The organism is Paracoccus sp. SMMA_5_TC (assembly GCF_009696685.2).
Classification (GTDB): Bacteria; Pseudomonadota; Alphaproteobacteria; order Rhodobacterales; family Rhodobacteraceae; genus Paracoccus.
On sequence record NZ_CP102355.1, the window covers coordinates 1,927,431 to 2,149,107 of the forward strand.

A 221,677-nucleotide genomic window follows, 5' to 3' on the forward strand; every position below is an offset into this window, starting at 1 on the left:
CACCAGCGGAATTCGCGGATCGTGCGCGCCTCGGGCGCGTTCTGTACCCTGGGGTCGAAAGCCTCGGTCTCGATCAGGAAATAATCCTCGCACTGGCGCCAGCGCCGTTGATACAGCGTCAGCAGGTGCTGGCGTCGCCACAGCAGCGGGCCGATGGTCGCAGGGGCATAGCCCAGTTCCTCGGCCAGTTCGCGGCGCAGCGTCTGTTCGGGGCTTTCGCCGGCTTCGGCGCCGCCGCCGGGGGTGATCCACCAGCAGCCGTTGCCGTAATCGACGCGCATCAGCAGCACCCGGTCGTCGGGCGTCAGCAGGATGGCGCGCTTGGCATGGCGGTCGTTGATGGTCATGCGGCCCCCCGAAACTTACGACGGAATGACAACCCCGGCCGGGCAGGGGCCGGGCCGGGGCGATCACGCGATGCTATTCGTCGTCGGTGTCGGGGACATCGGCGATGTCGTCCAGCGACACATCGCCGTCGTCATCGTCATCGTCCAGCAGATCGTCGTCCAGATCGCCGGCATCGGCGTCATCGTCCAGATCGTCGTCATCGACCAGATCGGCCTGGTCATCGTCGCGCGCCGCCGTCTTTTCCGAGATCAGCGAGCGGGTGCGGCCGTTGGTCAGGCTTTCGACGGTGAACTCTGCGCCGCAGGCGGGGCAGGTCATCGGATCGTTCATCAGGTCGTAGAAGCGCGTCGCGCAGTGGGGGCAAAGGCGTTTCGTGCCCCATTCCTCTTTGGGCATGGTGTTCTCTTTCTGCCGCTTTCAGCCAAATCCGCTGTCCCCTGCCATAGCGCAGCGGGGGTGTCAAAGGCTTTTCCCCTTGCGACAGGGGGGCAGAGAAGGCGAAACTGGTCAGCACAAGCAAAGCCAGCAAGGCACATGGGGCAGATGGACGGTTTTCTGGTCGGAGGCGACATTCCGGTGCTGTTGCGGCGTTCCGCCCGCGCGCGCCGAATGACCCTGCGCGTGACCCGCGCCGGGGGCGAGGTGGTGCTGACCTTGCCCAGCCGCACCAGCCTGTCGGATGGCCGCGCCTTTGCCGAGTCGCGCGCCGATTGGTTGCGGCGCATTCGCGCCGAAATGCCGGCGCTGCGGCGAATCGTGCCGGGCGCGATGCTGCCGGTCGAGGGGGTGTTGCGCCGCATCGCCCCGACCGCCGAGGCGCGTCTGCAACTGCGCCCAGACGCGCTGCTGCTGCCGCAGGATCGGCCGGCCGGGGTCATGGTCGAAACCTGGCTGCGCGGCCTGGCGCGCGACAGGCTGGCTGCCGCCTGCGACCGGCACGCGGCGGTGCTGGGGCGGCAGTTCACGGCGCTGGCGCTGCGCGACACCCGCTCGCGCTGGGGCAGTTGCACCCATGACGGGCGGCTGATGTTTTCCTGGCGTCTGGTCATGGCACCGCCCCAGGTGCTGGATTACGTCGCCGCGCATGAGGTGGCGCATCTGCGGCACATGGACCATTCGGATGCCTTCTGGCGGACGACGGCGGCGCTGTTGCCCGGATTCGAGCAACCGCGGGCGTGGCTGCGCCGGCACGGGCACGAACTGCTGACCTGGCGGTTCCGCGACTGAACCATTGACCTTGACTGCGGATGTGATCACAGACACGGCATGAGTCCCTCGCGTTCCTCGGAAACCGCCGCGCATGAGCGGCTTTATCGCAGCCTGCGCCAGCGCATCATGCTGGGCGAACTGCCGCCCGGCCTGCCGCTGACCCTGCGCGGGCTGGCGGCCGAACACCGGGTCTCGATGACGCCCGCGCGCGAAGCCGTGCGGCGGCTGGTGGCGGAAGGCGCGCTGACGCTGTCGTCCTCGGGCCGGATTGCCACCCCCGAACTGTCGGTCGAGCGGATCGAGGAACTGGCCGCCCTGCGTGGGTTGATCGAGCCCGAACTGGCCTCGCGCGCCTTGCCGCGCGCCCATCAGGCGCTGATCGAGCGGATGGCGCTGTTGAACGCTGCGATAGGTGAGGCCGCCGAATCGCATGACGCCGTCACCTATATCCGCACCAACCTGGAATTTCACCGCTTGCTCTATCTGCGGGCCCAGGCACCGGCGATGCTGGCCATCGTCGAAACCGTGTGGCTGCAACTCGGCCCGACGATGCGGGCCCTGTATGGCCGGGTCAAGCGCAACGAGCCGCCCCGCCATCACCGCATGATCCTGGCGTCGCTGCGTGCCGGAGACGAGCCGGGGTTGCGGCTGGCGGTTCGCGCCGATGTCACCCACGGGTTGCGCCACCTTTCGACAAGCTGAGCCCGCAAGCCTGACGCAAGCCGGGCGTGGGCAGCCATCCGGGTGCCGCGCACAGCCTTTCTGCAAGGCGCCGGACAGATCGGGCTGCGGCGGATGGCGACAGGACGACCCGCCACCGGCCGCGACGCCGTGATACGGTCGGATGTGCCGGCAGGGGCCTTGTGGGCAGGCGCCGGCATCATTTGGTCACAGGGTCAGACCTCCTCGATCCGCAGTTCGACCGGCTCGCCGGCGATGACGCCGGTGCGGGGCATGGCCTCGATGGCATGGTCGATGGCCTCGGGCGTGGTCTTGTGGGTCACGATCAGGACCGGCGCGATGCCGGCGGTTTCGGCATGGCCGTATTGCCGCATCCGGTCGATCGAGATGCCCGCGTCCCCAAGGACGCTGGCCACCTTGGCCAGGGCGCCCGGCTTGTCGGTCAGTTGCAGGCGGATGTAATAGGCTGCGGGCACGGCGGTGCGGGCGGGCTGCGGCCGCGCCAGATTGCGCGCGGGCTGGCCAAAGCTGGGCATGCGCACGCCGCGCGCGATCTCGACGATGTCGGACATGACGGCGCTGGCGGTCGGGCCTTCGCCGGCACCGGCACCGCGTAGAACGATCTGACCGACGGAATCGCCTTCGATCACCACCATGTTGGTGCCGCCCTGCAACTGCCCCAGCGGGCTGTCGGCGGGCACCAGGCAGGGCGACATGCGCTGTTCCAGCCCGCGGCCGGTCATCTGCGCGACCCCCAGCAGCTTGATGCGATAGCCCATGTCGGCGGCGCGGCGGATGTCGTCGATGCTGACGCGCTCGATCCCCTCGATTTCTACGGCGTCGAATGCGGGGCGGGTGCCGAAGGCGATGGCCGCCAGCAAGGCCAGCTTGTGGCTGGCGTCGATGCCGCCCACGTCCAGCGTCGGATCGGCCTCCAGATAGCCCAGCTGCCGGGCCTCTTCAAAGACGGCCTCATAGGGCAGGCCGGCGCTTTCCATCCGGGTCAGGATGTAGTTGCAGGTGCCGTTCATGACCCCCATCACCCGCCGGATCTCGTTTCCGGCAAGGGATTCGGTCATGGCCTTGATCACCGGGATGCCGCCGGCCACTGCCGCCTCGAAGCGGATCACGCGGCCCTGCGCCTCGGCCAGTTCGGCCAGTTCCTGGCCGTGCACGGCCAGCAGGGCCTTGTTTGCAGTAACCACATCCTTGCCGGCGCGCAGCGCGGCGGTCACCGCCTCGCGCGCGATGCCCTCGTCGCCGCCGATCAGTTCGACAAAGACATCCACATCCTCACGCGTGGCCAGCGCACGGGCGTCATCCTCCCACGCATAGGCCGACAGGTCGGCGTCGCGGTTCTTGCGCCGGTCGCGGGCGCTGACGGCGGTGATCGTCACCGGCCGGCCGGCACGGGCGGCAATCAGGGCTGCGTGTTTCTGGATGATCTTGACGGTGCCGATCCCCACGGTGCCCAGGCCGGCGATGCCAAGACGCAGGGGAGAGGAGGCGGGCTGCCCAGGATGTGGGGCGGACATGATTAACTCTTATCTAGGGACAGGGCGGTGTTAGCGGATGGCGCGGGGGCATGCAACGCGCATGCTCAGGGCTCGTCGTCGCCGGCCCAATATCCTTGCAAACCTGTCGCACGCATCACGCGCAGGACTTCCTGACCAAGGTCGACGGTTTCGGCCCGGATCGCCCGCAGATCATCAATCCACATGTCATCTTTATGGACCTGGCCGCGATTATCGACAAAGGCCGGGTGCCAGCGGCCGCGATCCTCGGTAGGTCGCCATGAAGCATGACAAAGCAGGTTGCGTTTCAGCCGCGCCGCCGCCAGCCGTTCGGTGATGCGGTCGCGCTGGCGCAGCCCGGGATGGCGCCGCATGGCGGCGTCGAGCTGGTCGATCAGCGTGCCCATGGAATCGTCGGCAATGCCGCCGATATGGGTCAACCAGTGGCGCAGTTCCTGTTCGGTCAGGTCGTCGGCCAGCCGCGCGCGGTCCAGCGCATAGATGGTGCGCTTGATGATTTCCTCCAGCCAGCCAAAGCTGGCCACGCATTGCCCCAGTTCCGCCGCAAAATCGGCCGGCAGCGTGTAATGCGTTTCCGGCGGCGCGCCGATCCTGTCGTGAGTCATGCCGTCAGCCCCATGGGATGCGCGGCCACAGTTTCACAGCCCCCCGCGGCAGACAAGCGCGGCTCACAGCAGCTTGTGCAGCAACACCAGGTCCAGCCAGCGGCCGAACTTGCGCCCGGCCTGCGGCACCAGCCCGACCTGACGATACCCCAGCGCCCGATGAAAGCCGAGGCCGGCGGCGTTCTCGCCCGAAACACCGGCGATCATGCCATGGGCGCCGGCGTCGCGGGCGTGATCCTCGATCGCGACCATCAGCGCGCGGCCCAGGCCGCGCCCCTGAGCGGCGGGGGACAGGATGATGGTATGTTCCATCGTATGGGCGTAGCCGTTGCCGGCGCGGAACTGGTCATAGCTTGCCAGTCCCACCACCGCGCCGCCCGTTTCCGCAACTAGGAACTCGCGCCCGGCCCGGCGACGATCCGCCATCATCTGCGCCAGACCCTCGGCCGTCTTTTCCTGGCTGGAAAAGGTGATGATGCTGTCGCGGATCATCGGGTTCCAGAAATCCATGATCGCGGGAATATCCCGGGGCGCGGCGGGTCGGATCATCGGGCGATTCCTGCAAGCTGGGGCCGCCCCGGTGCCGGTGCCGGCGTCGGGGCGGCGGCTGGGATCAGGCGGCGCGCGCGGCGCGGATCAGCGCCAGGATGTCGCGCGCGGCCGAAGGAATGTTGGTTCCGGGGCCGAAGATCGCCTTGACCCCGGCTTTCTTCAGGAAGTCGTAATCCTGCTGCGGGATGACGCCGCCGCAGATCACGATGATGTCCTCGGCCCCCTGATCCTTCAGCGCGGCGATCAGCTTGGGGGCCAGCGTCTTGTGTCCGGCCGCCTGCGACGAGATGCCGACCACATGCACGTCATTGTCGATGGCGTCCTGCGCCGCCTCTTCTGGGGTCTGGAACAGCGGCCCCACGTCCACGTCGAAGCCGATGTCGGCAAAGGCGGTGGCAATGACCTTGGCGCCGCGGTCATGACCGTCCTGGCCCATCTTGACCACCAGCATCCGCGGCCGGCGGCCTTCGTCCTCGGCGAATTTCTCGACATCGCGCTGGATCTGGGCGAATTCGTCATCACCTTCGTATGCGGCGCCATAGACGCCGGCCAGCGTCTTGACCTCGGCCCGGTGCCGGCCGAATTCCTTTTCCATCGCCATGCTGATTTCCCCCACCGAGGCCCGGGCGCGGGCGGCCACCACCGCCGCCTCGAGCAGATTGCCGCCTTCGCGCGCGCGGCGGCTGATTTCGTCCAGCGCCGCCTGGCAGGCGGCTTCGTCGCGGCTGGCGCGCATGGCGTTCAGCCGGGCGATCTGCGCCTCGCGCACCTTCACGTTGTCGATATCCAGAAAGTCGATGGGATCTTCCTTGGCCAGACGATACTTGTTCACACCGACGATCACTTCCTCGCCGCGATCGATCAGGGCCTGGCGGCGGGCGGCGGTTTCCTCGATCCTGAGCTTGGGCATGCCCGAGGCGACTGCCTTGGTCATGCCGCCCATCGCCTCGACTTCCTCGATCAGCGCCCAGGCCTTTTCGGCCAGTTCGGCAGTCAGGCTTTCGACGTAATAGCTGCCGGCCAGCGGATCGACGACATGGGTGATGCCGGTTTCCTCTTGCAGGATCAGCTGGGTGTTGCGCGCGATGCGGGCGCTGAATTCGGTGGGCAGGGCGATGGCTTCGTCCAGCGCATTGGTGTGCAGCGATTGCGTGCCGCCCAGGGCCGCGGCCATCGCCTCATAGGCGGTGCGCACGACGTTGTTGTAGGGATCTTGTTCCTGCAACGACACGCCCGAGGTCTGGCAATGCGTGCGCAGCATCAGGCTGGCGCTTTTCTGGGGCTGGAACTCCTTCATGATCCGGGTCCACAGCAGCCGGGCCGCGCGCAGCTTGGCCACTTCCATAAAGAAATTCATGCCGATGGCGAAAAAGAACGACAGCCGCCCGGCGAAATCGTCGACATTCATCCCCGCCTTCAGCGCCGCGCGGACATATTCGCGGCCATCGGCGAGGGTATAGGCCAGTTCCTGCACCAGGTTCGCCCCGGCCTCTTGCATGTGATAGCCCGAGATCGAGATCGAGTTGAATCGCGGCATCTCTTTCGAGGTGTATTCGATGATGTCCGCGATGATCCTCATCGAGGGCTCGGGCGGATAGATATAGGTGTTGCGAACCATGAACTCCTTGAGGATGTCGTTCTGGATGGTTCCCGACAACACCGCGCGCGAATGGCCCTGTTCCTCGCCGGTGACGATGAAATTGGCCAGGATCGGAATGACCGCGCCGTTCATCGTCATCGACACGCTGACCTTGTCCAGCGGGATGCCGTCGAACAGGATCTTCATGTCCTCGACGCTGTCGATGGCGACGCCTGCCTTGCCCACGTCGCCTTCGACGCGGGGATGGTCGCTGTCATAGCCGCGATGGGTCGCCAGGTCGAAGGCCACCGACACCCCCTGCTGACCGGCGGCCAGCGCCTTGCGGTAGAAGGCGTTCGATTCCTCGGCCGTGGAAAAGCCGGCATATTGGCGGATGGTCCAGGGGCGGCCGGCATACATCGTGGCACGCGGGCCGCGGGTAAATGGTTCGATTCCCGGCAGGCTGCCCAGATGCGGCAGATCGCGGATATCCTCCTCGGTATACAGCGGCTTGACCTCGATGCCTTCCAGCGTGTGCCAGTTCAGCGTCGCGGGATCGGCGCCGCGCAATTCCTTGCTGGCGAGTTTGCGCCATTCCTCAATGCTGGCTTTGCTGCTTTCGCTCATCTTGCATCCTTTCCCACGGCCACCCGAACCCTATATGAAGATAAGACAAGGTGGGCGATGAAACTGAAACGGTTGATTTTCCTGATGGTGGTGCCGCTGGTGGCGGCAATGGGCGAGCGGCCGGCGGGCGAGGCTTCGGGCACGCGCCCGTATGTGCGCGGCGAGGTGCCCGCAGCCCGAAGCGAGGGCGCGGCCCCAATATCGGGGCCGGCTGCGGCCGAACTGCGCGTGTTGTCCGCGTCCGAGGCAACCCCGGCCGACTTCCTGTGGCAGGCGCGGCCGGTGGTGATCTTTGCCCAGACCGCGGCCGATCCTGCCTTTGTCGAACAGCTCGCGGCCCTGCAGCGCGACCCGGCGCCGCTGTTGACGCGCGACGTGGTCGTCATCACCGATGTCGATCCGGCGGCCAACAGCATCTGGCGCCAGCAGCTGCGCCCCGAAGGCTTTTCGCTGGTGCTGATGGACAAGGATGGACAGGTCAAGCAGCGCAAGCCGGTGCCCTGGTCGGTGCGTGAAATCAGCCGCGCCATCGACAAGTTTCCCCTGCGCCTGCAGGAAATCGGTCGCGCCGGCCTGCCATGACCGCGTGGCGCCGGCCGGCCAGACTGGCCGGTCCCGCGCGCTGCGCAATCGGATATGCAGACCTGGGCTGTCATCGCGTCATTCAAATTCGATGATGACGTCATCAACCTTGAGGCTGTCGCCGGGCTGGGCATTGACCGATTTCACCACCGCCTTGCGCTCGGCACGCAGGATGTTTTCCATCTTCATTGCCTCGACGGTTGCCAGGGCCTGGCCTTCCTGCACCTCGTCGCCAGGGCCGACGTTGATGCGCACCACAAGGCCCGGCATCGGGCACAGCAGGAAGCGCGACGTGTCCGGCGGAAGCTTCTCGGGCATCAGCCGCGCCAGTTCTGCGGCGCGCGGGCGGCGCACATAGGTTTGCAGATCGGCGCCGCGCACCCGCAGCCGGAAGCCCGAAGGCAGGCGGCCGACCTTCATCACCAGGGGCGCGCCATCGACGGTCAGCCGCGCCAGCGATTGTCCGGGTCGCCAGTCGCTTTCGACGCGCAACCGGCTGTCTGCCACCTCGACGGTCGAACCCTGACGGTCGGCCGTTATCCGCACTGGAAACTCTTGCCCCGAGATGGTCACCACCCAGTGTTCACCCACGTGGCGTTCGTGGTTGTCCAGCCGCCCGGTGATCCGGCAGCGCCGGATTTCGGCAACCCGATGCATGGCCGCCGCAGCCGCCGCAATTCGCAGCAGCTCCGATTGCGGCAGCGTCGCGCCGGTGAAGCCTTCGGGATATTCCTGGGCGATGAAGGCCGTCGAAATCTCGCCCGAGACGAATTTCGGGTGATCCATCACCGCCGACAGGAAGGGCAGGTTATGGCCGATGCCCTCGACCTCGAACTCGTCCAGCGCCAGCCGCATCTGCTGGATCGCCTGATCGCGCGTCGGCCCCCAGGTGCACAGCTTGGCGATCATCGGGTCATAGAACATGCTGATCTCGCCACCTTCATAGACGCCGGTATCGTTGCGCACGCCGCACTCGGCCTCGGGCGGGGTGTCGCCCGGATGCGCGGGCACCCAGCGATCGGCGGCCAGCAGCGGCCCGGCAGCGGTTTCCGCCGGCGGACGATATCGGGTCAGCCGCCCGATCGACGGCAGGAAGTTGCGATAGGGATCCTCGGCGTAAAGCCGGCTTTCGATGGCCCAACCGTTGATGGTCAGATCCTGCTGGGCAAAGGGCAGCGGCTCGCCCGCGGCGACGCGGATCATCTGTTCGACCAGATCGACGCCGGTAATCAGTTCGGTCACCGGATGTTCAACCTGCAGCCGGGTGTTCATTTCGAGGAAATAGAAATTCTTGTCGGCATCGACGATGAACTCGACTGTGCCGGCGCTGGTATAGCCGACCGCACGCGCCAGCGCGCAGGCCTGTTCGCCCATGGCCTTGCGCGTCGCCGCATCCAGGAACGGCGAGGGGGCCTCCTCGATCACCTTCTGGTTGCGCCGCTGGATCGAGCATTCACGTTCGTGCAGGTAGACGCAATTGCCGTGCTTGTCGGCCAGCACCTGGATTTCGATGTGCCGGGGCTGGGTGACGAATTTCTCGATGAAGATGCGGTCGTCGCCAAAGCTGCTGGCGGCCTCGTTGCGCGAGCTTTCAAAGCCTTCGCGCGCCTCTTGTTCGTTCCAGGCGATGCGCATGCCCTTGCCGCCGCCGCCGGCGCTGGCCTTGATCATCACCGGATAGCCGATCTGGTCGGAAATCCGCACCGCCTCGTCGGCATCGGCGATCAGGCCCATGTAGCCCGGCACCGTGCTGACCCCGGCCTCTTGCGCGATCTTCTTCGAGGTGATCTTGTCGCCCATCGCCTCGATCGCGGGAGAGGGCGGGCCGATAAACACCACGCCTTCCTTTTCCAGCGCCTCGGCGAATTTCATGTTTTCGGACAGAAAGCCATAGCCGGGATGCACAGCCTCGGCGCCGGTCTGGCGGATGGCCTGCATGATCTTGTCGATCACGATATAGGATTGACTGGCCGGGGGCGGGCCGATGTGCACGGCCTCATCGGCCATCTTCACATGCAGGGCATTGCGGTCGGCGTCGGAATAGACGGCAACCGTCCGAATCCCCATCTTGCGTGCGGTCTTGATGACACGGCAGGCGATCTCGCCCCGGTTGGCGATCAGGATTTTCTTGAACATGGTCTTTTTCCTTGGGGCAGGTGCCGGACATGAAAAAACCGCCCCGGCAGGACGCCGGGACGGTTCGCAAAAAGGTGTCGCGTCAGAGCGCGGGGATCAGTAACGCGGACGGTTCGGCTGGCACAGCCGCACGTCGTCGCACAGCGCACCGGCCGCAGCGCCGATTGCCGCGCCCTTGGCGACATTGTGTCCGCCGACATGCGCGATGGTGGCGCCGACACCCGCGCCGATGAGGCCCCGATCCATGTCGGTCGGGTTGATGTTCTGGGTGCAGCCGGCCAGGCCGACCAGGCCAAGACCCAGAACCAGTATGATTTTCTTGGACATTTTCCTGTCTCCAAAGTGCAGACGGCGGCGCCCTGACGGGCGCCGCGCGTCCGGTTGAAAGGATCAGTAACGCTGCTGACAGACGCCAGCGTCGTCGCACAGCGCGCCACCGGCCGCGCCGATGAGCGCACCGGTCGCCACGTCGCCATCGATGATCTTGGCGACGGCTGCGCCGGCCAGGGCGCCACCCGCTGCGCGCTGCGCATCGGGCGAGATGCCCATGCCACCGCCGTAGCCCTGTTCACAGGCAGAAAGGCCGGCCACGACCAGCGCGGCGGCAGAAAGACGGATGAGGACGGAATGTTGCATGCTTCTTGGCCTGTATTAGGGCCCCTTGGCAGGGCCGTTGCTGATAGATGTGGGCGCAATATTGCACGCCCGTCAGGCATGGAAAACTGACAACGGTGTGAAAAACCCGCCTTACGCGGCATTCCGCCCATGAATATCATCGACTTTCGCCCCCGTCGGCATCGCTGTCGTCTTGCCAATCCTCGTCGTCATCCCAGTCATCCTCCCAGTCGAAACTGGGCGGCTCGGCGGCGAAAAGTTCGGGAAAACCTGCCTCGGCGCGCTTCATGTCGACGCGCAGCAGCTGGTCATAATCGGTCGGATCCAGCTTGCCCACCGCCACCACCTCGCGTCCCAGCAGCCAGGACAGCCGGCCGGCGTCCAGATTGCCGCGGGCAAAGGGCTCTTCGCCGAAATGGGCGATCAAGGCCGCCAGGAATGCCGTGTCGGCGCGGCGGTCGGCCGGCTTGCGGTCGCGAAAACGCTCGCGCCGGATCAGCGGCGTTGCGCCCTTCTTGTTGGCGCGGCGTATGGTGAACTGGAAATCTGTTCCGGGAAGGCGGCCGGGAAAGCCGCGATGCTTCAGCATGTCATGCCCCTTGACTTGGCCGTTGCGGGCAGGGGGCCGACCTTGCGCGGATGGCGCGGGCCGCCGTGCAGCCCGCGCGCGGCGAATGGCTTAGTTGGCGCCGTATTTGCCCTGAAACACCGGTTCGGGCTGAACGGGGGTGACGGTCGGTTCCTTCTTGGCGCAAGCGGCCGCCAGACCGACGACGACCAGGACCAGTGCAAGCTTTTTCGACATTGTGTCGTGCTCCTGTAAAGCGGGACGCGAAAGTCCCGACTGCTCGGTTGAGATTCGACCGCGCATGGCGGCCGCGCCGGGATGATAGACATCAGCGCCCAAGGCCGAAAGCGGCCCGCGCCACGGGGTGCAGGTTGTGGCACGCTTGCATCATGAAGCACTCGGGCAGGCCTGGACATCACCACGGCTCCCATTCGCAGCGGTCCTTGTCGGGCGGCAAGCGAAAGACCTCGAACAGCTGCAGGGTGTCGGGGTCGTAGCTGCCGAAGGGCACCGGACGGCTGGCCAGGCTGATGACAATCTCGCGCGGGCGTGGGCCGGTGTTGGGGATGCGCGGCAAGACCCAGTTCTGGCACAACCAGAGTATGTCATCGTGGATGGGGTCGACTTCACCCGCCTGGGTGTTATCAAGCGGATCGGATGTGGCAGGATCGTCGAACAGGGCTTCGTCCTGGCCGTCCGGGATCGCCACGTCCTGCGATGGCAATGCAAGGGCCTCTCCTTCGGTGTCCGCGCCATCCCCGCTGACTTCGGCCGTCTCGGTATCGATGTCGATCGGACCGCGATCATCGGGCGCATCGGGCAATGCGGTGTCACCGGCTGCGGAGGTGCGTTTTGCCAGATCGGGCATCACGAACCGAAAGCGATAGGTCAGTCCGGCACCCCCGGCATTGTCCTGCCGGGTTTCCTGCCAGATCACTTCCGACCCCGACGGCAGCGTCACCCGCACCGCGTCCTGCGCCAACAGCGGGGCCGATGTCAGCGTCATCGCAATCATGATCGGGCCAGCCCCGGCAATATGCGCCATCGCTTCGTCCGCAGTTGCTGCCTACAGGGGAATGTTGTCGTGTTTCTTCCAGGGGTTGCTCAGCCTTTTGCCGCGCAGGCTTGCAAAGGCGCGCGCCACCCGCCTGCGAGTGGAATGCGGCATGATGACCTCGTCGATGAAGCCTTTTTCGGCGGCGACAAAGGGATTGGCGAACCTGTCCTCGTAATCGCGGGTCCGGGCGGCGATCTTGTCGGGATCGTCCAGCTCGCTGCGATACAGGATTTCGACCGCGCCCTTGGCGCCCATCACCGCGATTTCCGCCGATGGCCAGGCATAGTTGAAATCGCCCCGCAGGTGTTTCGAGGACATGACGTCATAGGCCCCGCCATAGGCCTTGCGGGTGATGACCGTGACCTTGGGCACCGTCGCCTCGCCATAGGCGAACAGCAGCTTGGCGCCGTGCTTGATGACACCGCCATATTCCTGGCTGGTGCCGGGCAGGAAACCGGGCACGTCCACGAATGTCAGGATCGGAATTTCAAAGGCATCGCAAAAGCGCACGAAACGCGCGGCCTTGCGCGAACTGTCGATATCAAGGCAGCCGGCCAGAACCATGGGCTGGTTGGCAACCACGCCGACGGTCTGGCCCTCGATGCGGATGAAGCCGGTGATGATATTGGCGGCGAAATCCTTCTGGATCTCATAGAAATCGCCTTCGTCGGCAACCTTCAGGATCAGCTCTTTCATGTCATAGGGCTGATTGGGGTTGTCGGGGATCAGCGTGTCCAGGCTGGGTTCGATCCGGGCTGGATCGTCAAAGAACGGCCGCGTCGGCGCCTTTTCGCGATTGTTGAGCGGCAGGAAATCGACCAGGCGGCGGATTTCGGACATGGCCTCGACATCGTTTTCAAACGCGCCGTCCGCGACCGAGGATTTCCGCGTGTGGGTCGAGGCGCCGCCCAGCTGTTCGGCGGTGACCACCTCGTTGGTGACGGTTTTCACAACGTCCGGGCCGGTCACGAACATGTAGGACGTGTCCTTGACCATGAAGATGAAGTCGGTCATCGCCGGCGAATACACCGCACCGCCGGCGCAGGGGCCCATGATGACCGAAATCTGTGGAATCACCCCCGAGGCCATGACATTGCGCTGAAACACGTCGGCATAGCCGGCCAGGCTGGCGACGCCTTCCTGGATGCGGGCGCCGCCGGAATCGTTCAGCCCGATGACCGGCGCACCGTTCTGCATCGCCATATCCATGATCTTGCAGATCTTTTGCGCGTGGGTTTCGGACAGCGAACCGCCAAAGACCGTGAAGTCCTGCGAAAAGACATAGACCATGCGGCCATTGATCGTGCCCCAGCCGGTGACCACGCCGTCGCCATAGGGACGATCCTGCTCCATCCCGAAATCGGTGGAGCGGTGGCGGACGAACATGTCGAATTCCTCGAACGAACCTTCGTCCAGCAGCAGTTCCAGGCGTTCGCGCGCCGTCAGCTTGCCACGGGCGTGTTGCGCGTCGATGCGCCGCTGACCGCCGCCCAGCCGCGCGTCGCGGCGGCGCGATTCCAGTTCGCCGAGGATGTCCTTCATCAGCCCTCTCCCTTGGATTTTGGTCAGCATAGGCGCTGGCGGATGAGGCCGGAAGCAGAATTGCGAAAATTTGCAAACTATGTTGCAATATCGCGGTGCAAATAGCAAAACAGTTAAATGACTTGACGAAAACGGGTGCAGGCTCCATGCCGCTGACATGGCACTGATTATCGATATTCCGGCCCTGGTGGCCAACTGGAAATCCCTGGCGCAGATGGCGCCGGGGGCGCGCGCGGCCGCCGTGGTCAAGGCTGATGCCTATGGCCTGGGCGCGGTGCGCGTCGTGCAGGCGCTGTATCAGGCCGGCGCGCGCGATTTCTTTGTCGCGCTGGCCGCCGAGGGGCAGGCGATCCGCCCGGTCCTGCCCGAGGATGCGCGCATCTTTGTGCTGTCCGGGCATATGGAGGGGGCAGAACTGGCCGGGCTGATCCCGCTGCTGAACAGCCCCGAGCAGTTCTTTCGCGACCGTGCCCTGCGGCCGCGCGGGGCCTTTGGCCTGCAACTGGACAGTGGCATGAACCGGCTGGGGCTGGAACCGGGCGAATGGGCCGCGATCCGCGCCGAGGCGCTGGCGGCGGGCCCGCAGCTGATCATGTCGCATATGGCCTGCGCTGACGAACCCGACCACCCGGCAAATGCCCAGCAATTGCAGGTGTTTCGCGACATGACCGACGGCACCGGCGTGCCGCGGTCGCTGGCGGCCACGGGTGGCATCCTGCTGGGCGCGGATTATCATTTCGACCTGATCCGGCCGGGCATCGGCCTTTATGGCGGCCTGCCCTTTGCCGAGGCGAAACCGGTGGTGAAACTGTCGCTGCCTGTCATCCAGACGCGCGAGGTGAAGCCCGGCGAATCGGTCGGCTATGGCTATAGCTGGACCGCCCGGCGGCCGTCGCGCATCGCCACGGTGGCGGCGGGATATGCCGACGGGCTGGCGCGCGGGTTGATGCGCGATGGCGGGCTGAGGCTGTGGGCCGGGGAAAGCCCGGTGCCCGTGGTGGGGCGGATCTCGATGGATCTGATTACCGCAGATGTGACCGATCTGCCCTTTGTTCCCGATGCGCTGGAAATCCTCAACGACCTGCAGGGCGTCGATGCGCTGGCCGCCCATGCCGGCACCATCGGCTACGAGATCCTGACCTCGCTGGGGCGGCGCTATCCGCGGACCTATCTGTGAACCCCATCCGCATGACAGGCCGGATCAGCATCGGGCTGATCCGGGCCATCGGCCGCATCACGATCTTTGCCTTGCAGGGGTTGGGCCGGGTTGGCCGGCACCCCGGTGAACTGGGCCGGCAGATCCTGCATGTGGGCTGGCTGTCCCTGCCGGTGGTCGGGTTGACCGCGCTGTTCACCGGCGCGGCGCTGGCGCTGCAGATCCATTCGGGGGGCGAAAGGTTCCAGGCGGGCGACGTGGTCCCCGCCATCGTCGCCATCGGCATGGCACGGGAACTGGGGCCGGTGCTGGGCGGGCTGATGGTGGCCGCACGTGTCGCCGCGGCCATTGCCGCCGAGCTGGGCACCATGCGCGTTACCGAACAGATCGACGCGCTGGTCACGCTGTCCACCGATCCCGTGGCCTGGCTGGTCTCGCCCCGGCTGTGGGCAGGAGTGCTATGCCTGCCGGTGCTGGTCGGGGTGGGCGACATCATCGGCATCATGGGCGGCTGGCTGATCGGGGTTCAGACGCTGGGCTTCAACTCGGCCACCTATCTGCGCAACAGCTGGGCCTTTCTGGAAAGCTGGGATGTGGTGTCGGGGCTGCTGAAGGCCGCTGTCTTTGGCCTGATCGTGACGCTTAGCGGCTGCTGGTGCGGCATGACGGCCAGCGGCGGCGCGGCCGGGGTCGGGCGGGCCACAACCAACGCCGTGGTGGCTGCTTCTGTCGCGATCCTGGCGGCGAATTTCGTGCTGACGGGGCTGTTCTTCTGATGCTGGCGGTGCGCGGCCTGTGCAAGTCCTTTGGGGACAAGCGGGTGCTCGATGGTGTCGATCTGGACCTGGCCGAGGGCGAAAGCCTGGTGGTGATCGGGGGATCCGGCACCGGCAAATCGGTGCTGCTGCGCTGTATCCTGGGGCTGGAGCAGCCCGACGCCGGCCAGATCCTGTGGCAGGGTCGGCCGCTGGCCGAACAGCGCGACCGTTTCATGGCGGGCTTTGGCATGCTGTTCCAGAACGCGGCGCTGTTCGACAGTCTGCCGGTCTGGCGAAATGTGGCCTTTCGGCTGCTGCGGACGATGCCGCGGGCGCAGGCGCGCGCGCTGGCCATCGAAAAGCTGGCGCGCGTGGGTCTTGGCCCCGAGGTCGCCGATCTTTATCCCGCCGCCCTGTCGGGTGGCATGCGCAAACGTGCGGGTCTTGCCCGGGCCATCGCCGCCGATCCGCGGGTGATCTTTTTCGACGAGCCGACCACCGGGCTGGACCCGATCCGGGCCGCCACCATCAACGACATGATTCGCGGCATCGTCGACGAAACCGGCGCCACCGCCATCACCATCACCCATGACATGAGCTCGGTGCGCACCATCGCCGACCGCGTGGCGCTGCTGGATCAGGGGCGGCTGCGCTGGCAAGGCGATCTGGCCGCGATGGCGACCGCGCAGGACGATTATCTGGCCGATTTCGTCGCTGGTCGTGCCCGGCCCATGGCCCGGGCGCCAGGATAGGATATTTCCGCCGTGCCACGAAGCATGGCCAATTTCCATGGCCCCGACCCAGCCCCCTTGTGCGAATCCCGTGCAGTTGCAACCATGGGTAAGCAAGAATCCGATAGCGGAGAGAAATTTGGGTCTGAACCCGACGCAACCTGCGACCGCAAACAGTGCTGAAACCCTGCTCGAGTTTCACGACAACCGGCTGCTGATCGACCTGTGCGGACCGCACGACCGCTATCTGGCCCGGATCGAAGAGGCGCTGAAGGTGCATATCCTGCGCCGCGGCAACCTGTTGTCGATCGTCGGCAATCCGGATGCTCAGGCCGAGGCCGCGCAGGTTCTGCGCGCGCTTTATGCCCGGCTGGAACAGGGCCGGCCGGTCGAAATGGCCGAGGTGGATGCCGCCCTGCGCATGGGCATCGATCCCGTGACGGAAAGCCCCAGCCCCGCCGAGCAGCTCGAGATGTTCCAGACCGGCCCGATCGAGCTGCGCACCCGCAAGAAAACGGTCGAGCCGCGCACCGACGCGCAAAAGGACTACGTGCGCAACCTGTTTGCCAACGAACTGGCCTTTGGCATCGGCCCGGCCGGCACGGGCAAGACCTATCTGGCGGTCGCGGTCGGCGTCACCATGCTGATCGGCGGCCATGTGGACAAGATCATCCTGTCGCGCCCCGCCGTCGAGGCGGGCGAGCGTCTGGGCTTTCTGCCCGGCGACATGAAGGAAAAGGTCGATCCCTACATGCAGCCGCTTTACGACGCGCTGAACGATTTCCTGCCCTCGAAGCAGATGCAGAAGCTGATGGAGGAAAAGCGCATCGAGATCGCGCCCCTGGCCTTCATGCGCGGCCGCACCCTGGCCAACGCCTTCGTCGTCCTGGACGAGGCGCAGAACGCCACCACCATGCAGATGAAGATGTTCCTGACCCGCCTGGGCGAGGGCTCGCGCATGGTCATCACCGGCGACCGCACCCAGATCGACCTGCCGCGCGGAGTTCATTCCGGCCTGGTGGATGCCGAGCGCATCCTCAAGGACATCAAGGGCATCAGCTTCAGCTATTTCACCGCCAAGGATGTGGTGCGTCACCCTCTGGTGGCCCGTATCATCGAAGCTTACGATGCCGAGGCCGAGGCGGCCCTGGCGCGGGGCGAACCGCCGGACGACCGCGGCCAGCGCCTTGCGCGTCGCGAGCCGCGGCCGCTGATGCGGGGGCAGGGCGATGCTTGAGGACATGCCTAGTGACGAAATCGTCGACATCGTGATCGAGGATGACCGCTGGGAGGACGCCGGCCTGCCGGAAATGGCCGAGCGTGCTGCGCGTGCCGTCGGCGAATGGCTGGATCTGGAGCGATTCCAGATCGTGGTGATGGGCTGCGACGACACGCGCATCGCGGCGTTGAATGCCGAGTTTCGGGGCAAGCCCACGCCGACCAATGTGCTGAGCTGGCCGGCATCGGAATTCGAGCCCCGCGACCCGGGCGCCCATCCCGAACCGCCCCCCGACGAGGAACTGGGCGATATCGCCATTTCCTTCGACACCTGCGCGCGCGAGGCGCAAGCGCAGAACAAGCCTTTTGCCGACCATGCCACCCATCTTCTGGTTCATGCCATGCTGCATCTGGCGGGCTATGACCATATTGATGACATGGACGCGGAAACAATGGAGGATGCCGAGCGTTCCATTCTTGGCAAGCTTGGCATCCCCGACCCTTATCTGGAACCTGACCGATGACAAACGACCGAAGTCCCGACACGCCCGTATCCGCTGACCCGGCATCCTGGCCGGATGGCAGCAGTGGCGATGGGCGTGAACAGCCTGCGACGCGGGGGCTTCTGGGGCGGCTTCTGGGGGCGCTTTCGGGCGGCGAACCTGAAACCGAGCCCGCCAGCACTGTTGCGCGCGGCAGTGCCGGCGGCACAGACAGGCCCGATATCCTCAACCTTCGGCGCATGCGTGTGGATGACGTGGCTGTGCCCAGGGCCGAGGTGGTGGCGGCGCCGGTCACCGCCAGCCTGCCTGAACTGGTCGAGATGTTCCGCGAACACGGATTTTCACGGATCCCGGTGTATCGGGGTTCGCTGGACACACCTCTGGGGATGATCCATCTCAAGGATCTGGCCTTGAAATATGGTTTCGGCGCCGAACCTCCAGTCCCCTTTGCCCTGCGCCCGATGTTGCGTCCCCTTCTGTATGTGCCCCCATCGATGTCCATCGGCGTGCTGCTGCAACAGATGCAGCAAAAGCGTATTCACATGGCCATGGTGATCGACGAATACGGCGGGGTTGACGGGTTGGTCACCATCGAGGATCTGATCGAACAGGTCATCGGCGAAATCGAGGATGAACACGACGAGATCGAGGCCGGGTTGTTCGTGCTTGAGGCGCCCGGCCGCTGGCTGATCCAGGCGCGCACCCCGCTGGAGGATGTCGAGGAGGAAACGGGCGTGCGCCTGCTATCGCCCGAGGACGAGGACGAGATCGACACTCTGGGGGGGCTTGTGTTCATGCTGACCGGACGGGTTCCGCAACGCGGCGAGGTCGTCCAGCACGAAAGCGGCGCGGTATTCGAGATCCTTGAGGCCGACCCTCATCGTGTTCACCGGCTGCGCATGATCGTGCCCCAGCCCGCGCCCTCTGGCGACGAAGCGGGTTAGCCCGAACGCGGGGCGGGTCTGAGCTGATGCCGATGCTCCGGCAGGTTCATCATCATCGCCTGCCCGGCATGTTCGCGCGGAGCAGTGTGGCTAAATCCCATGCGTTCGAGCCAGCGCCGTGGCCCCGAGGCAAGGACCGTGTGCCCCTGCACGTCCTGCAATGCCGCACGCAGCAGCGCGGTGCCCAACCCGCGCCCGCGCAGCGCCGCATGCACGCACAGCGCCGCCACAACCAGCGCCGGGGCGGGGGTGCGCTGATGCGTCATCATCAGAAAGGCGATGATGACCCCGGCCGCCTCGACCAGCAGCGCATGTGCCGCCGGCCCATGTGCAGGGGCAGCGGCGCTGCTTGTCGTCCTGGACGGGTTGCGGCCGAGCAGGCGTTCTATGCCGGCCGCATCTCGCGCTTGTGGTGAACGGATCATGGGCAAGGGCGTGCTACGGATGAAATCGCGCTGGATGCCATGACTTTCGCGGCCCCATCGACTTGCGCGCAGTCGTTGGCGGTGGGCCTGAAAGGCGGCGTCATCGGCATAGAGTTCCGACAGATGCCAGACCAGCGGATCGCTTTGCTGCCACAGGTCGAAACGCAAATTGCCGGGCTCGGCTCGGGACAGGGGAACATGCTCGGCCAACAGTTCCGAGGCAAGCGCTGCCTGATCCACGCTGTTGCAGATCAGCCGACCCTCAAGCGCAACCAGGGGTGGTTCGATCGGAGCGGCTCGGACCTCATTCGGCGGCGCGTGGCTGGCGGGACGTCGAGAAGGGGGCATCGGTTGTTCCTGCGCAAGGGATGGTCGGATTTGACTGGCAGCGATAACCCTGCGTCCATTGCTGACGCGGCGTCACGATGCCTGACTTCGGTGTCTTGTTCCATTCAACCCCTTCTGGGGGATTGCTGGCAAGCCGTCGATCACGACGCCGTGCATGCGCGCTGCTGGAATTTGCGCCCAGGGCTGGAACGAAGCGGGCTCTGAACCGTTGTTATCCCGAAATCGCCTTTGCTGAGGAAAAGGACATTCCAATGGCACATGAAGTTACCGCTGACGACCTGAAACACGCCGCCCGCAATGCCGCCGAGGACGCCGGAAAGCACGCCCGCAACGCCGCCGAAGATGTAGGCAAGCACATGCGGGATGCGGCCGACGATCTGGGCAAGCACGCACGCCGCGCGGCCGAAGATGCGCAGGACACGCTGGAAACCGCAAAGCAGCGCGGTGCCGAACTTTATGAAACTGCGCGCGACAAGGGTGCCGAATTAGTGGAAGCCGCCAAGGAACGCGGCCATGAATATGCCGAGCGCGCACGTGACGAAGCCCGTCGTCTTTATCGCGAAGGCGAGCGCCGCGCCGGTGAAGTGGCCCAGCACGCCGAGGAATACTATGACGAGGTGTCCAGCATGGTCCGCCGCAACCCCGCGCAGGCGCTGGGGATCGCGGCCGGTGTCGGCTTCCTTCTGGGCCTGATCATCGCGCGGCGCTGAAAGCGATGTTCAACTATACCCGAAACATGCAGCTTGCCCTGAGTGACAAGCTGCGGCGCGCCGGCCTTGGTGCCGGCGCGGTCGGGGCAGTTGTCGTCGGCGTGGGCTTTCTGATCTCGGCGCTGTGGATCTGGTTGGCGCATCACCTGCACTGGGGGCCGTTGGGCGCCTCGCTTGCGATTGGCGCGACATTCGTGGCTGTGGGCCTGATTGCCCTGGCTGGCGCCCGTCGTGAACGCCACCCGATGCCGACAACGGATGACCTGAAATCCGAGGTCGCCCAGAACCTGACGCTGTTGGCCGATCAGGCTGTGGATCGTGCAACCGGTGTTGCCGATGCTGCGATCAATCGCGCCAGCGAGGCTGCCAGCCAGCTGGTCGAGCGAACGGGGCAAAAGGTTCATTCGGTCGCCGACACGCTTGCCTACAAGGCTGACCTGCTGGCCGAACGCGCGGAATCGCGCGTCGTCGGGAGCGCGCGCCGCAGCGGCGAAGCGATCATGGACCGCTTGGGCATCGCCCCGCAAACCCTGCGCAAGGCGCAGGACGGGCTGAGCCGCGGGGGAAAATCCAACGCCGCTACGCTTGCGCCCTTGCTGGGGGCGTTTGCGGTGGGCATGACGCTTGCGTCGCGCTTTCAGGACTGGCGTCATCGCGACGAGGTCGACGACTGGCACGATGCCGACGACGACTGGCCGGATTACCGTTAGAGACACGAAAGCCCGCGAGATCATCGCGGGCTTTTGCAAAATTCACAAAGCGAATCAGGCGTTTGCTTCGCGGATCTTGTTGGCGGCGTCCTTGTCGTAAGCCACACCCGCCTTGTCGAACAGCTGGTCCAGTTCACCCGACAATGTCATTTCGGTGACGATATCGCAGCCGCCCACGAACTCGCCCTTGACGTAAAGCTGGGGAATGGTCGGCCAATCGGAAAAATCCTTGATCCCCTGGCGAATATCGGGGTCGGCCAGCACGTTGACGTCGCGATATTCGACATTCATGTAATTCAGAACCCCGGCCACGCGGCTGGAAAAACCGCATTGAGGCATTTCCTTGGTGCCTTTCATGAACAGCACCACATCGTTGTTGTCGATGGTTTCCTGAATCTGCTGACGCGCATCGGTCATCTGGGTCTTCCTTGATAGGGCGGCGCGGGCGAAGGCGTCGCTGATGTGACTTATTCCGGGGCCTTGGTGGTCAGCGCCAGCGCATGCAGCGCCCCGTTGGGACCGTCCATGCTGCCCTGCAAGGCCGCATAGACGGCGCGTTGCTGCTGCACCCGGTTCTGGCCGCGAAAGCTTTCATCGATCACCTCGGCGGCATAGTGGTTGCCGTCCCCCGCCAGGTCGGTGATGGTGATCCGGGCGTTCGGAAATGCGGCGCGGATCAGCGCCTCGATGTCCTGAGCTTCCATAGCCATGGCTGGTCCTTTCACTGATGCTTCAGATGTAGGGGAAGCCCGCCCGGCCCGCAAGGTGGCCGCGGCCGCATCAGGGGTTGATCAGGATCGGGGTGCCGTCCTGCACCATGGCATAGATTTCCTCGACCTCGGGATCGGTGACGGCAATGCAGCCCACCGTCCAGTCCCGGTTGGTGCGGGAAAGCACCCGACCTTCGGGCCCCTGGCCATGGATGAAGATGTCGCTGCCGGCGCTGCGCCCCAGCGCGGCTGCGGTCGCGCTGTCCTGGGCATTCGGGTATGAGATGCCCAGCGACAGGTGATAGCGGCTGTCGGGGTTTCGCCGATCTATGTAGTAAAGCCCCTCGGGGGTCTTGCCGTCGCCCTCGAACTGCTTGTGCCCGACAGGAAAGGTGCCAAGGCCGATGCGATAGGCCTTCAGCACCGTGTTGCCGCTGTAAAGCAGCATCTGCCGCTGGCTCTTGTTGACCACGATTTGCGTGACCGGCGGCCCGGAATAGCTGCGGAACTTGCTGGGCGCACAGGCCGCAATCGTCAGCATCAGTGCCACGGCCACGAAACGTGCCAGCCAGCCAGTCATGCGCCTGTCCCCATGTTGCTTTTGCGGGCATCTTGCCTGTCGCCTGCCGGCGGGGCAACCGCCCGGCCGGTCACGAAATCGGGAAATGACCTTTGGGGCGTGGCAGTTTTGCCATGGCCCGCCACGCAGTAGCGTTTTTCTTTTTGCGACGGGAATTTTGACCGCTATTCAGGCCCCATGAACGCCGATGACGAACATCCGTTGCGCTATGCGCTGGTCAATGAACTGCACGCCCGGCCCTCGCCGCGGCTGAAGGCGCCATGCACGGCCGTCTATCTGGCCTTCAAGGAGCCTGGCGATGCGGCAAACCGTGACCGAGGGCGCGATGTCGCGCATCTGGCCGATCTGTGCGGACGTCACGGCGCGCCACGGCCCGATACCAGCGCCGGCCATTACGCCGCGCAACTGGGGCGTCACAGCCTTCGCTGGGAAAGTCACACGGAATTCGTGACTTATGCCGCCTTTTCGCCCGGTTTGCCGGTGCGCCCTTTCGACCCGTCGGCCGCAGACATTTTCCCGCGCGACTGGCAGCATGTCGCACCCGGCAAGCGCATCGCGGCGGTGATGATGCAGGTCGATTTCCTGCCCGAGGATCCGGCAGAGATCCTGCCGCGACTTTCTGAATGGTTCGCTGCGGACAGTCTTGCTACCGTCTGGGTGCTGGAGGAGGCGGCCGTCGTCGCAGGCGATTTCCGCATCGACCCTGCCGGCTGGATGCGCTTTGCGCTGTTCGTCAAGCCGGGCACGCAAAGCGGCCGCATCGGACGCATCGTCCAGCGGCTGCTGGATCTGGAAACCTATCGTGCCATGTCCATGCTGGGGCTGGGGCGCGCCCGGCAGCTGACCGAACAGCTGAACGCGCTGGACCCCCAGCTGACCGACATCGTCCAGAGCATGACCGATGACGCGCGTCCGGCCGAGGCGGTCCTGCACGACCTGCTGTCCGTATCGGCCCGGTTGGAAAGCGCCGCGACCCAGCACGCGTTTCGCTTTGGCGCCACCACGGCCTATGAGGCAATCGTGATGGACCGTGTTGCTTCGCTGCGCGAAACCCGGTTCATGGGCGGGCAGATGCTGACCGAATTCATGGCGCGGCGTTATCTGCCGGCAATGCGGACGGCGAAATCGGCAGAACGCCGGCTTGCTACCATGCTGGACCGCAGCGAACGCGCGGGCGAACTGCTGCGCACCCGCGTCGATGTCTGGCGCGGGGCCCAGAACCAGGAACTGATGCAGCGCATGGATCGGCGCGCCGACCTGCAGCTGCGGTTGCAGCACACGGTCGAGGGGCTTTCGGTGGTGGCGATCAGCTATTATGCCGTCGGGCTGCTGGGTTACGCGCTGTATCCGCTGGCCAAGGTCATCCATATGGACAAGGCCTTGCTGACCGCGATCCTGACGCCTGTGGCGGTCATCTGCGTCTGGCTGGGCATGCGGCGCATCCGCGCCCGACTACATGACGGCACCCATGAACATCATTGATTTTCATAAGATTGAAAGGGGAACTTGATGCGACTTATCATCTCTTTGGTGGCGGTCATGTCGCTGACCGCCTGCAATGTTCCGCTGGTGCCGTTGATCTGATGGCGGGGCAGTTGCAGATGTATGGCCTTGGCCATTGCTCAACCTGCCAGAAGGCGCAGGCCGAGCTTGAGGCGGCGGGCTGGCAGGTCAGCTTCCGTGATGTGGCCAAGGAGCCGCTGTCGCAAGCGGAATGGACCCGGATGATCGACGAATTCGGCGATAAGATCGTGAACCGTGCCAGCCTGACCTGGCGCGGCATGTCCGAGGATGAGCGCGGCGGCACGCCGTTGCAGATGCTCGCGGCGAAACCTTCGCTGATGAAGCGTCCCGCCATTGTCCAGGGCGACCAGCGGTTGCTGGGCTGGACGGCGAACGTCAAGCGGGCGCTGGGCGTCAGCGCCTGACGGCGGCCGCCTCGCCGCCGGCTGTGCCGGCGGGGTCCGGGGCGGTCAGGCCAAGCTGCACCACCAGATCGGTGGCGGCGTCGCGCGGCATCTGTCGCAGCAGGCCGGCGGCGCGCATCATCTCGGCTGTGCGTTGCAGATCGCCATGATCCAGCCGCCCGGTGTCGGACATCGTCGGCGCAAGCCGGGCGATGATCCGGGTCTGGCGCTGCAGGGTCTGGGGGTCGGCATCCTCACCCAGCACCAACCGGGCGGCAGCCTGCGGATCGGCGGCGGCCTCGCGCCAGCCGCGCAGGCTGGCCTGCAACAGCCGCGCCAGCATGTCGCGGAATTCCGGCCGCGCCAGATCGGGCGCCAGGGCATACAGCCCATCCTCGGGCAGGGCGGCGCCCTGTGCCTGCGGGTCCAGCACCGTTATTGCCGGATCGTCGGGCAACGGGTCATGGTCAAGGCTGCTGACACAGGCCGCCTGCCGGTGCCGCAGCATCTGGGCGGGGTCGGACCATTGCCGCATCAGGCCGACGCCGGTCAGGCTGTCGTCAACCGCCAGCCCCAGGCGGTGCAGCCAGACCAGCAGTGGATATTCGCCCCCGCCGAACCAGTTGCCGATGCTGCGTCCGCGCAGATCGGGGGCCGAAACGACGCCGGCATCGCGCAGGCAGGTCAGCCGAAAGGCGGGCTGGCGCTGCATCTGCGCCAGATTGACCACCGGCAGGCCGTTTTCGCGCGCGACCAGCGCGACCGGCAGCCATTCGACCGCGACATCCGCCTGACCGCGGGCGAGCGTTTCAAAGGGATGGTTGTCCTGGGTCGGGGCAGGCCGCAGATGGACCTGCAGCCCCAGATCCTGAAAATAGCCGCGCTTCTGCGCCAGCACATATCCGGCGGATTCGCCAAGGCCGGGGCCGCGCAATTGCAGCGTCAGCGCCTGGCCATGCGCGGCCAGCGGCGCCACCGCCAGCAGCAGGATCATCAGCAATCTTGTCATCACCGGGCCATGGTTAGCCGCCACCCCCGCAGCCCGCAAGCCGCCCCGGCGCACGTTGCCGCGAGCGCGTGGTGCCGGTCAGTCCCGCCTAGCCGCGGGCATAGACATCCTCGTAGCGCACGATGTCGTCCTCGCCCAGATAGGCGCCGGTCTGCACCTCGATCAGCACCATGGGCACCTTGCCAGGGTTTTCCATCCGATGTACGGCCCCCAGCGGCACATAGATCGACTGGTTTTCGGTCACCAGCGTCACCGTGTCGTTGACCGTCACCCGCGCGGTCCCCGACACCACGATCCAGTGTTCCGAGCGGTGGAAATGCGATTGCAGCGACAGCGCGGCGCCGGGGTTCACGACGATGCGCTTGACCTGAAAGCGGTCGGCCAGGGCCAGGGTCTCGAACCAGCCCCAAGGCCGGTGGTCGCGCAGAAAGCTTTCTGCCTGGCGCGCGCCTTTGGCCTTCAGCGCGCTGACGGCCTTGCGCACGTCCTGGGCGCGATCCATGCCGGCGACCAGCACGGCATCATCCGTGGCCACCACCATCAGGTTGTTCAGGCCGATGCCGACCACCTCGATGCCATGATCCTGCGATCGCAGCAGCACGTTGTCGCAGTCAATCGCCGTGGACTGGGCATCGACGACCACGCCCCGCGGCGCGGGGGCCGCGATCTGCGCCTCGCGCCAGACGGCGTCCCAGCCGCCCAGATCCGACCAGTGACCGGAAAAGCGCACGACCGACAGGTTGTCGGCATGCTCCAGCACCGCGTAATCCACAGACAGGTCGGGCAGGCGCTCCCAGGGTTCGGGGGCCAGCCGCAGAAAGCCCAGGTCGCTGCGCGCCTCGGTCAGCGCGGCCTGGACGGGGGTCAGGAATTCCGGCGCATGGGCCTGGAAGGCGGCGACCATGGCGCGGGCCTGGAACAGGAAGATGCCGGCGTTCCACAGGAAGCTTTCCTGGGCAATCATCCGGGCGGCGGTTTCCGCATCGGGTTTTTCGACAAAACGTTTCAGCACCAGCGGGCCTTGGCCCTGGCCCTCGGCCTCCATATAGCCATAGCCGGTTTCCGGGCGGGTTGGGGTGATGCCGAAGGTGACGATGCGGCCGGCCCGCGCCGCCTGCAGGCCCAGATCGACGGCCCGGCCAAAGGCCTCGGCATCCGGGACCACATGGTCCGAAGGCGCGACCAGCAGCACCGCATCGGGGTCATCGGCCAGCGCGTGCAGCGCGGCGGCCAGAATCGCCGGTGCGGTATTGCGGCCGGCGGGCTCGATCAGGATGGCGGCGGCGCGAACGCCGATCTGGTCCAGCTGTTCGGCCACGATGAAGCGGAAATCGGCATTGGTCATCACCAGCGGCGCGCCGTAGCGATCGCCCGACAGCCGCCGGGCCGAGGCCTGGAACAGGCTTTCCTCGCCGATCAGCGGCGCGAACTGCTTGGGAAAGCTTTTGCGCGACACCGGCCACAACCGGGTGCCGGAACCGCCGGCCAGTAGCACTGGGGTAATCGTCATCAACACTGCACTCCATCGGGCGGGCGATTCCGGCCCCAGTATTTCCCGCGTCGCGTTCCCGCGCAAGTTGCGCTAGATGCCGCTCGGCCACGGTCATCGCTTAGCACGCGGGCCGGTGCGGCGCAAAGGCCGCTCAATAGCCCAGGGAGCGGTCCACCTGATACAGCAGCGGCGCCCCGCGCATGGCCCGGCGCAGGTTTTCGGCCACCACCGGGGCCGCCGTTTGCGGCCGGGTCTCGGCCGAGACATGCGGCGTCACCGTGACCCGGGGATGTCGCCAGAAGCCATGTTCGCGGGGCAGGGGCTCGGTGCGGAACACGTCCAGCACGGCATGGTCCAGATGGCCGCGGTCGAGTGCGGCGATCAGTGCCTCGTCATCGATCAGGCTGCCGCGACCGGCATTGATGATGGTCGCGCCCTTCGGCAGCAGCGCCAGCCGCTCGCGGTTCATAAGGTTGCGGGTCTGTGGCGTGTCCGGCAGCAGGCAGACCAGGATCTGCGCGCCCGCCAGCGCCGCCCCGAGGTCGTCCTGTCCCAGCACCCGCAGCCCGGCAATCGGGCGGGCGCGGCGCGACCAGCCGGTGACCTGAAAACCCAGGTGGGCGAGGGCGCGCCCGACCGCCGCGCCCAGTTCCCCCAGGCCCAGAACCGTGACCCGTCTTTCGCTGGCCAGCGGCGGCGTCAGCGCGTTGCGCCATTCGCCGTCCTGGGCATAGCGGTCCATGCCCAGATGCGACCGCAAGACCCAGCCCAGGCAGTATTCGGTCATGCCTTGCGCAAGGCCGGGATCGACCATGCGGCACAACGGCTGGGTCAGGGTCGGGTTGTCGATGATGCGCTCGACCCCCGCCCACAGGCTTTGCACCAGCCGGGCGCGCCGAAACGGGGTGAAATCCAGCGCGGCCCCATCCTGCGGATAGCCGGGCGCATAGATCAGCGCGTCGAAATCCTCGGCCGGGCCGTCGCGGCACAGCTGCATTTCCGGGCAGGCCGCGCGCAGCGCCGGCGCCCAGGCGTTCCACAACCGATCCGGGGCGGCAAACAGCACCTTCATCCCCGCCGCCTCATCCGCGCGGCCGGTGGACATGAGCCGATTGCAGGATGCCGAACCCCATCAGCAGGATCATCAGCGATGTTCCCCCATAGCTGACCAGCGGCAGCGGCGAGCCCTTGGCCGGCAGCATCCCCATGACGGTTGCCATGTTGATCGAGAAATACAAAAAGAACGTGCCGGCGATGCCGATGGTCAGCAGGCTGGCAAAGCGGTCGCGGTTGGTCAGGGCGGAATGCATGCAGAAGCCAAGGATCAGCACATACAGCAGCAACAGCGAGCCCGCGCCGACAAAACCGAACTCCTCGGCCAGCGAGGTAAAGATGAAATCGGTGTGCTTTTCGGGCAGGAAGTTCAGTCGCGATTGCGTGCCCTGCATGAAACCGCGCCCCGACCAGCCGCCCGAGCCAAGCGCAATCTGTGCCTGGGCGATGTTGTAGCCCGCCCCCAGCGGATCCGATCCGGGGTCAAGAAAGGTGTCGATGCGTTTGAACTGATAGTCGTGCAGCAATTGCCAGTCGGTGCCACGGCTTTCCATTACCGCGGTGACGCCAGCGACCACGATGGCGATGACGGCGGCGAAATACCACAGGCTGACGCCGGCCGCGAACATCACGATGCCGCCGCCCGCGATCAGCATGATCGAGGTGCCCAGGTCGGGCTGCATCAGCACCAGGCCCGTGGGCAGCAGGATCAGCACCACCGGGACCAGCACCCAGAACGGGCGCGAGACCTTGTCCACCGGCAGCCAGTCGTAATAGGCCGCGAGGGTCATCACGAACGCGACCTTGGTCAGTTCCGAGGGCTGGATTCGGATGGGCCCAAGCACCAGCCAGCGCTGCGCGCCCATGCCGATGTCGCCCATGATTTCGACCAGGACCAGCAGCAGTACGCAGACCACATAGGCCACAACCGCGATCGAGCGCCAGAACCAGATCGGCACAAAGGCCAGGGCGAACATCAGCACCATGCCGACGGCAAAGCGTTCCATCTGCGGCATGGCCCATTTGTCGATGTCGCCGCCCGATACCGAATACAGCATCAGAAAGCCGATGCAGCTGACCGCAGTCACCAGAAACACCACCGGCCAGTTCAGATACAGGATCTTGCGCCAGCCGGTCGGCGCCTGGGCCATGTGATAGTCAAGATAGCTCATGCCTTGGCGCGCTCGGTCGATTGGGGGGTGCTGGGGGCCAGGTTCATCCGCGACCACATTTCCTGCACCTTGGCGCGTTCGCTGTCGGGATAGGCGGTGATCGGCGGCAGCCCGCCCGCCAGCGCGTAAAGCAGGATGTCGCGGGCAATCGGCGCCGCGGCCGTCGAGCCGCCGCCGCCGTGTTCGACCACAACCGACACCGCATAACGCGGCATCTCATAGGGCGCGTAGCAGACGAACAGCGCATGGTCGCGCCGGTTCCAGGGCAGTTGATCGTTTGAAATCACCCCGCGCGCGCGTTCGGCGGCGGTGATGTTGCGCACCTGACTGGTGCCGGTCTTGCCCGCCATCTGCCATTCGGGGGCAAGGATCCGGCTGCGCCTGGCGGTGCCGTGGCTGCCGTTCATCACCGCATCCATACCTGCCCGCGCGGTGCGCAGGTTCAGGGGGTTTATGTCGAGGTCGGGCCATTCCGGCACCGGTTGCGTCACCCCGTCGATGGCCCGCACCAGCCGGGGCTGGACCGCCCGGCCGGTGGCGATGCGCGCGGTCATGATCGCCAATTGCAGAGGCGAGGCCAGAACATACCCTTGCCCGATCGAGGCGTTGATGGAATCGCCCAACTGCCATTCCTGATTGTATTTCGCCCGCTTCCAGGCGCGGTCGGGCGCGATGCCTTCGGTGATGGCCGACATCGGCAGGTCGTGGCGCACGCCGATGCCCAGCTTGCGCGCCATGGCCGCAATACGGTCGATGCCCACGCGCTGGGCAAGTTCGTAATAGAATACGTCGCAGGACTGCTCCAGGCTCTGGATCGCATTCACGGTGCCGTGGCCGCCCCGGCTCCAGCAGTGAAAGCGGCGTCCCGCGACCTGCAAGGATCCCGGACAATAGAAGCGCGAACCGGGATTGATCACCCCTGCCTCGAGCCCCGCCAGCAGGGTCACCATCTTGAAGGTCGAGCCCGGAGGATAGGCCCCCTGAACTGTCTTGTCGGCCAGGGGGCGATGGTCGTGGTTCATCAGCGCCCGATAATCCGGGCCGGAAATGCCGCGCACGAACTTGTTGGGATCGAATACGGGCGATGAGGAAATGGCCACGATATCGCCATTCGTCACGTCGATCACCACCGCGGCCGCGCTTTCCTCGCCCAGGCGCTGGGTGGCGAAATTCTGCAAGCCCGCGTCCAGCGTTGTCTGGACGGTCGCACCCTGCTGTCCCTCTTGTCGCGACAGTTCGCGCATCTCGCGCCCGGCGCTGTTCACCTCGACCCGGCGGGCGCCCGCCTTGCCGCGCAGCACCTCTTCCAGCTTGGCCTCCATGCCGACCTTGCCCAGCTGAAACTCGGGCAGGCGCAGGACGGGATCGGGATTTTCGATCTTGGACAGATCGTAATCCGATACCGGGCCGACATAGCCAAGCACATGGGCGAAGTCGCCGGCCCGGGGATAGCTGCGCGACAGCCCCGCCTCGGGCGTGACACCGGGCAGGGCGGGCGCATTGAGCGCGATCGAGGAAAACTCGGCCCAGGTCAGGCGGTCGGCCACCATCACCGGGGTGACGGCGCTGCGCTTGCGGATTTCCTCGAGCAGTTCGGCGGCGCGGCGGTCGGTCATGGGGATGATCTGGCGCAGCCGGGCGATCACGGCCGAGACATCGCCGGCCTCTTCTCGGGTCAGGGTAACGCGGTAATTCTGTTCGTTGCCGGCAATGATGGTGCCGTTGCGGTCGAGAATCAGCCCGCGGGCCGGCGGCAAGAGCCGGATCTTGATCGAGTTGCCGTCGGAAAGCATCCGATACTGATCGGCATGTTCGATCTGCATCGACCGCAGCTTCAATCCCAGGACGCTGACGACTGCGGCCTGTATCGCGCCCAGCATCAGAACCCGGCGGGTGATGATGCGGCTGCTTTCGCTGACTTCGCGTTCGGACTTGCGCATGATTACCGCAACCTCGCCTCGCGTTCGGCAGGATTGCGCGACAGGCCGGGGATGCGCCCGATCAACAGCGCAATCAGCGGATAGGCCGCCACCGTTGCGATCCAGTGCAGCAGCACCTGGCCCAGGCCGACCGTCGGAAGGAAGAACAGTGTCAGGATAAACCGGTTCAGCACCATCAGCACCGCAATCAGCATTGCCACGCGCCACCATTCAATCACGAATGGAAGATGCCGCCAACGCGGTTCACGCCTTCGTGCGGATTCGCTGGCCAGCACGACCAGGGCCGCCCCCAGACCGGGCGGCCGCAGGAACAGCAGATCCTCGATCAGATACAGCGCGGCAATGGTCAGCACCGGGATCTGGTCGGGTCGGCGCAGCACCCACGCCAGCGTCAGGCACAGACCCAGGTCCGGGCCGGGCCAGGCTATCCGGCCCGGCGCCAGAGGCAGCAGGCGCGCAAAGACAATGGCCATGAACAGCAGAACGAACAACGCCTGCCCAAGCAGGCGCTGCCGGCGAAGCGGCTCAATCATCCGCGCCCTCTTCGGCGGGGGCGGCTTCGTCCACGCTGGCCATCGGCGGCATGGGCGGACCGATGAAATCCGCGGCCGGGGGCGGGATCAACAGGCCGCTGTCCGAAAGACGCTCGGCCGGGTGACTGCGCAGCACGCGCAGAAACTCCAGCCGCCCATAATCGGCAGCCAGGCGCACCCGCAGGCGGCCATCGCTTGCCATGACGACCTGACCCACAGGCAGACCCGGAGGAAAGACGCCGCCATCGCCAGAGCTGATGACCCTGTCCCCAGGGCGCAGGTTTTCCGGGCTTTCGATGAATTCCAGCGCCGGCAATGCCGAATTGTCGCCGCTGAGCAGCGCGTGCTGGCCCGAGGGCAGGATCGTCACCGGGATGCGGCTTGACGGATCGGTCAGCAGCATCACCCGGCTGGTTGTCTGTCCCACGCCCGAGATGCGGCCGACCAGTCCCAGGCCGTCCATGGTGGCCCAGCCGTCCAGAATGCCGTCGCGCGCGCCGACATTCAGCAGCACCGACTGCCGAAAGGCGGTGCCGCTGTCGGTCAGCACCACCCCGGAAACCGATGTGAGCGCCGGATCGATACGAACGTTGTTCTGTGCCAGCAGCTTGGCGTTTTCCTGTTCCAGCTGCACCGCGGCCTCTTTCCAGGCGGCCATCTTCTGCAATTCGCGGCGCAGTTCCTGGTTCTGTTCATAAAGCCGGGCATAGGACTGGAACCCCGCCACCATGCGCGACAGCTTGGTGACCGGGCTCATTACCCATTCCATGCTGGGCACGAAGCGATCGACAAAAGCCGCGCGCATGCGCTCGGCCCTGGGGCTGTCGATCTTCCAGAACAGAAAGATCGCCAGCAGCACCAGCACCAGCAGCGACACCAGGATGCGCCGGACCGGGGCGGCGTAATCGGGGCCCTTGCGCGGCATTGCCCGGCGATCAGCTGTCGTAATCGATGACGTGGCGCAGCTGCTTTTCGAACTCCAGCGCCTTGCCTGTGCCCAGCGCGACGCAGTTCATCGGCTGGTCCGCCAGGCTGACCATCAGCCCGGTCTGTTCGCGCAGCGCCAGATCCAGTTCGCCCAGCATCGCCCCGCCGCCGGTCAGCATCACGCCGCGATCGACGATATCGGCGCCCAGGTCGGGGGGCGTCGCCTCCAGCGCGACCATCACCGCCTCGCAGATCTGCTGCACGGGTTCGGACAGCGCCTCGGCCACCATGGCCTGGCTGATTTCCATTTCCTTGGGGATGCCGTTCAGCAGATCGCGTCCGCGCACCATGATCGTGGCGCCGCGGCCGTCATCGGGCATGCGGGCGGTGCCGATCTGGGTCTTGACCCGCTCGGCGGTGGCCTCGCCGATCAGCAGGTTGTGGTTGCGGCGCAGATAGTTGATCAGCGCCTCGTCCATGCGGTCGCCACCGATACGCACCGAGCAGGCATAGACGACATCGCCCAGCGACAGCACCGCCACCTCGGTGGTGCCGCCGCCGATGTCGACCACCATGCTGCCGGTGGGCTCGGTGATCGGCATGCCGGCACCGATGGCCGCCGCGATCGGTTCGGCGATCAGGCCTGCCTTGCGCGCGCCGGCGGACAGCACCGACTGGCGGATGGCCCGCTTTTCGACCGGGGTGGCGCCATGGGGCACGCAGACGATGATCTTGGGCTTGGAAAAGCTGGTGCGCCGGAACACCTTCTTGATGAAATGCTTGATCATTTCCTCGGCGCTGTCGAAATCGGCAATCACGCCTTCGCGCATCGGGCGGATGGCCTCGATGCTGCCAGGGGTGCGGCCCAGCATCAGCTTGGCGTCCTCTCCCACGGCCAGGACCTGTTTCTTGCCGTCCTTGACGTGATAGGCCACGACCGACGGCTCGTTCAGGATGATGCCCTTGCCCTTGACGTAGATCAGCGTGTTCGCCGTGCCCAGGTCGATCGCGATATCGGTGGAAAACAACCCGCCAAAGGCCATGTGACTATCCCTTCTGCCGTGCCTGCCCGCGACGGCCGTTTCTGCCGCCCTTTGCGAGCGGCAATTGCCCGATTGCCCCGGCGAGTCGCCCCCCAGGGTGGCCGAGATATATGCTGTCACCCAAGGCGGGAAAACCCGAAATTTACCATGATCGCGCGTTGTGGCGGTGCCCCGCTTGACCGGTCGGACCTGCCCGCTAGGCTGGCCAGGCGACGATCTGAACAGGGACCGACATGGGCGACAGCATCGTGGGAATCTGCCGGTTCTCGTTTCTGGGTCGCTGCGACTGGGTCGGCACCGCCGGTCTTGACCGGTCTGGTCCCGACATCCTGGCCCGGCGCAAGGCCATGCTTTATGCGCCCGAACGGCTGGAGCGCCGCTTTGCCGCCTTTGAGACGATGTGCCTGCCCTCGGTCCGGGCCCAGACCGACGCGGATTTCCAGTTCTGGGTGCTGACCTCGCCCGAATTGCCGCAACCGTGGATGCAGAGGCTGCGCGATCTGTGCGCGGGGGTGGCGCAGATCCGGGTGATCGTGTCGGATCGGCGCGACACGCAGAACGCGCTGCGCGATCACCTGCGCGCGGCGGCCGATGCGGCGGGCGGGCGGCCGGTGATCCAGTTTCGCGTCGATGACGACGACGCCGTCAGCCGCCATCATGTGGCCCGACTGCGCCGCCATGCCCGCCGCATGGAGGACCTGCCGGGCTTTGCCATCAGCTATCCGCAAGGGCTGGTGCTGGGCAGTTATGGGGGCGAGCCGGTCAGCTACTGGCGCGCGCATCAGCCCTTTCTGGGCGCGGGCGCGGCGGTGCGCATGCGCGGCCCGGGGCGCTGCATCCATGCCTTCGACCACTTCCAGTTGCCGCAACATTTCCCCGCCCTGACCGATGTCGAGGGGCTGGGCTACGTGCAGACGCGCTGGGACGAAGGCGATTCCGTCGCCACTATCGTCGCCCGTTTTCCCAGATGGTTCCGGCAACTGTCGCCCGAATCCTTCCACGATGCCCTGGCCGAGGATTTCCCGTTCCTGCGCGGCGCCGATCTGGGCTTTGCAAGGCGAAAGGGGGCGGCCTGATCGCCGCCCCGCCATCCGCGCGCCAGGGCCGCGCGGTCAGTGTGAATACATGCTGACCTGTTTCGCGTCGGCGCCTTCGCCGACCATCTCGCGCCGCACCTTCAGCCGGTTCAGCGCCCCGACATAGGCCTTGACGCTGGCCAGGATGGTGTCGGTGTCGGCGGCCTGACCCGTCACGATGCATCCGTTTTCCTCCATCCGGACGCTAACGGTTGCTTGGGCATCGGTGCCTTCGGTGACGGCATGCACCTGATAGAGCTGCAGCCGCGCCTCATGCGGCCAGATCGCCTTGACCGCGTTGAAACAGGCGTCCACCGGTCCGTCACCGGTCGCGTGGACGGTCTTTTCCTGATCGCCGACGATCATGGTCAGGTCGGCCGACTGTCCGTCGCTGCCGCAGACCACGCGCAGATGCTTGACCTGCAGATAGTCGTGGTCGGTATTGGCGGCGCTGTCCTGCATCAGCGCGACCAGGTCGTCGTCGTAGATTTCCTTCTTGCGGTCGGCCAGCGCCTTGAAGCGGACGAAGATGTCCTTGAGCTGGTTGTCGCCCACGTCATAGCCCAGGTCGCGCAGCTTGGCGCGCAGCGCCGCGCGGCCGGAATGCTTGCCCATGGCGATATTGGCCTCGTTCAGGCCGATGTCGGCGGGGCGCATGATCTCGAAGGTTTCGACGTTCTTCAGCACCCCGTCCTGATGGATGCCGGATTCGTGCAGGAAGGCGTTCTTGCCCACCACGGCCTTGTTGGGCTGAACCACAAAGCCCGAGGCCTGTGACACGCGCCGCGACAGGCCGATGATCTTGGTCGTGTCGATGCCGGTGGTGAAGGGCATGATGTCATGGCGCACTTTCAGCGCCATCACCACCTCTTCCAGCGCGGTATTGCCGGCGCGTTCGCCCAGGCCGTTGATGGTGCATTCGATCTGGCGGGCACCCGCCTCGACCGCGGCCAGGGCGTTGGCGGTCGCCATGCCCAGGTCGTTGTGACAGTGGGTGGCAAAGATCACAGTGTCGGCGCCGGGCACCCGTTCCAGCAGCATCCGGATCAGCGCGGCGGATTCGCGCGGCGCGGTATAGCCCACGGTGTCGGGGATGTTGATGGTGCTGGCCCCGGCCTTGATGGCGATCTCGACCACGCGGCACAGATAGTCGTGTTCGGTGCGGGTGGCATCCATGGCCGACCATTGCACGTTGTCGCACAGGTTGCGGGCGTGGGTCACGGTCTGCTCGATGCGCTCGGCCATCTGGTCCATGTCCAGATTGGGGATGGCGCGGTGCAGCGGCGAGGTGCCGATGAAGGTATGGATGCGCGGCTGGCGGGCGTGGCGCACCGCTTCCCAGCAGCGGTCGATATCCGGGATCTGGGCGCGCGCCAGACCACAGATTACCGAATTGCGGCTGCGGCGCGCGATTTCGCTCACGGCTGCGAAATCGCCCTCGGACGCCATGGGAAAGCCTGCTTCGATGATGTCGACGCCCATGTCGTCCAGCATGCCGGCGATTTCCAGCTTCTCGTCATGGGTCATGGTGGCGCCCGGCGACTGTTCGCCATCGCGCAGCGTGGTGTCAAAGATCAATACGCGGTTCTTGTCGGTCACGGTCGGAATCCTTCTTCGTGCTGATGTGCTCCGGGCACGACCCTGACTGAGCGGCGGCCCGGGGACCCGCTCAGCGCAGCGTAAGCAGAAGAAGACCGCGGAGATTCACGGCCAGACGCCCGCCCATGGGCGCGTCCGGGGCCGAGACAATGATCTGTCGCATCCGAGTCATGGGGCGCACTATAAAGCTGCGGTGCAAGGCTTGGAAAGACCGAAAATCACTGGTCGGTATCGCGCGGCAGCGCCCGCCAGCCGATGTCGCGGCGATAAAAGCCGTCGGGCCAGTCGATCGCACGCGCAAGCTCATAGGCGCGCTGATGTGCCTGGGCAAGCGTTGCGCCACGCCCAGTTGCGGCCAGCACCCGGCCGCCCGTGGCAATCAGCCCCTGCGCTCCGCGCGCGGTGCCGGCATGAAAGACCATATGCGCGGAATCGCTGGGTAACCCCTCCAGTCCCGCGATGGCGGTGCCCTTGCGATAGCTGCCGGGATAACCCTGTGCGGCCAGCACCACGGTCAGCGCGTGATCGTCGGCCCAGGTGACGGCGGCTTCGGCCAGCCGCCCTTCGGCGCAGGCCAGGATCAGGTCCAGCGCCTGCGCGCCGAGCCGCATCATCAGCACCTGACATTCCGGGTCGCCGAAACGGACATTGTATTCGACCAGCCGCGCCTCGCCGTCCTGGATCATCAGCCCCGCATACAGCACCCCCTGGAAGGGCGTGCCGCGACGGGCCATTTCCGCGACCGTCGGGCGCACGATGCGCTCCATCACCTGATCCTGCAGGGCAGGGGTCAGCACCGGGGCCGGCGAATAGGCGCCCATGCCGCCGGTGTTGGGGCCGGTGTCGCCGTCGCCGACGCGCTTGTGATCCTGGGCGGTGCCGATCGGCAGGCAGTCCTGGCCGTCGCACAGCACGAAGAAGCTGGCTTCCTCGCCCTGCATGAACTCCTCGATCACCACCTCGGCCCCGGCCGCGCCAAAGGCACCGCCGAAGGCATCGTCGATGGCGGCCAGCGCCTCGGACTCGGTCATGGCGACGGTGACGCCCTTGCCGGCGGCAAGCCCGTCGGCCTTGACCACGATGGGCGCCCCGTGGCGGCGGATGTGCTCGCGCGCCGGCCCCGCGGCGTCAAAGCGCGCCCAGGCAGCGGTGGGCGCGCCGCAGGCGTCGCAGATTTCCTTGGTGAACGCCTTGGATGCCTCGAGCATGGCGGCCGCGCGCGAAGGGCCAAAGACCAGGATCCCCGCGCCGCGCAGGTCGTCGGCCACCCCTGCGGCCAGCGGCGCCTCGGGGCCGATCACCACCAGGTCGATGGCGTTTTCCTCGCAAAAGCCGATGACGGCAGGGCCGGAAAGAATGTCGAGGTCAGCCAGCCGGGCCAGCCCCTCCATCCCGGCATTGCCGGGGGCGACGAACAGCCGGTCGCATTTCGGGTTCTGCCGGATGGCCCAGGCCAGCGCATGTTCGCGCCCGCCACCGCCCAGGATCAGGATGTTCATGCATGGCCCCCCTTGCGACTGCATGGGCCTAATAGGAACTGGGCGGGCGGGGATCAATCCCCTTGATCCTCGCGCGCGCGCAAGTCACAACCGGGGCATGGAACTGTTCGACCAGCCCCCCGCCAGCAATGCCCATGAATTCACCGTCTCGGAAATCTCGGGCGCGGTCAAACGGGTGCTCGAGGGCGAGTTCGGCCGCGTGCGCGTGCGCGGCGAAATCGGGCGGGTGTCGCGGCCGTCGTCGGGGCATCTCTATTTCGATCTCAAGGACGACCGGGCGGTGATCGCGGCGGTGACCTGGAAGGGGCAGGCCGCGAAACTGTCCACCCGCCCCGAGGAAGGCATCGAGGTGATCGCCACGGGGCGGCTGACCACCTTTCCGGGGCAGTCGAAATACCAGCTGATCGTGGACGAAATCGAGCCCGCCGGCGCCGGCGCGCTTATGATGATGCTGGAAAAGCGGCGCAAGGCCCTGGCCGCCGAGGGGCTGTTCGATGACGCGCGCAAGCGGCCCTTGCCCTATCTGCCGCGGGTGATCGGGGTGGTTACCTCGCCCTCGGGGGCGGTGATCCGCGACATCCTGCACCGGTTGCGCGACCGCTTTCCCACCCGGGTGCTGATCTGGCCGGTCGCCGTGCAGGGCGAGGCCTGCGCGCCGCAGGTCGCGGCCGCGATCCGGGGGTTCAATGCGCTGGAACCGGCAGGGCCGATCCCGCGCCCCGAACTGATCATCGTGGCGCGCGGCGGCGGCAGCCTTGAGGATCTGTGGGGTTTCAACGAGGAAATCGTCGTGCGCGCGGCCGCCGACAGCCGGATTCCGCTGATTTCGGCGGTGGGCCACGAAACCGACACCACGCTGATCGATTTCGCCGCCGACCGCCGCGCGCCGACGCCGACCGCGGCCGCGGAAATGGCGGTGCCGGTGCGCGCCGAACTGGCGGCCCGCCTGGCCGAGTTGCAGGCCCGCATCCTGCGCGCGGCGCGCACCGATCAGCAACGCCGCCGCCAGCGGCTGCTGGACATGGGTCGCGCCCTGGGCCGGCCGCAGGCGCTGGTCGATCCGGCGCGGCAGCGGTTCGATCTGTTTTCGACCCGGCTCGAGCCGGCCTTGCGCGGTTTCACCCGCGCGCAGCGGGCACGGCTGGATGCGCTGCCGCTGTCGCTGTCGGCGCTGCGCGGGCTGATGCGGGCGCGGCGGGACCGGCTTCGCGACCTGTCGGCACGGCTGCCGCTGGCGCCGGGACGCCTGGTCGGCCAACAGCGCCAGCGCTTGCAGGGCCTGGACGATCGCCTGCCACTGGCGCCCGGTCGTCAGCTGCTGCTGCGCCGCCAGCGCCTGCAGGACATGTCCGGGCGTCTGATCGCGGCGCGTCACCGGATGCTGGCGCAGGCGGCGCGTGATCTGGCCCGCGACCGGCGCAACCTGGGTGACTGGGCGCGCCGGCTTCAGGTCGTGGGTGGCCGCATCCTGCCCCAACGGCACGAGGCGCTGGGCCGGCTGGATCGGCTGTTGCAGACGCTGGGCTATACCCAGACGCTGCGGCGCGGCTATGCGGTGGTGCGCGCGGGCGCGGGCGTGGTGACCTCGGCGGCCCAGGCGGTTCAGGCCGGGCAGGTGCAGATCGAATTCCACGATGGCCGTGTCGATGCCCGTATCGAGCAGGCCGGCCCGCCGCCGCGCGCCGGGCGCAAGCCGCGCGCCGACAAGGACCAGCAAAGCCTGTTCTGAAAACCGCGCCGGCCGGCTTACTGCGCCGTTTCGCGCGGGCGCAGCATCAGCCACAGCAGGGCGCCGCCCGCCAGCACCAGGAACGGCAGCATCGCCAGGTTGACCGCGCTCCAGCCCGCCTGCGCCGATCCGCCCATGCAGTTCATCAGCCCGCCCGAGGACAGCGAGGCCAGGAACACCCCGCCAAAGACGATGGCATCGTTGATGCCCTGCACGCGCTCGCGTTCTTCGGGACGATAGGTGCGGGTCAACATGGCGGTGGCGCCGATATAGCCGAAGTTCCAGCCCAGCCCCAGCAGGATCAGCGCGATGTAGAACTGCGCCAGATCGACCCCCGACAGCGCGACGGCACCGGCGGCGGCCAGGATCACCAGACCCAGCATCACGATGCGCGTGGCGCCGAAACGCGCGATCAGATGGCCGGTGAAGAACGACGGCGCGAACATCGCCAGCACATGGCCGGCCACGATATTGGCCGCATCGCTGGTGTGAAAGCCGCAGCCCACCACCGCCAGCGGTGCCGAAGTCATCACCAGGTTCATCAGCGCATAGGACACCATGCCGCAGATGATCGCCACCGCGATGGCGGGCTGGCGCAAAAGCTGCGCCGTGGGGCGCCCGCCATGGGCACTGCCGTCCCGGACCGCAGGGCGCGGAATGTCCAGAAAGGCGAACAGCACCGGCCCCAGCAGGTTCAGCCCGATGATCGCCGCATAGGTCGCCATGAAGGGCACGGCGGTCATCTCGGCGGTCATCCGCACCAGCGCCGGGCCGGTAAAGGCCGCCAAGAGCCCGCCGGCCAGCACATAGGAAATCGCCCGCGGCTGATACTCGGGCGGCGCGCAATCGGTGGCGGCAAAGCGGAAAAAGCCCTGCGCCGCCATATAGACCCCGGTCAGCAGCGCGCTCATGGTGAACAGCCAGAAATTGCCCGAGGCAAGCCCATAGGCCGCCAGCGCCGCCCCCAACCCCGCCGCGCCGCAGGCCAGCAGGAACCCCGCCCGGCGGCCATGGCGCTGCATGAAGCCCGACAGCGGCCGCGCCGACAGCGCCGAGCCCAGGATCATCATCGACAGCGGCAGCGTGGCGATGCAGGGATTGGGGCTGAGCATCTGCCCCGCCAACCCCCCGACGATGAAGATCATCGACATCTGCGCGCCCAGAATTGCCTGGGCCAGCATCAGCACGATGACATTGCGCCGCGCCCGGCGCATCTGGTCGTCAGGGGTCATGGCATCCTACCTCAGGGCGCGGGCCTCTTGCGCGCGGGTTTCGATGGCAGTCCAGTTGCCGGATGCGACATCGGCATCGGGGGCGATCCAGCTGCCGCCGACGCAGACCACGTTCGGCAGCGCCAGATAATCGCGGGCGCTGGCCGATGTCACCCCGCCGGTGGGACAAAAGGCGACCTGTGGCAACGGCGCCGCCAGCGATTTCAGCGCGGGGACACCGCCGGCGGCCTCGGCGGGAAAGAATTTCAGCATCGAATAGCCCATCTCCATCGACCGCATGACTTCGGATGCGGTGACGGCGCCGGGCAGCAGCGGCAGGCCGATGTCCTCGCAGGCACGCACCAGCCGCTCGGTCGCGCCGGGCGAGACGGCAAAGCTGGCCCCGGCATCCTGCGCCCGGCGCGCGTCGTCGGGGGTCAGCACGGTTCCTGCACCCACATGACCGCCCGGCACCTCGGCCATGGCCCGGATCACCTCGAGCGCGGCGGGCGTGCGCAGCGTGACCTCAAGCACCGGCAGTCCGCCGGCAATCAGCGCACTGGCCAAGGGGCGGGCGGTGGCGGCGTCCGACACCACCAGCACGGGAATGACGGGCGCCAGTTCGCACAGGGCGCGGGTTTGGCGGGACTGCTGCTCGGGCGTCATGGGAACCTCGATTCTGACCGGAAATCGGCGGCAGGTTGCGCCTTTTGCGGTCGCCGGGCAAGCCCGAATGTTAGCGGTAACTCACGGCTGGCCGTTTTCCGCCAGCAGCGGCGCCGGATCATAGCGTCCGGCCAGTTCCGCCGGCGCCTGCGCGGCCAAGGCCGCCAATACCGCCTGAATCGTGCCCTTTCCCCGCTCGGCAAGTATCTGGAACGGGCCGCGGGGAAAGTTCAGCCCCAGTCGCAGCGCCGTGTCGATGCCACCCGGGGTGGTGCCGCCTTCGGCAAGCAGCCAGGCGGCTTCGTTGACCAGCGCCGCCTCGATGCGCAGGGCGATCCGGTCGGCATCGGCGGGCGCCGGGCCGGGGCTGTCGGGGAACAGGAACCCCCGGCCGGTCTTGCGTCCCAGATGGCCGTCGGCGACCTGCTGCCGCAGCGCCTGGAAAACGTGATAGCGCGGGTGACCGGCCATGGCCGCCGCCAGGCTTTCGGTCGCGGCCAGGTTGATGTCTGCCCCCACCAGATCGATCAGGGCGAACGGACCCAGCCGATAGCCGGCGGCCTGCATCGCGGCATCGATCTCGGCAGGGTTGCGGCCTTCGTGCAGCATGGCCAAGGCTTCGCCATAATAGGGCCGGGCGCAGCGGTTGACGATGAAGCCCGGCCGGTCGGGACAATCCACCACCGTCTTGCCGGCGGCCTCGGTCACCTGACGTGCCAGGGCCAGCGATTGCGGCGCGGTCCCGGCATGGGCGACCAGTTCGACCAGTTTCATCACCGGCGCCGGATTGAAGAAATGCAGCCCCAGAAGCCGTTCGGGGCGCGCAAGCGGGCGGGCGATTTCCGCGACCGACAGCGACGAGGTATTGGTGGCCAACACCGCATCCGCTGCCACGACCTGCTCGATCCGGGCAAAGATGTCGTGCTTGACCTGAATCTGCTCAAGGGCTGCCTCGATCACCAGCGCCGCTGGCGCCAGCGCGGCGATGTCATCGACGACGCGAAAGCGCGCCAGCAAGGCGTCGCGATCCGCAGCGGACAGCTTGCCGTTGTCGACCCGCGGCGCCAGCGCCGCCCTCAGCCGATCGGGCGCGCTGTCGCGCGCCGCGGCAGCGCTGTCGGTCCCCAGAACCTGAAATCCGGCAGCGGCATAGGTCTGGGCGATCCCCAGCCCCATGGTGCCCAGCCCGATGACGGCAATGACGGTCATGGCGCATTCCTTTCGTGGTCCATCCTGGACGCGAGGATGGCACGGCACAAAAAATTTTCAAACTTAAAATTTCAAACTTGAAAAAATAGCGATTCGGGTGCAGCGTTGGTTCTGGCTGAGAAGGCCGGATGCCAGCGGGGAGGTTGAGCATGAAGATCTTGTGCATGGGCGGCGGGCCAGCGGGACTGTATTTTGCCATCTCGATGAAACTGCGTGACCCGTCGCACCAGATCACGGTGCTGGAGCGCAACAAGGCCAATGACACCTTCGGCTGGGGTGTCGTCCTGTCCGATGATGCCCTGGGCCGCATGCAGAAGAACGATCCTGTCAGCACCGAAGCGATCAGGTCGAACTTTGCCTATTGGGACGACATCGCCGTGATCCATGACGGTGTGCGCACGGTCTCGGGCGGGCACGGCTTTGCCGGCATCGGACGCAAGCAGATGCTGATCCTGTTGCAGCAGCGCGCCCGGGAGCTGGGTGTCGATCTGCGCTTTGAAAGCGTGTTCAGATCGGCCGAAGAATACCGCCGCGAATATGACCTGGTGGTGGGTTGCGACGGCATCAACTCTGTCGTCAGGGCCGAATATGCCGATGTGTTCAAGCCGGACATCGACACGCGCCTGTGCAAGTTCATCTGGCTGGGCACGCATCAGAAGTTCGACGATGCCTTCACCTTCATCTTCGAGCGCACGGAACACGGCTGGATCTGGGCGCATGTCTATCAATTCGACGACAATACCGCGACCTTCATCGTCGAGACCCTGCCCGAAACCTGGGAAAAGCTGGGGTTTGCCGACATGTCCAAGGAAGAGTCGGTCGAGACCTGCCGCCGCATCTTCGAGCGTCATCTGGGCGGGCACGAGCTGATGTCCAATGCCGCGCATCTGCGCGGTTCGGCAGTCTGGATCCAGTTCCCGCGCGTGATCTGCGAGCATTGGTATCATGAAAACGTCGTGCTGATGGGCGATGCCGCGGCGACGGGGCATTTCTCGATCGGGTCGGGAACACGACTGGCCTTCGACAGCGCCATCGCGCTTGCGGAATACCTGCATTCGGAACCGACGATGGAGGCCGCCTTTGCCCGCTATCAGGAAGAAAGGCGCCTTGAGGTGCTGCGCCTGCAATCGGCCGCCCGCAACAGCCTGGAATGGTTCGAGCAGGTCGAACGCTATCTGGACATGGAGCCCACGCAATTCGCCTATTCGCTGCTGACCCGCAGCCAGCGCATCAGCCACGAAAACCTGCGGCTGCGCGATCCCGAATGGCTTCAGGCGGCCGAGGACTGGTTCCAGAGCCGCGCCGGCGGCGAAAAGGGGCGGCGCCCGATGTTCGCGCCGTTCCGCTTGCGCGAAATGACGCTGAAGAACCGCATCGTGATGTCGCCCATGGCGCAATACAAGGCGGTCGATGGCTGCCCGACCGATTGGCATTTCTGCCATTACGCCGAAAGGGCCAAGGGCGGCGCGGCGCTTATCTATACGGAAATGACCTGCGTGTCGCCCGAAGGGCGGATTACCCCCGGCTGTCCGGGCCTTTACGCCCCCGAGCACGAGGCCGCATGGAAGCGGCTGGCCGATTTCATTCATGCCGAAACTACCGCCAGGTTCTGCATGCAGATCGGCCATTCGGGGCGCAAGGGTTCGACCTGCGTGCCTTGGGACGGTGGCATCGACGCCCCGCTGGCGCAGAACTGGCAGATCATGGCGCCCTCGGCCATTCCCTACAAGCCGGGCAATGCGGTGCCCAAGGCGATGGACCGGGCGGACATGGACATGGTGCGCGACCAGTTCGTCGAGGCCGCCCGCATGGCCGAACGTATCGGCGCCGACATGATCGAGCTTCATGCCGCGCATGGCTATCTGATCGCCAGTTTCATCAGCCCGATCACCAACCACCGCGACGACGAATACGGCGGCAGCCTGGAAAACCGCATGCGCTATCCGCTGGAGGTGTTTGCCGCCATGCGCGCGGTCTGGCCTGAACACAAGCCGATGTCGGTGCGCATTTCGGCCAATGACTGGATCGACGGCGGCGTTACTCCGGAAGAGGCGGTGCAGATCGCGCGCATGTTCCGCGAAGCCGGCGCCGACATCATCGACGTGTCCTCGGGCCAGACCGATCCGGCGGAAAGGCCCGTCTATGGGCGCATGTTCCAGACACCTTTCAGCGATCGCATCCGCAACGAGGCCGGCATCGCCACGATGACGGTGGGCAACATCAGCGATTACGATCAGGTTAACGGTATCCTGATGGCGGGCCGCGCCGATCTGGTCTGTCTGGCGCGGATGCATCTGGCCGATCCCTACTGGACGCTGCACGCCGCGGTCGAACAGGGCGACACGCAATCCGAATGGCCGGTGCCCTACAAGGGTGGGCGCGACCTGCTGTTCAGGCTGCGTCAGCGTCAGCAAGAGGCGATCCGGGCATGACGCTGACGGGCAAGAGGGTTTTGGTCACCGGCGGCGGCACCGGGGTCGGTGCCGAACTGGCGCGATCCTTTGCCAAGGCAGGGGCCGAGGTGGTGGTTGCCGGCCGTCGCCTGGCGCCGCTGGAAAAGGTGGCGGGCGATCTGCCGGGGGCAAGGGCGCTGGTCTGCGACGTGACCGACGAAGCCAGCGTGACGGCGCTGTTCGAGCAGTCCGGACCCTGCGACATCGTCATCGCCAATGCCGGCGCAGCCGAAAGCGCGCCATTCCTGCGCACGGAACTGGACCAGTGGAACGCGATGCTGGCCGTCAATCTGACCGGCACCTTCCTGACGCTGCGCGAGGGCTTGCGGCAGATGCGAGGTTGGGGACGTCTGATCGCGGTGGCCTCGACCGCGGGGCTCAAGGGATACGCCTATGTCGCGCCCTATGCCGCCGCCAAGCACGGGGTGGTGGGCATGGTGCGCAGCCTGGCGCTGGAGGTGGCGCGCAAGCCCATCACCGTCAACGCGCTGTGCCCGGGCTTTCTGGAAACCGAAATGACCCAGCGTTCGATCGCCAACATCATGCAAAAGACCGGCGCGAGCACGGCCGAGGCGCGTGCCGCCCTGACCGCCACCAATCCGCAGGGCCGGCTGATCGCCCCGCAAGAGGTCGCGGCTGCGGCGCTGTGGCTTAGCGCGCCGGGGGCCGAAGGGATCAATGGTCAGGCCATCGCCATCGCCGGGGGCGAGATATGACCGACCCCCTGTCGAAACGGCGGCTGAAATTGTGGATCCGGCTGCTGGGGGTCACCCGCGCCGCCGAGGGGCGCCTGCGCGAGTTCCTGCGCACGCGCCATGAAACCACCTTGCCGCGTTTCGATGTGATGGCCGCGCTGTATCGCCGGCGCGAAGGCATCAGCATGACCGAACTGTCGCGGATGCTGCTGGTGTCGAACGGCAATGCCACGGCGGTGGTGGACCGGCTGGAACGCGACGGTCTGGTGCGGCGCATGGCTTCGGACACTGATCGGCGCACGGTGCTGGTTACGCTGACGCCCGATGGCACCGCTGCCTTCGAGGGCTGGGCCGCCGATCACGAGGCCGAGGTGAACGACATCTTCTCTGACCTGACCGAGCAGGAAATCGACCTGCTGACCGATATCCTGAAACGCATGGGGGGTGCGAAATGACCGAACTGGCCAAGCTGAAACCGCAGCATTTCATCTGGGAAATGCACGGGCGCGTGGCGGTGGTGCGGCTGAACCGGCCTGATCGGAAAAACCCGCTGACCTTTGAAAGCTATGCCGAGTTGCGCGACACCTTCCGCGCGCTGGTCTATGCCCGCGACGTGGATGTGGTGGTGTTCGCCTCGAACGGGGGGAATTTCTGCTCGGGCGGCGATGTGCATGACATCATCGGCCCGCTGGTGGGCATGGACATGAAGGGATTGCTGGCCTTTACCCGGATGACCGGGGATCTGGTCAAGGCAATGATCGGCTGCGGCAAGCCGATCATCGCGGCGGTGGATGGCGTCTGCGTCGGTGCCGGCGCCATCGTCGCCATGGCCTCGGACCTGCGGCTGGCCACGCCCGAGGCCAAGACCGCCTTTCTGTTCACCCGCGTGGGTCTGGCCGGCTGCGACATGGGGGCCTGTGCGATGCTGCCGCGTATCATCGGGCAGGGGAGGGCGGCCGAATTGCTTTACACCGGGCGGGTAATGACCGCCGCCGAGGGTGCTGCCTGGGGCTTCTGGAACGGGTTGCACGATGCCGCCAGTCTGGAGGCAGAGGCGCTGCGCCTGGCCGAGCGCATCGCCGCCGGCCCGGTCTTTGCCCATGGCATCACCAAGACGCAGTTGAACCAGGAATGGAACATGGGCCTGGAGCAGGCCATCGAGGCCGAGGCTCAGGCCCAGGCCATCTGCATGCAGACCCGCGATTTCGAGCGCGCCTATCGCGCCTTTGTCGCAAAGGAAAAGCCCGTGTTTCAGGGCGACTGATGGAAGGTGGCGGGGGCTGCCGCCCCCGCGCCCCCGCTCCAAGGGGCGGTGCCCCTTGGAAATCCCCGCCAAGTGAAGGAGTCACCCATGGCCGACCGCAGCTTTCTTGATTGGCCGTTCCTGGAGCGGCGCCACCGCGATCTGGCGGCGGAGCTCGAGTCCTGGTGCGCCGCGAACCTGCCGGTCGATCACGGCGATGTCGATAGCGCCTGTCGTGACCTGGTGCGCGACCTTGGAAAGGCGGGCTTCCTGCAACATTCCGGCGCTGATGAGGGCGAGGTTCTGGACGTCCGCAGCCTGTGCCTGATCCGCGAAACCCTGGCCCGGCACGATGCGCTGGCCGATTTCGCCTTTGCCATGCAGGGGCTGGGCATGGGCGCGGTGTCGCTGTTCGGCACGCCCGAACAGCGCCGCTGGTTGGAACGCACCCGCAGCGGAACGGCGATTGCAGCCTTTGCCCTGACCGAGCCGGGATCGGGTTCGGACGTGGCCAATACCGCCACCACGGCCGAACGCATCGACGGCGGCTGGCGGCTCACCGGGGAAAAGACCTATATTTCCAACGGCGGCATCGCCGATGTCTATGTCGTGTTCGCCCGCAGCGGCGAGGCGCCCGGCGCCCGCGGCCTGTCGGCCTTTCTGATGCCGGCCGACAGCCCTGGCCTTGAGATCGCCGAGCGGATCGAGGTCATCGCCCCGCATCCGCTGGCCCGCTTGCGGATGGAAGGGGTCGAATTGCCCGACAGCGCGCTGATCGGCCGCCCGGGCGAGGGGTTCAAGCTGGCGATGTCGGTGCTGGACGTGTTCCGTTCGACAGTGGGGGCGGCGGCGCTGGGCATGGCCCGCCGGGCGCTGGACGAGGCGCTGGCGCGCGTGCAAAGCCGCCGCATCCAGGGCGAGCCGCTGGCCGCCTTGCAGATGGTGCAGGGCCATATCGCCGACATGGCGCTGAAGATCGATGCCGCGGCGCTGCTGGTCTATCGCGCCGCCTGGACCAAGGACGGCGGCGCCGCCCGCGTCTCGCGCGAGGCGGCGATGGCCAAGCTTTATGCCACCGAGGCCGCGCAAGAGGTTATCGATGCGGCGCTGCAACTGCATGGCGGCGACGGCGTGCGCCACGGCATGAAGGTCGAGGAACTTTACCGCGACATCCGCGCGCTGCGCATCTATGAAGGTGCCAGCGACGTGCAGCGCGTGGTCATCGCGCGGAGTGTGCTGCCATGAGCTATCACCGCCGCATGAAGGTCGAGTTCAACCACTGCGACCCGGCGGGGATCGTGTTCTATCCCCGCTATTTCGAGATGACGAACTCGGTTGTCGAGAACTTCTTTGCCGAAATGCTGGATTATTCATTTGTCCGCATCCACATCGAGGAACAGGCGGCTGTGCCCACAGCACGGCTTGATGTGCAGTTCCTGGCGCCCTCGCGTCTGGGAGAGATCCTGGACTTCAGGCTGGATGTGGCCGCATTGGGCAGGTCGAGCCTGCGTCTGACCCATAGCGTCAGCCACGACACCCAACCCCGCATGCAGGTGGACCAGACCCTTGTCTGGGTAGATCCCGGCGGCAGACCCGCCCCTTGGCCCCAGACCATCCGCGCACGGCTTACAGATTTGATGGAGAGAAACGATGGTGCATGAGGTTCTGCATCCCTGCAACTGGAAGGCCACCCCCGGCTATTCCAACGGCATCGCTGCGCGCGGCCGCATGATCTTTACCGGCGGCATGATCGGCTGGAACGATCAGCAGGAATTCGAGACCGACGACTTTGCCCAGCAGGTGCGCATTGCCCTGCAGGCAATCGTGGACGTGCTGGCCGAGGGCGGTGCGCGGCCCGAACATCTGGTGCGTCTGACCTGGTATGTCACCGACAAGCACGAATACCTTGGGGCGCTGAAGGAAATCGGCCGCGCCTACAAGGAGGTGATCGGCCGCCATTATCCTGCCATGGCGCTGGTGCAGGTGGTGGCTCTGGTCGAGGATCGCGCCAAGGTCGAGATCGAGGCGACCGCTGTCGTCCCCGACTGATACCGCAGCTTTCGCGGGCCAAGGCACGACAAGATGCTGCGCCCGCCCGCAAGGGAGATTGAAGATGACTGCAAACCCGCCTCTGGGACCATCGGCCCATGTCGACACCTTCACCCGCGACAACCTGCCTCCGCCCGAATTGTGGCCGCAATTGCTGCTGGAGGGATTTGAATATCCCGAATATCTGAATGCGGCGGTCGAGCTGACCGATCGCATGGTCGAACGCGGATTCGGCGACCGCCCGGCGCTGATCGGTAATGGCCGGATGCGGACCTACAAGGAACTGGCAGACTGGACCAACCGCATCGCCCACGCGCTGGTGGGGCAATACGGCGTCCAGCCCGGAAATCGCGTGCTGATCCGTTCGGCCAACAACCCAGCCATGGTGGCCTGCTGGCTGGCGGCGACCAAGGTCGGCGCGGTGGTGGTCAACACCATGCCGATGCTGCGCGCCGCCGAACTGGGCAAGATCATCGACAAGGCCCGGATCACCCATGCCCTTTGCGACACCCGCCTGATGGACGAACTGGCGCAGGCGGCCAAGAACAGCGCCTATCTGCGCACGCTGGTCGGGTTCGATGGCACTGCCAATCATGATGCCGAACTGGACCGGGCCGCGTTGTCCCAGCCGGTGCGTTTCGATGCGGTGCGCACGGGGCGCGATGATGTGGCCTTGCTGGGCTTTACCTCGGGCACCACGGGCGAGCCCAAGGCCACGATGCATTTCCACCGCGATCTGCTCATCATCGCCGACGGCTATGCGCGCGAGGTTCTGGGCGTCACGCCCGAGGATGTCTTTGTCGGCTCGCCGCCGCTGGCGTTCACCTTTGGCCTGGGGGGACTTGCGGTGTTTCCGCTGCGCTTCGGCGCCTCGGCCGCGCTGCTGGAAAACGCCTCGCCCCCGAACCTGATCGAGATCATCCAGAAATACCGCGCCACCATCTGCTTTACCGCCCCGACCGCCTACCGCGTCATGATGCGCGCGATGGAGGAAGGTGCCGATCTGTCCAGCCTGCGCGCAGCCGTGTCCGCCGGCGAAACCCTGCCCGCCCCGGTCTACGAGGAATGGGTGGCCAAGACCGGCAAGCCGATCCTTGACGGCATCGGCGCCACCGAAATGCTGCACATCTTCCTGACCAACCGTTTCGGCGACAGCCGACCTGGCTGCACCGGCCGCCCCGTCGGCGGCTATCAGGCCCGCATCATCGGCCCGGACGGCCAAGAAATGCCGCGCGGTGAAACCGGGCGGCTGGCCGTTCGCGGTCCTGTCGGATGCCGCTATCTGGCCGACCCCGACAAGCAGCGGACCTATGTCAGCGACGGCTGGAACCTGACCGGCGACTGCTTCTGGCAGGACGAGCAGGGGTATTTCCATTTCGCCGCGCGCACCGACGGCATCATCCTGTCTGCCGGCTACAATATCGCCGGTCCCGAGGTCGAGGCGGCGCTGCTGTCGCATCCGGATGTCGTGGAATGTGCCGTGGTGGGCGCCCCTTCCGAGGAACGGGGCCAGATCGTGCAGGCTCATGTCGTGTTGCGCGACGGCCTGACCGGCGATGCGGCCTTGGTCAAGGCTTTGCAGGATCACGTGAAATCGGTGATCGCCCCGTTCAAGTATCCGCGCAGCATCGTCTTTACTCAAGCCCTGCCCAAGACCGAAAGCGGCAAGATCCAGCGCTTTCGCCTTGTCCAGGATGGGGCATGAACTTTCCGAACCCGGCATCGAAATTCGTTGCAAGGGCGCGGGCGCTCAACAAAGATCGCAAGACCCAACAAACGAAAACAGGGAGTTACAACATGAAGATCGCAGGGATTCTGATGAGCGGGGCGGCAGTGCTGGCCATGGCGGGCGCGGCCTGGGCCGAACCGGTCAAGGTGGGCATGATCACCACCCTGTCGGGCGGCGGCGCGGGCCTTGGCGTCGATACCCGTGACGGCTTTCTGCTGGCGCTGAAGAACGCCGGTGACGCCGGCAAGAACATCGAACTGGTGATCGAGGACGATCAACAGAAGCCCGATATCGCGGTGCAGATCGCCGACAAGATGATCCAGTCCGAAAAGGTGGACGTGCTGACCGGGATCGTGTGGTCGAACCTCGCCATGGCGGTGGTGCCGGCGGCCGTCGCCCAGGGCAAGTTCTATCTGTCCACCAATGCCGCGCCGTCGCAGCTTGCGGGTGCAGGCTGCAATCCGCGCTATTTCTCGGTTTCCTATCAGAACGACAACCTGCACGAGGCGGCAGGCGCCTATGCCCAGAACGCGGGTATCGGCAAGGTGTTCATCATGGCGCCGAACTATCCGGCGGGGCAGGATTCGCTGGCCGGCTTCAAGCGTTACTACAAGGGCCAGGTGGTCGATGAGGTCTACACCCAGGTGGGCCAGACCGATTACGCCGGCGAGATCGCCCGGATCCGCAACAGTGACGCGGATGCGGTGTTCTTTTTCCTGCCGGGCGGCATGGGCATCGCCTTCATGAAGCAATATGCCGAATCCGGCGTTGGCAAACCGGTGATCGGCCCGGCGTTCAGCTTCAGCCAGGACATCCTGCCGGCGGTTGGCGATGCGGCGCTGGGGGTCAAGAACACAGCGCAATGGTCCAAGGATCTGGACAATCCGGCCAACAAGACCTTTGTCGAGACCTTTCAGGCGGAATACGGGCGGCTGCCGTCGCTTTACGCGGCCCAGGCCTATGATACCGCGAACCTGCTGATTTCGGCAACCGCTCAGGCCGATGTCAAGGATGCCGATGCTTTCCGCGCGGCCCTGGCCAAGGCTGATTTCCCCAGCGTTCGCGGCAAGTTCAGCTTTGGCCCGAACCAGCACCCGATCCAGGACTATTACGTGCGCGAGGTGGTCAAGGAAGGCGACGTGCTGACCAACAAGATCATCGGCCCGGCACTGACCGATCACGGCGACGCATACGCCGAACAGTGCAAGATGTAACAGCCTCTGCCGACATCGCCGGGCCGGCAGCGACCGGCCCGGCCCCTGAAATCCTTGCTACGGGAGGAAGCCGCCATGCTTCTGGCCGAGCAGGCCCTGAACGGCCTGCAATACGGAATGATGCTGTTTCTGATGGCGGCGGGCCTGACCCTGGTGTTCGGGGTCATGGGGCTGATCAACCTGGCCCATGGTTCGCTTTACATGACTGGGGCCTTTGCCTGCGCGGCGGTGGCGGCGGCCACGGGATCGTTCTGGCTGGGGCTGGCAGCAAGTCTGGCGGCGGCCGCCGCAGCCGGCGCATTGGTCGAGGTCGGCGTGCTGCGCCGACTTTATGCGCGTGATCATCTGGATCAGGTTCTTGCGACCTTTGCGTTGATCCTGATCTTTTCCGAAGGGGCGCGCTGGCTGTTCGGGTCGTTTCCGCTGTATCTGACCCTGCCGCCCGAGCTGGCGGGTCCGGTCACCTTGCCCGGCGGGCTCAACTATCCGCTGTTTCGTCTGGTCATCATCGGCTTTGGTGCCGCAGTCGCCATCGGACTGTGGTGGTTGATCAGCCGCACCCGACTGGGCATCCGCATCCGGGCGGGCGAGGCCGACCGGGAAATGATCGCGGCGCTGGGGGTCGATATCGCGCGGCTTTACACCGTGGTCTTTGCCCTGGGCGCCGCATTGGCCGGGCTGGCCGGCGCGCTGGTCGGCGCCATCCAGTCGGTGCAGGTCGGCATGGGCGAGCCGGTGCTGATCCTGGCCTTTGTCGTCGTGGTGATCGGCGGCATCGGCTCGATCAAGGGGGCGCTGGTGGGCGCGCTGCTGGTCGGCATGACCGATACTCTTGGCAAGGCGCTGTTGCCGGGGCTGTTCGCGCGCATGCTGGGCCCCGATGCCAATGCGATCGGCGCCTCGCTGGCATCGATGCTGATCTATCTGTTGATGGCCGTGGTGCTGATCTGGCGCCCGCAGGGCCTGTTCGGGGCAAGGGGGTAGGTCATGGCCGGAATTTTTACCCGTGACAGCATCATCAACCTGGTGGTCTTTGGCCTGCTGGTGGCCACGGCCATCGGCGCGCATCTGGCGGGCAACGGCTTTGCCGTGACGCTGGCCACCAAGGCCGCCATTCTGGGCCTGGCCGGGGTGGGGCTGAACCTGGCGCTTGGCTATGGCGGCATGGTGTCATTCGGTCACGCGGCGTTCTTTGGCATCGGCGGCTATGTCACCGGCATCTTCGCCAGCCATGCCGCCCAGGGCACCCCGGTGCTGACCTTGCCCTTCTCCATCATGGGCAGCAATGAAATGCTGGGAATCTGGCCCATGGCCATGGTCGTCGCCGGCCTGGCGGCGCTGGCCATCGGCGCGCTGAGTCTGCGCACCACCGGCGTCTATTTCATCATGGTCACATTGGCCTTTGCCCAGATGATCTATTACTTCGCTCTGGGTTGGCGTCGCTATGGCGGCGAGGACGGGCTGAGCTTTTACGTCCGCAACAGCTTTCCGGGGATGAACACCTTCGACCCGATCCAGTATTTCGCCATATGTGCGGTGCTGCTGGCCCTGGCGCTGATCTTTACTGCCACCATCACCCAGTCGCGCTATGGGCTGGCGCTGCGGGCGGTGCGGGAAAACAGCCAGCGGGCGGTGGCGGTGGGTATCCGCCCCTATGCGGTGCGGCTGACCGCCTTTGTGCTGTCGGGGATGATCGCGGGGCTGGCCGGGTCGCTTTATGCCGACCTGAACCGCTTTGTCAGCCCGGCGATGCTGTCTTGGCACATGTCGGGGGAAATCATGGTCTTTGTCATCCTGGGCGGAGTGGCGCGCCTGTGCGGGCCGGTGGCGGGTGCAGCCATCTTCATCCTGCTGGAACATCTGCTGGGTGGCCTGACGGATTTCTGGCAGGCGCCGCTGGGGCTGCTGCTGCTGGCGGTGGTGCTGTTCGTCCCCGGCGGCGTGATCGGGATCATCACGAAAGGGTGGCGCCATGGCCAAGCATGAACCGGGCGATGCGATCCTGGAAATCCGGGATCTGCGCAAGAGTTACGGCGCGCTTGTCGCCACAGATGGGGTCAGCATCGATTTGCGCCTGGGCGAAATCCACGCGCTGATCGGTCCCAATGGCGCCGGAAAATCCACCCTGATCAAGCAGATCGTCGGCGAGGTGCGCCCTGACAGCGGTTCCATCCGCTTCGAGGGGCAGGTGATCGACACCCTGGACGCCGCGGCGCGCGCGCGTCTGGGCCTGGCGCGCAGCTTTCAGGTGTCATCGGTCATCCCGGGCTTTACCGCCTTGCAGAACGTGATGCTGGCGGTGGCCGGGGCCAGCGGGGCCATCTTTCGGTTCCATCGTCCGGCCCTGTCCGACCCCAAACTGACCCAACCGGCGCTGTTTCACATCGAGCAGGCCGGCCTGGCGGGGCGCCACCTGATCCCGGCGGCCGAACTGTCGCATGGCGAAAGGCGCAAGCTGGAAATCGCCATGGCGCTGGCGCTGCGTCCGCGCGCCTTCCTGCTGGACGAGCCGATGGCCGGGATGGGGCTGGAGGGTGGACGCCAGCTGACCGCGATCCTGTCCGAACTGCGGCACGAGGCGCCGATCCTGCTGGTCGAACATGACATGGACGCCGTCTTTGCCCTGGCCGACAGGATATCCGTCCTGGTCTATGGCCGGATCATCGCCAGCGGCAGTGTCGCCGAAATCCGCGCCAACCCCGAAGTGCGACGGTCCTATCTGGGAGAGGAAGCATGACCCGGTTGCTGGAACTGGAACAGGTCACGGCGTCTTACGGCAGCGTGCAGGCGCTGTTCGGGGTCGACCTGACACTGGACGAGGGGCAGGTCGTGGCGCTGATGGGCCGCAACGGCATGGGCAAGACCACCACGATCCGCTGCATCAGTCGACTGATGCGCCACAGCGGCGGCAGGATCGGTTTCGCCGGGCGCGATCTGGGCGCGTTGTCGGCGCCGCAGGCGGCGCGGCTGGGCATCGGCCTGGTCCCCGAGGGGCGGCGCTGCTTTGCGCCGCTGACCGTGGCCGAAAACCTGCAGGTCGCGGCGCGACCTGGGCCGTGGGACATGCGCCGCGTCTGCACCCTGTTTCCCCGGCTGCAAGAGCGCATGGGCCAGGTGTCGCGCACGCTGTCGGGGGGCGAACAGCAGATGCTGGCCATCGGTCGGGCGCTGATGACCAACCCGCGCCTGGTGATCCTGGACGAGGCGACCGAGGGCCTGGCCCCGGTGGTGCGGCAGGAAATCTGGGACGGGGTGCGGCAATTGAAGGCAGATGGCATGTCCATCCTGCTGGTGGACAAATCCTTGCGCGAAATAGCCTCGGTCGCGGACAGTGCGGTGGTGCTTGAGCGCGGCACCACCGTCTGGCGCGGGGCGATGACCGATCTGACCACAGACCTGACCGATCGCTATCTGGGCGTCTGATCCGCGCCCACGCCGAAAGGAGTGCCGAAATGCAGATCGTCTATCGTGGCATGACCCGGCCGGAACTGGACCTGGCCTATAGCAACAGCGGCCGGGTGGCGGATTTTCCGGGCCTGATGCAGCAGATGCGGGCTGAAAGCGCGGCGTTCTACGCGGCCCGCGATTGCCGTCGCGACCTGCGCTATGGTCAGGGACCGCGCGAGACCTTCGACTGGTTTTCCTGCGGCGCGGACGGGGCGCCGACCTTGGTCTTTGTCCACGGCGGCTATTGGCAAAGCTGCGACAAGGAAGATTTCGCCTTTGTCGCCGCCGGGCCGCTGCAACGCGGCTTCAACGTGGTGCTGGCGGAATACCGGCTGGCGCCCGACATCGACATGACCGGAATCGTCGCGCAGATCGGCGCGCTGCTGGACCATCTGGCGCAGGATCCCGCCGGCCTGGGAACCAGGGGCCGGCCGGTGTGCCTGTCGGGCCATTCGGCCGGGGGGCACCTGGCGGCGGTGCATCGCAGCCATCCGGCGGTGGAATCGGTGCTGGCGATCAGCGGCCTTTACGACCTGTTGCCGATCAGCCTTGGCGCGCTGAACGACAAGCTGCGCCTGACGGCCCAGCAGGTCGCCGACCATTCGCCGCAGGTTCATGTGACAAAGGGCGCGCCCATGGTCGTCGCCGTGGGCGCCAATGAATTGCCCGAACTGATTCGGCAAAGCGATGACTATGCGCAGGTTTGCACCCAGGCAGGGGAAAGGGTGCAGTTGCTGCATGTTCCCGGCCGCGACCATTTCAACATCCTGCACGACCTTGCAGACCCTGATGGTCACATGTTGCAGGCGCTGATGCAAATTCGCGCGGGTGGCTGAGACTGCTGCAAGGGGCGGGGCCCTATCAGGCCGCTCAATGGGCGCTGGTAGGGGTAGAGGGACTCGAACCCCCATGCCTTGCGGCGGAGCATTTTGAATGCCCTGCGTCTACCATTCCGCCATACCCCCATGGCGCCCGGTCCCTTTGGGACTGCCTTCGGGTAAGGCCAGTTGCAATGATTTGCAAGAGGGCGCGCGCGTTTTGTCTCAGGCCATCCCCAGCTTTTTCAAACGGGCTGCGCGCAAGGCCGCGAAATCGTCGCCGGCGTGATACGACGACCGCGTCAGCGGCGTGGCCGAGACCATAAGGAACCCCTTGCCATAGGCCGCCTTTTCATAGGCGGCGAATTCCTCGGGCGTGACAAAGCGGTCCACGCGGTGGTGCTTGGGTGTGGGCTGCAGATACTGGCCGATGGTGATGAAGTCGATGTCGGCGGCGCGCATGTCGTCCATGACCTGCAAGACGGCCTGCCGGTCCTCGCCCAGACCGACCATGATCCCGGATTTCGTGAACATGGCGGGGTCCAGTTCCTTGACCTTCTGCAGCAGGCGCAGCGAATGGAAATATCGTGCCCCCGGACGCACCTCGGGGTAAAGGCCCGGCACCGTTTCCAGATTGTGGTTGAACACGTCGGGTCGCGCCTCGACCACGGTTTCCAGCGCGCCGGGCTGCGATTTCAGAAAATCCGGCGTCAGAACCTCGATGGTGGAACCGGGGGAACGGTGCCGAATGGCGCGGATCGTCTGGGCGAAATGTTCAGCGCCGCCATCGTCCAGATCGTCGCGGTCAACCGAGGTGATGACCACATGTTTCAGCCCCAGCTTCTGCACGGCATGGGCGACACGGCCGGGCTCGAACACGTCCAGGGCCTGCGGCTTACCGGTGGCGACGTTGCAGAAAGTGCAGCCGCGGGTGCAGATTTCGCCCATGATCATCATGGTGGCGTGGCCCTGCGACCAGCATTCGCCGACGTTCGGGCAGCCCGCCTCTTCGCAGACCGTGGACAGGCGGTTTTCGCGCATGATCTCGCGCGTTTGCCGATAGCCTTCCGAATTGGGCGCCTTGACCCGGATCCAGGATGGCTTGCGGGGCTGATCCTGGTCGGGGCGATGCGCCTTTTCCGGGTGGCGTTGCTCTGGCATGCGAAGATCGCGCAAGGTCGTGTCCTTTCCGTCGCGGCTAGGGAAGGAATAACCGCAAACCGCCGTGAAAGCAACGCAGCCCCGAGCCGGCACCGGCGGGAAAATCCCGTCCGGGCCGGCCTGTCAGGCAGGTTCAGTGCCCGATGCGCTGGCGGCGATTGCGAGCGTTGCGCGCCCACATGTTCAATGCCTCGACCATGGCGGAAAATGCCATCGCTGCGTAGATGTAACCCTTGGGCACATGCACGCCGAAGCCCTCGGCAATCAGGGTCGTTCCGATCAGCAGCAGGAAGGACAGCGCCAGCATGACGATGGTCGGGTTGCGGGCGATGAAGTTTGCCAGCGGATTGGCAGCCAGCAGCATGACCGTCACCGCGGCGACCACCGCGACGACCATGATCTCGACATGCTTGGTCATGCCGACCGCGGTGATGATGCTGTCGATCGAGAACACCAGATCAAGCAGCAGGATCTGGAAGATGGCCCCGCCGAAGGTCGACACCGCGCGACCGACGATGTTTTCCTCTTGGTCGGAGGGATCGACGTGGTGATGAATTTCCTTGGTTGCCTTCCACACCAGGAACAGACCCCCGGAGATCAGGATGATATCCTTCCAGCTGAGTTCATTGCCCATGATGGTGACGACAGGTTCGGTCAGGCGCACGATCCAGGCAACAGTTGCCAGAAGGCCCAGCCGCATCACCAGCGCCAGGCCGATGCCGATGCGCCGGGCACGCTCGCGCTGATGCTCGGGCAGCTTGTTGGTCAGGATGGAAATGAAGATCAGGTTGTCGATGCCCAGCACGACCTCCATGACCACCAGTGTGGCCAAGGCCACCCAGGCAGCAGGATCCTGAATCAGTGCAATGATATTGTCCATTTTTCGTTCCGGATGTTCGCGGCTGGTCATTAGCCATTGCAGCTAATTCCTTGCGCCGCAAGCCGGTTCCCCGCGCTGGTGAACACAGGCGCGATGTCGCCTGCCGGTTGCGGTTTCTGCGTTGCGGCATTACCTTGCGCGGCGGGAGGAGAGATCGAGTTTCCGGTGCCCGCGCTGGCCGCCGGCGTGAACAGAAGGACATGATGATGAAAGTCGGTTTCAAGCTGCCGCAAGTTACCTTTCGCACCCGTGTGCGGGATGAATCCGTCGGGGGACCGAACCCCTATCGCTGGCAGGGCATGACCACCGCCGACTATTTCGCCGGCAAGCGGGTGGTGCTGTTTTCTTTGCCGGGTGCCTTTACCCCGACGTGCTCGACCTATCAGCTGCCGGGTTATGAAAAGGCTGCCGATGAAATGGCCGCGCTTGGGATCGATGCAATCTATTGCATGTCGGTGAACGACAGCTTCGTGATGAACCAATGGGCCAAGGCGCAGAACCTGAACCATGTCAAGGTGATCCCCGATGGCTCGGGCGAGTTCACCGAGAAACTGGGAATGTTGGTGCGCAAGGATAACCTGGGTTTTGGTGCCCGCAGCTGGCGCTATGCGGCAATCGTCGATGACGGTGTGATCGAAGCCTGGTTCGAAGAGCCCGGGCGCATGGATGACTGCCCCGAAGATCCTTATGGCGCAAGCGCGCCTGAAGCTGTTCTGGAATGGTTGCGGAAAAATCCCGCCAAGGCCGCGGCCTGAACCGCCGGAACATGCGAAAGGGCGCCCTCGGGCGCCCTTCTTGCCGGGACGATGGCTTATCCGATCAGCGGAGCGCCGGCGCCATAGGTTTCACGATAATGTCTTTCCAGCCGCATCAATGCCAGGCGCAGAACGATCTTTCCTGATCGTGCCGACCAGCCCAGCCGACGTTCCGTCATCTCGATCCCCTCCAGAAAGCAGCAGACGCGCAGACACATGTCGCCCATGCCCGGACCCAGTTCGCGCAGTGCCGCCGCGACTCGGTTGCGCGCACCTTCCGATCCGCCGCCATGGCCTGCACCCATCCGTGCCACGTCGATGCCGGCCGTCAGGAAGCGATCCCAGTTCTGGGTGATGCGGGGCCCCATCTGAGCCAGTTCGAAATCTTCGCGCAGCCGTTCGCCCGCAGCCACCAGTTCGGGTGCAAGAAACGGTCGCCCGTCAGGTTCACGGCGCCGCGCCAGCATCAGCAATGGGCTTTCCGCAATGTTCACACGCGTCCTGCGCCGCCGTCCGTCCGCGGGATCCTGTATTTCGCGCTCTTCCCACACGCGGTGGCGGTCGGCATGAACAAAGGGCGCGGCCTCATCCGCGCAGCCCTGCGGCTCGGGGATGACCGGATCGGCCAGGGCAAAATCCTCTTTGCCCGGAAGGGGACCGCTGCGACGCGCAGCAATCAGTTTGCGCAGCGCCTCGCGTCCGGTGGCGGATATGACATAACGGCTGACCCGGCCTTGACCTGCCAGTTGCACCCAGGCCCGGACGGCCATGTGCTCGGCCAGTTCGCGATCCAGGATTGCGGTGCGGATCTCGTCGCGGACCACGATTGCCTTGTCCATGCCCTCGGCCACCACCATCTGCGCACCGGGCTCGGCCAGCCGACGCAGGATACGGGCGATCTGCTTCATGCCGATGCGGCCGGGAGCCTGCTGATGGCTGGAAGGGGCCGCCGCGGCGCGCTCGACAGCGCGATCGACAAGCGGATCGTCGCGGCGCATTTCGAACTTGCGGATGCGACGAAGGATTGTCGAGGCATGGCAGCCTGCCTCGCGCGCCAAGGCGCGAATGGTCTCGCCGCCTTCGACATGACGCAAATACAGCTTCAGGTCGCCATCTTCGGCCTGGCTTTGGGCTGATGCGCAAGGCAGGGTTTCGGGTGCATCGCAGGCCATCGCACCGATGCCGACGGGCAGGGCGGCAATCGAGGCTTCCGGTGCGAAATCTCCCGTCAAAATCGTCATGGTCATTCCTTCGCTTCCTGCAGACGAGCTGGCAGCTACTCGCCTATGGGTTGTTTGAGTATCCTGGCTGAAAGGACAGGATCAGGCCGAGATGCGAAGATATTTGCTAACAATTACTAAAGATTCCTTGCTGCTGCGCGCGCAGTTTCCTGCTGTGTCGCAACACACGCATGGGTTGAGGATTATTTCGGAAACCCAGCACGGAGCAGACATATGAACATGATGTGCAATGTCATCGCCTTTCCAGCCCGCCCCGCACATCCACCGCTTCGCCGGCCGAAGCTTCTGGTGCGTGCAGCCCGGGCGGGGCTGTCCCAGTGGAACCGCCGTCGTGATCTGCGACGGGTGCTGAAAAGCGACGACTTGCCCTGTTCTGCAATCGCGTTGCAGAGGTTGCGGACCGAAGAGATGCAATTGAATGCGGCACGTTGCGAAGGGCAGGCCGACTATGACCTGCACCGGCATATCCTGCTGCTGATCGCCATTCTTGCTGAAACGGCCGAGCTTGCCGCGCGCCCGCTGCCGGCGCCGAAAGGCCCTATCTGCTCTTGAGCAGCGATCCCAGAATCCCGCGAACCAGGGCCTGCCCGGTCTTGGTTCCCAACTGCCGGGCCAGGCTTTTGCCGAAAGTGACCGCGATCGAGTCGCTGCCTGCACGGGGACGTTGTTGCGCGGGCTTCGGGATTTGCAGCTGCGGATCGTAACGCCGCCCACGGGTCTTGGGTGCATCCATGCGCCACAAATCGTCGTCAGCGTCAGCCGCGCCGGCCTGCGCGCTGGCGGTTGCGGCCATCTGCGCGCGGCTGGCCAGCAATTCGGCGGCGCTTTCGCGGTCCATCGTCTTGCCATATTTCAACGCCATGGGCGAGGCACTGTTCATCGCTTGGCGATCCGCATCGGCAATTGGTCCAAGCTGTGCCAGCGGCGGGCGGATCAGCGTGCGCTGCACGACGCCCGGCACACCCTTCGCCTCCAGAAGCGAGGTGACGGCCTCGCCCGTGCCGACGGCCTGGATCGCCTCGGCCGTGTCAAAGTCGGGATTGGCACGATAATTCTGCGCGGCCATCTTCAGCGCCTTCTGGTCCTTTGCGGTAAAGGCGCGCAAGGCGTGCTGAATACGATTGCCCAGTTGCCCCAGCACGGATTCCGGCAGATCAGCGGGATTCTGGCTGATGAACCACAAGCTGACTCCCTTGGACCTGATCAGCCGTGCGACTTGCTCGATCTTGGCGACAAGCGCGGGCGGGGCATCGTTGAACAGCAGGTGCGCTTCGTCGAAAAAGAAGGCAATTCGCGGCTTTTCGGGGTCGCCCACCTCGGGCAATTGCTCGAAAAGTTCCGACATCAGCCACAGCAGGAATGTGGCATACAATCTTGGCGCATTCATCAGCCGCTCGGCCGACAGGATGTTGATAACCCCCATCCCCGAGGCATCCAGCCGGATCATGTCCGACAGTTCCAGCGCCGGTTCGCCGAACAGCATGTTGCCGCCTTCGCCCTCCAGCACCAGCAAGGCGCGCTGGATTGCTCCGATCGAGGCCGCCGAGACGTTGCCGTATTTCAGCGACAGTTCCTTCGCGTTCTGCCCGACCCAGACAAGCATTGCCTGCAAGTCCTTCATGTCGAGCAGCGCCAGCCCCTGTTCGTCCGCCACGCGAAAGGCGATGTTCAGCACGCCCTCCTGGGCATCGGTCAGGCCCATCAGGCGCGACAACAACAGCGGACCCATCTCGGCCGGTGTGGTGCGCACCGGGTGCCCACGCTCGCCCCAGATATCCCAGAATGTGACGGGAAAGCTGCGATAGTCCAGCGAGGCACCGATCTGTGCCGCGCGTTTCTCGAACGCCTCGTACAGCTTGCTGTCTTGGCCGCCCGGCTTGGCCAGCCCACCCAGATCGCCCTTGATGTCGGCCAGGAACACCGGCACCCCGGCCAGCGAGAACGATTCGGCCAGTGTCTGCAAGGTGACCGTCTTGCCGGTGCCGGTGGCCCCCGCGATAAGCCCGTGGCGATTGGCATAGCGCAACAGCAATTGCTGGGGACTGGCATGATCGGGCCCGCCGCCGCCGACGAACAGGGTTCCAGCCTCCAGATCCACCAGCTTTGACATATTTCCTCCACCGATCGGCAAAAAAGTGCAGAGCGCACGGAAAAGAACAATACAACCGTAACGATTTTGTGCCAGTCTGATCCTGCCGGACCATCGGCACATGCCTGTGGGTTCGGCTTCCTCCCTGTTGGACTGCCGCGCCTTCGGGCGCGGCTCTTTTCCCGGGGAGGTCGCGTTGCCATCACAAACGGATCGCAAAGATGTCACAATCTGTCGAATAGGACAGTTGACGGCTTGAACGGGGGACTCTAGCTTTCGCGCAATGATGACCGGCCAGTCCGGCAGGGAAGGTAAACAGGAAACCCGGGGCGGCTGTCTTCCGCTTCGGGTTTTCGTGCATTTGCGGCTGTGTCCGCCCGGTGTCAGCACGCAAAGGTGACGGCGCCCGTCGCGAACTGCCCTGACAAGGGTGCAAGCCCGTGCTAGGACCATGCGCGAAACATGGACCAAAGGATGAAAACCATGGCCAACAGGACCACTGCTGCGGTGCTCGCCGCTCTTGTGACCCTTGCCGGCGGTGCCGGCGCAGCGATTGCGCAGGATGCTGCGACCTCGGCCCAGCCCGCGACCGATACGCCGGCTGCCACCCAGACCGAAGCGCCTGCCGAGGCCCCCGCCGCCGCTTCGACGGAAGCTGCGCCTGCTGCCCAGTCGCCCGCCCCGACCGAGGCGCCTGCGGCCGAAGCCGGTGAGCCCAAGGTGGGCCAGCCCTATGCCAAGTCGACGCATGGCGACTGGACCTTGCGTTGCATGAAAACGGAAAGCGGCAAGGATCCCTGCGAGCTTTATCAGCTGATGAAGGACAAGAACGATTCGCCGGTTGCAGAGGCTTCGGTCCTGCCGATGAAAGGCGATGTCTCGGCAGTCATCACCTTCGTTGCGCCGCTGGAAACCGATCTGCAGGCCGGATTGGGGTTGCAGGTCGATAACGGCAAGGATGCCCGTTACCCGTTCATGCTGTGCGCGCCGGTGGGCTGCATCTCGCGTATCGGGATGAAGGATTCCGATCTGGCGCCGCTGAAGCGCGGAAAATCGGCCACCGTGTCGGTCCTGCCCTTCGGCGCTGGCAAGGATGAGCTGGTCAAGCTGCCTCTGTCGCTGTCGGGATTCACCGCCGGCATGGAGGCGCTGATCGCCGCCAACAAGGACGTGACTGCCGAAACCGCCAAGCAGTAAGGCCCAAGGATATCCTTAGCCTGGCCGGTGCAGGTTTCTGCGCCGGCCTTTTGATTCCGCCACGGATCGGTCGGTGCTGCCTAGATTGTCCATCAGAATTTAAGTCACATTCAAACTTTTGGATAAGGTGGCCCGGAGAGTATGCCGATAAGTTCCGCGCACCATACGAGGAGAGACCACACGAGGATGTAGGAGGGGCCTCATTGACTGAAACATCACAAAAACCGCGGGAATTTGCACGTCCCGAAGATGAGAAGCTGGGATTGCTGGCCAACCTTGCCTATGGCATGCAGCACATCCTGACCATGTATGGCGGGATCGTTGCCGTGCCGCTGATCGTGGGGCAGGCGGCGGGGCTGAGCCCGGCCGACATCGGCCTGCTGATTACCGCTTCGCTGTTTGCGGGGGGAATGGCCACGATCCTGCAGACCATAGGGCTGCCCTTCTTTGGTTGCCAGCTGCCGCTGGTCCAGGGGGTATCCTTTGCCGGCGTCGCCACGATGATCGCCATTTCCGCCAATGGCGGGATGCAGGCGATTTTCGGGGCGGTGATCGCGGCATCGCTTCTGGGGCTGCTGATCACCCCCATATTCTCGCGCATCACACGCTTTTTCCCGCCGCTGGTCGCAGGCATCGTCATCACCACCATCGGCTTGACGCTGATGCCGGTGGCCGGTTCCTGGGCCATGGGCGGGAACCGCAACGCCCCCGATTTCGGCAGTCAGGCCAATATCCTGCTGGCGGGTGCCACGATGCTGATCGTGTTGCTGCTGAGCAAGGTCGGCAACGCCACGATCTCGCGGCTGTCGATCCTGTTCGCGTTGGTGATCGGCACCCTCGTTGCCTATGTGCTGGGCATGACCGATTTCAGTCAGGTCACGCAGGGGCCCTATTTCGCCCTGCCGCAGATCTTCCATTTCGGGACGCCTACCTTTGGCGTTGCGGCCACGGTGTCGATGTTCATCGTCATCCTGGTCACACTGGTCGAGACCTCTGCCGACATTTTTGCTGTCGGCGAGATTGTCGAGACCAAGGTGGATTCGCGTCGCCTGGGCGACGGCCTGCGCGCCGACATGCTGTCCAGCGCAATCGCGCCGATCTTCGGATCGTTCACCCAAAGCGCCTTTGCCCAGAACGTCGGCCTGGTGGCCGTGACCGGGGTCAAGAGCCGCTATGTGGTGGCCACCGGCGGGTTGATCCTGGTGGCGCTGGGACTGCTGCCGGTGATGGGGCGCGTGGTCGCCGCGATTCCTGCCCCGGTCCTGGGCGGGGCGGGCATCGTGCTGTTCGGCACTGTCGCCGCCAGCGGTATCCGCACGCTGTCACGCGTGGATTATGCCAACAACATGAACCTCATCATCGTGGCAACCTCGATCGGATTCGGCACGATCCCCATCGTGCTGCCGGATTTCTATCACCACTTTCCGGCATGGGTCTCGACGATCTTTCACAGCGGCATCAGCTCATCGGCGATCATGGCCATTCTGCTGAACCTGGTGTTCAACCACTTCACCACCGGCAATCCGGATCAGCCTTCGGTGTTCGGCGCGGCCGCGGAACGCACCATTCGCTATGCCGATATCGCGCAGCTGCGCGACGGCGATTATTTTGCGGATGGCAAATTGTATGATGCAGAGGGCAACGAAGTGCCGATGCTGAAGCCTTCGGCCCACTGACACAGGCCCCGGCGAAAACTGCGGCGCGTCTGCGAATGCAGGCGCGCCCTTCTTTTTCCTGTGTCATCGGACCAAAAAATGAAAAACCCGGATCGGCTGGCCGATCCGGGTCTGGAATGATGGTGGGCGATAACGGATTTGAACCGCTGACATCTTCGATGTGAACGAAGCGCTCTACCGCTGAGCTAATCGCCCGATGCGCGCTAGATACCCCCAGTGGCCGCCGGCCGCAAGAGGGGCTGCGCCAAAAAAAAAAACGCCCACGGGCGTTCAGAGTTCGCTTGCGCGTCGACGCAGGCGCAGGGTGATGACCTGACCGCCGCTGCCGTCGCTGGACATGGTGATGCGCGCGCGCCCCAAAGGCGGCAGCGCCAGCGTCATTCCGGCGGCAATCGCACGATCAAGTTCGGCCAAAGTTGCCTCGACCACGGGCTTCACATCGGCGCCCCGCAGCCCGGTGCGCCGCGCCACCTGCGCCAGAAGTTCGCGTTTCTGCAAAACCTTGGCCGTTTGGGGTTCGCGGTGATCGGCGCGGGCGACCGCAGGGGATGGCCTCGACATGGGTATGCTCCCTCGATTGTCGGGCGGTGACGAAAAAACCGCGCGGGCTTGCCGCGCGGTTCGATCTCAGTGGGCGATGGCTTCGCCGCTGCTGCCCTGTTCCCGGGCGGTTGCCGACAACCTGCTGGCTTCCGCCGCAGCTTCCTCGGCGGCCTCATCCCATTCGATGGGTTCCGGCATCCGCACCAACGCATGTTGCAAGACCTCGCGCACATGGCTGACGGGGATGATCTGCAAACCCTCCTTGACGTTGGCAGGAATGTCGGCCAGGTCCTTTTCGTTGTCGGCCGGGATCAGCACAGTCTTGATGCCGCCGCGCAGCGCGGCCAGCAGTTTCTCCTTGAGCCCGCCGATCGCCATGGCATTGCCGCGCAGCGAAACCTCGCCGGTCATGGCAATGTCCTTGCGCACCGGGATCTGCGTCAGCACCGACACGATCGAGGTCACCATCGCCAGACCAGCCGACGGCCCGTCCTTTGGTGTGGCGCCGTCGGGGACGTGGACGTGGATGTCGATCGAATCGAACTTAGGCGGCTTCACCCCGATTTGCGGCGCAATCGAGCGCACGTAGCTGGCGGCGGCGTCGATCGATTCCTTCATCACCTCGCCCAGCTTGCCGGTGGTTTTCATCCGGCCCTTGCCGGGCAACTTCAACGCCTCGATCTGCAGCAGATCGCCGCCGACCTGCGTCCAGGCCAGCCCCGTGACCACGCCCACCTGATCGTCCTTTTCCGCCAGCCCATAACGATAGCGGCGAACGCCCAGGTATTCCTCGGCCTTGGCGGGGGTCACCTCGACCGACGTGACCTTGCCCTTCAGGATTTCGGTCACCGCCTTGCGCGCCAGCTTGGCGATTTCGCGCTCGAGCGAGCGCACGCCAGCTTCGCGGGTGTAATAGCGGATGACATGGGTCAGCGCCTCGTCGGTGACGGTGAACTCGCCCTTGCGCAGGCCGTTCGCCGCAATCTGCTTGGGCAGCAGGTGCTGGCGCGCGATCTCGCGTTTTTCATCCTCGGTATAGCCAGACAGGCTGATGATCTCCATCCGGTCCAGAAGCGGGCCGGGCATGTTGTAGCTGTTGGCCGTGGTCACGAACATCACGTCCGACAGATCGTATTCCACCTCGAGATAGTGGTCGACGAAAGTCGCGTTCTGTTCGGGATCCAACACCTCGAGCATGGCGCTGGCCGGGTCGCCACGGAAATCCTGGCCCATCTTGTCGATTTCGTCGAGCAGGATCAGCGGGTTCGTGGTCTTGGCCTTTTTCAGCGCCTGGATGATCTTTCCCGGCATCGAGCCGATATAGGTCCGGCGGTGTCCGCGAATCTCCGACTCGTCGCGCACGCCGCCCAGGCTGATGCGGATGAATTCGCGCCCCGTGGCCCGTGCAACCGACCGACCCAGCGAGGTCTTGCCGACGCCGGGCGGACCGACCAGGCACAGGATCGGACCTTTCAGCTTGGCCGAACGGTTCTGCACTGCCAGATATTCGATGATCCGTTCCTTGACCTTTTCAAGGCCGTAGTGGTCGGCATCCAGCACCTTTTCGGCCTTGCCCAGATCCTTGCGGGTGCGCGACTTGACGCCCCAGGGCAGCGACAGCAGCCAATCCAGATAGTTGCGCGACACGGTCGCTTCGGCCGACATCGGGGACATCGACTTCAGCTTCTTCAGTTCGGCCTCGGCCTTTTCGCGGGCTTCCTTGCTGAATTTGGTCTTTGCGATCTTTTCTTCCAGATCGGCAATTTCGTTCAGCCCGTCCTCGCCATCACCCAGCTCCTTCTGAATGGCCTTCATCTGCTCATTCAGGTAATATTCGCGCTGGGTCTTTTCCATCTGGGTCTTGACGCGCGATTTGATCTTCTTTTCGACCTGCAGGACGGACATTTCACCCTGCATGAGGCCATAGACCTTTTCCAGGCGGTCGGCTGTCACCAGCGTTTCCAGAAGATCCTGTTTCTTGTCCAGGGTAATGCCCAGATGGCCGCTGACCAGATCCGCCAGCCGCGCGGGTTCGCGCGCCTCGGCAACGGCCGAAATGACCTCTTCGGGGATATTCTTGCGCACCTTGACATAGCGCTCGAACTCTTCCGCCACGGCGCGGGTCAGGGCAATCAGGGTTTCTTCGTCGCCGGGTTCCTCGACCAGGGATTCACAGCGAGCCTCGAAATAGGCGTCATTGTCCAGAAACTCGGAAATGCGCACCCGTTCCTTGCCCTCGACCAGAACCTTGACGGTGCCATCGGGCAGTTTCAGCAGTTGCAGTACATTGGCAAGCACGCCGGTGCGAAAGATGCCGTCGGTCGCGGGCTCGTCGACCGCCGCATCCTTTTGCGCCGCCAGCAGAATCGGACGGTCCTGTTCCATCACGGCCTCGAGCGCCCGCACCGACTTTTCGCGCCCGACAAACAGGGGCACGATCATGTGCGGGAACACCACGATATCCCGCAGCGGCAGGACCGGATGGGTCGTATGGGCGAAATCGTTCATGGAATCAGTCCTTTCTCGCCAAGAGGGGCGACCCCCGCAGCAGGCAGTCTGCACCTCTTGCTGGCTGACAAGATAGGAAGCGGCGGCGGCAGGTTCAATGGTTGTTCTGTTCGCAATTTGTTCGAAAGCCTTGCCGCTTGTGAGAATGCAAAAGACCCCCGCTTCTGCGGGGGTCTGCCGTCACGCACCTGGGTGACTGATGCGGGCGATCAGGTCTTGTCGCGGAAGAAGGTGTTGATCTGATCGTCAGCTTCTTCCTTGGTCCAGCCATATTTCTCTTGCAGCTTGCCCGCCAGCTTGTCCTTGCGGCCGGCAACCTCGGTCAGCTCGTCATCGGTCAGGTCGCCCCATTTTTCCTTCACCGAACCTTTCAGCTGGTTCCATTTGCCTTCGATGATATCCCAGTTCATTTCGTCATCCTTCGACTGTTTGGTGTCAGAGGTCGTGTGCCATCTGAACGGCCCGATCGCCGATCCGGTTCCCGCGGAAATCGCATTTGGCAATAGGCAGAGGACAAAGGTCTGATACGCGGGCAAAATAAAATTCGGCCCCGCCAGTGAAAGATGACGACCGGACACGGCGTGTGCCGCGCCGCGCCCGGTCTTGCCGAACCTGTAAAAGAGAAAATCGTTGAACGGCACATCGACCCTGCCGTCAAAGCGCGCGCAATAGAACCTGCCTTTTTGGTGAGGTTGCCGGCCTGCCGGATTGGCCCGGGTTCATTCGCAGAAGATCACGTCCAGAACTGGAAAGATTTGTGGTCGTGATGATAATGCAGATTGCAGCAAGACGGAAAATGGTGCGATGGGGGAAAACAGGGGCAAGGAACGCGAGGCACGCGAACGCCGCCAGGCCGCCAACCGGGCCGAGCGGGCAGCGCGCGCGCAGGCGCGCAAGGCGGAACGTGACCGCAAGCGCGAGGCCGCTGCCCCCCGGGAGGATGTTGTCGCGCCCGAACAGGCGTCGCAGGCGCTGCCCTCGGTTCCCCGTCGGTTGAGCGATGTCTTGCCCCCCGATCTGGATCAGCAGCCCCTGGCGCCGCCTTTTCAGCTTTTGCTGATCGGACAGGGCCAGCGCATCGGTTTGCAGGCGTTGCTGTTCGTGGCCAGCCTGCGCCACAGCGCCCCTGACTGGACCGGCAGCTTGATCGTGGCCGAGCCGCAGCCCCAGGCAGCCTGGCAGGGGCATGATACCCTGATGCCCGATCCGATACGGGGCGCCCTGCAGGAACTGGGCGCGCAGATCGTGCCTTTCGTTGCCTCGCGTTTTGGTGCCGACTATCCCTATGGCAACAAGATCGAGGCGCTTTCGATCCTGTCGTCCGACTTGCCCTTTGTGTTCTTCGACAGCGACACGCTGATCACCGGCCCGATAGAACGTCTGCAATGGGATTTCGCGCGCCCCTCGGCCTCGATGCGGCGGACCGGCACCTGGCCCGAGCCCCCGCCCTACGGACCGGGTTACAGCCAGATATGGAAATCGCTTTACGACCGGTTCGGATTGGATTTCGCATCCTCGCTGGACATGGAACAGCCGGACGAACATTGGGAACGCTATCTGTATTTCAATGCCGGCTGGTTCCTGGGCCAGGACGCAGCGCGTTTCGGATCACTGTTTGCAGATTGGGCTCAGGCCATCCTTGCCGATCCTGGCGAGGCACTGGCCTGCCAGAGCCTGGATCCGTGGCTGGATCAGATCACGCTGCCCCTGGTGATTCATGCACTGGGAGGCGGGCGGCCGGATGCGCGTCTTGCCGGTCTGGACGGCTGGGCAAGCTGTCATTATCGCAACCTGCCGCTGCTTTATGCCCGCGAATCCGACCGTGTTCTGGAACTGGTCGAAACGCTGGCCCGTCACCCGCTGATCGAGCCCGTGCTGCGCAAGGATGGCGCGGCCCAGCGGTTGATCTATGAGGGGCAGGGTCGGCAGGCCATTCGACCGCTCTTCGCTGAGGACGATCCCCCGGCGCCGGAACCTGCGATCCGCAGACGCTTGCGACAGGCAGGTCTGTGGCTGACCTAATCGTCGAACTGCGTTCAGGCCGATTGATCGCTGACACCAATGCCTGATTGGCGATGGAACGCCCTTCCGCCTGCCCGATCTTGCGCGGGTTGATGAACCGATCACCCGCCCATCGCCTTGGCTGACGGCAAACTGCATTTGCAACCGCGACAACAGGCAGGCCCGACCTGATCGCGGCGATGCCCGTCGCGCCTTTGCGCAGGGTCAGGCCGTTGCAGGTTGGACCCGCGCATTCCCATATCCGCTTTGGGTCGTGCCTTTGCTTGTCGCGATGTTCGGCCGCGCTTCCTGTTCAGCGCAGATTTTCCGGCAGCAGCGCCTGGGGCAGATTCTGGTAGCAGACGGGGCGAAGAAAGCGGCGGATCGACAGGGTTCCGACGCTGGTGGCGCCGAAATTGGTGCTGGCAGGATAGGGGCCCCCATGCACCATGGCGTCGCAGACCTCGACCCCGGTCGGATAGCCGTTGGCCAGCACGCGACCGGCCTTGCGCTCCAGAACGGGCATGAGCGTGGCCGCCAGCGCAAGGTCGTCATCATCAAGATGCAGCGTTGCCGTCAGCTGCCCCGGCAGCGACATCGCCAGTTGCCGCATCTGATTGCTGTCGGTGACGCGCACGATCAGCCCCAAAGGTCCGAACACTTCATGTCCCAGCCCGGGGTCGGCCATGAAGGCCGCCCCGGTGGTCTGGTATAGACTGGGCAGTGCTTCGCGTCCGTTTCTGTCGCTACGCAGGACCGCGCGCAGATCGGGGTGACGGTCCAGCCATGCCTGGCCCTGTCGATAGGCCTGGGCGATGCCCTGCGTCAGCATCGTCTGCGGTTCGACCCTGGCCAGGGCCTCGGCTGCCGCCTGCACATAGATATCGGCATCGGCCCCGTCGCGCAGGACGACGATGCCGGGATTGGTGCAGAACTGCCCGGCGCCCAATGTCAGGGACGCGGCCCAGCCCCGGGCGATCTCGGCCCCGCGGCGCGCCAGGGCTGCGGGGAGCACGAACATCGGATTGATGCTTCCCAGTTCGCCAAAGAACGGGATCGGTTCGGGTCGAGCCGCGCAGATGTCGAACAATGCACGCCCCCCGGCGAGGCTGCCGGTAAACCCTACGGCCCGGATCAGCGGATGGCTGACCAGCGCCTGACCGATCTCGTGGCTGTCGCCCTGAATCAGGCTGAAGGTTCCGGGGTGAATGTCGCACTGAACGATGGCGGCATGGACCGCCTCGGCAATGATTTCAGCCGTGCCGGGGTGTGCAGGATGACCCTTGACGACAACCGGACAACCCGCCGCCAGGGCGGCCGCCGTATCGCCTCCGGCGGTCGAGAACGCCAGCGGAAAATTCGAGGCGCCGAACACGGCCACCGGACCGATGGGACGCTGGATCAGGCGAATGTCCGGTCGTGGCGGCTGGCGATCGGGCAGGGCAGGGTCATGACGTCGATCCAGATGCCCGCCTTTTCGCACATGTTCCGCGAAAAGGCGCAGCTGTCCGGTCGTGCGGGCGCGTTCACCGTCAAGGCGGGCGCGGGGAAGTCCGGTTTCGCGGCTGGCGATGTCGGTGATGATTTCGCCGCGGGCCTCGATATGATCGGCAATGCTATCCAGAAAACTGGCCCGAACCATGTCCGGGCAGTGACCATAGCTGGCAAAGGCATCTTCGGCCGCAGCGCATGCCTGATCGATCAGTTCGGGTGTTCCGACCGAAAACCCATGCGACGGCCCCTGCACAGGGTCGTTGTCGAAGCGCGCGGCGGTTCCGATCCAGCTGCCGGCGATCAAGTGGTTGCCATGGGGGCTATAGTGCATTGTCGCGATCCTTTCGCTGCCCATGTCGGAGTGCCTGAGCCGTCATGCCGCGTATTTCTGCACGGCGCCGGGCAGTTCCCGCCAGCTTGCATACCATTCGCGGAACTGCGCGAACTGGCGCTCGGCCCAGGCTTTCTGACTGGGGGTAAGCGCGTCGGTCTCATTGAAGTGCAGCGCATATGCAGCTTCGCCCTGCAAGACCATCAAGTGCTTGTAGTAAAGCACCAGGTCAGGGCCCTCGTCCCAGGATGACAGCACCTCCAGAGCTTCGCCCAGTTCCTGCGCGCGCTGCCTTGCCTCGACATCACCATTGGCGGCTGCGCGGCACAGCGCGACGAAATGCAAGATCTCGCGCGGCAGGACATTGCCGATGCCGGTGATGGTGCCGGTCGCACCGCATTTGACATACCCGTGGTAGACGCCGGTATCCACGCCTGCCATCAGGATCACACTGTCATCGACGCTGGTGATGTGCTCGGCTGCGTAGGTCATGGCCCGAGCGCCGCCGAATTCCTTGAAGCCGACCAGATTCGGATGTTCGGCGCGCAGGGCAAAAAACAGGTCGGCCCGTGTCTCGAATCCGTAATAGGGGCTGTTGTAGATCACGGCCGGCAGATCGGGTGCCGCCTTCAGGATCGCCTGAAAGTGGTGGCGTTGCGCGATCGGGGATGCGCCGCGCGACAGCACCCGTGGAATGACCATCAGCCCGGCGGCGCCAATCTTCTGCGCATGGGCGGCATGGGCAACTGCGCTGGCCGAGTTGACCGCCCCTGTCCCGACGATCACCGGCAGCCCGGCCGCGACCAGACGTTCGACCCCCTGCATGCGCTGGGCATCGGTCAGCAAAGGCCAGTCGCCCATCGACCCGCAATAGACAACCGCCGACATTCCGGCCGCGATCAGTTGCTGCCCCTTGGCGACCAAGGCATCGAAATCGGGCTGCCTGTCGGCAGTGCAGGGGGTCATCAGCGCGGGAATGACGCCGGTAAATATCTGGGTGTTCATACCGATGGCTCCATATGCGTGCGCGGGGCGCGATTCTGCTGGCACCATCCTAATCATTGCATTTTATTTGTCGACAACAAATGCGCAAGAAGCCGCGCGCTGCTGCTTGCGATAGGTCAGCGGGAAGTCAACCTGGGCGCAGCTTGCGCGGCTGTCCTTGCAGGCGGGGTCGGGTCAGAACCGGCCAGAACAGGATCGCAAAACCGCCATAGCCCAGCATCCATGCCGCCGCCGCCAGGTGCAGCGGCCAGATATCGCCGGGCAGGAACCCCGCCGCCCACCGCGCCAGCACTGCCGCAATCACCGCCAGATACAGGGCCGCCACGGGCCACGAGGCATGCAGCGCCCGCCCCGAATGTCCCAGGCTGGCGCGCGTCATCACCGCCAGCGTCATCAACCCGATTGCGCCTGCCAGCCACAGGTGCAGGGCTGCCGCCGTCGCACCGGGAAATATCCCGCTTGCTGCAACGCCCAGAAACCCCAAGGGAACGAAGGCATAGGCCGCGTGCAGCACCCAGACCAGCGGCTCGGCGCCGGTCCGGTGGCCTTGCCAGCGCGACATGCGCCACAGTTGCGCCAGCCCCGTCAGGCCGCAAAGCGCGACCGTGGCGTGTGCCTGCGGCCACAGCGTCCACAGCGCCAGCGCGGCCGCGCTCAGCGCCAGCACCGCGCCATCCCCCCGGTTGAAGGGCACCGGCAGGCGGTCGCCACCCCGCTGCGCCAGCCAGTTGCGGGTAAAGCTGGGAATGATGCGCCCGCCGATCAGCGCAATCAGCATCAAGGCCACAGCCACGCCAGCCCTCAGCACTTCGGCCTGCGCCGGCGCGCCCTGGGTCGCGGCCTGATAGTGGAAAAGGCCATTGGCCGCGATCCAGCCGCCCAGCAGTGCCAGCACCGGCAGGTTGCGCCAGTTGTGGCCTGACAAGATCTCGCGCCCCAGAAAAGCCGCAAGCGCGATCGGCAGCGCAAGATCGGCAAGCAGCACCAATAACGGCGGCATATGCGCCGAAATGGCGACCGCGACCCGGCCCAGAATCCAAAGCCCTGCCAGCCGCGCCAGTGGCCAGCCCACCACCGGCAGGCTGCCCGTCCAGTTCGGCACCGCCGTCAGCAGAAAGCCCGCGATCACCGCGCCAAGATAGCCGAACAGCATTTCGTGCGCATGCCAGGCCACCGGGTCGAAACGCGTGCCCAGGATGTCGTGCCCGCTCAGCATCGCGACCCATATCGCCATGGCCAGCACTGCCCAGATCGCCGCCAGCAGAAAGAACGGTCGAAAGCCGAATCCCAGTATCGCCGGCCCGTTCCAGTTGCGCATCTGTTCTGTCGAGCGTGTCATGACAATCTCCTTGCAGGGGTGTCACTGGCATAGTGCCATAAAACAGGTATTTCAAATACCTGTTTATGCCTGCGACAATGCGTCCGCTCGAAAGTGCCGACAGGTCGCGGTGCCATGTCGGATGAATCGGGCCCGGTCACTTGGGTAATGCGCTCTCGTGCAGCAGGGCCATGATCTCGGCGCCCAGGGCCATGTCGGGGACCGCGCCGAAATGCCGCGCGCGCAGTCGGCCCGCACGATCGATCAGCAGCAGGCTGGGCGTGCCCTCCAGCCCGTAAAGCCGCATGGTGCGGGGCAGGGGGCCGGGATCAGCGGGCATGTCGATGGCGACCGGAAAGCGGATGCGATATTCGTGTAGAAAGGCGCGCAGCGCCGTCGGCGTCATCGCCTGGTGGTGCTCAAAGACGCAATGCAGCCCGATCACGGCCACATCCTCATCGCGGAAGGTCTGGGCGATACGCTGCGCCTGCGGCAGGCCGTGGGTGACACAGCCCGGGCACAGCATCTGGAAACAGGCGACGGCCACCACGCGGCCGCGCAGGCCGGCCAATGTCAGCGGGCCGGGCGTGTTCAGCCATTCCTGGGCCTGAATGGGTGGGGCGAGTTCGGTCATGGCTGGCCCTGATCCTCGGGAAAAGGGGCGGCAGGGGGCCTGCCGCCGCCGTTAGCGTCACTGGTTGATACGGCCCGGCAGGCTGAGATCGCCCGACGCGATCTTGAAGATGTCGCTGACACACAGCAGCGGCGCATGCACATTCGCATTCACCCGCAACCCGGCCGTCACCGCGTCAAAGCCCATGCCCTCGGTCGCGGCGATGTCGTCGAAGGCGACGGCGATCTCGACCGTCTCGCCGCTCAGCACCGGCTGCCAGCCCGGGCTGTCCAGCAGCAGCGGCAGGCCCGGCCAGGTGGCGGGCAGGCTCGGGCTGGCACCTTCGGGAATGTCGATGACCTTCAGCGCGCCGGGGCCGCAGGCATCATCCGGGCCCAGCACCACCCAATGGCTGTGCCACAGATCGCCGTCATTGCCGCGGTCGCCGTCGCGGTTTTCGTCATAAAGCGGCGTATCGTCGAAATCGGGATGCGCGGTGGCCACCATGGCCAGGATGCCGGCCTTGGGCTCGAACCCGACAAGGGCGCTGTCCAGCGTCGTCGGCCAGACATAGGCAAAGACCTGCGATCCCGCCAGGGCGCCGGTCGGTGCAGGGCGGCTTTCGCCCGCCTGGCCCGAGACCGCCATGCGAAAGGTGACAATGCGCCCTTCGCTGCTGACGCGGGCATGGACGATGTCGAAAGGCGCCGGCTGGCCCGCGCTGGCGGTGATGCCGCCTGCGGCGGGGCTGTCCTGGGCCATTCCCGCGCCGCCCGCCAGGGCTGTCGCCAGTGTCAGGCAGGCGGCAAGCGGTATCAGCCGTCGCCGGACCTGCCGTGCCAGGGCCTGATGGTAGTGTCCGTATATCTGTGTCATGGTAACCTGCCTTCCCTTTCAGCAGTGGAGCGGTGGGCAAAAGGGCGCCCGGGCCGTTGCCGCGGTCCTGGGCGTCCAGCTTATGCCGCCGCGCGGAAACGGGCCCACAGGCGGGCCTGATCCTGTTCGGCGGCGGGGTCGTGTTCGCCGCAGTCGATGCGCAGGGCGGCATCGCCAAAGGCGGCGTCCACCAGCGCGCAGTGATGCGGTTGTTCGGCATCATCATGGGCGTGGGGGCGGAAATGGGTGCAGCTGATGCACATGCGCTGCACCGGAATGGCGCGGGCCTGTTGCAGCGCCCTGATAAGGCCGACCAGCCCGCGCTGCATGGCGGCCCTGTCGCTGGCGGGCAGGCTGTCGAGGGCGGCGGTCAGCACATCGGGCGGGGGGGCGGTCGCCTGCGCCACGGACTGTCCCGCGGTCGTCAGCCGCAGCAGCACTGCGCGGCGGTCGGCCGGGTCGCGCTGGCGCTGCACCAGCCCCTTGCGCAGCAGCGCGGCCACGGCGTCGGTCACGGTGGGTTGGCTGATGCCCAGATCCGCGGCCAGCGCGCCCGGACGCAGCGCCCCCCGCGCCAGCAGGCGCGACAGGATCGCCGCCTGCGTCGGATTGACGCCTAACGGTTCGGCTTGCTGCCATGCCTGCGCCCGCAACAGGGTGGCAATGCGGCCAAGCGCGAATCCGATCTGGTCGCTGGACATGGCAGATCCTCCGTCCTCACCATGATACATAGGAATCCTAAGTAATCAATCTGATTTGCGTCACGCAGGATACAGCCGCGCGGATTCGTCGTCCCGGGGTTGGATTCGGCCCGTGCAGCCTGTATGGGCAGCGCAGCGAACATGGACCTGGGTGAAACCCCCGGGTGGCTCTTCCGGCCGCCGATCCGCCGGACAACTGCAACCGATATTCGGATGAACGCGCGATCCGCGGTTCCGCCAAGGGCGGCGCAACCCGGATCGATCTGGAAAGACTTGCATGATTTCATTGAACAACTACCGCACGCAGTGGTTCGGAAACGTCCGCGCTGACCTGCTGGCGGGCCCGGTGGTGGCGCTGGCCCTGATCCCCGAGGCGATCGCCTTTTCCATCATCGCCGGCGTCGATCCCAAGGTGGGGCTTTACGCCAGCTTTTCGATCGCGGTGCTGATCGCATTCGTCGGCGGTCGGCCCGGGATGATCTCGGCCGCGACTGCGGCGACGGCGGTGCTGATGGTGACCCTGGTGCGTGACCACGGGCTGCAATACCTGCTGGCGGCCACGGTGCTGGCCGGGCTGATCCAGATCGCCGCCGGCCTGCTGAAGCTGGGCTTTGTCATGCGCTATGTATCAAAATCGGTGATGACCGGATTTGTGAACGCGCTGGCGATCCTGATCTTCATGGCGCAACTGCCCGAGCTGGACCCGTCAAAGGTCAGCTGGCTGACCTATGCGCTGGTGGCGGGGGGATTGGCCATCATCTATCTGTTTCCCTATGTCACCAAGGCAATCCCTTCGCCCTTGGTCACCATCCTGGTGCTGACCGCCCTGACCATGGCCTTTGGCTGGGAGGTGCGCACCGTCGGCGACATGGGCGCGCTGCCCGATACGCTGCCCGTGTTCCTGATCCCCGACATCCCGCTGACGCTGCAGACGCTGCTGATCATCCTGCCCTATTCGGTGGCGGTCGCGGTGGTGGGCCTGCTGGAAGGCCTGATGACCCAGAACATCGTCGACGACCTGACCGACACCCGATCCGACCGCAATCAGGAATGTATCGGCCAGGGCATCGCCAATACCGCGACCGGCTTCATCGGCGGCATGGCCGGCTGCGCGATGATCGGCCAGTCGATCATCAACGTCAAATCGGGCGGGCGCGGGCGGTTGTCGACTTTCACCGCCGGGGCGGTGCTGCTGGTCCTGGTGGTTTTCCTGGGCGACTGGGTGGCCCGCATCCCGATGCCGGCGCTGGTGGCCATCATGATCATGGTCAGCATCGGCACCTTTTCCTGGTCCTCGATCCGCAACCTGCGGCTGCACCCGCGCTCATCCTCGATCGTGATGATCGCGACGGTGGTCTCGGTGGTCTATACCCATAACCTGGCCATCGGCGTGCTGGTCGGGGTGCTGCTGTCGGGGATATTCTTTGCCGGCAAGATCGCACAGCTGTTCCGCGTGACCTCGACCATCTCGGACGACGGGCGCGAACGCACTTATGTCGTCGAAGGCCAGCTGTTCTATGGCTCGGTCGAGGATTTCATGAATGCCTTCGACTTTCAGGAGGCGCTGGACAAGGTGGTGATCGACGTCAGCCGCGCCCATATCTGGGACATCAGTTCGGTGCAGGCGCTGGACATGGCGGTGCTGAAGTTCCGCCGCGACGGTGCCCGGGTCGAGATCGTCGGCATGAACGAGGCCAGCGAAACCATCGTCGACCGGCTTGCCATCCATGACAAGCCCGGCGCGCTGGACAAGCTGATGGCGCATTGAAAGGGATCATGATGACTGAACAGCACCAGAAGATCGTCGCGCTGGTCGATGGCTCGATCTATTCGGCCAGCCTGTGCGAACATGCGGCCTGGGTTGCGCGGCGCACCGGGGCCCCGGTCGAATTGATCCATGTCCTGGGCCGGCGCGAGGCCCCGGGCCGACAGGATCTGTCCGGCGCCATCGCGCTGGGCGCGCGCACCGCCTTGCTCGAGGAACTGGCGACCCTGGACGCGCAGCGCGCGCGGCTGGCCAGCGAGCGTGGCCGCGCCATCCTGGAGGATGCCCGCGCCATGCTGGAACAGGCCGGCGTGACACAGGTCACCACACGCCTGCGGCATGGCGACATGATCGAAACCGTCGCCGAGGTCGAGGCCGAGGCGCGGGTACTGATGATCGGCAAGCGCGGCGAATCCGCCGATTTCGCCAAGGGGCATCTGGGCTCGAACCTGGAACGCGTGGTGCGGGCCAGCCACCGGCCGGTCCTGGTCGCGGCGCGGGCGTTCCGGCCGATCCAGCGGGTGCTGCTGGCCTTTGACGGCGGTGCCTCGGCGCAGCGGGCGGTCGAACATGTCGCCCGCAGCCCGCTGTTTCAAGGTCTGCCGGTGCGGCTGGTCATGGTGGGCGAGCCGGCCCCGCAGACACAGGCGGCGCTGGCCCGGGCCCAGACCGTGCTGACCGGGGCGGGAATCGCGGCGGATACAGCCGTTCAGCAGGGGCAACCCGAGCAGGTTCTGGGGCAGATGGTCGAAGAAACGCCCTTCGACCTGCTGGTCATGGGCGCCTATGGCCATTCGCGGATTCGCAGCCTGATCATCGGCTCGACTACGACGGCGATGATCCGGTCGTGCAAGGTGCCGGTTGTGCTGATCCGCTGAACCTGTCGGACGGCGCGATCCGGGTGCGGATCAACTGATCGCAACCAGGATCGCGCCGCCGGCGATCAGCCCCACGCCCAGCCAGGCGCCCGGCGCCAGCTTTTCCCCCAGGAAAGCCGCCCCCAGGATCGCCACCATGACCACGCTGAGCTTGTCGATCGGTGCCACCTGTCCGGCCTGTCCCAGCTTCAGCGCGCGAAAATAACAGATCCAGGACAGGGCGGTGGCTGTCCCCGACAGCAGCAGGAACACCCAGGTCCGGCCCGAAATGGTCGCGGGATCCTGCCAGTGCCCGGTCTGCCACACGATCAGCCCTGCCGCGAACAGGATGACCACGGTGCGCACGAAGGTGGCGAAATCGGAATTGACGGCCTCGATCCCGATCTTGGCGAAAATGGCGGTCAGGGCGGCAAATCCTGCCGACAGGAAGGCCCAGAACTGCCAGCTGTCCAGATATCTCATAACGCTCCTCCCAGCAGTTGGCGCACGGCGGTCATGCCGATCAGAAAGGCGACCAGACCGCCCAGAACCGAAATCACCACATAGGCCGTCGCCACCACCCATTCGCCACGCTCCAGCCGCAGCATGGTGTCCAGCGCAAAGGTCGAGAATGTGGTATAGCCGCCCAGACAGCCGGTGGTCAGGAACAGCCGCGCCTCGTTCGACAGCGACGAACGCAGGGCGAATACCTCGATGATGACCGCCATCAGGAACGATCCCAGCAGATTGGCGATCAGCGTTCCAAAGGGAAATTCCGCCCCCAGCACGCGCGAAGCCAGCACATTGGTGCCGTGCCGCGCCGCGCCGCCCAGTCCTGCCCCGAAGAAAACGATCAGATAGTTCATCAACTCGCACCTGTTCTTGCATCGGCAGGTGCCGGGCTGGCAGGGGCAGGAAACGAACCATTGACGCATCCTGCCCCACGCAGACCGGTCCGGCCTTGGGTCGGCAGGAGCTATCAGCCAGGCGGCGGTTGTCGGGAAGCCCCATTCCCATCGCGGCCAAGATAGGGGCGAATGCGGCGGAAATCCAGATGGCAGCGGTGCCCGATCATCGGTGACGCCACACTTTAAACGCAGAAATCAGCAGGATCGTCGCCAGCACCGGCAGCAGCACCCTGTCAGACACGATGCCCAGCAACCGCCCGCCCAGCCAGGCCCCCAGCACCGACCCTGCCGCCATCACCAGGACAAAGCGGCCGTTCCGGGCCAGGGTGGCAAAGCTCTGGTCGCGGGAATAGCGGGCAAAGCCCATCAGCATCGTCGGCAGGCTGACGGCCAGCGACAGCGATCCGGCCAGCTTCACATCGACGCCGAACAGCAGGATCAGCGTGGGGATCAGCAATTCGCCCCCCGCCACCCCCATCAGCGAGGCGACGACGCCGATGCCGAAGCCTGCCGCGATGCCGGCCACCACCTGCGCCCAGCCCGACAGGATCGCCGCGCCTCCGCCGGTGCCATGGCCCAGGATCAACGCCAAGGCGATCACCACCAGCAACAGCGCGATCACCCGGTAAAGCCTGGCGCTGTGCATCCGTGTTGCCCAGCCCGCGCCCAGCCACGCCCCTGCCAGGCTGCCGGCCAGCAGGTTCATGATGATCGGCCATTGCGCGGCGATCTGGTCGATCGGCACCGTGCCGGCGCGAAAGGGCAGGGCGGCGGCCACCACCACCAGGCTGCTGGCCTTGTTCAGGATCACCGCCTCAAGCGCAGGAAATCGGAACAGCCCGATCAGCAGCGGCAACCGGAATTCGGCCCCGCCCAATCCGATCAGACCGCCCAGGGTGCCGATGGCGGCGCCGGCGGCAAAGCCCGCCGGCAGGCTGCGCCGCGATTCAGCCATGCAGCAACGGTCCGGCGATGTGATCGCGTGCGACCGACATTGCCTTGATGATCGCATGGATGTGCTGGCCGGGTGCCAGCGCCAGATCGGCGGCGGCGCGGCGGGTGATGCGGGCGACGATCTCGTCCTCGCCCACGGCCAGATGCACCATGACGCCGGGCCCGTCGCCGACCTGCACGGCGGTCACCACACAGGGCAGGATGTTCTGCGCCGACAGCCCCACAGGCCGGGCGCGCGACAGGATCACCTCATGCGCCATGATGCGCACCCGCAGGCTGGTTCCGGGCGGGCTGTCGATGCCGGGCAGGAACAGCTCGCCATTGGCGGTCTGAAGCCGGATCAACCCGTCGTCGTCCCTGCCCACGACCACGGCGGGCAGCATCGCCGCCACCTCGCGAATGCCCATGGCGCGCAGGGCCACGGGATCGGCCATCACCGCGGCGGTGGTGCCTTCGCGCAGCACCCGGCCGCCTTCGATGACTACCATGCGATCGGCCAGCAGCTGCGCCTCGTTCATGTCATGGGTGACCAGCACCACCGGCATCCGCAGGTGCCCGCGCAACGCCAGGATCTCGCCATGCAGTCTTTCGCGGGTGGCGCGGTCGACCGCCGAAAACGGTTCGTCGAGCAACAGGGCCGCGGGTTTGCGGGCCAGCGCCCGCGCCAGCGCCACGCGCTGCTGCTGTCCGCCCGACAGCTGCGCGGGTTTGCGCCCCGACAGCCCGTGCAGGTTCACCAGTTCCAGCAGCCTTTCGGCCTCGATAGGGTCGGGCCGATCCATGGCCGCCAGCACATTTTGCACCGCGGTCATGTGCGGAAACAGGGCATAGTTCTGAAACACCACCCCGACATGGCGACGATGCGGGGGCAGGGCGATGCCGGCTGTGGTGTCCAGCCAGGTTTCGCCCTCGACAGCCACCTTGGCGACCTGCGGCTGCCACAGCCCCGCGATCGAACGCAGCACCGTTGTCTTGCCTGATCCCGAATGGCCGACCAGCGCCAGCAGCTGACCGGGCGCCACGCTGAAAGCCACGTCTAGGGGAATCGGCGCCCTTGCGTGCAGTTCGACACTCAGGGTCATGCCAGCCTCCGTCCGATGCGCGCCGACAGCCAGTAGGTGACGGCGATGGTGGAAAAGGAGATCGCAACCAGAACCGCGGACATGGTGCCGGCAGCGGCCATGTCGAAGCCCTGCACGCGATCATAGATGGCGATGGCGATAGTCTTGGTTTCGCCGGGGATCGAGCCGCCCACCATCAGAACGATGCCGAATTCGCCCAATGTATGAGCAAATGTCAGCACCATGGCGGTCATCAGGCCCGGCCAGGCCAGCGGCAGTTCAACCTTCAGCAGCGAGCGCCAGGGCGACATGCCGCAGGTCGCGGCCGCCTCGCGCAGTTCTACGGCAATCGCCTCGAAGCCGCGCTGGGCAGGCTGGATGGCGAAGGGCAGGTTGAAGATGACCGAAGCCACCACCAAGCCCTCGAAGGTAAAGACCAGCTGGTGGCCGAAGGTCTGCTGCCAGAAGGCGCCGATGGGCGAATTTCGCCCAAAGGCCAGCAGCAGGTAGAAGCCGAACACCGTCGGCGGCAGCACCAGCGGCAACATCACCAGCGCCTCGACCGCGCCCTTGCTGCGAAAGCGACCATAGGCCAGCCAGCGTCCGGCCAGGACCGAGACCGGCAGCAGGATCGCCACCGTCCAGGCGGCCAGTTCCAGCGATAGCGTCAGTGCCGTCCAGTCCATGGCTCAGTTCGCCTCGGGCAGGACAAAGCCGTATTTCTCCATGATCTCGCGCGCCTTGGGCGACTGGATATAGGCGTAGAACTCGGCCGCGACGGGGCCGGCATTCTTCAACAGTGCCATGCGTTGCAACAGCGGCTCGTGCCAGTCGTGCGGGATCAGCGCGAACTCTCCCTGCGCCTTTACCTCGGGTGCCAGCGCCAGCGAATAGGCGATGATGCCGCCTTCGGCGTTCCCCGACAGGGCGAATTGCGCTGCCTGGCTGACGTTTTCGCCCAGCACCAGCCTGGGTTGGACCTTGTCCCACAGGCCGCGGTGCTTCAACGCCTCTTCGGCGCGCAGGCCATAGGGGGCGTGTTCGGGATTGGCGATGGCAAAGCGCGTCAGCTTGCCCGCTTCGATCAGCGCCTGAAGATTGTCGAGGTTCTCGTCGGGTTTCAGCGCCGAACCATGCGGCACGATCAGCACGATGCGGCCTTCGGCATAAAGCGTGCCTTCGTCGCGGGTCAGACCTTCGGCATGCAGCTGGGCGATGAATTTCTCATCGGCCGCCATGAACATCTGGAACGGCGCGCCCTCGCGGATCTGGGTGGCGAAATTGCCGGTCGAGCCGAAGGCCAGCTTCACCTGCTTGCCGGTTTCGGCAGTGAAGGCGGCGGCGATTTCCTCGACCGCGAACTTGAGGTCAGCGGCCGCGGCGATGACCGGCGGCTCCTCCTGGGCGTGGACGGTCAGCGGGGTTCCGGCTACCGCGGCCCAGCACAGCATGGCAAGGGCGCGAAGCGATTGGCGTCTGTCGAACATCGAAATCTCCTGTCATGATTTGCGCGAAATTGAACGAAAGCGCACATACATGACGCCAGCGAACCGTATTTCAGCAGCAGGTGCACAGAAGCGTATGAAAACGTTCGTGTAAAGCGGAATTTGCCAAAACTGCCTTGCTCTGATCCAATCCTGCGCGTAACTTTACGAAAGTGAACGAAATGAGATATGGGGGTGGCATGGCCACGCGCGATGCAATGACGGCCGAGGATATGGCCGCAGCCCTGGGCATCAGCAAAAGCGGTGTCTATGCGCTGATCCGGTCCGAAAGCATCGGGTTTTACAAGGTTGGTCGCAAGATCCGCTTTACCGAGGCGCATCTGCGCGACTATCTCGAGCGCGCCGAGCGCAAGACCGCCCCCGGTCCCGACCCCGATCATCGCCATCAGGTTGATCTGTCGCCGCCCCGGGCCGACAATGGTTTCGTGATCTGCGGACAGGATCTGATCCTGGACATCCTGTCCAATGCCTTGCGCTTGCACGGCATCCCCGCATTGCGTGCCTATATCGGCAGCTACAGCAGTCTGGTATCGCTGTATCATGATCGCGTCGGCGCGGCGACGGCGCATCTGTGGGACAGCGTCAGCGACGAATACAACCTGCCGCATGTCCGGGCGCTGCTGCCCGGCATCCGATGCACCATCGTCAATATCACCTGGCGGATGCAGGGGTTTTACGTCGCGCGCGGCAATCCCAAGGGCATCACCGGCTGGCGCGATCTGGGACGGGGCGACATCCGCATCATCAACCGCGAAAAGGGTGCCGGTTCGCGGGTGCTGCTGGATGAGAACCTGAAGCTGCTGGGGCTATATGGCAGCAGCATTGCCGGCTATGACGACGAAAACCAGTCGCATCTGGCGCTGGCCAGCGCGGTCGGGCGCGGCGATGCCGATGTGGCGGTGGGGATCGAAAAGATCGCGCGACAGGTCGACAATATCGACTTCGTGCCGTTGCAGCGCGAGCGCTACGATCTGGTCATCAAGACCGAGCACCTCGACCGGCCCGAGGTGCGCACCATGCTGGATATCCTGCGATCCGAGCGTTTCCGCAACGAATTCATGACCATAGGCGGCTATGACCTGCGCGATATAGGCCGCGTGATGCACCAGACCTGAGCCGCTTGTGCCGTGCCCCCCTCACGGGCCCGGCCGGCAGAATGCCTCATAAAGCGCCGCCATCAGCGTTTCGATATGCGGGTCGCTGATACGGTAATATATCGTCTGCCCTTCGCGGCGGGTGGCCACGACATTGGCCTCGCGCAGCTTGGCCAGATGCTGGCTCAGTGCCGACTGGCTCAGCCCCACCGCCTGTTGCAGGGCGCCGACCGAGCGTTCGCCCTGGGTCAGTTCACACAGGATCAGTAGCCGCTTGGCATTCGCCACCAGCCCCAGCCGCGCCGCAACCTCCTCGGCGCGTTGCTGAAGCGCATGCGTCGCGGCGTCGATTTCCTGTATATTAGTATTGACTGAATTAGACATGACTAATATATACACCCTGCGAACGGGCAAGGCAAGCGCCCGTAACTGGGAAATATGCAGGAGTGCTGCAATGGAAATGGGGATCGAGACCGCCTTCACGCCCTGGGCCTCGCTGTTGGGCGGGGTGCTGATCGGGCTGAGCGCGGTCATGCTGATGGGGCTGTTCGGCCGCATCGCCGGCATTGCCGGCATCACACAGGGCGCATTGGGTCTGCCCGGCGCTGCACGCGACCGCGATTGGCGCTGGGCGTTCATGGCCGGGCTGGTGCTGGCACCGCTGGCGGTGATCGGGCTGGGCGGCACGGTGGCGCAGTCCGTGCCGACGAACCTGGGCGGCATGGCGGTTGCCGGGCTGCTGGTGGGACTGGGCACGGCACTGGGATCGGGCTGCACCTCGGGTCACGGCGTCTGCGGCCTTGCGCGGCTGTCGGTGCGCTCGCTGGCTGCGGTGGTCAGCTTCATGGCGGCGGGCTTTGTCACCGTCTTTGTGTTGCGCCACGTTTTGGGGGGGCTGTAATGCGTATTTTCTGGGGATTTGCAGCGGGTCTGGTATTCGGGCTGGGGCTGGTTGTCTCGGGAATGGCGAACCCGGCCAAGGTTCTGAATTTCCTGGACCTTGCGGGTAGCTGGGATCCCAGCCTGATCTTCGTGATGGGCGGGGCGATGCTGACGACCTTTATCGGCTATCGCCTGGTCTGGCGCCGCCCGGCGCCGGTGCTGGAAAACAGCTTCGACATCCCGAAATCGCGGACCATCGACCGGCCGCTGCTGCTGGGATCGGTTCTGTTCGGCATCGGCTGGGGTATCGGCGGCTTTTGTCCCGGCCCGGCGTGGACGGCGCTGCCCTTGCTGGCGCCCGGCACCCTGATCTTTGTTCCCGCGATGCTGGCGGGTCTGTGGCTGGGCGCCCGGATCAAGGCAGGCGGATATCTGAATGGCAAAGGAGCAACGTCATGAGCGAATCGAAACTGAAGCAGCGCGTGGTGCGCCATTCGCCCTCGACCGGCGCGGGCAGCCCGGATGTCTGGGGTATCTACGAACCCGATACCGGCTCGATCCAGTATATCTGCGCCGATCCCGCGACGAAAAAGGCGGCCTTGATCGATGTGGTCTGGAACCTTGATCCGCGCAACTACCGTTTCTCGACCGGTAGCATGGAGCAGGTTCTGGACCTGGTGCGCGATAACGGGCTGACGGTGGAATGGGTTCTGGATACCCACCCCCACGCCGATCATGTCATGGCCTCGGCCCTGCTCAGGGAACGCACGGGCGCGCCCAATGCCATCGGCAACAAGGTGCATGACATCGCCGCGCTGTGGGCCGGGCTTTACAACCTGCCCGACACGTTCGATCCCGCGCGCGACTTCGACCACCTGTTTGCCGAGGGCGAGACCTTCCGCATCGGCGAGCTCGAGGCGCGGGTCATGCTGTCGCCGGGGCACACGCTGGGCTCGATCACCTATGTCTGCGGCGATGCGGCCTTTGTCCATGACACGCTGATGCAGCCCGATGTCGGCACCTCGCGCGCCGATTTTCCGGGCGGCAATACCGCGCAGCTGTGGGATTCGATCCAGGCGATCCTGGCCTTGCCGGCGCAGACGCGGTTGTTCGTCGGCCACGACTATGGCACCGACAGCCGCGATGAGCCGCAATGGGAGGCGACCGTCGCCCAGCATCGCGCCAGCAACCGGCATGTCAAGGACGGCACCCGGCGCGAGGACTGGATCGAGCTGCGCGACAAGCGTGATGCGACCCTGCCGCTGCCCGACCGCATCCTGGCCGCGCTGCAGGTCAACCTGCGCGGTGGGCGCTTGCCCAGCCCGGAAGGGGATGGTCACAGCTATCTGAAGATCCCCGTCAACAAGTTCTGAACCTGCACGCCGCCGCCGCCCCTTCCTTGCGCGGCGGCGGCAATTTCTGCACGGCCGCGCCGCCACCCTTGCATCTGGCGGCATGGCCCTGTCGTTTCCAAGGAGTTGAGCCATGAACCGTCTGGCGCGTTACCTGCCGATCCTGCATTGGGGTCGCAGCTACGACCGGCACGCCCTTGTCAATGACGGCGTGGCGGCGGTGATTGTCACCATCATGCTGATCCCGCAATCGCTGGCCTATGCCATGCTGGCGGGGCTGCCGCCGGTAATCGGGCTTTATGCCTCGATCCTGCCGCTGGTGGTCTATGCGCTGTTCGGCAGCAGCCGGACGCTGTCGGTGGGGCCGGTCGCGGTGGTGTCGCTGTTGACGGCAACCGCGGCCAGCAGCGTGGCGACGCCGGGCAGCAGCGAATATATCGCAGCCGCGCTGACGCTGGCGTTCCTGTCGGGGCTGATCCTGGTCGCAATGGGCATCTTCCGCCTGGGCTTCGTGGCCAACCTGCTGTCGCATCCGGTCATTTCCGGCTTCATCACCGCCTCCAGCCTGCTGATCGCCACCGGCCAGTTGAAATACATCCTGGGCGTCAAGGCCAGCGGCGACACGCTGATCGAGATGCTGCGCGCGCTGGCCGGGCAGCTGGGCGCCATTCACTGGCCAACGGTGGTGATCGGTGTGCTGGCGACGGCTTTCCTGTTCTGGGCGCGCAAGTCGTTGCGCCCGACGCTTGTGCGACTGGGCGTGCCGGCGGGGGCGGCGGCGCTGCTGGCGCGGACCGGACCGGTGCTGGTGGTGGTGGCCTCGATCACGGCGGTGGTGAGCCTTGGGCTGGACAAGGCCGGTGTGGCCGTGGTCGGCGCGGTGCCGCAGGGGCTGCCGCCGCTGTCGCTGCCCGATTTTGCACCCGCGCAATGGCTGGTGCTGTTGCCTGCCGCCTTTCTGATCGCGCTGATCGGTTTTGTCGAATCGGTGTCCGTTGCCCAGACCCTGGCCGCGAAACGGCGCCAGTCGATCAGCCCGGACCAGGAGTTGATCGGACTTGGCATGGCCAATCTGGCGGCGGCGTTTTCGTCGGGCTATCCGGTGACGGGTGGGTTTGCGCGCTCGGTGGTCAATTTCGATGCCGGCGCCCAGACACCGGCCGCGGGCGCGCTGACCGCCATCGGCATCGCCATGGCATCGCTGTTCCTGACGCCGCTGCTGTATTTCCTGCCCATCGCGGTGCTTGCGGCCACCATCATCGTGGCGGTGCTGAGCCTTGCCGACTTCGGTGCCCTGGCGCGCACATGGAAATATTCGCGGGCCGATTTCTCGGCGCTGGCGGTGACGCTGGTGGCCACCCTTGCCATCGGCGTCGAGACCGGGATCATCGCCGGCGTCATCGTTTCGATCCTGCTGCACTTGTGGAGCATCTCGCGCCCGCATGTCGCGGTGATCGGCCAGGTGCCCGGCACGCAGCATTTCCGCAACGTCCTGCGCCACCAGGTCATCTGTGTGCCCGAGGTGCTGGGCCTGCGCATCGACGAAAGCCTGTTCTTTGCCAATGCCCGCGCGATCGAGACGATCATCCAGAACGAGGTCGCCACGCGGCCGCAGCTGCGCCACGTGGTGCTGAACTGTGCTGCGGTAAACAGCATCGACGCCAGCGCCCTGGAAAGTCTGGAGCTGGTCATGCATCGCCTGTCGGATGCCGGCATCGCGCTGCACCTTTCCGAGGTCAAGGGGCCGGTGATGGACCGCCTGCAACGCAGCGATTTCCTGCATCACCTGACCGGGCGAGTGTTCCTGTCGCATTATCAGGCGGTGGAAACGCTGGCGCCGCACGGGCTGGCCGCAGCCTAGTGCCTGCCAAAGGCGCGTTCCGCTTGATCGGGACGCGCGACTGGTCCATTCCCGTGCTATCCTGCCGGCAGACAAGCAGGATTTGTCGCGCAGACACGGGGACAGGGCCATGACCAAAACTGCAAGAAAACTGTCGCTGACGTCCGATCATGTCGCGCGCATCCATCGGCATGTGCCCGACACCGGCCCGACCCCAGGGGTGGCGCAGCAAACCGACGCCGATTATGCTTGGTGGGTGGAAAAGATGCTGGCCAGCCACCCGGCGCCGGATCGTCCGACGCAGCTTTTTGCCTATGGCTCGCTGATCTGGAAACCTGAAATCGAACACCGCGCCGAACAGGTCGGGGTGGCGCGGGGCTGGCATCGCGCCTTCTGCCTGCGCCAGCAGCGCTTTCGCGGCACCCCCGACTGTCCTGGGCTGATGATGGCACTGGATCGCGGCGGACAGTGCCGGGGGGTGTTGTATGAATTGCCCCGCGACGACCTGGGCTCTCAGCTCGACCGGCTGTTCCGTCGCGAATTCACCATAAAGCCGATCAACAGCATGCCGCGATGGATCCAGGTGCAGACCGAGGCCGGGCTGGTGGGGGCGCTGGCCTTCGTGATGAACCGTGCCTCGCCCCATTATGCCGGGCGCCTGCCGGCGGAGGAGGTGGCGCGCACGCTGGCCCGCGCCTGCGGTCATTGGGGCAGCGGCGCCGAATACCTGCTGAACACCGTCACCCATCTTGAGGAACGCGGTATTCACGACCGCGGTCTGTGGCGTCTGCAACAGTTGGTGGCGCAGCAGATCGACGCGCAGCCCGGCTAGGTTGCGGCCGAGAGGCTGACGCGCCGCATCAATGCCTGGGCGCTTTCCTTGCGTTCGGAATAGCGGTCAACCAGATAATCGCTGCGGTCGCGGGTCAGCAGGGTGAACTTGACCAATTCCTCCATCACGTCGACAATGCGATCGTATAGGGCCGAGGGCCGCATCCGCCCGGCTTCGTCGAACTCCTGGTATGCCTTGGGGATAGACGACTGGTTCGGGATGGTCAGCATCCGCATCCAGCGGCCCAGCACCCGCATCTGGTTCACGGCATTGAAGCTTTGCGAACCGCCCGACACCTGCATCACCGCCAGCGTCTTGCCCTGGGTCGGTCGGACCGCGCCCTCGGACAGCGGAATCCAGTCGATCTGGGTTTTCATCAGCCCGGTCATGGCGCCATGACGTTCCGGCGAGGACCAGACCATGCCTTCGGCCCAGGCCACCAGGTCACGCAATTCGCGCACCTTGGGGTGGCTGGCGTCCACGCTGTCATCCACCAACGGCAGCCCCGAGGGGTGAAAGAACCGCACCTCGGCCCCCAGATAGGTCAGGATGCGCGCGGCCTCTTCGGCGGCCAGGCGCGAATAGCTGCGGCTGCGCAGAGACCCGTAAAGGATCAGGATGCGCGGGGCGTGGCCGGCAGGTGTCGGCGCCAGCAGCCGGTCGCGGTCGATACCGGGCAGCAGGGCAGGGTCGATGTTCGGGGTATCGCTGCGCAGGTCATCCACGGCGGGGCTCCTTCTGTCGGGTGACGCAGGCGGCAGGGGCGGTGACGTTCTGCGGCGAAAAGTGGTGGCGGGTGCGATTGGCCAGCGCCACCAGCGACAGCATCACCGGCACCTCGACCAGGACGCCGACCACGGTGGCAAGGGCCGCGCCCGAGTTCAGCCCGAACAGACCGATGGCCACCGCCACTGCCAGTTCAAAGAAGTTCGAGGTTCCGATCAGCGCGCAGGGCGCCGCCACGCTGTGCGGCAGCCGCCAGGCCCAGGCCCAGGCATAGCCCAGCGCAAAGATGCCGTAGGACTGGATCACGATCGGCACCGCGATCAGCGCGATCAGCAGCGGCTGGGCGATGATGACCTGTCCCTGAAAACCGAACAGCAGCACGACCGTCAACAGCAACCCCGGCATCGAGACCGGCTTGAGCCGGGCGATGAAGGGCTCGACCGCCTTCCCCCGGGCGATCAGCGCCCGCCGGGTCAATGCGCCGGCGATCAGCGGAATGACGATATACAGCAGCACCGACAGGATCAGTGTGCGCCAGGGCACGGAAATCTCGGTCACCCCCAGCAACAGCGCGACGATGGGGGCAAAGGCCACCACCATGATCAGGTCATTCACCGATACCTGCACCAGGGTATAATTGGGATCGCCGCGTGTGAGTTGCGACCAGACAAAGACCATGGCTGTGCAGGGCGCGGCCCCCAGCAGGATCAGCCCGGCGATGTATTCCGGTGCCTTGGCCGGATCGATCAGCCCGGCGAACACATGTTCCAGAAACAGCACGGCCAGCGCCGCCATGGTAAAGGGCTTGATCAGCCAGTTCACGATCAGCGTGATCACCAGCCCGCGCGGGCGGCGGCCCACGTCCTTCAGCGCGCCGAAATCGATGGCGACCATCATCGGATAGACCATCGCCCAGATCAGCACCGCCACCACCAGGTTGACCGAGGCATATTCCAGCGCCGCCAGCGCGCCGAACAGCCCAGGCATCAGATTGCCCAGGCCAAGGCCGCCCAGGATGCTGAGCCCGACCCACAGGCTCAGCCAACGCTCGAAAAGGCTCATGGCGTTTCTCCGCCAAGAGGCTGGCAGCATGGCCCAGCCGGCGGCGGGGTCAGTCCGGCCAGAAACCGTGACAGCGGCAGCACGGCGTCGGGGTTCAGCGCATAGCACACGCGGGGCCCGTCGATGTCGCCCCGGATCAGGTCGGCGGCCTTCAGGATGCGCAGATGTTCCGACACCGTCGATTGCGCCAGACCCACTGCGCCCACGATATCGCCGCCGATGCATCCCGGCGTCGCCTGCAGCAGCCGCAGGATGCGCAACCGTGCCGGGTGGGCCAGTGCCTTGGCCAGATTGCAAAGCAATTCGTCCGATTCCATCGTCAGTTACCTAAAATCGTCAATCGACGATATACGATAAAATCTGGCGCGACAATCCTGCCCGGCGGCCGATCGCCGGGGATGTGACCTGTTTCATGCCTGCCGGGTCGGGGTTTACCTTTTCAGCGCAGTTGCGCCATATTACCGGCTCACGAAAGGCTGCTCACCCATGTCCGAAGCCACATCCGAATCCCTTGCCCCGCACATGCGTCCGCCGCAAAAGCCTGCACTTGCGACAGGCGCGCGTGGGCGGGTCGGACCACGCTTTCGTCTGCCGCGGATCATCGTGGCGCTGATGTTGCGCGAGATGGCGACCACCTACGGCCGTTCGGTCGGGGGCTATCTGTGGGCGGTGCTGGAACCGGTTCTGGGCGTGGCGTTGTTGTCGGTGATCTTCAGCCTGGCGCTGCGCAGCCCGGGGCTGGGGTCCAACTTTCCGCTGTTCTACGCGACCGGCTTTCTGCCATTCGCCATGTTCAACGACATGACGCACAAGGTGGCGGCCTCGATCCGGTTTTCGCGGCCTTTCCTAGCCTATCCCAGCGTCACCTTCATCGACACCATTATCGCCCGCGTGCTGCTGAATGCGCTGACGCATGCCACGGTGATCGCCATCGTCTTTGGCGGCATCTATCTGCTGTATCGGCTGCCCGCTCCGGGCGATCTGTCATCGGTGTTTGAATCGCTGCTGCTGGTGGTGCTGCTGGCGACGGGCGTCGGCACGCTGAACTGCTATCTGATGACCGCCTTTCCCGTGTGGGAGCGGATCTGGAACATCCTGACCCGGCCGCTGTTCCTGATGTCGGGGATATTCTTCCTTTACGGGATGATGCCGCCCAAGGCGCAGGACATCCTGTGGTATAATCCGCTGATCCATTGCGTCGGCCTGATGCGGCGCGGCATCTATCCCACCTACGAGGCATCATATATCAACGCCGGTTACGTGGTTGCCGTTGCGCTGACCTGCCTGCTGATCGGGCTGATCCTGCTTTATCGAAATCACAAGCAGTTGCTGGAACGCTGATCCGGCGCAGACCGCGGTTTCGTTCACGGTCGCCAGGGCGATGCAGCGGGACCTGCTCGAGGCGATAAGGGCGAGGTCCGGTAGGCTCTGGACGACGGGTTACCTTTAGAAGCCTTCCAGAGAAGCGGGCGAGCGAACCCGCACCTGTTCAATCGTTTCGTCCTGAGGAGCCTTTGCGACATTGGACGCCTGGAAAACGGCAACATCGTTGCGGCCGCGGCCTGTCTGAATGCCGTTTCCAGCGAGTTTTCCGGGCAGGCGATACTGATTCGGCCCGGGTTGGCCGTACCGGTGGTGGGCGCGACGGTGCTCGAGGAACTGCGCCGGCACTGCGTCTCGCTCGCGCAGACGATCATCGACGAGTTGTCGGGGCGAAAGCTCTATACCCTCGACCGGCGGCACGCGATCTGGTTCGACGATCCGTCCCCCTTCGGCGCGGTGGTCGAGGATGCCTTTCCCTCGGCGTGTTTCGACATCCGGGAAGCGGCAAAATGCCGTGCCGTCGGACGTTGGACAGCCTGCGTGATGCATCTGATGCGGGTCATGGAGGCCGGGCTGGGTGCCTTGGCACATCATCACGATGTGCCGGCCGACGCGAATTGGAATCAGGTGATCAACCAGATCGAGGCCCGGATCCGCGAAGTCGGCAAGCGCAGCCATGGTCCCGAGGCCGAGCAATGTGCCGCAGAAGCCGCGACCCATCTGCGCTTCGTGAAGAATGCCTGGCGCAACCACGCCATGCACCGGTTCGAGAAATATGATGAGGAGCGCGCGGCCAGCATTGTTGATTGACACAGATACTGTCAGGAAAAGCGAAGACGTCCGAAGTAGTGCGAAGTGCTGAGAAATCGCATGAAAACATTGAGGAAATCAGGGGTGAGGATCTGACGCGCTCTGCGAAGCCGTGGCTGACAGTATGGGTGATCTGGCCCGCTAGAGCAGCATGTTGGCCAACAGGATTGTCAGTTTCTTGAGCAGACACTCTGCTGGCGCGGCGGATGAGGCTGCAACGCTGTCCGGGCATGGATTGCCTGTAAAACTTGGGTTTAAAGGGACGTTACAGGTGGTGTGATGGCCAGCGCGACCGTGTATGTCGGCGCTGGCGCGAAGGCCGAGCGTCCCAGTTTGAGCATCCGAACTGGGACGCTGGCGTCCCAGTTGCCATCTTGGCGTCCCAGTTTGGCAGTATATTGAAGTTTATGCAGATTCCTGTGGATTTCCCGTGAAGGGCGCCGTGCAAACTGGGACGCTATTTTTGTGCTGGAGCACAACTGGCATAATATCCGGCACTGTATCGGGGAAAGTCCCTTGCCGTCCGGTCTAGCCCCAGCTCGCAGGCGATGTCAGGTGTCGTCGCAGTGCCGCAGCGCACCACAGGGCGGCCATATCTGTCGACGTCCATCAGATCGCAAGAGACCGTTTTATTATCGACGAGGCGAGCAAGTGCTTCGCGGGCATCGATACCCAACGGTGCTTTCAGTTCAGGCGCGTCGATGCCCCACAGGCGGAGCCGAAAGCTTTTCCCAGGGCTGTTCAGGCGCAGCGTGTCGCCGTCGATCGCGACGGCCCCGGTGATGCAGATGGCAGCGACGCAGGATGTAATCATGGCGATACGCTACCATGTGACAGTTACAATCCGGTTATCACACCCTACACGAAGTTCGAGATCAGCAGCTCGGCCCGGCCACCCGGCTGATCGTTGCGCTTGCCACTGATGGTGTATGTGGTGCGGACCTCGACCAGGTCGAAGGCAGCGAAGGTTTCGCGCACCTCGGGAACATCGTTCAGCGACAGGATGAACCGCCCTTTGATCCCCGCCAACATCTCGGCCAGGTGCTGGAAATCGGCGCGCGCGAACATCGCCTTGCCGTAATCGTCCTCGCAGCCCCAATAGGGCGGATCGAGATAGAAGAGCGTGTCGGCGCTGTCATAGCGCGGGATGAATGCGGACCAGTCCAGGCATTCGATGACCACACCGGCGAGGCGGCTGTGCAGATCCTCGAGCATCGGTTCCAGCGTGGACAGGTTGAACCGGCCCGGCCGCGCCCGATCGACGCCGAAGTTGCGACCCGAGACCTTGCCGCCGAAGGCCGTGCGCTGGAGGTAGAGGAACCGGGCCGCGCGTTCCAGATCGGTCAGGGTGTCAGGATCGACCTTGACCAGGCGTTCGAATTCCGCCCGCGTGGTCAGCTGAAACCGCAGGCAGTCCAGGAACTGCGGATAGTGGCGTTGCAGGATACGGAACAGGTTGGCGATGTCGCGGCCGCGGTCGTTGATCACCTCGGCCCTGGGCCGCGCCTGGCGGCGCAGGAAGATGCCGCCCATGCCCACGAAGGGCTCGGCATAGGTCACGCAGGGCGTGGCGTCGATGATGGAGCAGATGCGCTTGGCGAGATTGCGCTTGCCGCCCAGCCAGGGGGCGACAGGCGCGGTCGGGGGGATGGAGGTGAGCACGGCGGTTCCTGTGGTTCAAATCAGTAAAATGAGAACTTAACAGGAACACGCTACTGCGTCAGGTGGTTTTGCGTTTTGCGGCTTCCGCCTTTGTGATCTGTCGAAGCCAGCATTTGCATTCGCTTTCATCGCACCCTGGCAGGGGGATTATCGGTCGCTCAGCCATCAGAATAAGCTGGTTCGACATGTCAAGTGCGAGGCGGCATGGATGTTCTTGCGGACCTAGCCTGAGCTCGACCCAGGGAAATGCGGATGCAGTGCGTGCCATGCGATTGTCCTGTGCCGCGAGGCGCAATGCCCGGAGCGTGGCGGAAAGGACTGGTGCAACTGGGTCGCTCTTCTTGGGCTTGCGACCGACGAGGACATCATCAATCATGGCCGCGATTGCCTCGATCGTTACCGGCATATCCCCGTTCCCTGTCCATTCCATCGCCCAAGAGACAGCCCGGTGTTTCTGGGCAATGCTTGCCTTCGCGGGATCTGTCAGGCCCGGAAAAGAAGGGCGGATCGCCCTGCCGTTCAGGTCATAGCGAAAGGGACCGTCATCCAGCTCCGCATGTGCCTGCGCCGGGTTGCTTGTGATGGGTCTCTTCTTCAACCAGCCAAACACGATCACTCCCTTACGGTATGCCCCCACCAGACCACCTTGCCGATGATGGTGAGATCCTTGAGGTCTTTGCCCTGGCGCAGTTCGGGCGGGTAGTCTGGGTTGTCGGACAGCAGCATCATCAGGTCAGGCGCGGGGCGTTCGATGCGTTTCACGCGGGCCTCGCCGCGGTCAATCATCGCATAGATGGGCGAGCGGCGCTGATCGTGGCTGTCGCGCTTGCGCAGGGGCGGATCGGTGCGCCTGGTATCGATCAGGATCATGTCGCCCGGCCAGATGGTGGGCTGCATGCTGTCGCCCTGGACGCGCGCCAAACGGGCGGCGGATGCGGCGACCCCGACGCGGGCCAGCCAGTCGCGGCGAAAGGCCAGGTGATCGATGATCTGTTCGGCGCCGTTGTCGCAGCCCGCGCCCGCCGCCAGCAGCGCATCGTGCAACGGCACCCGCGCATATTCCGAACCGTCAAGCGTCACCTGCGTCACAGGCCCAGAATCGCGCGGCGGGCCTATGTATAATTCCAACCCCAGCGCCTCAGCAATCTGAGCAGCCTTTTGGATGCTAGGAACTGCACGCTTGTCGTCATTCCTGACAACGCCACGGATGAAACCTTGGGGGAAGCCATGTGCAACCTCCGCCTGGTTCACGTTCAGGCCACGCCTCTCAAGTTCAGCGAGAATAATATCAGCAAAGTTCATAGAGCGTCCCAGCTTGCAGTTGGGACATTGCCCAAAAAATTCCCTCTTTACAATTGGGCAATAGCCTATATATATAGTTAGGACATTGCCTAAGTGAGTCGCTAGATGACCGCAGACCACCTCGTTTCAATCGCACAAAGATATGCGGACCACCGTGGCTACAGGCTGACGACTGTCGGCGCCTACGCGGTGAATGACGGTAAGTTCTTTGATCGCCTTCTGGCGGGTGGAAGCTGCACGATGCGCACGGCGGATAAGGTGCTGCGCTACCTCGCTAGTCATTGGCCGGTCGATCTGGAGTGGCCGCGGGACATTCCGCGGCCTGACAAGACCAAGGAGGCTGCGTGATGCAGAACGAATTCGTGGCGCTGCGCGAGATCGCGCGGATGGCGCTGAATGGGCTGCCCGATGGCGCGCGTGCGCAGCTGCTGGGCGAATTGCTGATCGAGGATGACGGGCCGCGGGCGCTTGAGCGGCTGTCGAGCCTGCGGGCGATCATCAGCCTGCGGATGCAGGAGATCATCGACGCGCGGTATCCGCTGCACGAGCTGGCCGAGGTTTATGGCGATGCGGCTGCGGTGCGGGCGCGGGCGTGTGCCCGGCACAGCCCTATTGATGAGCATCCCTGCTTCATCAGCGAGGAAGAGTGGGCGGAATACGGCGCCATCACGGGTAAACCCCAGAATACCTTGGAGCTGATCAAGGCCAGACATGCGAAAGATCTCGAAGAAGTCGATCCCGACTTCTTTCCAGATCCGGAGCACCGTGTCGCTTATCAGCGGGGTCTGATTGACGCTTACCTCAAGTATGAATGGCCTCGCTCACGAGAACAAACAGGGCGGCATCCCAGTCCGACAGTCCCCGAGGCACTTGTGGCCAATGCGGATGGTGAGCGGACATGATTTCGATGTGTTCTTTCGAGGTGCGGAGAACCGCACGTAAATTGGCGATGGTCTCGACCGACATCGCCTTCAGGATGTCGATGCTTCCGGCTATCGCGATGCGGGTGAGCACTTGCGCGATCAGCGCCTCTTCGGCAGCGCCGACAAAGCGCAGGGTGTCTGGCTGGTCGTTGGGCAGCTCTGCCAGGAACGTGTTCATAGCAGCAACGAGGCTGTCGCGGTCCGGTGTTTCCCATCCGCAAAATTGTGGGTGGGTATTGTTCCTGCGGCAAATGGCAGCCAGCGCTTTCTCGCGGACAGGCTTCATCAAGATCGTCTCCTTTTGGGTGTTGCAGAAGGGGATGAAGGCATCGGGGGGTGCTGTGAACATCCCCCGGTGCCGCCAGCCTATCATGCCGGATTTCTCCCACAAGCTCGGGGGTTTGGCATGATCGGTCACATTCTTTCCCGTCTCCGCGCTCGGGCTGCCACCGCCGAGCCGCGTGAGCCTGCCAGCCCGCGCCGCTTCCCCACCCTCCTGCGCGCGGGCTGGCAACGGCTGAAGGCCGGCCACGACCGGCTGAACGCCAGCATCTGGGGCGACGTCGTGGGCGGGCTGTGCCTGTGCGCGACCGCCTACATCATTTTCGTGATCTTTCTGGCCGCCTGACGGCCCAACAAATCGACCGGACAGTGAACCATGGCTGAACCTATCCTGATCGCGACGAAAACCGCCTTGCCGCCCGACGGCATCACGGCCGAAAGCCGGCTGCGCCCGGTCAGCGAGGCCGGGGTTCAGGCGATCCTGGGCTCGGTGGCAGAGCTGGGCCAGATCGTCACCCCGCTGGTGGTGCGCCAGCGCCGCGACAAGCAGGGCGGGGGGCTGGTCTATGAGTTGCTGGACGGCGCGCATCGGCTGGAGGCGGCGCGGCGGCTGGGGCTGCAGAGCGTGCCGGTGCGGGTGTTCGAATGCACCCAGGATCAGGCGCGGCTGTTGGAGATCGACGGCAACCTGGCGGGGGCCGAGCTGAACGCGCTGGACACGGCGGTGTTCCTGGCCACCCGCAAGGCGGTCTATGAGCGGCTGCATCCAGAGACGCGGGCCGGCGTAGCAGGCGCTTTGCACAAAAATTGTGCAACGGAACCGAGTTCCGTTGCAGCCTTCGCAACGGTCACGGCGGAGAAGTTCGGGATGACCGAGCGGCAGGTGCGCAAGATCGTCGCCGCCGGGTCGCGGCTTGGCCCGGACGAGGTGGCGCGCCTGCGGTCGGCGCCGCGGCCGGTGACGCTGAAGGACTTGCAGGTGATCGCCCGCATCGGCAATGCCGCCGAGCGCTACGAGGTGGTGGCCCTGCTGTCGCAGGGGGCGGCCAGATCCGCCGCCGAGGCCCGCCAGCAATGGAAGATCGCCCAGCCCGGTTACGAGGGGCCGTTCCCGGTGGACGAGGCAACAGCCGCCTATAACGAGCTGACCAACCGCTTTTCCCGTGCGCCGATGGCCGCCAAGCGCCGGTTTCTGGAACAATGCTGGCCGGAGATGCTGCGCATCATGCGCGACGCGGCGCCATTGCCGGGGGATGAGGCATGACCCCGGACCGCGAATGGTGGACGCCGGATGCGCTGGCCGATGCCGGCCTGCCCGGGCTGCCGACGACGAAACGGCGCATCAACGCGCTTGCGCAGCGCGAGGCGTGGCGCGAGCAGCCCGGCAAGGCACGGATGCGCGCGGGCAAGGGCGGCGGCTGGGAATATCACTGGTCGGTTCTGCCCGAACGCGCGCGCAAGGCGCTGCTGGTCGCGGTCGCGCCGCAGGGCGGGGCGTCCGCGAAGCCGGACCGCGACGATGCCTGGCGCGATTTCGAGGAACTGCCCGAAGAGGCACGCGCCAAGGCCAGGGAGCGCCTGGAGGTTTTGCAGAAGTTCGAGACCTTTGCGGGGCTGGTCGGCCGCGATCAGGCGGCACGCGAGATCGCCCAATCCTTCGGCACCTCGGCGCGCACGATCTGGCGCTGGCTCGACCTGGTCGACGGGGTCGATCACGCCGACTGGCTGGCCTATCTGGCACCGCGCCATCGCGTGGCGGCGCGCGATGCCAGGCGGGACGGTGCGATCGGGGATTTTCAGCCGTTTTTGGCGATTTTGAAGGCCGATTACCTGCGCCTTGAAGCGCCGTCCTTTGCCGCGTCATACGACGTGGCGTGCCGCATCGCGCGGGCCAAGGGGCTGGCGGTGATGAGCGAACGCACGGCGCGGCGGCGGATCGAGGCCATCCCCCGCGTGACGAGGGTTCTGGCTCGCGAGGGCGAGCGCGGTCTGGCGCGGTGCTTTCCGCCGCAGATCCGCGACCGGACGCAGATGGTGGCGATGGAGGGGGTCAATGCCGACTGCCACAAGTTCGACGTGTTCGTGCAGTGGGAGGACGACGACAAGCCGCGCCGGGCGCAACTGGTGGCCTTCCAGGATCTGTATTCTGGCAAGATCCTGGCCTGGCGCATCGATCGCGACCCGAACAAGGTGGCGGTGATGTCCGCATTCGGCGAGCTGATCGAGACCTGGGGTATCCCGCGGCACTGCCTGTTCGACAACGGCATGGAATTCGCTAACAAATGGCTGTCGGGAGGCGCGCCCACGCGGTTTCGTTTCAAGGTGCGTGACGACGACCCCCTGGGGGTATTGCCGCAGCTGGGCATCCAGATCCACTGGGCCAAACCAGCCCATGGTCAGGCGAAGCCGGTCGAGCGGGCATTTCGCGACATGGCGCAGCGCATCGCCAAGGATCCCCGCCTGGCGGGGGCCTATGTAGGCAACCGGCCCGATGCGAAGCCCGAGAACTACATGAGCCGGGCGATCCCCCTGGCCGATTTCGTGGCGGTGGTTGCCGATGGCATCGAGCAGCACAATGCCCGGGTCGGGCGGCAGTCACCGACCTGCCGGGGCCGCAGCTTCGACGAGACCTTCGCCGACAGCTATGCCCGCGCGCCGATCCGCAAGGCGACCCCGGAACAGCGGCGGCTGTGGCTGATGGGCCAGGAGGTGCGCAAGGCCCATGCCACGCATGGCCGCATCACCATGCACCAGGCGGCGTATTGGTCGGACTGGATGACCGATATCGCCGGAACGCGGGTGATCTGCCGCTTCGATCCCGAGGATCTGAATGCCGGGTTGGAGATCTATGCGCTGGACGGCAGCTACCTTGGATTTGCGGCCACACAAGAGCGGACCGAGTTCTTCAACCTTGCTGCCGCGCAGGAAGCGGCGGCGCTGGAGCGGCGACGCAAGCGCCTGGCCAAGGCCGCGCTGGCGGCCGAACGTCCGGTCGATGCGGCCCGTGTCGCGGCCGAGCTGAAGGATCTGGTTCGCGATGCCATCGCCGCGCCTGAAAGCCGGGTGGTCGAGCTGGTGCAGCAGGCGCGGGCTCCGGTTATCAATCGCGCCATGCCGCAGCCTGAATACCGCGATGACGAGGCCGCGCACGAGGCGGCGATGGTGCTCAAGTTCCGCACCCCCGAGCCGGTCTCGGAGGTGCCGGATGACAGCGCCGGGCGGTGGCGGCGGGCCAAGGAGATCGAAGCGAAGCTGGCCGCGGACGCCCCCGTCGGCAGCGCCGAGGCGCAATGGCTCTATGGCTATCAGCAGACGGCGGAATACCGAACCCATGAGCGCATGGCCGAAAGGTTCGGCCCGGATGCGATCGGATGAAAAATGCGCGGCCGGCGAAGGTTGGCACCACCGACCGCGCTGCCCTAACGAAAGGAGCAGGAAAAGCATGACCTATCAGCAGCCCATCCGCAACAACAGCGTTGCGCTCTTGCGCAATGTCGTGCGCTTCAACCAGTTGATCGACCGCATCCAGAACCGCGGCCCGGACCTGCCAGGCATGGCCTGTTTCTATGGTCCGAGCGGTTACGGCAAGACCACGGCCGCGGTGTGGAACGCCAATGAGACCAATGCCTATCAGGTGCAGGTCAAATCGGTATGGTCGCGCCGCCATCTGGCGGAGGCCATCACGCGCGAGCTGTCGTTGCCGCCGGGGCGCACGATCGCGATCATGGTGGATCAGATCGCCGACGAGCTGATGAAGACCGGCCGGCCGCTGATCATCGACGAGGCCGATTATCTGATGTCCCCGTCGATGATCGAGATGATCCGCGACATCTACGAGAGCAGCCAGGCCCCGGTGATCCTGATCGGCGAGGAGCGGCTGCCGCAGAAGCTGGCGCGCTGGGAGCGTGTCCACGGCCGGATGCTGGACTGGGTTGGGGCACAGCCCGCCGATCTGCGCGAGGTCGGGCTGCTGGCCGAGATCTATTGCGCGGGCATCGAGCTGGACCCGAAGTTGCAGGCGGCGGTGTTGCAGGCTTCGAACGCCTCGGTTCGGCGCATTTGCGTGAACCTGTCGCTGCTGGCCGAGCTGGCGCGAACCAAGGGCCTGACCCGGATGTCGGTCAAGGATTGGACCAGGGATTTCTTCACCGGCGCCGCGCCCGCCCCGAGGAAATTCGCATGACTCGTAAGCCCGTGCATGAAAGCCGCGACAACCGGCAATTGATCTGGGAGGCGCTGAAATCGGCGAGCGGGCCGATGACGCGGACCGAGCTGCAGGTGGCGAGCAAGGTCGCGGCCAGCACGGTTGCAGCCTATCTCAAGGCCCTTGTCGCCGGCGGGATCGTCGACAAGGCCGAGGACCAGGGGCGGTCGACCTATCGCATTCTGCGCGACACGGGCTTTCATGCGCCGCGTCTGAAGGCGGACGGAACGCCGGTCAAGACCGGGGGGGCGGGGCTGAACCTGTGGCGCTCGATGCGGATGCTGAAGCAGTTCAGTGCTCGCGACCTGGCGGCGCACTCGACCACCACCGAGGTCGATACGACCGAAAACCACGCCAAGGTGTATTGCAGCCATCTGTTGGCGGCGGGTTATCTGAAGGTGGTTCAGAAGGCCGCACCCCCCAAGCGGGCCGCGATTTATCGCCTGATCCGCGACACCGGGCCGGTGCCACCGAAAACCCAGCGGGTGCACCAGGTCTACGATCCTAACACCGGCGAGGTGCATTTCACCGGGGGCGCGCGATGAGCGGCCCGGTGGAAACTGCCCGCCTGGCCTGGGGGGAGGCGCTGCCGGACTGGGTCGCGGCCCTGGCGCGCGAGTGCGAGGCGAGCAGCCAGAGCCGGGTGGCGGCGCGGTTGGGGCGTTCGTCGGCACTGGTCAGCCAGGTGCTGCGCAACAAGTATCGGGCCGATCTGGCCGGCGTTGAACAGGTCTTCAGGGGGGTGTTCGAGAGCCTGACAGTTGATTGCCCGGCCCTGGGCAGCATCCCCGCCAACGTCTGCCGGGACTGGCAGCTGAAGGCCCGTTCCTTTGTCAATGTCAACAGCTTGCGGGTGCGGATGTACCGCGCCTGCCATGGATGCCCACGTTTCCACAGGAGTGGCAAATGCTGACCGGTTGCACGGATATCGATGCCCAGGATGATGTGATGGCCGAACTGGCGGCCGCTTCGGACATCATTCGCGATTTTCAGGACGATCCGTTCCTGTTGCGGGCGCTGATGCATTGCGCGCCCGTGCTTGCCGCAGCGCAGGCCCTCGACAGCGATAGCCCGGCCGTCAGCATCGGCACGACCATGCACGCGCTTCGCCGCCAGGCGTTCGAACTGCTGCGGATGCTGGACGATCCCCCACCCCTGCCATCCGGGCGGCACACCTGCCCGCAATGCCATGGTTGCTGCGACCCCGACTGGGGTTGCGACCTTAGCCTTTGAAAGGAGCCGAGGAATGAATGCTGAACGAAAATGGCTAGATCGCCAGGGCCGCACGGTGCCCGAGCACCTGGTCAGCGATGCCGACCGGATGAAGGACGAACTGGCCGAACGGCTGGTTTCCGGCGCCGAGAGCATCCAGAAGGTGATGAGCGCCTTCAAGAAATCGTCCATGGAGGAGATGTATGCCGCCAAGGCGCTGCTGTTCGAGAAATACGGAGCCAAGCTGGGCGGCCAGAAGGGAGGCTTCGGCATCGCGGCCTTCGACGGCTCCACGGAGGTGCGGATCTGCGTTGCGGATCGCATCACCTTCGGGCCGGAACTGCAGGCGGCCAAGGCGCTGATCGACGAATGCATCGAATCCTGGGCCGAGGGTGCGGATCAGAACATCGTCGTCCTGATCAACGACGCATTCCAGGTCAACAAGGCCGGGCGCATCGACACCAAGCGCGTGTTGCGGTTGCAAAAATTGCCGATCCGCCGGCCGGACGGCAGCCGCGACGAGCGCTGGGAGCAGGCGATGCAGGCGATCAGCGATGCGCTGATCGTGGACGAGACCGCGACCTACATCCGGTACTACCGCCGCAACGGCCAGACCAATGCGATGGAACTGGTCAACCTCGACTTCAGCGCGCTGTGAGGCCGGCTATGATGCTGCTGTCCTTCCTGGCCCCCTTCATGCTGATGCTGGTTGGCTTCGTGGTCTCGGTTGCCGCCGGTGCCGCGCGCGAGACCGACATGGCAGCGCCCCCGGCCGCGCTGACCGCGCTGCTGGTCGCCGGCATCGTCCTTGTCCTGCAGGCGCTGCTTTGGGTGCGCCTGGGCACCCTGTTCTGACATCTCAAGGCGAAAGGACCGACCGACATGGCGATGATCACCCTGACCGACGACGAGGCGCGCGCACTCGAGGCGTTCTGCGAGGCCTTCGACCTGCTGACCACCGGCGCCTGGGCGCCGATCGAGGCCCACATGCGCGATGCCCACGCCATCGCGGACCCCGAGGCCGCCCTGGAAACCGCCCGTCGCGCCCTGCGCGGCGAGGTTGACTGATCCCGACCCGCAACCCCAACCAGAGGATAACCCATGACCAACCTTGCCAAATCGGAACTGATCGCCGCCGTCGCGAAGGCCACCGGCCATAGCCGCAAGGACGTCGACGACGTCGTCTGCGCCGCGGTGGCCGTCATCCGCGAGGAAGCCCTGGCCGGAAAGACCGTCTGCCTGCCCGGCTTCGGGCGGTTTTCGGTGAAGGAAAGCCCGGCGCGCGAGGCCCGCAACCCGCGCACGGGCGAGAGCATCCGGGTCGAGGCCCGACGCACGCTGAGGTTCCGACCCTCGAAGTCCACCGCCTGATGCGAAACCCGCCCCGGTCCGTCCGGGGCGCGGTCGGCCGGGCGTGGTGGCCCGGTCCTGACGATGCAGCCGAGGAATGCCCATGACCGCCGCCCTGACCCTCAAACGCATGATACACGTCGGCTGCAGGGAGCTGGGCCTCGACCATGACACGCGCCGCGACCTGCAGCTGGTGGTGACCGGAAAAGCCAGCATGTCCGAGATGGACGAGGCCGACCTGCGCAAGCTGGTGGATGCGTTGAAGGCCCGCGGCTTCAGGCCCTATGGAAACGCCTTCTACACCTCTGGCAAGGCGGGGGCAGGGTCGTGCCACCATGCGCCCGCGCCGCGCGCCGATCTGCGCTTCGTGCATGTGCTGTGGCGGCGGCTGGGCGAGGCCGGGGTGCTCAAGAAACCGGGGCGCGCGGGGCTCAATGCATTCATCCGGGCGCGTTTTGAGGGTAAGTGGAAGTCGGTGCCGATCGATATCGACGCGCTGCGCGATCCCGGTCAGATCAATGATGTTACCCGTGCGTTGAAGGACATGTGCCGCCGGGCCGGGATGGTGATCCGGTGACGCGCAAGGTGATTGTCTCGGATCACGCGATCCTGCGCTATCTCGAACGTGTCGGCGGCTTCGACATCGCGCGCCTGCGCCGGGAGATCGCGCAGCGCGTCCAGGCTGCGGCGGATGTCGGCGCCGGCGCGGTGGTGATCGATGGTCATTCCTTCCTGATCGACAAGGGCGAATTCGGACCGGTCGTGGTGACGGTATTGCCGGTCGGCAAGTTGCCGCGCAACCTGATGGGGGGCGAGCGGTGAGCATCTTTCCGGGCATCGCCGGCCAGATAGAGGAATTGATCGGCCCGGAACTGACCATCCGGCTGTTGCGCCGCTGGGGCGGCTGCCAGGTCAACATTCCGGTGCGCGCCCGCGGCTCGAAGATGGCCGAGGTTATCGGCGAGGAGGCGACGAGCCTGATCATCAAGGAAATCGGCCATGGCCGGGTGACGCTTCCCTGCGGTGCAATGCGCGGCCAGAGCCGTCGGCGAGCCGAGGCGATGGAGATGCTGCGCCGAGGCGCCTCGATCCAGCAGGTGGCCCTGGCCTGCGACTTGCACACGAGGACGGTGTCCAACTATCGCGCGGCGCTCGAATCAGGTGCCACCCGGCAGATGCAGCTCCCCTTTGACAGCGACTAGGCGCATCTGTCAGAGTGGCGGCGCCGGCTGATCGGTCCCCGGCACTACACCGAAAAGCTTCAGAGGCTATCCCCCCAGTCGAATTTGCGACTGTCGCCCGACACAACCGGGGGCTGACATGAAGCTGGTCAACCACAAGATTGAGGGCATTCCCTTTCGCGCCGCCCATTACACGGGCGGCGTCATCGTGCCGACGATCGTGATCCTGCACGATACGGCGGGACGGCTGGAGAAGGGCAACAGCGCGGCCTATCTCGCTGGCAGGAATGCAGCCAAGGCCAGTGTTCACTTCGTCCTGGAGCGCGACGGGACGGTCGAGCAGCAGGTTCCCACCAACCGGCGTGCCAACCATGCAGGGGTTTCGAGCTACCACGGCCGCAGCGGCTGCAACGAGTTCTCGATCGGGATCGAGATCGTGAACCCCGGCAGGATGATCGCGTCGAATGGGCAGGGTCGCGCATGGTGGGGGCAGGATTTCGATTGGCGCGAATACGCCTTGCAGATGCTGAAGACCCGGGAGCATGGCGAGGGGGTCTGGATGCCTTATACTGCCGAGCAGCTGGCCACGCTGCAGGGTCTGCTGATCGCGCTGTTCGAAGGCATCCCGTCGCTGACGGACATCACCACCCATTGGTATGTCAGCCCTGGCCGCAAGACCGACACCAATCCGCTGATGCCGCTCGATGAGATCAAGGTGGCGGTTCTGGGGCACGACGATCCCGGCGCGGCGGTGGCGGAGGCGGCTTCCGAACCCGCGCCGACCGTCACCATGCTGAAGGTCGTGACCGCCGGCTCGGGGCTCAACATGCGGCGCTGGCCGAACGCCCAGAACCCCAATGTCATCGGATCCATCCCGAACGGTACCGTCGTGCCCGTGCTGCGATCAGGACAGTTCGACGGGCGCTGGTGGTCGCTGGTCCTCTATGGCGGCCGCGAGGGCTGGATCCTCGAAACCTACACCCAACCTGCCTGAGGCGTATTTCATGGACAGTTTCTGGTCTGATATTTCCGCTGCACTGGTGCCTGGCGTTCTGACGCTGTTCGGCACCGTGATGACGCTCATCATTTCCCGGCTTGCCAATATGGCGGAAGAGAGCTGGGGCATCGATATCGAGGCCCGGCATCGCGCGGCCTTGCATTCGGCGATCATGTCCGGAGTCCGATCGGCGCTGGCGCGGGGCCTGGATGGCAATGCCGCGGTCAGCGCGGCGCTGGCGCATGCCTCGGCCAGCGTTCCCGATGCCATTCGCAAGCTGCCGCAGGCAACGCCCGAGGTGTTGACATCGCTGGCGGAGGCCAAGCTGCGCGAAGCCCTGGAGGGGATCGGGCGCGAATGACCTTCAATTTCGACACCACCATCACCCTCAGCCTGATCGCCACGATCTTCCTGGCGGTGATTGGCTGGGTGCGCATGCACAATGCCGCCGTTGCCAAGCGCATCGATGGCTGCGGCGAGCGCCTCGACCGCCATGAGCAGCGCATCCATTCCGCCGAGCAGTCCCTGCAGAGCCTGCCGTCGAAGGAAGACCTGCACGGCCTGTCGCTGGCCATGGCCGAGATGCGGGGCGACATGCGCGAGGTGCGCGCCGCCATGCAGGGACAGGGCCAGATACTGTCACGGGTCGAGGCGGTGGTCAGCCGCCAGGAGGACCATCTGATGAGGACGAAAGCCTGACATGACCAGTTATGCAGAGGAGGTCAGTCGCCATCGCCGCCTGGCGGTGCTGCGCCATCTCGCCGAGGTGACCGACTACGTGAGCAACGCCTCGGTCCTGCAGGGGGTACTGCGAAGCCTGGGGCTGCCGCTGTCCCATGATGCGCTGATGACGGAGCTTTGCTGGCTGCGCGAGCAGGGGTTTGTGACCTTCGATCCTGCAGCTGCCTTCGTGGTGGTGACCGCAACGCGGCGCGGCGTGGATCTGGCGGCGGGACTGGCCGAGCATCCGGGCGTGCAGCGCCCCCGCCCGAGGATCTGACATGCCGCCGCCCAGGAAGGTCGATCAGCTGCCGCCGGAGATCCGGGACTGGCTTCAGCAGACCCTGCGCGAGCGCGGGTTTTCCGATTATGTCGCCATTACCGAGGAGCTGAACGAGAAGCTGGCCGAGGCCGGCAAGGTGATCAGCTTTCACCACGCCACGGTGCATCGGTTCAGCCAGGAATACCGCGAATTCGTCAAGACCCAGGAAACCGCCAGCGCCTGGGCGCAGGAATGGATGCTGGAGAACGGGCTCGAGGAGGAGGCCAAGCGCCACAATGTGCTGTTCCAGATGATCACGGCCCTGGCGTTCAAGGTGATGGAGAAGCAGCTGGGCAAGGAGGGCGACGAAATCGACCCCAGGGAGCTGCACTTCATCGGTCGCATGCTCAAGGATGTCATGGCGTCCTCGGGGATCCGCCAGCAGATGATCGCGGCCGAGCGCAAGCAGCAGGCCGAAAAACTCGAGGCAGCCGTCGCCTCGGGCGATATCGATGCCGAGGCAGCGGCCAAGGCCCGACGGATCATGGGATTTGCGTGATGGGCTACTGGTTTGCTGCCCGCAATCTGGTTGCTGCGGTCAACTGGCGTCTGGCGCCGCTGCCGCTGCGCCTGCTGGTTCTGACCAGCGCGGGGATCGAGACCGTGCATGCCGGCGAAGGGCAGGCCAGCATCGCCTGGCTTTGGGGCATGCCTTATCTGATCCCGGTCGGGGCGCACAGATGACCGGCGCGCGAGACATCATCAATGAGCTGCGCGCCCAGGCCCGGGCGCTGGAGGAACGGTCTGCCGACGATGCGGCGATGCCTGCCCTGTGCCGCAGCCTGCGCCGCGGCGCGGATGAAATCGACCGGCTGCTGGCCGAGCTGGCGATGCTGCGCGCCTTTGTCGAAATCGAGGTGACGGAATGACAGCGCCCTTGTCCCCGGTGGTCAATTTCCTGCCCTATCAGCGGGCATGGATCGACGACCGCTCCAGGTTCAAGATCGGCATGTTCAGCCGCCAGACCGGCAAGACCTTCACCACGGGCGGCGAATGCGCCGACGACTGCTTTCGCGGCTGGATCGAGGGTCGGCGCGCGCGCTGGGTGATCCTGTCGCGCGGCGAGCGCCAGGCGGCCGAGATGATGACCGAGGTTATCAAGCCGTTCACCAAGGCGTTTTACGAGGTCTATAACACCCTGTTGAAGGGTGGCGAACCCGAGTTTTCCGAAGGCGAATTCAGGGCCCCGCAGGACAAGGGGCCGGACGCGATCTACAAGGCGCTCGAGGTGCGCTTTCCGAACGGCAGCCGGATCACGGCTCTTCCGGCGAACCCTGATACTGCCCGGGGATTCTCAGCCAATGTGATCCTGGACGAATTCGCGTTTCATGCCAAATCCCGCGACATCTGGGCCGCCTTGTTCCCCGTCATCTCGAAGGGCCAGCAGAAGCTGCGGGTGATCTCGACCCCGAACGGCAAGGGCAACAAGTTCTATGAGCTGATGACGGCCGAGGACACGGTCTGGTCGCGTCATGTGGTCGATATCTACGAGGCTGTGCGCCAAGGGCTCGACCGCGATATCGACGCGCTGCGCAAGGGGATGGCTGACGAGGATGCCTGGGCGCAGGAATACGAACTCAAGTGGCTGGACGAGGCAAGCGCCTGGCTGGACTTCGACCTGATCGCCGGTTGCGAAAGCCCGGTGGCCGGCATTCCCGGGCTATACCAGGGCGGCCCCTGTTTTGTCGGGGTCGATATCGCAGCCCGCAAGGATCTTTTCGTCATCTGGGTGCTGGAACAGGTCGGCGATGTCATGGTCACGCGCGAGATCATCGCCCGGCGCCGGATCAGCTTTGCCGAGCAGGACCATCTGCTGGCCGAGGTGATGCGCCGCTATCATGTGGTGCGGGTGCGGATGGATCAGACCGGCATGGGCGAGAAACCCGTCGAGGACGCGCGGCGGGCGCACGGGGAAGGCCGGGTAGAGGGGGTGCTGATGTCGGCGGCCATCAAGCTGGACCTGGCCACCATCCTGAAAGAGATGATGCAGGATCGCCGCCTGCGCATTCCGGCCGGCGACGTGGTGTTGCGCGCGGACCTGCATGCCATCAAGAAGCAGGTCGGGCTGACCGGTATCCCGCGCCTGGTTGCCGATACCGACACCGACGGGCACGCGGACCGGTTCTGGGCCGGGGCGCTGGCCGCATCGGCAGCGAAGACCGTCTACCAACCCTATGACTACCGGCCTGTTCCCCTGCAATCGGTCGATCATGACCGCGATATCGTGACCACCGGCGGTTTCCGTGCCGGGAAAGGACTGTTCTGATGGCTCTGCTGGATGCTTTTGGCCGCCCGATCCGCACCCAGGCGCTAACCCGGCGCCTGGCCGAACCGGGCATGACCGGGATCAGGCAGGTCTGGGCGGGGTCGGCCGCGTCGGGGCTGACGCCGCAGCGCCTGGCCACGATCCTGCGGGCTTGCGACCAGGGTGATCTGACAGAATTCCTGACATTGGCCGAGGAGATGGAGGAGCGCGACCCGCATTACCTGTCAGTGATGGGCACGCGCAAGCGGGTGATCAGCGGCATCACGCCCATCGTCAAGCCGGGCGGCGACGATGCGCGGGCCAAGGAGATCGCCGAGGCCGTCCAGGCCCATATCGCCGATCACGAGGGCCTGCCCGACCTGATCGAGGATCTGCTCGATGCTTTGGGCAAGAGCTTCTCGGTGGTCGAACTCGACTGGGCTCGCGGCTCGCGGCTGTGGACCTTCAACGGCTTCATCCACCGCGACCCGCGGCATTTCGTGTTCGATCGTGAGACCGGATGCGAGATCCGCCTGCTGGATGACGCCGAACCTGTGGATGGCGTGGCGCTGGCGCCGGCAAAATTCGCGGTCCATCGCGCACGCATCAAGTCCGGCCTGACCTGGCGCGGCGGGCTGGCGCGGGTCGTGGCGTTTGCCTGGATGTGCAAGCAATACACGCTGAAGGACTGGATCGCCTTCATCGAGACCTACGGTCTGCCGCTGCGCCTGGGTCGCTACGGACCCGAGGCCACGGCCGAGGATGTGCGCAAGCTGTTTCAGGCGGTGGCCAATATCGGCACCGATGCCGCGGCCGTCCTGCCCAAGGCAATGGAGATCGAGTTTGAGAACGGCCCCAGCGCCACCGGCGACAAGCTGTTCGAGACCTTTGCACGCTGGACCGACGAGCAGATATCGAAGGCGGTACTCGGCCAGACCATGACCGCGGACAGCGGCTCGTCGCAGGCGCAGGCGAAGGTGCATGACGAGGTGCGCCACGACATTGCCGTCAGCGACGCCAGGGCGGTGACCGGGACCATCAACCGCGATATCGTGCGGCCGTTCGTGGACCTGAACTTTGGGGTGCAAGAGGTCTATCCGCGGCTGATCCTGTCCGTCGACGAGCCCGAGGACGTGAAGGCCAAGATCGACGGAGCGGTGTCGCTGGCCGGTATCGGCGTCACCTTCAAGGCCAGCGAACTGCGGCGCAAGCTTGGGTTTTCCGACCCGGAACAGGGCGACGAGGTCGTCGGCGGCCTGCCGGGCGCGCCGTCGCCATCCGAGCCCGGCAGGCTGGCGCTGAACCGCAGCGGCGGGGCGGGCGACGACATCGACGAGATCGAGGCCGGTATGGTCGAGGACTGGCAGGAGCTGGCAGACGACCTGCAGGCCGCCGTCGCCACCGTCATGGACGGCGCCGCCAGTTATGAGGACGCGCTGAAACGGTTGCCGGAAGCGCTGAAGGCCATGCCGACGGGACTGGCGGTCGAGACCCTGATCAAGGGGCTGTTTTTGGGGCGTGCGCTTGGCGATGTGCGCGATGGCTGAACCGGCAGGCGCAGGGCGGGCCGGCATTTCGCCGATTAAACGGGTTTCCGGCGTTTTTAAACGGGGGTTCGGTCTCGCGGGTGTCTTGGGTGCCGAGGGCGGCAAAGGCCGCTCCTGCGGCAAATTTTCGGGGGGTCGGGTTTGAGCGAGATGCGGGACCGTCCTGGTTACAGTTTCAACCCCGGCCCGCCGCCCGAGGCAAGCCGGTTTCTGCGGGTCAAGGGGCTGCGGCCGTCCTTTGCCTGGGAGGATGTCGAGCCCGAGGAGCATGCGGTCGCCTTCACGGTCGCCAAGGCGATGGAGCTGGACCTGCTCGAGGCGATGAGGGGCGAGGTGCAGAAGGCTCTGGACGACGGGTTGCCGTTCGAGGCCTTCCAGAGAAGCTGGCGTGCGAACCCGCGCCTGGCCGAATGGTGGGGCAGGCGCGAGATGGTCGATCCGGCGACCGGAGAGACCCGGCTCGTGCAGCTGGGCAGCCCGCGGCGGCTGCGCACCATCTACAGCGCCAATATCCGCAGCGCCCGGGCGGCGGGCCAGTGGGAGCGCATCCAGCGCACCAAGGCCGCATTCCCCTATCTGGAATATCGAACCGGCCCCAGCGAAACCCACCGCCCGCATCACCTGGCCAAGGCCGGCACCATCCTGCCGGTGGACAGCCCGTTCTGGGACGAGTGGTTTCCGCCGAACGGCTGGGGCTGCAAGTGCTGGGTGCGCCAGGTCACCCGGGCCGAGGCGGCGCGTCGCGGGGTGTCGGACGAACCCGAGGTGGCGCAGACCGTGGTCGAGAACCGCCGCACGGGCGAGCTGCGCATCGTGCCCCAGGGCATCGACCCCGGGTGGCAGCACAATCCCGGCCAACTGCGTCTGCAGGCAATGGAGGCGCTGCTGAAGGACAGGCTGGAGCAGCTGCCCGATGCCGCCCGCCAGGCCGCGCTGCGCGACATCGCCACCAGCTGGCGCGTGCAGCGGATCATGGACGGCGCGCCGGGGCGCGCGCCGGTCGGGCTCTTGCCTGAAGGCATCGCGGCCGCGGCCGGCCTGGCCGACCGGATGATCTGGGTCAACGAGGACACATTCCGGCATGTGGTGATGGACCACGATCCGCAGGATGCGGCGTTTCGCAAGGCGCTGATGTCGCTGGTCGCCAATATCGACAAGGCAACCCTGGCGGCGCTGGAGGATCGCGGCGACGGGCTGAGGACGCTGCGGGTGCTGATCCCCTTCGACCGGTTCTTTCATGTCACGGAAAGCACCAGGCCCGGCAAGGCGGAACGGCCCACCGCGCTGATCCTGTGGTTCGACGATGCGATGCGCGTGCGCACTGTAATGCCCACGACTGTTGAGCGATTCCGCAGCAATGCGAACAAGCAAGGTGACAAGATCATTGAACTGGATTGATCGTGACCCGGAGGGACGGCCCTCCCTCGCACCCTAAAGGCGGTCAGCCATGGCTCGGGTCACATCCAGAATATGACCCTGCTTCGGCGCGGTTTCAAGCCCTGGTCGAGCCTCTCGACAGGCGGCGATCCGCAGGGCTAGGATTGCCGCGGGGCCCGCCCCCGCCATCCCCCGAACGGTTTCAGGGGCTAAGGTATCGCCGCCATCTGCGATGGTGTCGGCATGACGAACCGCTCGATCCTTCAATCCATGCCGCTGGCGCTCTGCTCCGAGGAAGGGGCGGTGCCGGAATGGGTGCAGCTGACCCCCGAGGGGCCGCGGCTGCCCTCGCGCGACGGCCGCGAATGGCTGCTGCCCGATCCCGATGCCGTGGTGCGCGCTTATCAGGCCAGCCTGGCCACCGGGCTCGAGGCGCCGGTCGATTTCGAGCATGCCACCCATGTCAAGGGCGAGCGGGGCGAGCGCGCCGACGCGGTGGGCTGGGTCAAGGAACTGGCCAACCGCGGCGGGGCGCTGTGGGGCCGCATCGACTGGACCGAGACCGGCCGCGCCGCCGTGGCCGCGCGCGGCTATCGCTATGTCAGCCCCGGCTTCTTCTTTTCACCCGCCACGCGCGCCGTGGCCCGGCTGGTGTCGGTCGGCCTGACCAACCTGCCGAACTTTGCCCTTCCCGCCCTGAACCGATCAACCGAACCGGAGAACCCCCCGATGGACGCAGCCGTCCTCGAGGCCCTTGGCCTCAACCCCACCGCCACCGCCGCCGAGGCGGTGCTGGCGATCAACAACCTCAAGGCGGCCGAGGCGCTGGCGCTGAACCGCGCGGCCACCCCCGATCCCGAGAAGTTCGTTCCCAGGGCCGACCACCAGCTGGCGCTGAACCGCATCGCCGATTACGAGGCCGCCGAGAAGGCCCGGGCCGAAGAGGCCGCCCTGGCCGCGGTCGAGGCCGCCATCGCCGAGGGCAAGATCGCCCCGGCCAGCCGCGACTATCACCTGGCCACCTGCCGCGCCGAGGGCGGGCTGGAGCGTTTCCGGGCCTTTGTCGCCGCCCAGCCGGTGATCGCGCCGCCCTCCGATCTCGACCGCAAGTCCCCCGGCGCCGCCGCGCCGGGCAAGCTCGATGCCGAGGAACTGGCCGTCTGCCGCCAGCTCGGCATGACCCCCGAAGAATTCGCGGCCGCGCGCGCCGCCGAAGGCAAGGAGTAAGCCCGCATGGCCATCGTCACCCCCACCATCCTGTCGGCGCTGAACACCGGCGTGAAGAAGCATTTCCAGGACGGCTACAGGGAATTCCGCGCCAAGTCCTTCTGGGACAAGGTCGCGACGCTGATCCCCTCGACCACCGCATCCAACACCTATGGCTGGCTGGGCGACTTTCCGCAGCTGCGCGAATGGGTGGGCGATCGCGTCATCCGCGACATGAAGGCCAGCGGCTATTCGATCGAGAACAAGCTCTACGAGGCCACGCTGGGGGTGCAGCGCACCCAGATCGAGGACGATCAGTATGGCCATTTCGCCCCCGTCGCCGCCTCGATGGGCCAGGAGGCCGCCCAGCATCCCGACCGCCTGGTGCAGGCGGTGATCAACGCCGCCGGCAGTTCGCTGTGCTATGACGGCCAGTATTTCTTCGACACCGATCACCCGGTCTATGCCAATGTCGACGGCACCGGCGCCGTGACCACGGTCTCGAACGTCGAGGCGGGGACCGAGCCGGCCTGGTATCTGCTCGACTGCTCGAAGGTGCTCAAGCCCTTCATCTTCCAGGAACGCACCAAGCCCGAACTCGAGATGAAGTTCGACCCCTCGACCTCGGACGCGGTCTTTACCCGCGACCAGTATCAATGGGGCATCCGCTATCGCTGCAATGCCGGCTACGGTTTCTGGCAGCTGGCGCGCAAGTCCCAGCAGCTGCTCGACGCCGCCAGCTTCGAGGCCGGGCGCACCGCCATGCGCATGCTCAAGGGCGACGGCGGCCGGCCGCTGGGCATCGTGCCGAACATCCTGCTGGTGCCGCCGACGCTGGAAAGCGCCGCCGACCGGGTGGTGAACGTCAAGACGCTGCCCAACGGCGGCGACAACCCGAACTATGGCAAGGCCACCGTGGTGGTCATGGATTGGGCGGCCTGATCATGCAGCTTGTCGTTTCCACCACCGCACCCTCGGGCATCTTTCACCGCGCGGGCCGCGCCTGGACCCGCGAGGGCACCGTTCTCGACGAAGGCGACCTGCCCGCCGCGACCTGGGCCATCCTGCGCGCCGAACCGCTGATCCATATCGCCCCGGCCCCGGGCGATCAGGACCGCGCCGCGACCGTGGCCGAGACGGCGCGGGCGGCGATCCGCAAGGCCATCGCCGCGCTCGAACCCGGCGATTTCGGCCAGGACGGGGTGCCGCTGCTCGATGCGGTGCGCCGGCGCCTTGCCGAACCCGTCCCCGGCCTTGGCAGGAAGCTGGTGGCCGAGGTCTGGGCCGAACTGAAGGACGAAGCCGGCCCGGCCTGACCCGGACCGCGCCCCTCCCGCAACCACAAGCAGCCGCAAGGAGCCGCGACCGCCATGGCCTACGCCAGCCAATCCGACATCGTCGATCTCTATGGCGCCAATGCGCTGGTCGTCGCCGATCGCGACGGCGATGGCGTGGCCGATGGCGCCGCGGTCGCCCGCGCGCTCGATCTGTCCTCGGGCGAGATGGACACCTATATCGGCCGCCGCTACAGCCTGCCGCTGCCGGCGCTGACGCTGTCCTCGGCCTCGCACCTGACCCAGCTCTGCGTCGATATCGCCATCTATCGCCTGGCGCTGTCGCAGGATGTGGCCACGGCCGAACATCGCCTGCGCTACGAGGATGCGCTGTCGGTGCTGACCAGGATCGCCGATGGCCGCGTGTCGCTGTCGCTGGCGCCGCCCGCGCCGGGCGAAGCGGGCGAGCCCGAGGTCGCCGGCCCGCAACCCGTCGTCGCGGGCGGGCCGCCGCGGCTGTTTTCCCGGGAACGGATGCGGGATCTGTGATGGTCGGGGTCGTCGTCAATTCCGATGTCAGCCTGCCGGTGCAGGCGCTGTCGCGCCTGGACGAGGAGGCGCTGGCGCTGATCGTCCACGAGATCGGGGCGCTGATCGAGGATCAGACCCGGCTGCGCCTGGCCGAGCAGAAGACCACGCCCGATGGCCGCGCCTGGCCGGCCTGGTCGCGCGCCTATGCCCGCACCCGCAAGCCGCGCCACAGCCTGCTGATCGGCGAGGGCAATCCCGGGCTGCTAGAAAGCGTCCAGAACTACACCACCGGCCTGAGCGCTGTGGTCGGCACCAATCTGGTTTACGGCGCGGTCCACCAGTTCGGCTCCGAGCACGGCGCCGTGCCGGAACGCGCCTGGCTGGGCCTGTCGGCCGACAACCGCGCCGATATCGAGGCTCTGCTGGCCGGCCGTATCGAGGAATTGCTGGCATGAGCCGGTTCGTCACCCCGCCCGACCTCATGGCCACGCTGCCGGCCACCGTCGCCGGCGCGATCCATGCCGTGATGCCCGACCTGCGCGAATGCTGTGCCATCGCCGGGCGGCTCAACGTCGAGCAGATCCGGCAACTGGGGATCAGGACGCCGGCGGTCCTGGTCAGCCGCCTGCGCGCGCGCCAGGACAAGACCTATGCCGGCCCGCACCGGACCTATGTGCTGCAAATGGCGGCCTTCATCCTGTGCAAGGACGAGATGGGCCTGCCGCGCGACCTGGCCGCGGCCAATATCGGCCAGGTGCTGCTGAACCTGATCCCCGACCAGCAATGGGGGCTCGTCGACGACCTGATGCCGGCCGAGGCCGTGACCGAAGAGCCGCTGGTCTCGATCGAGGCCAACCGCCAGGGGCTGGCGCTGAGCGCGGTGCTGTGGGAACAGGTCGCGGCGCTGGCGCCGTTCCCGGGCCCCGAGCCGATCTCGCCCGAGCTCTATCTGGGACAGGCGCCGCTGATCGGGGCGGCGCATGAGGCCGATTACCAGCGGATCGGAGCCGCGCCATGACGCTTTCCGCCGCCGAGGCCGACCGCCGCATCGCCAATGTGCTGTCGATCGGCACCGTCGTCGCGATCGACAATGCCAGCAGCCGCGCCCGCGTCCGGGTCGGCGATCTGGAGACCCCGCCGATCCCGGTGATGCAGCTGCGGTCGGGCGCGATCCGCATGCACTGGATGCCGAGCGTGGGCGAGCAGGTCACCATCGCCGCGCCCTCGGGCGACATGGCGCGGGCCTTCGTGATGGGTTCGCTGGCCATCGACGGCAACATGGTGGCCCCCGATGCCGGCGCGCCGACCATGGATCTGGGCGGCGGCACGCTGCGCCTGATCGGCAATCTTTACCTTGACGGAGATATCGAGGTCACGGGCGATGTCATCGCCTCAGGGGTCTCGCTCGTGCATCACACCCATGGCGGCGTCCTGTCGGGCGGCGCCAATACCAGGGAGCCGAACTGATGGTTGAACACCCCGTTAAAAAGACCTGGCGCGTGCCCGCGGCGGGCTGGATCGCCGGCCAGCGCGTCGAGGCGGGCCAGCACATCGAACTGACCGAGGCCGAGGCGAAGTACGAAGCCGTCGTGCCCGCCGCCCCGCCCGAGCTCGCCCCGTCCCAGCCCGCGCCGTCCCAGCCCGCGCCAGGCGGCAAGCGCCGCGGCGAGGCGCCGCAGCCGTGACCGGCCTGTCGCGCCTCACCGCCCGGGCGATCGATCCCGACCGGCACCTGGCCCAGTCGATCGTCGACATCCTGACCACCCCCAGGGGCAGCCGGGTGATGCGGCGCGACTACGGCTCCGACCTGCCCGAGCTGATCGATGCGCCGCTGAACGGCGAGACGGTGGTCGATGTCTTTGCCGCCACCGCCGAGGCGCTCGATGCCTGGGAACCGCGCCTGCGCCTGCGCCGGGTCGAGATCGGCGCCGCGGCGGCCGGGACCATGTCGCTGGTCCTGACCGGCGAGGTCGGCGGCCATCCGGGCAGCTTCGAGGTGTCGCTGTGAGCCGGGCCGTCATCGACCTTTCCGGGCTTCCGTTGCCGGAGGCGGTTGAGGTTCTGGATTACGAGGCGGTCCTGGGCGAGCTGCGGGCCGACCTGCTGGCGCAGGCGCCGGAACTGGCCGAGGCGCTGGCGCTGGAAAGCGAGCCACTGGTCAAGCTGTTGCAGGTCGCGGCCTTTCGCGAGCTCTTGACCCGCGCGCGGGTGAACGACAGCGTGCGTTCGGTGATGCTGGCGCTGGCCTCGGGCGCCGATCTGGACCAGCTGACGGCGCTTCTGGGTGTTGCGCGCCAGACCGTGGTCGAGGCCGATCCCGACGCCAGCCCGCCGATTGCGGCGGTGTTCGAGGACGATGCCAGCCTGCGCCGCCGCGCCCAGCTGAGCTGGGAGGGCATGACCATCGCCGGCACCCCCGCGGCCTATGCCTTTCACGCGCTCAGCGCTGACGGGCGGGTGCGCGATGTCGCCGTCACCCGGCCGCGCCCGGGCACGGTGCGGGTCACGCTGCTGTCGCACGAGGCCGGCGGCATGCCCTCGGCGGGGCTGCTCTCGACGGTGGCGGCCGCGCTCGAGACCCTGCGGCCGCTGTGCGACAGCGTCGAGGTGGCTGCGCCGGCCTTTGTCGATGTCGCGCTGGTCGCGCGGCTGCAACTGGCCGGCGGGCCGGGGGCCGAACTGGTGCTGGACGCCGCCATCGCCGCCGCGACCGCCTATCTGCGCGACGAGCTGGCGGTGGGGCGCGTGCTGCGCCAGGGCGCGATCCTGGCGCGGCTCTATCAGCCCGGGGTCGAGGCGGTGCGGCTGCTCTCGCCCGTGGCCGACATCGATCCCGGCCCGACCGGGGTGGCGCGCGCCAGCCTGATCGACATCGCCCCGGAGCCGGCGCCATGAGCGACCTGCTGCCCCCCAACAGCACCGCGACCGAACGCGCGATCAGCCGCAGCCTGGCCCGCATCGGCGAGATCCCGGCCCCGGCCGGGCTGATGTGGGATCCCGGCCGCATCCCGGCCGCCTGGCTGCCCTGGCTGGCCTGGGCGGTATCGGTCGACGACTGGAACCCCGACTGGCCCGAGGCGGACCGTCGTGCGGCCATCGCGGGCAGCGCCGACTGGCACCGGCGCAAGGGCACCCTGGCCAGCGTGCTGGCGGTGCTGGCGCAGGCGGGCCATCCCGCCGCCACGGTGACCGAGGATCGCGACCTGCCGCGCCTGGGAGACGATGAGCTGACCCTTGACGCGGGCTGGGAGCTGGGGCCCGACGATCCGTCTTGGGCCGATTACTGGGTCACGCTGGCGGCGCCCGCGCTGCGGCCCGAGGCGCTGCGGATCATGGCGCGGCTGCGCGACACCGCCCCGGCGCGCTGCCGGCTGCGCGCGGTCGCACTGGGGCCGGCGCAGCTGCCGCTGGGCCATTCCGCGCTGGTGCTGGGCCCCGACATCGCCATCGGCAACATCTATTTCGAGGAGTGACTTTCGCATGGTCGATGAAGTTTCCGTCCCCCGGTTCGTCGAGCCCGACATCTGGCCCGCGACGGTGCCGATGCTGCAGAACGGCTGGCGCGGCACCGGCGGGCCGGTCGATCTGCCCGCCGACCAGGGGCTGCTGAACTGGCCCCTGCAGGAACTGACCCGGCGCACGCGCTGGCTTTACGAACGCCACCAGGAACGGCGGCTGGACGCGGCCATCACCCTGACGGTGGGGCCGGGGGGCGATCACGGCACGCTCAACCAGGCGCTCGAGCGGCTGTCGGTGATGGCGCCGCGCCTGCAGCCGCAGCCGATCACCGCCACCGTGCGGCTGCTCGCGGGTTACGAGATGGCCGAACAGGTCTTCGTGCGCGGCATCAACCTGGGCTGGGTGCGGATCCAGTCCGACAACCCCACCGTGCTGATCCGGCGCAGCGCCCTGACCCAGAGCTTCGGCGATCTGGTGCCGGCCTTCTTCGCCGGCGCGGGCGGGGTGCTGCCGCAGATCGCGGCGCTGTTTGCCATGACCACCGACGGCGCGGCGGCCGGGCGCACCGGCATCGCCGTCAGCCAAGGCGGATCGGTCCTGGTCGCGGCGGGCTGCGGGGTGCAGGCCGCCGGCAGCTATGGCGCCGTGGCCGAGCTGGGTGGCGTCATCAGCGCTGAAGAGGCCGATTTTCGCAGCGCCGGGCAGGACGCGGTGCGCGCATCCCGCGGCGGGCTGATCACCGTGCGGGCGGCGAACCTGTCGGGGGCCGGCGGCAATGGCGTCGTCTCGCATCGCGCCAGCACCGTCGATTGCGAATCGGCCGACATTACCGGCGCCGGCACCTATGGCATCACCGCCCAGCGGGGCGGGCGCATCAACGCCTATGGCGCGCAGTGCCGGCGCAGCCCCGGCGCCGACAGCAGCGCCGACATCCATGTCACCACCGGCGGCGTCATCGCCGCCGCCACCGCCGTCGGCGGCACCTCGATCGCCGTCAACACCCTGACCGCCAACGGGATGATCCTGCGATGACCGTGATCTACGCCGCCCGCACCGCCGAAGGCATCTGGACCGGGGCGCGATACGACCGCCTCACCCCCGCGATCCGCGTCCATCACCGCCAATACGGCGAGACCCTGCATCCGGTGGGGGCGCTCACCGATCGGGGAGGGGATGTCGCGCCCGACTGGCAGGCCAGCCCCGCCGAGCCCGAGGCGCTGCGCGCGGGCCTGGTCGTCAGCCGCTATCAGCTGCGCGCGGCGCTTGAGGCCGCCGGCCGGCTGGCGGCGGCCGATGCCGCGATGGCGGCCGCGCCCGAGCCGCTGCATCGCGACGCCTGGACCGGGGCGGCCGAATATCGCCGGTCCTCGCCGCTGATCGCCGCCCTGGGCACGGCGCTGGACCTGGGCGCGGCGGAACTGGACGCGCTGTTTCTGACCGCCGCCGGCATCGAGGCCTGAGCATGGCCCAGACCCCGCGCATCGACCGCAGGATGCTGGCAGCCTCGGGGCTGCCGGCGGCGCTGCAGGCGCTGATCCTGCAACTGGCCGCCCAGGCCGAACGCCCGGCGATCCGCGGCGCGCCAGGCCGCGGCATCGCCCATATTGCCGTGCATCCCGATACCGGGGCGCTGACCATCGCCCTGACCGACGGCACTTCGGTCGAGACCGTGCCCCTGCGCGGCCCCTCGGCCTATGACCTGGCGGTGATGCTGGGCTATGAGGGCAGCCTGGCCGACTGGATCGAGACCCAGCGCGGCGTCAATGGCGCGGCGCTGGAGGCGGCGCTGCAGGAGCTGCGCGGCCCGCAGGCGGTGCGCACCGACTTCGCCACGGGCCGCCACGGGTTGTGGCTGGATCGCGGCGGGCAGACGCTGCTGGCGCTGACCCCGACCGGGCTGGATTTCCGCGCCAGCACCGAACTGCTCGACCAGATCGCGCCGCCGCTGGCCGGGCGGCTGGGCATCGACAGCGCCCATGCCGTCGGCGAGGGCGCGGGCGGCTGGGATCTGATCCGCGACCGCGCCGGGCGCAGCCTGCTGCGGCTGACCCCGAGCGGGCTGGATTTCGCGCCCTCGGCCGAACTGGCGGCGCGGCTGCGCGCGGCGCTGGACCAGGTCGCCGTCGACAACCGCCATCTCACCCTGACCGTCTGCCTGACGCAAAGCCTGCTGTTCATGAACGGCGACAGCGAGACGGCGCCGGTCTATCCCGACGTCGATCCGCAGCTGGCGCTGCGCCTGGCGGGGCTGCGCCGGGCCGATGGCGTGGCGCTGACCATGGCGGGCCCCGGCAGCATGGGCTACGACACCGCCACCCCGGCCAGCGGTTTCGTGCCGGTCGATCCCGCGCCCGCCGATCCCACCGGCGCCTATTACGCGGTCAAGGGCTACAACGGCTTTCGCCGCCGCTTCGGCCTGCTGCCGCGGCGCACGGTCGGCACGCTCTGGGGGCAGGCGGGCGAACACATCACCCGCTTCAACGCCATCCCGGGCGATGCCCCGGCCGGGATCGCCGACGCCACGCATCACTGGACGAACCTGATGTTCTGGCTGTCCGAGGCGGCGCGGCTGGCGGCAGCGGCCGGGCTGACGCCGCGGCTGGACCTGCTGGTGGTGCAGGGCACCAGCAGCAAGCAGGACAGCGACCCGCATCTGCACGCGGCCAGCATGCGCGCGCTGATCGTGGCGCTGCGCCAGGCCTGCGACGAGCGCGGCATCGACGAGGTCGCGGTCTATTTCAGCCAGCCGGGCGGCGATACCGACACCTCGCCCGCCGTCGAGCACTGGCAGGTGGCGCAGGGCTATCTGGAGATGGCCGAACAGGGCTATGGCGTCCTGGTCGCGCCGGAAGCCTATATTCGCATCTTCGACAACAACGTGCATTTCGGCGAAGCCGCCGGCCAGCAGCTCATGGGCATGTTCAACTGGGCCCGCGCCGCGCGCGAGGCGGGGCGCGACTTCACCATCCGCCGCCCGCGCGTCAGCCGCGCCGGCAATGTGGTGACGCTGGATTACGCCTCGCTCTGGGACGGCGAGATATGGGAGATCGAGCCCGACCGCTATGCCGGCCAGGGCATCGACGCCAACCTGGGCTATACCGCCACCGGCGCCGCCATCACCGGCGTCGAGCTGATCGGCCGGCAGGTGCGGCTGAGCTGCAGCGCGCCGCCCAGCCGTATCAGCTACATGATGCAGGCCCAGGACGTGCGGCCGCTGAACGACGGCTATACCGCCTGGCGCGGCCGGCTGGTGACCAGTTCGCGCATGCGCGACCCGCTCGACCCCGCGATCCTGCATCGCCGCCGCATGCCGTCCCATCATGTCGACATCCCCTAGACCGCAACCCGGAACGGAGCATTCCCCATGGCCGGTATCCTGACCGCCGATATCGACGCGCCCCCCGCCGCCACGCTGGGCATCATCCCCTCGCTGGCCAGCGTCCTGGGCGCCATCCCGGGGCTGGTCGATGTCTGGCGCATCGACCCCGCCCGGATCGCCCGCGACGGCGACAGCCGCGTCTCGGCCTGGACCGGCAGCATCGCCGGCCGGCAGTTCACCCAGGCGAACGCCCTGCGCCGGCCGCTCTACGTCGCCCCCGGCCGGGTGGATTTCGGCACCGGCGCCGCCGCGCGCGCCACCATGCAGCTCGCGGGCACCCCCCTGGGCCAGCCCGCCAGCGCCAGCATCGGCCTGCGCCTGGTGCTGGCCGCCGAGGACGAGACCACCGACAACCAGTCCTTCGCCGGCCAGGACCTGGACACCACCGGCACCGGCCTGGTGCGGCTGGCCTGGCGCTACAATGCCGCCGGGATGGGCAATTACATCCGCCTGCAGATCGGCGCCGCGCAGCGCGACGTCGACCTGCCGGCAGGGGTCACCGATGCCATGGTCTGGCTGACCATCCAGTCGGGCGAGGTCTGGCTGAACGTCAACGGCACCGCCGCCGCCAGCGCCATCGCCGCCGCCACGCTGAACCTGCCCGGCTTCGCCATCGGCGGATCGCGCGAAGGCACCCCCGCCTTCGCCGGCAGCCTCACCGGCATCTGCATTACCCAATCCGCCCTCACCCCGACCCAGCGCGCCGCCGCCGAATGGGCCATGCGCCACAGCGTCTGAGCCCCGTGCTGATGCTTTGACAGACCGGGGGTGCGTCTGGCATGGTCGGTGTCGACGCGCGCCCCCGGACCCTGGCCCGCGCCTGCGCCCCCCGAATGCGTTCAAGGGCTATTTAATCCCCCCTTCAAGCGACTGTCGCCCGAGCCATTTCGGAGACATCGCCCATGCCCAGCTTCCTTCACGGGATCGAAACCGTCGAGATCGATGACGGCATCCGCCCGATCGAGACCGTCAAGTCCTCGATCATCGGCATCGTGGGCACCGCGCCCGATGCCGCGCCCGCCGATTTTCCGCCGAACACGCCCGTCCTGGTCACCGGCCCGCGCATGGCGGCGACGCTGGGGGCCGCCGGCACGCTGCTGGACGCCTATAATGCCGCCTATGCCCAGGGGGTGAACGCCATCGTCGTGGTGCGCGTGGCCGAAGGCGTCGATGCGGCCGCGACCCGCACCGCCGTTGCCGGGGTGGCCGCGAACGCCACCGGGGTCTGGGCGCTGCTGCTGGCGGCAAACACCCTCGGGCTGACGCCGCGCATCCTGGCCGCGCCCGGCTTTACCGCCTCGGCCGCCGCCGATCCGGCCAATCCGGTGACGCTGGCGCTGATTTCCGTGGCCGAACGCCTGCGCGCCGTGGCCATCGCCGACGGACCCAACACCACCGAGGCCGATGCCCTGGCCGATCGCGGCAAATACGGCTCGAACCGGCTCTATATCGTCGATCCGGCGGTGCGGGTCTGGGATGCGCAGGCCAATGCCCATGTCACCCGCCCGGCCTCGGGCTTCGTCGCCGGGGCGCTTTCGGCCATCGATGCGCGCCGTGGCTTCTGGTGGTCGCCCTCGAACCAGGTGCTGCAGGGCGTGGCCGCCACCGCCCGCCCGATCGGCTGGGCGATCTCGGATCCCGATACCGAAGCCAACCGCCTGAACGACGCCGAGATCGCCACCATCATCCGCAAGGACGGTTTCCGGCTGTGGGGCAACCGCGGCGCCGGCGAGGCGACCGACACGCTCTGGGCCTTCCTGTCGGTGCGCCGCACCGCCGACATGATCTACGAAAGCATCGAGAACGCGCTGCTCTGGGCGATGGACCGGCCGTTTTCCGAACAGCTCCTGCGCGACATCCGCGACAGCGTGCAAGCCTATCTCGACGAGCTGACCAACCGCCGCGCCATCCTGGGCGGCCGGGCCTGGATCGACCCCGAGCTGAACACCGAGGCCACGCTGAAGGCCGGCAAGCTCTATCTCAACTTCGACATCGAGCCGCCGGCGCCGCTGGAACACCTGACGCTGCAGGCGCATCGCAACGGCGACTATTACGAAGAGCTCGTGCTCTCCGTCACCGGCAACCAGCAGTAAGGAGGCCCCCATGGCGCTGCCGCGCGTGATCAAGAACTTCAACGCCTTCTGGGACGGCATCAGCTATTTCGGCCTTGCCGAGCAGGCCAGGCTGCCCACGGTCAGGATCCAGACCGAGGCGCATCGCGGATCGGGGATGGATGGGCCCATCGGCATCGATGTCGGCCAGGAAGCCATGTCGGCCGAGATCACCTTCTCGGAATGGTCGGTCGCGATCCTGGGCAAGCTGGGCCGGCACGAACGCTTCGTGCTGCGCCCGGCCATGACCAGCGCCACCGATTTCAGCGCCCGGCCCATCGTCGCCACCATGGCCGGGCTGATCACCGCCAGCGAGCCCGAGGATCTCAAGCCCGGCACCGTCTCGAAGCTGAAGATGGTCATGGACGTGCGCGCCTATCGGCTGGAACTGGATGGCGCGACGGTCTTCGACATCGACCTGGCGAACGGCCGGCGGGTGATCGGCGGCACCGACCAGCTGGCCGAACTGCGCCGCGCCATGGGCATCTGAAGGAGACCATCGTGAACACCAAGGCCGTTACCCTTTCCAAGCCCGTCCAGCGCGGGGACAGCGCCATCGCCAGCGTGACCCTGCGCGAGCCCATGGCGGGCGATCTGCGCGGGCTGAACCTGTCCGAGCTGCTGCAGATGAACGTCGCCGCCATGACCCGGCTGGTGCCGCGCATCACCGAACCGGGCCTAGCCCCCGATGAGGTGGCGAACCTGCCCGGGGCCGACCTGGTGGCGCTGTCGCTGGCGGTGGTGGGTTTTTTCTTCACCGAGGCGCAGATGGCCGAGGAGGCGCAGCGCCTGCAATAGAACTGCCCGATGACATCGAGGAGGCCATGGCCGACCTTGCCACGGTGTTTCACTGGCCGCCCGCCAGCATGGACGGGATGAGCCTCGAAGAGCTTGCGCGCTGGTGGGCCAAGGCCCGGGCGCGCGCCGCAGCCCCAGAGGACGGTGATGGCTGACCTGAACGTGCAACTGATCCTGCGCCTGGTCGACCGCGCCACCGGCCCGGCCCGGGCCGCGATGCGCGCGATCGAACGGCTGGGCGGCGAGGGCCTGATGCGCCAGGCAGAGCGGGTCAATCGCGGCGCGCAGCTGATGGCCGGGGGGCTGGGCACGGTGAGCGGTGCCGCCATGCGCGGCGGCGCGGTGCTGGCAGGCTATGCCGGCACCGTTGCCGGGCTTTCGGCGCTGCTGGTGCGGCCGGCGGCGCGCTTCGAGCAATTGCGGGTGCAGCTGACCAACCTCGAAGGTTCGGCCGCGGCGGCCGACAAGGCGCTTGGCTGGATCGAGGCCTTCGCCACCCGCACGCCGCTGCAACTTGAGGACACAGTGGCCGCATACGCCAGGCTCAAGGCATTCGGCCTTGACCCGACCAATGGCTCGCTGCAGGCGCTGACCGACACCATGGCCGCGACCGGAGGCGGCACCGAGCAGTTGGACGGGCTGGTCCTGGCGCTGGGACAGGCCTGGACCAAGCAGAAGCTGCAGGGCGAGGAAGCCTTGCAGATGCTGGAACGCGGTGTCCCGGTCTGGGATCTGCTGGGCCAGAAACTGGGCAAGACCGCCGCCGAACTGCAGGAGATGGCCAGCAGGGGCCAGCTGGGCCGGCAGGAGATCACCTTGCTGATCGACGCCCTGGCCGAGCGCAACAAGGGCGCGTCCGAGGCGATGTCCAGGACCTGGGATGGCACCATCTCGAACATTCTCGATCACTGGGGCCGATTCCAGCGCATGATCATGGGATCGGGGGTGTTCGACTATCTCAAGACCCGGCTGCGGGAGTTTCTCGCCCTGCTGGACCGGATGGCACAGGACGGGCGGCTGCAGGAATACGCCGACCGCACGGCGCGGGTGATCATGTCCACGCTCGAAGCGCTCTGGGCCTTTGGCGGGCAGGTGCTGGCGCTGTGGAACCGGCTGGTGCCGGTGGTCGCGCAGGTCGCGCAGCTGCTGGGGGGCTGGGACCGGCTGGCCTGGTTCGCCGCCGCGGCGCTGATGGGCAGGACGGTGTTTTCCCTGCTCGCAGGCTTGCTGATGCTGACCCGCGGGCTTTTTCTGGTCGGCACCGGGCTGATCGGCATGGCCGGGCACGCGACCGGGCTGGTGGCGGTGCTGTCGCGCCTGGGCGTGCTGCTGGGGGCGGGGCTGGCGCGCGGCTTCCAGCTGGTCCGGGCCGGCGCCATGCTGGCGGCCGGGGCCATCCAGTGGCTGGGCCGGGCGCTGCTGATCGCGGGCCGTGCGGCGCTGGCCAATCCGATCCTGGCGGCGATCGCCGCCATCGCCGGCGCCGCCTGGCTGATCCATGCCAACTGGGCCACGGTCGGGCCCTGGTTCCGGCGGCTGTGGGACACGGTCCGGCAGTATTTTGCCGGCTTCGCCGCATTCGTGCTGGGGGTGTTCACCCTGGACTTCGGCCGGGCGTGGGACGGGATCAAGACCATGTGGAGCAGTGCCGCCGGGTTTTTCTCCACGATCTGGAACGGCATTGCCAAGACATTCACCGCGGCATGGAGCACCTACCTTGTCCCGGTCCTGGAAAAGCTGGGTGTGCTCGATCCCATCATCGCTGCCTGGAAAGGGCTTGAGGCGGCGCTATCGGGCATTCTAGATGCCATTGGGTCAAGTTTTGCCACCGCGCTGGGCAAGATCACGCCTGTCATGGATGCGCTGAAATGGGTCTGGGACAAGGGGGCCGAGGTAGGGGCAAGGATAGGCGATGCCTTCAAAGGGGACGCTGGCCCCCAGATCGACGGGTATCTTGCCAACAACCCGACCATGCGCGACCCCCGGGTGCCCGGCCGCGCCCTGGGCGGGCCGGTGCGCGCCGGCCAGATCTATCGCTGGCAGGAGGAAGGGCAGGAGTTCTTCCTGCCCCGCAGCGACGGACATGTCATCTCGAACCGGCAGCTGCGCGCCATGCAGGCCATGGCCGAGGCCCCCGACCGCCTGCGCGTCGTGCCGGCGCAGCCCGGGCCGGCCGCGGGTGTCGCGCGCGCGCCCCGCTCGCTGCGGCTCGACCTCGGCGGCATCACCATCAATGCCGCCCCCGGCATGGATCCGCGCGCCGTCGCCCGCGCCGTGCGCCGCGAGATCGAGGCGCTGGCCCGCGAACGCGGCTTTGCCCTGCACGACGGAGTGGATCATGCCTGAACTCGGTCTCAGCCTGGTGATGATGGCGCTTGGCGCGCTGCGCTTCGGGGTCAACCGCGCCAATTACCAGCAGTTCACCCGCGCCGCCGCCTGGCGCTGGCAGGCGCAGGACCGTGTCGGGCGTCGGCCGGCCCTGCAGTTCCTGGGCCCCGGCACCGACGAGATCAGCCTGGAAGGGGTGATCTATCCGCATTTCAAGGGCGGCCTGCGGCAGGTCGAGCTGATGCGGCTGCTGGCCGATCAGGGCCAGCCGCTGATCCTGGTCGACGGGCTGGGCTGGGTCTGGGACCGCTGGGTCATCGCCGCGGTCGAGGAGCGCAAGAGCCTGTTCATGGCGGACGGCGCCCCCCGCAAGATCGAATTCACCGTCAACCTGCTGGCTTACGGGGCCGATGCGGCATGAGCAGCTATCGCACCATTGAAGGCGACATGATCGACGCCATCTGCAAGCGCCTGCTGGGGTCGGAACAGCACGTTCCCGCGGTGCTGGCCGCCAATCCCGGTCTGGCCGGGCTGGGCCCGGTCTATCCCGCCGGGCTGGTGATCGTGCTGCCCGAGGTGACGGCCCCGGTGGCGCGCGGCCAGGTTCGGCTTTGGGGGCGGACATGAGGCCGGCGTTCCGGATCATGGTCGATGGCGAGGACCGCACCGCGGTGATCGCCGACCGGCTGCTGAGCCTTCTGGTCACCGACGAGGACGGCACCAAGGCCGACCGGGTCGAGATCGAGCTCGACGACCGCGACGGCCGGCTGGCCTTTCCCGAGGTCGAGGCGCGGATCGAGGTCTCGCTGGGGTTTGGCGGTCGGCCGCTGGCGCTGATGGGCATCTATGCCGTGGACGCGGTTTCCGGCGAAGGCCCGGCGCGGACGCTGCGCATCACCGGCACCGCCGCCGATCTCAAGGGCGATATCCGCGCCCCGCGCACCCGGTCCTGGATCGACCGCACCCTGGCCCAGATCGCCGGCACCATCGCCGCCGAGGCCGGGCTGAGGCCGGTGGTCGGGCAAGGCCTGCGCGCGATCTCCTGGCCGTTCCTGGCGCAGACCGCCGAAAGCAACCTGCATTTCCTGACCCGGATCGCCGCCGAACTGGACGCCACCTGCAAGCCGGCCGGCGGGGCGCTGGTGGTGCAGCGCCGGGGCGAGGGCAGCACCGCCGCCGGCGATGCGCTGTCCCCGCCGCTGATCGGCCGCCAGCGCCTGTCGGACTGGAGCTGGTCCTGGAACGGCCGCAGCGTCTATCGCGCGGCCGAGGCGGAATGGACCGAGACCGCGACCGGCGTCACCCACAAGGTCCGGATCGGCACCGGCACGCCGCTGAAGAAGATCCGCCACCCCTATGCCACCGAGGCCGAGGCCAGCCGCGCCGCCCAGGCAGCCCTGTCCGGCGCCGGCCGCGCCGAGATGGAGATATCCGCTACCCTGTCCGGGTTCGAGCCGCGCCTGCTGGGCGGCGGGCCGGTCGCCCTGCAGGGCCTGCGCCCCGAGCTTGACGGCACCTGGCATCTCGCCGCCGTCACCCATCGCCTCGATGGCGCTGGCCTCATCACCCAGTTCCAGGCCCGCCGGGGCAGGGACGACTGACCGCCCAGATCTGAAAGGAAACCGACATGCCGCGATACAGGATCACCCCCGACTGGTCCGACCCGATCGATGTCCTGGCCCGGGACGTGCTGCAGAACCAGGGCGCGTTCCCGGTCGAGATCTGCCCGCAGGATCCGGCGCTGGACACCACCAGCCTGCGGCTGCCGCCCACCACCGGCAGCCTGCAGGTCGATGGCCCGATGACGGTGCGCGCGCGCTGCCTGAACGGCGTGGGCGTGCTGGCCGTGGTGCGGGGCTTCTGATGCTGCTCGAGCTTGCCGGCCTCTGGCCGCCCCGGCGCCTGGGCGATCTGCGCGCCCGCGCGCCGCGCCGCCCGCGCCCTGCGACCCCGGCCGGCGCCACGCTGCTTTTTGCCGGGCACAGCTTCGTCCAGACCCCCTATGGCGATGCCATCCCTGGCCAGGACCAGCACGGCGGCATCCTCTATACCGACTGGCCCGGCACGACCCTGTCGGACTATGTCGCCTTCGGCAGCACCCGCGCGGTCTGGGATCTGGACGACGACCTGCGCCACAGCGCCTATGACGTGGTCATCGCCTCGGAAGTGGCCGAGGATCTGCAGGCCGGCTATCCGCCGCCCGATACCCCCCGCGGCATCGAGACGCTGCAATACCTGCGTCGCTACGCCCAGGCCGCAGCCCTGCGCGGGGCGGAACTGGTGCTGATGCAGACCTGGGAGGGGCCGCTGACCGGCGCGGTGGGCGCGGCCATGCAGGCCCGCTTCGAATACGACCGCCGCTGGCTCGCGGCCGAGCTGGGCCGCCCGGTCTGGGTGATCCCGGCCGGGGTCTATGTCGCCGCGCTGCGCGTCCGGTTCGGGGACATGATCTTCGAGGACGGGCTGCACCTCGACCGCGCCAGCCGCTTTCCGCGCGGCCTGTCCTACCTGGTCTACAGCTTCCTCACCCAGGACCGCTGCCCCTTCGTGCGGCCGGGCGATGCCGATATCGACGAGTTGGCCTGGCAGACGCTGCTCGATTGGGAATGCGCCGGCATGGGCGGCAGCCTGACCATCAGCCCGACCCCCGTCGCCACCCCGCCCGTCGTGCCCGCATGAACGGGTGGCGCGGGGCAGCTACGCGCATCTGACCGAAGATGAAGCGGGGTGTAACAGGGGCGTTTAAGCCCCGTTCAACGAAATCGTCGTGCTGACAATATCCGTGGCAGATTCTGACAATATCCGTGGCAGGCTACAAGCATCTTCGACAGTTGCCGCGCCTTCATGCGCCATCTGGCTGCGCATCTCACGGAAGATGAAGCGGGGTGTAACAGGGGCGTTTAAGCCCCGTTCAACGAAATCGTCGTGCTGACAATATCCGTGGCAGATTCTGACAATATCCGTGGCAGGCTACAACGAAACCCTTAACGGATCGTTAACCAAGGCAATGTTGCAGAGTTGTTGCAGAGCGCGCCAAGAACGACAAAAGCCGCCCCGAGAGGCGGCCTGTATCGTGTTGAAATCTCTATAAGATTTTGGCTCCGGCGGTAGGGATCGAACCTACGACCAATTGATTAACAGTCAACTGCTCTACCGCTGAGCTACGCCGGAACACGAGGCGCTGTATAGCGGCGTGTTCCGGGGGCGTCCAGAGGGTGCAACAGATTTTTTTGCCTCCCTTGCCGAAATTTTTCGGGGTGAGCAGATTTCGTTCAATCCACTGAAAAGATGGCATCTGCAGCAACCGGGCCGTCGCTGATCACCGCGCCCAGTTCGACCAGTGCCAGCAGATGCGCAAGCACATTGCGGGTGGCGGCCGGCAGCAGTTCTGGCGCGATGTCATAGATTCGTCGTGCCAGGGTGTCGGCACTGGCTGGTCCGCGTCGCAGCGCCTCAAGGATCTGCTGTGTGCGCATGCGGCGATGGCGGCCCAGTTCGGCGAGGCGCGCGGCGGGGGTGGCGATGACCTCGCCATGGGCGGGGTGCAGCATCGCGGCATCCTGCGCCTCGAGCAGCGCGAGCGTGCGGAAATAGTCGGCAAGATCGCCGTCCGGGGGCGAGATGATGGTCGAGGACCACCCCATCACCACATCGCCGCAAAAGATGCGCCGATCCTGGCGAAAGCTCAGATGCCCGGCGAAATGGCCTGGAGTATGCAGGGCGGTCAGCCGCCATTCGTCGGATTCGATCACCGCACCATCTGCCAATGCGATGTCAGGGCAAAAGTCCCGGTCCAGCCCCTCGCCCCCGGCAAGAGCGCCGTCCCGCGCAAGCCGCTGCATCAGGGCAGATCGCCCGGCCTCGGCCGGGCCATAGGCCAGAATCGGTGCGCCGGTGGCTTCGGCAAGGGCACGGGCGCCGGCCGAGTGGTCCAGATGCGCATGGGTGACAAGGATATGGCTGATGCGTCCCCGACCCGCCGCGCGCAGGATCGCTGCACGGTGTTCGGGCAGATCCGGACCCGGGTCGATGACCGCGATCTGTCCGCGCCCCAGAAGAAAGGTATTGGTGCCCGGTCCGGTCAACGGCGACGGATTGGCGGCGGTGATCGTGCGCAGATCTTTCGGGTCGCGTATCATGACGCTAACCTAACTGCAGGGACGATCACATTCCAAGACTTCCGAAAGGCGCTGCATGAATTTCGATTGGCTCAAGCGTGCGATGCCGCGCGGGCTTTACGGGCGGGCGGCGCTGATCCTGTTTTTGCCGGTGTTCGCAGTGACCGTTGTCGTCACCGTGATGTTCCTTCAGCGCCATTTCGAGGACGTGACGCGGCAGATGACCGGCGGCATGGCCAACGAGATTGCGCTGATCGCGGATCGGATCGAATCTGCACCAGATGCCGGCGATGCGCGCCGGCTGGGCGATGACCTGGCTCGGCCGCTGGGGCTGGAGCTGAATCTGCCCCCAAAGGCACCGGTGACAGAACAGCGCCGCTTCTATGACCTGTCGGGGCGCGTGGTGATTGCTACCCTGCATGAACGCATTCCCGCGGTCGTGGCAGTCGATCTGGGCCAGCGGCGGATGGTGCATGTCAGCTTGCAAAGTCGCCATGGCCCCTATGTGCTAAGCTTTGCCCGTTCCCGCGTCAGTGCCTCGAACCCCCATCAGCTGCTGGTGCTGATGCTGGGAACCTCGCTGTTGATGACGGCGATCGCCACATTGTTCCTGCGCAATCAGGTCCGTCCCATCCGTCAGCTGGCCCATGCTGCCGAGGAATACGGCAAGGGTCGGATCGTGCCCTATCGCCCCGCCGGCGCCAGCGAGGTGCGCAGTGCCGGCACCGCATTTCTGGAAATGCGCGCCCGGATCGAGCGGCAGAACGAACAGCGCAAGCAGATGCTGTCCGGGGTCAGTCACGATTTGCGCACACCGCTGACCCGGCTGCGGCTGGGGCTGTCGATGCTTGGCCCCGACATGCCCCCCGAACCCGAAGAGATTGCGGCGTTGGAAAGCGATGTGGCCGCCATGGGACGCATGGTCGATGCCTTTCTGGACCACGCCCGCGACAGCGCCCATGATGCACCGCCCGAGCCCGTGGATGCCCTTGAGTTCGTCCGGGCCATCGTTGCGGATGCACAGCGTGGCGGTCAGCAGGTGACCTTGCACGAACTGGCGGGCGAGGATCACGGCCGCGCCACCTTTCGCCGCGACAGCCTGCGGCGCGCCGTCGAGAATCTGATCGGCAATGCCGTGCGCTATGGCAATCGCGCCGAGGTCGAGGCGGTGCTGGGGCCCAGCTACCTGCGCATTTCGGTCGAGGACGACGGTCCAGGTATCCCCGCCGACAAAAGGGACGAGGCGCTGCGTCCCTTTACCCGACTGGACCCGGCCCGCAACCAGAACCAGGGTCAGGGCGTGGGTCTGGGCCTGTCGATCGCGGCGGATATCGCACGCGCCCATGGCGGGCAGCTGCGCCTTGGCGAAGGCGAGCGTCTGGGCGGCTTGCGCGCCGAGATCGTCATTCCCCGCTGAGCCGCAGTTGCGGGAATGTCCCGCCCGGGCTAAGCCTGTTTGCAACGATAACATGGAAGGAACACCCCAATGCGGGCATTCGTATTTCCGGGGCAGGGTGCCCAGGTCGTGGGCATGGGTCGCGAACTGGCCGAAACGTATCCGGCCGCGCGCGCCGTTTTTGACGAGGTGGACGAGGCGCTGGGCGAAAGCCTGTCGCAACTGATCTGGCAGGGCGACATCGAAACCCTGACCCTGACCCAGAACGCCCAGCCGGCGTTGATGGCAACCTCGCTGGCGGCGTTTCGCGCGCTCGAGGCCGAGGGTTTCGGCATCCAGGATGCGGCCTTTGTCGCCGGCCACTCGCTTGGGGAATATTCCGCGCTTTGCGCGGCCGGTGCGCTGAGCCTGGCCGATACCGCCCGGCTTCTGCGGCTGCGCGGCCAGGCCATGCAAGAGGCGGTGCCGGTCGGTCAGGGCGCGATGGCGGCGATCCTGGGGCTGGATTTCGTCGCGGTCGAACAGCTGGCGCGCGATGCCGCCGAGGACGAGGTTTGCCAGGCCGCCAACGATAATGATCCGGCGCAGGTGGTGATTTCGGGACACAAGGCAGCGGTGGAGCGGGCGGCGGCCCTTGCCCGGGAACGGGGTGCCAAGCGCGCGTTGATGCTGCCGGTGTCGGCGCCCTTCCATTCGGCGCTGATGCAGCCGGCTGCGGCCGTCATGGCCGAGGCGCTTGCGGCCGTAGAAATCGCCGCCCCCGCCGTGCCGCTGATCGCCAATGTTCGGGCCGAGCCGGTGACCGAACCCGGCGCCATCCGCCGGTTGCTGGTCGAGCAGGTGACCGGCTCGGTGCGCTGGCGCGAGTCGGTCGAATTCCTGGCCGGGGCCGGGGTGACCGAATTCTGGGAAATCGGCGCCGGCAAGGCGCTTTCGGGCATGATCAAGCGCATCGCCAGGGATGCAACGGTGCGCAATATCGGCGTGCCTGGCGATATCGCGGCATTGAAGGGGTGACGGGGCCGAATGGCCCCCGCGCGGCCCGGCCCTCGATGGGGCGGGTCGCGCGCGCCTGCACGAATATCACTACAGGACAATGAGGTTACGGGATGTTTGATCTGACGGGCAAGAACGCGCTGGTGACCGGCGCATCGGGCGGTATCGGCGGCGCCATTGCGCAGGCCCTGCACGCCGCCGGGGCGACGGTGACGCTGTCGGGCACGCGCGAGGCGCCCTTGCGCGAACTGGCCGATCAGCTGGGCGCGCGCGCTCATGTGGTTACCGCCAACCTGGGCGATGCCGCCGCCGTCGAGGCCCTGCCCAAGGCCGCGGCCGAGGCGATGGGATCGGTGGATATCCTGGTCAACAATGCCGGCATTACCCGCGACAACCTGTTCATGCGCATGTCCGACGAGGAATGGACCCAGGTGATCGAGGTCAATCTGACCTCCAGCTTCCGGCTGTGCCGGGCCGTGCTGCGCGGCATGATGAAGGCGCGCTGGGGTCGCATCGTCAACATCGGCTCGGTCGTCGGTGCAACCGGCAACCCCGGGCAGGGCAATTACGCCGCGGCCAAGGCGGGACTGGTCGGAATGTCGAAAAGCCTTGCCTACGAAGTTGCCTCGCGCGGGATCACCGTCAATTGCGTGGCCCCCGGCTTCATCGAGACGGCGATGACCGACAAGCTGACCGAGGATCAGAAATCCCGCATCCTGACCCAGATCCCGGCCGGGCGCATGGGACGGGCCGATGAAATCGCGGCTGCGGTCCTGTATCTTGCCAGCCCGCAGGCGGGCTATGTCACCGGGGCCACGCTGCATGTCAATGGTGGCATGGCCATGGTCTGATCCGGTTTATCCGGGTTGCAAGATCACGTCTCCGTGCTATATCCCGCGAGCAAGGCTTCAGGGGAACCGCCCTGGGCTGTGTGCCCGGCAATCGCTGGACCATTCTGGGCGGATGCCCGCGAAAACGAGGAAGAGATATGAGCGATATCGCTGATCGCGTGAAAAAAATTGTCGTCGAGCACCTTGGTGTCGATGAGGACAAGGTGACGGAAACCGCCTCGTTCATCGACGATCTCGGCGCCGATTCGCTGGACACCGTTGAGCTGGTCATGGCTTTCGAGGAAGAGTTCGGGATCGAAATTCCCGATGACGCCGCGGAAACCATCCAGACCTTTGGCGATGCGGTGAAATTCATCCAGGGCGCGGTCTGATCCCCTGGGCAATGACCTTTGCGACGCGGCTCTGGATCCAGAGCCGCGTTTTTTCATGCCCCGGATCTTCGGGACCAAGGAACCTCGGCGCGCGCCAGGCGTTGATCGGCACATCCCTGTAACAAGGAGACCGAAATGGCCGTGAACCTGAAGGGGCTGACCGACAACGCCCGCAAGACCTCGATCGCCGAACTCAATGCCCGTCTGGCCGATGCCGTGGCGCTGTCCGCCGCCATCAAGCAGGCGCATTGGAACGTCAAGGGACGCAACTTCATCGCCGTTCATGAACTTTTCGATCAGGTATTTGCCAACCTGCAGGCCCATGTCGACACCATGGCCGAACGTGTCCAGCAGCTTGATGGCGTGGCCATCGGCACCGTGGAAAAGGTTGCCAAGGCAAGTTCGCTCAAGGAATACCCGACCGACCTGACCAAGGCCGAGGATCACCTGAAGGCGGTCAGCGACCGCATGCGCGATTACGGCGAAAAGCTGCGCAAGGCCATCGACAGCACCGATGAAGCCGGCGACGCCGATACCGCCGATCTGTTCACCGCTGCCTCGCGGACAGCGGACAAGGATCTGTGGTTCATGGAAAGCCATCTGGAATGACCTTTGCCCTTGCGCCCGCCTGATCGCGCCTGACGTGACCGGGGCGGGCTGTCAGGGCAATTGCACTTGGCCGCTGCAACGCGCATGAATGCTTCATGCAGCACTCAAGCCCCCGATTCATTCACCTGCGCACCCATTCGGAACACTCGCTTCTGGAGGGCGCTATTCCGGTCAAGGATCTGGCGCGCCTTGCCGCCCAGAACGACATGCCTGCGGTCGCACTGACCGACACCAACGCGCTGTTCGCGGCACTGGAGTTTTCGGTCAAGGCGCAGGATTACGGCGTCCAGCCGATCATCGGCTGTCAGGTCACGCTGGAGGCTGGCGTCACCGGACCTGTTGTCCTGCTGGCGCAGGACCAGGCCGGCTGGCTCAACCTGATGCAGCTTTCGACCTGCCTTTACCTGCGCGAGGGCGGCGCGCTGCCCCATGTCACGCTGGACGAACTGGCGGCACATGCGCAGGGGTTGATCTGCCTGACCGGGGGTGCGCTGGGGCCGCTGGGGCTGCTGGTTGCGCAGGGGCGGCTGCCCGAGGCGCGGACCCTGCTGGAACGTCTGGCAGCGGCCTTCCCGACCCGGCTTTACGTCGAGTTGCAGCGCCATCACGACGCCGAAGGCAGGCCCGTGCCGGAAGAGCAGGCAGCCGAAGGGGGCATGATCGATCTGGCCTATGCGCTCGACCTGCCGCTGGTGGCGACAAATGATGCCTATTTTCCGAAAAGCGATCTTTATGCCGCCCATGATGCGCTGATCTGCATTGCCGAGCGCGCCTATGTCGACCAGACCGCCCCACGCCGCCGTCTGACACCCCAGCATTATTTCAAGTCCCCGGCGGAAATGGCTGCCCTGTTCGCCGATCTGCCCGAAGCCATCGAGAACACTGTCGAAATCGCCCGGCGCTGTGCCTTTGCGGTCAGAAAGCACAAGCCGATCCTGCCGCGCTTTGCCGATGACGAGGTCGAGGAACTGCGCCGCCAGGCCTGGGAAGGGTTGCGCGCCCGGCTCGAGATCATTCCCCACGCCGTTCCCGTCGCCGAATACGAAGAACGGCTGCGGTTCGAGCTGGGCATCATCGAACAGATGGGCTTTCCCGGCTATTTCCTGATCGTGGCCGATTTCATCAAATGGGCCAAGGATCACGGAATCCCGGTGGGACCGGGGCGCGGCTCGGGCGCCGGCAGTCTGGTGGCCTATGCGCTGACCATCACCGACCTGGACCCGCTGCGCTACAGCCTGCTGTTTGAACGCTTCCTGAACCCGGAACGGGTGTCGATGCCCGACTTCGACATCGACTTCTGCATGGATCGCCGCGAAGAGGTGATCCAGTATGTGCAGGAAAAATACGGCCGCGACCGGGTGGGGCAGATCATCACCTTCGGCGCGCTGCTGTCGAAGGCGGCGGTGCGCGATGTCGGCCGGGTGCTGCAACTGCCCTTTGGCCAGGTGGACCGGCTGTCCAAGATGATCCCGGTCGAAGGGGTCAAGCCGGTCAGTGTCACCAAGGCGCTGGCCGACGAACCCCGCCTGCGCGAGGCCGCCAAGGAAGAGGTTGTCGGGCGGCTGCTCGACTATGCCGCCAAGCTGGAAGGGCTGTTGCGCAACGCCTCGACCCATGCGGCCGGGGTGGTGATCGCGGACCGCCCGCTGCATCATCTGGTGCCGCTTTACCGCGACCCGGCCTCGGACATGCCGGCAACCCAGTTCAACATGAAATGGGTCGAGCAGGCGGGTCTGGTGAAGTTCGACTTTCTGGGGCTCAAGACCCTGACGGTGATCCAGAATGCCGTCGATCTGATCAATGGCACCGGGCGACCGCTGCATGTCGCCGCCGACGGCAGGCAGCTTTACACGCCTGCGCGGGGCGCGGAAAACCAGATCAATGCCATCCCGCTTGACGACAGGGCAACATACGAGCTGTTCGCCAGCGCCCGCACCGTGGCGGTGTTCCAGGTCGAAAGCGCGGGGATGATGGACGCGCTGCGGCGCATGCGCCCGACCTGCATCGAGGATATCGTCGCGCTGGTCGCCCTGTATCGTCCCGGGCCGATGGAAAACATCCCCACCTATTGCGAGGTCAAGAACGGGCTGCGGCCGCTGGAGTCACTGCATCCCAGCATCGACCCGATCCTGGCCGAAACCCAGGGCATCATCGTCTATCAGGAACAGGTGATGCAGATTGCCCAGGTGATGGCGGGCTACAGCCTGGGTGGCGCCGACCTGCTGCGCCGCGCCATGGGCAAGAAGATCCCCGAGGAAATGGCCAAGGAGCGGCCAAAGTTCGTCGAAGGCTGCAAGTCGCGTGGAATCGACGCGAAGAAAGCCGGGGAAGTTTTTGATCTTCTGGAAAAATTTGCCAACTATGGTTTCAACAAGTCGCACGCTGCCGCCTATGCGGTGGTCAGCTATCAAACTGCATGGCTCAAGGCCAACCATCCTGTCGAGTTCATGGCTGCGGTGATGAACTGCGACATCCATCTGACCGACAAGCTGGCAATCTACAAGCGCGAGGCCGACCGCATGGGGATCGAGACCGTGCCCCCTTGCGTCAACCGTTCGCTTGCCACCTTCAGCGTCGATGGCGGACGCATCGTCTATGCGCTGGGGGCGCTCAAGGGTGTTGGCGTCGAGGCGATGAACCTGATCGTGCAGGCCCGCGGCGACAAGCCTTTCCGCGACCTGCATGATTTCGCCCGCCGCGTCGACATGAAGCGGGTGGGCAAGCGACCGCTGGAAATGCTGGCGCGCGCCGGCGCCTTCGACTGTCTCGAGGTTAACCGGGCCAAGGTATTGAAATCCCTTGACGGTCTGGTCGCCTGGTCGGCGGCTGTGCAGGCGGCGGCGAACTCGAGTCAGTCGTCGCTGTTTGGGGGTGGCGAGGATCTGCCGCCGCCGCGCCCGGTGCCGGCACCGATCTGGATGCCGGCCGAAAAGCTGGCCGAGGAACACGCGGCCGTCGGCTTCTACCTTTCCGGGCATCCGCTGGACGATTATCTTCCCGCGTTGCGGCGCAAGAACATCCAGACCCTGGCCGAGGTGACGCAGGCGGTCGCCGACGGACCGCTGGTCGCGGCGATGGCGGGCACTGTTGCCTTCCGCCAGGAAAAGAAATCGGCGCGCGGCACGCGCTTTGCCTTTGTCGGCCTGTCCGATCCCACCGGGCTCTACGAGGTGACGGTGTTTTCCGACACGCTGGACGCGCATCGCCAGCATCTGGAGCCGGGGGCGAATGTGGTGTTGCAGGTTCAGGCCGAACCTTCGGGCGATCAGGTCAAGCTGTTGGCGCGGGCGGTGACGCCGCTGGATCAAGCGGTGGCCGATGCCGGCGCCAACCGGCTTGCCGTCGAGATTTCGGGGCTGGATGCGGTGCCGATGATCGCCCAGGCCTTGCAGCGCATCCGCGAGGAAATGACCGCACCGGCACGCGCGCGCGGCCCGATCGCCCTGCGCGTCAAAGACGGCAATGACCTGATCGATATCGAGATCGCCGATGACGCGCCGTTGACTACCCCGGCCCGTCAGGCGCTGCGCGTCATTCCGGGCGTGCTGGAGGTGGTCGAGGAATAGGGGGTAAGGCCCCGCCTTGGCGGGGCCTTGTGCGATTTGCTCAGTTGCGTTCCTTGTCGACCATCTTGCCCTTGGAAATCCAGGGCATCATCGCGCGCAGCTTTTCGCCGACCTTCTCGATCTGGTGTTCGTCGTTGATGCGGCGCGTGGCCTTGAAGAACGGCTGGCCGACGGCGTTTTCCTGCATGAAGTCGCGCACGAACTTGCCGGTCTGGATGTCGGTCAGCACTTCCTTCATCCGGCGCTTGGTTTCCTCATAGGGCAGGATGCGGGGGCCGCTGACATATTCGCCGTATTCGGCGGTGTTCGAGATCGAATAGTTCATGTTGGCGATGCCGCCTTCGTAGATCAGGTCCACGATCAGCTTCACCTCGTGCAGGCATTCGAAATAGGCCATTTCCGGCTCATAGCCGGCCTCGACCAGGGTTTCGAAGCCCATGCGGATCAGTTCGACCAGACCGCCGCACAGGACCGCCTGTTCGCCGAACAGATCGGTTTCGCATTCCTGACGGAAGTTGGTCTCGATGATGCCCGAACGGCCGCCGCCGATGGCCGAGCAATAGGACAGCGCCAGATCCTGGGCCTTGCCGGTGGCGTCGTTGTGGACCGCGAACAGGCAGGGCACGCCGCCGCCTTTCAGATATTCGCCGCGCACGGTGTGGCCGGGGCCCTTTGGGGCCATCATGATGACATCGACGCCCTTTTTCGGTTCGATCAGGCCGAAATGCACGTTCAGGCCGTGGGCAAAGGCAATCGCCGCGCCTTCGCGCAGGTTGTCGTGGACGTATTTGCGATAGGTTTCGGCCTGAAGTTCGTCGGGCATGGTGAACATGATCAGGTCGGCCCAGGCGGCGGCTTCGGCGATGCCCATGACCTTCAGCCCTTCGGCTTCGGCCTTCTTGGCCGAGGGCGACCCCTCGCGCAGCGCCACGACGACGTTCTTGGCACCGGAATCGCGCAGGTTCAGCGCATGGGCGTGGCCCTGGCTGCCGTAACCCAGCATAGCGATCTTCTTGTCCTTGATCAGGTTCACGTCGCAGTCGCGATCATAGTAAACACGCATGTGTCAGCTCCTCGGTTCGATTAAGGTTTTCTAGCAGTGGCACGGCTTCATTTCTGTGCAATTTTCGCAGTCACTCTGGAAAATCTGTGATAATCATGCTCATGATTAGTTTATGGTGAAAAAATCATGACAGATGCCACCGATCGGCGAATCCTGCGCCAACTGCTGGCCGACCCTGCCGCCGCCAGTGCCGAACTGGCCGCACGCGCCGGGGTTACGGCTGCCAGCCTGTGGCGACGGCTCGAGCGTATGCGCCAGACCGGCGTCATTCGCGCCATCGAGACGCGTATCGATTGGCGAAAACTGGGATATGAGGTGCAGGTCAGCCTGCGCTTCACGCTGGACAAGACCACGCCCCGCGCCTTTGACGAATTCATCGCCGCCGCGCGCCAGGTGCCCGAGGTGGTCGAGATCCAGACCTTTCTGGGCTCGGTCGATCTGCGGCTCAGCGTGATTGCCCGCGACATGGCGCATTGGCAACAGCTTTACCGCGAAAGCATCCTGACCCTGCCGCATGTGGCCGATTCCGATGCGCTGATGCTGGTCAGCAGCATCAAGGACGTGCAGGAGCTGCCGTTGTGACCGACATGCTGGCCCCCGACGCGACCGATCTGGCGATCCTGCGGCTGCTGGCGGGCGATGCCACGCTGAGCGCGGCCGAGGTCGGGCGGGCGCTTGGCCTGACCCAGCCGGCCGCATGGCGGCGCATCCGCCGGCTCGAGGATGCGGGCATCATCGCCGGGCGCCGCGTGGTGCTGGATCAGGCGGCCCTGGGATTTGGCGTCACCGTGTTCCTGGGCATCCGTCTGGCCACCAAGGGTCGCGTCAGCCTTGAGGATTTCGAGCGCGCGGTGACCGCAATCCCCGAGGTGCAGGTCGTCCAGCATGTGCTGGGCCAGTTCGATTACCGCCTGCGCATCACCGCCCGCGACATCGCCGATTTCGAGCGCATCCTGCGGCGGCGCATCATGACCCTGCCCGGCGTGGGCCAGGTCGAGGCCAATGTGATGCTGTCCGAAGAACGCCTGCCCGGGCCGTTGCCCGGCCGCTGACATGATGGTCACGGCGATGTTGGGTTGTGTTTTCGCGGCGCCCGCGCCAATCAGTCTGCGGTTCAGACAAGGTGCTTCATGGCTGCCACGCGCCCGTTTTCCCGATACGAGTTCCTGATCGCCTGGCGCTATCTGCGCGCCCGCCGCGCCGAGGGCGGCGTCAGCGTGATGACCTGGATCAGCCTGATCGGCATTGCGCTGGGGGTAATGGCGCTGATCGCCACGCTGGCGGTGCGGGCGGGCTTTCGCAGCGATTTCGTCGATACCATCCTGGGCGCCAATGCCCATAGCACGCTGTATTACGCCCCGACCCAGATCTATAACGAGCTGACCGAGGAAACCTATATCGTTCCGGGCAAGGTGCAGGACTATCAGGCGGTGGCCGAACGCATTGCCGCCATTCCGGGCGTGGTGCGCGCCGATCCGGCGGTGCGCGGCAAGGTGATGGCCCGTCAGGGCGAGGCCGCCGGCCTGGGTGATGTCTATGGCATCCTGCCCCAGGCGTTGCAGGCGCTGCCGGGGGTTGCCGATCCCGACAAGGCCGCCGGCCGGATCGAGGATTTCGACCGCGGCATCGCCATCGGCGTGGGCCTGGCGCGCGAACTGGGCGTCGGCGTCGGCGACCGGCTGCAACTGGTGGCCCCCGACGGTGCCCGCACCGCCATGGGCACCACGCCCCGCATCGAAAGCTACGAGGTGGTCTATATCTTTTCCGCCGGGCGCTACGACATCGACCAGACCCGCATCTACATGCCGCTCTCCGAGGCGCAAAGCTATTTCAACCGCGAAGGCGTGGTGGACGAAATCCAGGTCTATGTCGCCGATCCAGAAAGGGTGGATGACTGGACCGCGCCGCTGCTGGCGGCCGGGGGCGAGGGGGCGCAGGTCTGGACCTGGCGCGATGCCTCGGGGTCGTTCCTGGCGGCGCTGGACATGGAGGATGACGTGATGTTCGTGATCCTGTCGGTTCTGGTGCTGATCGCTGCGATGAACATCACCTCGGGGCTGATCATGCTGGTCAAGAACAAGGGCCGCGACATCGGCATCCTGCGCACCATGGGTTTGACCGAAGGCGCGGTGCTGCGCGTGTTCTTTCTGTGCGGGGCCTTCACCGGCATCATCGGCACGCTGGCCGGGGTGGTGCTGGGGGTGGCGCTGGCGCTGAACGTCGAACATATCATGGCGGGGCTGAATGCGCTGACCGGCGGCAACGCCTGGCAGCCCGAGGTGCGCGGCATTTATGCGCTGCACGGCGATCTGCGGGCCTGGGACGTGTTCCGCGCCGTCGCGCTGTCACTGACCCTGTCCTTTGTCGTCACCATCTTTCCGGCCCGGCGTGCGGCGCGGATGAACCCGGTCGAGGCACTGCGTTATGAATGATGTCCTGATCCTGGACCAGATCAGCAAGACCTATGGCAAGGGCGGTCCGGCGCCGGTGCCGGTGCTGGCCGATCTGTCGCTGTCGGTCGCGCGTGGCGAGGTGGTGGCGCTGGTCGCGCCTTCGGGGGCGGGCAAGTCGACCTTGCTGCATATCGCGGGTCTGCTCGACACGCCGGACGCGGGCAGGGTGGTGATCGCGGGCCGCGACATGACCGGCCAATCCGACCGCGCCCGGACCGAGGCGCGCCGCCAGACCCTGGGCTTTGTCTATCAGTTCCATCATTTGCTGCCCGAGTTCTCGGCCGCGGAGAACATCGTCCTGCCGCAACTGGCCAATGGCGTCTCGGCACGCACTGCGGCGGCGCGCGCGCGGGATCTGCTGGGCCGGGTGGGGCTGAGCCACCGCGCCGATCATCGACCGGCGCAACTTTCGGGCGGCGAACAGCAGCGCGTCGCCTTTTGCCGGGCGCTGGCCAATCAGCCGGCACTGTTGCTGGCCGACGAGCCGACGGGAAACCTGGACCCGGCAACCTCGGACAAGGTGTTCGACGTGCTGATGGCGCTGGTGCGCGACACCGGGCTGTCGGCGCTGATTGCCACCCACAACCCCGAGCTTGCCGCCCGCATGGACCGGGTGGTCAGGCTGGGCGACCAGGCAGCCGCTGGATAAGCGCATCCGCTGGCGCTAGAGAAGGTCGTGAGGGACGCACCACAGGGGGAGACGATGCGCGCGGCAAGGATGGCAGTTCTGATGCTGGCTGCGGCAGCGACCCCTGCGGCGGCGGATCCCTTCGAGGATTTCGGCACCGCGATGAAATACGCCCTGCCGCTGGCCGCGGCCGCCTGCGCTGCCGATCAGCACCGGTTCGAGGATTTCGCCGTCCGTGGCCTGGTGCAGACCGCGCTGGTCTGGGGGCTCAAGACCTATTTCGACGGCACCGCCCTTGGCACCCGCCCCTCGGGCGAGGGCAAGGGCTTCCCATCGGGGCATACGGCGGCGGCGTTCTTTGGCGCCGGGGATCTTGCCGGCAAATGCTTTCCCGACAAGGCTGCGGGCGGGGCGCTGGTCTATGGCGCTGCCGGCCTGACCGGGTGGAGTCGGGTCAGCAGCGGCGAACACACCCCGCAGCAGGCGCTGGCCGGCGCGGTCATCGGGCTGAGCTTTGGCGCCGCCAGCCTGGGCATCGGCACCGACGAGGTGGGTTTCCAATGGGGAATGCGGTTCTGATCGGGAAGGGGTCAAGCCTGCATGGGCAACAGATACATGTTTTGCGGGTCAGGCAAGCCGACAAGGGAACATGTATCTGGCAAGTGGTTGAAGAAATACGCCGGCAATTTCGACAGCCCCGCGATCAAGACGGCGCATACCGTTTCGGGCAGCGATGGAAAACCCCGACCGGGGTTCATGGATCGTCCCGGCAGTCCGCTTGCCCAGACCTCGCGCGTGGTCTGCGCGGAATGCAACAATGGCTGGATGTCACGTATCGAAGCGGCGATGGAGCGGATATTTCCGTCGTTGCTGGCAGGGGACACATTGGCCTGCACGGCAGGCGAATGGGATGTGCTGGAACGCTGGGTGACGCTCAAGTTGGCCATCATTGCCCGCGGTTGCCTGGAAGGCGAAACTGGGGCAAAGGCGATGCAGGTCCGCGAGACGGCCGAAGGCTTGTGGCGACAGTTCGCAACCGATCAGGTCGGACAGCATGAGGTGTTGGTGTTCCGGTGCCGTGAACTGCGACACTGGGGCGGTCATAACCATGTTTACACCGCGCTTCTTGAACCGAACGGCCGGATGCATCTGCACGATGTTTCCTGCCTTGTATTCGGTCCACTGCTGCTGGTCTGCCAGCGCCGGTGCTGCGCTGATTGGGTGCCGATCATGCTGCGCGCAGCCAGTATGGGACTGGTCCCGGCGACCCGGACAAACGCGGGCCTGCGCGGCGCAGTCTCAGGGATCGATCTGACAAAGGCCGACCGTCTGTTGCGCAGCTACAGCCAGACGCCCCAGGATTTTCGGCCCATCGGTTTTCACCCCAGGGACAGTTCGCCCCGGTCCGGTTAACGATGCCGGCGAAAGAAGCGGGCGCGGTCGTAAAGCGTCTCGAGTCGTTTCAGTCGCGGCTCGGTTTCGTCCCAGCTCAGCGTCTGCACCGCGGTCAGCAGCGTTTCCACCAGCACCAGGATCGACACCGTCGAATCCCAGGCGCTGGGGGCCTCGATATGGCAGGCAAGGCAGTGGCGGGCATGGGCGGCCGCCGGGCTGCACCAGCGATCGGTGATCAGCACGACCTCGGCCCCCTGGTCCACCGCCATCTCGACCAGTTGCAGCACCGAATTTTCATAGCGGCGGATGTCGAAAACCAGGAACACGTCGCCGGGCTGCATGTCCAGCAGTGCCGGCGGCCAGGTGTTCGATGTGCCCGACAGCAGCGTGACATCGGCGCGGACCACCTTCATCAGCGTGACGAAATAATCGGCATGGGCATGGGTGATACGCCCGCCCATGGCAAAGATCTGGCGTGATTTGTCCGCCAGCAGGCGCGCCGCGGCGTCGAATTCGTCGTGATCGATCTGGCCCAGGGTGGCTTGCAGATTGGCCACCACGGCATCGGCGAATCGGTTCAGGATATGCGTGTCGGGCGCGCCGCCCGCCCAGCGGTCATGCTTGGCCAGCGGCGACAGCAACATCGCCTCGACCTCGCTGCGCAGGGCGGATTGATAATCGGGATAGCCCTTGAAACCCAGCTTCTGACACAGGCGCACCACCGTGGGGGTGGAAACCTTGGCCGCCCGTGCCAGTGTGGTGATCGAGCCCAGCGCCGCCACCGGATACTGTCCAAGAATATGGGTAGCCAACTGGCGCTCGGCCCGTGTCAGATCGGGCAGGGCGGTGCGCATGCGCTGTTCGATGTCCATCGCAACCTCACGTCACACGGGGCGCGCGGCGCGCCGTTTCGGCAGCCTTGGCGCGCATGCGGGCAGTCGTCAAGAAAAGATTGTAACAGGAAAGACATCAAAGAAAAATTCTTGACAGAATGGGCGCTGGCATGAACGCTGACGAAAAAAGGGGGGTGAATCGGATCGTGTCAGAGGCCGTCTTGATTCAGGATTACGGGTCTTTTCCCGCGCTTGTCGAAAATCGCGAGGCTGCGGGGCGGATCGTTCTGGTGTGCGAACACGCTTCTTGCCGCATCCCTGAAGCCTGGGGCGGCCTGGGGCTTGCCGACGACGCCGCACGGGCCCATGTCGCCTGGGATCCGGGGGCGCTGGATCTGGCGCGCGGGCTGGCGGCGCGGCTGGATGCCTGCCTGGTTCATGCCGCGGTCAGCCGGCTGGTCCATGATCTGAACCGGTCCCCCGATCACCCTGGCGCGATGCCGGCCAGGTCCGAGTTGTTCGACATTCCGGGCAATGCAACAATTTCCCCGGCCGAGCGGCTGGCGCGGATGCGGGCGGTCTACATTCCGTTTCACACCGATCTGCATGGGGTGATCGCACAGCGTCTTGCGCTGGGTCTCAGGCCGGTGATCGTGACCATCCATTCCTTTACGCCGGTCTATTTCGGGCAGCCGCGGGATGTCGAATTCGGCATTATCCACGACACCGACGACCGCTTTGCCCGCGCGGTATTGCAGAATGCGCCGCAGGCAATGGTGGCGCGACTGAACCAGCCCTATTCCGCGGCGGATGGGGTCACCCATACCCTGCGGCTGCATGCGACGCCCTATGGACTCGCCCATGCGATGCTGGAAATTCGCAACGATCTGATTGCCACGCCAGCTGCCGCCGCCGCCATGGCCGACAGGCTGGCGCCCTGCCTGCGTGGGGCGCTTGCCGATACGAACCAGGGGGAGGACTGAGATGCCGCGCGCGCTGGTCAATTTCGTGCGCCTGGTTGATCGCATGAATTACGGCATCGGCCGTCTGGCCATGTTCCTGCTGTTCGTGCTGATGGGCGTGCTGATGTGGTCGACCCTGTCCAAGGCGCTGTTCACCCCGGCGCTGTGGACGCTGGAGATGGCTCAGTTCGTCATGGTCGCCTATTGGGTTCTGGGCGGCCCCTATGCAATGCAGATGAACAGCCATGTGCGGATGGACCTGTTCTATGCCAAGCTGTCCCCGGTGCGGCAGGCGTGGTGGGATGCGTTCACCGTGCTGGCGCTGATCTTCTATCTTGGCGTCATGCTGTATGGCGCGGTGGATTCCACCATTTATTCGTTTGCTTATGCCGAGCGCAGCCCCACGGCATGGCGGCCGCCGATGTGGCCGATCAAGGTGATCCTGTGCGTCGGTTTCAGCCTGATGCTGCTTCAGGCGCTGGCGGCCCTGGTCCGTGATCTGGCCACCATCCGCGGGGTACCGATCCCGCCCGGCCCCGCACAGAAGGAGCCTGCGGCATGAGCTACGAGATGATCGCGCTGTTGATGTTCTCGACCATGCTGCTGATGATGATGACCGGGCAGCGGGTGTTTGCGGTGATCGGCTTTGTCGCCGTGTTCTCGGCGCTGCTGCTGTGGGGCACCGGGGGCGAGCGGATGGGCTTTTCCTCGGCCATCAAGCTGATGAAATGGTATCCGCTGCTGTCGCTGCCGATGTTCGTGTTCATGGGCTATGTCATGAGCGAGGCGCGGCTGGCCGACGATCTTTACCGCATGTTCCACATCTGGTTCGGACGCGTGCGCGGCGGGCTGGCGATCGGGACCATCCTGCTGATGGTGCTGATTTCGGCGATGAACGGGCTGTCGGTGGCGGGCATGGCCATCGGCTCGACCATCGCGCTGCCCGAGCTTTTGCGTCGGCATTACGACAAGCGCATGGTGACCGGGGTCATCCAGGCGGGGTCCAGCCTGGGCATCCTGATCCCGCCTTCGGTCGTGCTGGTGCTTTACGCCATGATCGCCCGCGCACCGGTTAGCGAATTGTGGCTGGCGGGGATCTTGCCGGGGCTGATGATGGCGGCGCTGTTCGTGCTGTTGATCGTCGTGCGCTGTGGGTTGCAGCCCGAACTGGGGCCGGCGATTCCCGAACAGGAACTTCAGGCGATCAGCCGGTCGGAAAAGATGCGCAGCCTGCGCGCTGGGCTGCTGCCTTTCGCGATCTTTGGCGGCATGATGCTGCCTTTCATCTATGGCTACACCTCGCTGGTGGAAAGCAGCGTGATCGGCGTGCTGATGACGGTGGCGGGCGCGGTGGCCAAGCGGCGCTTCAACCGCCAGGTGTTCGAGGTCGCCACCCGCAACACGCTGGGCATCACCTGCATGTTCATGTGGGTCATCCTGGCCGCGCTGTCCTTTGGCGCCGTGTTCGACGGGCTGGGCGCGGTCAAGGCGGTGGAAAACCTGTTCGTGCAAAAGCTGCACCTGTCGCCCTGGACCATCCTGATCCTGATGCAGCTGTCGTTCCTGGTCATGGGCATGTTCCTCGATGATACGGCGATGCTGGTCATCGTGGCGCCGCTGTATGTGCCGCTGGTCGCCAGCCTCGATTTCGGCATGCCGCGGGCGGATGTGCTGGTCTGGTATGGCGTGCTTTACACCATGACCTGCCAGATCGCCTATCTGACCCCGCCCTTTGGCTACAACCTGTTCCTGATGCGCGCCTTTGCGCCCCGCGACATCACCATGGGCGACATCTATTCGTCGGTCTGGCCCTTTGTGCTGGTGATGGTGCTGGGGCTGGCGCTGATCATCGCCTTTCCACAGATCGCGCTGTGGCTGCCCAATCAGATCTATCCATAGAGGTCCGGCCGAACCGGACCCGAACCCACCACAGGAGAGGTAACATCATGACGACTTCCCGACGTTCATTCCTGACCAAGGGCGCCATCGCCGGCGCCGCAACGATCGCAAGCCCCGCCGTGCTGCGCGCGCAGGATGTCATCAAGTGGCGCTTGCAGACCTATGCCGGGGCGGCGCTGGCCGAACAGGTGGTCAAGCCCGCCGTCGACCTGTTCAACCGCCTGGCCGAAGGCCAGATGCAGATCGAACTTTACACATCGGATCAGCTGGTGCCGACGGGCGAACTGTTCCAGGCCATGCAGCGCGGCACCATCGACGCCGTGCAGTCGGACGACGATTCCATGGCCTCGCCGACCGAGGTCACGGTCTTTGGCGGCTATTTCCCGCTGGCGCTGCGCTATAGCCTGGATGTTCCGGTGCTGTTCAACAAATACGGCCTGAAACAGATATGGGAGGACGAATACGCCAAGGTCGGGGTCAAGCACATCTCGGCCGGTTCCTGGGATCCGTGCCACTTTTCGACCAAGGATCCGATCAACAGCCTGGCGGATCTGCGCGGCAAGCGCATCTTCACCTTTCCGACCGCGGGGCGCTTCCTGTCGCAGTTCGGCGTGGTGCCCGTCACCCTTCCTTGGGAGGATATCGAGGTCGCCGTCCAGACCGGCGAGCTTGACGGTATCGCCTGGTCGGGCATCACCGAGGTCTATACCGTCGGCTGGTCGAACGTGACCAATTACTTCCTGACCAACAACATCTCGGGCGCCTGGATCGGCCATTTCTTTGCCAACATGGACCGCTGGAACGCGCTGCCGCCCAACCTGCAAGAGCTGATGGCGGTCTGCTTCGAATCCAGCCACTATTATCGCCAGCACTGGTATTGGGGCGGCGAGGCCGATCTGCGTATCAATGGCGGCAAGCTGAAACTGACCGCGATCCCGGACGAGGAATGGGCCCAGGTCGAAGAGGCGGCGGTGAAATTCTGGGACGAGATCGCCGCCGAATCCGAGGTCAAGGCCAAGGTCGTTCAGATATTCAAGGAATACAACGATCTGATGAAAAAGGCCGGGCGACCCTATCGCTACGGCTGAAGCTGCTCCTGGCGGGGCTGCGACATGGGGCGTCCGGCCTGCGGGCGCCCCGGATATACCGAACGACACGGAACTGCTGCTGGGGAGAGGGCAATGCCGGGCAATCTGACGCTTGAGGAACTGAAGGAACTGGTCGACAGGGGCGATATCGACACGGTGATCGTGGCCGGCATCGACATGCAGGGCCGGCTGATGGGCAAGCGGTTCCATGCGCGTTTCTTTGTCGATGGCGGACATCACGAAACCCATTGCTGCAACTATCTGCTGACCGTGGACATGGAGATGTTCACCGTTCCGGGTTACAAATCGGCCAGTTGGGAAACCGGTTATGGCGATTATGTCCTGAAACCCGACATGGCGACGCTGCGCCGCATTCCCTGGCTGCCGGCCACGGCGCTGGTCCTGGGCGATTTCCTGGACCATCACAGCCATGCCGAGGTGGCGATCAGCCCGCGCGCCATCCTGAAGCGCCAGGTCGCCCGTGCCCGCGCCATGGGCTTCGAACCGATGATGGCGACCGAACTTGAATTCTACCTGTTCGAGAACAGCTATGACCACCTGCGCGATCATGGCTGCGAAAACCTGCGCCCGGTCGGCAGCTACAACGAGGATTACAACATTTTCCAGACCTCGAAAGAGGAAGACGTGATGCGCGCCATCCGCAACGGTCTTTACGGCGCCAACATCCCCGTCGAAAACACCAAGGGCGAGGCCGAGGTCGGCCAGGCCGAGGTGAACTATCGCTATTCCGACGCGCTGGACACCGCCGACAATCACGCGATCATCAAGACCGGGGTCAAGGAAATCGCCCATGCGGCGGGACGATCTGTGACCTTCATGGCCAAATACGATCACCGCCGCGCGGGTTCGTCGGCGCATATTCACCAAAGCCTGTGGGGCCTGGACGGCAAGCCCGCCTTTGTCGACCCGGGCCAGGAATACGGCATGTCGGCGCTGATGCAGCATTATCTGGCCGGGCAACTGGCCCATGCCACGGAAATCACCGCCTTTCTGGCGCCCTATGTCAACAGCTACAAGCGGTTCTGCGTGGGCATGTTCGCCCCCACCAAGGCGGTGTGGAGCGCCGACAACCGCACTGCGGGTTTTCGTGTCTGCGGGGCGGGCACCAAGGGGGTGCGGGTCGAATGTCGCATTCCCGGCAGCGACGTGAACCCGTATCTGGCCTGCGCGGCGCTGCTTGCTGCGGGGCTTGACGGTGTCGAACGCAAGCTGGCACTGGAACCCGAGATGAAGGGCGACATGTATGCCGCCCGCGACGCCCGCGAGATCCCGCGCAACCTGCGTGACGCGGCGGCGGCGCTTGACGGCTCGGCGTTCCTGCGCGCCGCGCTTGGCGATGATGTCGTCGAACACTATCACCACGCCGCGCAGTGGGAAATCGCCGAGGCCGACCGCGTGGTCACGGATTTCGAGCGTCAGCGGCTGCTCGAGCGGGCGTGAGGCCCCAGGTTTTTTCCGGGCCCATACCGGCCCGCATGAGGTGAAGAATGAAACCGATCCAATTGATATCGCCGGTGGATGGCCGGATCTATGCCGAACGCATGCCGCTGTCGCCCGAGGAGGCGCGCGCGGCCTGCGACCGGGCGCGCGCGGCGCAAAGGGACTGGGCGGCCCGACCGCTCGACGAACGCATCGCCCTGGTCAAGTCCGGTGTCGCACGGCTCAATGACATGGCCGATGTCGTGGTCCAGGAACTCGCCTGGCAGATGGGCCGGCCCACCCGCTACGGCGGGGAATTCGGCGGCGTCAATGCGCGCACCGATTACATGGCCAGCATCGCCGCCGAAACGCTGGCGCCGCTGATGGTCGAGGATTCGGCAAGCTTTCGCCGGTATCTGGCGCGCGAGCCGGTGGGCGTCGTGTTCATCATCGCGCCCTGGAACTATCCCTATCTGACCACGATCAACACGCTGGTGCCGGCGCTGATCGCGGGCAATACGGTGGTGCTGAAACATGCCAGCCAGACCCTGCTGGTCGGCGAACGCCTGGCCGAGGCGTTTCACGCCGCCGGCATCCCCGAGGACGTGTTCCAGAACCTGGTGCTGGACCATGCCACGACGGAATCGCTGATCCAGGCACGAGCCTTCAACTTCATCAACTTCACCGGCTCGGTGGCGGGCGGCGCGGCCATCGAACGGGCCGCGGCCGGCACCTTTACCGGCCTGGGTCTGGAACTGGGCGGCAAGGATCCCGGCTATGTCCGCGCCGACGCCAATCTGGATGCGGCCGTCGAGACGCTGATGGACGGCGCGATGTTCAATGCCGGTCAGTGCTGCTGCGGCATCGAGCGCATCTATGTTCACGAAAGCCAGTACGACGCCTTTGTGGACAAGGCCGTGGCCTGGGCCAACAGCCTCAGGCTGGGCAACCCTTTCGAGGCCGAAACGACCCTGGGCCCGATGGCGCATCGCCGCTTTGCGCAGGTAGTGCGCGATCAGATCGCCGAGGCGGTCGCGGCGGGGGCAAGGCCGCTGATCGACCCGGCCGCCTTCCCGGCCGATGACGGCGGCGCCTATCTGGCCCCGCAGGTGCTTGTGAATGTCGATCACTCGATGCGGGTCATGGTCGAGGAAAGCTTTGGCCCGGTGGTCGGCATCATGAAGGTTGCCAGCGACGACGAGGCGATCGGGCTGATGAACGACAGCCCCTATGGACTGACCGCCAGCATCTGGACCGAGGATTACGATACCGCCGCGCGCATCGGTGCCCGGATCCAGACCGGCACCGTCTTCATGAACCGCGCCGACTATCTTGACCCGGCGCTGTGCTGGACGGGCTGCAAGGATACCGGTCGCGGCACCTCGCTGTCCTATCTGGGCTTTCATTCGGTCACCCGGCCGAAATCCTATCACCTCAAGAAGGTCTGACCGCAATGACGCACAGCGTTCCCAACCGGAACTGGTCCTATCCCACCGCCATCAAGTTCGGCGTCGGCAGGTTGGCCGAACTGGCCGAACACTGCCAGGCCGCCGGCATCCGCCGGCCGCTTCTGGTGACCGACCGCGCGCTGGCGGCGCTGCCGATCACCACCCAGGCCCTGGACGTGCTGGAGGCCGCCGGCCTTGGCCGCGCGGTCTTTGCCGAGGTTGACCCGAACCCGCACGAAGGCAACATGGCCGCCGGGATCGCCGCCTATCGCGAGGGCGGGCATGACGGGGTGATCTGCTTTGGCGGCGGCTCGGCGCTGGACCTGGGCAAGATGATCGCGCTGATGGCGCATCAGCCGCCAGAACTGAGCGTGTGGCAGCTTGAGGACATCGACGACTGGTGGACACGTGCCGATGCCGCGGCCATCGCGCCGATCATCGCGGTGCCCACCACCGCCGGCACCGGTTCCGAGGTCGGGCGCGCAGGCGTGCTGACCAACAGCGCAACACATAAGAAGAAGATCATCTTTCATCCGCGGCTGATGCCTGCCATCACCATCTGCGATCCGGCGCTGACGGTGGGGATGCCGAAATTCATCACCGCCGGGACCGGCATGGACGCGCTGGCGCATTGCCTCGAGGCCTATTGCAGCCCGCATTATCACCCGATGAGCCAGGGCATCGCGCTCGAGGGGATGCGTCTGGTGTTCGAGAATCTGCCGCGCGCCTATGCCGCGCCCGATGATCTGCAGGCGCGCGCCCACATGATGAGCGCGGCCGCCATGGGGGCCGTCGCCTTCCAGAAGGGGTTGGGCGCGATCCACAGCCTCAGCCACCCGGTCGGAGCGGTCTATAACACTCATCACGGCACCACCAATGCGGTGGTGATGCCCATGGTGCTGGATTTCAACCGCCCCGCGGTAGAAGAACGCATCGCCGCCGCCGCCGCCTATCTGGGAATTGCCGGGGGCTTTGACGGTTTCCGGCAGGCGGTGATGCAGCTGCGCGCCGATCTGGCCATTCCGCCCGATCTGACGGCGCTGGGTGTCAGGGCCGAGGATCTGGACATGTTGACCGACATGGCGCTTGAGGATCCGTCCTGCGGCGGCAACCCGGTCGAGATGACGCGCGACAACACCCGCGCGCTGTTCGAGGCCTGCATGTGACAAGCTGCCCCCGGCCTGCGCTGCGGGCCGGGGCCTTCTTTGACGAACATTCGGCACGCGTCCGCCGGACGCTCTGCCGCATCACTGCTGCGGCAGGGTCACGCGATAGAAGGGGGCCTTGGCCTTTGCAGCGTCGGTCACCGGGACCAGCCTTTCGGTGGGGGTGGCGGGCAGGCTGCGCAGCCAGGTAATCAGCGCCTGCAAGTCCTCGGGCGTCAGCGCCGCGTAAGAGGTCGCCGGCATGATCGGCGCCAGCTTGTGCCCGTCGCGCGAAATGCCGCCTATGATGGCCGCGGCGATTTCGGCATCGGTCCAGTCGCCAAGGCCCGAGGCATCGGGCGTCAGGTTCGGCGGCCAGAAGATGCCCATTCCCGGGATCTCGAAGCCGACAGTGCCGCCGGACAGGGTGGCGCCGGCGACCGGGGCCCCATCCGGCCCGCGCGGCATGTGGCAGCCGGCGCAATCCATGATCGCGCCAAGATATGCGCCGCGCGCCAGCTGATCGGCCGCGTGGTCGGCGGCCAGGGCAGGGGTGGCGATGATGCCCAACAGCATCGGCAGTGCCAGGATCTTCATGGTTCTGCTCCTTTCAGATCATATCAAGCCCTTGGACGGGTCATTCGGCGGCCAGGGCGGTGGCAAACAGCGGCGTGCCGAACAGGCCGTCCGGATCGAAACGGTTGCGCAGATCGGCCAGCCGCATCGCGGCCTCGGCCGAATGGCACGGCAAGGTGCCGCCGGGACGGTCCAGATCGCACAGGCCGGCATAGGCACCCTGCGCCAGCGGTGCCACATCGTCGCCCAGCCGATGCAGCCAGTCGGCGTTGCGCGCATCCTCGGCCGCATCCGTCCACAGCGCATAGACGGCGGCGAAAATGCGGCCGTCGAGGCTGAAGGCGGCATCCAAAGGCAGCGGTGCAGCCTTGGGGGCCAGCGTCAGCACGGCAAAGCTGCGCTCGGATGGCGCGTGCGCCATGGCGGCGACCATGCGCGCCAGCACCGCATCGAACCCGGCGTCGGACCACAGGGAATCGCTGCGATAGCGCAATCCGGCCGGGACCGAAGGTTCGGTTGCCTGGTAAAGCCCGGCCAGCGACGACGACATCGGGCCGATGGTTTCCAGTGCGGGCGGCGCGCCGAGGCCCAATTGCCGATGGATTTCAGCGGCAGAAACGGTGCTGTCGGCAAATACGGTGGCGATCGCGGCCAGCATCGGGCCTTGCGGGCCGGGGGTGACCTGGACCGTGAACTCGACCTCGGCCGGGGCGCGCGTCATCGCCTGTTCGGCCCATTCCGCGACGGGGTGCGCCATGGTGCCCGGATAGACCCGGACCACCGTTTCGATGGCGGCCGGCGCCGGTTTCAAGGCCAGTTCCCAGTCCGTCACCACGCCGAAGAAACAGGGCCCGCCACCGCGCACGGCCCAGAACAGATCCGGGTTTTCGCGGGGCGAGGCGGTGACACAACGGCCATCGGCCAGCACCACACGGGCCGCCTTGACCAGGCCGCAGGCCATGCCCCAGGCGCCGCTGTTCCAGCCTACGCCGCCCGCCAGCAGATAGCCGCTCATCGGGACGCTGGCGCAATGGCCCAGTGGAAAGCCCAGCCCATGCCGGTCCAATTCCTGAGCAAGCTGCAAATTCGTCACCGCCGGACCGATCCGGGCGCTGCGGCTGGCGGCGTCGATCTGCATCCCGGCCAGCGCGCCCAGGTCGATCACCATGTCGGCACGGGCGGCAACGCCGGTCATGTGATGGCCGCCGCCGCGGGGCGCGACACTCAGGCCGTGGGCGGCGGCAAAGCGCACGCCGTGCTGCACATCCGCGACCGAAGCGGCGCGCAGGATGATCCGCGCCTGACGCGCGGGCTTGCGGCCGTTCCAGATCAGCCGGTCGTGATGGGCGGCAAAGGCGGGTTCATGCGCGGCAACCACACTGCCGGTGAGCTGACGACTGAGATGGTCGAGGTTCATTCCTGTCCTTTTCCCGGGCAGGGTGTGCCCGATATGCTGGCGGTCCGGCGCGGCGCGACGGCCCGGTTGGCGATGTCCGGCGCCTTGCGGGTTCGGCCGCCCCGGGGTCGGGGATTGCTGCACACCGCCTGTCGCCTTGGGCGCAGTGATACGCGCGCCGCAGGCTTCAGGCATGCTAAGTCTCTGGACAGGAAAGCGTAAAATATTGCTAAGCGGCTTTGGGCTCAGGCTGTTGTCGGGCCGTCGTGGCCCATGTCCTGCAAGGCGATGGCGCAGGCGGCGGTCAGGCGAAAGCGGCCGCGGCCGGTCTTTTCGATGCGCAGGCAGGCGCCGCGTTCCTCGAGGCGGCGGCGCAGCAGCACCAGCCGGGCATCAAGATTTTCGGCATTTTCAGGCAGGCGCAGGCTGTGATCCAGCCGCAGTTCACGGGTGGTGAAATCGCTGCGGCCTGTCTGCAGGTGCTGACGCAACAGCCGCCACAGGATCGCCCCGGCGACGCCCTTGATCAGATAGTCGCCGTCCAGGAACACGCTGTCATCGCGGGGATAGTGCCGCACCGTCACCTGAGCCGTCGGCACCGTCACCCTGCGCTGGGGGTTGGTCGTGGCCAGACAATCTTCCTCGCCCAGCAGGGCGGCCATTGCGCCCAGATAGCCGGCCAGAAGCATCAGCGCATCCTCGTCCTGATGATCGAAACGCATGATGCGCGGCGATTCGCAGAACAGGACACCCATGACCCGACCTGCCGACAGGATGGGCACCGCAATCTGGCTGTGCGGATCGCCAAGGCCGGGAAAGGGCACGCCGTGCAGCTCGCCCGCCACCAGGCCCGCCTGTCGCGCCGCCGCCTCCAGCGCGGCGCCATAGCGATAATCGGCGCTCAGATGGCCGATACGGATGGGCACGCGCTCGCGCGCGGCTACGCCGATCACGCTTTTGCCGGGCAGGATTTCCGCCCCCACCCCCGAGGCGGGATAGCCACGCGAGCCGATGGCAAACAGCCGACCGTCGCCTTCGGCCATCAGCAGGATGACATGGGGATGCGCAGGTGGAGCACCACCCCGTCCAGCACCGCATCGGCCAGCTCGTCAAAGTCGCGGCATTGCGCCAGGGCGTCGATGCAGAACCGCACCGCCGACAGATAGGGCGGGCGATCCGCTTCAGGCACCGCGCTCGCCGGGGTCAACTGCTCGATTCCGGTGACGCGGAAGATGTCGGCACCCAGCAGCCGAAAGACACCCTCCAGCCCGTGATGCGAGGCGATGCCGGCCAGTCGCGCCTTCATCATCTCGTAAAGCGGGCCTTCGTTGCGGGTTTCCACATGGTCAAGATGCGGGCGATGGCGGGAGTGGGTGACGGGATCGAAAAGCTCGACGCAAGCCTTGCCGGTGGCCAGCAGGTTGGCGCGGGTCTTGTTGAAGAACTGCCAGGGCGGGGCGACGTGTTCATCATCGACCCAATGCACCTGGCTGATCATCGACACGTTGGGCTGGCCTTCGACATCGCAGGTGCACAGCAGCGAGGCCGCGATACCCTCCATCGCGCCGCGCAGCGCCCTGAGACCGCAGGCGCTCATCAACGCAACTCGGCCCCGGCGCCGGGGCCAGGGGTCTGGGTGAACACGCGCTGGGGGACAAATTCCACCACCGCCAGGTCGGTGGCATCGAATGCCGCATAGGCCAGCGCCTGGGCGCGCGTGTAGCCCAGCTCGACCAGCTCGTCTGCCAGAACCGCAGATTGGCGGGTGATTTCCGCGATGTCCTCGGGCAGGGGCGGGCATGTCAGGGCGCCGCTGGCTTTCAACTGGATCGACCTGTGATCCCGTGCCCGCGAAAATGTGGCGGCGACCGCACTGCCGGCGGCGACAGCCTCGAGCAGGCCGGCGTTTCGGCGAGCGGCCAGGAAAAAACGCAGGGTATTGCCGTCGCGGATGCGGCATCCTGCACCGGATCCCACCAGGGGCAGACCATCCTTGCCAAGAACGCCCAGAATTGCCGCGACCCCGCATTGGACGAAGGCGACCACGTCCTGCGGCAGCGTCCCCGGCGCCGGGCAGGCGCTGCGCCAGCTGATCAGATCGTCGGTGGGGGTCGCGTAACCCTTGCTCATCGCGGAACAGGGCCTTTCCAGGAAGCGTGGGGGAACGACCGAAAAGCCATGTGCTTCATCGCATTGCGCAGAGGTTCAGTCTACGCCAGCGAAGGTTGTCGTGGCAATCCGGATCATGACAAGCCGGTGGCCGTGCCAAGGCGACAGAAAGGATTCTTCCCGCGCTGGCTAGCCCAGCTTGGCAAAGGCGGCAAGAATCAGGCGTTCGGATTCGTCCAGGTATTCGGCAAGCATTTGGGCCGCGCCCGCAGGATCTCCTGCGCGCAGAAGCTCGAGTATCCGGGCGTTGCGATCGATATAGGGTTCGTGCAACCGCTCGGGGCTGTCCAGAAGCCCGAAGGCCAGTCGCAATTCCGCTATGATCTGGGCAAAAAAGATCTGCAGGCGCGCACTGTCGGCCAGAGCGACGATGGCATGGTGAAATTCCATGTTGGCACTGCCGACTTCGCGCCACTCACCCGCATCTCTGGCGCGCCGGGCGCATTCCACGGCGCGTTCCATGCGATCCACAGCCTCGTGCCGGGGCCAGGCCTGTTGCAGGGCAGGAATCTCGATCAACCGCCGCACGCGATAGATATCGACGATGGTGGCCATCGACGGCACGGTCACGAATACGCCGCGGTTGGGTTCGTGGCGCAGCAGACCTTCGCGCGTCAGCAGGCGAAACACCTCGCGCAGCGTATTGCGCGACACCCCCAGATCAGCCGCGAGGCGCGTTTCCGACAAACGCTGGCCAGGGGCCAGCGTGCCTTCGATGATGTCTCTGCGCAAACGCGCCGCCGTTTCCTCGGCCAGGCCAGGGGGATCTGTCGTCATGCCGGTTCCTGTTCTTGGCCGCCACCATGGCGACAACCTGCGTCCTGCGCAAGCGCAGGGCCGCCACGACAAGGCGCAAGTTGCGGAAATTTCTTGGATAAACAACGGGCATCGTTGCGGGTCGGCACGATGTTCCGATCATAAATAATATTTTGTTGAACAAAAAATAACAAATGGTCAAATAATCGTTGACAGATCGTATGGACAACTGCATCGTCGAGCTATTCTCAAATCGACAATCGGCCTTGCAGCAGGAGCATACCCGATGCGCTCATCGACCATTCCAGCGCCCGCTAATGCCAGCCTCCGAGGGGGCTTTCTGGCGGCCATCTTTCTGATGGCAACCTCGGCCATCGGCCCGGGCTTCATCACCCAGACCGCAACCTTTACCGCCAAGCTGGGCGCTGCCTTCGCCTTTGCGATCCTGGCATCGATCCTGATCGACTTTGTGGTGCAGCTGAATATCTGGCGCATCACGGCGCTGACGCGTCGGAATGCCTCGGAAACGGCCAATGCCGCCATACCGGGTGCCGGCTATTTGCTGGCAGTGCTGGTGATGGTGGGGGGGCTGGCCTTCAACGTCGGCAACATTGCCGGCGCCGGGCTTGGTCTGAACGCGATGCTTGGGCTTGACCCGAAGATCGGCGGTGCCCTGTCGGCCTTGCTGGCCATTGCGGTGTTCCTGTCCAAGCGGGCCGGATTGCTGCTGGACCGTTCCATCATCGGTCTGGGCATCCTGATGATCGCAATGACGGTGATCGTTGCGCTGACATCCAATCCGCCCGTTGGCGAGGCGCTGCGTCAGACCATTCTGCCCGACGTGATCGATTTTCCCACCATTACCACCATCGTCGGCGGAACGGTGGGCGGTTATATCACCTATTCTGGCGCGCATCGCCTGCTGGACAAGGGGTTGGTGGGCGAGGAAAACCTGCCTGCCGTCACGCGGGCCTCGCTTACAGGGATTGCAGTGACTGGCGTCATGCGCTTCGTTCTGTTCCTGGCCATCCTTGGCGTGGTGGCATCGGGCGTGACGCTGGATCTGTCCAGCCAGGCGGCGAACCCGGCAGCCCAGGCTTTTGCTGCGGCGCTGGGACAATGGGGCATGCGCATCTTCGGGATCGTTCTGTGGGCGGCAGCCATCACCTCGGTCATCGGCGCGGCCTATACCTCGGTGAGCTTTCTGGTCGCCTTCATGGCCTTGACCGACCGCAGCCGCAACATTGCGACGGTTCTGTTCATTACCGTGTCGCTGGCGGTCTTTGTTGCCATCGGAACCGCGCCGGCGGCGCTGCTGGTGTTCGTGGGCGGCTTCAACGGTCTGATCCTGCCCATCGGTCTGACCATCTTCACCTACGTGGGTTTTGCCCGGCCTGACCTGATGGGGGGGCATCGCTACAACCGGCCGCTTCTTGTGCTGAGCACGGTTGTCTGCGCGCTGACCTGGTATATGGGCTACAAGTCCATCGGACCGATCTTCGCCTTCCTGGGCATGTAAAGGAGCTTGTGATGACCGGCACCATCGATCTTAACAGCGATCTGGGCGAGGGCTATGGCGCGTGGCGCATGGGCGATGATGCGGCCATGCTGGAGATCGTCAGTTCGGCCAATATCGCCTGTGGCTTTCATGCAGGCGATCCGCTGACGATCCGCCAGACGGTGGTGCAGGCGGCCGCCCGCAGCGTGGCGATCGGGGCGCATGTGTCCTATCCTGATCGTGTGGGCTTCGGGCGCCGCCCGATGGATGTAAGCCCCGCAGAGCTGACCGCCGATGTCATCTATCAGATCGGGGCATTGCAGGGCATCGCCCGGGCGGCGGGCACCCGCGTCAGCTATGTCAAGCCGCATGGCGCGCTTTACAACACGATTGCCCATGATCCCCGCCAGGCTGATGCGGTGATCGCGGCGATCCGCGAAATCGATCCTGCGCTGGCCCTGATGGGGTTGGCGGGAAGCCCCATCCTGTCCCGCGCGGCCGATGCGGGTCTTGACACCGTTGCCGAGGCATTTGCCGACCGCGCCTATGCGCCTGACGGCCAGCTTGTGTCCCGTCGCGAAAGGGGCGCGGTGCTGCACGATCCCGATGCGGTCGCGGCGCGGATGCTGCGCCTGGCCAGCGATGGCGTGATCGATGCCATCGACGGCACCCGGTTGCACCTGCGGGCCGACAGCATCTGCGTGCATGGCGACAGCCCCGGCGCGGTCGGGATGGCGCGTCGGATCCGCGAGGTGCTGGTCGCGGGCGGCGTCGGCATTTCAGCCTTTGCACGGGGACAGTGATGCGCCCAGACCTGAAAATCGCCCGCGACGCCCGCGCCGAATGTCGCAACCATGTCACGCCGACGGCCGGGATGGCGCCCGGGTTTACCCAATGCAACCTGATCGCATTGCCGCGCGACTGGGCCTGGGACTTTCTGCTGTTTGCGCAGCGCAATCCGCGGCCTTGCCCTGTGCTGGACGTGACTGACCCCGGCAACCCACGCACGGAGCTGGCCCCCGACGCGGACCTGCGCCGCGACATACCGCTTTATCGCATCTGGCGGGACGGGATACTGGTCGACGAGGTTGCGGATGCCACGCAGGCCTGGGCCGAGGTGCCGGATCTTGTGGCGTTTCTGATCGGATGCTCCTTTACCTTCGAGACCCCGCTGCAAGCGGCGGGTATCGGCATCCGTCACATCGATCAGGGGTGCAACGTGCCCATGTATGTCACGAACCGGCCCTGTCGATCGGCCGGTCGCCTGCACGGTCCGATGGTCGTGTCGATGCGGCCCATTCCCGCAGATCGTGTGGCCGAGGCGGCGATGATCTCGGGGCGGTTTCCGGCAGTCCATGGGGCGCCCGTCCATGTCGGCGCACCGGAAGCCCTGGGCATAGCCGATCTGGGGCGGCCGGATTTCGGTGATCCGGTTGAACTTCGCCCTGGCGAGCTGCCGGTGTTCTGGGCATGCGGGGTGACGCCGCAGGCGGCACTGATGGCCTCGCGTCCGCCCTTTGCCATCACCCATGCGCCCGGGCACATGTTCATAACCGATGTTCCCGACAGCCGGTGGCAGCTATGACCATGCGTTTCCTTCCTGCTGGTCCGCGCAGCCTTCTGGTCGAACTGGACGATCTGGACGCGACACTGGCCATGTTCGATGCGCTGCGCGCCGATCCGGTCGAGGGTGTGGTCGAAATCATTCCGGCGGCGCGCACCCTGTTGATCCGCACGGCAATCGGAGTCCCGGCCGACGGCCGCCTGGCCGCCGAGATCGCGGCACGCCAGTCCATGGCCACCCGGCCACGCATGGTCCGGGAAATCGAGACCATCGAGATACCGATGGTCTATGACGGAGCCGATCTGGCCGATGTTGCTGCCCATATGGGGATGTCAGTCACCGAGGTGATCGACGCCCATCAGTCCGCGACATGGAGCGTGGCATTTTGTGGCTTTGCCCCCGGATTTGCCTACATGACCTGCGACGATCCACGTTTCGATCTGCCGCGCCGTTCCTCGCCCCGGACAAGGATCCCGGCCGGATCGGTGGCTCTGGCGGCGCGGTTCTGCGGGATATATCCACAAGACACGCCCGGAGGCTGGCAGCTGATCGGAACCACGCGCGTTCCGATGTGGGATCTGTCACGCGACCCGCCGGCGCTGCTGCGCCCGGGCATCCGGGCGCGATTTGTCGAAGGACGCGCCACGGTGCGCCCGGCCGCTGCGATCCCCCGCTCGCAGGGCGATCCGGCGCTGACAGTGCTGCAAACGGCTTTCCCCATCCTGTTTCAGGACGAAGGCCGTCCGGGGCAGGGCGGTCAGGGTGTTTCCGTTTCCGGGGCGCTTGATACGGCGGCGATGCGTCGGGCGAATCGTGCGGTGGGCAACCGCGCGGATGCGCCGGTGCTGGAAATCACCCTGGGTCCGGTGCGCCTGCGCGCCGATGCCCCGGTCACGCTGGCCCTGACCGGCGCTGGCCGGGCACGTGTTGCGGGCCAACAGATGCCCACCACATTCGCACTGGATGCCGGCGATGAACTGTTCATCGCGCCACCCCAGGCGGGGATGCGCAGCTATCTGGCGATCCGTGGCGGCTATGCCGTCGGCGCCGTGCTGGGATCGGCCGCCACCGATACGCTGGCGCATGTCGGCCCTGCGGCGCTGACCGATGGCGCCACCCTGCACCTTGCGAACCATCCGGCACTGGCCGTCGCCGAGCCGGTCGAGGAACCTGCGCTGCCCCGCTCCGGTGACGTCGTGGAACTGCCCGTCACCCTGGGGCCCCGCGCAGACTGGTTCAGTCCGCAGATGATCGCGCATTTACTCGCGCAGGAATGGCTGGTGACGGCCCAGTCCTCGCGCGTGGGCATCCGCCTGCAGGGTGAACCGATCACGCGCGAGGATACGCGCGAACTGCCTTCCGAAGGCACGGAAACCGGCGCAATCCAGATCCCACATTCGGGCCAGCCGGTGCTGTTTCTGGCCGATCACCCCCTGACCGGCGGTTATCCGGTGATCGCGACATTGTCCCCGCGCGCCTTGGACCTGGCCGGGCAGATCCCGCCCGGGGCCCGCATCCGCTTTACCGCCGACGCCCCCTTTCAAGAGATCAAGGTCCAGCCATGACCCTTTTTGCCTCTGAACCCACGCTTGTGTTGAACCGCCTGCTGATCGCCAATCGCGGCGAGATCGCTGTCCGTATCATTCGCGCTTGCCGCGACGAAGGCATCGAAACGGTGGCGGTCTATGCCGATTCCGACCGCGACGCGCCTTTCGTGCGCATGGCCGACCAGGCCTATGCGCTGGGCGGCGATCGGCCGGCCGACACCTATCTTGACGCCGATCGCATCATCGCCATCGCGCGACGCGCGGGCGCGGATGCCATTCACCCAGGTTATGGTTTCCTGTCCGAGAACGCGGCTTTCGCGCAGGCGGTCCAGGATGCAGGCCTGATCTGGATCGGTCCCGATCCCGCGGTCATCACCGCCCTTGGCGACAAGATCGAGGCGCGGCGCATCGCCGAGGCGGTCGGTGCGCCTTTGGTCGCGGGCACCCCCGGCCCGGTCTCCGGCGCGGCCGAGGCGCTGGCATTCGCCCGCGAACACGGCCTGCCCATCGCCATCAAGGCCGCCTTTGGCGGCGGTGGTCGCGGCATGAAGGTTGCCTGGCGTCTGGACGAGGTCGAAGAGCTCTTCGAATCCGCCACGCGCGAGGCACTGACCGCATTCGGTCGCGGCGAATGTTTCATCGAACAGTTCCTTGACCGACCCCGCCATATAGAGGCCCAGGTGCTGGCCGACCGCCACGGCACCGTCAAGGTGATCGGCACGCGCGATTGTTCATTGCAACGTCGCAACCAGAAGCTGGTCGAGGAAGCGCCGGCGCCCTTCCTGACCGACGAACAGCGCCAGCGCATCCACGAAAGCGCCCGCGCCATCTGTGCCCATGCCGGCTACAGCGGGGCGGGCACGGTCGAATACCTGCTTTCCGCCAATGGCACGATTTCGTTTCTCGAGGTGAACACGCGCCTTCAGGTCGAACATCCGGTGACCGAGGAAAACACCGGCATCGACCTGGTGCGCGGCATGATCGCCGTGGCACGCGGCGCGCGGCTGGCCGACGACGGCGTGCCCGCCCCGCGCGGTCACGCGATCGAGTTCCGCATCAATGCCGAGGATGTCGGGCGCGGTTTCCTGCCCACGCCGGGGCCGGTTTCGTCTTTCGAACCGCCTACGGGGCCGGGCGTCCGGTTGGACAGCGGTGTCGTTTCGGGGTCGGTCATTCCAGGCAGCTTCGATTCGATGATGGCCAAGCTGATCGTGACCGGGGCCACCCGGGCCGAGGCCATCGCCCGCGCCCGTCGCGCCCTGGCCGAATTCCGCATCGAAGGTGTCGCCTCGGTGCTGCCGTTCCATCGGGCAGTGCTGGACGCGCCCGAGTTTCGCGCCGAGGACGGCGACTTCGGCGTCCATACCCGCTGGATCGAGACCGATTTTGCCGAACGGCTGGCTGCGGCGGTTGCGCCCCATGATCGGGTGACACCCGCGACCGTTGCGCCGTTGTTGCAGATCGCCATCGAAATCGACGGCAAGCGTCACCAGCTGGGGTTGCCCGCCGGCATGCTGGCGGCGGCGACCGCCGGCGGTGGGGGCGAAGTATCCTTCGGCACAGATGGCACGGGGGAGGGCGACGATGCCCTGCTGACCGCGCCGGTTCCGGGCACGCTGACCGCCTGGCAGGTCGATGACGGCGATCGCGTCGAACCCGGGCAGGTCATCGCCGTCATCGAGGCGATGAAGATGGAAACCCGAATCGAGGCGCACCGCGCCGGTCGTCTGCACCGCCTCGCCGATGCCGGGGCGACACTGGGTTATGGCGCCCCGATTGCCAGGATCGAACCCGAAGCATAGGGCGCTGCGCGCGTGACGCTTGTCCGTGGGGCCGGGCTGGGGCAGGGTGGCTATGTCTCACACTGGTCCTGACGGAGGCCGCCATGATACGCCTTGCCCTGATCTGTTGCCTGTGCGCCCTGACAGCACCGGCCCTGGCCGCCCCCTTGCAGCAGCAAGCCGAGGATCCACAGGCCACCGCAGTCGCCGAAGCCGCCTTTGCCGCCGATCTGGCCGAGGCGCAGAAGGTCGGCTCGTTGACGCAGGTTCAGGGCTGGTCCGTCGATCTGGACGGCGACGGGGCTGCCGAGGTGGTTGGTCATATCTACAGCCTGTTCCTGTGCGGGAATTTCAACTGCACCTTCGTGCTTCAATCCGATGGTCAGGGCGGCATGCGTCAGCTGCTGTTCAGTCAGGGCATGGATGCGGTAGAGGTGCTGGACAGCCGGACCGGCGGCTGGCGCGATCTGGCGGTCTGGAGGCCCGACCTGATGGGCGGGCCGGCGACGCTGGTGTGGTCGGGCAGTCAATACGATCTGCGCTAGGCTCGGTCGGCGTCGGCGGGCTGTCAGCCGGCCTTTGAAAACAGGGCGGCGAGGGGCCTGCCGTCCTCGATCCCCCACCAGGCTTCCATCTGTTCCCAACTGGTATCCATGGGCCAGGCCGCCGACAGCAACGGCACCGAGAAATGGCCAAAACGCAGCGACAGCTGGCCTTCGGCGGTTTCCTCGTCGATCCGCGCCACCATGGCCTGATAGATGACCGATGCCAGCCCGGTGCGATCGGCACCCGACATGCAATGGATCAGCAGCGGCTTCGGGGCCTGCTGCATTGCCGCCAGCAACGCCTCGGCCTGGTCGCGGCTCAGTTCGCGGCTGGCCGAAAGCGGGAAATCGATCAGCGTCAGACCCAAATCGCGTGCGGCCCTGCGTTCGGCCTGATACCAGTCCGCCCCCGGGTTTTCGCCGCGCAGGTTCAGCACCGCGCGGATGCCGTGATCGCGCACATATGCCGCCAGCCGATCCGGGGTTGGCTGGTTCGAGCGATAGACCTCGCCTTCGACGACGGTGGCGAAGTTACCGGTCGATTGCCGCCAGGCCAGATAGCCCGCCAGCGACAGAACCGTGACAAGAACAAGGACAAACAGGCGTTTCGGGCGAAGAATTCGGGCCATCGAGAGGTTCCGGGGGCAACAGGGTCAGGCGACCGTTTCGGGGAAGGATAGCGTGGCGCGCAAGCCAGGGGCATTGTCGGAAAGCGTCAGATCGGCGCCATGTGCCTCGGCAATGGCGGCGACCATCGCCAGGCCAAGACCATGGCCGGGCGTCGTGCGCGAACGTTCCAGCCGATAAAGCCGGCGCAGCACCCTTTGGTGCTCGTCTGCGGGAATTCCGGGGCCATTGTCGGCAACGACCAGGTCGACCCTGCCCGAATGGCGCGACAGCGACAGCGTGATCGTCGCGCCGGGCGGGCAGTGACGCAGCGCGTTTTCGATCAGATTTGCCAGCGCTTGCCCGATCAGTGTGCGATCGCCATTGACCGTCAATGCGGCTGTCGGCACAGGCGCCAGATGCAGGCGATGCCCGCTATCTTCGGCCGCAGGCTCATAGATTTCGGCGAAGGTGCGGGCGACTTCTGCCAGGTCGACTGGGGCAAAGCGTGCCTTGGGGCTGCCGCCCTCGATCTGCGCGATCTGCAGCAAGGATTGAAAGACCGCAACCGCACGATCTGCCTCGTCTGCGGCGCGGGCGGCCAGGTCCGCTTCGACGCCCTGCTCGGGCAAGCGGTCGCGCAGGTCGGCCAGCAGCACCGCCATGCGCTGCACGGGCGTTTTCAGATCATGCGCGATATCGGCCGAAACCTGCCGCAAGGCGGCGGTCGCGGCCTCTTGCGCGGCGGCCATGCGGTCTATGCCTGCGCCGATACGGGACAGATCGTCGCCGCGGTCGCGGTCGCGCACCCGCGCGGTCAGATCGCCCGAGGCCATGCGTTCCAGCGCGGTTTCGATGCGTCCGACCCTGCGGGCAGAGGCCGCCGCCAGCCAGACACCTGCCGCCAGCGACAGCAGCACCGTCGGTGCCAGACTGAAGGCGACCAGATCAACCAGTGTTTCCTCAAGATCCTTAAGGGGGGCCAGGCTTTCGCCAATGACCAGCAAGCCGCCTGCCATGGGCACCACGCGGGTTTCATAGCCGTCCACGCCCAGTTCACGGCCGCCCTCTGGTCGCGACAGCCGAACCTCGGTGCCGATGATCTGAGCCCTGGCGTTGCCGACCGTCGCGGCACCGGGTGCTATGAACACGAATATCCGATCCTGGGGATCGGCCGCCGCAGCCTCGGCCGCGACCAGTGCCGCCAGGGTCCGCGCGTCCGAGGTGACACGAAAGCCGGCGACATGCTGGTCGAGGCTGGCGGCGATCTGGCTGGTCAGGTTGCTGCGGATTTGAGCAAAGGCCACGCCCAATGTCACCATGCTGACCATGGAAAACAGCGCCACCAATCCCAGCGCCAGCCGCACCGGGGTCGATCGCAACAATCGCCAGGGATGGTCAAGCGCAGGGCGGCGGGTGGCGGGCGCAGGCGGCGTGGTCAACAGATCAGCCCTCGATCCTGTATCCGGCACCGCGCACGGTTTTCAGCAATTCGCGCTCGAAAGGCTTGTCGATCTTGGACCGCAGGCGGCTGATATGGGTTTCGACGACATTGGTCTGGGGATCGAAGCTGATGTCCCAGACCGCCTCCAGCAGCATGGTGCGGGTCTGCACCCGGCCCTTGCGGCGCAACAGATGTTCCAGCAGCGCGAATTCGCGCGGCAGCAGGTCGATCTCGACCCCCGCGCGGGTGACTTTGCGCCGGATAAGGTCCATTGTCAGATCGCCCGCGGTCAGCACGGTTTCCTGCTGGGCGGCCTGCGGCCGACGCGCCAGCGCCTGGATGCGCGCGGACAGTTCACCGAAGGCAAAGGGCTTGACCAGGTAGTCGTCGCCCCCCGCCTGCAAGCCCTCGATCCGGTCGTCCACCCCGCCGACAGCGGTCAAAAAGATGGCAGGTGTGCTGATCTTGGCCGCGCGCAGCGCCTTCAGCAACGACAGACCGTCAAGCCCGGGCAGCATCCGATCCACGACCATCACGTCATAGCCACCCGCCATCGCCTGGGCCAGCGCCTCGCGGCCGTCGGCCAGATGATCGACGACATGACCTTCCTGCCTGAGCCCATTGACGATGTAATCGGCGGTGGTGCGGTCGTCCTCGATAATCAGCAGCTTCATCAAAGCGGTCCTGTTGGGGCATGGCCCTGGGCGATGCGATTTCGGACCCGTTGCGCCGGATGCGGACAATATCCGATCATCGCCAGGGTGCGAGCGGTTGCAACCTGTGCCTTCGGATAAGGGGGTCACACGACAGGCTGCTGACTGCAAGCTTACAAATCCGCAATCTCTGAGCCGTCATCGCCTGTGAGCAGGCTGTGAGAAAGTTTGCGCATCTGCAATCTGCACGTGGTCTGACTGCAAGAAATCGCCCCGATCTTGGCGGCATTGCAGGCCTGGCACCGATACGCCAGCGCCCGAATCAGGAGAAGCGAATGAAGAACCAGTTCAGACCCCGCCGTTGGCCGGCAGTCGTTCTTGGCGTCACAATGACCGCCGCCGCCCTTGGCACACTGGCGCCGCCAATCACCTCTGCCCAGGCCTATTCGGTGCAGCCCGGGGGGTATGCGCAGCTTGTCAGCCGGGTATCTCCGGCCGTTGTCTATATCGAGGTGACCAAGACCGCTGAGCCGGCGGCGATGAAACCGGCCGACCTTCCGCCCGAGTTTCAGGAATTTGCCCGCCGCTTCGGCATGCCCTTGCCTGACCAGCCCTTCGACGCGCCCCGCGGGCAACTGCAGCAGACCGGCGTGGGGACCGGCTTCATCATCTCGGCCCAGGGTGACATCGTGACGAACAACCATGTGGTCGAGGGTGCCGACAAGGTGACTGTCAAGCTGGCAGATGGCACCAGCATGGAAGGCAAGGTGGTGGGCACCGATCCTGCCACCGATCTGGCGCTGGTGCGCGTCTCGGCGGGTCATGACCTGCCGTTCGTGGAATGGGGCGACAGCACAAGCCTGCAGGTGGGGCAGGATGTGGTCGCGATCGGCAATCCCTTCGGTCTGGGCAATACGGTGACCGCCGGGATCGTTTCGGCGCTGGGGCGCGACATCAATTCGGGTCCGTTCGACAATTACATCCAGACCGATGCAGCGATCAATCAGGGCAATTCCGGTGGCCCGCTGTTCGATTCCCAGGGAAAGGTGATGGGCATCAATACCGCGATCTTTTCGCCCAGTGGCGGATCGATCGGCATCGGTTTTGCCGTGCCGGCAGAGACCGCAAGACAGGTGATTGCGGATCTGGCAGATGACGGCAAGGTTGAGCGGGGCTGGCTGGGGGTCTCGATCCAACCAGTGACCGAGGACATTGCCGCGGCCATCGGCATGGAAAAGGCCACAGGCGCGCTGATAGCCGATGTCAGTGCCGATACTCCGGCCGCCAAGGCGGGGCTCAAGCGCGGCGACGTGGTGACTGCGGTGAACGGCACCCCGGTCCAGGGGCCCCGCGACCTGACGCGGATCGTGGCCGGTGCCCGTCCCGACAGCAAGGTCGACCTTGATCTGCTGCGCGCCGGCAAACCCACGAGCATCGTGGTGACGCTGGGCGAGCGTGCGGCGCAGCCGGCCTGACCTCGCCGCCGAAGCATACGCCGGCTCTCGGGTGTCACAGGACGCCCGAGAGAACGTTTATGGTCAGCGCCAGGACGCCCAGGTTGAAAAAGAACGCGAAAAGCCCGTGCAGCGTGACCACGCGGCGAATGCGGCGTGACGAGATGTCAAGATCTGCCGTCTGGCAGGTCATGCCGATGACAAAGGCGAAATAGACGAAATCCGCAAAGACGGGCTTGCCTGCCTCGGGAAAGATGATCCCGCCGGCATCGTCCTGGTCGATCTGGTCATAGAACAGATGCGTGTAGTGATAGGCCAGAACCAGGTTGGAAAACAGCCAGGCCAGCACCAGCGTGCCCGCGACGATGGCGAAATCGGCGGCGCGCAAGTGGTCGCGGCCCTCGATCATGCGGGCCAGGGCCAGCAGGATGACCACCAGCACCGCCGCGGCGGTCACGATCAGTAAAAGCCGCCCCCCATCGTCGCGCGCAGCGCGCGCCCGGGCCCCTTCCGGATGATCGATTGCCCATAACGGGGCAGAGATCAGGATGAATGTCACGGCCGCAAGGTCGAACCCAAGAATTGCCGCCTGTGTCAGGGGCAGGCGCAGCGCGGCAATGCCAGTGGCTGCGGCCAGGATCAGCAGAAAGACGACGAAACGGGGATGGGGCATGGTCGCGGTCGGACTGGAGCGGCTGTCTGCTGATAGCAGGATTTCATGCCGGGCGACAGATGGCCGTGGTGTTCCCGGTCGCTGGCGGGGGATAGCGGTGGTGTTCGCCGATGTGCCGCCGACGAAGTTCTGCGCGTTCACAGCTTCCGGTCACGCATCAGCGCCGTGTGACCGTGTCGCGCCCCTTTCCGGATCCGCACTGCCTTTCCCGCAGGTGGCACCGTGTGATTGCAGATTTGCAATCTGTTCGGCAAGGCGCGGCAATGTGGCCAACCCAGATTGCCGGTAACGGACGGAGCATTCACGATGTCTATGTGCAAAAATCGGTCATGCCTTGCCGTCCCCGGGCATAGAGCTTGCTCTGGCCGCCGATGCGGGGCAGCGGTCATGCCGCTGAAGGTCGTGCAGAGTGGGGCGCTGAAGCCGGCTTGTCGGATCGGCCGGACCCTGCGCCCCAAAAGGCTTGCCGTAAGCACCGAATGGACATTGCAATGCGATCGACTGGCGCTGCGGGCTGGCGCGACATGACGGGCGTGCGCACACATCGAACGGCTTTTGTCCTGCAGGGGGGTGGGGCGCTGGGCGCCTATCAGGCTGGTGCGGTCTGCCGTTTGCAACAGAATGGCATCCTTCCCGATCAGGTTGCAGGCATTTCCATCGGCGCAATCAATGCTGCGTTGATCGCCGGAAACCCGCCGGGTTCGCGGGCTCGGGCGCTGGAAACCTTCTGGCATCGGGTCAGCGCCGCAGATCCATGGCCCTTATGGCCGCAGATCGGGGCAATGATGGCCCTGTCGGCCGGAGTGCCCGGTTTCTTCACGCCGCGCTGGCCACCTGCCGCCCTGGACACGACCGGTCAGCCCGCTCACGCCGGGTTCTATGATGCGACACCGCTGCGGCGGACGTTGTGCGAACTGGTCGATTTCGATCTGCTGAACCGCGGTCCGCTGCGGCTGGTGGTCGGTGCCGTCAATGCTGGAACGGGCAATTTCGTCTGGTTCGATAGCGTCGAGCAGACCATCGGCCCGGAACACGTGATGGCCTCGGGCGCGCTGCCGCCGGGATTTCCCCCGGTCGAGATCGACGGCCAGTATTACTGGGATGGCGGCCTTGTGATGAATACGCCCTTGTCGCGTCTGATAGAGGCGCGCCCCGATTCCCGACCGCTTGTCGTCTGGCAGATCGACCTTTTTTCGGCAAAAGGGCCGGTGCCGCGGTCGGTCTGGATGGTCGAGGCGCGCGAGAAGGACATTCGCTTTTCCAGCCGCACCCGAGCGGTGACCGAGCGTATGCAGCTGGAACATGCACTGGCATCGGCGCTGCACCGGCATGCAGGGGAATTGCCGGACGAACTTGTTCGCGACCCTGCCGTGGCACGGTTGCTCAAACCGCAGGCGCGCGCGCCGCTGACGCTGATCCATCTGATCTATCGCGCCAAACCATACGAGACGAACGCCCGCGATTACGACTTTTCCCGGGCGATGATGCGTCTGCATTGGGCGGCCGGAGAGGCGGATGTGGTGCAAAGCCTCGATCATCCGAGGCTGGCCAAACACGATCCAGCCGCGCCGGGGATGCATGTGCTTGATCTGGCCGACGCGCAGGCCGGGTCAACCTTGTCGGGCCCTGAGTGACCTTCCGGGCCGGTCAGTCGACACTCTGATCGCATCACAATCATGGTAAAGGAGCATTGAAATGGACCTGAATGGCAAATCCTGCATCGTCACAGGCGCGGCCAGCGGCATCGGTCGGGCGATTGCCGAAAGATATGTGCGCGCGGGGGCACAGGTCGCCATAGCCGACCTGAAGCAGCAGGCCGCCGATGCTGTTGCGGCCGAGCTGACGGCCATGGGACCGGGCCGCGCCATCGGGGTTGCCATGGACGTGACCGACGAGGAGCAGGTGAATGCCGGCGTGGCAAAGGTCGTGACAGCCTTTGGCGGTGTCGACGTGCTGGTCTCGAACGCGGGCATCCAGATCGTCCACCCGGTCGAGGAATTTCCGTTCTCTGACTGGAAAAAACTGCTGGCGATCCACCTCGACGGCGCCTTCCTGACCTCGAAAGCGTGCATCCCGCATATGAAAGCCGCGGGTGGCGGGGCCATCGTTTTCATGGGCTCGGTCCATTCGCGCGAGGCATCGCCCCTGAAATCGGCCTATGTCACCGCCAAGCACGGGCTTCTGGGCCTTGCCCGCGTAATTGCCAAGGAAGGCGGCGCGCATGGCATTCGTGCCAATGTGATCTGCCCCGGCTTCGTGCGCACGCCCCTGGTGGAAAAGCAGATCCCCGAACAGGCCGCCGAACTTGGCATTTCAGAAAAGGAGGTGATCGAGCGGGTGATGCTGGGCGAGACGGTCGACAAGCAATTCACTACGGTCGAGGACGTGGCCGAGGTGGCCTTCGTCTTTGCGGCCTTCCCGACCAATGCGCTGACCGGGCAGGCGCTGAACGTCAGCCACGGCTGGAACATGGCCTGACGCCCGGAACCCAAATGCCGGCGCGCGCCTTGTCCGCATGATGCGCGCGTCATGTTACAGCCTGAGACCCGCGATGCCGGGACGCCAGAGATGGAGATTGCGATGACCGGAAAACCCCATGTCCTGATCCTCGGCGGGAATTTCGCCGGGCTCGGGGCGGCGCAGAAGATCCGCGACCATGCGAAGGACTCGGTGGATATCACCGTGGTGGACCGCAAGGCCTATCTGGACTACATCCCCAACATTCCGCTGGAGATTTTCGAGGGCCGCGATCCGGCCGTGACCATGCACATGCCGCTGGTCGAGGCGCTGGCCCGCGACCAGGTCCGCTTTCAGCAGGCCGAGGTGCTGGGCCTTGATCTCGATGCCCGCCAGGTGCGGGTGCGCCCCGCCGAACGCCCCGGCGCGCCGGAATACCGGCTGGACTACGATTATGTGGTGATCGCGCTGGGGGCGCGGCTGGCCTATGACGAGATCGAGGGCTTTGCCGAACACGGCCATACCGTGTCGGACGCCTTCCACGCCAACCGGCTGATCGACTACCTGACGCATCACTACAAGGGCGGGCCGATCGCCGTGGGCTCGCAGCGGTTCGAGCAGGGGACGAAGGGCCGCCCCGACTGGCTGCCGACCGCGCTGGCCGCCTGCGAGGGCCCGCCCGTGGAGGTGTCGCTGGCGCTGGCCCACTGGCTGGAGGCCCACGGCAAGGGTGGCGCGAAGAACATCACCATCTTCACCCCCGCGAAGCTGATTGCCGAGGACGCGGGCGAAAAGGTCGTGGCGCAGCTTCTGGACGCGGCCGGAAAGATGGGCTTTGGCTACATGAACGAGACGCAAGGCATCCGCCGCCTGACCGCCGAGGGGATCGAGTTCCTGGACGGCCGGACGTTGAAGGCCGAGGTCAAGATCGTGTTCCCGAACTGGAAGCCGCACGACTTCCTGAGCGGGCTGCCGATCTGCGACGAGGTGGGCTTTGTCATTACCGACATGCGGATGCGCAACCCCGACCGCCCCGAGGTGTTTGCCTGTGGCGACGCCGCGGCGCTGACGGTGCCGAAGCTCGGCGCCATCGGGCATCAGGAATGCGAGATTGTCGGGCGGCAGATCGCCCGGGACCAGGGCATGTTGGATCCCGCCAAGGCCGATGCTCCCTGGATGCCCGAGGTTGTCTGCATCGGCGACATGGGGGGCGGCAAGGCCTTTTACATTCACGCGACAAGCTGGTTCGGCGGCGACATCCAGGAACTGCGCATGGGTCGGTTGCCCTATGCGCAGAAACTGGCCTACAAGGAAATGTTCTTCCGCAACCACGGCCGGGTGCCGAACTGGGGCCTGCCTCTGGCCGAATGGACGGCAGAGCATCTGAACATCTGATCCCTGCCCAGTGATCCTGTGGGCGAGCTGACGCGGCGGCACCAGCCCTGCGACAGGTGCCGCCGCAAGGCAACGGCGGGGACAGGGCCGTCAAGACATCGCCTTCCGCAGGCTGCTGCGCGGCGCAAGAGGAGAACCGGATGAAGTCGGTCAAGCTGTTGTTTCTGTTCGTGGTTCTGGCTTCAGCCGGCTTGTCGCTTGCATGGTGGTGGCACCGCCAGGAACTGCACCCCTCGACCGATGACGCCTATGTGGGGGCCAATGTCCTGACGGTATCCGCCCGCGTCGGGGGGCGTCTGGAAACCGTCGAGATCAAGGAACATGCGCGCGTCAGCAAGGGGCAGGTGCTGTTGCGGCTGCAAGACGACAGCCTGCGCGCTGATCTGCAAGCGGCCGAGGCGGCATTCCAGCAGGCCGCGCAGGGTGCCGGAGCCGCTGCCGCCCAGGTTGCGGCGGCCGAGGCGCAGCTTGCCCAGGCTCAGGCGGCGCTGGATCAGGCGCAGACGGCCTTTGAACGCACCCAGGCGCTGCGGGCGCGGGGCGATGTCGCTCAGGCCGCCATGGATCAGGCGCGCGCTGCCCGTGATGGCGCGCAGGCGGCGCGCGATGCGGCGGCGGCCTCGCTGAAGGCGGCCCAGGATCAGCTGGGGGCGCAGGGTGCGCAGAATGCAGCCGTGCGCGCCGCCATGGCGCGACTTGAGCAGGCGCGTATCGCGCTGGACGATGCAGTGCTGCGCAGCCCGGTCGATGGCTGGGTCGCCAATCTGTCGCTTCGCCCGGGGGCGATGATTTCTGCGGGACAGCCGCTGTTTTCGATAGTCGAGGATGGCAGCTGGTGGGTGGATGCCAATTTCAAGGAAACTGACATTGCCCGGCTGCGTCCCGGACAACCTGCCCAGGTAAGAATAGACATGTATCCGGGGATGATGGCGGCGGGTCGCGTGGAGAGTATCGGCGCGGGATCGGGGGCCGTGTTTTCGCTGCTGCCGCCGCAGAACGCAACCGGCAATTGGGTTAAGGTCACCCAGCGCTTTCCCGTGCGGATCGCGCTGGACACGACAGCATGGAATGCGGATATGCCGTTGCGCGTCGGGGCATCCAGCACCGTCACCGTCGATACGACGGCGGCCCCCACGCCATGAATGCCCCCGCGGCCTCTGCCGACACTGCCGCGCCGCCGGCCGTGCGCTGGACCGTGATACTGGCCGTGGTGCTGACGGCCGTGCTGGAGGTGCTCGACTCGACCATCGTCAACGTGGCGCTGCCGCATATCAAGGCGGCCTTCGGCATCACTTCGGACCAGACGGTCTGGATCCTGACCAGCTATATCGTCGCCTCGGTCGCGGTGATGCCGCTGACCGGGCTTTTCGTGCGGCGTTTCGGGCGGCGGCGGTTGATTACCGGCGCGATCCTGGCCTTTGCCGGGTTCTCGATGCTTTGCGGGCTGGCGCAGAACGTGCAGATGATGGTTGCTTTCCGGCTGGGCCAGGGTCTGGCGGGGGCCTTTCTGATCCCGCTGTCGCAGTCGATCCTGTTCGATGCCTTTCCGAAGGAAAAGCGCGGCCAGGCCATGGCGTTGTTCGGCCTGGGCGTGGTCGTCGCCCCGGTGCTGGGGCCGACGCTGGGGGCGCTCCTGACCGAATATTTCAGCTGGCGCGCGGTGTTCTACGTCAACCTGCCGGTCGCCGCCTTCGCGCTGATGATGATGGCGGGCGAACTACCGAAAGAGGACGTGCGCCGCGTGCATATCGACTGGCTTGGCCTTGCGCTGATGGTCACGGCGATCGGCGCGGTGCAGATGGTGCTGGACCTGGGCGAGACGCGCGACTGGTTCGCAAGCCGCCTGATCCAGGTCGCCGCGCTGGTCGCGCTGTTTGCGGGCACCGTTTTCGTCGCGCGCGGCTGGCGGATGCGGGACGGAATCATCGACTTCGCGCTTCTGCGCGACCGCAGTTTCGCCGCCGCCAACGCGACGATGCTGGGCTTTGGCCTGGCCATGTTCGGCACCATCGCGGTGCTGCCGCTGTTCGTGCAGGGGCTTCTGGGCTATCCGGTGGTGGATGCCGGGTTGCTTTTCATGCCCAGGGGGCTGGCGGCAGGGGCATCGATGGTCCTGACCGGGGCGGTGCTGATGGGCCGCTTCGATCCGCGCGCGCTGCTTGTGCTGGGGCTTTGCGCGCTGGGTTTGGGAAACCTGGGTCTTGCCCGGCTGAACCTTGATGCTGGCTTCTGGGACATTGCGGTGCCGGGGGTCATTTCAGGCGCGGGGATGGGGCTATTCTTCGTGCCGATGTCCACGCTGGCGTTCCAGAACGTCGGGCGCGACAAGCAGGACGAGGCCTCGGGCATCTACGGCGTCGCACGCTCTATCGGGTCGTCGGTGGGCATCGCCGTGGTGGGCTGGCAGGTGGCCACGCGCACCCAGTTTCACTGGAGCGTGCTGGTGCAGGACATCACCCCCTTCCGCCCCGAGGTCTCGGCCTGGCTGGCGCCCCTGGGGCTGACCCCCACCGACCCGGCGGCGGCCGCGCAATTGTCGGGCCTGATCGCCCGGCAGGCGCAGATGCTTGCCTTTCAGGATGCTTTCGCGCTGACCGGCTGGGCGGCCTTCGCCATGCTGCCCTTCGTGGCGCTGATGCAGAAGCCCAAGGCGGGCGCCAGGGCGGGAATGGCACATTGAGCGCGGGGGCATGACCTCCTCGCAAGGTGCCTTCGGCCCCCGCCGCGTCGCAACGGGGCTGGAAACCGCGCCGCTTTCTGTGTAGCAGGCTGGCAAAGCACCAGCTGAGGCAGAACAGTTGACGACGGCACAGCGAATGATTCCCCTGGCAACCCCCAACCTGCAGGGCCGCGAAGCCGAACTGCTGGCCGAATGCATCAGTTCGACCTTCGTTTCCTCTGTCGGGCCCTTTGTCGACGCCTTTGAATCCCGCATTGCAGCCTTTTCAGGCAGTGAACGTGCGGCGGTGCTGTGTTCGGGCACGGTGGCGCTGCAAATGGCGTTGCAGGGGCTGGGGATCGGCGCGGGCGATCTGGTCATCGTGCCATCGCTGACCTTCATCGCCACGCCCAATGCCGTCAGCCACAGTGGCGCCCGGCCCTGGCTGGTCGACGTTGCCGCCGACAGCTGGATGCTGGATCTGGACCTGTGCCGTCATGCGATCGCGACCCAGACCAGGCCGGATGCGGACGGGCTGCGGCGCCATATCGCCACGGGGCAGGTCTTGCGCGCGATCATGCCGGTGATGGTCATGGGTGCGGTGGCGGATCTGGACGGCGTCGTGGCACTGGCGCGAGAATTCGGGCTGAAGGTCGTCGTCGATGCGGCCGCCGCAATCGGCACGGAAATGGCCGACGGCCGCCCGCTTGCCGCGACCGGCGTCGATGCGGTCTGCTATTCCTTCAACGGTAACAAGACTGTGACCACCGGCGGCGGCGGCGCCGTGGCCTCGACCGACGCCGGCCTGATCCAGCGCATCAAGCATCTTTCCTCGACCGGTCGGGTCGGCGCGAATTACGACCACGACGTCATCGCCTACAACTTCCGCATGACCAATGTGCAGGCGGCGTTGGGCGTGGCCCAGCTTGAGCGGCTGGACCAGTTCCTGGCCCGCAAGCGCCAGATCCGCGACCGCTATGCCGCCTTTGCCGAGGCGCGGCCGGCGCTGCTGGCGCCCTTCCCGGAAACGGGGTTCGGTCGCAACGGACACTGGTTTTCGGGTTTCTGGTATCGCGGCGACGATCTGACGCGCTGCGACGGGTTCCGCGCGCATATGCGCGAAAGCGGCGTCGACCTGCGGCCGTTCTGGAAACCCATCCACTTGCAGCAGCCCTATCGCGATGCGTTGGCGACGCCGATGCCGGTCTGCGACGGGCTGTGGCAGCGGATTTTCCCCTTGCCCTGTTCCACCCATCTAGACGATGCCGAACTCGAACATGTGCTCACGGCCGCCGCCCGGTTCTGGGGGCCTGGAAATGCCTGACGCATCGCCCCTGGGGTCCGCGCGGCGGATCGCGGTGGTCACGGTCGGACGGTCGGATTTCTCGATCCTGCGGCCACTCTGTCATGCCCTGGACGAGGCGCCGGATTTTGCGCCGATGCTTTGGGCAGGCGGCGCGCATTTCGACGCCACAGCCGGGCTGACCATCCGCGACATCGAGGGCAGCGGCCTGCCAATCGGCGCCCGGATCGAGGCGAGCGATTTCGGGCACGACCCGGCGGCGGTTGCCGGCAACATGGCCCAGCAGACCGCGGGCTTTGCCCAGGCGGCGGCGGCTGCCATCGCCGCCGGCCAGCGACCCGATCTGGTCCTGGTGCTGGGCGACCGCTACGAGGCGGTTGCCGCCGGACTGGCGATGGTGCCCTTTGGTCTGCCGGTCGGGCATATTTCGGGCGGGTCGATTACCGAAGGCGCGATGGATGACATGTTCCGCCACGCGCTGACCAAGCTGGCGGCGCTGCATTTCTGCGACCTGCCCGAATTTGCCCGCCGTATCCGGCAGATGGGCGAAGAACCCTGGCGCATCCATGTGACGGGGGCCCTGGGATTGGACGGAATCCTGGCCCGACCCATCCGTCCGCTGCACGATCTGGCGGCAGAGTTTTCGCTGCCCGGTCTGAAACCCGGCTATGTGCTGGCCACGCTGCATCCCGAAACCGTGGCCCAGCACCGCACGCCGGAGATTGCGGCGGCAATGGTCGCCGCGCTTGAGAGGTCCGGCCGGCAGGTCGTCTATACCTATCCCAACGCGGACCCGGGCGCCGACAGCATCATCGCCGCCATCGAGGCGGCGGCACGGCGGCTGGACCATCACCATGTGGTGCGCAATTTCGGCTCGCAATGGTTCTACAGCGCCATGGCCCATGCCGGTGTGGTGGTGGGCAATTCCTCGTCAGGAATCTACGAGGCCGCCAGCTTTGGCCTGCCGGTAGTCGACATCGGCGACCGGCAGCGCGGCCGCTTTCACGGCGACAACGTGCTGCATGTCGCGGGCGATGCCGCCGCGATCCGGGCGACACTGGATCGGGCGCTTGCGCTGGCCCCGGACCTGGCGGGCATGACCAATCCCTATGGTGACGGCCGCGCGTCCCAGCGCCTGATTGCGGCGCTGCGCGGGCTGGACTGGGACCGGCTGGCGGCACCCAAGCTGTTCCTGCCGGACGATCCCGGCTATCAGGCAGAAAGGATCGCGCTGCCGTGCAACTGACACGCTATTCCGCCCAGGATCTGGCGGCGGCGCTGATCCGCCCCGATTACACGTTACGCCAGACCATGGAGGCGATGAGCCAGGCCGGACTGCGCTTTGTTCCGGTGGTCGATTACGACGGCCGCATGATCGGCGCCGTGGCCGACGGCGACCTGCGCCGCTATATCGCTGCCGGCGGGCGACTGGACGATTCCGTGGTCGCGGCCGCCAACCGCAATCCCACGGTGATTGCCGAGCACATGGCCCCCGCCGCCATCCGGTCGCTGATGATGCGCCGCGGCATCGATGCGTTGCCCGAATTGCGCGATGGCCAGTTCGAGGCGCTGCATGTGCTGTGGGTCGCCCCCTCGCCGGCGGAGATGACCGTGGTGTTGATGGCCGGCGGCCTGGGCACGCGGCTGTCGCCGCTGACCGACGATTGCCCCAAGCCTCTGTTGCGCATGGGCAGCAAGCCGATCCTGACCCATATCATCGAACATTTTCGCGATCAGGGCGTGCGCCGCTTTATTCTGTCGGTGAATTACCTGGCCGAGATGCTGGTCGCCCATTACGGCGACGGCAGCGATCACGACGTGTTCATCGACTATGTGCATGAAACCCGGCGCATGGGCACGGGCGGCGCGCTGAGCCTGATCGATCCCAAGGCGCTGTCGGATAATTTCATGGTCTGCAACGGCGACCTGCTGAACGACGTCGACGTGGCCGAACTGCTGGCCACGCACAAGGCCGCGGGCTGGCATGCCACCATGGTGGTGCGCGAACACAGCTACACCATTCCCTATGGTGTGGTCCGCCGCAGCCCCGAGGGCGATTTCATCGCCGCCGAGGAAAAGCCCACCATGCATTACTGCATCAACGCCGGCATCTACATGCTGTCGAAACAGGTGCTGGACGTGGTGCCGCGCGGCTGCTTCTACGACCTGCCCTCGCTGTTTTCCGACCTGCCGCGCCACGGCATGCGCGCCGGCACCTATACCCATGGCGGACGCTGGATCGACATCGGCAACATCAACGATTTCAACCGCGCTCGCAGCATCTACGAAGGCCGCAAGGAATGACCTCTATCCCCGACATGAATCTGGACTGGCTGGCCTCGCGCATCGTGGGGCGGGCGGAAAGCTTCTTTGCACGGGACATGCACGCGGCCGGACCGGAACTGGCCGAGATGATCGGTGGCGCGCGCATCCTGTTCATCGGTGGGGCCGGCTCGATCGGGTTCCAGACCCTGCGCAGCATCGCGCATTTCGGGCCACGTGCCTTGCATGTCGTCGATCACAACGAAAACGGGCTTGCCGAGCTGGTGCGGGCGCTGCGGTCCGGTCCCACGCCGCTGCGGGTGGACGAGCTGCTGACCATGCCCATCGATTACGGCGGCGACGCGTTCAGGCTGTGGTTGCGCGCGCAGAGCCAGCCCTATGACTATGTGCTGAATTTTGCCGCGCTGAAGCATGTCCGCTCGGAAAAGGATCCCTATTCGATCCTGGCGATGCTGGATACCAACGTGCTGAAACTGGCGCGACTGTCGCGCCTGCTGGCCGGGCAGGCCAGCCTGAAGCGGCTGTTCTGCGTTTCCACCGACAAGGCCGCGAACCCGTCGTCGATGATGGGCGCGACTAAGCGGCTGATGGAACATGCGATGTTTTCGCAGACGCTGGATTGGCCAGCGGGACTTGCGATCACCTCGGCCCGGTTCGCCAATGTGGCGCTGTCGAACGGCTCGCTGCTGCAAAGCTGGGAAAACCGGCTGGCGCTGCGCCAGCCGATGGCCTGCCCCGAAGGTTGCCGGCGCTTTTTCGTGGCGCTGCCGGAATCGGGGCATCTGTGCACCCTGGCCGGGCTGCTGGGCGATCACGGCAACATCATGGTGCCGGCGCTGGCGCCCGAAAGTCATTTGATGCTGTTGCAGGATGTCGCCGGGTGGTTCCTTGAGGCGCAGGGGCTGGCGCCGCATTTCACCCGGGACGAATCCGAAGCCGTCGGTCGGGTCGAGGAACTGGCAGCCCAGGGCAAATGGCCCGTGCTGCTGACGCCGCTGGATACGGCCGGGGAAAAACCCTACGAGGAATTCGTGGGCGCGAATGAAACTGTGCATCCGACGCGCTTTGCCTCATTGCAGCGGGTGCCCTATCTGCCGCCCGCGGATGCGGGCAGCTTCCCGCGCCTGCTTGACGATCTGACGGCGCTGATGGCATCCGATCCGGCCCAGGCGCTGACCATCGACGAATTGAAACAGGCAATCAGCCGGGTCGAGCAAGCCTTTGCCCGCACCCACGTCGTCAGCGAAAAATCGCTGGACCAGCGTATCTGATGGGGGCCGATGTGAGCGCGACATTCGTCATTGCCGAGATCGGGGTCAATCATAACGGTTCGATGCAACTGGCGCGCGAACTGATCGATGCGGCGGTGGCCGCCGGGGCCGATGCGGTCAAGTTCCAGACCTTTCGCGCCGAGGATCTGGTGACGCCCGACGCGCGCAAGGCCGATTATCAGATCGCCAATACCGGCGACGGCGGCAGCCAGTTCCAGATGCTCAAATCGCTGGAACTGACCGAGGAACAGTTTCGCGAACTGGCCGGCTATTGTGCCCGCGCGGGCATCCAGTTCCTGTCCACCCCCTTCAGCGAGGCGGCCGCCGATCTGCTGGACCGGGTCGGGGTCGATTGCTTCAAGATCAGCTCGGGCGATCTGACGCATCTGCCGCTGCTCACCCATGTGGCGCGGCTGGGCAAGCCGATCATCCTGTCCACCGGCATGGGCAACCTGACCGAGATCGAGGCGGCGCTTGCCGCGATCCGGGCTGCGGGGGCGCCTGCGGTGTCGCTGTTGCATTGCGTGTCGAACTATCCCGCCGCGGTCGAGGATTGTAACCTGGCGGCCATGGATACCATGGTGCGCGCCTTCGGGCTGCCGGTCGGCTGGTCGGATCATACCGAGGGCGCGGCGATTTCCTGGGCGGCGGTGGCGCGCGGGGCGCGGATCATCGAAAAGCACATCACCCTGGATCGGAACCTGCCCGGACCCGATCACCGCGCCTCGATGGAGCCGGCGGCTTTTCGCGATTTCGTCGCCGGCATCCGCGCGATCGAGGCCGCCATCGGCAATGGTATCAAGGCGCCGACGCCGGCCGAACGACGCACGGCCGAGGTCGCGCGCCGTTCGCTGGTGGCCGCCCGCGATCTGCCCGCGGGGCATGTGCTGGGCGCACAGGACTTGCGCATCATGCGCCCCGGCCACGGGCTGGCGCCGGCGGCGCTGGATTTCGTGCTGGGACTGGCGCTGGCGCGCGACGTGGCGGCCTTGCAACCGCTGACGGTGCAGGATTTCCGCAAGGGTGACGCGTGAACCCGCAGTCCGCCCTGATCGTTCTGGGTGCTGGCGGCCATGCCGCAGTGGTGGCCGAGGCCATCGTCCTGTCAGGGGCGCGGCTTGCCGGGCACCTGGCCCCCGCGGCGGGCACCGATGCCCACCTACTGGGGCCATGGCTGGGCGATGACGCGGGCGCGGCCGACCTGGTGGCACAGGGCTTTGGCCTGGTGCCGGGCATGGGCTTTGTCGACGGGCAAGGCGCGGCGCGGCGCGGGGCCTGGCTGGCCGGCCTGCCGCAGGCGGGCCTGTGCAGCGTGATCCACCCGCGTGCGGTATTGTCGCCCTCGGCCCGGATCGGCGCGGGGGGATTTCTGGCCGCCGGCGCCGTCCTGGGCAGCCGCAGCACCGCCGGCCCCGGTCTGATCCTGAACAGCGGTGCGATTGTCGATCACGACTGCCATCTGGGCGCCAACTGCCATGTTGCCACCGGCGCTCGCGTCGCCGGCGGGGTCGAAATCGGCGATGACGTGCTGATCGGGGCGGGGGCGACCATCCGCCAGGGCCTGCGCATCGGCAAGGGCGCGGTGGTGGGCGCGGGTGCGGTGGTCCTGCGCGATGTGGCGCCAGCCGCGACGGTGGTGGGCATCCCGGCCCGGCAGATCGAACGAGGGTGCGCATGACCCGGCATTTCCTGATCGTCGGCCTGGGGTCGATCGGGCGGCGGCACATGACCAACCTGGCCGCCCGCAACCCGGGCGCGCGCTTTACCGTGCTGCGCCACCGCGCCGCCCCTGATCCGCTGTGCGATCGCCTGGGCGCGACGATCACCGACGATCCTGATGCGGCGCTGGCGGGGGAATACGATCTGGCGGTGCTGTCATCGCCTTCGGCCAATCACATCGATACCTTGCCCGCGCTGATCCGGCGGGCAACGCCGCTGCTGGTGGAAAAACCCGTGGTGACACGGGCCGAGGATTGTGACGCGGTGCTGGACCTGCTGGCGCAGTCCCCGCCGGCGTTGCGGGTTGCGGCGTTCAACTTTCGCCACCTGCCGGTGTTGCAGCAGATGCGCGACATCATCCGCTCGGGCGCGTTGGGCCGGATCGTGCGCGCCAGTTTCACCGCCGGGCAGTGGTTGCCCGACTGGCGCCCCGGCACCGATTATCTGGCGGGCTATTCCGCCGATGCTGCCCGGGGCGGAGGGGTCGAACTGGACCTGGTCCATGAAATCGACCTGGCGCGCTGGTTCTTTGGCGAGATGGAGCTGCAATTTGCCCGTGGCGCGCGGCTGAGCTCGCTGGGCCTGCGGTCCAATGACGTTTCGGTCATGGTGATGAGCGGACGGGACGGCGGGCCGCTGGTGCAGGTGGCGCTGGACTATGTCTCGCGCAAGCGGCTGCGGCATTACGAGGTCGTGGGCGACCTGGGCGGGCTGTGCTGGGACATCGGTGGCACGCTGGATCATATCACCCCCCAGGGGCGCCGCACGATCGCCGAGGCGCCGGGCGGCTTCGACGTGGCGGCAAGCTATCTGAACATGCTGGACGCCATCGAACAGTTGCGCCGCCTTTCGGCCGATGGCAGCGCCGCCGACTGGCCCCTGGGGTTGCAGCCGCTGGCCGACGGGGTTGCCAGCACCAGACTGGCACTTGCCGCGCGCGACCGCGGCAGCAGACAGGAAGAAGGCAACGCATGACCACGATCTGTTCGATCTGCGCGCGCGGCGGCTCGCAAGGCGTGCCGCGCAAGAATATCCGCCCCTTGCTGGGCAAGCCGCTGATCGTGCACACGATCGAACAGGCGCTGTCCTGCCGGGCGATCGACCGGGTATTCGTCTCGACCGACGATGCCGAGATCGCCGAGGTGGCCGCGGCCGCCGGCGCCGAGGTGCCCTTTCTGCGCCCGGCGGAACTGGCGACATCCAGCGCCGCCAAGATCCCGGTGATCGAACATCTGGTTGCGCAGGTCGAGGCGATGGGCGTGGCCGTTAGCCGTATCATCGACCTGGACCCGACCTCGCCCCTGCGCGAAGTGGCCGATATCGAGGCTGCCGCCGCATTGCTGGATGACGAAACCGATTGTGTCATCACCGGATATCCGGCAGAAAAAAACCCATATTTCAACATGGTAGAGCGCGATGCTGATGGAAACATCGGTCTGGTCAAACGCCTGCCGGGCGGTGTCACCTCGCGTCAGGCAGCGCCAAGGGTCTGGTCGATGAACGCCTCGATCTATGTCTGGCATCGGCACAGCCTGACGGCGGGACTGTGGAACGGCCGCACCCGCCTTTACGAAATGCCGCATGAACGCTCGGTCGATATCGACAGCGAAATCGATTTCCGTCTGGTCGAGATGTTGATGACCGAAGCCCGTCGGAAAGGAGCCGAAGCATGACCGCAAAAGTGATCGTCCTGACCGGAGGCGGCGGGATCCTGGGCCGTTCCATGACCGAGCGGCTGTCTGCCGATGGCTGGCAGGTGGCGGTGGTGGATCGCGATCCGGCGCTGGCTGAAAAGGCGGCGGCGCTGGCCGTCGCCTCGGGCGGCGCCCGCGCCTATGCCTGCGACATCGCCGACAAATCGGCGCTGGCCGATCTGCACCGGCGCATCCGCGACGACATGGGGCCGGTCGATGCCCTGGTCTGCAACGCGGCCACGAAAAGCGACAACTTCTTCGAGCCATTCGAGGATTTTCCGATAGATGACTGGAATTACGTTCTTTCAGTCAATCTGACCGCGCCGATGCTTTGCGCGCAGGAATTCGGCCGCGACATGGCGCGGCGGGGTGCCGGGGCCATTGTGAACACATTGTCGATCTATGGCATCGTGGCGCCCGACCAGCGCATCTATGAAGGCTCGCTTTACGAAGGGCGCGCCATAAACACGCCGGCGATCTATTCGGCGTCGAAGGCGGGGCTGTGGGGGCTGACAAAGTATCTGGCCAGCTATTGGGGCGGGCGCGGGGTGCGGGTGAATGCGGTAACGCCCGGCGGCATCTTCAGCGGCCAGAACGATACCTTCGTGCAGAAATACAGCGCCCGGACCATGATGGGCCGCATGGGCCAACCGCATGAGATCGCCGATGCCGTCGCCTATCTGGTGTCGGACCGTGCCAGCTACGTCACCGGACAGAATCTTGTGGTCGATGGTGGCCTGACCGCGTGGTAGTGGCGCCGATCCGGGCGACATTCGATGGCGCGCGCCCATTGATCTCGTCGCGCGAGCGGCGACTGATCGAGGATCGGCTCAGCTCTTTCATGTTGCGGTGCAAGAGACGGCCGGACCTGCGCCCGGCGGGGCTGACGTTGACCTCGATTGCGCTTCATGTTAGGCGCGCCCGGCATGAAAATGCTGAAACCTGCTGGATTTGAGAGGGCTGCCATGGCCGCGCCGAACGACATTGAACCGACCATCCGCGCCCTGTTTGCCGAGGTGTATTCCACCCAGACCGGCGGCGCGCCGGCGCCGGAACTGATCGATGGCACGATCCTGCTGGAAACCGGGCTGGATTCGCTGGGTTTCGCCATTCTTGTCACCCGGCTTGAGGAAGAGCTGGGCTTTGATCCCTTCAGCCTGGCGACCGAGGCCTATTATCCGACCACCTTCCGCGAGTTCGTCGATTTCTATGCGGTGCATCAGCCGGCATGATGCTGCTTGACCACCTGCGCCAGGCCGATCCGCAGCGGACGGCGCTGGCCGATCCGCAGGCGGAACGGATCTATGGACAGATGGTCGATGCGGCGCAGGATTTGCGTCGGCAATTGCGCCATCTGGGCGGGCTGCGGCTGTTCATCATCCATGGCGATGTGTCGGAAACCGTGCTGGCGCTGGCAGCGCTGGACGGGATTGCGGGCGCGCTGGTGCTGGCCTCGCCGATGCTGGATGCGGAAACAGCGCAGGAACTGGCCCGCCGGGCCGAGGCCGATGCGATCCTGACCGATCGCCCAGATCTGGCGGGCGGTCTGCCGCTTGCGGCGCGGGCGGCCGATCTGGCGGCATTGCCCGGTCTGGCGCGCGGGATGCCTGCAGAGGGCAGCGATTGGGTGCTGACCACATCGGGCACCACCGGGCGCCCCAAACTGGTCGCGCATGCGCTTGACAGCCTGACGCGCACGACGCGCCGCGATCAGATCCGCGGGCGCGGTCAGGTCTGGGGGCTGCTTTACGATCACACGCGCTTTGCCGGCTTGCAGGTGGTGTTGCAGGCGCTGTTGTCGGGGGCGACGCTGGCGGTGGCGCCGGCCGACATGGCGCTGGATCACAGGCTGGCGTTCCTGGCCGCGCGCGGCGTCACGCATCTGTCGGCGACGCCGACGCTCTGGCGCAAGATCCTGATGACGCCTGCCGCCACGGCCCTTTCGCTGCGCCAGATCACCCTGGGTGGAGAGGTTTCCGACGACGCGGTGCTGTCGGCGCTGGCGCGGCAATGGCCGCAGGCTCGCATCAGCCATATCTTTGCCTCGACCGAGGCGGGTGTCGGGTTTTCCGTCACCGATGGCCGGGCGGGGTTTCCCGAAAGCTTTCTGCACGATCCGCCCCTGGGCATCGGCCTGAGGGTCGAGGATGGCCGCTTGCTGGTGCGTAACGATCGCGTGGCCAGCCAGTATCTGGGTGGCGACGGCAAGCTTGCGCGCGACGGCTGGGTGGATACGGGTGATCTTGTGCGCATCCAGCATGGGCGGGTGCTGTTTCTGGGTCGCGGCAATGGCGTCATCAATGTGGGCGGGGACAAGGTTCACCCTGAAGAGATCGAATCCGTCATCCTGACCCATCCAGATGTCGCCATGGTCCAGGTCTATGCCAAGCGCAACCCGATCATGGGCGCGCTGGTTGCCGCCGACATCCAGCCGCGTCCCGGCCTTGCCGATCGCGGCGCGCTGCGCGACGAGTTGAAGGCATGGCTGGCCGCCCGGCTGGATCGGCACAAGGTGCCCGCATTCATTCGCATCGTCGACAGCTTTGAAACCAATGCCGCGGGCAAGTTGAAAAGGGGCGGTTGAGCCATGAAGAATGTGATTGTCACCGGCGCCACGCGCGGCCTTGGCCTGGCGATTTGCGAAAGGCTGCTGGCGGATAGCGCGCAATATCGCATCATCGGCATCGGCCGCACGCCTTCGGACGGTTTTCAGGCGCTGCTGCAGGCCAACCCCGAGCGGCTGGTTTTCCATCTCTATGACCTGGAGGACCTGCAGGGCATTCCGGCTCTGGTGCAGGCGATCACGCGCGCACACGGGCCGCTTTACGGGCTGGTCAACAATGCGGCGCTGGGGCTGGACGGGCTGTTGGCCACGCAACATGCCACGGAAATCGCCCGGGCCTTGCGGGTCAACCTGGAATCCCCGATCCTGCTGACCAAATACGCCTGCCGCAGCATGTTGACCCGGGGCGAGGGGCGGATCGTCAATATCTCGTCCATCATCGCCTCGACCGGGTTCAGCGGCCTGTCCGTCTATGGCGCGACCAAGGCCGGGATCGAGGGCTTTACCCGTTCGCTCTCGCGCGAACTGGGCCGCGCGCGCATCACCGTGAACTGTGTGGCGCCGGGCTATATGGAAACCGACATGACCGCCGGGCTGCAGGGTGAAAAGCTGAACTCGATCCGTCGTCGGGCGCCCTTGGGGCTGCCGCGCCCGCAGGATGTGGCGGGGGCCATCGCCTATCTGCTGTCGCCCGAGGCGTCGATGACCACCGGATCGGTCATCACCGTCGATGGGGGAAGCACAGCCTGATGGGACTGATCCGCACGCGCCTGGCCAGTGACGCCGACCGGCCGGCCCTGATCGAATTCATCCGCGACCACTGGTCCGCGCGCCATGTCTTTGTCGCCGATCCTGCGGTGTTCGACTGGCAGTATCGCCAGGCCGATGGGCGCATCAACATGATGCTGGCCGAGCGGCTGGAGGATGATGCAAGCGCGAACATCCTGGGGGTGCTGGGCTTTATACCCATGGGCCGCTTCGATCCCGCGCTGGGCGATCGTGACATCATGCTGGCCCTGTGGAAGGTGCGCGACGATATTGCACCGCCGGGGCTGGGGCTGAGGCTGCTGAAGGCGATTCAGGCGCAGCTGCAACCGCGCATCATCGGCGCTATCGGCATTTCCGAAATGGTGGGGCCGATCTATCGCGCGCTTGGCTATCAACTGGACCATCTGTGCCAGGCTGCGGTGATGAACCCGATGGCGCAAGACCGGCTGCGGTTGGCCCAGGGCGTGCCGGCCGACGCCTTTGCCACTGCCGCGCCGCCGGCGCAATTTGCCCTGCGCGACCTTGATCCCGCGCGCGACGCCGGGCTGGTGGCGGCGCTGGCCGCGCGCGGCAGCCTGCAAAAATCCTGGGACTACCTGCGCGAACGCTATCTGGACCATCCCTGGTATGACTATGACCTGCGGCTGGTGATGCAGGGCGACCGGCCCGAGGCGGTTGTGATCTGGCGCGCGGTCGAGGCGCAGGGCGCGCGCATCCTGCGCATCGTGGATGTGATCGGGGGCACCGACTGGCTGGGCGAGGCGGCCGCGCTGCTGCGGCCGGAACTGGTCGCGGCAGGCGCCGAATACATCGACATCATGGCTTGCGGCCTGGATGAGGACATGCTGCGCGCAGGCGGCCTTGTCAGCCCCGACTGGTGCCCTGGGTTGATCCTGCCGAACTATTTCGCCCCATACGAGCCGCGCAACATCCGCATCGCCCTGGCGTGGAAGAATTTCGGTCCTGAAACCGCGGACAAGGCGCCGATGCGGCTATTCCGTGCCGATTCCGACCAGGATCGGCCGAACCAGCCGATGCCGCGGCGCACCGCCGCCCCCATCCCGCAGGAGAGCTGAGCGTGAAGACCATCTGGCTGATTGGCTGCGGCAATATCGGATTCCGTCATCTTCAGGCCCTGCTGGCCATGGACGAGCCCGCCCGGATCCTGGTGATCGAGCCGGCAAAGGCGCTGCACGACCGTATCTCCGGTGAAGTGACGGCCGCGGGTGCGGGGCATCAGGTGACGCTGGCGACGGAATTGCCGCAGGCCGGGCCGGTCGATCTGGCCGTGGTGGCAACCGCGGCGCCGCCGCGGGCGGCCATCGTGCGCGCGCTGGCGATGCGCGCGCGGCCGCCGGCCGTGATCCTGGAAAAGGTTCTGGCGCAAACCGATGCCGAACTGCAATCCATGGCCGACGATCTGGCGGCGGCGGGCAGCAAGACGCATGTCAACTGCCCGCGCCGCTATTTCCCCGGCTATCAGGCGCTGCGCCGCGACCTGGCCCAGGCCGGACCATTGTCGGTCGAGGTGACGGGCAGCCAGTTCGGGCTAGGCTCGAATGCGGTGCATTTTCTGGACCTGATCGAGTTCCTGAACGCCAGCCCGTTGGTCACGCTGGACACCGCCCGCCTTACACCGGGCGGCAAGCCCTCGAAGCGCCAGGGGTTTCAGGAAATATATGGCACGCTGACGGCGGCGCTGGACAACGGTGCCACCTTGCGCGTGACCTGCGCGGACGCGCCGCAGGTGCAGCTGGACCTTGCCGTTGTCACCGCAGACGGCCGCAGATATGCGATCAGCGAAGCCACCAGCCGCATGCAGGCGCCCGACGGCCACGCCATGGATTTCGGCACCCGCTTTGTATCCCAGACCCCGGAAATCTATGCGGATGCGCTGGCGGGACGCTGCGCGCTGACCCCGCTTGCCGACAGCTTGCGCCAGCACCGGCTGTATCTGGCGGCGCTGCGCGGCCATTTCGGCCTGGCGCCAGACGCCCCCGTGCCCGTCAGCTAACCCGCAGACCAGAGGAAACATCATGTCCAGCCAGAAAATCCTTGTCGTCGGCGCGGGCAACATGGCGCGCGAATATGGCCGTGCATTGGCCAGCCTGGGTGTCGAAACCGTGGTCATGGGGCGCGGCGCAGACTCGGCTGCGGCCTATTACGCCGCGACCGGCGTGCGCCCGGGCACCGGACCGCTGGCCGACCAGATCGCCGCACTGGGGCCGGCGCTGCCGCAAACCGCGATCGTGACGGTCAATGCCATGTATCTGGCCGAGGTCACCGCCCAGCTTGCCGCCAGCGGCGTGTGGCGGATGCTGGTGGAAAAGCCCGCCGCGCTGGACCTTCAGGAAATGCAAGGCCTGCTGGACGCGATCGAGCCGACCGGCGCGCAGGTCTATCTGGGCTACAACCGCCGCTTCATGGCCTCGGTCCGGCGTGCCCGGCAGATGATCGCCGAGGATGGCGGGGTGCTGTCGGTCAAGTTCGACTTCTCGGAACCCTCGCGCCGGATCGCGCAATTGCCCAAGCCGCAGCGGGAACTGGATACCTGGATCTATGGCAATTCCTCGCATGTGCTGGATCTGGCGTTCCATTTCCTCGGCCCGGTGCAGCAGTTGCAGGCGCGTGTGGCGGGGCAGGGGCTGGTCGCCTGGCACCCTGCCGCCAGCATCTTTGCCGGCAGCGCCCTGGGCCGCAACGGCGCGGTGATGAGCTGGCACGCCAACTGGGCCGCCCCCGGCCGCTGGGGGGTCGAGGTGATGACGCCCGAACGGCGGCTGATCCTGCAACCGCTGGAACAGCTGCGTGTGCAATCCCATGCCGGCTTTGCCGAGGTCGCCGAGGAGCTGCCGGCGGATGCGGAACAGGGGCTGAAGCCGGGCCTGCTGGGTCAGCTGCGCGCCTTTCTGTTCGACGAGGACGCCGGGCTGTTGCCCGACCTGCGCCAGCAGGCCGAAAACATGCGTCTGTATGACGTGATCCGCACCGGCGGCAGCTGGCAGCACGACGCCTGATCGCGGCGGCAGGGCAAGGAGATCATGATGGCGCAAAAGCTTGAAGCCCAAAAGCAGGCCCAGATCGCCGAGGCCATGGACCGCGCCGAAAGCCTGGCGCAAGCGGGCGCGCTGCGGCCAGCGGTGCAGGCATTCGCCCTGGCGCGGGCGCTGGTGGTCGACCTGCCCGAACCCGGGGTTCTGGCCGCGATCGTGGCGCGCAACGAAAAGGTCTATCGCGAAGAGCGCGAGCGTCACCGCCGCGCCATCGCCGCGCGACGGTCCAGCGGACGGGGACTGGTGATCTTTGCCGACTCGCTTGGCCTGCCGCGGCCCGTGCCGCGTGGCGCCGCCCCGCAAGAGGATCGCGTCTATCCGGAACTGATCGCCGATGCCTTGCCCGACCGCAGCATCTCGAGCCTGTGCCAGCGATTTTTCACCACCGATCACGTGCGCCAGGAGCTTGAGGCCGACCCGACCCTGGGGGCCGAGGGTGATGTGCTGATCCACGTCGGGCTGAACGATTGCGCGAACCGGATGTTTCTGGAACAGGAACGACTGGCGCTGGATCTGCTGTCGCTCGAACTGAACCAGCGGGTGGTCGAATTTTCACGTCGTTATCGCCGCGCCATCCTGACCGATCTGCCGGCGCGGCATTATGTGGCGCCCGAACGGTTCTCGGCCAATCTGCACGCGATTCTGGCGCTGCTGCGCGCTCGCAAGGCGGGGCGGGTGGTGCTGGCCACCATCATCCTGCCGCCGGTGCGGTCCTGGCCCGGCACGCCGTTCATCAACCTGAACTTCGCCAGCTACAACCTGCGCATCATGGAGGCCGCGCGCACGAACGGCGCGCTGCTTTTCGATGTGGACCGCCATATCTGGCAGGCCCAGCATCTGGATGCCCTTTTGGCCGACGGGATGCATCTGGCGAGCGAGGGGCACCGGCTGTTCGCGCGCGAGGCGTTGGCCCTGCTGCGGGGCTGAGCGGCAGCGCGGCGCGTCACCGGCCTGCTTCGGGCCGGGCCGCCGTCAGACCGTGTAGGTCGGGTGCGGCGGGTCCAGAAACAGGTGCCGGGGAATGTCGGCCAGGGGGCGCGGCTGCGGCTGCGCCAGGATATCGGCAACGAAATCGCGCAGGCGCTGATCGGGGCCTTCGGCAAATTGCGGCTCGGCCGCCAGAAAGGCGGCATAGGCGTCGCTGCTGGAGGTCTTCAGGGCGCGGCGCAGGGCCTCTTGCAGGCTGGCCAGATCACCGACCAACGGGGCGCGGGCGATTTCGTGCTGGTCGACCGGATAGCGTGCCTCGCCCAACGTCACGCAGATCACGGGCCGCCCCATCACCGCAGCATCCAGCGCCGCCGCGCTATAGCCGGTCAGCAGCGCGTCCGAGGCCTCGATCACCGGTTCGGGGCGCAGGTCGGTGATCAGTTCGACCCGGTCCCGGGCATTCAACTGGCGGGCGATGGCGTCATACTGCCCAACGCGCGAGGCGGTTTCCTCCGGGTGGGGCTTCAACAGCACCTGCAAATCCAGATCCTGCGCAGCTTGCAGGATCATCTGCCACACGCCTGCGACATGCGACCAGTTCGACGGTTGGCTGAAAAAACTGACCACCCCGCCGGGGCGTTGCGGAAAGTCACGCTCCAGGATTGCAGCGATTTCGGCGCGGGCCTCGGCCTTGTCACGACCGGGGCTGGCGATGATGCGCGGCGTGCCCAGCACCCGGCTGCGTTCAGGTCCGATGGCAAAACCCTGCGCCGCGTCGCGCCGGAACTGTTCCGAGATCGGCCCATAGTAATCGGCGCTGACCTTGGCATAGCGGCAGTAATTCGCGTTCAGCCCATGCGCCTCCAGCATCAGCGTCGGCACCCCGTGCCGGCGCGCGGTCGCCGTCACCTGCGAGACCGAAGGCGCGCGCGCCGCCGACAGCAGGATCACATCGGGCAAGCCGCCTTGGGCCGCCATGCGCGCGAACCAGGTTTCCAGCACCTGGCCATGCATCACCTGCGACTGGATGATGTTGGTGACCAGTCGCGAGGGGCCGCATTTGATGACATGGGCAATGGGATCGCCAGCCCCGCGCGCTTCGCAGAACAGGTTGACCTGACCCATCATCCAGCGGGCGAAAGCCGTGGGGCCAGGCAGGTATTCCCGACGCAGCAGGTGGAAGGGAATCGTGCCCGTTGCGATTTCGGTCTGGCTAAGTTCGCGCTGAATATGTCCCGCGGTGCCGCCGCAGATCGCAAAGGCGGTGGGGTATTCGACCGCCAGCGCGGCCGCATAGCGCGCGGTGGACATGTCATAGGCGGTATTGCTGGTGGCGAACACCAGCGCAGTTCCGCGACTCTCGGTCCCCGGCGGCACCGGCACGGCATGGTCGGGCAGGGTTGCCGACATCGCACGGGCATTGCGCCACAGCTGCGCGGCCAGTTCAGACACCGGCGGCAACCATGCCTCGGCCGTGCGCGGCGGGCGGGGACCGGTCAGGATCGCGGGCAGCAGGGCCGAAAAACTGATGCGCTGGCTGACACTGCGCGCCAGCGACATCAGTTCCACCCGTGGGTCGCGGGTCAACCCCTCGATTCCCGAAAGCAGCAACACGAAGCCCGAGGCCGGGACATGGTTGCGGGTCGCGATCACGATATGGTCGAAATCGGGATCGGACAGCAATTCCTCGATCGCGCGCAGGCGCAGCAGTTGAAAGAAAAGGTGGTCGGCGATGGCCAGTTCAATATGCGGCAGATCGCCCTGGGGAACCAGACCCGGGACACTGTCGACGATGCCCGCCAGTTCGATGGCGGCATCGCGGCTGCGGCTGTGGGCATCGACGTAATGCGCGGAAAAGCGGGTGATGCGCGAACGGATGTGTTCGACGACGATCTCCCCCACGCCGGGGTAGTCGGAATATCCGGAAAACACCGCCTTGCCGAAGGTGTCATCCAGCCCCAGCAGCGTCACCTTGTCGGTGCCGGCCAGCAGCGGCAGGAAGGTGTCGGGATCCTGGAAATTCTCGGCGATGACCAGCCGGTGGCGGACTTTCTGCCGCAAGCCGCTGTGGCGCAGGCCGCGCAGGATGGGATCGATCTGTTCGGGCAATGCCGCCGGACGCTGACCGAAGCTTTCGATGAATTGCAGGAAGGGTTCGCCCACCACATCCGGCACCCGGGCGCGGGCGTGAGCGAGGGCGGCGTCATCGCCGGTCATGGCGGTCGCCACCAGAAAGGCTGCCGCGTAATCGGCGCGATTGGCCATGCGCTCGGCAATCTCGGGCCAGGGGGCGACGCGTTCCTCGGCCAGGACGCGCGCCAAGGCGGGGGCAGAGATCGGATGTTGCGCCATCCCGACCAGCGCCAGCGGATCGCTGCTGAGCCGTAACCCCGTAGCGACGAGCGGCTCGATTTCCTGCGGGGCGGTCTGGACCAGGGCCTGGATGCGGTTCTGCACCGCCAGCCAGCCGCGACGCGGGGCCATGCGCAGCCACAAGGCCCGATGCGCTGCCGCCATACCCTGACGGCGTTCGATGCGGCGCAGCCGCGCCAGCTCACGTTCGGCGCGAAAGGCGACGATGCGGTTCGTCAGCTTGGGGCCAAGACGACGCTTGATGGCCTGTCGCCGATCCTGGGCCGACATCTGCCGTAGCTGTCGGATATTCAGCAGCAATTGCTGGGTCAGGGCACGCATGGGGTCACGTCATTCCGCGGCAGTAGAGTCGGGCTCGGCCGGGTGGGCCAGATAGCCGTCATAGGCCAGTCGCAGCGGACTGACCGGGGGCAGGTCATCGTCATCGCCCCAATCCAGAAAGAAGTCCGGCGCGGCGCCGCTGCCGAAGCGCTGCTGGATTTCGGCAAACACCGGGCGATAATCGGCGCGGATGGCGGCAACCTCCTCCCGGGTGAACAGGCTGTGACGGGCGCGCGCAATGTTTTCCACCGGCACCAGCGTCAGGATCTGGTCGATACGGTCCTGATCCAAGCCAAAAACCTGCCGCATCAGCCCTGCCAGCAGGATGGTATCCGACCCCGGCGAGACGTTTTCTCGCAGTTTTTCCTTGGCCCCAAGATCGGCGGGCGGCTGCGGCAGGCCGGTGCGGTGCAGGAAATCCGCCAGGATGTCGCCCTGCTGCATCTGTGCCCGTTCATAGGGGGCGACGATCAACCGGTCATCGCCGAACAGCGTGGCAAAGCGGTTCAGGCGATTGCGAAACGTGGTGCTGCTTGTGGCAAAGCCGGACAGGAAAGCTGAAATATCAACCTGTCCGGTCCCGTTCTTGGTCCCCTGCTTGAACCAGGATTCCAGGAAATGATCGGGGCGCCGAAAATAGACGATTACCGTGACGTCGAAATCCTCCAGCGCCTTGGCGATTGCTGCGGTGTCGCTGCGCGCGCTTCCGCTGTAATGCCAGAGCCCTTCGTCCGAGATCACAAGGTTGCCGTCTGCGGGCAGGGTTTGTATCGCCTGACCGATCAGCCCGGCATGGCGCAGCGGCCACCCGGGATAGGTCCATCCCTGCTCGGCAAGCCAGCCGGCATTCTGTTTCAGCCATGCCTGAACAGTGGTTGTGCCGGTTTTCATCGTGCCGATATGCAGGATGCATCTGCGTCTGGTGGTCAACGGCGGCCCTCCGCAATGTGGTGGCGGCCTTTTGTCACAAGCAAGAGGACGCTTCAACCATTCGGCGGCCATGCGCGACAGGCGGCTTTCGCTGGCCCGGATCAGGCTGGCGTAGCGGCGATTGGCAAAGCCGAACACCGTGGACATGGCGGCATCGTCGTGCCGCGCCAGAAACGGCAGTGTCGTCACCGCCCGCAATCCGGGCAGGCGCGACAGCTAGGCATCGACGGTGTCGGTTTCGGACTGACCTTGCGCCGGCGTCCAGGCCGCAAGCCGTTCCAGCGCCCGACGATTGTAAAGGTTCAGCACCATCCCGGTGGCATAGTCCAGATGCACAAACGTCAGCGCGCCGCGCCGCTCGACATGCCGGATGCGGCAATCGGGTGGCGTATGGGTCAGCAGGCCGGAAAACATGTCCCAGTCACGACCGTCCAGATAGGCCTCGACCGCGGCCAGATGCGCCTCGAAACCGGGGGCAGGGCGCATGTCGTCCTCGCACACCCAGATCGGGGCGGCGTCGCAGGTCAGGGCTGCGCGGGCAATGGTGGCATGGCTGTGCCCGGCGCCCTGCCAGCCGGGTTGCAGGCGCAGGCCGTCCACGATGCGGAACCCCGGCAGACTCTGGGTTTGAAAGCCGGCGCGACGGTCGAGGCTTTCCGGCAGGCTCAGACACAGGCGGTCTCGGGGGCGCAACCCGGTCAGGGCGGGAAACAAATCGGGGGAAAAATGGCTCGGCTCTGCCAGGCCGGCGGCGGCCAGCCAGCGCGCCAGATCGCCGGCCAGCGCCGGGCCGGGCGGCTGCCCCAGCGCCGGGCACAGGAACAGCCGCCCCTGGGCCAGGCCGGCCTGTCGCAGCAGGGTCAGCGACGCCGGATCGGGAACCAGCACGGCGCCGTATTGACGGGCGGCAGCGGGGTCGGTCCCGGTCAGCCAGGCCCGGACCGATCCCGGCTGCGTAAAGGCCAGCGCGGTCTGCGCCTGTCCGGGCGCCCGCGTTGGTGGCGGATCGATGCGCAGCATCGTGGCGGCCTCACCCGCGCCCTGCCAATGCTGACCCAGGATGCGATCCAGCGCATCGGCCAGAGCGCGGGCCAGATCGTCGCCCGGGCAATCCAGTTGCAGCGGCAGTTGCTGCTGCGGCGTCAGTGCCGCAGCGCCGCCCGACCTTTTGGGATGGCGCAGCCGCATCCACAGGCCCGGCAGCCCTTCGTGACGCAACGTCCGGCCGATCTTGCCCAGCACCATCCGATCCCGACTCCGAAACACGATGCGCAGGGATACCCCCTGCCATTCCGCTGCGCTATATGCCAATTCAAAGGCCGATAGAACTGAGCGATGGGGCCGCGATGGCACAAGACCTGACGATCGTGATGTATCACTATGTGCGCGATTTCGCACGCAGCCGATACCCGGGTATTCGCGGCCTTGACCTGGCCGGTTTTCGCCGTCAGCTCGATTTCCTTCAGCGAAATCACAACATCGTCACCATGCCCGAGGTGCTGGCCGCGCTGCGCGGCGATCAGCCATTGCCGCCCGATGCGGCGCTGCTGACCTTTGACGACGGCTATGCGGAACATTACCAGCTTGTGTTCCCCGAACTGCACAAGCGCCGGCTGTCGGGATGCTTTTATGCGCCGGTGGCGCCCGTCCGCGATCATCGGCTGCTGGACGTGAACCGGGTGCATTTCATCCTGGCGGCGACGCTGGACAACCCCGCGCAGGTGGGGGCGGCCATCGACGCGCGCATCCGTGCCGAAGGTCCGTCGCGCGGGCTGGATACGGTCGAAGCCTATCGCGCGGAATGGGCGCAACCCAATCGGTTCGACGATGCCGAAACCATCTATATCAAGCGGATGCTGCAAACCGTCCTGCCCGAGGACATGCGCCATGACATTGCCCGCGACCTGTTCGCGCGCCACGTCACCGCCGACGAGGCCGCCTTTGCCGCCGAGCTTTACCTGTCCGAGGATCAGGCGCGGCTGATGCAGGCCAGCGGCATGCACTTCGGTTCGCACGGGGCAGAGCATCTGTGGTTGAACCGTATTTCCCCCGAGCAGCAGGCGCAGGAAATCGACCGTTCGCTGGCGTTTCTGCGCGATATCGGCGTGCCGGTCGATCGGGAATGGGTCATGTGCTATCCCTATGGCGGCTGGAACGACAGCCTGCTCGAGGTGCTGCGCGCCCGCGGTTGCAGCGCCGGCCTGACCACCGAGGTGGCAACCGCCCGCATCGGCCATCACGATCCGCTGCTTCTGCCGCGCTTCGACACCAATGACTTTCCGCAATAGGGGCGTCCGGGCGACAGCGCCGGACCTGTATCTGCCCTCGAACCCGCAGACGCTGCTGGCGGCGCTGGCCTCGGCCCTGGGGCAGGGGCATCCGGCGCAGATCGTCTATCTGGACGATGCCGCGCCCTTGCCCGACCATGTGCGGGCGGCGATCCAGAGGCGATTCCCCGACATTTCCCTCAGCGTCCGCTCGGACCGCGAGGCGATTGCCGAATTCGCCAATCTGCCGCGTTTCCTGCCGGCGGTGCTGCGCCGCAATCTGGCGTTCCGGCGCGGGCGCGGCCTGTGCCGGCCGGCCGACGCGCCGCCCGCCTGGCTGGGGCCGCATTACCGCACCGCCCATATCTATCTGTCGGGGAATTTCCTGTCCAAGACCCTGCGCCGGCGCTGCGACACCCTGGTGCTGCGCGAGGAAGGTCTGCTGAACTATCACAGCCTGCGCTTTGGTCCCGGCAAGGCGCTGTTGCGCCTGGCCAGCGGCAAGTCGCCGCGGCGCCATTACATGGGCGAGGAATCCTGGATCGACCGCATCGAACTGGACGACCCGCAGGCACTGCCGCCGCGTCTGCGGGCCAAGGCGCGGCAACTGGGGCTGGCGCAGCTGATGCAGCGCCTTTCGCCCGAGCTGGCGCGCGATATCGCGGCGCTGTTCTGGCAGGGGCCGCTGCCCGATTTGCGCCAGGGCGGAGCGCTGCTGCTGACCCAGCCGCTGGATCAGGTCGGCATCTGCTCGACCGCCGAAAAGCAGGCTATCTATCGCACGATCCGCGACCGGCTGACGCAGGCGGGGCTGAACGTCGTCATCAAGCGCCACCCGCGCGAGGCCGATCGGGCCGACGCGACCGATGACGAAGTGTCGCTCCCCGCCTTCTTTCCCATCGAGGCCTGGCCCTGGCTGACGCGGCAGAAATTCGACCTGGCCGTGGCGCTGTGCACGGCGGCGCTGAACACGCGCGGGGGATTGTTCAGCCACCGTCAGGTGCAGCTGGTGGACCCGGGTCCGTTCGGTCGCAAGCAGCTAGGGGACTGGCAGGGCCGGCTTGATCGGCTGTGCGCCGAATACCGCCCGCCCGCCGCGGCAGGCTGAGTCCCTCGGCCGGGCCCGACCCGACCGCCCTGTCGCGCGAGCCGCTATCTGGCCGCGGCCAGCACCACCACCGCGCCAAGAACGCACAGCCCACCGCCCAGCAGATCCCAGCGGGTGGGCACCTGCCCCTCGGTCAGCCACAACCACGCCAGCGAGGCCAGCACATAGATACCGCCATAGGCGGCATAGGCGCGACCGGCAAAATCGACCTGCACCCGGGTAAGAAGCCAGGCAAACAGCGCCAGCGACAGCATGCCGGGCAAGAGCCACAGCGGCGATCGTTCCAGCCGCAGCCACGCCCAGAAGGCAAAGCAGCCGGCGATTTCCGTCACCGCCGCCAGGACATAGATCGCCAGCGGCGCCGCCAGCGCGTTCAAACGTCCAGTTCCTCGGTATCGGCGAATTGCGCGTTTTCCTGAATGAACTGGAAACGCAGCTCGGGCCGCTTGCCCATCAGCCGCTCGACCAGATCGCCGGTTTCGCCGCCCTCGTCCTCGTCGATCGACACGCGGATCAGCTTGCGGGTGCGGGGGTTCATGGTGGTGTCCTTGAGATCCTTGGCGTCCATCTCGCCCAGCCCCTTGAAGCGCTGGACGTCGATCTTGCCCTTGCCGCCCAGGCCCTTGGCCAGAATCCGTTCCTTTTCCGCATCGTCCGAGACATAGACGCGGTGCGCGCCCTGCGTCAGGCGGTAAAGCGGCGGACAGGCCAGATACAGGTGCCCCTTGTCGATCAGCGGCCGCATCTGGGTAAAGAAGAAGGTCATCAGCAGGCTGGCGATATGCGCGCCATCCACATCGGCGTCGGTCATGATGATGATCTTTTCATACCGAAGGTCGTCGATGTTGAATTTCGAGCCCATGCCGACCCCCAGCGCCTGGCACAGGTCGCTGATTTCCTGGTTCGAGCCCAGCTTGGAACTGGCCGCGCCCAGCACGTTCAGGATCTTGCCGCGCAGGGGCAACAGTGCCTGCGTAGTGCGTTCGCGCGCCATCTTGGCGCTGCCGCCGGCGCTGTCGCCTTCGACGATGAACAGCTCGGTTCCCTCGCGGCTATTGGCGGAACAATCGACCAGTTTGCCGGGCAGACGCAGCTTCTTGGTGGCGGATTTGCGCTGCGTTTCCTTTTCCTGTTTGCGGCGCAGACGTTCTTCGGCCCGCAGCACCAGGAAATCCAGGATCGCGCCGGCCGATCTGGTGTCGGCGGCCAGCCAGTTGTCGAAATGGTCGCGCACCGCGCCTTCGACAAGGCGCTGCGCCTCGACCGTGGCCAGCCGGTCCTTGGTCTGGCCGACGAATTCCGGTTCGCGGATGAAGCAGGACACCAGCGCGCAGCCCCCCGCCAGCAGGTCGTCGCGGGTGATGTTGGCGGCCTTCTTGTTGTTGATCCTTTCGCCATAGGCGCGGATGCCGCGCAGGATCGCCGACCAGAACCCGGCCTCATGGGTACCGCCTTCGGGGGTGGGCACGGTATTGCAATAGGACTGGATGAAGCCGTCACGCGCCGGCGTCCAGTTGATCGCCCAATCCACCTTGCCGGGGGTGTTGAACTTTTCCTTGAAATCGACACTGCCGGCAAAGGGACGCTCGGCATAGGTCGAAACGCCGCTGAGCGTTTCCGAAAGGTAATCGGCCAGACCGCCGGGGAAGTGAAAGGTGGCCTCGCACGGGGTTTCGCCGTCGTCGATTTCGGACTTCCAGCGGATTTCGACGCCACTGAACAGATAGGCCTTGGATTTCACCATCCGCAGCAGGCGCGCGGGCTTGAAGCGGTGGTGGCCAAAGATCTGTTCATCGGCGTGAAAGGTGACGGTGGTGCCGCGGCGGTTGGGCGCGGCGCCGATGCGCTCGACCGGGCCCTGCGGGATGCCGCGGGAAAAGGATTGCTGGAACAGTTCCTTGTTGCGGGCGACCTGCACCACCATCCGGTCCGACAGCGCGTTGACGACCGAGGCCCCGACCCCGTGCAACCCGCCCGAGGTCTGATAGGCATCGCCGGAAAACTTGCCGCCGGCGTGCAGCGTGCACAGGATCACCTCGAGCGCCGATTTGCCGGGGAACTTCGGATGCGGGTCGATGGGGATGCCGCGGCCGTTGTCGCGGATCACCACGCTGAAATCGGCCAGCAGTTCCACCTCGATGCGGGTGGCATGTCCGGCCACCGCCTCGTCCATCGAGTTGTCGAGGATTTCCGCCACCAGGTGATGCAAGGCGCGTTCGTCGGTGCCGCCGATATACATGCCGGGGCGTTTGCGCACCGGCTCGAGCCCTTCCAGAACCTCGATCGAGGCTGCCGAATAGTTTTCGGTTGCCCTGTCTGCGGTAGGGAAAAGATCGTCGGCCATGGCACCTTGCTTGTCCTGTGGGTCTGGGCGGGGGTTATCTCATGCCACGGCGGGGTGCGGCAAGGGGCCGTGTCGCAGCGCTATCGGCAAAAACCGCAGGCAAAAGCGACAAAAGAGCGGCGATTTGATCCATGTCAAAGTCACGATGCCGGCGCGCGCGCTTTGATTGCGGGGTTAGATGGTGCGCGATGGCGGGGCAGGCGGCGGCTGTTCCGTTGCCGTTCTTGCGGCAAGGCCGGGTGATGAGTGGGTCGCGGCGAAACGGGCGGCAGACCTGGGGATGCCCCTTGCGCCGCGACCGCCCCGGATCGATCATTCCGGTTCGGCCAGACGTTCCTGCCACATCCGTTGAAAGGCGGGGCGCGACTGACAGCGTGTCAACCAGTCCGAGGCGGCCGGAAACTGCTGCATCAGCGGGCCATAACCCTGCGCATAGCGCAGGATTTCCGCAACGTTGATGTCGGCCACGGTAAAGCGGCCGCCCACTATGTGATCGTGCCTGGACAGATGGTCGTCCAGCACCCGCATCGGCCGGATCAGGCGTTCGGCCGCATTGGCCACCACGGCCTGATCGGCGCCGGGCTGCGCCTGGCCGGGCCTGTGCGCGAACAGGATGGTCAGGGCGTCGGGTTCGATCGAGGTTGCGGCGTAAAAACTCCATTGCAGCATCTGGGCATCTTCGACCGCATCGGCCGGCCCCAGGGGCTGGCCGTGGCGGCGGGCCAGATGCAAGGTGCAGGCCAGCGATTCCGACAGGATCAGGTCGCCGTCCTGAATGACCGGGATGCCGCCTGCGGGTGACAGGCGCAGGAATTCGGGCGACTGCGTATTCAGCGGCGCATCCGGTGCACCAGGGTTGGCCAGACGATAGGCCTGGATCACCGGCACCTGCCGAAACGGCAGATCCATTTCGTGGCACAGCCAGATGATGCGCGATGCGCGCGACCGGGTGACCCCCCAGATGGTAAGCATTCAAGCCCCCTGTTCTTTCCGGATGAAGGTTAGGCCGGCTCACAGCGTTTCTGCAAGGTAACGCATCATGTTGCCGCCCATCACCTGCGCAATCTGATCTTCGCTCAGGTCGGCGTCCAGCAACGCCTGCGTCAGCGCCGCCAGCCCCGCCGCATCGAAGGGCACGCCAACAGACCCGTCGTAATCCGAGCCGAGCGCCACATGTTCCACCCCAACCAGATCGATCGCGGCACGAATCGCGGCGGCAATATCGGCAGGTGTGTCGCCGCACACGACATCGGCCCAGAAACCGATGCCGATCAGCCCGCCGCGGGCGGCGATGGCCTGCACCAGATCATCCGGCAGGTTGCGTGGGCTGGGACAATGGCTGTGGATGCCGGTATGCGACAGGATCGGGCGGGTTCCCGGCATCGCCAGCACATCGCGCACCATTTGCGGGCTGGCATGGGCCAGATCGATGATCATGCGCCGCTGCATCATCTCGGTCACAACCTGACGGCCGAAATCCGACAGCCCGGCGCTGGCTCCGGCCTGGCCATGCAGGCTGCCACCCAGTTCGTTGTCGAAGAAATGCGTCAACCCCAGCAGGCGGAAGCCGGCACCGTAAAGCACTTGCAGATTGGCGATGTCGCCCTTGAGCGGGTGGGCGCCTTCGCTGCCCAGAAGCGCGCCGACGGTGCGGGCGCCGTTCTGCCGTGCCTCGAGCAGGGTTTGCAGATCAGCCGCCGAACGGATCAGCATCAGCCGGTCGGGCGCGCGATCGGCCGCGCGTTGCAGGGCGGCGGCCTGCACGAGCGCCCGTTCCTTCAGGTCGAACCACGCCGCCAGCGGACGCAACTGGCCGATGAACAACGGGGTGATATTGTCGGGCGCGTCAGTGGCATTGTGGCTGTAGCTCTGTCCGCGCGGGCTTTTGGTGACGGAGGTGAAAACCTGCACCGCCACATTGCCGTCAGCAAGGCGCGGTATGTCGGTGTGGCCGCGCAGGCTGCGTTTCAGAAGGTCGCGATCCCACAGCAGTGCGTCGGAATGCAGATCGCCGATCACCAGCCGTTCATGCAACGCCTCGGCCTGGGGAGACACCGGCCAGCCCGAGGTCGGGGTAGTGACGGGGTTGAGGCTTCGTTCCACGAACCCCGGCCCCCAGATCACCACGACCACGGCCGCCAGCGCTGCCAGCGTCAGGATGCCCAGCATCAAGCGGCGCAAAGCGCGCATTGTTCCTTTCCCCCCTTGTGACCGTGCCATACATCATAGGACAGTCCGCAGGGTCAGGCGATGGAAAATTCCCGCAGGCTCAATCGCAGGATGTGCTGGGGCCCGATACGGCCGCCGTGATACATTTCGCCCCCGTCCACAAAACCGGCGGCCAGATACACCGCCCGTGCCCCCGGATTGACCTGATTGACGGTCAGCACCAGCGCCGATGCGGCCGGTTAAAGCCGCGCCACATAAGGCCCCAGTGCCGTCATCGCCGCCTTGCCGATGCCCTGGCCCTGGGAATTGCGGTCGATCATGACGCCGCGCAGCCCCAGTTCCCCCGGGCGGGCAAAGTCGAAGCGCGCGGGATAATCGCGGTCAATCTTGAAGAACCCGACCGCCAGATCCTCGCGGGCGATCAGGTGAAAATCGCATCCTGGCTCATCCGCCTCGAAATGGTCCGCGATGGCGCCGCAAAAAGGGTTCCTGTTCGGGGGCCACCGTTATATGCGCCACCCGGTCCCATTCGTGACGGCCCAGCGGGTGCAGGATAATCACGCCTCGATCGCCTCGAGCTCGTCGATGAATCCTTCGATCATCGCCAACCCCTTGTCCCAGAAGGCCGGGTCCGAGGCATCCAGCCCAAAGGGTGCCAGCAGCTCCCTGTGATGGCGCGACCCGCCGGCCGCCAGCAGATCGAAATACTTGCTCTGGAAATCCGGCAGGCCGGATTCATAGGCGGCGTAAAGCGCGTTCACCAGCCCGTCGCCAAAGGCATAGGCATAGACATAGAAGGGCGAGTGGACGAAATGCGGCACATAGGTCCAGAAGGTTTCATAGCCGGGCATGAACTCGAAGGCCGGCCCCAGCGATTCGGTCTGCACCGCCATCCACAGCGCGTTGATATCCTCGGGCGTCAGTTCGCCCTGGGCGCGGGCGGCGTGCAGGCGACATTCGAAATCGTAAAAGGCGATCTGGCGCACGACGGTATTGATCATGTCCTCGACCTTGCCGGCCAAGAGCGCCTTGCGCTGGGCGGGGTCGGAGGTGCGGGCCAGCAGCGCGCGAAAGGTCAGCATCTCGCCGAATACGCTGGCGGTTTCGGCCAGCGTCAGCGGGGTGGCCGCCAGCAATTCGCCCTGTGCCGCCGCCAGGCGTTGATGCACGCCATGGCCCAGCTCATGGGCCAGCGTCATCACATCGCGGGGTTTGCCCAGATAGTTCAGCAGCACATAGGGGTGGACTGTGGTGACGGTGGGATGGGCAAAGGCGCCCGGGGCCTTGCCTGGCTTGACCGCCGCATCGATCCAGCCCCGCTCGAAGAACGGCTGGGCCAGTTCGGCCAGCCGCGGCGAAAACCCGGCATAGGCATCCAGCACGGTGGCGCGCGCCTCGGCCCAGGGGATCAGTCGCGGGCTTTCGCTTGGCAGGGGGGCGTTCCGGTCCCAGACCTGCAACTTGTCCAGCCCCAGCCAGCGTGCCTTCAGCGCGTAATAACGATGCGACAGGCGCGGATAGGCGCGGGTGACGGCATTGCGCAGCGCCTCGACCACCTCGGGTTCGACATGGTTCGACAGATGCCGCGCCGTCTGCGGGGTCGGCATCTTGCGCCATTTGTCCTCGATCGCCTTTTCCTTGGCCAGGGTGTTGTGGATGCGGGCAAACAGCTTGACGTTCTGGCCAAAGACGCGCGCGAGGGCACGGGCACCCGCCTCGCGCCGGCTGCGGTCGTGATCGGTCAGCAGGTTGAGCGTCGCCTCAAGCCCCAGCACCTCGCCCTGCACGTCGAAGGTCAGCGCCGCGGTGGTTTCGTCGAACAGCCGGTTCCAGGCCGCGGCGCCCACCACGGAATTGTCGTGCAAAAAGCGTTCCAGTTCGTCCGACAGCTGATAGGGGCGCATGGCGCGCATGCGGTCGGTCACCGGCTTGTAGCGGGCGGGGCCGTCCGCGGCGGCAAAGATCGCCTCGTAGCGGGCATCCGGGATACGGTTGAATTCCAGACTGAAGAACACCAGCGCCGTCGTCGCATTGGTAATGCGATCCTGCAGGTCGCCCATCTGCTTGGCACGCTGGGCGTCGGTGGTGTTCTGGTAATAGCGCAGCCCGACATAGGACATCAGCCGACCGGCCAGAATGTCGATCTGCTGATAGCGCTCGATGCAGGCCAGCATCTGAGGCGCGTCCAGCTCGGCCAGACGCCCCTGATAGTCGCGGGCAAATTCGGCGCACACATTATCCAGCCGGTCGAGGTCACGGGCCAGTTCCGGCGCATCGGGTGCCGCGTAAAGATCCCGCAGATCCCATTCCGGCAGATCGCCCAGATCGGCCGCAGGTGCGGCCACCGGCAGGGCGTTTTCGTCGCGGGGCAGGTCGCGGTTCGGCATCAGGCTGGCAAAGCGTGTCATGGTCCGTCCTTGTCTGGTCGGCCCAGATTTGCGCCCAAGTTGGCCGGGCTGCAAGACAGGGGACGGAAATTTGACCGATCAGCCGGCCGATGCGTTGAAATGCGCGATGGTTGCCTTGACGAACACTTCCCTGATTTCGTCGCGTTCCATGGCGGGCTCGTGCCGGCAATCGGGCAGTTCCAGCAGCTGGGCGGTTGGCCAGCGTCTGGCACGGTCGCGGATCGCGGCGGGTGAGACCACGCCCTCGGCCAGGCCTAGCGCAATCAGGGCGGGCAGGTCGGGGCTGGCCAGGGTTGCCAGGCGGCGACACTCCAGCAGCGCTTCGCGCAGCCAGTCATGACTGGCACCGCCAATAGAGACATCGGGCCAGGTGGCAGCCTCGGCCACGAGCCGCCCCCAGCGCCGGCCATCGCCGGTCAGCAGATTGCCGAGAAACGGGTCCATCAGGACAAAGCTTTCCTCGCCCCCCGAGCCTGGCGCGGCGCGTCCGCCCCATCCAAGCCGCGCAGCAGCCCGAGTCATGGTCAGCACCAGCCATTCCGGCACCCGCCCCAGATTGATCCCCCACATCGGCGCGGAAAACACCACACTGCGCACCGGCAGACCCGCGTCCAGCGCGGCCAGTCCCAGGGCACCGCCCATGGAATGGGCGAAAAGATGCCAGGGCTCGGGCAGGCCCAGTTCCTGGGCCGCGATCACCAGTTCGACCACATCGCGCTGATAATGCGAAAACGCCCCGACATGGCCGGGGCGCACATTGGTCTGCAAACGGTCCGAAAGACCCTGGCCACGCCAGTCGATGGCCAGAACGTGATAGCCGGCCGAAGCCAGCTGGCCGGCAAGCTCATCGTATTTTTCGACATACTCCGTTCGACCGGGGAACAGCAGGACCGTGCCCTGTGCAGCTTCGGCCGGCCAATGGGCGGCGCGCAGGCGCACGCCATCCTCGGCCCGCAGCCAGAAGGCGCGGGCGCGGGCCGGCGGATCGCCCGGCAGTCGGTGGAACGGCGCCGGCGTCACCGCTCAGGACAGCAGGGCGCCCAGCTTCATCGCTGTGGCCATCGACCCGTCCACGCGCAGCTTGCCGGTCATGAAGGCAACGGTGGGGCTGACATCGCCCGACAAGAGCCCCTCGAACGTGTCGCGGCTGGCGGTCAACGTCACCTCGGCCTCGTCATCGGCGGCGCGGGCGCCGGATGCATCGATGTAGACGCTACCTTCGCCCTCGATGACGAATTTCGCGGTGCCGTCAAATCCCTTGGCCTTTGCATCCAGCGCGGCGACGGCGCCTTCGACAACCTTGCTCATCTGTGATCTCCCCGGAGTCTGGAAAAGTTTGGGTTGGAAAGTTACATAGTGCTTATGCGTTGGCCAGTCCCACATTCCCACAATGTCGTTGCGGCATGGTTAATTCTGGGGCTGAGCCTGCCGGGCCCGACCCTGGGTCAATCTGCCTTGCCCGAGGGTCAGCCGCCCGTCAGGCCCGAATCACCCTTGGCGCAGAGCGATTTGCGTGCCCAACCTGCGCTGCCATCCGAGCCGACGGTGCAGGCCCAGGCGCAGACGCGCGCCGAACTGGACGCCTTGTTCGCCGAATTGGGCCAGCCGCAGGGGGAAACCTGGTCGCGGGCCGAAAGCGACATCTTGCGCCTGTGGTCCCGGTCAGGCTCGGCGGCGATGGATCTGCTCTATAAACGGGGCGAGGCGGCGCTGGACGCAGGCGATACGGTCACGGCGATCGGCCACCTGACTGCGTTGACCGATCACGCCCCCGATTTCGCCGCCGGCTGGCACCTGCGGGCGGTGGCGCTGTATATGGACGGCGATCTTGGCCCGGCACTGGCGGATCTGCAGCAGGCGCTGCGGATCGAGCCGCGCCACTTCCCTGCGCTGACGCAGCTGGGCGCCATTCTGGACGAACTGGGGCAGCGTCAGGCAGCACTGCGCGCCTTGCGCGCCAGCCTGAAGATCCATCCCCACCAGCAGGATGCGCGCGATGCCGTCACGCGTCTGGAACAGGAACTGCAAGGCACGGACGCCTGATGAATGACAGATCGCGGGTCACGGCCGTTCTGGGCCCGACCAACACCGGCAAGACCCATTACGCCATCGACCGGATGCTTGCCCATCGCACCGGAGTTATCGGCCTGCCGCTGCGACTGCTGGCGCGCGAGGTTTACGACCGCATCGTCAAGGCCCGCGGCCCCAGCGTCGTGGCGCTGGTCACCGGCGAAGAGCGCATCGTGCCAGACCGCGTGCAATACTGGGTCGCCACCACCGAGGCCATGCCCGAGGTCGGGGCCGATTTCGTCGCCATCGATGAAATCCAGCTATGCGCCGATCCCGAACGTGGTCATGTCTTCACCGACCGGTTGCTGAACATGCGCGGGCGCCACGAAACGCTGCTGCTGGGCAGCGACACCATGCGCCCGGCCATCGCCGCGCTGGTGCCGCAGGCGCAGTTCATGCGGCGCGAACGATTTTCCACCCTGTCCTGGGCCGGATCGAAAAAGATCAGCCGCATGGCGCCGCGTTCGGCCATCGTCTGCTTTTCGGTCGAAGAGGTCTATGCCACGGCCGAGCTGATCCGGCGACAAAAGGGCGGCTGCGCGGTGGTGATGGGCGCGTTGTCGCCGCGCACGCGCAATGCGCAGGTCGCGCTGTATCAGGGGGGCGAGGTCGATTATCTTGTCGCGACCGATGCAATCGGCATGGGGTTGAACCTCGACATCCGCCACGTTGCGTTCTCGGCCACCGAAAAATTCGACGGCCGCCGCTTTCGCCCGTTGTTTCCCCATGAACTGGGCCAGATCGCCGGTCGCGCCGGCCGTCACACCGAACCCGGCACCTTTGGCGTCACCGGCGATGCCGGCGGCCTTGACGACGGCCTGATCGACGCGATCGAGAACCACCGCTTTGCCCCGATCGGCCGGCTGATGTGGCGCAACGACGCGCTGGAGTTCGGCACGCTGGACCGGCTGATTGCCAGCCTCGAGACCAGCCCGCAATCCGAATGGCTGACCCGCGGGCGCGAGGCGGACGACCTGCGCGCGCTCAAGGCCCTGGCCGCCATGCCCGAAGTTCGCGACCGACTGCACCATCCGCGCGACCTGCGGCTGCTGTGGGACGTCTGTCGCATTCCCGATTTCCGGTCGATCTCGCCGGCGGAACATGCGACGTTGCTGGCGCGCATCCACGGCTTTGTCCGCGAAGGGCAGGTGCCCGACGACTGGCTTGCAGGCCAGATCGCGCGCATTGACAAGACCCAGGGCGACATCGACACATTGTCCAAGCGTCTGGCGTTCATCCGCACCTGGACCTATGTCGCGCAGCGTTCGGGATGGGTTTCGGACGAAAGCCATTGGCGCGCCGAAACGCGCGCGGTAGAAGACCGCTTGTCGGACGCATTGCATGCGGCACTGACGCAAAGATTCGTGGACCGGCGCACTTCAGTGCTGCTGCGCCGGCTCAAACAGAAGGAGAGCCTTTTGGCCGAGGTGAACGACAAGGGCGAAGTGACGGTCGAGGGCGAATTTGCCGGCCGACTGGAAGGCTTTCGCTTTCGCGCCGATCCCAGCGCAACCGGGGACGAGGCGCGGATGCTGACCCGCGCCGCCTACGAGGCGCTGAAACCGGAATTCCATTTGCGGGCGGATCGGTTCTACAACGCCCCCGACACGGAACTCGATTTCACAGAGCAGGGCGGTCTGATGTGGGGCAGCTCGGCCGTGGGCAAGCTGGTCAAGGGGTCCGAGCCCCTGAAGCCCGGCGTCGAGGCTTTTGTCGATGACGAGGCCGGCCCCGAGGTCGCCGAAAAGGTGCGCCGCCGGCTGCAGCATTTCATCGACCGCAAGATCGCCACCGCATTCGAGCCGCTGATCGCGCTGAAAAACGACGAATCGCTGTCGGGGCTGGCGCGCGGCTTTGCCTTCCGCCTGGTCGAGGCGCTGGGCGTGTTGCCGCGCGAAGGAGTCGCCGCCGAGGTCAAGGAACTGGATCAGGATGCCCGCGGCCTGCTGCGCAAGCATGGCGTGCGCTTTGGCCAGTTCACCATCTTTCAGCAGGCACTGCTGAAGCCCGCGCCAACCCGGCTGCGGCTGGTGCTGTGGGGTCTGGATCAGGGCCTGGCCGAGTTCCCGGAAAGCCCGCCTCCGGGATTGGTGACGATCCCGAACCTGCCCGACGTGCCCAAGGGGTATTACACGCTGTCGGGTTATCATCCGGCGGGTGAACGTGCGATCCGCATCGACATGCTGGAACGGCTGGCCGACATGTTGCGCAGCCAGGACACCCGCGGCGGGTTCGAGGCCAATGCCGACATGCTGTCGATCACCGGCATGACCCTTGAGCAGTTCGCAGGGCTGATGCAGGGGCTGGGCTATCGCGCCGAGCGGGGCGAGCGGCCCAAGTCCCGGCTGACCGCGGTTTCAGAGCGTGCCGCCGTGCCCGAGGCCACCGACCACGACCATCCGCTGACGGAAGAGGAAAGTGTCCTGGCGGCCGAGACTCGCGCCCGCTGGGAGGCCGAGCAGGCCGCGCGCAAGGCCACCGAGGCCGAGGCGGGCGAGGGCGCAGCAGCTGCGCCGGATGCAGCCCCCGAAACCGAGGTGTTCTACACCTTTACCTGGGCCCCGCGTCCGCGTGGGGGGCAGCGGCGGCCGGATCGCGGCGAACGCAGCGGCGGCGCACAGGGCCGCGGGCAGGGCGAGCGCCCCGCTCACCGCGACCGCGAGGATGGCAAGCCGCGCCGCGACGCCAAACCGGCCGAAGGCAAACGTCGCGAGGACATGCGCGGCGATCGTCCCGAGCGGGGTGGGAAAGGCAAGCCGCGTCATGACGGCCCCAAAGGCAAACCGCGTCATGAAGGGCCAAAATCCTTCGAGGCGCGTCCACCCCGCGCTGAAAAACCGGTCGATCCCGACAGTCCCTTTGCGATCCTGGCTGCGTTGAAGAACAAGCCGTGAGCGATCCCCACACAAGTGCAGCCAGCGGCGCCATTCGCCTGGACCGCTGGCTGCATCATGCCAGGCTGTTTCGCACCCGCACGATCGCTGCCGACGCCATCAGCGAAGGGGGGATTCGCGTGAATGGCCAACCGTGCAGCAAACCCTCGCATCTGGTGCGCACCGGCGATACCATCACCGTGGCGGCGCATGGGCGGGTGCGTGTGCTGCGTTTGCTGCTGACCGGCGCAAGGCGCGGCTCGGCCAGCGAGGCGGCAATGCTTTACGAAGAGCTGGCCCTGTAGCCGGATTGCGGGAATCTGTTCGTCGCGGCGGCTTTGGCGTGGAACAGGGTTTGCGCAACCGCGTCTTGTTGCCGCAAAGGGTCTTTTCGGACCTGCCGCCCTTGCATGATGCCCCCCATGGGCGTAACTAGCGCACAGGAAACAGGAATAGCGCGCCATGACCTACGTCGTCACCGATAACTGCATCATGTGCAAATACACCGATTGTGTTGAGGTGTGCCCCGTGGACTGTTTCTACGAAGGCGAAAACACGTTGGTCATTCATCCTGATGAATGCATCGATTGCGGCGTGTGCGAACCGGAATGCCCCGCCGACGCCATCCGCCCCGATACCGAGCCGGACATGGAATCCTGGGTCGAATTCAACCGCAAGTATGCCGAACAATGGCCGGTTATCACGCGCAAGAAGGATCCGATGCCCGGCTATCAGGAAATGGACGGCGTGCCCAACAAGCTGGAAAAATACTTCTCCGAAGCACCGGGCAGCGGCGATTGAGCTTTGCCGCAAAATGCCGCGATTCGCGGCCGAGCGATGTCTCAAAAGGGTGAACTGGCGCCAAACCCGCTGAATTACAAGCGGAATTTGGTGGTGCGGCTGGTGACTGCACGCTTTCTGCCAACCTTTGTAATGCGTCTTTTTCTGTGCTATGGTCCGGCAACAAGGGCGCCGACCGGCTGCTGCCAGTAGCCGGGTGGCGCCTATGGTTGTCCCGGCCGTCTGCCCGGCCGGGGATGCAGGTTCAGAATTGGTGGCCCGCAAGGGGGGAAAGTCCCGCCTTATGGGTTCTTTTGTGCCCCAATGGGTGCAGTGCGAAGGAAGCGCAATGTCGAAAGCGAAAAAGACCGAATTCCGTCCCGATGATTTCGTGGTTTATCCGACCCACGGGGTTGGCCGTATCGTCTCGATCGAAGAGCAGGAAGTTGCCGGCTTGCGGCTCGAGATGTTCGTCATTTCCTTTGAAAAGGACAAGATGACGCTGCGCGTGCCGACCGCCCGTGCGACCGAAATCGGCATGCGCGGCCTTTCCACCCCCGATCTGGTCGATCGCGCGCTGGAAACGCTGAAGGGGAAGGCGCGGGTCAAGCGGGCAATGTGGTCGCGTCGCGCGCAGGAATACGAACAGAAGATCAATTCGGGCGATCTGATGTCGATTGCCGAGGTGGTGCGCGATCTGCATCGCAATGACGATCAGCGTGAACAATCCTATTCCGAACGCCAGCTTTACGAAGCGGCCTTGGACCGCCTGACCCGTGAGGTCGCCGCGGTCAGTGGTATGGACGAGGCTGGCGCGCAGAAGCGTGTCGATGCGGTTCTGACAGCCCGCGCCGCCTGACGCTGTCAGGTCGCAAAGCTTTCCCGTTCTGCCCCCGCAGGTTCATCCCGCGGGGGTTTCGCATTCTTGCGGGCCGGCGATCCTGTGCCGCAGCATGAATCACGCAAGGCCGCAATCGCGGTTGCGGCGCGCGTCGCGCAACGCTGTTTCGGCCCGGGCAACGCCAGCCTGGGCAAGGGCGATCCTTCAAATTTCCCCGTCGGACTTCCGCGCCCCCGCCGTCTCGCTCAAGCCAGAGCCGCCAGAATGCGCGCCCAGCTTCGTGCGCCTTTCACGAAGCTTTCCACATCGTATTTTTCGTTCGGCGAGTGAATGCGGTCATCATCGCGACCAAAGCCGATCAGCATGGAATCGATGCCCAGAATGGTCTTGAAGTCCCCGGCGATGGGGATCGATCCCCCCGCGCCGATATATGCCGCATCGCGGCCCCATTCCGCGCCCAGCGCCGCCTTGGCCTGACCGAAGGCGGGGTCCGAAATATCCATCCGGCTGGCCGGGCTGGCGCCGTGATCGTGGAACTCGACGCTGCAATCGGCCGGAATTGCGGCGCGGATGTGGTTGCGAAACGCCTCGCGGATGGCCAGCGGATCCTGCGTGCCGGTAAGGCGGAAGCTGACCTTGGCGCGCGCTTCTGCGGGCAGCACGGTCTTGAAGCCTTCGCCTGTATAGCCGCCGCTGATCCCGTTGATTTCGAACGTCGGGCGGTTCCACACCTGTTCCAGGCCCATCCGCCCCCGTTCGCCGATCGGATGGCGCAATCCGACCCGGGACAGAAACTCACCCGCGTCGAAGTCGAGCGCCTGCCAGTCGGCACGCAGTTCCTCGCTCAGCTCTTCGACACCATCGTAGAAATGGGGGAGGGTGATGCGTCCTTCGCCGTCCTTGACGCTGGCAAGTGCATTCACAAGCACCTGGATCGGGTTCGCGGCAAGTCCCCCGAAACTGCCCGAGTGCAGATCCCGATCCGCCCCACGGACTACGATTTCCTCGCCGTAAAGGCCGCGCAGCTGGGTGGTGATCGCGGGACGTCCGTCCGCATACAGGCCGGTGTCGCAGATCATGGCCAGATCTGCGCGAAGTTCGTCGGCATTGGCCTGCAGGAAGGGGCGCAAGCTGGGCGAGCCGGATTCCTCCTCTCCCTCGAAAAGCAGCACCAGATCGGTGGGCAGCGTGCCATGCACGTCCCGCCAGGCGCGGAATGCCTCGACAAAGGTCATCAACTGGCCCTTGTCATCGGCAGCGCCACGGGCGCGGATGACCTTGCCGCTAGGGGTGTCCTGGATTTCGGGATCGAAGGGTGGACGATCCCACAGTTCAAGCGGATCAACGGGTTGCACGTCATAGTGGCCATAAAACAGCAGTGGTCTGCGCGAACCTTTGGCGGAATGGGCGACAACCATGGGGTGACCGGGCGTGTCGCGCAGCGAGGCATCGAATCCCAGATCCTGAAGTTCCCGGCAGAGCCATTGCGCGGCCTGCCTTACATCGCCCTTGTGGGCCGGATCGGTCGAAATCGACGGGATGCGCAGGAAGGCCTTCAGCCGCTCGAGCGCCTGAGGGGTGTTTTTATCCAGTGTTGAAAGTATGGCATCTATCTTGGAATCTTCCTGCATTCTCAGCTTTCCCGATTATTTTTATAGGTTAAAAATCAGCGACCTGATGTCACAGTGCGACATTTTTACGCTGTATTTTCCGGCCCGCGGCACTTATCACATTATCACCCGGGGTCAGAACATGACCCCCAAAGCGAGCAAGTTCAAGCAAGTCAAGGGGCCGTCCGATGGATTATACAGCCGCACTCGATCAGGCCATCGGCAAGCTGCACGAAGAAGGGCGGTATCGCACCTTCATCGACATCGAACGGCGCAAGGGTGCCTACCCTCAGGCGATCTGGACGCGCCCGGACGGAACCGAACAGGAAATCACCGTCTGGTGCGGGAACGACTACCTGGGCATGGGGCAGCATCCCGTCGTTCTGGCCGCCATGCACGAGGCGCTGGATGCCACCGGCGCAGGCTCGGGCGGCACGCGCAATATTTCGGGCACGACGGTCTATCACCGCCGGCTTGAGCACGAGATCGCCGATCTGCATGGCAAGGAGGCGGCGCTGGTATTTTCCAGTGCCTATATCGCCAATGACGCGACGCTTTCCACGCTGCGCAAGCTGTTTCCCGGACTGATCATCTATTCCGACGCGTTGAATCATGCGTCCATGATCGAAGGCATCAAGCGTTTCGACGGCGCAAAACGCATCTTCCGGCACAATGACGTGGCGCATCTGCGCGAGCTGCTCGAGGCGGATGATCCGGCAGCGCCAAAGGTGATTGCCTTCGAATCTATCTATTCCATGGATGGCGACTTTGGTCCCATCGCCGAGATCTGCGACCTGGCGCAGGAATTCAACGCCCTGACCTATCTGGACGAAGTTCATGCCGTGGGCATGTATGGCCCGCGCGGGGGTGGCGTGGCCGAACGTGACGGCCTGATGCAGCGGCTTGACATCATCAACGGCACCCTGGGCAAGGCATTCGGTGTGTTTGGGGGCTATATCGCGGCATCTGCCAGGATGGTCGACGCAATCCGATCCTATGCTCCCGGGTTCATCTTCACCACATCGCTGCCGCCGGCGGTGGCCGCTGGGGCTGCTGCCTCGATTGCGTTTCTCAAGACGGCCGAGGGGCAGGTGCTGCGCGACAGACAACAGCTGAACGCGCGCATTCTCAAGATGCGGCTGCGCGGTCTGGGCATGCCGATCGTCGATCATGGCAGCCACATCGTTCCGGTCCATGTCGGTCATCCGGTGCATTGCAAGGCGCTGTCGGACATGCTGCTGGCCGAATTCGGTATTTATGTTCAGCCGATCAACTTTCCGACGGTGCCGCGCGGAACCGAACGGCTGCGCTTCACGCCGTCCCCGGTTCACGATCCGCGCCAGATCGATCTTCTGGTGCGGGCGATGGACAACCTGTGGTCGCAGTGCAAACTGAACCGTTCAACTTCCGCTGCGTGAACTGTTTCAGGGGTGAACACCTCTCGCGTGCGTGATAACCTTGCCTTAAAGAACTTGTGAGAGTCTTCCGATTCGGAGGGCAGCAGCGAAGAATGGGGCAGGCGCAATGATCGGGCTAAGGGGGGTTCCCCCGGCGGATAGCCATGATGAAGCAGCGGGAATCCCGCATGGCTTCGACGATCCGGACATTCGGCTCGGCGATCTGATGCGGGGCGAGCGGGCAACGATGGGCAAATCGTTGCTGGACGTTCAGCGCGAATTGCGGATTCGCGCATCCTATGTTGCCGCGATCGAGAATTGCGATCTTTCCGCGTTCGACACGCCCAGCTTTGTCGCCGGATATGTGCGCTCCTATGCCCGTTACCTGGGACTGGACCCCGACTGGACCTTTCGCCGGTTCTGTCACGAATCCGGGTTTCAGCCCAACCCTGGAATCGCGGCTGTGGGACCGGCAAGAAAGCCCGCGCGGGCTGCGATGGATCCGACGGCCGCGCTGGCAAATCCCAACCCGCTGTTTCTGCCGCGTCGCGAAAGCTTCTGGTCCTCGTTCGAGCCGCGCGCCCTTGGCTCGTTGCTGGTGATGCTGGTGCTGACAGGCGGCTTGGGTTACGGCGGCTGGATGGTTCTGCAAGAGGTGCAGAAGGTCAATCTGGTGCCGGGGGACCAGTCGCCGGGGGTCGTTGTCGCCTTGGATCCCGTGCAAGAGGCCGCGACAGTCCAGCCGGTGGAGACCGCTCAGGTCAATCTGCCCAAGCCCGAGGGGATCGACCGCACATATCGGCCGCAAGCCCTTGAAGTGCCTGTTCTTGCCGCGCGTGACGGACCGATTTCGGCCATAGATCCCGGCTTGCGTGCCCCCGCGATGCAGCCGGCTGAGCCTGCATCCCGGCAGCAGCTTGTCGATGCTGGCGAGGTTTTCGGTCCGCCGATGCCGGCGCAATCGCAGGCTGTGCGCACCTTGGCGCCCGATGCACCGGCTGTCGAAATTCTGGCGGCCCGTCCGGCATGGGTTCGGGTGACATCGGCCGATGGCACGGTCCTGCTGGAAAAGACAATGGACGCAGGCGAACGCTTCGCGCTGCCAAAGCTTGAGGCACCGCCGACCTTGCGCACAGGTAACTCGGGGGCGATCTATTTTGCGGTCAGCGGCAAGACCTACGGGCCTGCCGCGCCAGGCGCGAAGGTGGTCAAGAATGTGGAACTGTCGCCCGCCGCGCTGACCTCGAAATTCGCCGCAGCAGATGTTAGCAAGGATCCCGAGCTTGCGCGCATGATGTCCCTCGCATCGGCCGGGACGAATGCGGCAGTGACGCAGGACTGACCCGGGGGCGCGCTCACGCTTGCGCCAATCGCCGATCTCGACGCTTGCCCCCCACGGTCGCGGCGCATATCTGTGGCGCATACCGGTTACGCCGCAATGCAAGGCCATCCCATGACCCACAATCCGATCCGCCCTTGGCGCAATATCGAGCGGCGAAAGTCGCGTCAGATCATGGTTGGCAATGTGCCGGTCGGTGGCGACGCTCCGATCAGCGTGCAGACCATGACCAATACCGACACCACCGATGTGCGTGCAACGCTGGATCAGATCATCCGTGCGGCGGATGTCGGGGCGGATATCGTGCGCGTTTCGACCCCTGACGAGGCATCGACCCGCGCATTGCGCGAGATTTGCCGGGAAAGCCCGGTGCCGATCGTGGCCGATATTCATTTTCACTATCGCCGCGCCATCGAGGCGGCCGAGGCGGGTGCTGCCTGTCTGCGCATCAACCCCGGCAATATCGGCGATGCCGCCCGTGTGCGCGAAGTCATCAAGGCCGCCCGCGATCACGGTTGTTCCATCCGCATCGGCGTGAACGCCGGCAGTCTGGAGCGGCACCTGCTGGAAAAATATGGCGAACCCTGTCCCGATGCGATGGTGGAATCCGGGCTGGATCATATCCGCATCCTGCAGGACAACGACTTTCACGAGTTCAAGATCAGCGTGAAGGCCAGCGACGTGTTCCTGGCCGCCGCCGCCTATCAGCAATTGGCCGAAGCGACCGATGCCCCCATCCACCTGGGCATCACCGAGGCTGGGGGCCTGATGTCCGGCACGGTGAAATCCGCCATCGGCCTTGGAAACCTGCTGTGGATGGGCATTGGCGACACGATCCGGGTCAGCCTGTCGGCCGATCCGGTCGAGGAGGTAAAGGTCGGTTTCGAGATCCTGAAGTCGCTGGGCCTGCGCACCCGCGGCGTCCAGATCATTTCCTGCCCCAGCTGCGCCCGGCAGGGGTTTGATGTCATCAAGACCGTCGAGGCGCTGGAAAAGCGGCTTGAACACATAAAGACGCCGATGAGCCTGTCGATCATTGGCTGCGTGGTAAATGGCCCGGGCGAGGCGCTGATGACCGACATCGGCTTTACCGGCGGGGGGGCCGGGGCCGGGATGGTCTATCTTGCCGGCAAGCAGCACCACAAGATGTCGAACGACCAGATGATCGATCACATTGTCGAATTGGTGGAAAAGCGTGCGGCTGAAATCGATGCCGCCAAGGCCGCCGAGTAGCCCGGCGGCCACGGCTGTCAGCCCTAGCCCTGCCGCTCGGCCCGCACCCTCGCGATCACGCCCTCAAGCCCATCCGGCGGCACGCCACGCAGCATCTCGCCTTCGATGATGAAGGTAGGCGTGCCCATGATCCGCATCTGTTCGGCAAGCTGATGATTCTTGCGCAGAACGGCCGACACTTCTTCGGTATTCATGTGGTTCAGAACCGCCTTGGCATCGACACCCAGCTCGCCTGCCAGCTTGCCCAGAGTTTCCAGATTGACAGGGCCGCGGCTGCTCATCAGCGCGTCATGCGCGCGCTTGTAGGCGTCGTCCCCGGCCTGCTGGTGCACCGCCACCGCAAAGCGGGCGGCCATGTCGCTTTCCTGGGTCAGGATCGGAAATTCCTTCAGGATAAACCGGATATTGCCATCGGCGCTGATCAGCTTTTCCACTTCTGGGTTGACGCGCTTGCACACGCCGCAGCGATAGTCGATGAACTCGACCAGGGTGATATCGCCCTGCGGATTGCCGCCGACCCAGCTGTGGCCGTCGTCAAAGATCGCCTTGCGATTGTTTTCGACCAGCAGCTTGTCGTTTTTTGCCTCATCGGCCATGCGCCGCTCTTCAAGCACATTGATCGATTCGACCAGCACGTCGGGATTGGCCATCAGATATTCGCGCACTGCCTCGCCGAAGGCTTGCTTTTCGGCATCGCTCATGTTGGCCGGGTCAAAGGCCAGGGCGGGCAAGGTGGTGGCCGCCAGCGTCGCAGCGGTCAGAATGGCTTTCATTGCGGGATCCTTTTCTTGCTGGCCAAAGATTGTCCCGGCGAGCGGGGGTTTGCAAGCCGCGGTTTCCAGGCGTTCACGCGGGCTTGACCAGTGCGGCTTGACCGCGGGCGCGGCGCCGGTGATACCCGGTGCAAAAGCAGTCGAGGGCAGGCATGAAGCAATCGCAGCGCGGTCAGGTCGACCCGTTCATTGTCATGGACGTGATGGCAGCGGCGCGGCGCGCCGAGGAACAGGGCCGCCACATCATCCATATGGAGGTGGGCCAGCCCGCCACGCCCGCGCCCAAGGCGGCGCGTCAGGCGCTGGCACGGGCGCTGGATCAGCCCTTGGGCTATACTGTCGCCCTGGGCTTGCCGGAACTGCGGCGCGGCATCGCGGATCTTTACCGGCGGTGGTATGGGCTGGACCTGGACCCGGCGCGCGTGGTGGTGACGCCGGGGTCGTCGGGGGCGTTCATCCTGGCATTTTCGGCGCTGTTCGATGCTGGTGCCCGCGTCGCCCTGGGCGAGCCGGGATATCCCAGCTATCGCCAGATCCTGCACGCCATGTCGCTCGAGCCGGTGGGCATCGCCACATCCATGCAGCACCGCTATCAGCCGCGCCCCCAGGATCTGCCGGCGGATGCGCAGGGTCTGATCCTGGCCTCGCCCGGCAACCCGTCGGGCACCGTGCTGTCGCGGGCCGAGCTTGCTGCCTTGACTGCGCGTGCGGCGGAACTGGGCATCAGCGTGATTTCGGACGAAATCTATCACGGCCTGCATTATGGGGCCGGCTTTCATTCCGCGCTCGAGGTCACGGATGACGTCTTCGTCATCAACAGCTTTTCCAAGTATTTCAGCATGACTGGCTGGCGCGTCGGCTGGATGGTGGTGCCCGATGCCATGGTGCGCACGGTCGAGCGGCTGGCGCAGAACCTGTTCATCTGCCCGCCCCATGCCAGCCAGGTCGCGGCGCTGGCGGCGCTGGATTGCGTGGATGAGGCCGAGGCGAACCTGGCCGTCTATGCCCGCAACCGGCAGATGATGCTGGACCGGCTGCCGGGCATCGGTTTTGACCGCATCGCGCCGCCGCAAGGGGCTTTCTACATCTATGCCGATGTGTCGCACCTGACGACAAACAGCCTGAATTTCGCCTCGGAAATTCTTGAAAAGGCTGGTGTGGCCGTGACACCCGGGCTGGATTTCGACCCCAGGCGCGGGGCAGGAACGCTGCGCTTCAGCTATGCCGGTGCGACCGCCGATATTGCCGAGGGGCTGGACCGGCTTGCCGCCTTCATGGCCGCAAGATGAGGCTGTGGCGCCTTGTCCTGTGGCTGATGCTGCTGGTGCCGGCCATGGTTTGGGCCGAGGCACCTGCCGCCCGAGTGGATGTCGAGCGGTCGTCGCTGATCGCCGAGGGGCGTGATCGCGGCAAACCGCGACCGCTGGACCTGCGCCTGGTTCTGGATCGCCCGACGCCTTACCGGGCCTATTTTCTCGATGCGCCGCCGCGCCTGGTTCTGGATTTGCGTCATGTGGATCTGTCCGGGGCCGAGGCCAAAGTCTTACCCGGCGCGGAGCTGGTTCCCGATCTGCGCTGGGGCCGGTTCCGGCCGGGCTGGTCGCGGCTGATCGTCGAGCTGCCCGGTCCCTACGCGCTGCGTCAGGCAAGCCAGCAGGCCGCGCCAGAGGGTCAGGTGCTGCATCTGCGGATCGAGCCGGTGAAGCCCGCCGATTTCGTGGTCCGGGGCGGGGCTCTGGCCACGCTGCGCGACCTGCCCGAGCCGGCGGCGGTGCCCGTGCCGCCGTCGCGGCGGGGCGCGGACCGGCCGCTAAGGGTCGCAGTGGACCCCGGCCACGGGGGGCATGATCCGGGCGCGCAGGTCGGCGCGATCAGCGAGGCGGCGGTGATGCTTGGCTTTGCCGGCGAACT

The 221,677-nt window shown here is 65.9% G+C and carries 240 protein-coding genes, 3 tRNA genes, 1 other RNA gene, 1 riboswitch and 1 other annotated feature (2 of these 246 only partly in view); of the genes, 155 read left to right on the forward strand and 89 right to left on the reverse strand.

Annotated features, from left to right (window positions below; translation table 11 throughout):
* Positions 1-347: the 5' portion of an NUDIX hydrolase gene (locus GB880_RS09950; RefSeq protein ID WP_154493865.1), read on the reverse strand. It extends 127 nt beyond the left edge of the window; 347 of the gene's 474 nt are visible here — the first part of the coding sequence; its start codon is at positions 345-347; the stop codon falls past the left edge of the window.
* Between the two features lie 73 nt (positions 348-420).
* Positions 421-744 carry an FYDLN acid domain-containing protein gene (locus tag GB880_RS09955; RefSeq protein ID WP_154493864.1) on the reverse strand — a complete coding sequence of 108 codons (324 nt, stop codon included), beginning with the start codon at positions 742-744 and terminating at the stop codon, positions 421-423.
* A 147-nt stretch (positions 745-891) separates the two neighbouring features.
* Here GB880_RS09955 and GB880_RS09960 point away from each other — a divergent pair, with 147 nt between their 5' ends.
* Positions 892-1,575 (forward strand): M48 family metallopeptidase, encoded by a 684-nt coding sequence (locus tag GB880_RS09960; protein ID WP_263467379.1) that lies wholly within the window; start codon positions 892-894, stop codon positions 1,573-1,575.
* A gap of 39 nt (positions 1,576-1,614) precedes the next feature.
* On the forward strand, positions 1,615-2,259 hold the full coding sequence (locus GB880_RS09965; protein WP_154492725.1) for a GntR family transcriptional regulator: 645 nt from the start codon (positions 1,615-1,617) through the stop codon (positions 2,257-2,259).
* A gap of 194 nt (positions 2,260-2,453) precedes the next feature.
* Here GB880_RS09965 and GB880_RS09970 read toward each other — a convergent pair whose 3' ends face one another.
* The 4 genes from GB880_RS09970 to scpA form a co-directional block, all read right to left on the reverse strand.
* Positions 2,454-3,773: a homoserine dehydrogenase gene (locus tag GB880_RS09970; protein ID WP_154492727.1), complete on the reverse strand. Its 1,320-nt coding sequence runs from the start codon at positions 3,771-3,773 to the stop codon at positions 2,454-2,456.
* A gap of 65 nt (positions 3,774-3,838) precedes the next feature.
* Positions 3,839-4,378: a hypothetical protein gene (locus tag GB880_RS09975; protein WP_154492729.1), complete on the reverse strand. Its 540-nt coding sequence runs from the start codon at positions 4,376-4,378 to the stop codon at positions 3,839-3,841.
* Positions 4,379-4,441: 63 nt separating this feature from the next.
* On the reverse strand, positions 4,442-4,927 hold the full coding sequence (locus tag GB880_RS09980) for a GNAT family N-acetyltransferase (protein WP_154492731.1): 486 nt from the start codon (positions 4,925-4,927) through the stop codon (positions 4,442-4,444).
* Between the two features lie 64 nt (positions 4,928-4,991).
* Positions 4,992-7,136: a methylmalonyl-CoA mutase gene (gene scpA / locus GB880_RS09985; RefSeq protein ID WP_154492733.1), complete on the reverse strand. Its 2,145-nt coding sequence runs from the start codon at positions 7,134-7,136 to the stop codon at positions 4,992-4,994.
* Positions 7,137-7,193: 57 nt separating this feature from the next.
* On the opposite strand from scpA, the gene GB880_RS09990 reads away from it, so the two are divergent.
* Entirely contained in the window at positions 7,194-7,718 is a 525-nt protein-coding gene (locus GB880_RS09990) for a DUF4174 domain-containing protein (protein ID WP_154492734.1), read from the forward strand.
* A 78-nt stretch (positions 7,719-7,796) separates the two neighbouring features.
* Here GB880_RS09990 and GB880_RS09995 read toward each other — a convergent pair whose 3' ends face one another.
* From GB880_RS09995 to GB880_RS10025, 7 genes are all read right to left on the reverse strand, one after another.
* Positions 7,797-9,854, reverse strand: coding sequence for an acetyl-CoA carboxylase biotin carboxylase subunit (locus GB880_RS09995; protein WP_154492736.1), 2,058 nt, complete (start codon positions 9,852-9,854; stop codon positions 7,797-7,799).
* Positions 9,855-9,950: 96 nt separating this feature from the next.
* Positions 9,951-10,181 (reverse strand): hypothetical protein, encoded by a 231-nt coding sequence (locus GB880_RS10000; RefSeq protein ID WP_154492738.1) that lies wholly within the window; start codon positions 10,179-10,181, stop codon positions 9,951-9,953.
* Between the two features lie 63 nt (positions 10,182-10,244).
* Positions 10,245-10,490, reverse strand: coding sequence for a hypothetical protein (locus GB880_RS10005; RefSeq protein ID WP_154492740.1), 246 nt, complete (start codon positions 10,488-10,490; stop codon positions 10,245-10,247).
* Positions 10,491-10,626: 136 nt separating this feature from the next.
* Complete coding sequence (locus GB880_RS10010) at positions 10,627-11,058, reverse strand: hypothetical protein (RefSeq protein ID WP_154492742.1); 432 nt, start codon at positions 11,056-11,058, stop codon at positions 10,627-10,629.
* A gap of 90 nt (positions 11,059-11,148) precedes the next feature.
* Entirely contained in the window at positions 11,149-11,274 is a 126-nt protein-coding gene (locus GB880_RS10015) for a hypothetical protein (RefSeq protein WP_256376869.1), read from the reverse strand.
* A gap of 178 nt (positions 11,275-11,452) precedes the next feature.
* Entirely contained in the window at positions 11,453-12,082 is a 630-nt protein-coding gene (locus GB880_RS10020) for a DUF6497 family protein (RefSeq protein WP_154492744.1), read from the reverse strand.
* Positions 12,083-12,103: 21 nt separating this feature from the next.
* A complete protein-coding gene (locus tag GB880_RS10025) occupies positions 12,104-13,636 on the reverse strand; it encodes an acyl-CoA carboxylase subunit beta (protein ID WP_154492746.1) in 1,533 nt (510 codons plus the stop codon).
* A gap of 157 nt (positions 13,637-13,793) precedes the next feature.
* On the opposite strand from GB880_RS10025, the gene alr reads away from it, so the two are divergent.
* From alr to GB880_RS10055, 6 genes are all read left to right on the forward strand, one after another.
* Positions 13,794-14,813, forward strand: coding sequence for an alanine racemase (alr, locus tag GB880_RS10030; protein WP_154492748.1), 1,020 nt, complete (start codon positions 13,794-13,796; stop codon positions 14,811-14,813).
* Positions 14,810-15,568, forward strand: a complete 759-nt coding sequence (locus tag GB880_RS10035; RefSeq protein ID WP_263467104.1) for an MlaE family ABC transporter permease — start codon at positions 14,810-14,812, stop codon at positions 15,566-15,568. The genes alr and GB880_RS10035 overlap by 4 nt, the downstream gene beginning before the upstream one ends.
* Positions 15,568-16,302, forward strand: coding sequence for an ABC transporter ATP-binding protein (locus GB880_RS10040; RefSeq protein WP_154492750.1), 735 nt, complete (start codon positions 15,568-15,570; stop codon positions 16,300-16,302). Before GB880_RS10035 ends, GB880_RS10040 begins: the two co-directional genes overlap by 1 nt.
* Positions 16,303-16,420: 118 nt before the next feature.
* The gene (locus GB880_RS10045; RefSeq protein ID WP_154492752.1) at positions 16,421-17,518 is read left to right on the forward strand and encodes a PhoH family protein; all 1,098 of its coding nucleotides are present in this window, start codon (positions 16,421-16,423) and stop codon (positions 17,516-17,518) included.
* Positions 17,511-18,023 carry an rRNA maturation RNase YbeY gene (gene ybeY / locus GB880_RS10050; protein ID WP_195840774.1) on the forward strand — a complete coding sequence of 171 codons (513 nt, stop codon included), beginning with the start codon at positions 17,511-17,513 and terminating at the stop codon, positions 18,021-18,023. Before GB880_RS10045 ends, ybeY begins: the two co-directional genes overlap by 8 nt.
* The gene (locus GB880_RS10055; RefSeq protein ID WP_263467106.1) at positions 18,020-18,946 is read left to right on the forward strand and encodes a hemolysin family protein; all 927 of its coding nucleotides are present in this window, start codon (positions 18,020-18,022) and stop codon (positions 18,944-18,946) included. The genes ybeY and GB880_RS10055 overlap by 4 nt, the downstream gene beginning before the upstream one ends.
* Here the strand turns inward: GB880_RS10055 and GB880_RS10060 are convergent.
* Entirely contained in the window at positions 18,943-19,719 is a 777-nt protein-coding gene (locus GB880_RS10060) for a GNAT family N-acetyltransferase (protein ID WP_154492754.1), read from the reverse strand. The genes GB880_RS10055 and GB880_RS10060 overlap by 4 nt on opposite strands.
* A 251-nt stretch (positions 19,720-19,970) precedes the next feature.
* Between GB880_RS10060 and GB880_RS10065 the strand changes: the two genes are divergently transcribed.
* Together GB880_RS10065 and GB880_RS10070 are read left to right on the forward strand one after the other, a co-directional pair.
* On the forward strand, positions 19,971-20,429 hold the full coding sequence (locus GB880_RS10065; RefSeq protein ID WP_154492756.1) for a DUF883 family protein: 459 nt from the start codon (positions 19,971-19,973) through the stop codon (positions 20,427-20,429).
* A 5-nt stretch (positions 20,430-20,434) separates the two neighbouring features.
* Positions 20,435-21,139, forward strand: a complete 705-nt coding sequence (locus GB880_RS10070; RefSeq protein WP_154492758.1) for a phage holin family protein — start codon at positions 20,435-20,437, stop codon at positions 21,137-21,139.
* Between the two features lie 54 nt (positions 21,140-21,193).
* Here the strand turns inward: GB880_RS10070 and grxD are convergent, their stop codons facing one another.
* The 3 genes from grxD to GB880_RS10085 all read right to left on the reverse strand — a co-directional run bounded on the left by grxD (position 21,194) and on the right by GB880_RS10085 (position 22,429).
* Positions 21,194-21,556 carry a Grx4 family monothiol glutaredoxin gene (grxD, locus tag GB880_RS10075; RefSeq protein ID WP_154492760.1) on the reverse strand — a complete coding sequence of 121 codons (363 nt, stop codon included), beginning with the start codon at positions 21,554-21,556 and terminating at the stop codon, positions 21,194-21,196.
* Between the two features lie 50 nt (positions 21,557-21,606).
* Complete coding sequence (locus GB880_RS10080) at positions 21,607-21,849, reverse strand: BolA/IbaG family iron-sulfur metabolism protein (protein ID WP_154492762.1); 243 nt, start codon at positions 21,847-21,849, stop codon at positions 21,607-21,609.
* A gap of 70 nt (positions 21,850-21,919) precedes the next feature.
* Complete coding sequence (locus tag GB880_RS10085) at positions 21,920-22,429, reverse strand: L,D-transpeptidase family protein (RefSeq protein ID WP_154492764.1); 510 nt, start codon at positions 22,427-22,429, stop codon at positions 21,920-21,922.
* 177 nt (positions 22,430-22,606) lie between these two features.
* Between GB880_RS10085 and GB880_RS10090 the strand changes: the two genes are divergently transcribed.
* Positions 22,607-23,911, forward strand: a complete 1,305-nt coding sequence (locus GB880_RS10090) for a DUF3422 family protein (RefSeq protein ID WP_154492766.1) — start codon at positions 22,607-22,609, stop codon at positions 23,909-23,911.
* Here the strand turns inward: GB880_RS10090 and GB880_RS10095 are convergent.
* A complete protein-coding gene (locus tag GB880_RS10095) occupies positions 23,905-24,048 on the reverse strand; it encodes a hypothetical protein (protein WP_154492768.1) in 144 nt (47 codons plus the stop codon). The two genes, GB880_RS10090 and GB880_RS10095, sit on opposite strands and share 7 nt — an antisense overlap.
* On the opposite strand from GB880_RS10095, the gene GB880_RS10100 reads away from it, so the two are divergent.
* Positions 24,031-24,357, forward strand: coding sequence for an arsenate reductase family protein (locus tag GB880_RS10100; RefSeq protein WP_154492770.1), 327 nt, complete (start codon positions 24,031-24,033; stop codon positions 24,355-24,357). The genes GB880_RS10095 and GB880_RS10100 overlap by 18 nt on opposite strands.
* Here GB880_RS10100 and GB880_RS10105 read toward each other — a convergent pair.
* From GB880_RS10105 to GB880_RS10140, 8 genes are all read right to left on the reverse strand, one after another.
* Entirely contained in the window at positions 24,347-25,345 is a 999-nt protein-coding gene (locus GB880_RS10105; protein ID WP_154492772.1) for an ABC transporter substrate-binding protein, read from the reverse strand. The two genes, GB880_RS10100 and GB880_RS10105, sit on opposite strands and share 11 nt — an antisense overlap.
* 88 nt (positions 25,346-25,433) lie before the next feature.
* Complete coding sequence (locus GB880_RS10110; RefSeq protein WP_154492774.1) at positions 25,434-26,855, reverse strand: mannose-1-phosphate guanylyltransferase/mannose-6-phosphate isomerase; 1,422 nt, start codon at positions 26,853-26,855, stop codon at positions 25,434-25,436.
* 133 nt (positions 26,856-26,988) lie between these two features.
* Positions 26,989-27,942 carry a 2-hydroxyacid dehydrogenase gene (locus tag GB880_RS10115; RefSeq protein ID WP_229774335.1) on the reverse strand — a complete coding sequence of 318 codons (954 nt, stop codon included), beginning with the start codon at positions 27,940-27,942 and terminating at the stop codon, positions 26,989-26,991.
* The gene (rodA, locus tag GB880_RS10120) at positions 27,920-29,062 is read right to left on the reverse strand and encodes a rod shape-determining protein RodA (RefSeq protein ID WP_154492776.1); all 1,143 of its coding nucleotides are present in this window, start codon (positions 29,060-29,062) and stop codon (positions 27,920-27,922) included. Before rodA ends, GB880_RS10115 begins: the two co-directional genes overlap by 23 nt.
* A complete protein-coding gene (gene mrdA / locus GB880_RS10125; protein ID WP_154492778.1) occupies positions 29,059-31,002 on the reverse strand; it encodes a penicillin-binding protein 2 in 1,944 nt (647 codons plus the stop codon). The genes rodA and mrdA overlap by 4 nt, the downstream gene beginning before the upstream one ends.
* Positions 31,003-31,004: 2 nt before the next feature.
* Complete coding sequence (locus tag GB880_RS10130) at positions 31,005-31,535, reverse strand: rod shape-determining protein MreD (RefSeq protein ID WP_154492780.1); 531 nt, start codon at positions 31,533-31,535, stop codon at positions 31,005-31,007.
* A complete protein-coding gene (gene mreC / locus GB880_RS10135) occupies positions 31,528-32,460 on the reverse strand; it encodes a rod shape-determining protein MreC (RefSeq protein ID WP_154492782.1) in 933 nt (310 codons plus the stop codon). The genes GB880_RS10130 and mreC overlap by 8 nt, the downstream gene beginning before the upstream one ends.
* Positions 32,461-32,470: 10 nt before the next feature.
* Positions 32,471-33,505, reverse strand: coding sequence for a rod shape-determining protein (locus tag GB880_RS10140; protein WP_154492784.1), 1,035 nt, complete (start codon positions 33,503-33,505; stop codon positions 32,471-32,473).
* A gap of 233 nt (positions 33,506-33,738) precedes the next feature.
* Here GB880_RS10140 and GB880_RS10145 point away from each other — a divergent pair, with 233 nt between their 5' ends.
* Positions 33,739-34,581, forward strand: a complete 843-nt coding sequence (locus GB880_RS10145; protein WP_154492786.1) for a glycosyltransferase — start codon at positions 33,739-33,741, stop codon at positions 34,579-34,581.
* 36 nt (positions 34,582-34,617) lie between these two features.
* Here GB880_RS10145 and GB880_RS10150 read toward each other — a convergent pair whose 3' ends face one another.
* On the reverse strand, positions 34,618-36,180 hold the full coding sequence (locus GB880_RS10150; RefSeq protein WP_263467108.1) for a 2-isopropylmalate synthase: 1,563 nt from the start codon (positions 36,178-36,180) through the stop codon (positions 34,618-34,620).
* Positions 36,181-36,398: 218 nt separating this feature from the next.
* Positions 36,399-37,679 carry a phosphoribosylamine--glycine ligase gene (purD, locus tag GB880_RS10155; RefSeq protein WP_263467109.1) on the reverse strand — a complete coding sequence of 427 codons (1,281 nt, stop codon included), beginning with the start codon at positions 37,677-37,679 and terminating at the stop codon, positions 36,399-36,401.
* A 97-nt stretch (positions 37,680-37,776) separates the two neighbouring features.
* Here purD and xseA point away from each other — a divergent pair, with 97 nt between their 5' ends.
* Positions 37,777-39,408 (forward strand): exodeoxyribonuclease VII large subunit, encoded by a 1,632-nt coding sequence (xseA, locus tag GB880_RS10160; RefSeq protein WP_263467111.1) that lies wholly within the window; start codon positions 37,777-37,779, stop codon positions 39,406-39,408.
* A gap of 17 nt (positions 39,409-39,425) precedes the next feature.
* Here the strand turns inward: xseA and GB880_RS10165 are convergent, their stop codons facing one another.
* From GB880_RS10165 to GB880_RS10175, 3 genes are all read right to left on the reverse strand, one after another.
* Complete coding sequence (locus GB880_RS10165; RefSeq protein WP_154492605.1) at positions 39,426-40,640, reverse strand: MFS transporter; 1,215 nt, start codon at positions 40,638-40,640, stop codon at positions 39,426-39,428.
* Between the two features lie 6 nt (positions 40,641-40,646).
* The gene (locus tag GB880_RS10170; RefSeq protein ID WP_154492607.1) at positions 40,647-41,285 is read right to left on the reverse strand and encodes a bifunctional 4-hydroxy-2-oxoglutarate aldolase/2-dehydro-3-deoxy-phosphogluconate aldolase; all 639 of its coding nucleotides are present in this window, start codon (positions 41,283-41,285) and stop codon (positions 40,647-40,649) included.
* Between the two features lie 81 nt (positions 41,286-41,366).
* Positions 41,367-42,494 (reverse strand): 3-hydroxyacyl-CoA dehydrogenase, encoded by a 1,128-nt coding sequence (locus GB880_RS10175; RefSeq protein ID WP_154492609.1) that lies wholly within the window; start codon positions 42,492-42,494, stop codon positions 41,367-41,369.
* Between the two features lie 149 nt (positions 42,495-42,643).
* Between GB880_RS10175 and GB880_RS10180 the strand changes: the two genes are divergently transcribed.
* The 14 genes from GB880_RS10180 to GB880_RS10245 all read left to right on the forward strand — a co-directional run bounded on the left by GB880_RS10180 (position 42,644) and on the right by GB880_RS10245 (position 56,160).
* The gene (locus GB880_RS10180; protein ID WP_154492611.1) at positions 42,644-44,926 is read left to right on the forward strand and encodes a bifunctional salicylyl-CoA 5-hydroxylase/oxidoreductase; all 2,283 of its coding nucleotides are present in this window, start codon (positions 42,644-42,646) and stop codon (positions 44,924-44,926) included.
* A complete protein-coding gene (locus GB880_RS10185) occupies positions 44,923-45,663 on the forward strand; it encodes an SDR family NAD(P)-dependent oxidoreductase (protein WP_154492613.1) in 741 nt (246 codons plus the stop codon). Before GB880_RS10180 ends, GB880_RS10185 begins: the two co-directional genes overlap by 4 nt.
* Entirely contained in the window at positions 45,660-46,097 is a 438-nt protein-coding gene (locus GB880_RS10190; protein WP_154492615.1) for a MarR family winged helix-turn-helix transcriptional regulator, read from the forward strand. Before GB880_RS10185 ends, GB880_RS10190 begins: the two co-directional genes overlap by 4 nt.
* Positions 46,094-46,906: an enoyl-CoA hydratase family protein gene (locus tag GB880_RS10195; protein WP_154492617.1), complete on the forward strand. Its 813-nt coding sequence runs from the start codon at positions 46,094-46,096 to the stop codon at positions 46,904-46,906. Before GB880_RS10190 ends, GB880_RS10195 begins: the two co-directional genes overlap by 4 nt.
* A gap of 87 nt (positions 46,907-46,993) precedes the next feature.
* Positions 46,994-48,130, forward strand: coding sequence for an acyl-CoA dehydrogenase family protein (locus GB880_RS10200; RefSeq protein WP_154550560.1), 1,137 nt, complete (start codon positions 46,994-46,996; stop codon positions 48,128-48,130).
* Complete coding sequence (locus GB880_RS10205; protein ID WP_154492619.1) at positions 48,127-48,546, forward strand: acyl-CoA thioesterase; 420 nt, start codon at positions 48,127-48,129, stop codon at positions 48,544-48,546. Before GB880_RS10200 ends, GB880_RS10205 begins: the two co-directional genes overlap by 4 nt.
* On the forward strand, positions 48,536-48,934 hold the full coding sequence (locus GB880_RS10210) for a RidA family protein (protein WP_154492621.1): 399 nt from the start codon (positions 48,536-48,538) through the stop codon (positions 48,932-48,934). The genes GB880_RS10205 and GB880_RS10210 overlap by 11 nt, the downstream gene beginning before the upstream one ends.
* Before the next feature lie 64 nt (positions 48,935-48,998).
* Positions 48,999-50,639, forward strand: coding sequence for an AMP-binding protein (locus GB880_RS10215; protein ID WP_154492623.1), 1,641 nt, complete (start codon positions 48,999-49,001; stop codon positions 50,637-50,639).
* Positions 50,640-50,731: 92 nt separating this feature from the next.
* Complete coding sequence (locus GB880_RS10220; protein ID WP_154492625.1) at positions 50,732-51,877, forward strand: ABC transporter substrate-binding protein; 1,146 nt, start codon at positions 50,732-50,734, stop codon at positions 51,875-51,877.
* 75 nt (positions 51,878-51,952) lie between these two features.
* Positions 51,953-52,861 (forward strand): branched-chain amino acid ABC transporter permease, encoded by a 909-nt coding sequence (locus GB880_RS10225; protein ID WP_154492627.1) that lies wholly within the window; start codon positions 51,953-51,955, stop codon positions 52,859-52,861.
* A gap of 3 nt (positions 52,862-52,864) precedes the next feature.
* The gene (locus tag GB880_RS10230; RefSeq protein ID WP_154492629.1) at positions 52,865-53,863 is read left to right on the forward strand and encodes a branched-chain amino acid ABC transporter permease; all 999 of its coding nucleotides are present in this window, start codon (positions 52,865-52,867) and stop codon (positions 53,861-53,863) included.
* Complete coding sequence (locus tag GB880_RS10235; RefSeq protein WP_154492631.1) at positions 53,850-54,614, forward strand: ABC transporter ATP-binding protein; 765 nt, start codon at positions 53,850-53,852, stop codon at positions 54,612-54,614. Before GB880_RS10230 ends, GB880_RS10235 begins: the two co-directional genes overlap by 14 nt.
* Positions 54,611-55,300, forward strand: a complete 690-nt coding sequence (locus tag GB880_RS10240) for an ABC transporter ATP-binding protein (protein WP_154492633.1) — start codon at positions 54,611-54,613, stop codon at positions 55,298-55,300. Before GB880_RS10235 ends, GB880_RS10240 begins: the two co-directional genes overlap by 4 nt.
* Before the next feature lie 29 nt (positions 55,301-55,329).
* Positions 55,330-56,160 (forward strand): alpha/beta hydrolase, encoded by an 831-nt coding sequence (locus tag GB880_RS10245; protein WP_154492635.1) that lies wholly within the window; start codon positions 55,330-55,332, stop codon positions 56,158-56,160.
* A 45-nt stretch (positions 56,161-56,205) separates the two neighbouring features.
* Here the strand turns inward: GB880_RS10245 and GB880_RS10250 are convergent.
* The 3 genes from GB880_RS10250 to GB880_RS10260 form a co-directional block, all read right to left on the reverse strand.
* Positions 56,206-56,289: transfer RNA gene (locus GB880_RS10250), tRNA-Leu, on the reverse strand.
* 78 nt (positions 56,290-56,367) lie between these two features.
* Entirely contained in the window at positions 56,368-57,303 is a 936-nt protein-coding gene (gene lipA, locus GB880_RS10255; RefSeq protein WP_154492665.1) for a lipoyl synthase, read from the reverse strand.
* 133 nt (positions 57,304-57,436) lie between these two features.
* A complete protein-coding gene (locus GB880_RS10260; protein ID WP_154492637.1) occupies positions 57,437-58,183 on the reverse strand; it encodes a TerC family protein in 747 nt (248 codons plus the stop codon).
* Between the two features lie 206 nt (positions 58,184-58,389).
* Here GB880_RS10260 and GB880_RS10265 point away from each other — a divergent pair, with 206 nt between their 5' ends.
* Positions 58,390-58,938 carry a peroxiredoxin gene (locus GB880_RS10265; protein ID WP_154492639.1) on the forward strand — a complete coding sequence of 183 codons (549 nt, stop codon included), beginning with the start codon at positions 58,390-58,392 and terminating at the stop codon, positions 58,936-58,938.
* 56 nt (positions 58,939-58,994) lie between these two features.
* On the opposite strand, the gene GB880_RS10270 is transcribed toward GB880_RS10265, so the two are convergent.
* Positions 58,995-60,185: a DUF6456 domain-containing protein gene (locus tag GB880_RS10270; protein ID WP_154492641.1), complete on the reverse strand. Its 1,191-nt coding sequence runs from the start codon at positions 60,183-60,185 to the stop codon at positions 58,995-58,997.
* 216 nt (positions 60,186-60,401) lie between these two features.
* Between GB880_RS10270 and GB880_RS10275 the strand changes: the two genes are divergently transcribed.
* Positions 60,402-60,731 carry a DUF6477 family protein gene (locus GB880_RS10275; protein ID WP_229774649.1) on the forward strand — a complete coding sequence of 110 codons (330 nt, stop codon included), beginning with the start codon at positions 60,402-60,404 and terminating at the stop codon, positions 60,729-60,731.
* Here the strand turns inward: GB880_RS10275 and GB880_RS10280 are convergent.
* Entirely contained in the window at positions 60,718-62,289 is a 1,572-nt protein-coding gene (locus GB880_RS10280; RefSeq protein ID WP_154492645.1) for a helicase HerA-like domain-containing protein, read from the reverse strand. The two genes, GB880_RS10275 and GB880_RS10280, sit on opposite strands and share 14 nt — an antisense overlap.
* 462 nt (positions 62,290-62,751) lie before the next feature.
* Between GB880_RS10280 and GB880_RS10285 the strand changes: the two genes are divergently transcribed.
* Positions 62,752-63,465 (forward strand): invasion associated locus B family protein, encoded by a 714-nt coding sequence (locus tag GB880_RS10285; RefSeq protein ID WP_154492647.1) that lies wholly within the window; start codon positions 62,752-62,754, stop codon positions 63,463-63,465.
* 263 nt (positions 63,466-63,728) lie between these two features.
* Positions 63,729-65,141, forward strand: a complete 1,413-nt coding sequence (locus tag GB880_RS10290) for a nucleobase:cation symporter-2 family protein (RefSeq protein WP_229774330.1) — start codon at positions 63,729-63,731, stop codon at positions 65,139-65,141.
* Between the two features lie 120 nt (positions 65,142-65,261).
* On the opposite strand, the gene GB880_RS10295 is transcribed toward GB880_RS10290, so the two are convergent.
* From GB880_RS10295 to GB880_RS15885, 4 genes are all read right to left on the reverse strand, one after another.
* Positions 65,262-65,336 (reverse strand) — tRNA-Val (locus GB880_RS10295).
* 75 nt (positions 65,337-65,411) lie between these two features.
* Complete coding sequence (locus tag GB880_RS10300; RefSeq protein ID WP_154492649.1) at positions 65,412-65,702, reverse strand: HU family DNA-binding protein; 291 nt, start codon at positions 65,700-65,702, stop codon at positions 65,412-65,414.
* A gap of 66 nt (positions 65,703-65,768) precedes the next feature.
* Entirely contained in the window at positions 65,769-68,192 is a 2,424-nt protein-coding gene (gene lon, locus GB880_RS10305; RefSeq protein ID WP_154492651.1) for an endopeptidase La, read from the reverse strand.
* A gap of 209 nt (positions 68,193-68,401) precedes the next feature.
* Entirely contained in the window at positions 68,402-68,833 is a 432-nt protein-coding gene (locus GB880_RS15885) for a CsbD family protein (protein WP_442793757.1), read from the reverse strand.
* Positions 68,834-68,996: 163 nt separating this feature from the next.
* Between GB880_RS15885 and GB880_RS10315 the strand changes: the two genes are divergently transcribed.
* Positions 68,997-70,214, forward strand: a complete 1,218-nt coding sequence (locus GB880_RS10315; protein WP_154492653.1) for a hypothetical protein — start codon at positions 68,997-68,999, stop codon at positions 70,212-70,214.
* Between the two features lie 292 nt (positions 70,215-70,506).
* Here GB880_RS10315 and GB880_RS10320 read toward each other — a convergent pair whose 3' ends face one another.
* The 6 genes from GB880_RS10320 to GB880_RS10345 all read right to left on the reverse strand — a co-directional run bounded on the left by GB880_RS10320 (position 70,507) and on the right by GB880_RS10345 (position 76,531).
* Positions 70,507-72,018 (reverse strand): aldehyde dehydrogenase (NADP(+)), encoded by a 1,512-nt coding sequence (locus GB880_RS10320; protein WP_154492655.1) that lies wholly within the window; start codon positions 72,016-72,018, stop codon positions 70,507-70,509.
* A gap of 42 nt (positions 72,019-72,060) precedes the next feature.
* Positions 72,061-73,023, reverse strand: coding sequence for a dihydrodipicolinate synthase family protein (locus tag GB880_RS10325; protein ID WP_154492657.1), 963 nt, complete (start codon positions 73,021-73,023; stop codon positions 72,061-72,063).
* A gap of 127 nt (positions 73,024-73,150) precedes the next feature.
* Positions 73,151-74,362, reverse strand: coding sequence for an NnrS family protein (locus GB880_RS10330; RefSeq protein ID WP_154492659.1), 1,212 nt, complete (start codon positions 74,360-74,362; stop codon positions 73,151-73,153).
* Between the two features lie 136 nt (positions 74,363-74,498).
* Positions 74,499-74,975, reverse strand: a complete 477-nt coding sequence (locus tag GB880_RS10335) for a redoxin domain-containing protein (RefSeq protein WP_154492661.1) — start codon at positions 74,973-74,975, stop codon at positions 74,499-74,501.
* Between the two features lie 57 nt (positions 74,976-75,032).
* Positions 75,033-75,830 (reverse strand): hypothetical protein, encoded by a 798-nt coding sequence (locus GB880_RS10340; RefSeq protein ID WP_229774331.1) that lies wholly within the window; start codon positions 75,828-75,830, stop codon positions 75,033-75,035.
* Between the two features lie 80 nt (positions 75,831-75,910).
* Positions 75,911-76,531, reverse strand: a complete 621-nt coding sequence (locus GB880_RS10345) for a MarR family winged helix-turn-helix transcriptional regulator (protein WP_263467112.1) — start codon at positions 76,529-76,531, stop codon at positions 75,911-75,913.
* Positions 76,532-76,671: 140 nt separating this feature from the next.
* Positions 76,672-76,729, forward strand: a sequence feature (sul1 is cis-regulatory element that is thought to sense ions involved in sulfur or methionine metabolism; They are found in Alphaproteobacteria).
* Between the two features lie 79 nt (positions 76,730-76,808).
* On the opposite strand from GB880_RS10345, the gene GB880_RS10350 reads away from it, so the two are divergent.
* Both GB880_RS10350 and GB880_RS10355 read left to right on the forward strand, forming a co-directional pair.
* A complete protein-coding gene (locus GB880_RS10350) occupies positions 76,809-78,299 on the forward strand; it encodes a SulP family inorganic anion transporter (protein ID WP_154492278.1) in 1,491 nt (496 codons plus the stop codon).
* 8 nt (positions 78,300-78,307) lie between these two features.
* Positions 78,308-79,174: a universal stress protein gene (locus tag GB880_RS10355; RefSeq protein WP_442793758.1), complete on the forward strand. Its 867-nt coding sequence runs from the start codon at positions 78,308-78,310 to the stop codon at positions 79,172-79,174.
* A 30-nt stretch (positions 79,175-79,204) separates the two neighbouring features.
* Here the strand turns inward: GB880_RS10355 and GB880_RS10360 are convergent, their stop codons facing one another.
* The 6 genes from GB880_RS10360 to modA all read right to left on the reverse strand — a co-directional run bounded on the left by GB880_RS10360 (position 79,205) and on the right by modA (position 83,563).
* On the reverse strand, positions 79,205-79,636 hold the full coding sequence (locus GB880_RS10360; RefSeq protein ID WP_154492282.1) for an EamA family transporter: 432 nt from the start codon (positions 79,634-79,636) through the stop codon (positions 79,205-79,207).
* A complete protein-coding gene (crcB, locus tag GB880_RS10365) occupies positions 79,633-80,019 on the reverse strand; it encodes a fluoride efflux transporter CrcB (RefSeq protein ID WP_154492284.1) in 387 nt (128 codons plus the stop codon). The genes GB880_RS10360 and crcB overlap by 4 nt, the downstream gene beginning before the upstream one ends.
* Positions 80,020-80,116: 97 nt before the next feature.
* Positions 80,117-80,177: riboswitch (Fluoride riboswitch) on the reverse strand.
* A gap of 47 nt (positions 80,178-80,224) precedes the next feature.
* Positions 80,225-81,016 carry a sulfite exporter TauE/SafE family protein gene (locus GB880_RS10370; RefSeq protein WP_154492286.1) on the reverse strand — a complete coding sequence of 264 codons (792 nt, stop codon included), beginning with the start codon at positions 81,014-81,016 and terminating at the stop codon, positions 80,225-80,227.
* Positions 81,009-82,097: a molybdenum ABC transporter ATP-binding protein gene (gene modC, locus GB880_RS10375; protein ID WP_154492288.1), complete on the reverse strand. Its 1,089-nt coding sequence runs from the start codon at positions 82,095-82,097 to the stop codon at positions 81,009-81,011. Before modC ends, GB880_RS10370 begins: the two co-directional genes overlap by 8 nt.
* Positions 82,094-82,762, reverse strand: a complete 669-nt coding sequence (modB, locus tag GB880_RS10380) for a molybdate ABC transporter permease subunit (protein ID WP_154492290.1) — start codon at positions 82,760-82,762, stop codon at positions 82,094-82,096. The genes modC and modB overlap by 4 nt, the downstream gene beginning before the upstream one ends.
* A 3-nt stretch (positions 82,763-82,765) precedes the next feature.
* Positions 82,766-83,563, reverse strand: coding sequence for a molybdate ABC transporter substrate-binding protein (gene modA, locus GB880_RS10385; protein ID WP_154492292.1), 798 nt, complete (start codon positions 83,561-83,563; stop codon positions 82,766-82,768).
* A gap of 197 nt (positions 83,564-83,760) precedes the next feature.
* On the opposite strand from modA, the gene GB880_RS10390 reads away from it, so the two are divergent.
* The gene (locus GB880_RS10390) at positions 83,761-84,696 is read left to right on the forward strand and encodes a substrate-binding domain-containing protein (protein WP_154492294.1); all 936 of its coding nucleotides are present in this window, start codon (positions 83,761-83,763) and stop codon (positions 84,694-84,696) included.
* Positions 84,697-84,717: 21 nt separating this feature from the next.
* Here the strand turns inward: GB880_RS10390 and GB880_RS10395 are convergent, their stop codons facing one another.
* The gene (locus GB880_RS10395; protein WP_154492296.1) at positions 84,718-85,059 is read right to left on the reverse strand and encodes an ArsR/SmtB family transcription factor; all 342 of its coding nucleotides are present in this window, start codon (positions 85,057-85,059) and stop codon (positions 84,718-84,720) included.
* 70 nt (positions 85,060-85,129) lie between these two features.
* Here GB880_RS10395 and GB880_RS10400 point away from each other — a divergent pair, with 70 nt between their 5' ends.
* The 5 genes from GB880_RS10400 to GB880_RS10420 all read left to right on the forward strand — a co-directional run bounded on the left by GB880_RS10400 (position 85,130) and on the right by GB880_RS10420 (position 89,581).
* Positions 85,130-85,576: a YeeE/YedE family protein gene (locus tag GB880_RS10400; RefSeq protein ID WP_195840770.1), complete on the forward strand. Its 447-nt coding sequence runs from the start codon at positions 85,130-85,132 to the stop codon at positions 85,574-85,576.
* Positions 85,576-86,016 (forward strand): DUF6691 family protein, encoded by a 441-nt coding sequence (locus tag GB880_RS10405; protein ID WP_154492298.1) that lies wholly within the window; start codon positions 85,576-85,578, stop codon positions 86,014-86,016. Before GB880_RS10400 ends, GB880_RS10405 begins: the two co-directional genes overlap by 1 nt.
* Positions 86,013-86,930 carry an MBL fold metallo-hydrolase gene (locus GB880_RS10410; RefSeq protein WP_154492300.1) on the forward strand — a complete coding sequence of 306 codons (918 nt, stop codon included), beginning with the start codon at positions 86,013-86,015 and terminating at the stop codon, positions 86,928-86,930. The genes GB880_RS10405 and GB880_RS10410 overlap by 4 nt, the downstream gene beginning before the upstream one ends.
* A gap of 112 nt (positions 86,931-87,042) precedes the next feature.
* On the forward strand, positions 87,043-88,770 hold the full coding sequence (locus GB880_RS10415) for a SulP family inorganic anion transporter (protein WP_154492302.1): 1,728 nt from the start codon (positions 87,043-87,045) through the stop codon (positions 88,768-88,770).
* A 109-nt stretch (positions 88,771-88,879) separates the two neighbouring features.
* On the forward strand, positions 88,880-89,581 hold the full coding sequence (locus GB880_RS10420) for a gamma-glutamylcyclotransferase (RefSeq protein ID WP_154492304.1): 702 nt from the start codon (positions 88,880-88,882) through the stop codon (positions 89,579-89,581).
* Here the strand turns inward: GB880_RS10420 and arsH are convergent.
* Genes arsH through GB880_RS10435 form a run of 3 tightly spaced genes read right to left on the reverse strand, consistent with a single transcriptional unit; the run spans position 89,578 to position 91,686 of the window.
* The gene (gene arsH / locus GB880_RS10425; RefSeq protein WP_327077743.1) at positions 89,578-90,306 is read right to left on the reverse strand and encodes an arsenical resistance protein ArsH; all 729 of its coding nucleotides are present in this window, start codon (positions 90,304-90,306) and stop codon (positions 89,578-89,580) included. The genes GB880_RS10420 and arsH overlap by 4 nt on opposite strands.
* A complete protein-coding gene (arsB, locus tag GB880_RS10430; RefSeq protein WP_154492306.1) occupies positions 90,299-91,369 on the reverse strand; it encodes an ACR3 family arsenite efflux transporter in 1,071 nt (356 codons plus the stop codon). The genes arsH and arsB overlap by 8 nt, the downstream gene beginning before the upstream one ends.
* Complete coding sequence (locus GB880_RS10435) at positions 91,366-91,686, reverse strand: ArsR/SmtB family transcription factor (protein ID WP_154492308.1); 321 nt, start codon at positions 91,684-91,686, stop codon at positions 91,366-91,368. Before GB880_RS10435 ends, arsB begins: the two co-directional genes overlap by 4 nt.
* Positions 91,687-91,957: 271 nt before the next feature.
* Here GB880_RS10435 and GB880_RS10440 point away from each other — a divergent pair, with 271 nt between their 5' ends.
* Together GB880_RS10440 and GB880_RS10445 are read left to right on the forward strand one after the other, a co-directional pair.
* On the forward strand, positions 91,958-92,710 hold the full coding sequence (locus GB880_RS10440; RefSeq protein ID WP_154492389.1) for an ABC transporter permease: 753 nt from the start codon (positions 91,958-91,960) through the stop codon (positions 92,708-92,710).
* A gap of 279 nt (positions 92,711-92,989) precedes the next feature.
* Positions 92,990-93,502, forward strand: coding sequence for a hypothetical protein (locus GB880_RS10445; protein ID WP_154492310.1), 513 nt, complete (start codon positions 92,990-92,992; stop codon positions 93,500-93,502).
* Positions 93,503-93,959: 457 nt separating this feature from the next.
* Here the strand turns inward: GB880_RS10445 and GB880_RS10450 are convergent, their stop codons facing one another.
* From GB880_RS10450 to GB880_RS10465, 4 genes are read right to left on the reverse strand one after another with little or no spacing between them, the layout of a single operon-like run.
* On the reverse strand, positions 93,960-94,316 hold the full coding sequence (locus GB880_RS10450; protein WP_154492312.1) for a thermonuclease family protein: 357 nt from the start codon (positions 94,314-94,316) through the stop codon (positions 93,960-93,962).
* 44 nt (positions 94,317-94,360) lie between these two features.
* Positions 94,361-95,164 carry a DNA adenine methylase gene (locus GB880_RS10455; protein ID WP_263467114.1) on the reverse strand — a complete coding sequence of 268 codons (804 nt, stop codon included), beginning with the start codon at positions 95,162-95,164 and terminating at the stop codon, positions 94,361-94,363.
* A 58-nt stretch (positions 95,165-95,222) separates the two neighbouring features.
* Positions 95,223-95,774 carry a hypothetical protein gene (locus tag GB880_RS10460; protein WP_154492314.1) on the reverse strand — a complete coding sequence of 184 codons (552 nt, stop codon included), beginning with the start codon at positions 95,772-95,774 and terminating at the stop codon, positions 95,223-95,225.
* A gap of 2 nt (positions 95,775-95,776) precedes the next feature.
* On the reverse strand, positions 95,777-96,244 hold the full coding sequence (locus GB880_RS10465) for a S24 family peptidase (protein WP_263467115.1): 468 nt from the start codon (positions 96,242-96,244) through the stop codon (positions 95,777-95,779).
* A gap of 327 nt (positions 96,245-96,571) precedes the next feature.
* Between GB880_RS10465 and GB880_RS10470 the strand changes: the two genes are divergently transcribed.
* Complete coding sequence (locus GB880_RS10470; RefSeq protein WP_154492318.1) at positions 96,572-96,814, forward strand: hypothetical protein; 243 nt, start codon at positions 96,572-96,574, stop codon at positions 96,812-96,814.
* Positions 96,814-97,368 (forward strand): hypothetical protein, encoded by a 555-nt coding sequence (locus GB880_RS10475; RefSeq protein WP_154492320.1) that lies wholly within the window; start codon positions 96,814-96,816, stop codon positions 97,366-97,368. The genes GB880_RS10470 and GB880_RS10475 overlap by 1 nt, the downstream gene beginning before the upstream one ends.
* On the opposite strand, the gene GB880_RS10480 is transcribed toward GB880_RS10475, so the two are convergent.
* Positions 97,268-97,807 carry a hypothetical protein gene (locus GB880_RS10480; protein WP_154492322.1) on the reverse strand — a complete coding sequence of 180 codons (540 nt, stop codon included), beginning with the start codon at positions 97,805-97,807 and terminating at the stop codon, positions 97,268-97,270. The genes GB880_RS10475 and GB880_RS10480 overlap by 101 nt on opposite strands.
* Between GB880_RS10480 and GB880_RS10485 the strand changes: the two genes are divergently transcribed.
* The 50 genes from GB880_RS10485 to GB880_RS10730 all read left to right on the forward strand — a co-directional run bounded on the left by GB880_RS10485 (position 97,796) and on the right by GB880_RS10730 (position 130,591).
* Positions 97,796-98,017, forward strand: coding sequence for a hypothetical protein (locus tag GB880_RS10485; protein ID WP_154492324.1), 222 nt, complete (start codon positions 97,796-97,798; stop codon positions 98,015-98,017). The two genes, GB880_RS10480 and GB880_RS10485, sit on opposite strands and share 12 nt — an antisense overlap.
* A 30-nt stretch (positions 98,018-98,047) precedes the next feature.
* On the forward strand, positions 98,048-98,935 hold the full coding sequence (locus tag GB880_RS10490; RefSeq protein ID WP_154492326.1) for a ParB/RepB/Spo0J family partition protein: 888 nt from the start codon (positions 98,048-98,050) through the stop codon (positions 98,933-98,935).
* Positions 98,932-101,046, forward strand: a complete 2,115-nt coding sequence (locus GB880_RS10495) for a transposase domain-containing protein (protein WP_263467116.1) — start codon at positions 98,932-98,934, stop codon at positions 101,044-101,046. Before GB880_RS10490 ends, GB880_RS10495 begins: the two co-directional genes overlap by 4 nt.
* 67 nt (positions 101,047-101,113) lie before the next feature.
* Complete coding sequence (locus tag GB880_RS10500; protein WP_154492330.1) at positions 101,114-101,854, forward strand: AAA family ATPase; 741 nt, start codon at positions 101,114-101,116, stop codon at positions 101,852-101,854.
* Positions 101,851-102,420, forward strand: a complete 570-nt coding sequence (locus tag GB880_RS10505) for a hypothetical protein (protein WP_154492332.1) — start codon at positions 101,851-101,853, stop codon at positions 102,418-102,420. The genes GB880_RS10500 and GB880_RS10505 overlap by 4 nt, the downstream gene beginning before the upstream one ends.
* The gene (locus GB880_RS10510; RefSeq protein WP_154492334.1) at positions 102,417-102,788 is read left to right on the forward strand and encodes a hypothetical protein; all 372 of its coding nucleotides are present in this window, start codon (positions 102,417-102,419) and stop codon (positions 102,786-102,788) included. Before GB880_RS10505 ends, GB880_RS10510 begins: the two co-directional genes overlap by 4 nt.
* A 35-nt stretch (positions 102,789-102,823) precedes the next feature.
* On the forward strand, positions 102,824-103,108 hold the full coding sequence (locus GB880_RS10515; RefSeq protein ID WP_154492336.1) for a hypothetical protein: 285 nt from the start codon (positions 102,824-102,826) through the stop codon (positions 103,106-103,108).
* A gap of 88 nt (positions 103,109-103,196) precedes the next feature.
* Positions 103,197-103,745 (forward strand): DUF3164 family protein, encoded by a 549-nt coding sequence (locus GB880_RS10520; RefSeq protein WP_229774323.1) that lies wholly within the window; start codon positions 103,197-103,199, stop codon positions 103,743-103,745.
* A gap of 8 nt (positions 103,746-103,753) precedes the next feature.
* The gene (locus GB880_RS10525; protein WP_195841236.1) at positions 103,754-103,942 is read left to right on the forward strand and encodes a hypothetical protein; all 189 of its coding nucleotides are present in this window, start codon (positions 103,754-103,756) and stop codon (positions 103,940-103,942) included.
* A 27-nt stretch (positions 103,943-103,969) separates the two neighbouring features.
* On the forward strand, positions 103,970-104,155 hold the full coding sequence (locus GB880_RS10530) for a hypothetical protein (protein WP_154492342.1): 186 nt from the start codon (positions 103,970-103,972) through the stop codon (positions 104,153-104,155).
* A gap of 33 nt (positions 104,156-104,188) precedes the next feature.
* Complete coding sequence (locus GB880_RS10535) at positions 104,189-104,458, forward strand: HU family DNA-binding protein (protein ID WP_154492344.1); 270 nt, start codon at positions 104,189-104,191, stop codon at positions 104,456-104,458.
* An RNA gene (locus GB880_RS10540) (hammerhead ribozyme type II) lies at positions 104,458-104,533 on the forward strand. The genes GB880_RS10535 and GB880_RS10540 overlap by 1 nt, the downstream gene beginning before the upstream one ends.
* Before the next feature lie 7 nt (positions 104,534-104,540).
* The gene (locus tag GB880_RS10545) at positions 104,541-105,014 is read left to right on the forward strand and encodes a regulatory protein GemA (RefSeq protein WP_154492346.1); all 474 of its coding nucleotides are present in this window, start codon (positions 104,541-104,543) and stop codon (positions 105,012-105,014) included.
* Positions 105,011-105,259 (forward strand): hypothetical protein, encoded by a 249-nt coding sequence (locus tag GB880_RS10550; protein ID WP_195840768.1) that lies wholly within the window; start codon positions 105,011-105,013, stop codon positions 105,257-105,259. The genes GB880_RS10545 and GB880_RS10550 overlap by 4 nt, the downstream gene beginning before the upstream one ends.
* Positions 105,256-105,639 carry a helix-turn-helix domain-containing protein gene (locus tag GB880_RS10555; RefSeq protein ID WP_154492348.1) on the forward strand — a complete coding sequence of 128 codons (384 nt, stop codon included), beginning with the start codon at positions 105,256-105,258 and terminating at the stop codon, positions 105,637-105,639. The genes GB880_RS10550 and GB880_RS10555 overlap by 4 nt, the downstream gene beginning before the upstream one ends.
* Before the next feature lie 118 nt (positions 105,640-105,757).
* Positions 105,758-106,612: an N-acetylmuramoyl-L-alanine amidase gene (locus tag GB880_RS10560; protein ID WP_154492350.1), complete on the forward strand. Its 855-nt coding sequence runs from the start codon at positions 105,758-105,760 to the stop codon at positions 106,610-106,612.
* A gap of 10 nt (positions 106,613-106,622) precedes the next feature.
* Complete coding sequence (locus tag GB880_RS10565) at positions 106,623-106,976, forward strand: hypothetical protein (RefSeq protein WP_154492352.1); 354 nt, start codon at positions 106,623-106,625, stop codon at positions 106,974-106,976.
* A complete protein-coding gene (locus GB880_RS10570) occupies positions 106,973-107,314 on the forward strand; it encodes a DUF2730 family protein (protein ID WP_154492354.1) in 342 nt (113 codons plus the stop codon). Before GB880_RS10565 ends, GB880_RS10570 begins: the two co-directional genes overlap by 4 nt.
* Position 107,315: 1 nt before the next feature.
* Positions 107,316-107,615: a VpaChn25_0724 family phage protein gene (locus GB880_RS10575; protein WP_154492356.1), complete on the forward strand. Its 300-nt coding sequence runs from the start codon at positions 107,316-107,318 to the stop codon at positions 107,613-107,615.
* Between the two features lies 1 nt (position 107,616).
* Positions 107,617-108,156: a phage protein Gp27 family protein gene (locus GB880_RS10580; protein WP_154492358.1), complete on the forward strand. Its 540-nt coding sequence runs from the start codon at positions 107,617-107,619 to the stop codon at positions 108,154-108,156.
* The gene (locus GB880_RS10585) at positions 108,156-108,341 is read left to right on the forward strand and encodes a hypothetical protein (RefSeq protein ID WP_154492360.1); all 186 of its coding nucleotides are present in this window, start codon (positions 108,156-108,158) and stop codon (positions 108,339-108,341) included. Before GB880_RS10580 ends, GB880_RS10585 begins: the two co-directional genes overlap by 1 nt.
* Positions 108,338-108,526, forward strand: coding sequence for a hypothetical protein (locus tag GB880_RS10590; RefSeq protein ID WP_154492362.1), 189 nt, complete (start codon positions 108,338-108,340; stop codon positions 108,524-108,526). The genes GB880_RS10585 and GB880_RS10590 overlap by 4 nt, the downstream gene beginning before the upstream one ends.
* Positions 108,523-109,923, forward strand: coding sequence for a terminase large subunit domain-containing protein (locus tag GB880_RS10595; RefSeq protein ID WP_154492364.1), 1,401 nt, complete (start codon positions 108,523-108,525; stop codon positions 109,921-109,923). The genes GB880_RS10590 and GB880_RS10595 overlap by 4 nt, the downstream gene beginning before the upstream one ends.
* Positions 109,923-111,449, forward strand: a complete 1,527-nt coding sequence (locus GB880_RS10600) for a DUF935 domain-containing protein (RefSeq protein WP_154492366.1) — start codon at positions 109,923-109,925, stop codon at positions 111,447-111,449. Before GB880_RS10595 ends, GB880_RS10600 begins: the two co-directional genes overlap by 1 nt.
* A 150-nt stretch (positions 111,450-111,599) precedes the next feature.
* Positions 111,600-112,847: a phage head morphogenesis protein gene (locus GB880_RS10605; RefSeq protein ID WP_154492368.1), complete on the forward strand. Its 1,248-nt coding sequence runs from the start codon at positions 111,600-111,602 to the stop codon at positions 112,845-112,847.
* 222 nt (positions 112,848-113,069) lie between these two features.
* Positions 113,070-114,053 carry a phage protease gene (locus GB880_RS10610; protein WP_154492370.1) on the forward strand — a complete coding sequence of 328 codons (984 nt, stop codon included), beginning with the start codon at positions 113,070-113,072 and terminating at the stop codon, positions 114,051-114,053.
* Positions 114,054-114,059: 6 nt separating this feature from the next.
* Positions 114,060-114,974: a Mu-like prophage major head subunit gpT family protein gene (locus GB880_RS10615; protein WP_154492372.1), complete on the forward strand. Its 915-nt coding sequence runs from the start codon at positions 114,060-114,062 to the stop codon at positions 114,972-114,974.
* 2 nt (positions 114,975-114,976) lie between these two features.
* Complete coding sequence (locus tag GB880_RS10620; RefSeq protein WP_154492374.1) at positions 114,977-115,348, forward strand: hypothetical protein; 372 nt, start codon at positions 114,977-114,979, stop codon at positions 115,346-115,348.
* A gap of 54 nt (positions 115,349-115,402) precedes the next feature.
* Positions 115,403-115,855 (forward strand): gp436 family protein, encoded by a 453-nt coding sequence (locus GB880_RS10625; RefSeq protein WP_154492376.1) that lies wholly within the window; start codon positions 115,403-115,405, stop codon positions 115,853-115,855.
* Positions 115,855-116,292 (forward strand): phage virion morphogenesis protein, encoded by a 438-nt coding sequence (locus GB880_RS10630; protein WP_154492378.1) that lies wholly within the window; start codon positions 115,855-115,857, stop codon positions 116,290-116,292. Before GB880_RS10625 ends, GB880_RS10630 begins: the two co-directional genes overlap by 1 nt.
* Complete coding sequence (locus tag GB880_RS10635; protein ID WP_154492380.1) at positions 116,289-116,855, forward strand: hypothetical protein; 567 nt, start codon at positions 116,289-116,291, stop codon at positions 116,853-116,855. The genes GB880_RS10630 and GB880_RS10635 overlap by 4 nt, the downstream gene beginning before the upstream one ends.
* Entirely contained in the window at positions 116,852-117,304 is a 453-nt protein-coding gene (locus GB880_RS10640) for a phage baseplate assembly protein V (protein WP_154492382.1), read from the forward strand. The genes GB880_RS10635 and GB880_RS10640 overlap by 4 nt, the downstream gene beginning before the upstream one ends.
* On the forward strand, positions 117,304-117,522 hold the full coding sequence (locus tag GB880_RS10645; protein WP_263467117.1) for a hypothetical protein: 219 nt from the start codon (positions 117,304-117,306) through the stop codon (positions 117,520-117,522). The genes GB880_RS10640 and GB880_RS10645 overlap by 1 nt, the downstream gene beginning before the upstream one ends.
* Entirely contained in the window at positions 117,519-117,845 is a 327-nt protein-coding gene (locus GB880_RS10650; RefSeq protein WP_263467118.1) for a GPW/gp25 family protein, read from the forward strand. The genes GB880_RS10645 and GB880_RS10650 overlap by 4 nt, the downstream gene beginning before the upstream one ends.
* Positions 117,842-118,732 carry a baseplate assembly protein gene (locus GB880_RS10655; RefSeq protein ID WP_263467119.1) on the forward strand — a complete coding sequence of 297 codons (891 nt, stop codon included), beginning with the start codon at positions 117,842-117,844 and terminating at the stop codon, positions 118,730-118,732. Before GB880_RS10650 ends, GB880_RS10655 begins: the two co-directional genes overlap by 4 nt.
* Complete coding sequence (locus GB880_RS10660; protein ID WP_263466998.1) at positions 118,729-119,310, forward strand: phage tail protein I; 582 nt, start codon at positions 118,729-118,731, stop codon at positions 119,308-119,310. The genes GB880_RS10655 and GB880_RS10660 overlap by 4 nt, the downstream gene beginning before the upstream one ends.
* A 7-nt stretch (positions 119,311-119,317) precedes the next feature.
* Complete coding sequence (locus GB880_RS10665) at positions 119,318-120,328, forward strand: hypothetical protein (protein WP_154494637.1); 1,011 nt, start codon at positions 119,318-119,320, stop codon at positions 120,326-120,328.
* Positions 120,325-120,756, forward strand: coding sequence for a hypothetical protein (locus tag GB880_RS10670; RefSeq protein WP_263466999.1), 432 nt, complete (start codon positions 120,325-120,327; stop codon positions 120,754-120,756). The genes GB880_RS10665 and GB880_RS10670 overlap by 4 nt, the downstream gene beginning before the upstream one ends.
* 2 nt (positions 120,757-120,758) lie before the next feature.
* A complete protein-coding gene (locus tag GB880_RS10675; protein ID WP_263467120.1) occupies positions 120,759-122,633 on the forward strand; it encodes a hypothetical protein in 1,875 nt (624 codons plus the stop codon).
* 27 nt (positions 122,634-122,660) lie between these two features.
* Positions 122,661-123,413, forward strand: coding sequence for a hypothetical protein (locus tag GB880_RS10680; RefSeq protein WP_263467121.1), 753 nt, complete (start codon positions 122,661-122,663; stop codon positions 123,411-123,413).
* A gap of 164 nt (positions 123,414-123,577) precedes the next feature.
* Positions 123,578-124,768: a phage tail sheath subtilisin-like domain-containing protein gene (locus GB880_RS10685; protein WP_154494596.1), complete on the forward strand. Its 1,191-nt coding sequence runs from the start codon at positions 123,578-123,580 to the stop codon at positions 124,766-124,768.
* A gap of 10 nt (positions 124,769-124,778) precedes the next feature.
* Positions 124,779-125,276 (forward strand): phage major tail tube protein, encoded by a 498-nt coding sequence (locus GB880_RS10690; protein ID WP_154494597.1) that lies wholly within the window; start codon positions 124,779-124,781, stop codon positions 125,274-125,276.
* Positions 125,277-125,287: 11 nt separating this feature from the next.
* Entirely contained in the window at positions 125,288-125,584 is a 297-nt protein-coding gene (locus tag GB880_RS10695; protein WP_263467122.1) for a phage tail assembly protein, read from the forward strand.
* Between the two features lie 26 nt (positions 125,585-125,610).
* Entirely contained in the window at positions 125,611-125,739 is a 129-nt protein-coding gene (locus GB880_RS10700; RefSeq protein ID WP_154494598.1) for a GpE family phage tail protein, read from the forward strand.
* Complete coding sequence (locus GB880_RS10705; RefSeq protein ID WP_263467123.1) at positions 125,732-127,930, forward strand: tape measure protein; 2,199 nt, start codon at positions 125,732-125,734, stop codon at positions 127,928-127,930. Before GB880_RS10700 ends, GB880_RS10705 begins: the two co-directional genes overlap by 8 nt.
* Positions 127,923-128,333: a phage tail protein gene (locus tag GB880_RS10710; protein WP_154494646.1), complete on the forward strand. Its 411-nt coding sequence runs from the start codon at positions 127,923-127,925 to the stop codon at positions 128,331-128,333. The genes GB880_RS10705 and GB880_RS10710 overlap by 8 nt, the downstream gene beginning before the upstream one ends.
* On the forward strand, positions 128,330-128,539 hold the full coding sequence (locus tag GB880_RS10715) for a tail protein X (RefSeq protein ID WP_154494645.1): 210 nt from the start codon (positions 128,330-128,332) through the stop codon (positions 128,537-128,539). The genes GB880_RS10710 and GB880_RS10715 overlap by 4 nt, the downstream gene beginning before the upstream one ends.
* Positions 128,536-129,513, forward strand: coding sequence for a phage late control D family protein (locus tag GB880_RS10720; protein WP_154550788.1), 978 nt, complete (start codon positions 128,536-128,538; stop codon positions 129,511-129,513). Before GB880_RS10715 ends, GB880_RS10720 begins: the two co-directional genes overlap by 4 nt.
* Positions 129,514-129,539: 26 nt before the next feature.
* On the forward strand, positions 129,540-129,776 hold the full coding sequence (locus GB880_RS10725; protein ID WP_263467125.1) for a hypothetical protein: 237 nt from the start codon (positions 129,540-129,542) through the stop codon (positions 129,774-129,776).
* Entirely contained in the window at positions 129,776-130,591 is an 816-nt protein-coding gene (locus GB880_RS10730; RefSeq protein WP_263467126.1) for a hypothetical protein, read from the forward strand. Before GB880_RS10725 ends, GB880_RS10730 begins: the two co-directional genes overlap by 1 nt.
* Before the next feature lie 417 nt (positions 130,592-131,008).
* Here GB880_RS10730 and GB880_RS10735 read toward each other — a convergent pair.
* Both GB880_RS10735 and GB880_RS10740 read right to left on the reverse strand, forming a co-directional pair.
* Positions 131,009-131,083, reverse strand: a tRNA-Asn gene (locus GB880_RS10735).
* Positions 131,084-131,184: 101 nt separating this feature from the next.
* A complete protein-coding gene (locus GB880_RS10740; protein WP_154491746.1) occupies positions 131,185-132,051 on the reverse strand; it encodes an MBL fold metallo-hydrolase in 867 nt (288 codons plus the stop codon).
* Between the two features lie 55 nt (positions 132,052-132,106).
* Between GB880_RS10740 and GB880_RS10745 the strand changes: the two genes are divergently transcribed.
* From GB880_RS10745 to dnaE, 6 genes are all read left to right on the forward strand, one after another.
* The gene (locus GB880_RS10745; protein WP_154491743.1) at positions 132,107-133,447 is read left to right on the forward strand and encodes an ATP-binding protein; all 1,341 of its coding nucleotides are present in this window, start codon (positions 132,107-132,109) and stop codon (positions 133,445-133,447) included.
* 69 nt (positions 133,448-133,516) lie between these two features.
* A complete protein-coding gene (gene fabD / locus GB880_RS10750; RefSeq protein WP_154491740.1) occupies positions 133,517-134,443 on the forward strand; it encodes an ACP S-malonyltransferase in 927 nt (308 codons plus the stop codon).
* Between the two features lie 92 nt (positions 134,444-134,535).
* Complete coding sequence (gene fabG, locus GB880_RS10755; RefSeq protein WP_154491737.1) at positions 134,536-135,273, forward strand: 3-oxoacyl-ACP reductase FabG; 738 nt, start codon at positions 134,536-134,538, stop codon at positions 135,271-135,273.
* Between the two features lie 137 nt (positions 135,274-135,410).
* Positions 135,411-135,644, forward strand: coding sequence for an acyl carrier protein (locus GB880_RS10760; RefSeq protein WP_010397399.1), 234 nt, complete (start codon positions 135,411-135,413; stop codon positions 135,642-135,644).
* A 135-nt stretch (positions 135,645-135,779) separates the two neighbouring features.
* Positions 135,780-136,253, forward strand: a complete 474-nt coding sequence (gene dps / locus GB880_RS10765; RefSeq protein WP_154491734.1) for a DNA starvation/stationary phase protection protein Dps — start codon at positions 135,780-135,782, stop codon at positions 136,251-136,253.
* Positions 136,254-136,348: 95 nt separating this feature from the next.
* Entirely contained in the window at positions 136,349-139,819 is a 3,471-nt protein-coding gene (gene dnaE, locus GB880_RS10770) for a DNA polymerase III subunit alpha (RefSeq protein WP_154491731.1), read from the forward strand.
* 40 nt (positions 139,820-139,859) lie between these two features.
* Here the strand turns inward: dnaE and ilvC are convergent, their stop codons facing one another.
* A complete protein-coding gene (ilvC, locus tag GB880_RS10775) occupies positions 139,860-140,882 on the reverse strand; it encodes a ketol-acid reductoisomerase (RefSeq protein WP_154491728.1) in 1,023 nt (340 codons plus the stop codon).
* 126 nt (positions 140,883-141,008) lie between these two features.
* Here ilvC and GB880_RS10780 point away from each other — a divergent pair, with 126 nt between their 5' ends.
* The 6 genes from GB880_RS10780 (at position 141,009) to GB880_RS10805 (ending at position 145,376) form a co-directional block, all read left to right on the forward strand.
* Complete coding sequence (locus tag GB880_RS10780) at positions 141,009-141,464, forward strand: Lrp/AsnC family transcriptional regulator (RefSeq protein WP_154491725.1); 456 nt, start codon at positions 141,009-141,011, stop codon at positions 141,462-141,464.
* A 5-nt stretch (positions 141,465-141,469) separates the two neighbouring features.
* Positions 141,470-141,934 carry an Lrp/AsnC family transcriptional regulator gene (locus tag GB880_RS10785; RefSeq protein ID WP_154491764.1) on the forward strand — a complete coding sequence of 155 codons (465 nt, stop codon included), beginning with the start codon at positions 141,470-141,472 and terminating at the stop codon, positions 141,932-141,934.
* 78 nt (positions 141,935-142,012) lie between these two features.
* Entirely contained in the window at positions 142,013-143,314 is a 1,302-nt protein-coding gene (locus GB880_RS10790) for an ABC transporter permease (protein WP_154491722.1), read from the forward strand.
* Entirely contained in the window at positions 143,307-143,984 is a 678-nt protein-coding gene (locus GB880_RS10795; RefSeq protein WP_154491719.1) for an ABC transporter ATP-binding protein, read from the forward strand. Before GB880_RS10790 ends, GB880_RS10795 begins: the two co-directional genes overlap by 8 nt.
* A 54-nt stretch (positions 143,985-144,038) precedes the next feature.
* Positions 144,039-144,542: a phosphatase PAP2 family protein gene (locus tag GB880_RS10800; protein ID WP_229774308.1), complete on the forward strand. Its 504-nt coding sequence runs from the start codon at positions 144,039-144,041 to the stop codon at positions 144,540-144,542.
* Between the two features lie 177 nt (positions 144,543-144,719).
* Complete coding sequence (locus tag GB880_RS10805) at positions 144,720-145,376, forward strand: hypothetical protein (protein ID WP_263467127.1); 657 nt, start codon at positions 144,720-144,722, stop codon at positions 145,374-145,376.
* On the opposite strand, the gene GB880_RS10810 is transcribed toward GB880_RS10805, so the two are convergent.
* A complete protein-coding gene (locus GB880_RS10810) occupies positions 145,373-146,230 on the reverse strand; it encodes a MurR/RpiR family transcriptional regulator (protein ID WP_154491713.1) in 858 nt (285 codons plus the stop codon). The genes GB880_RS10805 and GB880_RS10810 overlap by 4 nt on opposite strands.
* A 131-nt stretch (positions 146,231-146,361) precedes the next feature.
* Here GB880_RS10810 and GB880_RS10815 point away from each other — a divergent pair, with 131 nt between their 5' ends.
* From GB880_RS10815 to GB880_RS10845, 7 genes are all read left to right on the forward strand, one after another.
* Positions 146,362-147,174 carry an N-formylglutamate amidohydrolase gene (locus GB880_RS10815; RefSeq protein WP_154491710.1) on the forward strand — a complete coding sequence of 271 codons (813 nt, stop codon included), beginning with the start codon at positions 146,362-146,364 and terminating at the stop codon, positions 147,172-147,174.
* Between the two features lies 1 nt (position 147,175).
* Positions 147,176-147,715, forward strand: coding sequence for a TRAP transporter small permease subunit (locus tag GB880_RS10820; RefSeq protein ID WP_154491707.1), 540 nt, complete (start codon positions 147,176-147,178; stop codon positions 147,713-147,715).
* Positions 147,712-149,052, forward strand: a complete 1,341-nt coding sequence (locus GB880_RS10825; RefSeq protein WP_154491704.1) for a TRAP transporter large permease — start codon at positions 147,712-147,714, stop codon at positions 149,050-149,052. The genes GB880_RS10820 and GB880_RS10825 overlap by 4 nt, the downstream gene beginning before the upstream one ends.
* 47 nt (positions 149,053-149,099) lie before the next feature.
* On the forward strand, positions 149,100-150,140 hold the full coding sequence (locus tag GB880_RS10830; protein WP_154491701.1) for a TRAP transporter substrate-binding protein: 1,041 nt from the start codon (positions 149,100-149,102) through the stop codon (positions 150,138-150,140).
* Positions 150,141-150,233: 93 nt separating this feature from the next.
* Complete coding sequence (locus GB880_RS10835; protein WP_154491698.1) at positions 150,234-151,601, forward strand: glutamine synthetase family protein; 1,368 nt, start codon at positions 150,234-150,236, stop codon at positions 151,599-151,601.
* Between the two features lie 47 nt (positions 151,602-151,648).
* Positions 151,649-153,028 carry an aldehyde dehydrogenase family protein gene (locus tag GB880_RS10840; RefSeq protein ID WP_154491695.1) on the forward strand — a complete coding sequence of 460 codons (1,380 nt, stop codon included), beginning with the start codon at positions 151,649-151,651 and terminating at the stop codon, positions 153,026-153,028.
* A 5-nt stretch (positions 153,029-153,033) separates the two neighbouring features.
* Entirely contained in the window at positions 153,034-154,194 is a 1,161-nt protein-coding gene (locus GB880_RS10845; RefSeq protein WP_154491692.1) for an iron-containing alcohol dehydrogenase, read from the forward strand.
* Positions 154,195-154,275: 81 nt separating this feature from the next.
* Here GB880_RS10845 and GB880_RS10850 read toward each other — a convergent pair whose 3' ends face one another.
* The 6 genes from GB880_RS10850 to GB880_RS10875 form a co-directional block, all read right to left on the reverse strand.
* Entirely contained in the window at positions 154,276-154,770 is a 495-nt protein-coding gene (locus GB880_RS10850) for a c-type cytochrome (protein WP_154491689.1), read from the reverse strand.
* 40 nt (positions 154,771-154,810) lie between these two features.
* Positions 154,811-156,166, reverse strand: coding sequence for an FAD-binding oxidoreductase (locus tag GB880_RS10855; protein ID WP_195840734.1), 1,356 nt, complete (start codon positions 156,164-156,166; stop codon positions 154,811-154,813).
* A 224-nt stretch (positions 156,167-156,390) separates the two neighbouring features.
* On the reverse strand, positions 156,391-157,188 hold the full coding sequence (locus tag GB880_RS10860; protein ID WP_229774307.1) for a GAF domain-containing protein: 798 nt from the start codon (positions 157,186-157,188) through the stop codon (positions 156,391-156,393).
* A complete protein-coding gene (locus GB880_RS10865) occupies positions 157,188-157,742 on the reverse strand; it encodes a pyridoxamine 5'-phosphate oxidase family protein (RefSeq protein WP_263467128.1) in 555 nt (184 codons plus the stop codon). Before GB880_RS10865 ends, GB880_RS10860 begins: the two co-directional genes overlap by 1 nt.
* Positions 157,742-158,275: a hypothetical protein gene (locus tag GB880_RS10870; RefSeq protein ID WP_263467130.1), complete on the reverse strand. Its 534-nt coding sequence runs from the start codon at positions 158,273-158,275 to the stop codon at positions 157,742-157,744. Before GB880_RS10870 ends, GB880_RS10865 begins: the two co-directional genes overlap by 1 nt.
* Before the next feature lie 168 nt (positions 158,276-158,443).
* Positions 158,444-159,091 carry a GntR family transcriptional regulator gene (locus GB880_RS10875; protein ID WP_154491683.1) on the reverse strand — a complete coding sequence of 216 codons (648 nt, stop codon included), beginning with the start codon at positions 159,089-159,091 and terminating at the stop codon, positions 158,444-158,446.
* 265 nt (positions 159,092-159,356) lie between these two features.
* Between GB880_RS10875 and GB880_RS10880 the strand changes: the two genes are divergently transcribed.
* From GB880_RS10880 to GB880_RS10905, 6 genes are all read left to right on the forward strand, one after another.
* Complete coding sequence (locus tag GB880_RS10880) at positions 159,357-160,589, forward strand: NRAMP family divalent metal transporter (protein WP_154491680.1); 1,233 nt, start codon at positions 159,357-159,359, stop codon at positions 160,587-160,589.
* 11 nt (positions 160,590-160,600) lie between these two features.
* Positions 160,601-161,371: a LamB/YcsF family protein gene (locus tag GB880_RS10885; RefSeq protein ID WP_154491677.1), complete on the forward strand. Its 771-nt coding sequence runs from the start codon at positions 160,601-160,603 to the stop codon at positions 161,369-161,371.
* A complete protein-coding gene (locus GB880_RS10890) occupies positions 161,371-162,153 on the forward strand; it encodes a putative hydro-lyase (RefSeq protein WP_154491674.1) in 783 nt (260 codons plus the stop codon). Before GB880_RS10885 ends, GB880_RS10890 begins: the two co-directional genes overlap by 1 nt.
* A complete protein-coding gene (locus GB880_RS10895) occupies positions 162,150-163,697 on the forward strand; it encodes an urea amidolyase family protein (protein WP_229774304.1) in 1,548 nt (515 codons plus the stop codon). The genes GB880_RS10890 and GB880_RS10895 overlap by 4 nt, the downstream gene beginning before the upstream one ends.
* Positions 163,694-165,481 (forward strand): acetyl/propionyl/methylcrotonyl-CoA carboxylase subunit alpha, encoded by a 1,788-nt coding sequence (locus GB880_RS10900; RefSeq protein ID WP_229774303.1) that lies wholly within the window; start codon positions 163,694-163,696, stop codon positions 165,479-165,481. The genes GB880_RS10895 and GB880_RS10900 overlap by 4 nt, the downstream gene beginning before the upstream one ends.
* 83 nt (positions 165,482-165,564) lie before the next feature.
* Positions 165,565-166,005, forward strand: coding sequence for a hypothetical protein (locus GB880_RS10905; protein WP_154491671.1), 441 nt, complete (start codon positions 165,565-165,567; stop codon positions 166,003-166,005).
* 23 nt (positions 166,006-166,028) lie between these two features.
* Here the strand turns inward: GB880_RS10905 and GB880_RS10910 are convergent, their stop codons facing one another.
* Genes GB880_RS10910 through GB880_RS10920 form a run of 3 tightly spaced genes read right to left on the reverse strand, consistent with a single transcriptional unit; the run spans position 166,029 to position 168,729 of the window.
* Positions 166,029-166,634, reverse strand: coding sequence for a dual specificity protein phosphatase family protein (locus GB880_RS10910; RefSeq protein ID WP_154491668.1), 606 nt, complete (start codon positions 166,632-166,634; stop codon positions 166,029-166,031).
* 24 nt (positions 166,635-166,658) lie between these two features.
* Positions 166,659-168,053, reverse strand: coding sequence for a sensor histidine kinase (locus GB880_RS10915; RefSeq protein ID WP_229774302.1), 1,395 nt, complete (start codon positions 168,051-168,053; stop codon positions 166,659-166,661).
* 4 nt (positions 168,054-168,057) lie between these two features.
* The gene (locus GB880_RS10920; protein WP_154491665.1) at positions 168,058-168,729 is read right to left on the reverse strand and encodes a response regulator; all 672 of its coding nucleotides are present in this window, start codon (positions 168,727-168,729) and stop codon (positions 168,058-168,060) included.
* Positions 168,730-169,043: 314 nt separating this feature from the next.
* Here GB880_RS10920 and GB880_RS10925 point away from each other — a divergent pair, with 314 nt between their 5' ends.
* On the forward strand, positions 169,044-170,183 hold the full coding sequence (locus GB880_RS10925; protein ID WP_154491662.1) for a Do family serine endopeptidase: 1,140 nt from the start codon (positions 169,044-169,046) through the stop codon (positions 170,181-170,183).
* A gap of 34 nt (positions 170,184-170,217) precedes the next feature.
* Here GB880_RS10925 and GB880_RS10930 read toward each other — a convergent pair whose 3' ends face one another.
* Positions 170,218-170,835, reverse strand: a complete 618-nt coding sequence (locus GB880_RS10930) for a DUF1345 domain-containing protein (protein ID WP_154491659.1) — start codon at positions 170,833-170,835, stop codon at positions 170,218-170,220.
* Positions 170,836-171,326: 491 nt separating this feature from the next.
* Between GB880_RS10930 and GB880_RS10935 the strand changes: the two genes are divergently transcribed.
* The 21 genes from GB880_RS10935 to GB880_RS11035 all read left to right on the forward strand — a co-directional run bounded on the left by GB880_RS10935 (position 171,327) and on the right by GB880_RS11035 (position 192,927).
* Positions 171,327-172,469, forward strand: coding sequence for a patatin-like phospholipase family protein (locus GB880_RS10935; protein ID WP_229774301.1), 1,143 nt, complete (start codon positions 171,327-171,329; stop codon positions 172,467-172,469).
* A gap of 61 nt (positions 172,470-172,530) precedes the next feature.
* Entirely contained in the window at positions 172,531-173,313 is a 783-nt protein-coding gene (locus tag GB880_RS10940) for a 3-hydroxybutyrate dehydrogenase (RefSeq protein WP_154491656.1), read from the forward strand.
* A 102-nt stretch (positions 173,314-173,415) separates the two neighbouring features.
* Positions 173,416-174,687, forward strand: a complete 1,272-nt coding sequence (locus tag GB880_RS10945; protein ID WP_154491653.1) for an NAD(P)/FAD-dependent oxidoreductase — start codon at positions 173,416-173,418, stop codon at positions 174,685-174,687.
* A 140-nt stretch (positions 174,688-174,827) separates the two neighbouring features.
* Complete coding sequence (locus GB880_RS10950; RefSeq protein ID WP_154550493.1) at positions 174,828-175,829, forward strand: HlyD family secretion protein; 1,002 nt, start codon at positions 174,828-174,830, stop codon at positions 175,827-175,829.
* The gene (locus GB880_RS10955; RefSeq protein ID WP_154493967.1) at positions 175,826-177,367 is read left to right on the forward strand and encodes a DHA2 family efflux MFS transporter permease subunit; all 1,542 of its coding nucleotides are present in this window, start codon (positions 175,826-175,828) and stop codon (positions 177,365-177,367) included. Before GB880_RS10950 ends, GB880_RS10955 begins: the two co-directional genes overlap by 4 nt.
* A gap of 136 nt (positions 177,368-177,503) precedes the next feature.
* Positions 177,504-178,670: an aminotransferase class I/II-fold pyridoxal phosphate-dependent enzyme gene (locus tag GB880_RS10960; protein ID WP_154493968.1), complete on the forward strand. Its 1,167-nt coding sequence runs from the start codon at positions 177,504-177,506 to the stop codon at positions 178,668-178,670.
* Positions 178,663-179,895, forward strand: a complete 1,233-nt coding sequence (gene neuC, locus GB880_RS10965) for a UDP-N-acetylglucosamine 2-epimerase (protein WP_195840735.1) — start codon at positions 178,663-178,665, stop codon at positions 179,893-179,895. The genes GB880_RS10960 and neuC overlap by 8 nt, the downstream gene beginning before the upstream one ends.
* The gene (locus tag GB880_RS10970) at positions 179,886-180,953 is read left to right on the forward strand and encodes a nucleotidyltransferase family protein (RefSeq protein WP_154493970.1); all 1,068 of its coding nucleotides are present in this window, start codon (positions 179,886-179,888) and stop codon (positions 180,951-180,953) included. The genes neuC and GB880_RS10970 overlap by 10 nt, the downstream gene beginning before the upstream one ends.
* On the forward strand, positions 180,950-182,203 hold the full coding sequence (locus GB880_RS10975; protein WP_229774425.1) for a polysaccharide biosynthesis protein: 1,254 nt from the start codon (positions 180,950-180,952) through the stop codon (positions 182,201-182,203). The genes GB880_RS10970 and GB880_RS10975 overlap by 4 nt, the downstream gene beginning before the upstream one ends.
* 11 nt (positions 182,204-182,214) lie before the next feature.
* Positions 182,215-183,237 (forward strand): N-acetylneuraminate synthase, encoded by a 1,023-nt coding sequence (gene neuB, locus GB880_RS10980; protein WP_263467133.1) that lies wholly within the window; start codon positions 182,215-182,217, stop codon positions 183,235-183,237.
* Positions 183,234-183,881 (forward strand): NeuD/PglB/VioB family sugar acetyltransferase, encoded by a 648-nt coding sequence (locus GB880_RS10985; protein WP_154493971.1) that lies wholly within the window; start codon positions 183,234-183,236, stop codon positions 183,879-183,881. Before neuB ends, GB880_RS10985 begins: the two co-directional genes overlap by 4 nt.
* Entirely contained in the window at positions 183,878-184,897 is a 1,020-nt protein-coding gene (locus GB880_RS10990; RefSeq protein ID WP_154493972.1) for a Gfo/Idh/MocA family protein, read from the forward strand. The genes GB880_RS10985 and GB880_RS10990 overlap by 4 nt, the downstream gene beginning before the upstream one ends.
* Positions 184,894-185,595, forward strand: a complete 702-nt coding sequence (locus GB880_RS10995) for an acylneuraminate cytidylyltransferase family protein (RefSeq protein WP_154493973.1) — start codon at positions 184,894-184,896, stop codon at positions 185,593-185,595. Before GB880_RS10990 ends, GB880_RS10995 begins: the two co-directional genes overlap by 4 nt.
* A complete protein-coding gene (locus tag GB880_RS11000; RefSeq protein WP_154493974.1) occupies positions 185,592-186,368 on the forward strand; it encodes an SDR family oxidoreductase in 777 nt (258 codons plus the stop codon). Before GB880_RS10995 ends, GB880_RS11000 begins: the two co-directional genes overlap by 4 nt.
* A gap of 213 nt (positions 186,369-186,581) precedes the next feature.
* A complete protein-coding gene (locus tag GB880_RS11005) occupies positions 186,582-186,848 on the forward strand; it encodes an acyl carrier protein (RefSeq protein WP_154493975.1) in 267 nt (88 codons plus the stop codon).
* Entirely contained in the window at positions 186,845-188,200 is a 1,356-nt protein-coding gene (locus GB880_RS11010; protein WP_154493976.1) for a class I adenylate-forming enzyme family protein, read from the forward strand. The genes GB880_RS11005 and GB880_RS11010 overlap by 4 nt, the downstream gene beginning before the upstream one ends.
* Positions 188,201-188,203: 3 nt before the next feature.
* Positions 188,204-188,929, forward strand: a complete 726-nt coding sequence (locus tag GB880_RS11015) for an SDR family NAD(P)-dependent oxidoreductase (protein WP_154493977.1) — start codon at positions 188,204-188,206, stop codon at positions 188,927-188,929.
* Complete coding sequence (locus GB880_RS11020; RefSeq protein WP_154493978.1) at positions 188,929-190,023, forward strand: hypothetical protein; 1,095 nt, start codon at positions 188,929-188,931, stop codon at positions 190,021-190,023. The genes GB880_RS11015 and GB880_RS11020 overlap by 1 nt, the downstream gene beginning before the upstream one ends.
* 2 nt (positions 190,024-190,025) lie before the next feature.
* A complete protein-coding gene (locus GB880_RS11025; protein ID WP_195840736.1) occupies positions 190,026-190,961 on the forward strand; it encodes a Gfo/Idh/MocA family oxidoreductase in 936 nt (311 codons plus the stop codon).
* A gap of 22 nt (positions 190,962-190,983) precedes the next feature.
* The gene (locus GB880_RS11030; protein WP_154494386.1) at positions 190,984-191,964 is read left to right on the forward strand and encodes a Gfo/Idh/MocA family protein; all 981 of its coding nucleotides are present in this window, start codon (positions 190,984-190,986) and stop codon (positions 191,962-191,964) included.
* A gap of 24 nt (positions 191,965-191,988) precedes the next feature.
* A complete protein-coding gene (locus GB880_RS11035; RefSeq protein WP_195841264.1) occupies positions 191,989-192,927 on the forward strand; it encodes an SGNH/GDSL hydrolase family protein in 939 nt (312 codons plus the stop codon).
* A gap of 45 nt (positions 192,928-192,972) precedes the next feature.
* Here GB880_RS11035 and GB880_RS11040 read toward each other — a convergent pair whose 3' ends face one another.
* Genes GB880_RS11040 through GB880_RS11050 form a run of 3 tightly spaced genes read right to left on the reverse strand, consistent with a single transcriptional unit; the run spans position 192,973 to position 197,799 of the window.
* Entirely contained in the window at positions 192,973-195,624 is a 2,652-nt protein-coding gene (locus GB880_RS11040; protein WP_154494384.1) for a hypothetical protein, read from the reverse strand.
* 9 nt (positions 195,625-195,633) lie between these two features.
* Positions 195,634-196,743, reverse strand: a complete 1,110-nt coding sequence (locus tag GB880_RS11045) for a hypothetical protein (protein ID WP_263467134.1) — start codon at positions 196,741-196,743, stop codon at positions 195,634-195,636.
* A gap of 27 nt (positions 196,744-196,770) precedes the next feature.
* Complete coding sequence (locus GB880_RS11050) at positions 196,771-197,799, reverse strand: hypothetical protein (protein ID WP_263467135.1); 1,029 nt, start codon at positions 197,797-197,799, stop codon at positions 196,771-196,773.
* A 101-nt stretch (positions 197,800-197,900) separates the two neighbouring features.
* On the opposite strand from GB880_RS11050, the gene GB880_RS11055 reads away from it, so the two are divergent.
* A complete protein-coding gene (locus GB880_RS11055; protein ID WP_195840829.1) occupies positions 197,901-198,842 on the forward strand; it encodes a polysaccharide deacetylase family protein in 942 nt (313 codons plus the stop codon).
* Complete coding sequence (locus GB880_RS11060; protein ID WP_154494056.1) at positions 198,826-199,929, forward strand: polysialyltransferase family glycosyltransferase; 1,104 nt, start codon at positions 198,826-198,828, stop codon at positions 199,927-199,929. Before GB880_RS11055 ends, GB880_RS11060 begins: the two co-directional genes overlap by 17 nt.
* Before the next feature lie 44 nt (positions 199,930-199,973).
* Here the strand turns inward: GB880_RS11060 and GB880_RS11065 are convergent, their stop codons facing one another.
* The 9 genes from GB880_RS11065 to GB880_RS11105 form a co-directional block, all read right to left on the reverse strand.
* Entirely contained in the window at positions 199,974-200,297 is a 324-nt protein-coding gene (locus GB880_RS11065; protein WP_154494061.1) for a YnfA family protein, read from the reverse strand.
* A gap of 5 nt (positions 200,298-200,302) precedes the next feature.
* Positions 200,303-202,273 carry a DNA topoisomerase IV subunit B gene (gene parE / locus GB880_RS11070; RefSeq protein WP_154494055.1) on the reverse strand — a complete coding sequence of 657 codons (1,971 nt, stop codon included), beginning with the start codon at positions 202,271-202,273 and terminating at the stop codon, positions 200,303-200,305.
* A 312-nt stretch (positions 202,274-202,585) separates the two neighbouring features.
* The gene (locus GB880_RS11075; RefSeq protein WP_154494054.1) at positions 202,586-203,245 is read right to left on the reverse strand and encodes a glutathione S-transferase family protein; all 660 of its coding nucleotides are present in this window, start codon (positions 203,243-203,245) and stop codon (positions 202,586-202,588) included.
* Positions 203,246-203,284: 39 nt separating this feature from the next.
* Complete coding sequence (locus GB880_RS11080; protein ID WP_154494053.1) at positions 203,285-204,463, reverse strand: dipeptidase; 1,179 nt, start codon at positions 204,461-204,463, stop codon at positions 203,285-203,287.
* A 53-nt stretch (positions 204,464-204,516) separates the two neighbouring features.
* Positions 204,517-204,663: a hypothetical protein gene (locus GB880_RS11085; protein ID WP_229774434.1), complete on the reverse strand. Its 147-nt coding sequence runs from the start codon at positions 204,661-204,663 to the stop codon at positions 204,517-204,519.
* An 18-nt stretch (positions 204,664-204,681) separates the two neighbouring features.
* Complete coding sequence (locus GB880_RS11090; protein ID WP_327077759.1) at positions 204,682-204,912, reverse strand: GNAT family N-acetyltransferase; 231 nt, start codon at positions 204,910-204,912, stop codon at positions 204,682-204,684.
* Positions 204,913-204,999: 87 nt separating this feature from the next.
* Positions 205,000-206,829, reverse strand: coding sequence for a M3 family oligoendopeptidase (locus tag GB880_RS11095; RefSeq protein WP_154494060.1), 1,830 nt, complete (start codon positions 206,827-206,829; stop codon positions 205,000-205,002).
* A 99-nt stretch (positions 206,830-206,928) separates the two neighbouring features.
* On the reverse strand, positions 206,929-207,870 hold the full coding sequence (locus tag GB880_RS11100) for an alpha/beta fold hydrolase (RefSeq protein WP_263467136.1): 942 nt from the start codon (positions 207,868-207,870) through the stop codon (positions 206,929-206,931).
* Between the two features lie 3 nt (positions 207,871-207,873).
* Positions 207,874-208,158 (reverse strand): SCP2 sterol-binding domain-containing protein, encoded by a 285-nt coding sequence (locus GB880_RS11105; RefSeq protein WP_154494052.1) that lies wholly within the window; start codon positions 208,156-208,158, stop codon positions 207,874-207,876.
* Between the two features lie 186 nt (positions 208,159-208,344).
* Between GB880_RS11105 and GB880_RS11110 the strand changes: the two genes are divergently transcribed.
* The 5 genes from GB880_RS11110 (at position 208,345) to GB880_RS11130 (ending at position 213,432) form a co-directional block, all read left to right on the forward strand.
* Entirely contained in the window at positions 208,345-208,893 is a 549-nt protein-coding gene (locus GB880_RS11110) for a hypothetical protein (protein ID WP_154494051.1), read from the forward strand.
* Complete coding sequence (locus GB880_RS11115; RefSeq protein ID WP_263467137.1) at positions 208,893-211,814, forward strand: helicase-related protein; 2,922 nt, start codon at positions 208,893-208,895, stop codon at positions 211,812-211,814. The genes GB880_RS11110 and GB880_RS11115 overlap by 1 nt, the downstream gene beginning before the upstream one ends.
* Complete coding sequence (locus GB880_RS11120; RefSeq protein ID WP_263467138.1) at positions 211,811-212,098, forward strand: RNA-binding S4 domain-containing protein; 288 nt, start codon at positions 211,811-211,813, stop codon at positions 212,096-212,098. The genes GB880_RS11115 and GB880_RS11120 overlap by 4 nt, the downstream gene beginning before the upstream one ends.
* Before the next feature lie 157 nt (positions 212,099-212,255).
* Positions 212,256-212,594: a ferredoxin FdxA gene (gene fdxA / locus GB880_RS11125; protein ID WP_154494212.1), complete on the forward strand. Its 339-nt coding sequence runs from the start codon at positions 212,256-212,258 to the stop codon at positions 212,592-212,594.
* Positions 212,595-212,922: 328 nt separating this feature from the next.
* Positions 212,923-213,432 carry a CarD family transcriptional regulator gene (locus GB880_RS11130; RefSeq protein ID WP_154494211.1) on the forward strand — a complete coding sequence of 170 codons (510 nt, stop codon included), beginning with the start codon at positions 212,923-212,925 and terminating at the stop codon, positions 213,430-213,432.
* A gap of 227 nt (positions 213,433-213,659) precedes the next feature.
* Here GB880_RS11130 and GB880_RS11135 read toward each other — a convergent pair whose 3' ends face one another.
* A complete protein-coding gene (locus tag GB880_RS11135; RefSeq protein ID WP_154494210.1) occupies positions 213,660-215,045 on the reverse strand; it encodes a dipeptidase in 1,386 nt (461 codons plus the stop codon).
* A gap of 167 nt (positions 215,046-215,212) precedes the next feature.
* Here GB880_RS11135 and hemA point away from each other — a divergent pair, with 167 nt between their 5' ends.
* The 3 genes from hemA (at position 215,213) to ispG (ending at position 218,993) form a co-directional block, all read left to right on the forward strand.
* Positions 215,213-216,442 (forward strand): 5-aminolevulinate synthase, encoded by a 1,230-nt coding sequence (hemA, locus tag GB880_RS11140; protein ID WP_154494209.1) that lies wholly within the window; start codon positions 215,213-215,215, stop codon positions 216,440-216,442.
* Positions 216,443-216,548: 106 nt separating this feature from the next.
* The gene (locus tag GB880_RS11145; protein ID WP_154494208.1) at positions 216,549-217,763 is read left to right on the forward strand and encodes a helix-turn-helix domain-containing protein; all 1,215 of its coding nucleotides are present in this window, start codon (positions 216,549-216,551) and stop codon (positions 217,761-217,763) included.
* A 111-nt stretch (positions 217,764-217,874) separates the two neighbouring features.
* A complete protein-coding gene (gene ispG, locus GB880_RS11150) occupies positions 217,875-218,993 on the forward strand; it encodes a flavodoxin-dependent (E)-4-hydroxy-3-methylbut-2-enyl-diphosphate synthase (protein WP_154494207.1) in 1,119 nt (372 codons plus the stop codon).
* Positions 218,994-219,016: 23 nt separating this feature from the next.
* On the opposite strand, the gene GB880_RS11155 is transcribed toward ispG, so the two are convergent.
* The gene (locus GB880_RS11155) at positions 219,017-219,766 is read right to left on the reverse strand and encodes a DsbA family protein (RefSeq protein WP_154494206.1); all 750 of its coding nucleotides are present in this window, start codon (positions 219,764-219,766) and stop codon (positions 219,017-219,019) included.
* A 152-nt stretch (positions 219,767-219,918) separates the two neighbouring features.
* On the opposite strand from GB880_RS11155, the gene GB880_RS11160 reads away from it, so the two are divergent.
* Positions 219,919-221,055: a pyridoxal phosphate-dependent aminotransferase gene (locus GB880_RS11160; protein ID WP_154494205.1), complete on the forward strand. Its 1,137-nt coding sequence runs from the start codon at positions 219,919-219,921 to the stop codon at positions 221,053-221,055.
* On the forward strand, positions 221,052-221,677 hold the 5' portion of the coding sequence (locus GB880_RS11165) for an N-acetylmuramoyl-L-alanine amidase (RefSeq protein ID WP_263467139.1). It continues 595 nt past the right edge of the window; only the first 626 of its 1,221 coding nucleotides appear in the window; the start codon lies at positions 221,052-221,054; its stop codon lies beyond the right edge, outside the window. The genes GB880_RS11160 and GB880_RS11165 overlap by 4 nt, the downstream gene beginning before the upstream one ends.

Coding starts and splice junctions, on each gene's coding strand:
- GB880_RS10015 (WP_256376869.1), bottom strand. CDS start 11,274: ATGTCGAAAAAGCTTGCACTGGTCCTGGTCGTCGTCGGTCTGGCGGCC.
- GB880_RS10110 (WP_154492774.1), bottom strand. CDS start 26,855: ATGACGATTACCCCAGTGCTACTGGCCGGCGGTTCCGGCACCCGGTTG.
- GB880_RS10515 (WP_154492336.1), top strand. CDS start 102,824: ATGGCCGAACTGGCGGCCGCTTCGGACATCATTCGCGATTTTCAGGAC.
- GB880_RS10690 (WP_154494597.1), top strand. CDS start 124,779: ATGGCGCTGCCGCGCGTGATCAAGAACTTCAACGCCTTCTGGGACGGC.
- GB880_RS10025 (WP_154492746.1), bottom strand. CDS start 13,636: ATGAAGGACATCCTCGGCGAACTGGAATCGCGCCGCCGCGACGCGCGG.
- GB880_RS11030 (WP_154494386.1), top strand. CDS start 190,984: ATGTCCAGCCAGAAAATCCTTGTCGTCGGCGCGGGCAACATGGCGCGC.
- GB880_RS10535 (WP_154492344.1), top strand. CDS start 104,189: ATGACCAACCTTGCCAAATCGGAACTGATCGCCGCCGTCGCGAAGGCC.
- GB880_RS10140 (WP_154492784.1), bottom strand. CDS start 33,505: ATGGCCTTTGGCGGGTTGTTTTCCACCGATATCGCGATCGACCTGGGC.
- GB880_RS10860 (WP_229774307.1), bottom strand. CDS start 157,188: ATGGCCGAAGGCGACGGTCGGCTGTTTGCCATCGGCTCGCGTGGCTAT.
- fabD (WP_154491740.1), top strand. CDS start 133,517: ATGCGGGCATTCGTATTTCCGGGGCAGGGTGCCCAGGTCGTGGGCATG.
- GB880_RS09995 (WP_154492736.1), bottom strand. CDS start 9,854: ATGTTCAAGAAAATCCTGATCGCCAACCGGGGCGAGATCGCCTGCCGT.
- GB880_RS10435 (WP_154492308.1), bottom strand. CDS start 91,686: ATGGAATCGGACGAATTGCTTTGCAATCTGGCCAAGGCACTGGCCCAC.
- GB880_RS10165 (WP_154492605.1), bottom strand. CDS start 40,640: ATGACCCCTGACGACCAGATGCGCCGGGCGCGGCGCAATGTCATCGTG.
- GB880_RS10990 (WP_154493972.1), top strand. CDS start 183,878: ATGACCCGGCATTTCCTGATCGTCGGCCTGGGGTCGATCGGGCGGCGG.
- GB880_RS10995 (WP_154493973.1), top strand. CDS start 184,894: ATGACCACGATCTGTTCGATCTGCGCGCGCGGCGGCTCGCAAGGCGTG.
- GB880_RS10715 (WP_154494645.1), top strand. CDS start 128,330: ATGAGCAGCTATCGCACCATTGAAGGCGACATGATCGACGCCATCTGC.
- GB880_RS09955 (WP_154493864.1), bottom strand. CDS start 744: ATGCCCAAAGAGGAATGGGGCACGAAACGCCTTTGCCCCCACTGCGCG.
- GB880_RS10280 (WP_154492645.1), bottom strand. CDS start 62,289: ATGTCAAAGCTGGTGGATCTGGAGGCTGGAACCCTGTTCGTCGGCGGC.
- GB880_RS10625 (WP_154492376.1), top strand. CDS start 115,403: ATGGCCTACGCCAGCCAATCCGACATCGTCGATCTCTATGGCGCCAAT.
- GB880_RS10205 (WP_154492619.1), top strand. CDS start 48,127: ATGAGCTATCACCGCCGCATGAAGGTCGAGTTCAACCACTGCGACCCG.
- GB880_RS10825 (WP_154491704.1), top strand. CDS start 147,712: ATGAGCTACGAGATGATCGCGCTGTTGATGTTCTCGACCATGCTGCTG.
- modC (WP_154492288.1), bottom strand. CDS start 82,097: ATGACCCTGAGTGTCGAACTGCACGCAAGGGCGCCGATTCCCCTAGAC.
- GB880_RS11005 (WP_154493975.1), top strand. CDS start 186,582: ATGGCCGCGCCGAACGACATTGAACCGACCATCCGCGCCCTGTTTGCC.
- GB880_RS10635 (WP_154492380.1), top strand. CDS start 116,289: ATGAGCCGGTTCGTCACCCCGCCCGACCTCATGGCCACGCTGCCGGCC.
- GB880_RS10700 (WP_154494598.1), top strand. CDS start 125,611: ATGGCCGACCTTGCCACGGTGTTTCACTGGCCGCCCGCCAGCATGGAC.
- GB880_RS10665 (WP_154494637.1), top strand. CDS start 119,318: ATGGTCGATGAAGTTTCCGTCCCCCGGTTCGTCGAGCCCGACATCTGG.
- GB880_RS10800 (WP_229774308.1), top strand. CDS start 144,039: ATGCGCGCGGCAAGGATGGCAGTTCTGATGCTGGCTGCGGCAGCGACC.
- parE (WP_154494055.1), bottom strand. CDS start 202,273: ATGGCCGACGATCTTTTCCCTACCGCAGACAGGGCAACCGAAAACTAT.
- GB880_RS10330 (WP_154492659.1), bottom strand. CDS start 74,362: ATGACACGCTCGACAGAACAGATGCGCAACTGGAACGGGCCGGCGATA.
- GB880_RS10605 (WP_154492368.1), top strand. CDS start 111,600: ATGCGGGACCGTCCTGGTTACAGTTTCAACCCCGGCCCGCCGCCCGAG.
- ilvC (WP_154491728.1), bottom strand. CDS start 140,882: ATGCGTGTTTACTATGATCGCGACTGCGACGTGAACCTGATCAAGGAC.
- GB880_RS10320 (WP_154492655.1), bottom strand. CDS start 72,018: ATGCACTATAGCCCCCATGGCAACCACTTGATCGCCGGCAGCTGGATC.
- GB880_RS09970 (WP_154492727.1), bottom strand. CDS start 3,773: ATGTCCGCCCCACATCCTGGGCAGCCCGCCTCCTCTCCCCTGCGTCTT.
- modA (WP_154492292.1), bottom strand. CDS start 83,563: ATGTTCGACAGACGCCAATCGCTTCGCGCCCTTGCCATGCTGTGCTGG.
- GB880_RS10450 (WP_154492312.1), bottom strand. CDS start 94,316: ATGATTACATCCTGCGTCGCTGCCATCTGCATCACCGGGGCCGTCGCG.
- GB880_RS10245 (WP_154492635.1), top strand. CDS start 55,330: ATGCAGATCGTCTATCGTGGCATGACCCGGCCGGAACTGGACCTGGCC.
- GB880_RS10585 (WP_154492360.1), top strand. CDS start 108,156: ATGGGCTACTGGTTTGCTGCCCGCAATCTGGTTGCTGCGGTCAACTGG.
- alr (WP_154492748.1), top strand. CDS start 13,794: ATGGCACTGATTATCGATATTCCGGCCCTGGTGGCCAACTGGAAATCC.
- GB880_RS10850 (WP_154491689.1), bottom strand. CDS start 154,770: ATGAAGATCCTGGCACTGCCGATGCTGTTGGGCATCATCGCCACCCCT.
- GB880_RS10740 (WP_154491746.1), bottom strand. CDS start 132,051: ATGATACGCGACCCGAAAGATCTGCGCACGATCACCGCCGCCAATCCG.
- lon (WP_154492651.1), bottom strand. CDS start 68,192: ATGAACGATTTCGCCCATACGACCCATCCGGTCCTGCCGCTGCGGGAT.
- GB880_RS11160 (WP_154494205.1), top strand. CDS start 219,919: ATGAAGCAATCGCAGCGCGGTCAGGTCGACCCGTTCATTGTCATGGAC.
- GB880_RS10185 (WP_154492613.1), top strand. CDS start 44,923: ATGACGCTGACGGGCAAGAGGGTTTTGGTCACCGGCGGCGGCACCGGG.
- GB880_RS11010 (WP_154493976.1), top strand. CDS start 186,845: ATGATGCTGCTTGACCACCTGCGCCAGGCCGATCCGCAGCGGACGGCG.
- GB880_RS10900 (WP_229774303.1), top strand. CDS start 163,694: ATGACCCTTTTTGCCTCTGAACCCACGCTTGTGTTGAACCGCCTGCTG.
- GB880_RS10020 (WP_154492744.1), bottom strand. CDS start 12,082: ATGGCGCATATTGCCGGGGCTGGCCCGATCATGATTGCGATGACGCTG.
- GB880_RS10745 (WP_154491743.1), top strand. CDS start 132,107: ATGAATTTCGATTGGCTCAAGCGTGCGATGCCGCGCGGGCTTTACGGG.
- GB880_RS10005 (WP_154492740.1), bottom strand. CDS start 10,490: ATGCAACATTCCGTCCTCATCCGTCTTTCTGCCGCCGCGCTGGTCGTG.
- GB880_RS10560 (WP_154492350.1), top strand. CDS start 105,758: ATGAAGCTGGTCAACCACAAGATTGAGGGCATTCCCTTTCGCGCCGCC.
- GB880_RS10520 (WP_229774323.1), top strand. CDS start 103,197: ATGAAGGACGAACTGGCCGAACGGCTGGTTTCCGGCGCCGAGAGCATC.
- GB880_RS10400 (WP_195840770.1), top strand. CDS start 85,130: ATGGAAATGGGGATCGAGACCGCCTTCACGCCCTGGGCCTCGCTGTTG.
- GB880_RS10265 (WP_154492639.1), top strand. CDS start 58,390: ATGAAAGTCGGTTTCAAGCTGCCGCAAGTTACCTTTCGCACCCGTGTG.
- GB880_RS10710 (WP_154494646.1), top strand. CDS start 127,923: ATGCCTGAACTCGGTCTCAGCCTGGTGATGATGGCGCTTGGCGCGCTG.
- GB880_RS10055 (WP_263467106.1), top strand. CDS start 18,020: ATGACAAACGACCGAAGTCCCGACACGCCCGTATCCGCTGACCCGGCA.
- xseA (WP_263467111.1), top strand. CDS start 37,777: ATGGAACTGTTCGACCAGCCCCCCGCCAGCAATGCCCATGAATTCACC.
- GB880_RS11055 (WP_195840829.1), top strand. CDS start 197,901: ATGGCACAAGACCTGACGATCGTGATGTATCACTATGTGCGCGATTTC.
- GB880_RS10905 (WP_154491671.1), top strand. CDS start 165,565: ATGATACGCCTTGCCCTGATCTGTTGCCTGTGCGCCCTGACAGCACCG.
- GB880_RS10960 (WP_154493968.1), top strand. CDS start 177,504: ATGATTCCCCTGGCAACCCCCAACCTGCAGGGCCGCGAAGCCGAACTG.
- GB880_RS11020 (WP_154493978.1), top strand. CDS start 188,929: ATGGGACTGATCCGCACGCGCCTGGCCAGTGACGCCGACCGGCCGGCC.
- GB880_RS09980 (WP_154492731.1), bottom strand. CDS start 4,927: ATGATCCGACCCGCCGCGCCCCGGGATATTCCCGCGATCATGGATTTC.
- GB880_RS10260 (WP_154492637.1), bottom strand. CDS start 58,183: ATGGACAATATCATTGCACTGATTCAGGATCCTGCTGCCTGGGTGGCC.
- GB880_RS10760 (WP_010397399.1), top strand. CDS start 135,411: ATGAGCGATATCGCTGATCGCGTGAAAAAAATTGTCGTCGAGCACCTT.
- GB880_RS10090 (WP_154492766.1), top strand. CDS start 22,607: ATGAACGCCGATGACGAACATCCGTTGCGCTATGCGCTGGTCAATGAA.
- GB880_RS10935 (WP_229774301.1), top strand. CDS start 171,327: ATGCGATCGACTGGCGCTGCGGGCTGGCGCGACATGACGGGCGTGCGC.
- GB880_RS10590 (WP_154492362.1), top strand. CDS start 108,338: ATGACCGGCGCGCGAGACATCATCAATGAGCTGCGCGCCCAGGCCCGG.
- GB880_RS10415 (WP_154492302.1), top strand. CDS start 87,043: ATGAACCGTCTGGCGCGTTACCTGCCGATCCTGCATTGGGGTCGCAGC.
- fdxA (WP_154494212.1), top strand. CDS start 212,256: ATGACCTACGTCGTCACCGATAACTGCATCATGTGCAAATACACCGAT.
- GB880_RS10620 (WP_154492374.1), top strand. CDS start 114,977: ATGCAGCTTGTCGTTTCCACCACCGCACCCTCGGGCATCTTTCACCGC.
- GB880_RS10865 (WP_263467128.1), bottom strand. CDS start 157,742: ATGAGCGCCTGCGGTCTCAGGGCGCTGCGCGGCGCGATGGAGGGTATC.
- arsB (WP_154492306.1), bottom strand. CDS start 91,369: ATGAGCCTTTTCGAGCGTTGGCTGAGCCTGTGGGTCGGGCTCAGCATC.
- GB880_RS10010 (WP_154492742.1), bottom strand. CDS start 11,058: ATGCTGAAGCATCGCGGCTTTCCCGGCCGCCTTCCCGGAACAGATTTC.
- GB880_RS10505 (WP_154492332.1), top strand. CDS start 101,851: ATGACTCGTAAGCCCGTGCATGAAAGCCGCGACAACCGGCAATTGATC.
- GB880_RS10630 (WP_154492378.1), top strand. CDS start 115,855: ATGGTCGGGGTCGTCGTCAATTCCGATGTCAGCCTGCCGGTGCAGGCG.
- GB880_RS11155 (WP_154494206.1), bottom strand. CDS start 219,766: ATGAAAGCCATTCTGACCGCTGCGACGCTGGCGGCCACCACCTTGCCC.
- GB880_RS10240 (WP_154492633.1), top strand. CDS start 54,611: ATGACCCGGTTGCTGGAACTGGAACAGGTCACGGCGTCTTACGGCAGC.
- GB880_RS10000 (WP_154492738.1), bottom strand. CDS start 10,181: ATGTCCAAGAAAATCATACTGGTTCTGGGTCTTGGCCTGGTCGGCCTG.
- GB880_RS10670 (WP_263466999.1), top strand. CDS start 120,325: ATGACCGTGATCTACGCCGCCCGCACCGCCGAAGGCATCTGGACCGGG.
- GB880_RS10785 (WP_154491764.1), top strand. CDS start 141,470: ATGCTGGCCCCCGACGCGACCGATCTGGCGATCCTGCGGCTGCTGGCG.
- GB880_RS10220 (WP_154492625.1), top strand. CDS start 50,732: ATGAAGATCGCAGGGATTCTGATGAGCGGGGCGGCAGTGCTGGCCATG.
- GB880_RS10595 (WP_154492364.1), top strand. CDS start 108,523: ATGACAGCGCCCTTGTCCCCGGTGGTCAATTTCCTGCCCTATCAGCGG.
- mrdA (WP_154492778.1), bottom strand. CDS start 31,002: ATGCGCAAGTCCGAACGCGAAGTCAGCGAAAGCAGCCGCATCATCACC.
- GB880_RS10675 (WP_263467120.1), top strand. CDS start 120,759: ATGGCCCAGACCCCGCGCATCGACCGCAGGATGCTGGCAGCCTCGGGG.
- GB880_RS10600 (WP_154492366.1), top strand. CDS start 109,923: ATGGCTCTGCTGGATGCTTTTGGCCGCCCGATCCGCACCCAGGCGCTA.
- GB880_RS11105 (WP_154494052.1), bottom strand. CDS start 208,158: ATGAGCAAGGTTGTCGAAGGCGCCGTCGCCGCGCTGGATGCAAAGGCC.
- GB880_RS10920 (WP_154491665.1), bottom strand. CDS start 168,729: ATGAAGCTGCTGATTATCGAGGACGACCGCACCACCGCCGATTACATC.
- neuC (WP_195840735.1), top strand. CDS start 178,663: ATGCCTGACGCATCGCCCCTGGGGTCCGCGCGGCGGATCGCGGTGGTC.
- GB880_RS10495 (WP_263467116.1), top strand. CDS start 98,932: ATGACCCCGGACCGCGAATGGTGGACGCCGGATGCGCTGGCCGATGCC.
- GB880_RS11060 (WP_154494056.1), top strand. CDS start 198,826: ATGACTTTCCGCAATAGGGGCGTCCGGGCGACAGCGCCGGACCTGTAT.
- GB880_RS10890 (WP_154491674.1), top strand. CDS start 161,371: ATGCGCCCAGACCTGAAAATCGCCCGCGACGCCCGCGCCGAATGTCGC.
- purD (WP_263467109.1), bottom strand. CDS start 37,679: ATGAACATCCTGATCCTGGGCGGTGGCGGGCGCGAACATGCGCTGGCC.
- GB880_RS10360 (WP_154492282.1), bottom strand. CDS start 79,636: ATGAGATATCTGGACAGCTGGCAGTTCTGGGCCTTCCTGTCGGCAGGA.
- GB880_RS10640 (WP_154492382.1), top strand. CDS start 116,852: ATGACGCTTTCCGCCGCCGAGGCCGACCGCCGCATCGCCAATGTGCTG.
- GB880_RS10835 (WP_154491698.1), top strand. CDS start 150,234: ATGCCGGGCAATCTGACGCTTGAGGAACTGAAGGAACTGGTCGACAGG.
- grxD (WP_154492760.1), bottom strand. CDS start 21,556: ATGACCGATGCGCGTCAGCAGATTCAGGAAACCATCGACAACAACGAT.
- GB880_RS11040 (WP_154494384.1), bottom strand. CDS start 195,624: ATGCGTGCCCTGACCCAGCAATTGCTGCTGAATATCCGACAGCTACGG.
- GB880_RS10720 (WP_154550788.1), top strand. CDS start 128,536: ATGAGGCCGGCGTTCCGGATCATGGTCGATGGCGAGGACCGCACCGCG.
- GB880_RS10910 (WP_154491668.1), bottom strand. CDS start 166,634: ATGGCCCGAATTCTTCGCCCGAAACGCCTGTTTGTCCTTGTTCTTGTC.
- GB880_RS10420 (WP_154492304.1), top strand. CDS start 88,880: ATGACCAAAACTGCAAGAAAACTGTCGCTGACGTCCGATCATGTCGCG.
- rodA (WP_154492776.1), bottom strand. CDS start 29,062: ATGAGCTATCTTGACTATCACATGGCCCAGGCGCCGACCGGCTGGCGC.
- GB880_RS10885 (WP_154491677.1), top strand. CDS start 160,601: ATGACCGGCACCATCGATCTTAACAGCGATCTGGGCGAGGGCTATGGC.
- GB880_RS10410 (WP_154492300.1), top strand. CDS start 86,013: ATGAGCGAATCGAAACTGAAGCAGCGCGTGGTGCGCCATTCGCCCTCG.
- GB880_RS11145 (WP_154494208.1), top strand. CDS start 216,549: ATGATCGGGCTAAGGGGGGTTCCCCCGGCGGATAGCCATGATGAAGCA.
- dnaE (WP_154491731.1), top strand. CDS start 136,349: ATGCAGCACTCAAGCCCCCGATTCATTCACCTGCGCACCCATTCGGAA.
- GB880_RS10200 (WP_154550560.1), top strand. CDS start 46,994: ATGGCCGACCGCAGCTTTCTTGATTGGCCGTTCCTGGAGCGGCGCCAC.
- GB880_RS10780 (WP_154491725.1), top strand. CDS start 141,009: ATGACAGATGCCACCGATCGGCGAATCCTGCGCCAACTGCTGGCCGAC.
- GB880_RS10615 (WP_154492372.1), top strand. CDS start 114,060: ATGGCCATCGTCACCCCCACCATCCTGTCGGCGCTGAACACCGGCGTG.
- GB880_RS10190 (WP_154492615.1), top strand. CDS start 45,660: ATGACCGACCCCCTGTCGAAACGGCGGCTGAAATTGTGGATCCGGCTG.
- GB880_RS10175 (WP_154492609.1), bottom strand. CDS start 42,494: ATGACCGTCATTGCCGTCATCGGGCTGGGCACCATGGGGCTGGGGATC.
- GB880_RS10065 (WP_154492756.1), top strand. CDS start 19,971: ATGGCACATGAAGTTACCGCTGACGACCTGAAACACGCCGCCCGCAAT.
- GB880_RS10545 (WP_154492346.1), top strand. CDS start 104,541: ATGACCGCCGCCCTGACCCTCAAACGCATGATACACGTCGGCTGCAGG.
- GB880_RS10510 (WP_154492334.1), top strand. CDS start 102,417: ATGAGCGGCCCGGTGGAAACTGCCCGCCTGGCCTGGGGGGAGGCGCTG.
- GB880_RS10525 (WP_195841236.1), top strand. CDS start 103,754: ATGATGCTGCTGTCCTTCCTGGCCCCCTTCATGCTGATGCTGGTTGGC.
- GB880_RS10195 (WP_154492617.1), top strand. CDS start 46,094: ATGACCGAACTGGCCAAGCTGAAACCGCAGCATTTCATCTGGGAAATG.
- GB880_RS10730 (WP_263467126.1), top strand. CDS start 129,776: ATGCTGCTCGAGCTTGCCGGCCTCTGGCCGCCCCGGCGCCTGGGCGAT.
- dps (WP_154491734.1), top strand. CDS start 135,780: ATGGCCGTGAACCTGAAGGGGCTGACCGACAACGCCCGCAAGACCTCG.
- GB880_RS10355 (WP_442793758.1), top strand. CDS start 78,308: ATGATGACTGAACAGCACCAGAAGATCGTCGCGCTGGTCGATGGCTCG.
- GB880_RS10565 (WP_154492352.1), top strand. CDS start 106,623: ATGGACAGTTTCTGGTCTGATATTTCCGCTGCACTGGTGCCTGGCGTT.
- GB880_RS10500 (WP_154492330.1), top strand. CDS start 101,114: ATGACCTATCAGCAGCCCATCCGCAACAACAGCGTTGCGCTCTTGCGC.
- GB880_RS10130 (WP_154492780.1), bottom strand. CDS start 31,535: ATGATTGAGCCGCTTCGCCGGCAGCGCCTGCTTGGGCAGGCGTTGTTC.
- GB880_RS10170 (WP_154492607.1), bottom strand. CDS start 41,285: ATGACGCCCGAGCAGCAGTCCCGCCAAACCCGCGCCCTGTGCGAACTG.
- GB880_RS10855 (WP_195840734.1), bottom strand. CDS start 156,166: ATGAACCTCGACCATCTCAGTCGTCAGCTCACCGGCAGTGTGGTTGCC.
- GB880_RS10115 (WP_229774335.1), bottom strand. CDS start 27,942: ATGTCCACCGGCCGCGCGGATGAGGCGGCGGGGATGAAGGTGCTGTTT.
- GB880_RS10100 (WP_154492770.1), top strand. CDS start 24,031: ATGTATGGCCTTGGCCATTGCTCAACCTGCCAGAAGGCGCAGGCCGAG.
- GB880_RS10680 (WP_263467121.1), top strand. CDS start 122,661: ATGGCCGGTATCCTGACCGCCGATATCGACGCGCCCCCCGCCGCCACG.
- GB880_RS10080 (WP_154492762.1), bottom strand. CDS start 21,849: ATGGCTATGGAAGCTCAGGACATCGAGGCGCTGATCCGCGCCGCATTT.
- GB880_RS10270 (WP_154492641.1), bottom strand. CDS start 60,185: ATGACCATGACGATTTTGACGGGAGATTTCGCACCGGAAGCCTCGATT.
- GB880_RS10390 (WP_154492294.1), top strand. CDS start 83,761: ATGGCCACGCGCGATGCAATGACGGCCGAGGATATGGCCGCAGCCCTG.
- hemA (WP_154494209.1), top strand. CDS start 215,213: ATGGATTATACAGCCGCACTCGATCAGGCCATCGGCAAGCTGCACGAA.
- GB880_RS10955 (WP_154493967.1), top strand. CDS start 175,826: ATGAATGCCCCCGCGGCCTCTGCCGACACTGCCGCGCCGCCGGCCGTG.
- GB880_RS10335 (WP_154492661.1), bottom strand. CDS start 74,975: ATGACCGAACTCGCCCCACCCATTCAGGCCCAGGAATGGCTGAACACG.
- GB880_RS10840 (WP_154491695.1), top strand. CDS start 151,649: ATGAAACCGATCCAATTGATATCGCCGGTGGATGGCCGGATCTATGCC.
- GB880_RS10575 (WP_154492356.1), top strand. CDS start 107,316: ATGACCAGTTATGCAGAGGAGGTCAGTCGCCATCGCCGCCTGGCGGTG.
- GB880_RS10070 (WP_154492758.1), top strand. CDS start 20,435: ATGTTCAACTATACCCGAAACATGCAGCTTGCCCTGAGTGACAAGCTG.
- GB880_RS11130 (WP_154494211.1), top strand. CDS start 212,923: ATGTCGAAAGCGAAAAAGACCGAATTCCGTCCCGATGATTTCGTGGTT.
- GB880_RS10340 (WP_229774331.1), bottom strand. CDS start 75,830: ATGACACAGATATACGGACACTACCATCAGGCCCTGGCACGGCAGGTC.
- GB880_RS10315 (WP_154492653.1), top strand. CDS start 68,997: ATGGGGGAAAACAGGGGCAAGGAACGCGAGGCACGCGAACGCCGCCAG.
- GB880_RS10830 (WP_154491701.1), top strand. CDS start 149,100: ATGACGACTTCCCGACGTTCATTCCTGACCAAGGGCGCCATCGCCGGC.
- GB880_RS10950 (WP_154550493.1), top strand. CDS start 174,828: ATGAAGTCGGTCAAGCTGTTGTTTCTGTTCGTGGTTCTGGCTTCAGCC.
- ispG (WP_154494207.1), top strand. CDS start 217,875: ATGACCCACAATCCGATCCGCCCTTGGCGCAATATCGAGCGGCGAAAG.
- GB880_RS10275 (WP_229774649.1), top strand. CDS start 60,402: ATGTGCAATGTCATCGCCTTTCCAGCCCGCCCCGCACATCCACCGCTT.
- GB880_RS10040 (WP_154492750.1), top strand. CDS start 15,568: ATGCTGGCGGTGCGCGGCCTGTGCAAGTCCTTTGGGGACAAGCGGGTG.
- GB880_RS10300 (WP_154492649.1), bottom strand. CDS start 65,702: ATGTCGAGGCCATCCCCTGCGGTCGCCCGCGCCGATCACCGCGAACCC.
- GB880_RS10060 (WP_154492754.1), bottom strand. CDS start 19,719: ATGCCCCCTTCTCGACGTCCCGCCAGCCACGCGCCGCCGAATGAGGTC.
- GB880_RS10230 (WP_154492629.1), top strand. CDS start 52,865: ATGGCCGGAATTTTTACCCGTGACAGCATCATCAACCTGGTGGTCTTT.
- GB880_RS10235 (WP_154492631.1), top strand. CDS start 53,850: ATGGCCAAGCATGAACCGGGCGATGCGATCCTGGAAATCCGGGATCTG.
- fabG (WP_154491737.1), top strand. CDS start 134,536: ATGTTTGATCTGACGGGCAAGAACGCGCTGGTGACCGGCGCATCGGGC.
- mreC (WP_154492782.1), bottom strand. CDS start 32,460: ATGCCGCGCAAGGGCCCCGATTACGCCGCCCCGGTCCGGCGCATCCTG.
- GB880_RS11080 (WP_154494053.1), bottom strand. CDS start 204,463: ATGCGCGCTTTGCGCCGCTTGATGCTGGGCATCCTGACGCTGGCAGCG.
- GB880_RS10085 (WP_154492764.1), bottom strand. CDS start 22,429: ATGACTGGCTGGCTGGCACGTTTCGTGGCCGTGGCACTGATGCTGACG.
- GB880_RS10685 (WP_154494596.1), top strand. CDS start 123,578: ATGCCCAGCTTCCTTCACGGGATCGAAACCGTCGAGATCGATGACGGC.
- GB880_RS11035 (WP_195841264.1), top strand. CDS start 191,989: ATGATGGCGCAAAAGCTTGAAGCCCAAAAGCAGGCCCAGATCGCCGAG.
- GB880_RS10395 (WP_154492296.1), bottom strand. CDS start 85,059: ATGTCTAATTCAGTCAATACTAATATACAGGAAATCGACGCCGCGACG.
- GB880_RS09990 (WP_154492734.1), top strand. CDS start 7,194: ATGAAACTGAAACGGTTGATTTTCCTGATGGTGGTGCCGCTGGTGGCG.
- GB880_RS10925 (WP_154491662.1), top strand. CDS start 169,044: ATGAAGAACCAGTTCAGACCCCGCCGTTGGCCGGCAGTCGTTCTTGGC.
- GB880_RS10475 (WP_154492320.1), top strand. CDS start 96,814: ATGCAGAACGAATTCGTGGCGCTGCGCGAGATCGCGCGGATGGCGCTG.
- GB880_RS10795 (WP_154491719.1), top strand. CDS start 143,307: ATGAATGATGTCCTGATCCTGGACCAGATCAGCAAGACCTATGGCAAG.
- GB880_RS10405 (WP_154492298.1), top strand. CDS start 85,576: ATGCGTATTTTCTGGGGATTTGCAGCGGGTCTGGTATTCGGGCTGGGG.
- GB880_RS10940 (WP_154491656.1), top strand. CDS start 172,531: ATGGACCTGAATGGCAAATCCTGCATCGTCACAGGCGCGGCCAGCGGC.
- lipA (WP_154492665.1), bottom strand. CDS start 57,303: ATGCCAGAGCAACGCCACCCGGAAAAGGCGCATCGCCCCGACCAGGAT.
- crcB (WP_154492284.1), bottom strand. CDS start 80,019: ATGAACTATCTGATCGTTTTCTTCGGGGCAGGACTGGGCGGCGCGGCG.
- GB880_RS10975 (WP_229774425.1), top strand. CDS start 180,950: ATGACCTCTATCCCCGACATGAATCTGGACTGGCTGGCCTCGCGCATC.
- GB880_RS10530 (WP_154492342.1), top strand. CDS start 103,970: ATGGCGATGATCACCCTGACCGACGACGAGGCGCGCGCACTCGAGGCG.
- GB880_RS10370 (WP_154492286.1), bottom strand. CDS start 81,016: ATGGCTGAATCGCGGCGCAGCCTGCCGGCGGGCTTTGCCGCCGGCGCC.
- GB880_RS10490 (WP_154492326.1), top strand. CDS start 98,048: ATGGCTGAACCTATCCTGATCGCGACGAAAACCGCCTTGCCGCCCGAC.
- GB880_RS10895 (WP_229774304.1), top strand. CDS start 162,150: ATGACCATGCGTTTCCTTCCTGCTGGTCCGCGCAGCCTTCTGGTCGAA.
- GB880_RS10610 (WP_154492370.1), top strand. CDS start 113,070: ATGACGAACCGCTCGATCCTTCAATCCATGCCGCTGGCGCTCTGCTCC.
- GB880_RS10790 (WP_154491722.1), top strand. CDS start 142,013: ATGGCTGCCACGCGCCCGTTTTCCCGATACGAGTTCCTGATCGCCTGG.
- GB880_RS11095 (WP_154494060.1), bottom strand. CDS start 206,829: ATGCCGAACCGCGACCTGCCCCGCGACGAAAACGCCCTGCCGGTGGCC.
- GB880_RS10145 (WP_154492786.1), top strand. CDS start 33,739: ATGGGCGACAGCATCGTGGGAATCTGCCGGTTCTCGTTTCTGGGTCGC.
- GB880_RS09975 (WP_154492729.1), bottom strand. CDS start 4,378: ATGACTCACGACAGGATCGGCGCGCCGCCGGAAACGCATTACACGCTG.
- GB880_RS10570 (WP_154492354.1), top strand. CDS start 106,973: ATGACCTTCAATTTCGACACCACCATCACCCTCAGCCTGATCGCCACG.
- GB880_RS10705 (WP_263467123.1), top strand. CDS start 125,732: ATGGCTGACCTGAACGTGCAACTGATCCTGCGCCTGGTCGACCGCGCC.
- GB880_RS10580 (WP_154492358.1), top strand. CDS start 107,617: ATGCCGCCGCCCAGGAAGGTCGATCAGCTGCCGCCGGAGATCCGGGAC.
- modB (WP_154492290.1), bottom strand. CDS start 82,762: ATGGACTGGACGGCACTGACGCTATCGCTGGAACTGGCCGCCTGGACG.
- GB880_RS11135 (WP_154494210.1), bottom strand. CDS start 215,045: ATGCAGGAAGATTCCAAGATAGATGCCATACTTTCAACACTGGATAAA.
- GB880_RS10215 (WP_154492623.1), top strand. CDS start 48,999: ATGACTGCAAACCCGCCTCTGGGACCATCGGCCCATGTCGACACCTTC.
- GB880_RS10845 (WP_154491692.1), top strand. CDS start 153,034: ATGACGCACAGCGTTCCCAACCGGAACTGGTCCTATCCCACCGCCATC.
- GB880_RS10470 (WP_154492318.1), top strand. CDS start 96,572: ATGACCGCAGACCACCTCGTTTCAATCGCACAAAGATATGCGGACCAC.
- GB880_RS10660 (WP_263466998.1), top strand. CDS start 118,729: ATGAGCGACCTGCTGCCCCCCAACAGCACCGCGACCGAACGCGCGATC.
- GB880_RS10350 (WP_154492278.1), top strand. CDS start 76,809: ATGATTTCATTGAACAACTACCGCACGCAGTGGTTCGGAAACGTCCGC.
- GB880_RS11015 (WP_154493977.1), top strand. CDS start 188,204: ATGAAGAATGTGATTGTCACCGGCGCCACGCGCGGCCTTGGCCTGGCG.
- GB880_RS11115 (WP_263467137.1), top strand. CDS start 208,893: ATGAATGACAGATCGCGGGTCACGGCCGTTCTGGGCCCGACCAACACC.
- GB880_RS10930 (WP_154491659.1), bottom strand. CDS start 170,835: ATGCCCCATCCCCGTTTCGTCGTCTTTCTGCTGATCCTGGCCGCAGCC.
- GB880_RS11000 (WP_154493974.1), top strand. CDS start 185,592: ATGACCGCAAAAGTGATCGTCCTGACCGGAGGCGGCGGGATCCTGGGC.
- scpA (WP_154492733.1), bottom strand. CDS start 7,136: ATGAGCGAAAGCAGCAAAGCCAGCATTGAGGAATGGCGCAAACTCGCC.
- GB880_RS10725 (WP_263467125.1), top strand. CDS start 129,540: ATGCCGCGATACAGGATCACCCCCGACTGGTCCGACCCGATCGATGTC.
- GB880_RS11050 (WP_263467135.1), bottom strand. CDS start 197,799: ATGGTGCTGGGCAAGATCGGCCGGACGTTGCGTCACGAAGGGCTGCCG.
- GB880_RS10805 (WP_263467127.1), top strand. CDS start 144,720: ATGGATCGTCCCGGCAGTCCGCTTGCCCAGACCTCGCGCGTGGTCTGC.
- GB880_RS10105 (WP_154492772.1), bottom strand. CDS start 25,345: ATGACAAGATTGCTGATGATCCTGCTGCTGGCGGTGGCGCCGCTGGCC.
- GB880_RS10485 (WP_154492324.1), top strand. CDS start 97,796: ATGATCGGTCACATTCTTTCCCGTCTCCGCGCTCGGGCTGCCACCGCC.
- GB880_RS10210 (WP_154492621.1), top strand. CDS start 48,536: ATGGTGCATGAGGTTCTGCATCCCTGCAACTGGAAGGCCACCCCCGGC.
- GB880_RS10095 (WP_154492768.1), bottom strand. CDS start 24,048: ATGGCCAAGGCCATACATCTGCAACTGCCCCGCCATCAGATCAACGGC.
- GB880_RS10870 (WP_263467130.1), bottom strand. CDS start 158,275: ATGAGCAAGGGTTACGCGACCCCCACCGACGATCTGATCAGCTGGCGC.
- ybeY (WP_195840774.1), top strand. CDS start 17,511: ATGCTTGAGGACATGCCTAGTGACGAAATCGTCGACATCGTGATCGAG.
- GB880_RS10820 (WP_154491707.1), top strand. CDS start 147,176: ATGCCGCGCGCGCTGGTCAATTTCGTGCGCCTGGTTGATCGCATGAAT.
- GB880_RS11075 (WP_154494054.1), bottom strand. CDS start 203,245: ATGCTTACCATCTGGGGGGTCACCCGGTCGCGCGCATCGCGCATCATC.
- GB880_RS10945 (WP_154491653.1), top strand. CDS start 173,416: ATGACCGGAAAACCCCATGTCCTGATCCTCGGCGGGAATTTCGCCGGG.
- GB880_RS10810 (WP_154491713.1), bottom strand. CDS start 146,230: ATGGACATCGAACAGCGCATGCGCACCGCCCTGCCCGATCTGACACGG.
- GB880_RS10875 (WP_154491683.1), bottom strand. CDS start 159,091: ATGACGACAGATCCCCCTGGCCTGGCCGAGGAAACGGCGGCGCGTTTG.
- GB880_RS10645 (WP_263467117.1), top strand. CDS start 117,304: ATGGTTGAACACCCCGTTAAAAAGACCTGGCGCGTGCCCGCGGCGGGC.
- GB880_RS10345 (WP_263467112.1), bottom strand. CDS start 76,531: ATGTCCAGCGACCAGATCGGATTCGCGCTTGGCCGCATTGCCACCCTG.
- GB880_RS09965 (WP_154492725.1), top strand. CDS start 1,615: ATGAGTCCCTCGCGTTCCTCGGAAACCGCCGCGCATGAGCGGCTTTAT.
- GB880_RS10285 (WP_154492647.1), top strand. CDS start 62,752: ATGGCCAACAGGACCACTGCTGCGGTGCTCGCCGCTCTTGTGACCCTT.
- GB880_RS10815 (WP_154491710.1), top strand. CDS start 146,362: ATGAACGCTGACGAAAAAAGGGGGGTGAATCGGATCGTGTCAGAGGCC.
- GB880_RS09960 (WP_263467379.1), top strand. CDS start 892: ATGGACGGTTTTCTGGTCGGAGGCGACATTCCGGTGCTGTTGCGGCGT.
- GB880_RS10880 (WP_154491680.1), top strand. CDS start 159,357: ATGCGCTCATCGACCATTCCAGCGCCCGCTAATGCCAGCCTCCGAGGG.
- GB880_RS10325 (WP_154492657.1), bottom strand. CDS start 73,023: ATGAACACCCAGATATTTACCGGCGTCATTCCCGCGCTGATGACCCCC.
- GB880_RS10225 (WP_154492627.1), top strand. CDS start 51,953: ATGCTTCTGGCCGAGCAGGCCCTGAACGGCCTGCAATACGGAATGATG.
- GB880_RS10180 (WP_154492611.1), top strand. CDS start 42,644: ATGAAGATCTTGTGCATGGGCGGCGGGCCAGCGGGACTGTATTTTGCC.